The organism is Archangium minus (assembly GCF_044360475.1).
In the GTDB taxonomy this organism is placed as follows: domain Bacteria; phylum Myxococcota; class Myxococcia; order Myxococcales; family Myxococcaceae; genus Archangium; species Archangium minus.
In genome coordinates this window covers 511,805-742,490 of sequence record NZ_CP043494.1, presented here as the reverse complement: position 1 = coordinate 742,490, position 230,686 = coordinate 511,805, and the positions used below count along the sequence as shown (strand labels likewise).

Annotated in this window: 190 protein-coding genes and 1 tRNA gene (2 of these 191 cut by a window edge); 101 read left to right on the top strand and 90 right to left on the bottom strand. The window is 67.9% G+C overall.

Annotated features, from left to right (window positions below; translation table 11 throughout):
* Together adh and F0U60_RS03130 are read left to right on the top strand one after the other, a co-directional pair.
* Positions 1–1,010 carry the 3' portion of an aldehyde dehydrogenase gene (gene adh, locus F0U60_RS03135; RefSeq protein WP_395813778.1) on the top strand. The gene continues 520 nt to the left of window position 1, outside the view, so the window shows 1,010 of its 1,530 coding nt (coding positions 521–1,530); its start codon lies off the left edge, out of view; its stop codon occupies positions 1,008–1,010.
* A 194-nt stretch (positions 1,011–1,204) separates the two neighbouring features.
* On the top strand, positions 1,205–1,597 hold the full coding sequence (locus F0U60_RS03130) for a DUF779 domain-containing protein (RefSeq protein WP_395813776.1): 393 nt from the start codon (positions 1,205–1,207) through the stop codon (positions 1,595–1,597).
* 17 nt (positions 1,598–1,614) lie between these two features.
* On the opposite strand, the gene F0U60_RS03125 is transcribed toward F0U60_RS03130, so the two are convergent.
* The 7 genes from F0U60_RS03125 to F0U60_RS03095 form a co-directional block, all read right to left on the bottom strand.
* Positions 1,615–2,895, bottom strand: coding sequence for a nitrogen regulation protein NR(II) (locus F0U60_RS03125; protein WP_395813774.1), 1,281 nt, complete (start codon positions 2,893–2,895; stop codon positions 1,615–1,617).
* Positions 2,895–4,232 carry a hypothetical protein gene (locus F0U60_RS03120; RefSeq protein WP_395813772.1) on the bottom strand — a complete coding sequence of 446 codons (1,338 nt, stop codon included), beginning with the start codon at positions 4,230–4,232 and terminating at the stop codon, positions 2,895–2,897. Before F0U60_RS03120 ends, F0U60_RS03125 begins: the two co-directional genes overlap by 1 nt.
* Positions 4,229–4,861 (bottom strand): hypothetical protein, encoded by a 633-nt coding sequence (locus F0U60_RS03115; protein ID WP_395813770.1) that lies wholly within the window; start codon positions 4,859–4,861, stop codon positions 4,229–4,231. Before F0U60_RS03115 ends, F0U60_RS03120 begins: the two co-directional genes overlap by 4 nt.
* 31 nt (positions 4,862–4,892) lie before the next feature.
* Entirely contained in the window at positions 4,893–5,351 is a 459-nt protein-coding gene (locus tag F0U60_RS03110; protein ID WP_395813768.1) for a hypothetical protein, read from the bottom strand.
* Positions 5,352–5,520: 169 nt separating this feature from the next.
* The gene (locus tag F0U60_RS03105) at positions 5,521–5,931 is read right to left on the bottom strand and encodes a hypothetical protein (protein ID WP_395813766.1); all 411 of its coding nucleotides are present in this window, start codon (positions 5,929–5,931) and stop codon (positions 5,521–5,523) included.
* A gap of 137 nt (positions 5,932–6,068) precedes the next feature.
* Positions 6,069–6,308, bottom strand: a complete 240-nt coding sequence (locus tag F0U60_RS03100) for a hypothetical protein (protein WP_395813764.1) — start codon at positions 6,306–6,308, stop codon at positions 6,069–6,071.
* Positions 6,309–6,445: 137 nt separating this feature from the next.
* The gene (locus F0U60_RS03095; protein WP_395813762.1) at positions 6,446–6,928 is read right to left on the bottom strand and encodes a GNAT family N-acetyltransferase; all 483 of its coding nucleotides are present in this window, start codon (positions 6,926–6,928) and stop codon (positions 6,446–6,448) included.
* A 199-nt stretch (positions 6,929–7,127) separates the two neighbouring features.
* Between F0U60_RS03095 and F0U60_RS03090 the strand changes: the two genes are divergently transcribed.
* Positions 7,128–10,145 carry a DUF4157 domain-containing protein gene (locus tag F0U60_RS03090; RefSeq protein WP_395813760.1) on the top strand — a complete coding sequence of 1,006 codons (3,018 nt, stop codon included), beginning with the start codon at positions 7,128–7,130 and terminating at the stop codon, positions 10,143–10,145.
* Positions 10,142–10,885, top strand: a complete 744-nt coding sequence (locus F0U60_RS03085) for a hypothetical protein (RefSeq protein ID WP_395813758.1) — start codon at positions 10,142–10,144, stop codon at positions 10,883–10,885. The genes F0U60_RS03090 and F0U60_RS03085 overlap by 4 nt, the downstream gene beginning before the upstream one ends.
* Before the next feature lie 133 nt (positions 10,886–11,018).
* Here the strand turns inward: F0U60_RS03085 and F0U60_RS03080 are convergent, their stop codons facing one another.
* From F0U60_RS03080 to F0U60_RS03060, 5 genes are all read right to left on the bottom strand, one after another.
* Complete coding sequence (locus tag F0U60_RS03080) at positions 11,019–11,606, bottom strand: thioredoxin family protein (RefSeq protein ID WP_395813756.1); 588 nt, start codon at positions 11,604–11,606, stop codon at positions 11,019–11,021.
* A gap of 42 nt (positions 11,607–11,648) precedes the next feature.
* The gene (locus F0U60_RS03075; protein ID WP_395813754.1) at positions 11,649–13,913 is read right to left on the bottom strand and encodes a thioredoxin family protein; all 2,265 of its coding nucleotides are present in this window, start codon (positions 13,911–13,913) and stop codon (positions 11,649–11,651) included.
* Between the two features lie 192 nt (positions 13,914–14,105).
* Positions 14,106–15,344 (bottom strand): VWA domain-containing protein, encoded by a 1,239-nt coding sequence (locus tag F0U60_RS03070; protein ID WP_395813752.1) that lies wholly within the window; start codon positions 15,342–15,344, stop codon positions 14,106–14,108.
* 112 nt (positions 15,345–15,456) lie between these two features.
* Positions 15,457–16,938 (bottom strand): AAA family ATPase, encoded by a 1,482-nt coding sequence (locus tag F0U60_RS03065; protein WP_395813749.1) that lies wholly within the window; start codon positions 16,936–16,938, stop codon positions 15,457–15,459.
* Between the two features lie 114 nt (positions 16,939–17,052).
* Positions 17,053–17,214, bottom strand: a complete 162-nt coding sequence (locus F0U60_RS03060; protein WP_395813747.1) for a hypothetical protein — start codon at positions 17,212–17,214, stop codon at positions 17,053–17,055.
* A gap of 524 nt (positions 17,215–17,738) precedes the next feature.
* On the opposite strand from F0U60_RS03060, the gene F0U60_RS03055 reads away from it, so the two are divergent.
* Positions 17,739–19,937 carry a (Fe-S)-binding protein gene (locus tag F0U60_RS03055; protein WP_395813745.1) on the top strand — a complete coding sequence of 733 codons (2,199 nt, stop codon included), beginning with the start codon at positions 17,739–17,741 and terminating at the stop codon, positions 19,935–19,937.
* Positions 19,938–20,068: 131 nt separating this feature from the next.
* On the opposite strand, the gene F0U60_RS03050 is transcribed toward F0U60_RS03055, so the two are convergent.
* From F0U60_RS03050 to F0U60_RS03035, 4 genes are all read right to left on the bottom strand, one after another.
* Complete coding sequence (locus tag F0U60_RS03050; protein ID WP_395813743.1) at positions 20,069–21,046, bottom strand: hypothetical protein; 978 nt, start codon at positions 21,044–21,046, stop codon at positions 20,069–20,071.
* 99 nt (positions 21,047–21,145) lie between these two features.
* Entirely contained in the window at positions 21,146–21,679 is a 534-nt protein-coding gene (locus F0U60_RS03045) for a non-proteolytic archaemetzincin-like protein (RefSeq protein WP_395813741.1), read from the bottom strand.
* A 35-nt stretch (positions 21,680–21,714) separates the two neighbouring features.
* A tRNA-Gln gene (locus F0U60_RS03040) sits at positions 21,715–21,788 on the bottom strand.
* Positions 21,789–21,918: 130 nt separating this feature from the next.
* Positions 21,919–24,021, bottom strand: a complete 2,103-nt coding sequence (locus F0U60_RS03035; protein ID WP_395813739.1) for an MASE1 domain-containing protein — start codon at positions 24,019–24,021, stop codon at positions 21,919–21,921.
* 86 nt (positions 24,022–24,107) lie between these two features.
* Between F0U60_RS03035 and truB the strand changes: the two genes are divergently transcribed.
* Entirely contained in the window at positions 24,108–25,007 is a 900-nt protein-coding gene (gene truB, locus F0U60_RS03030; protein WP_395813737.1) for a tRNA pseudouridine(55) synthase TruB, read from the top strand.
* 134 nt (positions 25,008–25,141) lie between these two features.
* On the opposite strand, the gene F0U60_RS03025 is transcribed toward truB, so the two are convergent.
* Entirely contained in the window at positions 25,142–28,981 is a 3,840-nt protein-coding gene (locus tag F0U60_RS03025; RefSeq protein WP_395813735.1) for a serine/threonine-protein kinase PknK, read from the bottom strand.
* 299 nt (positions 28,982–29,280) lie between these two features.
* Here F0U60_RS03025 and F0U60_RS03020 point away from each other — a divergent pair, with 299 nt between their 5' ends.
* From F0U60_RS03020 to F0U60_RS02995, 6 genes are all read left to right on the top strand, one after another.
* Entirely contained in the window at positions 29,281–30,024 is a 744-nt protein-coding gene (locus tag F0U60_RS03020) for an energy transducer TonB (protein ID WP_395813733.1), read from the top strand.
* A gap of 38 nt (positions 30,025–30,062) precedes the next feature.
* Positions 30,063–30,821 carry a MotA/TolQ/ExbB proton channel family protein gene (locus F0U60_RS03015; protein WP_395813731.1) on the top strand — a complete coding sequence of 253 codons (759 nt, stop codon included), beginning with the start codon at positions 30,063–30,065 and terminating at the stop codon, positions 30,819–30,821.
* Positions 30,805–31,218 carry an ExbD/TolR family protein gene (locus F0U60_RS03010; RefSeq protein WP_395813729.1) on the top strand — a complete coding sequence of 138 codons (414 nt, stop codon included), beginning with the start codon at positions 30,805–30,807 and terminating at the stop codon, positions 31,216–31,218. Before F0U60_RS03015 ends, F0U60_RS03010 begins: the two co-directional genes overlap by 17 nt.
* Before the next feature lie 12 nt (positions 31,219–31,230).
* On the top strand, positions 31,231–31,671 hold the full coding sequence (locus F0U60_RS03005; RefSeq protein WP_395813727.1) for an ExbD/TolR family protein: 441 nt from the start codon (positions 31,231–31,233) through the stop codon (positions 31,669–31,671).
* 167 nt (positions 31,672–31,838) lie between these two features.
* Positions 31,839–34,763 (top strand): TonB-dependent receptor domain-containing protein, encoded by a 2,925-nt coding sequence (locus F0U60_RS03000; protein WP_395825940.1) that lies wholly within the window; start codon positions 31,839–31,841, stop codon positions 34,761–34,763.
* A 27-nt stretch (positions 34,764–34,790) separates the two neighbouring features.
* Positions 34,791–36,182 carry a hypothetical protein gene (locus tag F0U60_RS02995; protein ID WP_395813725.1) on the top strand — a complete coding sequence of 464 codons (1,392 nt, stop codon included), beginning with the start codon at positions 34,791–34,793 and terminating at the stop codon, positions 36,180–36,182.
* Between the two features lie 148 nt (positions 36,183–36,330).
* Here F0U60_RS02995 and F0U60_RS02990 read toward each other — a convergent pair whose 3' ends face one another.
* The 3 genes from F0U60_RS02990 to F0U60_RS02980 form a co-directional block, all read right to left on the bottom strand.
* Entirely contained in the window at positions 36,331–36,912 is a 582-nt protein-coding gene (locus F0U60_RS02990) for a hypothetical protein (protein ID WP_395813723.1), read from the bottom strand.
* Positions 36,909–38,156 (bottom strand): AAA family ATPase, encoded by a 1,248-nt coding sequence (locus F0U60_RS02985; protein WP_395813721.1) that lies wholly within the window; start codon positions 38,154–38,156, stop codon positions 36,909–36,911. The genes F0U60_RS02990 and F0U60_RS02985 overlap by 4 nt, the downstream gene beginning before the upstream one ends.
* A 139-nt stretch (positions 38,157–38,295) precedes the next feature.
* Positions 38,296–38,814, bottom strand: a complete 519-nt coding sequence (locus F0U60_RS02980; protein WP_395813719.1) for a hypothetical protein — start codon at positions 38,812–38,814, stop codon at positions 38,296–38,298.
* A gap of 222 nt (positions 38,815–39,036) precedes the next feature.
* Between F0U60_RS02980 and F0U60_RS02975 the strand changes: the two genes are divergently transcribed.
* Positions 39,037–39,831 (top strand): hypothetical protein, encoded by a 795-nt coding sequence (locus F0U60_RS02975; protein WP_395813717.1) that lies wholly within the window; start codon positions 39,037–39,039, stop codon positions 39,829–39,831.
* 10 nt (positions 39,832–39,841) lie between these two features.
* Here the strand turns inward: F0U60_RS02975 and F0U60_RS02970 are convergent, their stop codons facing one another.
* Positions 39,842–40,948 (bottom strand): metallophosphoesterase family protein, encoded by a 1,107-nt coding sequence (locus tag F0U60_RS02970; RefSeq protein ID WP_395813715.1) that lies wholly within the window; start codon positions 40,946–40,948, stop codon positions 39,842–39,844.
* The gene (locus tag F0U60_RS02965; protein WP_395813713.1) at positions 40,945–42,126 is read right to left on the bottom strand and encodes a hypothetical protein; all 1,182 of its coding nucleotides are present in this window, start codon (positions 42,124–42,126) and stop codon (positions 40,945–40,947) included. The genes F0U60_RS02970 and F0U60_RS02965 overlap by 4 nt, the downstream gene beginning before the upstream one ends.
* A gap of 255 nt (positions 42,127–42,381) precedes the next feature.
* On the opposite strand from F0U60_RS02965, the gene F0U60_RS02960 reads away from it, so the two are divergent.
* Entirely contained in the window at positions 42,382–44,958 is a 2,577-nt protein-coding gene (locus tag F0U60_RS02960) for a protein kinase (RefSeq protein WP_395813711.1), read from the top strand.
* Positions 44,959–45,262: 304 nt separating this feature from the next.
* Here the strand turns inward: F0U60_RS02960 and F0U60_RS02955 are convergent, their stop codons facing one another.
* The 3 genes from F0U60_RS02955 to F0U60_RS02945 all read right to left on the bottom strand — a co-directional run bounded on the left by F0U60_RS02955 (position 45,263) and on the right by F0U60_RS02945 (position 49,437).
* The gene (locus F0U60_RS02955; RefSeq protein ID WP_395813709.1) at positions 45,263–46,270 is read right to left on the bottom strand and encodes an NAD(P)-dependent alcohol dehydrogenase; all 1,008 of its coding nucleotides are present in this window, start codon (positions 46,268–46,270) and stop codon (positions 45,263–45,265) included.
* Positions 46,271–46,398: 128 nt separating this feature from the next.
* The gene (gene gyrB, locus F0U60_RS02950; RefSeq protein ID WP_395813707.1) at positions 46,399–48,852 is read right to left on the bottom strand and encodes a DNA topoisomerase (ATP-hydrolyzing) subunit B; all 2,454 of its coding nucleotides are present in this window, start codon (positions 48,850–48,852) and stop codon (positions 46,399–46,401) included.
* 126 nt (positions 48,853–48,978) lie between these two features.
* Positions 48,979–49,437: a hypothetical protein gene (locus F0U60_RS02945; RefSeq protein ID WP_395813705.1), complete on the bottom strand. Its 459-nt coding sequence runs from the start codon at positions 49,435–49,437 to the stop codon at positions 48,979–48,981.
* Positions 49,438–49,512: 75 nt separating this feature from the next.
* Here F0U60_RS02945 and F0U60_RS02940 point away from each other — a divergent pair, with 75 nt between their 5' ends.
* Complete coding sequence (locus F0U60_RS02940; protein ID WP_395813703.1) at positions 49,513–50,295, top strand: GNAT family N-acetyltransferase; 783 nt, start codon at positions 49,513–49,515, stop codon at positions 50,293–50,295.
* A 4-nt stretch (positions 50,296–50,299) separates the two neighbouring features.
* Here F0U60_RS02940 and F0U60_RS02935 read toward each other — a convergent pair whose 3' ends face one another.
* From F0U60_RS02935 to F0U60_RS02900, 8 genes are all read right to left on the bottom strand, one after another.
* Positions 50,300–50,671, bottom strand: a complete 372-nt coding sequence (locus F0U60_RS02935; protein WP_395813701.1) for a response regulator — start codon at positions 50,669–50,671, stop codon at positions 50,300–50,302.
* Positions 50,668–52,290: an ATP-binding protein gene (locus F0U60_RS02930; RefSeq protein WP_395813699.1), complete on the bottom strand. Its 1,623-nt coding sequence runs from the start codon at positions 52,288–52,290 to the stop codon at positions 50,668–50,670. The genes F0U60_RS02935 and F0U60_RS02930 overlap by 4 nt, the downstream gene beginning before the upstream one ends.
* Positions 52,287–52,739, bottom strand: a complete 453-nt coding sequence (locus F0U60_RS02925; RefSeq protein ID WP_395813697.1) for a response regulator — start codon at positions 52,737–52,739, stop codon at positions 52,287–52,289. Before F0U60_RS02925 ends, F0U60_RS02930 begins: the two co-directional genes overlap by 4 nt.
* Complete coding sequence (locus tag F0U60_RS02920; RefSeq protein ID WP_395813695.1) at positions 52,736–54,184, bottom strand: CHASE3 domain-containing protein; 1,449 nt, start codon at positions 54,182–54,184, stop codon at positions 52,736–52,738. Before F0U60_RS02920 ends, F0U60_RS02925 begins: the two co-directional genes overlap by 4 nt.
* Before the next feature lie 104 nt (positions 54,185–54,288).
* Positions 54,289–55,011: a double-CXXCG motif protein gene (locus F0U60_RS02915; protein WP_395813693.1), complete on the bottom strand. Its 723-nt coding sequence runs from the start codon at positions 55,009–55,011 to the stop codon at positions 54,289–54,291.
* 20 nt (positions 55,012–55,031) lie between these two features.
* The gene (locus tag F0U60_RS02910; protein WP_395813691.1) at positions 55,032–55,742 is read right to left on the bottom strand and encodes a TIGR02269 family lipoprotein; all 711 of its coding nucleotides are present in this window, start codon (positions 55,740–55,742) and stop codon (positions 55,032–55,034) included.
* A 27-nt stretch (positions 55,743–55,769) separates the two neighbouring features.
* Entirely contained in the window at positions 55,770–56,918 is a 1,149-nt protein-coding gene (locus tag F0U60_RS02905; RefSeq protein ID WP_395825938.1) for a pyridoxal-phosphate-dependent aminotransferase family protein, read from the bottom strand.
* Positions 56,919–56,935: 17 nt separating this feature from the next.
* Complete coding sequence (locus F0U60_RS02900; protein ID WP_395813689.1) at positions 56,936–57,454, bottom strand: GNAT family N-acetyltransferase; 519 nt, start codon at positions 57,452–57,454, stop codon at positions 56,936–56,938.
* A gap of 183 nt (positions 57,455–57,637) precedes the next feature.
* On the opposite strand from F0U60_RS02900, the gene F0U60_RS02895 reads away from it, so the two are divergent.
* A complete protein-coding gene (locus tag F0U60_RS02895) occupies positions 57,638–58,660 on the top strand; it encodes a ChaN family lipoprotein (protein WP_395813687.1) in 1,023 nt (340 codons plus the stop codon).
* A 409-nt stretch (positions 58,661–59,069) separates the two neighbouring features.
* Positions 59,070–61,790: an ERAP1-like C-terminal domain-containing protein gene (locus F0U60_RS02890; protein ID WP_395813685.1), complete on the top strand. Its 2,721-nt coding sequence runs from the start codon at positions 59,070–59,072 to the stop codon at positions 61,788–61,790.
* 116 nt (positions 61,791–61,906) lie between these two features.
* Here the strand turns inward: F0U60_RS02890 and F0U60_RS02885 are convergent, their stop codons facing one another.
* From F0U60_RS02885 to F0U60_RS02870, 4 genes are all read right to left on the bottom strand, one after another.
* Positions 61,907–62,404, bottom strand: coding sequence for a hypothetical protein (locus tag F0U60_RS02885; protein WP_395813683.1), 498 nt, complete (start codon positions 62,402–62,404; stop codon positions 61,907–61,909).
* 26 nt (positions 62,405–62,430) lie between these two features.
* The gene (locus F0U60_RS02880; RefSeq protein ID WP_395813681.1) at positions 62,431–63,402 is read right to left on the bottom strand and encodes a hypothetical protein; all 972 of its coding nucleotides are present in this window, start codon (positions 63,400–63,402) and stop codon (positions 62,431–62,433) included.
* Complete coding sequence (locus tag F0U60_RS02875) at positions 63,399–64,109, bottom strand: hypothetical protein (protein ID WP_395813679.1); 711 nt, start codon at positions 64,107–64,109, stop codon at positions 63,399–63,401. The genes F0U60_RS02880 and F0U60_RS02875 overlap by 4 nt, the downstream gene beginning before the upstream one ends.
* Positions 64,110–64,504: 395 nt before the next feature.
* Entirely contained in the window at positions 64,505–67,639 is a 3,135-nt protein-coding gene (locus tag F0U60_RS02870; protein WP_395813677.1) for an ATP-binding protein, read from the bottom strand.
* Between the two features lie 594 nt (positions 67,640–68,233).
* Between F0U60_RS02870 and F0U60_RS02865 the strand changes: the two genes are divergently transcribed.
* Together F0U60_RS02865 and F0U60_RS02860 are read left to right on the top strand one after the other, a co-directional pair.
* On the top strand, positions 68,234–69,352 hold the full coding sequence (locus tag F0U60_RS02865) for an RCC1 domain-containing protein (RefSeq protein WP_395813675.1): 1,119 nt from the start codon (positions 68,234–68,236) through the stop codon (positions 69,350–69,352).
* Between the two features lie 239 nt (positions 69,353–69,591).
* The gene (locus tag F0U60_RS02860) at positions 69,592–70,794 is read left to right on the top strand and encodes an RCC1 domain-containing protein (protein WP_395813673.1); all 1,203 of its coding nucleotides are present in this window, start codon (positions 69,592–69,594) and stop codon (positions 70,792–70,794) included.
* Positions 70,795–70,859: 65 nt separating this feature from the next.
* Here the strand turns inward: F0U60_RS02860 and F0U60_RS02855 are convergent, their stop codons facing one another.
* Positions 70,860–71,366, bottom strand: coding sequence for an HdeD family acid-resistance protein (locus F0U60_RS02855; protein ID WP_395813671.1), 507 nt, complete (start codon positions 71,364–71,366; stop codon positions 70,860–70,862).
* A gap of 302 nt (positions 71,367–71,668) precedes the next feature.
* Here F0U60_RS02855 and F0U60_RS02850 point away from each other — a divergent pair, with 302 nt between their 5' ends.
* The 4 genes from F0U60_RS02850 (at position 71,669) to F0U60_RS02835 (ending at position 75,791) form a co-directional block, all read left to right on the top strand.
* Positions 71,669–73,477, top strand: coding sequence for a glycoside hydrolase family 15 protein (locus tag F0U60_RS02850; RefSeq protein ID WP_395813669.1), 1,809 nt, complete (start codon positions 71,669–71,671; stop codon positions 73,475–73,477).
* 426 nt (positions 73,478–73,903) lie between these two features.
* The gene (locus F0U60_RS02845) at positions 73,904–74,209 is read left to right on the top strand and encodes a TIGR02269 family lipoprotein (protein WP_395825935.1); all 306 of its coding nucleotides are present in this window, start codon (positions 73,904–73,906) and stop codon (positions 74,207–74,209) included.
* 16 nt (positions 74,210–74,225) lie between these two features.
* Positions 74,226–74,951 carry a double-CXXCG motif protein gene (locus F0U60_RS02840; RefSeq protein ID WP_395813667.1) on the top strand — a complete coding sequence of 242 codons (726 nt, stop codon included), beginning with the start codon at positions 74,226–74,228 and terminating at the stop codon, positions 74,949–74,951.
* A gap of 9 nt (positions 74,952–74,960) precedes the next feature.
* Positions 74,961–75,791 (top strand): M55 family metallopeptidase, encoded by an 831-nt coding sequence (locus tag F0U60_RS02835; RefSeq protein WP_395813665.1) that lies wholly within the window; start codon positions 74,961–74,963, stop codon positions 75,789–75,791.
* A gap of 28 nt (positions 75,792–75,819) precedes the next feature.
* Here the strand turns inward: F0U60_RS02835 and F0U60_RS02830 are convergent, their stop codons facing one another.
* Together F0U60_RS02830 and F0U60_RS02825 are read right to left on the bottom strand one after the other, a co-directional pair.
* On the bottom strand, positions 75,820–76,347 hold the full coding sequence (locus F0U60_RS02830; RefSeq protein ID WP_395813663.1) for a hypothetical protein: 528 nt from the start codon (positions 76,345–76,347) through the stop codon (positions 75,820–75,822).
* A gap of 37 nt (positions 76,348–76,384) precedes the next feature.
* On the bottom strand, positions 76,385–77,155 hold the full coding sequence (locus F0U60_RS02825; RefSeq protein WP_395813661.1) for an SDR family NAD(P)-dependent oxidoreductase: 771 nt from the start codon (positions 77,153–77,155) through the stop codon (positions 76,385–76,387).
* Between the two features lie 212 nt (positions 77,156–77,367).
* Between F0U60_RS02825 and F0U60_RS02820 the strand changes: the two genes are divergently transcribed.
* Positions 77,368–77,691 (top strand): hypothetical protein, encoded by a 324-nt coding sequence (locus F0U60_RS02820; protein WP_395813659.1) that lies wholly within the window; start codon positions 77,368–77,370, stop codon positions 77,689–77,691.
* An 88-nt stretch (positions 77,692–77,779) separates the two neighbouring features.
* Here F0U60_RS02820 and F0U60_RS02815 read toward each other — a convergent pair whose 3' ends face one another.
* The 4 genes from F0U60_RS02815 to F0U60_RS02800 all read right to left on the bottom strand — a co-directional run bounded on the left by F0U60_RS02815 (position 77,780) and on the right by F0U60_RS02800 (position 81,192).
* Entirely contained in the window at positions 77,780–79,000 is a 1,221-nt protein-coding gene (locus tag F0U60_RS02815; protein WP_395813657.1) for an MlaD family protein, read from the bottom strand.
* On the bottom strand, positions 78,997–79,824 hold the full coding sequence (locus F0U60_RS02810; protein WP_395813655.1) for an ABC transporter ATP-binding protein: 828 nt from the start codon (positions 79,822–79,824) through the stop codon (positions 78,997–78,999). Before F0U60_RS02810 ends, F0U60_RS02815 begins: the two co-directional genes overlap by 4 nt.
* Position 79,825: 1 nt before the next feature.
* Positions 79,826–80,557: an MlaE family ABC transporter permease gene (locus tag F0U60_RS02805; protein ID WP_395825933.1), complete on the bottom strand. Its 732-nt coding sequence runs from the start codon at positions 80,555–80,557 to the stop codon at positions 79,826–79,828.
* A 116-nt stretch (positions 80,558–80,673) separates the two neighbouring features.
* Entirely contained in the window at positions 80,674–81,192 is a 519-nt protein-coding gene (locus F0U60_RS02800; protein ID WP_395813653.1) for a hypothetical protein, read from the bottom strand.
* Between the two features lie 191 nt (positions 81,193–81,383).
* Here F0U60_RS02800 and F0U60_RS02795 point away from each other — a divergent pair, with 191 nt between their 5' ends.
* The gene (locus tag F0U60_RS02795; protein ID WP_395813651.1) at positions 81,384–81,755 is read left to right on the top strand and encodes a hypothetical protein; all 372 of its coding nucleotides are present in this window, start codon (positions 81,384–81,386) and stop codon (positions 81,753–81,755) included.
* A 70-nt stretch (positions 81,756–81,825) separates the two neighbouring features.
* On the opposite strand, the gene F0U60_RS02790 is transcribed toward F0U60_RS02795, so the two are convergent.
* Positions 81,826–82,185 (bottom strand): hypothetical protein, encoded by a 360-nt coding sequence (locus F0U60_RS02790; RefSeq protein ID WP_395813649.1) that lies wholly within the window; start codon positions 82,183–82,185, stop codon positions 81,826–81,828.
* Between the two features lie 164 nt (positions 82,186–82,349).
* On the opposite strand from F0U60_RS02790, the gene F0U60_RS02785 reads away from it, so the two are divergent.
* Both F0U60_RS02785 and F0U60_RS02780 read left to right on the top strand, forming a co-directional pair.
* Positions 82,350–82,967 (top strand): TetR/AcrR family transcriptional regulator, encoded by a 618-nt coding sequence (locus F0U60_RS02785; protein ID WP_395813647.1) that lies wholly within the window; start codon positions 82,350–82,352, stop codon positions 82,965–82,967.
* A gap of 81 nt (positions 82,968–83,048) precedes the next feature.
* Positions 83,049–83,840: an SDR family NAD(P)-dependent oxidoreductase gene (locus F0U60_RS02780; protein WP_395813645.1), complete on the top strand. Its 792-nt coding sequence runs from the start codon at positions 83,049–83,051 to the stop codon at positions 83,838–83,840.
* Between the two features lie 21 nt (positions 83,841–83,861).
* Here the strand turns inward: F0U60_RS02780 and F0U60_RS02775 are convergent, their stop codons facing one another.
* On the bottom strand, positions 83,862–84,740 hold the full coding sequence (locus F0U60_RS02775) for a LysR family transcriptional regulator (protein ID WP_395813643.1): 879 nt from the start codon (positions 84,738–84,740) through the stop codon (positions 83,862–83,864).
* A 114-nt stretch (positions 84,741–84,854) separates the two neighbouring features.
* Here F0U60_RS02775 and F0U60_RS02770 point away from each other — a divergent pair, with 114 nt between their 5' ends.
* On the top strand, positions 84,855–85,151 hold the full coding sequence (locus F0U60_RS02770; RefSeq protein WP_395813641.1) for a YiaA/YiaB family inner membrane protein: 297 nt from the start codon (positions 84,855–84,857) through the stop codon (positions 85,149–85,151).
* Here the strand turns inward: F0U60_RS02770 and F0U60_RS02765 are convergent.
* The gene (locus tag F0U60_RS02765; protein ID WP_395813639.1) at positions 85,144–85,743 is read right to left on the bottom strand and encodes a DUF402 domain-containing protein; all 600 of its coding nucleotides are present in this window, start codon (positions 85,741–85,743) and stop codon (positions 85,144–85,146) included. The genes F0U60_RS02770 and F0U60_RS02765 overlap by 8 nt on opposite strands.
* 110 nt (positions 85,744–85,853) lie before the next feature.
* On the opposite strand from F0U60_RS02765, the gene F0U60_RS02760 reads away from it, so the two are divergent.
* The 3 genes from F0U60_RS02760 (at position 85,854) to F0U60_RS02750 (ending at position 89,122) form a co-directional block, all read left to right on the top strand.
* The gene (locus F0U60_RS02760) at positions 85,854–87,422 is read left to right on the top strand and encodes an AAA family ATPase (protein ID WP_395813637.1); all 1,569 of its coding nucleotides are present in this window, start codon (positions 85,854–85,856) and stop codon (positions 87,420–87,422) included.
* A gap of 3 nt (positions 87,423–87,425) precedes the next feature.
* On the top strand, positions 87,426–88,166 hold the full coding sequence (locus tag F0U60_RS02755; RefSeq protein ID WP_395813635.1) for a hypothetical protein: 741 nt from the start codon (positions 87,426–87,428) through the stop codon (positions 88,164–88,166).
* Positions 88,167–88,261: 95 nt separating this feature from the next.
* Positions 88,262–89,122: a hypothetical protein gene (locus F0U60_RS02750; RefSeq protein ID WP_395813633.1), complete on the top strand. Its 861-nt coding sequence runs from the start codon at positions 88,262–88,264 to the stop codon at positions 89,120–89,122.
* A 10-nt stretch (positions 89,123–89,132) separates the two neighbouring features.
* On the opposite strand, the gene recF is transcribed toward F0U60_RS02750, so the two are convergent.
* Together recF and F0U60_RS02740 are read right to left on the bottom strand one after the other, a co-directional pair.
* Positions 89,133–90,281, bottom strand: a complete 1,149-nt coding sequence (gene recF, locus F0U60_RS02745) for a DNA replication/repair protein RecF (protein ID WP_395813631.1) — start codon at positions 90,279–90,281, stop codon at positions 89,133–89,135.
* A gap of 47 nt (positions 90,282–90,328) precedes the next feature.
* On the bottom strand, positions 90,329–91,546 hold the full coding sequence (locus F0U60_RS02740; protein WP_395813629.1) for a hypothetical protein: 1,218 nt from the start codon (positions 91,544–91,546) through the stop codon (positions 90,329–90,331).
* A 377-nt stretch (positions 91,547–91,923) separates the two neighbouring features.
* On the opposite strand from F0U60_RS02740, the gene F0U60_RS02735 reads away from it, so the two are divergent.
* The 11 genes from F0U60_RS02735 (at position 91,924) to F0U60_RS02685 (ending at position 101,435) form a co-directional block, all read left to right on the top strand.
* Complete coding sequence (locus F0U60_RS02735) at positions 91,924–92,958, top strand: DUF2169 domain-containing protein (RefSeq protein ID WP_395813627.1); 1,035 nt, start codon at positions 91,924–91,926, stop codon at positions 92,956–92,958.
* 95 nt (positions 92,959–93,053) lie between these two features.
* Positions 93,054–93,518 carry a DUF4150 domain-containing protein gene (locus F0U60_RS02730; protein ID WP_395813625.1) on the top strand — a complete coding sequence of 155 codons (465 nt, stop codon included), beginning with the start codon at positions 93,054–93,056 and terminating at the stop codon, positions 93,516–93,518.
* Between the two features lie 15 nt (positions 93,519–93,533).
* Positions 93,534–94,787, top strand: coding sequence for a hypothetical protein (locus F0U60_RS02725; protein WP_395813623.1), 1,254 nt, complete (start codon positions 93,534–93,536; stop codon positions 94,785–94,787).
* Complete coding sequence (locus F0U60_RS02720) at positions 94,784–95,572, top strand: AHH domain-containing protein (RefSeq protein ID WP_395813621.1); 789 nt, start codon at positions 94,784–94,786, stop codon at positions 95,570–95,572. The genes F0U60_RS02725 and F0U60_RS02720 overlap by 4 nt, the downstream gene beginning before the upstream one ends.
* A gap of 9 nt (positions 95,573–95,581) precedes the next feature.
* Positions 95,582–96,169, top strand: coding sequence for an imm11 family protein (locus F0U60_RS02715; protein WP_395813619.1), 588 nt, complete (start codon positions 95,582–95,584; stop codon positions 96,167–96,169).
* An 11-nt stretch (positions 96,170–96,180) separates the two neighbouring features.
* Positions 96,181–96,996: a hypothetical protein gene (locus F0U60_RS02710; RefSeq protein ID WP_395813617.1), complete on the top strand. Its 816-nt coding sequence runs from the start codon at positions 96,181–96,183 to the stop codon at positions 96,994–96,996.
* A gap of 85 nt (positions 96,997–97,081) precedes the next feature.
* Complete coding sequence (locus F0U60_RS02705; protein ID WP_395813615.1) at positions 97,082–97,606, top strand: DUF6484 domain-containing protein; 525 nt, start codon at positions 97,082–97,084, stop codon at positions 97,604–97,606.
* A gap of 4 nt (positions 97,607–97,610) precedes the next feature.
* Positions 97,611–98,927, top strand: coding sequence for a TIGR02270 family protein (locus F0U60_RS02700; RefSeq protein ID WP_395813613.1), 1,317 nt, complete (start codon positions 97,611–97,613; stop codon positions 98,925–98,927).
* 395 nt (positions 98,928–99,322) lie between these two features.
* The gene (locus F0U60_RS02695) at positions 99,323–99,712 is read left to right on the top strand and encodes a hypothetical protein (protein ID WP_395813611.1); all 390 of its coding nucleotides are present in this window, start codon (positions 99,323–99,325) and stop codon (positions 99,710–99,712) included.
* A 203-nt stretch (positions 99,713–99,915) separates the two neighbouring features.
* Complete coding sequence (locus F0U60_RS02690; protein WP_395813609.1) at positions 99,916–100,572, top strand: hypothetical protein; 657 nt, start codon at positions 99,916–99,918, stop codon at positions 100,570–100,572.
* Between the two features lie 92 nt (positions 100,573–100,664).
* Positions 100,665–101,435, top strand: a complete 771-nt coding sequence (locus F0U60_RS02685; protein WP_395813607.1) for a hypothetical protein — start codon at positions 100,665–100,667, stop codon at positions 101,433–101,435.
* Between the two features lie 20 nt (positions 101,436–101,455).
* Here the strand turns inward: F0U60_RS02685 and F0U60_RS02680 are convergent, their stop codons facing one another.
* On the bottom strand, positions 101,456–104,245 hold the full coding sequence (locus F0U60_RS02680) for a tetratricopeptide repeat protein (RefSeq protein ID WP_395813605.1): 2,790 nt from the start codon (positions 104,243–104,245) through the stop codon (positions 101,456–101,458).
* Between the two features lie 171 nt (positions 104,246–104,416).
* On the bottom strand, positions 104,417–105,283 hold the full coding sequence (locus F0U60_RS02675) for a sigma-70 family RNA polymerase sigma factor (protein WP_395813603.1): 867 nt from the start codon (positions 105,281–105,283) through the stop codon (positions 104,417–104,419).
* A 137-nt stretch (positions 105,284–105,420) separates the two neighbouring features.
* On the opposite strand from F0U60_RS02675, the gene F0U60_RS02670 reads away from it, so the two are divergent.
* The 4 genes from F0U60_RS02670 (at position 105,421) to F0U60_RS02655 (ending at position 113,391) form a co-directional block, all read left to right on the top strand.
* On the top strand, positions 105,421–109,401 hold the full coding sequence (locus F0U60_RS02670) for a protein kinase (protein WP_395813601.1): 3,981 nt from the start codon (positions 105,421–105,423) through the stop codon (positions 109,399–109,401).
* A 363-nt stretch (positions 109,402–109,764) separates the two neighbouring features.
* Positions 109,765–110,580, top strand: coding sequence for an ADYC domain-containing protein (locus F0U60_RS02665; RefSeq protein WP_395813599.1), 816 nt, complete (start codon positions 109,765–109,767; stop codon positions 110,578–110,580).
* A 100-nt stretch (positions 110,581–110,680) separates the two neighbouring features.
* A complete protein-coding gene (locus F0U60_RS02660) occupies positions 110,681–112,033 on the top strand; it encodes a M16 family metallopeptidase (RefSeq protein WP_395813597.1) in 1,353 nt (450 codons plus the stop codon).
* Entirely contained in the window at positions 112,030–113,391 is a 1,362-nt protein-coding gene (locus F0U60_RS02655) for a M16 family metallopeptidase (protein ID WP_395813595.1), read from the top strand. Before F0U60_RS02660 ends, F0U60_RS02655 begins: the two co-directional genes overlap by 4 nt.
* 5 nt (positions 113,392–113,396) lie before the next feature.
* Here F0U60_RS02655 and F0U60_RS02650 read toward each other — a convergent pair whose 3' ends face one another.
* Positions 113,397–114,281 carry a LysR family transcriptional regulator gene (locus tag F0U60_RS02650; protein WP_395813593.1) on the bottom strand — a complete coding sequence of 295 codons (885 nt, stop codon included), beginning with the start codon at positions 114,279–114,281 and terminating at the stop codon, positions 113,397–113,399.
* Positions 114,282–114,346: 65 nt separating this feature from the next.
* Between F0U60_RS02650 and F0U60_RS02645 the strand changes: the two genes are divergently transcribed.
* Positions 114,347–115,144 carry an SDR family NAD(P)-dependent oxidoreductase gene (locus tag F0U60_RS02645; RefSeq protein WP_395813591.1) on the top strand — a complete coding sequence of 266 codons (798 nt, stop codon included), beginning with the start codon at positions 114,347–114,349 and terminating at the stop codon, positions 115,142–115,144.
* A gap of 10 nt (positions 115,145–115,154) precedes the next feature.
* On the opposite strand, the gene F0U60_RS02640 is transcribed toward F0U60_RS02645, so the two are convergent.
* Positions 115,155–115,691, bottom strand: coding sequence for a hypothetical protein (locus F0U60_RS02640; protein ID WP_395813589.1), 537 nt, complete (start codon positions 115,689–115,691; stop codon positions 115,155–115,157).
* 163 nt (positions 115,692–115,854) lie between these two features.
* Between F0U60_RS02640 and F0U60_RS02635 the strand changes: the two genes are divergently transcribed.
* On the top strand, positions 115,855–116,418 hold the full coding sequence (locus F0U60_RS02635; RefSeq protein ID WP_395813587.1) for a GrpB family protein: 564 nt from the start codon (positions 115,855–115,857) through the stop codon (positions 116,416–116,418).
* An 80-nt stretch (positions 116,419–116,498) separates the two neighbouring features.
* Here F0U60_RS02635 and F0U60_RS02630 read toward each other — a convergent pair whose 3' ends face one another.
* A complete protein-coding gene (locus F0U60_RS02630) occupies positions 116,499–117,446 on the bottom strand; it encodes a phosphotransferase (RefSeq protein WP_395813585.1) in 948 nt (315 codons plus the stop codon).
* A 598-nt stretch (positions 117,447–118,044) separates the two neighbouring features.
* Between F0U60_RS02630 and F0U60_RS02625 the strand changes: the two genes are divergently transcribed.
* The 3 genes from F0U60_RS02625 (at position 118,045) to F0U60_RS02615 (ending at position 121,302) form a co-directional block, all read left to right on the top strand.
* Positions 118,045–120,363, top strand: coding sequence for a glycoside hydrolase family 6 protein (locus F0U60_RS02625; protein ID WP_395813583.1), 2,319 nt, complete (start codon positions 118,045–118,047; stop codon positions 120,361–120,363).
* A 153-nt stretch (positions 120,364–120,516) separates the two neighbouring features.
* Complete coding sequence (locus F0U60_RS02620) at positions 120,517–120,726, top strand: hypothetical protein (protein ID WP_395813581.1); 210 nt, start codon at positions 120,517–120,519, stop codon at positions 120,724–120,726.
* 15 nt (positions 120,727–120,741) lie between these two features.
* Entirely contained in the window at positions 120,742–121,302 is a 561-nt protein-coding gene (locus F0U60_RS02615) for a hypothetical protein (RefSeq protein WP_395813579.1), read from the top strand.
* A 7-nt stretch (positions 121,303–121,309) separates the two neighbouring features.
* Here F0U60_RS02615 and F0U60_RS02610 read toward each other — a convergent pair whose 3' ends face one another.
* Complete coding sequence (locus F0U60_RS02610) at positions 121,310–121,933, bottom strand: GNAT family N-acetyltransferase (RefSeq protein ID WP_395813577.1); 624 nt, start codon at positions 121,931–121,933, stop codon at positions 121,310–121,312.
* 129 nt (positions 121,934–122,062) lie between these two features.
* Between F0U60_RS02610 and F0U60_RS02605 the strand changes: the two genes are divergently transcribed.
* Complete coding sequence (locus F0U60_RS02605) at positions 122,063–124,378, top strand: kelch repeat-containing protein (RefSeq protein WP_395813575.1); 2,316 nt, start codon at positions 122,063–122,065, stop codon at positions 124,376–124,378.
* A gap of 170 nt (positions 124,379–124,548) precedes the next feature.
* Complete coding sequence (locus F0U60_RS02600) at positions 124,549–125,280, top strand: hypothetical protein (RefSeq protein ID WP_395813573.1); 732 nt, start codon at positions 124,549–124,551, stop codon at positions 125,278–125,280.
* 71 nt (positions 125,281–125,351) lie between these two features.
* Here the strand turns inward: F0U60_RS02600 and F0U60_RS02595 are convergent, their stop codons facing one another.
* The 3 genes from F0U60_RS02595 to F0U60_RS02585 all read right to left on the bottom strand — a co-directional run bounded on the left by F0U60_RS02595 (position 125,352) and on the right by F0U60_RS02585 (position 131,406).
* Complete coding sequence (locus F0U60_RS02595) at positions 125,352–127,928, bottom strand: glycosyl hydrolase family 28-related protein (RefSeq protein ID WP_395813571.1); 2,577 nt, start codon at positions 127,926–127,928, stop codon at positions 125,352–125,354.
* Positions 127,929–128,340: 412 nt separating this feature from the next.
* Positions 128,341–128,766 carry a thiol-disulfide oxidoreductase DCC family protein gene (locus F0U60_RS02590; protein WP_395813569.1) on the bottom strand — a complete coding sequence of 142 codons (426 nt, stop codon included), beginning with the start codon at positions 128,764–128,766 and terminating at the stop codon, positions 128,341–128,343.
* A gap of 201 nt (positions 128,767–128,967) precedes the next feature.
* On the bottom strand, positions 128,968–131,406 hold the full coding sequence (locus tag F0U60_RS02585; RefSeq protein WP_395813567.1) for a helicase-related protein: 2,439 nt from the start codon (positions 131,404–131,406) through the stop codon (positions 128,968–128,970).
* A 221-nt stretch (positions 131,407–131,627) separates the two neighbouring features.
* Between F0U60_RS02585 and F0U60_RS02580 the strand changes: the two genes are divergently transcribed.
* Together F0U60_RS02580 and F0U60_RS02575 are read left to right on the top strand one after the other, a co-directional pair.
* The gene (locus F0U60_RS02580; protein WP_395813565.1) at positions 131,628–132,215 is read left to right on the top strand and encodes a GNAT family N-acetyltransferase; all 588 of its coding nucleotides are present in this window, start codon (positions 131,628–131,630) and stop codon (positions 132,213–132,215) included.
* 185 nt (positions 132,216–132,400) lie between these two features.
* On the top strand, positions 132,401–133,681 hold the full coding sequence (locus tag F0U60_RS02575) for a serine hydrolase domain-containing protein (protein ID WP_395813563.1): 1,281 nt from the start codon (positions 132,401–132,403) through the stop codon (positions 133,679–133,681).
* 101 nt (positions 133,682–133,782) lie between these two features.
* Here the strand turns inward: F0U60_RS02575 and F0U60_RS02570 are convergent, their stop codons facing one another.
* The 3 genes from F0U60_RS02570 to F0U60_RS02560 form a co-directional block, all read right to left on the bottom strand.
* Positions 133,783–134,379 carry a hypothetical protein gene (locus F0U60_RS02570; RefSeq protein WP_395813561.1) on the bottom strand — a complete coding sequence of 199 codons (597 nt, stop codon included), beginning with the start codon at positions 134,377–134,379 and terminating at the stop codon, positions 133,783–133,785.
* Between the two features lie 14 nt (positions 134,380–134,393).
* Complete coding sequence (locus F0U60_RS02565) at positions 134,394–135,815, bottom strand: hypothetical protein (RefSeq protein WP_395813559.1); 1,422 nt, start codon at positions 135,813–135,815, stop codon at positions 134,394–134,396.
* A gap of 236 nt (positions 135,816–136,051) precedes the next feature.
* The gene (locus tag F0U60_RS02560) at positions 136,052–136,657 is read right to left on the bottom strand and encodes a LysE family translocator (RefSeq protein ID WP_395813557.1); all 606 of its coding nucleotides are present in this window, start codon (positions 136,655–136,657) and stop codon (positions 136,052–136,054) included.
* Positions 136,658–136,778: 121 nt separating this feature from the next.
* Between F0U60_RS02560 and gcvA the strand changes: the two genes are divergently transcribed.
* The 11 genes from gcvA to F0U60_RS02505 all read left to right on the top strand — a co-directional run bounded on the left by gcvA (position 136,779) and on the right by F0U60_RS02505 (position 150,559).
* Positions 136,779–137,669, top strand: a complete 891-nt coding sequence (gene gcvA / locus F0U60_RS02555) for a transcriptional regulator GcvA (RefSeq protein ID WP_395813555.1) — start codon at positions 136,779–136,781, stop codon at positions 137,667–137,669.
* A gap of 53 nt (positions 137,670–137,722) precedes the next feature.
* Positions 137,723–138,658, top strand: a complete 936-nt coding sequence (locus F0U60_RS02550; protein WP_395813553.1) for a LysR substrate-binding domain-containing protein — start codon at positions 137,723–137,725, stop codon at positions 138,656–138,658.
* Positions 138,659–138,728: 70 nt separating this feature from the next.
* Positions 138,729–140,300, top strand: coding sequence for an aromatic amino acid hydroxylase (locus F0U60_RS02545; protein WP_395813551.1), 1,572 nt, complete (start codon positions 138,729–138,731; stop codon positions 140,298–140,300).
* Positions 140,301–141,305: 1,005 nt separating this feature from the next.
* Positions 141,306–143,612, top strand: coding sequence for a MopE-related protein (locus F0U60_RS02540; protein ID WP_395813549.1), 2,307 nt, complete (start codon positions 141,306–141,308; stop codon positions 143,610–143,612).
* A 466-nt stretch (positions 143,613–144,078) separates the two neighbouring features.
* Positions 144,079–144,777, top strand: a complete 699-nt coding sequence (locus tag F0U60_RS02535) for a hypothetical protein (protein ID WP_395813547.1) — start codon at positions 144,079–144,081, stop codon at positions 144,775–144,777.
* Complete coding sequence (locus tag F0U60_RS02530; RefSeq protein WP_395813545.1) at positions 144,774–145,331, top strand: hypothetical protein; 558 nt, start codon at positions 144,774–144,776, stop codon at positions 145,329–145,331. The genes F0U60_RS02535 and F0U60_RS02530 overlap by 4 nt, the downstream gene beginning before the upstream one ends.
* A 298-nt stretch (positions 145,332–145,629) precedes the next feature.
* Positions 145,630–147,153, top strand: a complete 1,524-nt coding sequence (locus tag F0U60_RS02525) for a hypothetical protein (protein WP_395813543.1) — start codon at positions 145,630–145,632, stop codon at positions 147,151–147,153.
* Between the two features lie 27 nt (positions 147,154–147,180).
* Positions 147,181–148,410, top strand: a complete 1,230-nt coding sequence (locus tag F0U60_RS02520) for a hypothetical protein (RefSeq protein ID WP_395813541.1) — start codon at positions 147,181–147,183, stop codon at positions 148,408–148,410.
* Between the two features lie 21 nt (positions 148,411–148,431).
* Complete coding sequence (locus tag F0U60_RS02515; RefSeq protein ID WP_395813539.1) at positions 148,432–148,734, top strand: hypothetical protein; 303 nt, start codon at positions 148,432–148,434, stop codon at positions 148,732–148,734.
* Between the two features lie 281 nt (positions 148,735–149,015).
* Positions 149,016–149,870: an SDR family NAD(P)-dependent oxidoreductase gene (locus F0U60_RS02510; protein ID WP_395813537.1), complete on the top strand. Its 855-nt coding sequence runs from the start codon at positions 149,016–149,018 to the stop codon at positions 149,868–149,870.
* Positions 149,867–150,559 (top strand): QsdR family transcriptional regulator, encoded by a 693-nt coding sequence (locus F0U60_RS02505; RefSeq protein ID WP_395813535.1) that lies wholly within the window; start codon positions 149,867–149,869, stop codon positions 150,557–150,559. Before F0U60_RS02510 ends, F0U60_RS02505 begins: the two co-directional genes overlap by 4 nt.
* 12 nt (positions 150,560–150,571) lie before the next feature.
* Here the strand turns inward: F0U60_RS02505 and F0U60_RS02500 are convergent, their stop codons facing one another.
* The gene (locus tag F0U60_RS02500) at positions 150,572–150,733 is read right to left on the bottom strand and encodes a hypothetical protein (protein WP_395813533.1); all 162 of its coding nucleotides are present in this window, start codon (positions 150,731–150,733) and stop codon (positions 150,572–150,574) included.
* Positions 150,734–150,922: 189 nt separating this feature from the next.
* Here F0U60_RS02500 and F0U60_RS02495 point away from each other — a divergent pair, with 189 nt between their 5' ends.
* Positions 150,923–151,756: a metal-dependent hydrolase gene (locus F0U60_RS02495; protein WP_395813531.1), complete on the top strand. Its 834-nt coding sequence runs from the start codon at positions 150,923–150,925 to the stop codon at positions 151,754–151,756.
* On the opposite strand, the gene F0U60_RS02490 is transcribed toward F0U60_RS02495, so the two are convergent.
* Genes F0U60_RS02490 through F0U60_RS02480 form a run of 3 tightly spaced genes read right to left on the bottom strand, consistent with a single transcriptional unit; the run spans position 151,748 to position 157,781 of the window.
* Entirely contained in the window at positions 151,748–152,494 is a 747-nt protein-coding gene (locus F0U60_RS02490) for a DUF1571 domain-containing protein (protein ID WP_395813529.1), read from the bottom strand. The two genes, F0U60_RS02495 and F0U60_RS02490, sit on opposite strands and share 9 nt — an antisense overlap.
* Positions 152,495–152,532: 38 nt before the next feature.
* On the bottom strand, positions 152,533–153,948 hold the full coding sequence (locus tag F0U60_RS02485; RefSeq protein ID WP_395813527.1) for an OmpP1/FadL family transporter: 1,416 nt from the start codon (positions 153,946–153,948) through the stop codon (positions 152,533–152,535).
* Positions 153,945–157,781, bottom strand: a complete 3,837-nt coding sequence (locus F0U60_RS02480; RefSeq protein ID WP_395813525.1) for a hypothetical protein — start codon at positions 157,779–157,781, stop codon at positions 153,945–153,947. Before F0U60_RS02480 ends, F0U60_RS02485 begins: the two co-directional genes overlap by 4 nt.
* Positions 157,782–157,996: 215 nt before the next feature.
* On the opposite strand from F0U60_RS02480, the gene F0U60_RS02475 reads away from it, so the two are divergent.
* The 7 genes from F0U60_RS02475 to F0U60_RS02445 all read left to right on the top strand — a co-directional run bounded on the left by F0U60_RS02475 (position 157,997) and on the right by F0U60_RS02445 (position 164,241).
* On the top strand, positions 157,997–158,743 hold the full coding sequence (locus F0U60_RS02475; protein ID WP_395813523.1) for a MerR family transcriptional regulator: 747 nt from the start codon (positions 157,997–157,999) through the stop codon (positions 158,741–158,743).
* 28 nt (positions 158,744–158,771) lie between these two features.
* Entirely contained in the window at positions 158,772–159,581 is an 810-nt protein-coding gene (locus tag F0U60_RS02470) for a hypothetical protein (RefSeq protein WP_395813521.1), read from the top strand.
* Positions 159,582–159,685: 104 nt separating this feature from the next.
* The gene (yjjJ, locus tag F0U60_RS02465) at positions 159,686–160,996 is read left to right on the top strand and encodes a type II toxin-antitoxin system HipA family toxin YjjJ (protein ID WP_395813519.1); all 1,311 of its coding nucleotides are present in this window, start codon (positions 159,686–159,688) and stop codon (positions 160,994–160,996) included.
* A gap of 61 nt (positions 160,997–161,057) precedes the next feature.
* Complete coding sequence (locus F0U60_RS02460) at positions 161,058–161,192, top strand: hypothetical protein (RefSeq protein WP_395813517.1); 135 nt, start codon at positions 161,058–161,060, stop codon at positions 161,190–161,192.
* Between the two features lie 41 nt (positions 161,193–161,233).
* Entirely contained in the window at positions 161,234–162,265 is a 1,032-nt protein-coding gene (locus F0U60_RS02455) for a hypothetical protein (protein WP_395813515.1), read from the top strand.
* A gap of 287 nt (positions 162,266–162,552) precedes the next feature.
* Complete coding sequence (locus tag F0U60_RS02450; protein WP_395813513.1) at positions 162,553–163,113, top strand: hypothetical protein; 561 nt, start codon at positions 162,553–162,555, stop codon at positions 163,111–163,113.
* A gap of 93 nt (positions 163,114–163,206) precedes the next feature.
* Positions 163,207–164,241: a cysteine synthase A gene (locus F0U60_RS02445; RefSeq protein ID WP_395813511.1), complete on the top strand. Its 1,035-nt coding sequence runs from the start codon at positions 163,207–163,209 to the stop codon at positions 164,239–164,241.
* 12 nt (positions 164,242–164,253) lie between these two features.
* Here F0U60_RS02445 and F0U60_RS02440 read toward each other — a convergent pair whose 3' ends face one another.
* The 6 genes from F0U60_RS02440 to dnaN all read right to left on the bottom strand — a co-directional run bounded on the left by F0U60_RS02440 (position 164,254) and on the right by dnaN (position 175,432).
* On the bottom strand, positions 164,254–165,852 hold the full coding sequence (locus F0U60_RS02440; RefSeq protein WP_395813509.1) for an ATP-binding protein: 1,599 nt from the start codon (positions 165,850–165,852) through the stop codon (positions 164,254–164,256).
* A complete protein-coding gene (locus F0U60_RS02435) occupies positions 165,849–166,310 on the bottom strand; it encodes a response regulator (protein ID WP_395813507.1) in 462 nt (153 codons plus the stop codon). Before F0U60_RS02435 ends, F0U60_RS02440 begins: the two co-directional genes overlap by 4 nt.
* Before the next feature lie 30 nt (positions 166,311–166,340).
* Positions 166,341–169,748, bottom strand: coding sequence for a PAS domain-containing protein (locus F0U60_RS02430; protein ID WP_395813505.1), 3,408 nt, complete (start codon positions 169,746–169,748; stop codon positions 166,341–166,343).
* 248 nt (positions 169,749–169,996) lie between these two features.
* Complete coding sequence (locus tag F0U60_RS02425) at positions 169,997–173,125, bottom strand: ATP-binding protein (protein ID WP_395813503.1); 3,129 nt, start codon at positions 173,123–173,125, stop codon at positions 169,997–169,999.
* A 70-nt stretch (positions 173,126–173,195) separates the two neighbouring features.
* Positions 173,196–174,308: a heparan-alpha-glucosaminide N-acetyltransferase domain-containing protein gene (locus tag F0U60_RS02420; RefSeq protein WP_395813501.1), complete on the bottom strand. Its 1,113-nt coding sequence runs from the start codon at positions 174,306–174,308 to the stop codon at positions 173,196–173,198.
* A gap of 17 nt (positions 174,309–174,325) precedes the next feature.
* Positions 174,326–175,432, bottom strand: a complete 1,107-nt coding sequence (dnaN, locus tag F0U60_RS02415; RefSeq protein ID WP_395813499.1) for a DNA polymerase III subunit beta — start codon at positions 175,430–175,432, stop codon at positions 174,326–174,328.
* A gap of 271 nt (positions 175,433–175,703) precedes the next feature.
* Between dnaN and msrB the strand changes: the two genes are divergently transcribed.
* The 5 genes from msrB (at position 175,704) to F0U60_RS02390 (ending at position 183,324) form a co-directional block, all read left to right on the top strand.
* Positions 175,704–176,141: a peptide-methionine (R)-S-oxide reductase MsrB gene (msrB, locus tag F0U60_RS02410; protein ID WP_395813497.1), complete on the top strand. Its 438-nt coding sequence runs from the start codon at positions 175,704–175,706 to the stop codon at positions 176,139–176,141.
* Between the two features lie 78 nt (positions 176,142–176,219).
* The gene (locus F0U60_RS02405) at positions 176,220–176,729 is read left to right on the top strand and encodes a DUF6748 domain-containing protein (RefSeq protein WP_395813495.1); all 510 of its coding nucleotides are present in this window, start codon (positions 176,220–176,222) and stop codon (positions 176,727–176,729) included.
* Between the two features lie 81 nt (positions 176,730–176,810).
* Positions 176,811–179,060 carry an invasin domain 3-containing protein gene (locus tag F0U60_RS02400; protein WP_395813493.1) on the top strand — a complete coding sequence of 750 codons (2,250 nt, stop codon included), beginning with the start codon at positions 176,811–176,813 and terminating at the stop codon, positions 179,058–179,060.
* A gap of 15 nt (positions 179,061–179,075) precedes the next feature.
* Positions 179,076–181,436, top strand: coding sequence for a hypothetical protein (locus F0U60_RS02395; protein ID WP_395813491.1), 2,361 nt, complete (start codon positions 179,076–179,078; stop codon positions 181,434–181,436).
* A gap of 10 nt (positions 181,437–181,446) precedes the next feature.
* Positions 181,447–183,324, top strand: coding sequence for an ATP-binding protein (locus tag F0U60_RS02390; protein WP_395813489.1), 1,878 nt, complete (start codon positions 181,447–181,449; stop codon positions 183,322–183,324).
* A 2-nt stretch (positions 183,325–183,326) separates the two neighbouring features.
* Here F0U60_RS02390 and F0U60_RS02385 read toward each other — a convergent pair whose 3' ends face one another.
* From F0U60_RS02385 to F0U60_RS02375, 3 genes are all read right to left on the bottom strand, one after another.
* The gene (locus tag F0U60_RS02385; protein ID WP_395813487.1) at positions 183,327–183,722 is read right to left on the bottom strand and encodes a hypothetical protein; all 396 of its coding nucleotides are present in this window, start codon (positions 183,720–183,722) and stop codon (positions 183,327–183,329) included.
* 128 nt (positions 183,723–183,850) lie between these two features.
* On the bottom strand, positions 183,851–186,208 hold the full coding sequence (locus F0U60_RS02380; protein ID WP_395813485.1) for a caspase family protein: 2,358 nt from the start codon (positions 186,206–186,208) through the stop codon (positions 183,851–183,853).
* Complete coding sequence (locus tag F0U60_RS02375) at positions 186,205–186,996, bottom strand: ActD-like protein (protein WP_395813483.1); 792 nt, start codon at positions 186,994–186,996, stop codon at positions 186,205–186,207. Before F0U60_RS02375 ends, F0U60_RS02380 begins: the two co-directional genes overlap by 4 nt.
* 250 nt (positions 186,997–187,246) lie before the next feature.
* Here F0U60_RS02375 and F0U60_RS02370 point away from each other — a divergent pair, with 250 nt between their 5' ends.
* The 5 genes from F0U60_RS02370 to F0U60_RS02350 all read left to right on the top strand — a co-directional run bounded on the left by F0U60_RS02370 (position 187,247) and on the right by F0U60_RS02350 (position 193,217).
* Positions 187,247–187,903, top strand: coding sequence for a B12-binding domain-containing protein (locus F0U60_RS02370; protein ID WP_395813481.1), 657 nt, complete (start codon positions 187,247–187,249; stop codon positions 187,901–187,903).
* Between the two features lie 2 nt (positions 187,904–187,905).
* A complete protein-coding gene (locus tag F0U60_RS02365) occupies positions 187,906–188,625 on the top strand; it encodes a hypothetical protein (protein WP_395813479.1) in 720 nt (239 codons plus the stop codon).
* Positions 188,622–190,658, top strand: coding sequence for an ATP-binding protein (locus F0U60_RS02360; RefSeq protein ID WP_395813477.1), 2,037 nt, complete (start codon positions 188,622–188,624; stop codon positions 190,656–190,658). The genes F0U60_RS02365 and F0U60_RS02360 overlap by 4 nt, the downstream gene beginning before the upstream one ends.
* Positions 190,651–192,195, top strand: a complete 1,545-nt coding sequence (locus F0U60_RS02355) for a response regulator (RefSeq protein WP_395813475.1) — start codon at positions 190,651–190,653, stop codon at positions 192,193–192,195. The genes F0U60_RS02360 and F0U60_RS02355 overlap by 8 nt, the downstream gene beginning before the upstream one ends.
* 626 nt (positions 192,196–192,821) lie before the next feature.
* Positions 192,822–193,217 carry a VOC family protein gene (locus F0U60_RS02350; RefSeq protein WP_395813473.1) on the top strand — a complete coding sequence of 132 codons (396 nt, stop codon included), beginning with the start codon at positions 192,822–192,824 and terminating at the stop codon, positions 193,215–193,217.
* Positions 193,218–193,238: 21 nt separating this feature from the next.
* Here F0U60_RS02350 and F0U60_RS02345 read toward each other — a convergent pair whose 3' ends face one another.
* Together F0U60_RS02345 and F0U60_RS02340 are read right to left on the bottom strand one after the other, a co-directional pair.
* Positions 193,239–194,270 carry a medium chain dehydrogenase/reductase family protein gene (locus tag F0U60_RS02345; RefSeq protein ID WP_395813471.1) on the bottom strand — a complete coding sequence of 344 codons (1,032 nt, stop codon included), beginning with the start codon at positions 194,268–194,270 and terminating at the stop codon, positions 193,239–193,241.
* Positions 194,271–194,279: 9 nt separating this feature from the next.
* A complete protein-coding gene (locus F0U60_RS02340) occupies positions 194,280–195,188 on the bottom strand; it encodes a hypothetical protein (RefSeq protein ID WP_395813469.1) in 909 nt (302 codons plus the stop codon).
* A 382-nt stretch (positions 195,189–195,570) separates the two neighbouring features.
* On the opposite strand from F0U60_RS02340, the gene F0U60_RS02335 reads away from it, so the two are divergent.
* Positions 195,571–196,380, top strand: a complete 810-nt coding sequence (locus tag F0U60_RS02335; protein WP_395813467.1) for a M57 family metalloprotease — start codon at positions 195,571–195,573, stop codon at positions 196,378–196,380.
* A gap of 96 nt (positions 196,381–196,476) precedes the next feature.
* On the opposite strand, the gene F0U60_RS02330 is transcribed toward F0U60_RS02335, so the two are convergent.
* The 3 genes from F0U60_RS02330 to F0U60_RS02320 form a co-directional block, all read right to left on the bottom strand.
* Positions 196,477–197,529 carry a type VI immunity family protein gene (locus tag F0U60_RS02330; protein WP_395813465.1) on the bottom strand — a complete coding sequence of 351 codons (1,053 nt, stop codon included), beginning with the start codon at positions 197,527–197,529 and terminating at the stop codon, positions 196,477–196,479.
* 154 nt (positions 197,530–197,683) lie between these two features.
* The gene (locus F0U60_RS02325; RefSeq protein WP_395813463.1) at positions 197,684–198,919 is read right to left on the bottom strand and encodes an amidohydrolase family protein; all 1,236 of its coding nucleotides are present in this window, start codon (positions 198,917–198,919) and stop codon (positions 197,684–197,686) included.
* Between the two features lie 195 nt (positions 198,920–199,114).
* Complete coding sequence (locus F0U60_RS02320) at positions 199,115–199,312, bottom strand: hypothetical protein (protein ID WP_395813461.1); 198 nt, start codon at positions 199,310–199,312, stop codon at positions 199,115–199,117.
* Positions 199,313–199,537: 225 nt separating this feature from the next.
* On the opposite strand from F0U60_RS02320, the gene alr reads away from it, so the two are divergent.
* From alr to F0U60_RS02305, 3 genes are all read left to right on the top strand, one after another.
* On the top strand, positions 199,538–200,743 hold the full coding sequence (gene alr, locus F0U60_RS02315; protein WP_395813459.1) for an alanine racemase: 1,206 nt from the start codon (positions 199,538–199,540) through the stop codon (positions 200,741–200,743).
* A gap of 143 nt (positions 200,744–200,886) precedes the next feature.
* Positions 200,887–201,864, top strand: a complete 978-nt coding sequence (locus tag F0U60_RS02310) for a hypothetical protein (protein WP_395813457.1) — start codon at positions 200,887–200,889, stop codon at positions 201,862–201,864.
* Entirely contained in the window at positions 201,864–202,802 is a 939-nt protein-coding gene (locus tag F0U60_RS02305) for a thrombospondin type 3 repeat-containing protein (protein ID WP_395813455.1), read from the top strand. Before F0U60_RS02310 ends, F0U60_RS02305 begins: the two co-directional genes overlap by 1 nt.
* Positions 202,803–202,816: 14 nt before the next feature.
* Here the strand turns inward: F0U60_RS02305 and F0U60_RS02300 are convergent, their stop codons facing one another.
* The 3 genes from F0U60_RS02300 to F0U60_RS02290 all read right to left on the bottom strand — a co-directional run bounded on the left by F0U60_RS02300 (position 202,817) and on the right by F0U60_RS02290 (position 205,201).
* A complete protein-coding gene (locus F0U60_RS02300) occupies positions 202,817–203,962 on the bottom strand; it encodes a hypothetical protein (RefSeq protein WP_395813453.1) in 1,146 nt (381 codons plus the stop codon).
* Between the two features lie 147 nt (positions 203,963–204,109).
* Positions 204,110–204,283 carry a hypothetical protein gene (locus F0U60_RS02295; protein ID WP_395813451.1) on the bottom strand — a complete coding sequence of 58 codons (174 nt, stop codon included), beginning with the start codon at positions 204,281–204,283 and terminating at the stop codon, positions 204,110–204,112.
* Between the two features lie 39 nt (positions 204,284–204,322).
* Positions 204,323–205,201, bottom strand: a complete 879-nt coding sequence (locus F0U60_RS02290) for a DUF2381 family protein (RefSeq protein WP_395813449.1) — start codon at positions 205,199–205,201, stop codon at positions 204,323–204,325.
* Between the two features lie 365 nt (positions 205,202–205,566).
* Here F0U60_RS02290 and F0U60_RS02285 point away from each other — a divergent pair, with 365 nt between their 5' ends.
* Positions 205,567–206,622 (top strand): alpha/beta fold hydrolase, encoded by a 1,056-nt coding sequence (locus tag F0U60_RS02285; RefSeq protein WP_395813447.1) that lies wholly within the window; start codon positions 205,567–205,569, stop codon positions 206,620–206,622.
* Positions 206,623–206,683: 61 nt separating this feature from the next.
* Positions 206,684–208,627 carry an esterase/lipase family protein gene (locus tag F0U60_RS02280; protein ID WP_395813445.1) on the top strand — a complete coding sequence of 648 codons (1,944 nt, stop codon included), beginning with the start codon at positions 206,684–206,686 and terminating at the stop codon, positions 208,625–208,627.
* 242 nt (positions 208,628–208,869) lie between these two features.
* Here the strand turns inward: F0U60_RS02280 and F0U60_RS02275 are convergent, their stop codons facing one another.
* From F0U60_RS02275 to F0U60_RS02265, 3 genes are read right to left on the bottom strand one after another with little or no spacing between them, the layout of a single operon-like run.
* The gene (locus tag F0U60_RS02275; RefSeq protein WP_395813443.1) at positions 208,870–210,417 is read right to left on the bottom strand and encodes a class I adenylate-forming enzyme family protein; all 1,548 of its coding nucleotides are present in this window, start codon (positions 210,415–210,417) and stop codon (positions 208,870–208,872) included.
* Between the two features lie 52 nt (positions 210,418–210,469).
* Positions 210,470–211,465 (bottom strand): 3-oxoacyl-ACP synthase III family protein, encoded by a 996-nt coding sequence (locus F0U60_RS02270; protein ID WP_395813441.1) that lies wholly within the window; start codon positions 211,463–211,465, stop codon positions 210,470–210,472.
* Positions 211,462–212,145, bottom strand: a complete 684-nt coding sequence (locus F0U60_RS02265; RefSeq protein WP_395813439.1) for a TetR/AcrR family transcriptional regulator — start codon at positions 212,143–212,145, stop codon at positions 211,462–211,464. Before F0U60_RS02265 ends, F0U60_RS02270 begins: the two co-directional genes overlap by 4 nt.
* 108 nt (positions 212,146–212,253) lie before the next feature.
* On the opposite strand from F0U60_RS02265, the gene F0U60_RS02260 reads away from it, so the two are divergent.
* Positions 212,254–213,000 carry an SDR family oxidoreductase gene (locus F0U60_RS02260; protein WP_395813437.1) on the top strand — a complete coding sequence of 249 codons (747 nt, stop codon included), beginning with the start codon at positions 212,254–212,256 and terminating at the stop codon, positions 212,998–213,000.
* Between the two features lie 426 nt (positions 213,001–213,426).
* Here F0U60_RS02260 and F0U60_RS02255 read toward each other — a convergent pair whose 3' ends face one another.
* The gene (locus F0U60_RS02255; protein ID WP_395813435.1) at positions 213,427–213,825 is read right to left on the bottom strand and encodes a hypothetical protein; all 399 of its coding nucleotides are present in this window, start codon (positions 213,823–213,825) and stop codon (positions 213,427–213,429) included.
* A gap of 55 nt (positions 213,826–213,880) precedes the next feature.
* Entirely contained in the window at positions 213,881–215,302 is a 1,422-nt protein-coding gene (locus F0U60_RS02250) for a S8 family peptidase (protein WP_395813433.1), read from the bottom strand.
* 506 nt (positions 215,303–215,808) lie between these two features.
* Between F0U60_RS02250 and F0U60_RS02245 the strand changes: the two genes are divergently transcribed.
* Entirely contained in the window at positions 215,809–216,615 is an 807-nt protein-coding gene (locus tag F0U60_RS02245) for a prolipoprotein diacylglyceryl transferase (RefSeq protein WP_395813431.1), read from the top strand.
* 36 nt (positions 216,616–216,651) lie between these two features.
* Entirely contained in the window at positions 216,652–217,227 is a 576-nt protein-coding gene (locus F0U60_RS02240; RefSeq protein ID WP_395813429.1) for a class I SAM-dependent methyltransferase, read from the top strand.
* Position 217,228: 1 nt separating this feature from the next.
* Here the strand turns inward: F0U60_RS02240 and F0U60_RS02235 are convergent, their stop codons facing one another.
* On the bottom strand, positions 217,229–217,648 hold the full coding sequence (locus F0U60_RS02235; protein WP_395813427.1) for an FAD-dependent oxidoreductase: 420 nt from the start codon (positions 217,646–217,648) through the stop codon (positions 217,229–217,231).
* 203 nt (positions 217,649–217,851) lie between these two features.
* Here F0U60_RS02235 and F0U60_RS02230 point away from each other — a divergent pair, with 203 nt between their 5' ends.
* Positions 217,852–218,781: an alpha/beta fold hydrolase gene (locus tag F0U60_RS02230; RefSeq protein ID WP_395813425.1), complete on the top strand. Its 930-nt coding sequence runs from the start codon at positions 217,852–217,854 to the stop codon at positions 218,779–218,781.
* Positions 218,782–218,821: 40 nt separating this feature from the next.
* On the opposite strand, the gene F0U60_RS02225 is transcribed toward F0U60_RS02230, so the two are convergent.
* Both F0U60_RS02225 and F0U60_RS02220 read right to left on the bottom strand, forming a co-directional pair.
* Positions 218,822–219,439, bottom strand: a complete 618-nt coding sequence (locus F0U60_RS02225; protein WP_395813423.1) for a hypothetical protein — start codon at positions 219,437–219,439, stop codon at positions 218,822–218,824.
* Positions 219,440–219,453: 14 nt separating this feature from the next.
* A complete protein-coding gene (locus tag F0U60_RS02220; RefSeq protein WP_395813421.1) occupies positions 219,454–219,735 on the bottom strand; it encodes a rhodanese-like domain-containing protein in 282 nt (93 codons plus the stop codon).
* 64 nt (positions 219,736–219,799) lie between these two features.
* Here F0U60_RS02220 and F0U60_RS02215 point away from each other — a divergent pair, with 64 nt between their 5' ends.
* The 7 genes from F0U60_RS02215 to F0U60_RS02185 form a co-directional block, all read left to right on the top strand.
* Complete coding sequence (locus F0U60_RS02215) at positions 219,800–220,318, top strand: GreA/GreB family elongation factor (protein WP_395813419.1); 519 nt, start codon at positions 219,800–219,802, stop codon at positions 220,316–220,318.
* Between the two features lie 89 nt (positions 220,319–220,407).
* Complete coding sequence (locus F0U60_RS02210) at positions 220,408–222,084, top strand: ATP-binding protein (RefSeq protein ID WP_395813417.1); 1,677 nt, start codon at positions 220,408–220,410, stop codon at positions 222,082–222,084.
* Between the two features lie 100 nt (positions 222,085–222,184).
* Positions 222,185–224,692: an ATP-binding protein gene (locus tag F0U60_RS02205; protein WP_395813415.1), complete on the top strand. Its 2,508-nt coding sequence runs from the start codon at positions 222,185–222,187 to the stop codon at positions 224,690–224,692.
* Between the two features lie 131 nt (positions 224,693–224,823).
* Complete coding sequence (locus F0U60_RS02200; RefSeq protein WP_395813413.1) at positions 224,824–227,667, top strand: PAS domain S-box protein; 2,844 nt, start codon at positions 224,824–224,826, stop codon at positions 227,665–227,667.
* Positions 227,668–227,773: 106 nt separating this feature from the next.
* Positions 227,774–229,177, top strand: coding sequence for a VWA domain-containing protein (locus F0U60_RS02195; RefSeq protein ID WP_395813411.1), 1,404 nt, complete (start codon positions 227,774–227,776; stop codon positions 229,175–229,177).
* Between the two features lie 13 nt (positions 229,178–229,190).
* Positions 229,191–230,285, top strand: coding sequence for a hypothetical protein (locus F0U60_RS02190; RefSeq protein ID WP_395813409.1), 1,095 nt, complete (start codon positions 229,191–229,193; stop codon positions 230,283–230,285).
* A 111-nt stretch (positions 230,286–230,396) separates the two neighbouring features.
* Positions 230,397–230,686: the start of a lamin tail domain-containing protein gene (locus tag F0U60_RS02185; protein WP_395813407.1), read on the top strand. It continues 1,414 nt past the right edge of the window; 290 of the gene's 1,704 nt are visible here — the first part of the coding sequence; its start codon is at positions 230,397–230,399; its stop codon lies off the right edge, out of view.

The window sequence follows — 230,686 nt, the reverse complement described above, 5'->3', positions numbered from 1 at the left end:
CGGCCTGGAAGCTGGCGCCCGCGCTGGCCGCCGGCAACTGCGTGGTTCTCAAGCCCGCCGAGCAGACTCCCGTCACCATCCTGAAGTTCGCGGAGCTGGTGGGAGACCTGCTGCCTCCCGGCGTGCTCAACATCGTCAACGGCTTTGGCATCGAGGCCGGCAAGCCCCTGGCCAGCAACAAGCGCATTGCCAAGATTGCCTTCACCGGTGAGACGACCACGGGCCGCCTCATCATGCAGTACGCCTCGGAGAACCTCATCCCCGTGACGCTGGAGCTGGGCGGCAAGTCGCCCAACATCTTCTTCGCGGACGTGTTCTCGCAGAATGACGACTTCGCGCAGAAGGCGCTCGAGGGCTTCGCCATGTTCGCCCTCAACCAGGGCGAGGTGTGTACCTGCCCCTCGCGCGCGCTGGTGCAGGAGCGCTTCTACGAGGAGTTCATGCAGAAGGCCATCGAGCGCACCAAGCGCATCGTCCAGGGCAACCCGCTCGACACGGCGACGATGATTGGCGCGCAGGCGTCGAATGATCAGCTCGAGAAGATCCTCTCGTACATCGACGTGGGCCGGCAGGAGGGCGCCAAGGTGCTCACCGGCGGGCGGCGGGCGCACCTGCCGGGCGCGCTCTCCGAGGGCTACTACGTGGAGCCCACCATCTTCGAGGGCCACAACAAGATGCGCATCTTCCAGGAGGAGATCTTCGGCCCGGTGGTGTCGGTGACGAAGTTCAAGGACGCGGAGGACGCGCTGGCCATGGCCAACGAGACGCTGTACGGCCTGGGCGCGGGCGTGTGGTCGCGTGACACGCACACGGCGTACCGCATGGGCCGCGGCATCCAGGCGGGCCGCGTGTGGGTGAACTGCTACCACCTGTACCCGGCGCACGCGGCGTTCGGCGGCTACAAGCAGTCGGGCATCGGCCGCGAGACGCACAAGATGATGCTCTCGCACTACCAGCAGACGAAGAACATGCTCGTCAGCTACGACCCGAAGCCGATGGGCTTCTTCTAGGCCTCATTTCCCCTCTCCCTCCGGGAGAGGGACGGGGTGAGGGTATCGGGTGAACCCGGGTTGAACCCGCGGTCCCTACTGTGAGCCACGGGTTGGAGAACGGGCTCGGCTACCCTCACCCCAACCCTCTCCCAAGGGGAGAGGGAGCAGTCACTCTGCCCTGAAGGGCTCACGCCAGAAACGAGGGTCCCCGTATGCACGTCGAGCGCGTCGCCGTTACGCCCGCCGCCGAGTCCCTGCTGCGCAAGCTGCAAGGAATTCACGGCCCCCTGATGTTCCATCAATCAGGCGGGTGCTGCGATGGCAGCGCTCCCATGTGCTACCCGCGGGGCGAGTTCAAGGTGGGCCAGGAGGACGTGTTCCTCGGCACCATCGTGGACACGCCCTTCTACATCAGCGGCTCTCAGTTCGAGTACTGGCAGCACACCCACCTGACGGTGGACGTCGTGAAGGGACGCGGGAGCGGCTTCTCCGTGGAAGCCCCCGAGGGCGTGCGCTTCCTCATCCGCTCGCGTGTCTTCACCGACGAGGAGCACTACGCGCTCCAGCGGGTGGGTCCGCCGCCTCGCGGGTCGCAGCACGGCTGAGACCCGGCCCCCGGAGCCTACGCTTCGGATTCGGGCGCCTGGCGTGACGCGGGCAGCCGCACCTCGAAGGTACTGCCCTGGCGCTGCTCGGGCACCAGCGCCACCGTGCCACCGTGCCGCTCCACCAGCCTGCGGCACAACGCCAGGCCCAGCCCCGTTCCGTTCGCCTTCCCCGTGACGAACAGGTCGAAGAGTCGCTGGCGCACCTCCGGCGGCACGCCCGGTCCGTCGTCCTCCACGCGCACCCGCACCGCGCTCCCCTCCACCTTGGCCGCGAGCCGCACCTCGCCCTCCCCCTGCGCCTGTGCTGCGTTCTGCAGGAGGTTGGCGAAGACCTGTCTCAGTCGCCCTGCGTCCCCCTCTACCGGCGGTAGCTCCGCGAAGCTCCGGCGGACCTTCACTCCCGGGAACGCTGCCTCCGTGGCCCTTGCCGCCTCCTCCAACACCTCGGACAGCGCCACCCGCTGCGCGGCCAGCGGCCGGTCCGCGCTCAGGTCCAGCAGGTCCTCCGTCAGCCGGCGCAGCCGCTCCACCTCGCCCAGCACGTCCTCCAGCGCCTCCTTGTCCCGCTCCGAGAGCTTCGCCCCGCTGCGCTCGCGCATCAGCTCCACCGTGCCGCGGATGACCCCCAGCGGGTTGCGGATTTCATGCGCCGCCATCGCCGCCATCTTCGTCAGCGCCTCGCCTCGCGCTGCCTTCGCTGCCGCCTCGCGCCGCGCCTGCTCATCCCGCAGCCACCGGGCCGCCACCAGCGCCAACGCCAGTGCGCCCACCGCGGACAGCGCCACTCCGCCCCACAGCGCCCGGCGCAGGGAGTCGCGTGCCGAGGAGAAGGCCCGTCCCGCCTCCAGCACCAGCACCGACTCCACCTGCCCCCCGGCCCCGCGCACCGGGAAGTAGCCCACCGTCACCACCAGGTCGCCCATCGAGTAGCCCGGCCCCACTCGCGTCTCTCCCGCGAGCGCCGCCTCCACTCCCGCCGGGTCCGTGCGCAGCAGGTCCACCCGCCTTCTCGCCGGCCCTGTGGCATCCGCGGGCACCGCCAGCTTCCGGTCCACCACGTACACCCCGTCCAGCGCATTGGCCCGCATCAGCGCTTCCAGCCGCTCGGGCCTGGGAGGCGTGTCTCCCAACAGCAGCGCCGTGGACTCACCCGCGCCCCGCAGCCGAGCGTCCAGCGCCTGGTCCAAGGCCGTGCTGCCCGCGCGGTAGAGCGCCAGCGTCGCCGCGAGCGCCCCCACCAACCCGAGCATCGCGAGCCCCAGCGGCCCCAGCGCGCGCGAGCCGGGCCGGAGCATCAGAACAGCCCCCGCGACCACACCAACCCCAGGCCTCCGGTGAAGCGGCCATAGGAGAGCTCGGGGATGTTGGAGGAGGCGCCGCGCCAGCCCACCGAGGCCTGCAGGCTCCAATTCGCCGCCACGTCCCACTCCACCGCCGCGCCCGCGTCGAAGTAGCCGTCCTCGCGGCGAGCGCCCAAGGGGTTGTCGAAGGCCTGGTAGCCGCGCAGGGTGTAGCCCACCTCCCCCACGACACGCAGCCCGGGACGCGGGCGCAGGCGCAGCTCAGCGCGTGGGCCGTGCTCAAGATAGCCGAGCGCCAGGTCGTACGCCTTCAACAGGCCCCCGGACCAGCCCGCCGCCAGCGTGAGAGACTCAGCGGGGCTCCACTCCGCGTCCAGCCGCGCCACGCTCCGCCATCCGGAATATCCGGCGTAGAGGTCGTCCCGGAAGTCCTCACGGCGTACCGCCGCCGAGGCCTCCAGCACCACCGGGCCCACCGGCGCGCGCGCGGCCACCTGCAGCCGATGCGCGGACAGGTAGGGCGCCCCTCCGAGCGCCAGGAAGTCGAAGCCGTAGTCCGCGGACAATCGCAGCGCCGAGCCCACGTGCGCCCAACCCAAGGTGCCCCCGGCCCCTGCCAGGTCGAAGTCGTGGATGCGCAGGTGGCCCCGGTACTGCCCGAAGACGCGCGCCTGGAGGCCCCGCTCGCCCCAAGGACGCAGGCGCAGCTCCGCGAGCCCTGTGCCCACTCCGTCCGCGCTCCCCCCCTGGCGATACGTGCCGTCCGGCGCGAGGTCCACGTTGGAATCGTACTCACTGCCCAGCCGCACCGAGAGCGTCACCCGCCCCTCGCGCGCGGCCTGGAGGCGCAGCTCCCCGGCACGTCGTGCCAGGGCCGCATCCGACGAAGCCGCCGCCGCGTCGAAGAACCGCCCCGCCTCACTCGCGCGTCCCTCACGCAGGGCGAGCACCCCGAGAAAGAAGGAGGCCGTGTCCACCAACTCCGGTGCCTCGAGGGCCTCGTGGAAGGCCGTCGCCGCGGCCTCGTCCTCCCCGCGCTCGAAGAGGGAGAGGCCGGAGAGCAACGCCGCCGCCGCGGCCGCCTCCTCAGGAGACTCCGCGTCCTGGCAGAGCGACTCCAGGGCCGCCCGTGCCCGGGCATGGCTCGGGTCCCTGCGCAGCACCTCGCGCCAGGCGATGAGCGCCGTCTCCGAGTCCCCCGCGGCCTGCTCGGCCTCTGCCACCTCCACGTAAGGCGCGGCAGCGGCTGGATCCGACGAGGCCTCCGGCGTCACCGGTCCGCAGAGCCCGGACTCGGCGAGCAGCGCGGCCACGAGCAGTCCTGGACTCACGGACGGTCTCCACCCACGAGGGGCACGGGCCGCTCGGCCAGGGAGCCCAGCGCAGCACGGGCCTCGACGAGCCGGTAGCGATCCTCACGCTTTCCGGCCAGCCGCACCGCCTCCTCCAAGTAGTGCGCGGCGAGCAGGGAGCGTCCGGACGAGCGCACCTGCGCGGCGCGCGCGTGGTACCAGTCGATGGAGGCGGGCGTGGGCGCCGAGCTCAAGAGCGTGGCGATGTCCGAGCGCAGCTTGCGCACCTGCTCGCCAATGCGCGGCCCCGAGGCATCCCCCACCGCATCCAGGAGCGTGTCCGCGCACAGGTAGAGACGCGCCTCGTAGCAGGCGAGCGCGTGGTAGTAGTCGAGCAAGGCGTCGCGCGCATCCGGAGCGCTCTTGCGCGCGGCAGCGAAGGCCTCCAGTGCCTCCTCGGAGCGGCCAAGCTTCACCAGCGACGCGGCGATGTACCAGTCCGCCTCGCCGCCCGTGCCCAGGCGCTGGGCGACCTTGAACTCAACCAGTGCGTTGGAGAAGCGGCCCTCACGGAAGTGGCGAGCACCCTGGAGCAGGTGCGGCGTCGCATCCGGTGGCGTGGCCGCCGTGAGTCCGAGCAGGACAAGGCACAGCACGAGGCGCTTCACGCGAGGCTTTCTATCACGGGTGAAGAGTGGATTACGGCTTCGGCGGACGCCCGTTCCCCGGACTGCCGGGCTTGTTATCCTTGTCCTTGCGCACCTTCTCCGCGCGGGAGCGGCCCGCCGCATCCTGAGCATCCGAGCCCAGGCCCGCGGAGCCCAATGCAGCGGAGCGAGCAGCCTTGATGCTCTGGCCAGGAGGCGTGTGCTCAGACACGCGAGCAGCGTGCGCCGAGGCCTCACCGCGCGCCTTCTCAGCGGCCTCACCCCGCGTGCGGTTCGCCGCGTCCTTGCGAGCACCTTCCGACGCGGTCTCCCGAGCCGACTCGGTCACCGGGGTCGCGGCGTCAGGCCACCGGGGAGGTTGCTCTGGGAGCGCGGCCTGCACCTCGAGCGCCTCGAGGATGGCGGCACGGGGCGACTCACGGCGCGACGACTCCTCGGCGGCTGCACCCGCGGCACACAGCGAGATGGCGAGGATGAGGAGCCCACGCATAACTGCCTCCACGACGCGCCCCGGGAGCAAGCGCACCCTAGAGCGTAGCATTATCCGTGCCCGACGCCGGCTCCTGGGAGGCGCGGCTGTCTGCTTCTGGAGCATGCCCCAGCCGGGACACCCCGGTGTACCGGCTGGTACACCTGAGCGCGCCCGGGAGGTCCCTCTTCTACTGAAAGGTGGAGGCCAGCTTGTCGCGCACGTCGCGCAGGAGCGTCTCCAGCTCTGGGTCCGGCGTCGTTCTCCTGCGCTGGGCCTCCTGAAGCAGCGCCAGCGCATGACCCAGTCGATGTGAAACGCCCACCGTGTCTCCGCTCTGCTGGAGGAGCTCCGCTTCCGCGCTCACCAGCTTCGCCAGCGCTTTGATCTTCTCGGGATGTCCGAGCAACTCCGCCACCGAGCCCGCATCGATGGTGATGAGCATCCGGTACTCCATGCCGAACAGCGACAGGCTCGTCTGCTGAATCAGCTCCAGAGCTTCGTCCTTCTTCTGGCTCTTGCCTGCCTTCAGGATGGCCGCGAGCGCCGCGACCAGCCGCTCGATCATTCGCTCGATGTAGTCTTGGCGGATTCCAGCCATGGGTTCGGTTCCCCTCGGAGAGACCTCCAGGTGGGAAGGCTCTCAGAGGGCTCTGGGAAATGCGAGAGGATGCTCGCTACACAGCCGAGCGAGATACCCTCACCCCGGCCCTCTCCCGGAGGGAGAGGGAGAGGGGCTCAGCCATTGTCGCTGACTGGAGGCGCGTCGCGCCGCTCGCTCACGCTTGAATCGTCGGCTCCGTAGCCGCCAATGCCCTTGTCTTGGATGCCGGCCTCGCCTGTCTCCGAGTCCACCACGTCCCGGCGCTCCTGTCCCTCGCCCTGGTGCCGAGCCTCACGCTCCAGCTCCTTCGCGTCCTTGTCCAACTGCGGGTTCTTCACCGTGCCCCTGTCCGCGGGTCCCTTGTTCTCAGCCATGGCTTTCTCCCGTCACGCGGTGGGGCCCCGCGCAGCTCGCCACGAGGCCCAGTGATGGGGAAAAGGTCCGAAGTGTTCCGGCACCCGACAAGCGGCCTGTCCACGCCCCGTCGCCTGCCTTCCTCCCCTCCGAGCCGCTACGCCTCCTCGGGCGGCGTCCATTCCAGCGCCATGGGGTTGGGCTTGAAGCCCACCGACTCGTAGAGCGGCCGGCCCTCGTCCGACGCGTGCAGCCAGATGCGACCCGCCCCCTGCTCGCGCGAGAAGCGCATCAACTCCGTGAACAGCGCCCGCGCAATGCCCCGCCCGCGCCACTCGGGCTCCGTGTACATGTTGAGGATGTGCATCTCCAGGCCCGCCATGTTGCCGGGCACCGGCGGTCTCTCGAAGGGCATGACGCCGCTGCTGGCCACCAGCCGGCCCCCAACCTCGGCCACCCACGCATGGAAGCGGCCCGCCGGCATCGCCCGCTCGAGGTAGCGCCGGGTCTTCGCCACCAGCGCCTCCTCGTCCTCGAGCGTCTCCACCTCGCGCGTGGTGCGCAACAGCGCCACGCGCAGGCGGATCAGCTCGTCCATGTCCTCCACGCTGGCCTTGCGAATGTTCCACCCTGCTTGCATGTGCCTCCCACCTCCGAATGTTCAATATGATGCCGGAGCACAGCTGAAGTGAACGTGGAGGTGCTACCGTCGAATCCAAGGGGGCTCCGACATGTCCAGCAAAGCCTCACATGTTCCGAGCTCGCAGCCTGCCTCGGAAACCAGGACGCAACAGCCCGGTGCGAGCACGTGGACCCCCCCCGTGCGGCCGTGGACCGCCGTGAGCAGGACCGAGGCATCGCTCGAGCGCGAGGCCGATGACGCCGCGGAGGACCTCTCGCTCCAGGACGCCACTGGCACGGGTGCGCTACGGCCCGGGTTCGCTCCATCCTCCGGCGCCAACCCAACCCACGGCACCGGGCTCCCGTCGTCCCTGCCCTCCAGCGTCGGCGAAGTGCTCCGGTCCGAAGGCCAACCGCTCGACCCCGCCACCCGCCGCGTCTTCGAGCCGCACTTCGGACACGACTTCAGCCGCGTGCGCATCCACACCGATGCACGCGCGGCTGAATCCGCCAGGCAGGTACAGGCCCTCGCCTATACCGTGGGTTCCCACATCGTGTTCCGCGAGGGCTCCTCGCAACACCACGGCCCGGAGGGCAGGAAGCTGCTGGCCCATGAGTTGGCCCACGTGGTCCAACAGAGCCGTGGTGGGCTCGGCCTCAGGCTCCAACGAAAACCCTTGAAGGGACAACCCTCCGTCTCTGTCTCCAAGAATGGGGGACGGGTTCTGTTCCTCGTCAATGGTCAGCTCATCGCCGAGAGCTTCTCCCCCGAGTTGGATTTCCAGCTCAACACCCACTGGGTCGAGGAAACCCGGAGGCTCTACATCTCCATCATCGTCCTCTCCGGAGGTGAGGTCCTCATCAACCCCGATGCGCTCAATGTCCTCACGGCCGTGACATCGAAGTTCAGCCTCGGGGTCTTCGCGCCACGGCGCCTCACTGTCTCCGAGACGGAGACCACCACCCGCATGGTGATGACCGATGGGCTGCTCGATCCTCGCCCGGAGCCGCAACACCCCCTCGTCCCCTCCAAGCCCAAGCCCGCGCCCAAGAAGGCCGCTCCAGCCCCCTCCCCTCCTGTCGTGTCCCAGGAGCCGTCGGCCCCCCCACCTCCGAGCGTGAGCCCACCGGAGGCCCAGCCCACGCCTCAGGCTCCCGGCCCCTCGGACAGGGTCAAGCACCTCCTGGAGCGTCTGGCTCAAGGGGGCTGGGACGTCGACACGCTCGCCGCCGAGCTGTCGGAGGACGAGATGCGCGGGCTCTCGTTGAATGATCGGCTCGCGCTCATCCGAGCCATCGCACAGGGCACGTTCGTCCTGGATGAGGACGAGGCGACGATCATCCGGCTGATGGCCTCGACGCCGTCGGGCGACGCGGCGAAGCTGCTCGAGGAGCTGCGCGGCAACAACTCCGAGCTCCTGAAAAGCCTCGAGAGCGCGATCCATGGAGAGGAGTACAAGCAGTACCACCAGGAGCTGCGCTCGCTGTACTTCGCGTCCATCACGGCGGCGGGACCCAAGGAAGTGGCCGCGAAGATGGGCAGCGCCAAGCGCTTTCCCTGGTCAAGCCCTGGCCTCCTGAAGGCATACACCACGGTCCGCTATACCTACGAAGGCATGGAGCTCACGAAGGAGGGGAAGATCTCCTTCACGCTCTGGCAGTCGATCGCCGGACTCGGCTTCTCCCTGGGGACCTATGAGCTCGATCCCAACGAGCTGATCGCCATCCACTTCGTCTCGGATGAGGAGCTGGAGGACGCCTCGGCAGGGAAGACCGTCTACATGCCCGCCATCAACCTGCTCAACCTCTACAACAAGCAGTTCAGGCAGGAGCTGGCCCTGGTGGGAGACGTGGCCCTGGTCGCGAGCGGAGTGGGAGGGCTCGCGGGAGCAACCACCCGGCTCGCCCGGGCCGTGGCCGCGCTCGACATCATCATCGGGACGGCGGGTGTTGTGCTCGCGGACTACCGCGCTGACATCATGAAGCTGCAGCACGGCCGAGAGTTCCTCTGGTGCTGGGACAAGCTGACGGCCTTGTATGCGCTGTACTCGCTCGGGCGACTGTTGAAGGAGACGCCCGAGCTGTTCAGACAACTCCGGGAAGCCTACAAGGCATTCAAGGCGGAGGCCGGGGCACTGAAGAATCCCGAGCTCGTCGCGGCCGTCGACAAGGAGATGGCCGAGCTCTCCAAGAAGCTCGACGATGCCGAGCGGGAGCTGGCGGAGGAGGCGAAGGCCGCCGAGCTCGCGAAGGGGAGCCCGCCCCCCGCCAACGACAACGCGGCCCCGCCGCCGCCCCCCACGCCCGCCAACGACAACGCGGCGCTCCCTCCCCCCACCGGTGCGACGACGCCGGCGCCAACCCAGGCGCCCGCGCCGACCCAAGCGCCCCCTCCCAGCCCCATGCCGGTCAAGGTACCTCCCGCACCGGTCGCCGCCGATCTGTCCGCGGCCCGGGCCGGTTTTCCCGGCAGCGCCAGCGGACTCACGGACATCGAGCAGAAGCTGCTCAACATCAATCGCCCCTCGGAGTTGGACGTCATCAACGACATGGCCGCGCTGGAGAAGCAGGGCAAGGTCCATGGCTTCGAGGACTGGGTGAAGGAGACGGCCGCGCGTGAGGCGGAGCGGATTCCGGACAACGTCTCGGAGCTGATGGCGGCGCGACAGGTCCTCCAGGAGGCCCAGGCGGCCAACCCGGGCACGAAGCTGGTGGTCCACGTGGGCCAGGACGCCAAGAGCGCCGGCAAGTCCTTCGACGTCGTCGCCGAGGAGGCGCTCGTCGGCGGGGGCACCCAGGTCACCCGGCGAATGGAGCTGTACACCCCGGACACGCCCGTCGCGACCGCTGGAGATCTGCTGCCCGGCGTCTCACATGGCGCGGCGAAGATTCCCAATGACGTCATCAAGGGCACGGTGGCCCGGCCCCCAGGTACCTACGAGGCGGGCATGCGTTTGCGGTGGCCACCCGAGACCGCGAAGTTGGGAACGAACGAACGGGTGTTCGACGCTCAAGGCAATTGGAGGACGGTGAACCCCGCCACCCAGCAGGAATACGCCAAGGGCAACCTGATCGATGATCTGATCCAGGATCTCAACGGCGGCAAGCGCAAGATGGATCGCATCAAACACCTGGACGTCATCAACATCTTCGACATGCAGGGGAAGCTGCTCTTCAAGCTGAAGAACCTGAACCCGGGCCAGCTGCCGGCGCAGTGGGTCAAGGAGGTGCTGTGAGCCGCCCATGTCTGTTGCACAAACCCCCGGGGACGGTCGTCTCGTTCGCCCTCATCCCGGAGGCCGAGGTCCCCCCCGCCGAGGAGCTCATGCGGCGCGCGCTGGACGTCATCGAGGCCCTGGCGCCCGTGGTCCGTCCCCTGGCGGTGGACCTGGGACTCGTCTGCCAAACCCGGGGCATTCCCCTCTTCGTCCCGGACGTCCCGCCCCGAGTGCCCGCCGTCCACATCCGCGAGGAGGTCGTGCCGCCCCGCGTCTCCATTGAGTCCATCTACGAGGTGGGCTCCTCCTTCTCCGTGGTCCCCAGGCTGACCCGAGAGACACTCGCTCGCTGGTGCGCGGACGCGCTCGCCCAGGAGCCCCCCGGACCCGACTACCTCGTGACCTTCGAGGAGCTCGTGTGCACGCAGGCTCGCGCCCGCCTGTTCGAGGAGAAGCCGGAGCGCGGACTCACCCTGCGCGACGGGGGCGGGCACACCTGGGAGGCGCCCCTCGAGCTGCGCCACGACGGCGTGTGGGTCGCCGGTCCCCTCGAGGACCGTCCCATGGACGCGCCCGCCTCCTTCCGCATCACGAACCTGGAGGGCCGGCTCGATGCCCACGTGCAGATCGGCTGGGCCTTGTGGGACCAGCCCGGCACGCCCGAGCACCAGGCCATGCAGGAGGCGCTGAAGCGGATCGCCGCACAGGGCTGGACGCCCCAACACGTCCCATCCGCGTTCGCGGAGGCCCTTCGGTGAAGCGGTGGCCCGGGCGGAGACCTCTGCTCAGCTCTCTGCCCAACAACCTCCGCCGGGTCCAGCGCGCGGCAACTCCAAGGCGGGGCTCGCGGGCATACGCGGCGCGATACCCGGAGCCCGCCTCTGTCCGGCACTAGCTCTTGTACTTCACGGAGCAGCCGTACGGCTCGGTGGTGGAGGCCGGCACCGGCTTGCCGGACAGAAGCGCATCCACCGCCGTCTTCACGTGGTTGGTGATGCCCGTCTTCTTGTTGCCGCGCGGGTCGTCGTCGATGGCGCCCGCGTAGCGCACCACGCCCTGCTCATCGATGACGTACATGTGCGGCGTCGTCTTGGCGGCGTAGGACTTGCCCACCGTGCCGCTCGGATCCTGCAACACCGGGTAGGCGAAGCCCTTCTCCTTCTTCCAGGCCGCGGACTTGTCCGGCGTGTTGGCCGCGGTGGAGTCCACCGCCAGCCACACCACCTTGTTGGCGTCGAAGCCCGTCAGCGTCTTCTGCATGGTGCCCGCCGTGTAGTGGCGCTGCACGAAGGGGCAACCGGGGTTGGTCCACTCCAGGACGACCACCTTGCCCTTGTACTGCGACAGCGAGTGCTCCTTGCCCGACTCGTCCTTCAAGGTGAAGGCCGGAGCGGGCTTGCCCACCTGGGCGGTGTCGGCGGCAAAGGCCACCACGGGCAGCATCACGGCGAGGGCGACTGCGGTGAAGAGAGACTTCATTCGCTCAGCTCTCCTTGTGAGGGTACTGCGGAAAGAACACGGCTACCGGGCGTTGGCCATCCGCTTCGACGCGCGGCGAACGGCGTCGATGACGGTGTCGGAGGTGAGCAGCTCGGGCAGCACCTCGGGCTTGTCGGGCGAGTCGGGGCTCACCACCAGGTACATGGGCACTCCGGCGCGGCCGAACTCAGCCAGCTTCGAGCTGATGCGCGCGTCCCGCCGCGTCCAGTCCGCCACGAAGAAGGCCACCTTGTGCTCCGCGAAAGCGGCCCGGACGTCCTCGCGCGTCAGCACCGTGCGCTCATTGAACTTGCAGGTGAGGCACCAGTCCGCGGTGAAGTCGATGAACACGGGCTGCCCTGCCTCCAGCGCCGCGGCCACCGCCGCCTCGTCCCACGGCTGCGCCTCGCCCACTGCCGACGCCTTGCGCACGGCCGGGCCGGTGTCCTCAAAGCGCAGGGAGAAGATGCCCCCGACGGCCAGCACCGCAACCACCGCCGCCACGCCCGCCGCCTTGCGCGCCCCCGTGGAGCCCTGCGCCAAGCCGTACAGCCAGGCGCCCAGGCCCACCACCGCGAGGAAGGAGAGCAGCCGAGCCATTCCGTCCACGCCCGTAAGGCCGCCCATCACCCACACCAGCCAGACCGTGGTGCCCAGCAACGCGAAGCCGAGCAACTGCTTGCCGCGCTCCATCCATGCGCCCGGCTTGGGCAGGAGCTTCGCCAGCCCAGGCACCAGCACCAGCAGACAGAAGGGCAGCGCCAGACCGAGGCCCAGCATGAAGAAGGTGGCCAGCACCGTGGCCGGGCCCGCCGCGAGCGCGAAGCCCACCGCGGTGCCCAGCAGCGGCGCCGAGCAGGGCGTGGCCAGCACCACCGCCAACACGCCCTCGCCCGCGCTGCGCGCCAGCCCGTGGCTCGAGTCCACCTTCTCCACCAGGGCCGTGCCGTCCGTGCCCACGGTGAAGACGCCGAAGAGGTTGAGGGCGAAGGCCACCAGCACCGCGGCTACCGCGGCCACGAAGAGCGGCTCCTGGAACTGGAAGCCCCAGCCCACGCTGTGCCCGCCCGCGCGCAGGCCCAGCACCGCCAACGCCAGCGCCAGCAGCGAGCCGATGATGCCACCCGCGTACGCCATCGCGTGCAGCACCACCTTGCCGCGCTCGGCGTGCACGGTGCGGGTGAAGCCGTACGCCTTGAGGGCCAGCACCGGGAAGACGCACGGCATGAGGTTGAGCAGCGCGCCCCCGAGGAAGGCGAAGACGAGCACCAGGCCCAGCGACAGCGACGACTCCGGCGCCACGGCCGAGGCCACCACCGCGGGCGGCTTCAACGCGGGCGCGGGCTTCACCACGGGAGCGGAACCGGGCGCCGCGGCCACCACCGGCGCGAGCGGCAAATCCAACGTCAGCGAGGGACGGCCGACGGAGGCCGGGCCCAGACGCAGCACGCCCACGAACCGGGGCTCCTGCTCAGGCACATCCGGGGCTGCCTCGCCCTCCAGCTTGAAGGTGCCGGGCTTGCCGTCCACAGGGGACAGGGCCAGACGCGCGAGACCGCGGATGCGCTCGGGGACGAAGAAGTCCTTCTCCACCTTGGGCACCGACTGGCCCTTGGGGCCCGTCACGGTGAGAGTGCCAGAGAAGGGACGGCCGGCGGTGAGCGGCTTCGTATCGAGCGCGAGCGTCACCGCGTAGCCGGAGCTCTCGGGCGTCACCGGGACACGCGCGTGGGCCTCGTCGAAGAGGGGCGCGTGCTCGGAGTCCGGCCGCGTCTCGGAGCCCAGGGGGATGTTCCGGGTGAGCATGAGCTGCGCGGGCAGGCAGCGCGTCTCACACACGAGGATGTCCGCCGCGGCCGACAGCTGCGCCGAGCCCGTGAGCTTGTCGGAGACATGGGCCTGAGCGAAGAGGAGCACCTCTTCCCCGTAGCCATAGGAGGTGATGAAGCCGTCCGGGCTGCGGAAGGTGATGGGGGTGGGCCACTGCAGCTCGCCCACAGTGGTGCCTGGAGTGTCCCAGACGATTTCGGAGGCCAGGCCCGAGTCCCCTGGATTCTTCCAGTAGATGTGCCAGCCCGGGTCCATGCGGAAGCGCACACCGATGCGGAACGAGTCCCCCGGCTTCACCTGGGAGACATCCGTCAGGAGGGCGGCCTCCACGCGCGGGTTGCCCTGGTCCGGAGCGCCCGTGCCCATCGCCGTGGCGGGCAATTGCGCCCGAGCCACGCCCGAGCCAAGGCACAGCCCCAGCACGGCGAAGAAGAGAAGTGCCCCCCAGCTCGAACGTCGTACCGGCAGCTGCGTCATGCGCCTCCCGTTAACCCACTGGCTCGCCGACCGCCAGCCTCCCGCCCGTGGATTGGCTCCCACCAACCCTCCAAGCAGGCGGGCATTCCCGGTCAGTCCGTCCCTGTGGTGTGGGTAGTACGCGGCTGCCCGAAATGGGTTACACGGAAGGAGACCCGCTCGCCCGCTCGCCGGGTGATTTCGAGTAGCTGCTCAGTTGCCGGCCTTCCGCGCGGGGATCGCGGGCTGGATGATGCTCAGTCCGGTGCGCGCGTCCGCGGCTCGGGCCCGCCGCACCAGCAGTGCCGGCAGCTCGCCCGTGCGCCGCTCCACCGCCAGCTTCAGGTCCGCCAGCCGATCCACGTGCCGCTTCGCCGGCACCTCATCCACTCCCAGCCGCACCAGCTCGCGTAGCGCCTCCTCGGCCGCCTTCAGCGACTGCTCGGCCGCTGCCGGGTTGCGCCGCATCAGCGCCTTCCACGCCACCGACTCGGCCGACACCAAATCCAGCTCCGCGCCCACCGCGCGGATGAAGCGTCCCTCGGGGCTGTCCGGCAGCACGCGCTGCACCGGCACCGCCACCCGCCGCGTGTCGCCATTCTGCGTCCACGTGGTCGTCACCCCGAGCGACCAGTCCGCCAGCTCCAGCCGCCCGGTGAAGAGCGCCCGCCGAGGGAAGGCATGTGAGAGCGAGCCCAGCCCCGCGCTCAGCGAGTCCCCCTCCACGCGCGCCAGGTAGCGGTGGCGGCACTGCAGCTCGGAGAAGCCGGAGGGGCGCACGTGCACACGCGCCTCCGTGCCCACCTCGCCGAAGAGCTCGGCCACCAGGCCCGCGGCGGCCACGGGCAAGCCCTCCGCGTCATCCACGTGGGTGAAGCCCGTTCCCGAGGGGCCAGTGAGTGCCTCGAGAATCTCCGGCAGGTAGTGCCGCCCCAGCCCCAGCGCGTGCACCGTGATTCCGGACTCGGCCACCTTGGAGCCCAGCGCGCGGAAGTCCGCGAGCGAGCGCGGGCCCACCGAGGGCTCTCCATCCGTGAGCACCAACATCTTCGGGCGCGCACCAGGGATGAACAGCCGGCGCACGGCGGCAGCACCCGACTCCACCGCCTCGTGCAGCGCAGTGCCCTCGCCGGCCTGCAACAGGGAGAGGCTCTCAGCGAGGTCCGCCCGCGCATCCGAGTCCATCAAACGCAGTGGCTCAAGCTGCTCGGGGACACCGTCGAAGGCGAGCAACCCGAGGTAGTCCTTCGACCCCGCGCGCTCCACGAGCAGCTGCGCGGCCTCCACCGCCGCTGCCAGGGGCGCGCCCCGCATGGAGGCGCTGCGGTCCAACGCGAGGTTCACCGCCACCGGCGCGCGGGGAGAATCCGTCTCGGCCTCCACGTTGACGAGCAGATGCACATCCCGCCCACGCTCACCATCGCGCTCGACCGCCCAGGCCGTCAGCTTCATTGCTTCTTCCTCCGCGCGAGGCACATGCGTGCACCCCGCCGCTACCGCGTCCCTTCAGTATCGCCGACCTGCCCCCCTCGGTCGCAACTCGGAGGCACCCAGAATTCCCCGTCTAAGAGCGGGTCCCTTCCACCCCATCCCTCCGCGCCGACCCAAGCCCGGAAAACACCGCTCGCCCCTCCACCCGCCGCAGCTCGGCCACCGTATCGGGCGGCAACCCGGCGAGCAGCTCGGGAGACTGCGTGGCCACGAGCACCTGGGTCTCCTCCGAGGCCCGCCGCAGCAGCCGCGAGAGCACGGGCAGCACGCGCGGGTGGAGCCCCAACTCGGGCCCGTCGAGGCCCACCAGGGGCGCCTTGCGAGGCGCCAGGCACAGCGCCACCAGGCACAGCAGGCGCAGCGTCCCGTCCGAGAGGTCCGCCAGGGTCAGCTCGTCCCGCACGCCGGCCTCGCGCCAGACGCAGAGCACGGTGCCTGGCCCGCCCCGGGGCTTCACCGAGAGCGAGAGGAAGGACGGAAGGGCCTCGCGCAGGGACGCCTCGAGCTCGCGCCAGCGCTCGGGGCACTCCACCATGAGGTGGAAGAGCACGGCGCTCAGGTTGGAGCCATCCGAGGCCAGCACGGGCTCGGGCTCCGAGGGCACGGGACGCCGGAGCGCCGCGCCGCGCGAGACGTCGAAGCCCGGATAGAAGCGCCAGCCGGAGAGGAACGCCCGGAAGCTGGCGGCGGAGCCCAGCGCAGGCTCCAGCGCCCCACGCAGCGCGAGCGAGTCCGGAGGCACCGAGTGGGCCACCGACAACACGCGGGGCCGAGGGGACTCCCACGTCACAGTGCGCACCGAACCCTGGCCATTCTGGAAGTCGAGGAACGCGAACGCCTCCGACTCCTGGCCGCGCGCATCCGTCTCCACGCAGGCGAAGCGCTCCGAGGTGACGCGGGGGGTGCCCACGGGCCCGCCGAGGCTCACCGAATACCGGAAGGCCCGACCGGAGCCGCTCGCCACGCGCAGAGACAGGTGGAGGCGCTCGGGCACACGCGAGTGCGGCCCCGAGGGAAGCGGCTCCACCACGGCGTGGGACAGCAGGCCCAGACAGTCGAGGAGCGAGGACTTACCCGAGCCCGGCTCGCCGGTGAGGACGGTCAAAGCACCGAAGCGCGCCTCCAGACCCTGGAGCCCCTGGTAGCCATCCACGCGCAGCTCGGTGAGACGAAGAGGCGCCTCCAGCGGACCCTGGGCACCCAGCCACGCGCGCACAGACGCGAAGGGCTCCGTCTCCAGCACGGCGGACGAGAGCTGAATCGCTCCGACGAGGCCCGCCTCATCCCCGAAGAGGACCTCCGCGAGCCCCAGCTCCGAGGCAAACAGCTCCAGGGTGTGCGCCACCTCCGCCTCGGGCAGGCCCGACAGCTCGCCGAGCTCCCCGGCGGACCACGTCTTGCTGGGGTTGCGCCGGTACGCCTCTCTCAGCGTGGGCAGCAGCCGGTCAAAGGCCGCGAGCTCCTCCTCAGGACGCTCCGTGACACCCCGCCCTTGAGGCGTTGCTCCACTCGGACTCGATTCGCTTGGAAACCCCACGTAGGTGGGAAGATACACGCAGCCGCGGATTCCATCCCCGGAACGGGTGCCCTGCACCGGCTCAACGGGAAGACGCGCTCCTGCGTGCCACACTGCCGCCCCCGCGCCATCCCCGACGCGGGGGCCCTGACACTAATCGGCGTCGTAACCGCCGTAGGCGTCATCGGCGCCCCACAACCGGCCACCGGTGGTGACCCGCACCGTCATGATGGACCCCGAGTCCTCGTCTTCACCACCGGGAACGACGTACTCCAACCCCTCGTCATCCATGTACGTCGTGTCGTCGTGCACCATGGGCCTTCTCCTGGACGCGCTCCGTGAGGGCGCCCCCCCGTTCGGTCACCTGGGGCCCACCCCATGTGGTGCCCCTTCCCAACGTCGTTGACCGATTTACCGAACAGGGTGCCCACTGCTGGGCCCGCTGTAAAGCCCTTGGTCTTCAAACCGGCCGGCCACGTCGGATAGTGCACGCCTGCTTGCTTTTACACATTTTTTTGTGGAAGCCCGCCCGGAGCGTGCTCCAGGTGAGCCGAGCGGGTGCTTCGCTCAACCGCAGGGTGTCCGAGGCTGCCCGTAGACCGACTCGGGGTGCATCGGGGCACGCACGGTGGGAGCACGGGAGGGTTGGACCGTGAACGTTGGGCCCGTCAGGACTCCGGGCGGGCCTCGCATGGAGTAGAACCACCGCCGCCTCAACCCTGGACAGGTGCTTGATTCGGGAATCAACCTTGTTAGGGTTGCAGGGTTACAGCATTGCCGCAGCGCGCCATCTGGGTCTTCCCGACCGCGCGGGCCCTCGCGAGGTCCACCGAACCGCCATGAGTCCCATCATCACAGGTCTCCTCCTCGCAGTCGGAGTCTCCGTCTTCGTCATGACCATGGCCGGACGCATTGGCGTCCTGCTGGCGATGAAGCCGGAGAACCGGCTCGACAACATTCCTCAGCGTGCCGCCGCGCTGCTCCGCTTTGGCCTGGGGCAGAAGCGCATGGTGGATCCGGAGGAGTTCACTCCGGGCTTCATGCACGTGCTCATCTTCGCGGCGTTCATGACGCTGGCGCTGCGCACCGTCATGCTGTTCGTGATGGGCTTCTCCGAGACGGCGCTGGTGCTGCTCACGGACCTGACGGAGCCGTTCTGGGCGGCCAACCCGGCGCTGCTCACCGTCTACAAGCTGTACCTGCTGGCCAAGGACGTGGTGGCGGTGGGCGCGCTCTTGGGCTGCGCCTACTTCGTCTACGCGCGCGCCATCGTGAAGCCGGACCGGATGAGCCCCTCGTGGGAGGCCTACCTCATCCTCGGCTTCATCTCCGGCCTGATGATCACCGAGTTCCTCTTCGGTGGCAGCCACATGGTGCCGCGCGAGCAGTCGATGCCGCTGGCCACGAGCAACTTCGTATGGTGGGAGCCGGCCACCAGCGTGGTGGGCATGGCGATGAGGCCGCTGGGCTACACCGTGGCGCACGTGCTGGGCGTGGCGGGCTTCTGGATTCACCTCTCCATCGTCCTGGCGTTCCTCAACTTCCTGCCGTGGGGCAAGCACTTCCACGTCATTACGGGCCTGCCCAACGTCTTCTTCCTGCGCCTGGGCCAGGGTCAGCGCAACACGCAGAGCGCGAAGCTGCCCACGCCCAACCTGGAGAAGGAGGAGTTCGGCACCGCGACGATGAAGGACCTGACGTGGAAGCAGGGCCTGGACCTGTACTCGTGCACCGAGTGCGGTCGCTGCCAGACGCACTGCCCCACGTACATCACTGGCAAGCCGCTCACCCACAAGGGCGTGAACCAGGACCTGAAGCACTGGGCCTGGGACAACCAGATGTGGATTGAGGAGGGCCGGGGTCCCTCGGGCACCACCGAGCCGTTGCCGGAGATCATCGGCAGCGCGCTGAAGGCGGAGACGGTGTGGGCGTGCACGAGCTGCGGCTGGTGCGAGACGGCCTGCCCGGTGTTCATCGAGAACGTGCCGCGCCTCATCGACATGCGCCGCTACCAGGTGCAGGTGAAGGCGGACTTCCCGCCGGAAATCCAGCGCGTGTTCGAGGGCATCGAGCGCCAGGGCAACCCCTGGGGCCTGGGCCAGGACCGGCGCGACGAGTGGGCGGAGGATCTGGCGCTGCCCACGTGGGGTGATGGCGGCGGCCCGTACGAGTACCTCTTCTTCGTGGGCTGCGCGGGCAGCTACGACGACAAGCAGAAGAAGGTGAGCCGGGCGCTGGTGAAGATTCTGCGCGAGGCGGGCGTGAGCTTCGCGACGCTGTCCAAGCAGGAGATGTGCAACGGCGACACGGCGCGCCGCCTGGGCAACGAGTACCTGTACCAGACGATGGCGAAGACGAACGTCGAGACGTGGAACTCGATGGGCGTGAAGGCGGTCATCACCCAGTGCCCGCACTGCTTCAACACCATCAAGAACGAGTACCCGGAGTTCGGTGGCGAGTACCGCGTCATCAACCACACGCAGCTCATCAATGACCTGCTGAAGGAGAAGCGCATCAAGCTCTCGCAGGTGATGAACGAGAAGCTGACGTACCACGACCCGTGCTACCTGGGCCGGCACAACGGGGTGTACGACGCGCCGCGCGAGGTGCTGAAGGCGATTCCGGGGCTCGAGGTGGTGGAGATGCAGCGCAGCCAGCGCGAGGGCTTCTGCTGCGGCGCGGGTGGCGGGCGGATGTGGATGGAGGAGCACATCGGCACGCGCATCAACCACAACCGGCTGAACGAGGCGGCGCTGACGCTCAAGCACGCGGAGGATCCGAACACGCCGTACCCGTCGGCGACGGACAAGCAGAAGCCGGGACAGGTGGGCGACTACAAGGAGCCGGGCGGCAAGGGCATCGTGGCGGTGGCGTGCCCGTTCTGCTCGACGATGCTCAAGGACGCGGTGAACGACACGGGCCGCGAGGAGCTCATCAAGGTGAAGGACATCACGGAGCTGGTGGCGGACGCCCTGGAGGTCAAGACGGGCACCGGCACAGTCGCACCGAGCGTCGCGGTGAGCGCCAAGCCCGAGTAGTCGTCAACAACCCCTCTCCCTCCGGGAGAGGGACGGGGTGAGGGTATGCCGCCCCGTGCTGCAAAAAAGAAGGCCCGGAGACCCAAGTGTGAGGGTCCCGGGCCTTCGTGCATCAGGACGCGAGGTAACGACTACCCGCCGTAGAAAGGCTCCATGGCCTTCGGAACGACGAGCACGACGTTGCCCGAGCCGCGAACGGACGAGGCACTCACGCGGTAGATGTTGTCGCTGCCGCCATCATCCGAGAGGAAGCCGATCTCCGCGTTGCCGCGCCAGCTGGGATAGGAGTCCGTCACCCCGACCCTCCCGGTCACCTGGGTGATGTCGAAGATCTGCTGCTGACCGTCGATGGTGCCCACGTAGATGCGCGAGCCACTGCTGGTGCGGGCATCGAAGGCCACCTTCGAGCCATCCGGGGACACGGCGACGCGCGAGAGGATGACCTGCGCCCCGTCACTGCCCTGGACGTTGGCGACCACGTTGGCCAGACCGTTCGCCAGGTTCACATGGAGCAGGAGCTCGAACTCGCTCCGGGAGTAGCGGCTGCCCGCGGCAATCAGCCCCAACCCGTCCGGCGTGAAGGAGGTCGAGCCGAAGTAGTAGTTCCCGCTGTTGGGAAGGAGCTGGAAGCCGCTGCCATCCGCGTTCACCCGGGCCAGCTGCGTGGCGTTGCCCCTGTCCAGGGTGAAGACGATCGCCTGACCATTGGGGCTGAAGGTGGGATAGCGGAAGTTGGTGCAGCCGGAGCAGGCGGAGGTGCTCGTGCTGGAGAACACCGTGGAGGGCTGACCTTGGCCCGTGGTGGGCACCACCTGCAGCTCGTGGACGGAGCCCGCCCGGCGAATGAAGGCCACGGAGCGTCCGTTGCGCGACACCGTGGGGTAGTAGGCACCGCCCTGGGTGGTCAGCTGCAGGGGGGAGTTCGGGTCCCCGTTGTCGTCCACGGCGAACACATTGCGCGAGCTGGCGCTGTCGCCGCGCACGAAGACGAAGCCGCGGCTGAAGGCGCCGCCCGCCCCACCACCACCACCGAGATCCACGTCGATGGGCTCACACGCGGCCAGTCCCGCGGCCGCCACCAGCCCGACAATCCGCAACAACGCCTTCATACGCTCGTGCTCCTGTGTTTCCGGCCCGCATGGAGACGTCCATGCGCGCGCGGCATTCAAGCACGAGTAGGAGGAGGGCGCGCGCCAGGGGCGGCGCGGCTAGCGGTTCAGCTTGTTGAGCTCGTTGCGGCAGTTATTACAGAGCGACAGCTGCTTGCGATCGCAATCCTGCTGCACCTGGGCGAAGAACATGACGCACCGGGCGTCCTCGCAGAAGGACAGCCCCAGCAGGTGCCCCGCCAGGTGGACGGCCTCCACCTGAAGCCGGCGCCGGAGTTGATCGCCGTCAGCGCCCTGACGCAGCCGAGCCAAGCTCAGCACCGCGCTCTTGGACTCGCGGTCCGCCTCACCCAGGACGAAGGGGGAGTCCGGGACGAAGAGGTCCACGTCCGTGACGCCCAGGACGAAGGACTGCCCCGGCTCCAGCACCGTCGCCAGCCGGCGCATGATGGCGTTGCAGTGGTACTGGCCCCGGTCCTTGTTGAAGGCGTAGGTGGGTGTCGGGAGAACCGTCTTGCTCACCACGGAACGCACACCCAGCTGCAGCGAAATGGGGTCCTCCAATTCCCGGAGGACCACTGGCGGCGGGCCACCCACGGAAACCAGCAGGAGAACCTTCTGCGGCTGCGGCATCGACCCACCGTCCTTGGGAATCAGGGAGAGAAGGGTGGCTGGGGCGCAAGGATTCGAACCTTGATAATCAGATTCAAAGTCTGACGTCCTGCCATTAGACGACGCCCCAGCAAGATCGCACGGATACAGCCCGTTGGGAGATTCTATGCCATCCAGAGGGACTCGGAAACATTTCCCTGCATCGGTTGACTAGAAGACAGCGGAGGGAGCTGGCGGGTAGGGCCTCGGCCCCCTGCCCCTCACGTCGGATGAGGGTCCGCGGGCGCCAGGGCCCAGGGAGGGGCGTCGTGCAGGGGGGCATAGGGGGCGGCGCTCGGTGAGGTCGGCAGCTCGAGGACGAAGGTGGCCCCCCCACCCGGAGCGCTGTGGGCCTGGATGCTGCCGCCATGGGCCTCGGCGATCTGCCGGGTGAGGAAGAGGCCCAGCCCCAGGCCGCCATACTCCCGTGAGGACACCGCCCGCTCGAAGCGGCCGAAAATCCGCTCCAGGGCCTCGGGGCTCACCCCGATGCCATGGTCCGTCACGAGGAGGCGCGTCCGACCCCCCCACGCCTCCACCCGGACCTCGATGGGCTGTCCGGCGCCGAACTTCAGGGCATTGCCCAACAGGTTGGTGAGGGCCTGCTCCAGCCGGGTCCGGTCCCACAGGCCGGTGACGTGGGGCGGGGCGGAGATGGACACCTCACAGCCGGCGCGCTCCAGCTCTCCGGAGAGGTGCTCCACCACGTCGCGCACCAGCGCCCCCAGGTCCACCGGCTCGCGCTCCAGCCGCAGCTGGCCGGTGTTGATGCGCCCCACATCCAGCAGGCTCTCCACCAGCCGTCCCAGGCGCGAGACCTGGCGGGCCAACGACTGGTGGCGCGCGAGGAGCGACTCGGAGGCGGGGACCTGCTGCAGCAAGCGCGGGAGGCTCCGCATCTGCAACTGGAGCGCGGTGAGCGGGGTGCGCAGCTCATGGGCGGCGACGGCGATGAACTCGTCCCGGGCATGGATGGCCGCCTGGAACTGCTCGAAGAGGTGGGCATTCTCCAGCGCGAGCGCGCAGTGGTGGGCCAGGTCCTCGGCGAAGGACACCATGCGAGGACGGAGCGGGTGGGTGTGCCCCGCCTGGAGCAGGGCCATGCCCCCCAGCAGGCGTCCCCGATGCTGGATGCGCACCAGCACCGAGGCCCCCTCTGGGCCGAGCTGACGCCGGGAGGGTTCCGTCAGCCCGCGGAGCTCCACGAGCAGGCGCGCCTCCTCTTCCGGCGTCATCCCCGCCCGCACCGCCGGGACGAACCGCCCGTCCTCGTCCGCCAGCCACAGCGCGAAGCCGGGGACCACCTCCGGCACGACGAGCCGGGCCACGCGCGGCAGGGTGTCCCTCGGGTCCATTGACTCGGCGAGCACCGCGCCGACCTCCGCCAGCACCCGCTGGGACTGCTCCACCCGTTGGCGATCACACGCCATCGCCGCCAGCACCAGCGTGGACAGGCTCGCCACGGCCAGGAAGACCTGCACCGCGAGCACGCGCTCCTGGACACTGCCGGGCAGCGCCCCGAAGGGCCCTCGACCTGTGGTGGTGTGCCAGACGGCGAACGCCGCCAGCACCAGCGCGGCGGTGGCCGCGCCCCGAGGACCCAGCCGCAGTGCCGACCAGAGGACGAAGGGCAGGCAGAGGTATGGCAGGGAGAGGAGGAGCCCCTGGGGCGCGAGCACGCCGAAGGTGACGTGGGCCACGAGCGCCAGCAGCACGATCGACCCTAGCAGTTCCAGGGTCTCCCACGACCGCCGGGGCCAGGCTCGATCCGGCCCCCACGAGAGCACCAGCGGAGCGACCAGGACGGCCCCAAGCCCGTCTGCGAGGAACCAGTCGAGGAAGCCACGCCAGAAGCTCCCGGCACCCAAGCCCGGTGCGAAGAGCACGATCACTCCGACCCCCAGCGTGGCACTGGGCAGGGGGCCGAGCAGTCCTCCAGCGATGACCAGCCCCACCACATCCCGGGGCCGAGAGAGCGTCACCGGCATGTCCAGCCAACGCCGCATCAACTCCGCCCCGAGCACCGCGCTCAGGCTGTTGCCCAGCGCCCAGACGAGGCTCAGGTCCCAGGGTTGGCTCTCATAGAAAGGCACTATCGCGTAGTCCGCGAGGAAGAGGGTGGCCAGGTACACGGGCCAGCGGTGCCTGGGCGCACGAAGGAGGACGGCAAGCGCCAGCCCCCCCGGGAGCCAGATCGCGGAGCTCTCCAGGTAACGAAAGAGGAAGACGCCGCTGAGCATCTTCAGCCCGAAGTAGGACCCGAAGAGCAGAACGGCCCGTCCCAGCACCCCCCCTGACACTCCGCGCGACCATCCCTGTCCCATGGAAGCCATCAAGCGCCCTCGGAAATAGAGATATGCATGGGCAACATCCGGCGGTTCGCGGCCCCACCTCCGAGGAATTTCAACGCATGAAGCCCGGCATCTACCTGGAACACAAACCGGTGGGAGCAACGAGCTTTTCCCTCGTGCAAACCCTGATGAACGAGGTGGAAGCCGCGGGCCTTACGCGCAAGCAGCTCCCTGTGTGCCACGGCGGCACGCTCGATCCCTTCGCCGAGGGCCTGTTGCTGCTGCTCGCCGGTCCCGCCACGCACCTCATGGAGCTGCTGCACGCGGTGCCCAAGACGTACGAGGCCGAGGTCGTCTGGGGCGTGGAGACGGACAACGGAGACCTGCTCGGCCAGGTCACCCGCGAAGGTGATGCCACGAGCCTCACACCGGAGACGCTGGACGCGGCGCTCGCCCCCTTCCTCGGCTGGACGGAGCAAGTGCCCCCCGCCACCAGCGCGAAGAAGGTCGGCGGCGAGCCCGCTTACAAGAAGGCCCATCGCGGCGAGGCCGTGGAGCTGCCCCCCTCGCGCGTCTACCTGCACGAGGCCCACTGGCTCTCCCATGAGCTGCCCCACCACAGCCGCCTGAGCCTCACCTGCCGCGGCGGGTACTACGTGCGTGCGCTCGCCCGAGACCTGGGGCGCGCACTGGGGTGCGGGGCCCACCTGGCCCGGTTGCACCGCACGGCCATCGGCCCGTGGAAGGATCCGGGCCCAGGAGGGCGTGTCTGGCTGCATGGCCCCGAACTGCTGCCCTGGTGCCGCTCACGCGTCATCGCGGGCGACGAGGTGAACGACCTCAAGCATGGGCGCACTGTTCCCCTGGGAGAGGTGCGGCCCCCGGAGTGGCGCCTGCCCGAGGGCTTCCCGGATCCCGAGGCGCCCGTGCGCGCCCTGCAGCGAGGCCGACTGGTCGCCCTGCTGCGTGAACAGGACGGACACCTGAGCACCGTCACGCACCTCTGGTCCGGACTGTGAGATGTCCCCTCTCCCTCTGGGAGAGGGCTAGGGTGAGGGTATGACCCGCCTGTGTTGCTCACTGGGAGTAGAGACCTGGGTCTGTGCTCCCATGCGGACCCGTCCACGGAGAGCCACGCGGGGAACGCATACCCTCACCCCCCGCCCTCTCCCAGGGGGAGAGGGAGCAGCGCCTCGGCCTCTCGCAGCAGTCCGGCACAGCCCAACCGGGTGAAGCCCTCCACGGCCTGCCGCAGGAACGTCTCACGCTCCGCACTCCCAGGCGGGGCCGCGCGCGCCAGCTCGAACCAGGCCAGCGCCTCGTCGTAGGGCATCCCCATCTCCCGAGCCAACCGCGCGCTGCGCTTCCACGCCCTCCGCGCCCGCCACGTGCGACCCGCAAGCCAGTGCATCCGCCCGGTGCAACGCAGCGCCACCGCCCGCGCCAGCGGGAAACGGGTCGCGAAGGACGACAGCCTCGCGCACGCCCGCCGCGCCGCCTCGGCCACGGGCGGAGGGGGCTGTCCGGGCACCCGCTCCCGCTCCCACAACGCCAGGTACACCCGCGCCGCGCCCTCGTAGCCGTGGCTCTCTGTGTACAGCATGGGCGGGTACTGCCGCGCCAAGGCCATCACCTTGTCGGCCTCGTCCCGCGCCTGCTCCCACTCCTCGCGTTGCAGGTGCGCCATCCCCAGCAGCCCGCTCACGATGATGTGCGAGAGCGGGTCGTGCTTGCCCTTCAGCAGCTCGCTCGACTCACGCAGCAACGGCATCGCCTCATCCAACCGACCGAGAGCCAGGAGGCTGCGCGCCATGGTGTACGCGCTCCACACCTCGTGCTGGAAGTGGCCCCGCTTGCGCGCCGACTCACGCACCTCGGCGAAGCGCGCCAGCGCCGGCTCGAAGCGGCCCGTGTAGTAGTCCACGTGCCCCAGCAGCACCTCGCACAGCTCGAGCTCCCCCTTGTCCCCGAGCCGCAGCAACACCCGCTGCGCCTCGCTCGCCTTGTCCGCGGCCGGAGCCCAGCGCGCGAAGCTCGAGTGGAACATCGACTCGACGATGAGCCCGAAGGACGTGGCGCTCGGGTCCTCCACCCGCTGGCCCTCGCCCTGGGCGCGGCGGAAGTAGGCGCGCGCCACCCGGTCCAGGCGGACCAGGCCGGCGATGGAGCCGAGCTGCCCATACAACCGCAGCACCTGCGCGTCACGGTCCGCGCGCTCGGCCAGGTTCGCCGCCAGCAGCGCGGTGGCCATCATCCGCAACGGGTCGTAGCGCCAGTAGTAGCACTCGGCCAGCCGCACCGCCGCGAGTGACGAGGCGCCCAGCAACTCCCGCATCTGACGCTCCCGCTCCCTCACCCAGCCCCAGGGCACCACCAGGTGCAGCACCTGCCGCAGCATCTGCTTCAGCAGGAAGCGCCTCCAGCCGCCCTCCGTCACCGGCAGCGGACGGCCCAGCTCCTCCATCGCCTTCAAGCAGTGCGCGATGCAGGCGTCGAACTCGGACAGCCCGTGCATGGCCTCGGCGAGGAGCCGCTCCCAACGCGCGCGCCGAGCCGCGTCCACGCGCACGCCCGTGTCGTGCCCGCGCCGCACGTCCAGCTCCAACGCCCGGCGCAGGTACCCGGAGGCCTCCACGTTCGCGCCCGCCTTCAGCGCGTGGGTCCCCGCCTTCTCCAGGTACTCGAAGGTCCACACGTCGTCCTGGGCCTGCTCCCAATGGTGCGCCAGCGCGGGGTAGAGGGCCGGCGGCACTCCGTCCCAGCCGTCCTTCGACTCCAGGGCGATCGCCGCCGCGCGGTGCAGCGAGCGGCGCCGCTCCGGGAGGATGCCGTCGTAGGCAATCTCGCGCAGCTTGTCGTGGACGAAGCGCAGCCGACCTCCGCCCGCGTCCTCCAGCACGTGCCGCGCGCGCAACTCCTCCAGGGCCTCCAGCTCCTGCAGATCCTCCAACCCGGCGGCTGACGCCAGCACGTCCGCGTCCAGCTCACGGCCCAGCACCGCCGCCATCTCCAAGAGGCCCCGCGCCTGCGGTCCCAGGCCCTCGAGCCGGCGGCCCACCAGGTCGTGCAGCGCCCCGGGCAGCGGCAGCGCCTCGTGCAACCGCTCCAGCGCGTCGCCGCCCTCAGCCACCTGCCACGCGCCGAAGATGTCGCGGAAGAGCAGCCGCTCGTCGATGGCCGTGCGCAGGTACTCCGCCACGAAGAAGGGGTTGCCCGCCGAGCGCGTCGTGAGGAAGCGCACGAAGGAGGCCGGCGGTGACGACAGCGCCAGCATGTCCTCCACCATCCGCGTCACCATCGGCTCGTCGAGCTGTCCCAATGCCCGGTGCGTCACCCCGGGAGAGGCGAGCAACAGCCGCAGCGTCGCGTCCAGCTCCTCGGTGCGGTAGGTGCCCACCACCAGCACCTGCGACTCGCGGAGGAACCCAGCCTGCAAGAAGTCCAGCACGCCCAGGGACAGCTCGTCGGCCCACTGCAGGTCATCCATGACCAGCAGCAGCGGCTCCTTCTCGCTGAAGGCGGCGATCGTCTCGGCGATGCAGCGCATGATGCGCTCGCGCGCGGCCTGGGGCGGGAGTCGAGGTGGTTCGGGCCACGCCTCCTGCCCGGGAAGGTCCACCAGGGCGGGCTCGTAGAGCGCCAACACCCGCCCGCGCTCGCCCAGCAGGTGCTCCGTCTCCACCAGCCCCAGGTGCCTGCATTGATCTGCAACGGCCTGCAGGAACGGCTTGAAGGCATGCAGCGGCTCGCCGTGCAACTGCTCGCCGGAGCCACCCCCGGAGAGCGGAAGACACCCACCGGTGACGACCTGGAAGGCATGCCGGCTGGCAGACACCGCGCACTCCATCACCACGCGTGTCTTGCCCGCGCCGCTCTCGCCTCCGATGAGCAGACACCCGCCCCTGCCCTCTCGGGCCTCCTCCAGCCGCTTCTCCATCTCCGCGAGGAGCTGCTCGCGCCCCACGAACTCCGGCCGGTAGAGGTACGGCCGCGGTGGCCGAGGAGGCACCCGGGGGAGGTCCTCCGCTCCGAGCTCGGCGAGCACGACGCCCACATCCGCGGCGTAGCCAATGCGCTCACGGGGCACCTTCGCCAGCATGCGCTGCACCAACGCGTCCAGCTCCGGCGACACGCCGCACACCCACTGTGAGAGCACGAACGGCTTGTCTCGCAGGTGCCGCCGCAGCACCTCCCAACCCGAGCCAGGGAAGGGCGGCTGCCCCACCACCAGCTCGTGGAGGATGCAGCCCGTCGAGTAGAGGTCCGCCCTCGCATCCACCCGCCCGCCCTTGATCTGCTCGGGGGCCATATAGACGTAGGAGCCCTCCATGCTGCCGGAGACCTCGAGCAACTCGCGGCCGAGGCTCCCTCCGACAACAGACGCCAGGCCGAAGTCCACCAGCACCGGGGTGCCGTCCGGGCGGATGACGACGTTCTCCGGCTTGAGATCTCTGTGGACGATGCCCTCCCCATGGAGGAAGGCCAGCGAGGAGCACAGGCGGCGCACCAGGGTGAGGACCTCGCTCAGCCGCCCCATGGCAGCCTCCCGCCGCTGCTCCTCCGGGGGAGGACCAATCGAGCGGAACGACACCCCCGAGGCGGTGCCGCTCGGGGGCTCGGGCGTGGAGACGACCTGGGTGATGGTGTCCGGCGAGGAGCCAGGGTCCCTCTTCCACAGCTCGTCGATGTAGCGCCGGAGCGTCATCCCCTCGATGAACTCCATGGCGTACCAGGGCAGCCCCTCGTGCACGCCCTCGGCGAACACGCGCACCACGCCCGGATGCTGGATGCGCCGCAGGGCGTGAATCTCCCGGCGGATGCCTCGCAGCATGGCCGCCTCGGGAACACGGACCGTCTTGAGGGCGACCAGCTCTCCCGTCTCCTCGTGACGGGCGCGGTACACCACTCCCATTCCTCCCGAGCTCAGCTTCCCCAGGAGGCGGTAGGGACCGATCCTTCCCTGCTCCGCATCGCGAAGCTCCGCGGCCGACATGGTGCCTACAAGACTCGCACGGTTCGCCACGCACCTCCAGCCAGTGACCTCCCAAGTGGGTTGCCCGCCCGTCCGCCTGCTTCGACGCACCGCGAAACAGGGCAACCTCTGGAGTCAGCTCCTCCAGCCCGACGTGACACTTCCGTGACCCAGAACACAAACGTCACACGATGTTCCCGATTCCTCACAACGTGACACGTTCGTCAGCGAACCGCGAGAAAGGCGTGACGCGCGGCTCCCCGAACTGTTGCGGGAGCAGAACAAAACCGCCATGTGGCATCGCTATACGGCAGGTCGTCATGTTCGAGACCTACGACAGCGCCACCGACGTGCAAACGGCTCGCCGGTTCGCGCTCTCCACCGTCGCTTCCATCGGAGTGTGCGCCCTGCTCGGCCTCGGCGCGGTGGTGGTCGGCAATCAAGTGAAGGAAGTCATCAAGGAGAAGCGGGTGGACGTGGTGTTCCGTCCGCCGCCGCCTCCGCCGCCCGTGGTCGAGGTCAAGCCGCCGCCTCCGCCGCCGCCTCCTCCGCCCAAGCCCAAGGCGAAGCCTCCGCCGCCCGCGCCCACCGTCGCCGCGCCCGCGGCCATGGTGGCGCCCAAGGAGATTCCGGTGGAGAAGCCACCCGAGGCGGATGCCGCGAACGCCGTGGCCGCCGCCCCCATCGCCGTGGGAGGCACGGGCCAGCTCGTCGCGGGCGCCATCGTTACGGGCGTCAACACCCCGGGCGTCGCCGGTGGCACCCGCCGCGCCCCGCCCATCAACCTCCCCGAGGCCGCCACGCCTCCCAAGGAGCTGGAGTCCAACCTCGCCCCCGAGTTCCCCTCCGAGATGCGCTCGAAGGGACAGGAGGGCATGGTCATCCTCAAGATCGTCGTCGAGGTGGATGGCCGCGTCACCAACATCAAGGTCATGCGCGGTGAGGAGCCCTTCGTCGGCGCCGCCATCGCCGCGGTGAAGACCTGGCGCTACGAGCCCGCGCTCGTCGACGGCCAGCCCACCGCCGTCTTCCGCATCGTCAAGATTCCCTTCCGCCTGAAGTAGGCGAACCGCAGTCGCAGTCCCTTCACCGGAGCCCCCCGATGAACTTCAATCTGATCGAGATCTACCAGCACATGGGCTTCTTCGCCCGGTGCATCGCCTACACGCTCATCCTCTTCGCGCTCGCCTCGCTCATCGTCTTCTTCGAGCGGCTCATCTTCTTCTTCCGCACGAAGTCGGCGGACCGCCGGTTCGCCTCGCGCGCCGGCAAGCTGCTGGAGTCGCAGCAGCACGAGCAGTTCGTCACCGAGGCGGCCACGGCCAAGGCGAGCAGCCTGGCGAAGCTGCTGGGCGGTGGCGTGAAGACGTACCTGGTCAAGAAGGCGGCGCCGCAGGGCAAGCTGGGCGCGGTGGAGCTCACCCGGCGCGACATGGATCGCCTCTACGAGCGCGTCACCGCGGACGTGCGCCGCGGCATGAGCGTGCTGGCCTCCGTGGGCTCCGTGGCCCCGTTCGTCGGTCTGCTCGGTACGGTGGTCGGTATCATCGAGTCCTTCGCCGGTATCGCGAAGACGGGCTCGGGCGGTCTGGGCGCGGTGTCCGGCGGTATCTCCGAGGCGCTCGTCGTGACGGCGCTCGGCCTGCTGGTGGCCATCCCCGCGGTGCTCATGTTCAACCTGCTCTCCACCCGTGCGGACGCGCTGCTCCTGTCGCTGGATCTGGCCCGCAAGGAGTTCATGGACCACCTGGAGGATGTGCACGGCGCGAGCGCTTCATTATCGGTCCGCGGTGAGGGCGCGGTGGCCCTGGACGTGGAGCGCGCCGCGCGCAAGGAGGGTGTCGATGTCCGCCCGGCGTAGTGGCGGGCTCACGCCCGAGATGAACGTGACGCCGCTGGTGGACGTGGTGCTCGTCCTCCTCATCATCTTCATGGTCGTCACGCCCCAGCTCGAGGCCGGTGCCGCGGTGGAGCTGCCCGCGGTCGTCAACCCAGACAAGGGCGAGGACAACTCCCTCACCCCCACCACGGTGAGCCTCACCGCCCAGGGGGCCCTCTTCCTGGATCGCAAGGAAGTGCCGCGCGAGCAGCTCGTCGAGCGGCTCAAGGCCATCCACGAGAAGGATCCCGAGTCGCGCGTGGTGCTCAAGGCCGACCGGGCCGTGCGCTACGCCGAGGTGCGCGGGGTTTTCAAGACGCTGCAAGACATTGGCTTCCCGGGCATCTCGCTGCAGGTCGTCGACCTGAAGAAGAACTAGGAGCGCACGGCCATGGCCTTTGATCTCGGTGGTGGCAAGGGCGGCATCCGCCCGGCGATGAACGTGACCCCGCTGGTGGACGTGGTGCTGGTGCTCCTCATCATCTTCATGGTCGTCACCCCGCTGATGACCAAGCAGATGTGGATGGACGTACCCGGCAAGGCGGACGACCAGACCGAGGTCGCTCCTCCTCCTCCCGGCGTGCTCCCCCCTGTGGTGCTCACCGTCACGAAAACGGGCGCGGTGCAGATCAACCGCGAGGACGTACCGCGAGACCAGCTCGTGGCCCGGCTGCAGCGAATGCTCAACGCGCGCCCGGACAAGATCGTCTTCTTCGACGCGGAAAATGACGTGCCGTACGGCAGCGCGATGGACGTCCTGGACCTCGCTCGCGGCGGAAACATCACCGTGGCAGTGGTTCCCGACGCTGTCGCGGAGCCCTCGGCTCCGTGACCTGAAGTCTGCCTTCCGGTCTCCAATCTTTCACATTCCATCCATTCAATTGCCACGGGTGTCGCGTTCTGTACGCGAGCCCGTCGGTGAGGAGTCCCGTGTTGTCTCTCCGCCTCCATTCCATTCGCGCTGCCCTGGCGGCGCTCGCACTGCTGGCCGCGCCCGTCATGGCGCAGACGCCCGCTCCCGAGGGGACTGCTCCCACCACGAGCCCCTCTGTCACGACTCCCGCGGACCCCGTCACCACGCCCGTGGAGCCGGTCACCCCCGAGCCCCCGGCTCCGGTTGATGAGGCCGCTGCTCCTGCCGCCGCGCAGGATGTGCCTGTGGCTGATCCGGGTGCCGCCGCGGCTGGGGAAGACCCTCACCCCGACCCTCTCCCAGAGGGAGAGGGAGGCGCCGAGGACGAGATGATGGCCGACTCGGCCACGCCGCCCCCGGGCTTCACCGGCGTCTATGGCCAGGTCACCGACGCCCAGACGAAGGAGACCCTCATCGAGGCCACGGTGAAGGTCGTCACCGGCGCCCAGAAGAGCGTCCTCACGGACGTGGACGGCAACTACCAGCTGGCGCTGCCGCCCGGGAAGTATGACCTGCGCATCTTCTATGACGTCTACGAGGGCCGCCGCATCACCGGCGTCGTCGTGGAAGAGGGCAAGGCCACGAAGCTGGACGTGCAGCTGAGCGCCGACGCGGGCGCCGTGCAGGAAGTCGTCGTCGAGGCCCGCGCGGACCGTCGCGCCGAGGGCGCGCTGCTCCAGGAGCGCAAGAAGGCCGCCGCCGTGTCGGACGCCATCAGCTCCCAGGAGATTGCCCGTACGCCGGACTCGAGCGCCTCGGACGCGGTGAAGCGCGTGGTGAGCGCCACCGTGGTGGATGGCCGCTTCGTGCTGCTGCGCGGCCTGGGTGGACGCTACGCGGTGACGCTGCTCAACGGCGCGATGCTGCCCAGCCCCGAGCCGGATGAGCCCTCGGTGCCGTTGGACCTGTTCCCCACCAGCCTGCTGGCCAACCTCAACGTGGTGAAGAGCTACACCACCGACCTGCCCGGCACCTTCGGCGGCGGCACGCTCCTCATCGAGACCAACACCTACCCGAGCAAGTTCGAGCTCAAGCCGCGCATCACCCTGTCCGGCGACAGCATCGCCACCTTCCAGCAGCGCAATGGGCAGCCGGGCAGCTTCCTGGAGTCCCTGAGCTTCCCGGGCCCCGAGCGCCGGCTGCCGGCGGACCTGCCCCGGAACGAGCGCATGGGCAGCTCGGTGGACACCTGGCGGAGCTTCTCCAACGTCTGGTCCGCGCGTCAGACCCGGTCGCTGCCCAACCTGGGCCTGGGCGTGTCCATGGGTGACACGCTGCGCTTCGGCAACCGCCGCCTGGGCTACCTGGCCACCGTCAACTACGGGCGCAAGGAGACCGCACGCGTGGCCGAGTTCGCCCGCGCCACGCGCCCGGAGGAGGAGCTCGAGGCGCGCGACGCCGCCACCACCCTCCAGGGCAGCGAGTCCACCAGCCTCAGCGCCCTGGCCAGCGTGGGCTACCAGTTCGACCGCGACAACGAGCTCACCCTCTTCAGCCTCTACACGCGCGGCACGGACAGCGCCGGCATCACCTCGCGCGGCGTGAACAGCGAGCGCTCGGAGCTCTTCGAGAGCACCCGCCTGCAGTTCGTCTCCCGCTTCCTCTCCTTCAACCAGGTGCGCGGCTTCCACCGCCTCAACGGGCTGAGCGACGCGGAGATCGACTGGCAGGCCAACTTCAGCCGCGTGGAGCGCGACGAGCCCGACACGCGAGACACCCTCTACAGCGACGACCTGAGCGATCCCTCCGGCAAGTTCTCCTTCCCCAGCCAGCCCAACAGCGGCGAGCGCTTCTTCGCCGGGCTGGGCGAGAGCTCCACCGGAGGCAGCGCCAGCCTCACCCTCCCCTTCTCCGACGTGCGCCTGAAGGCGGGCGGCATGGCGCAGATGTCCTTCCGGGACTTCTCCGCCCGCCGCTTCCGCTACCAGCTCACCGGCGAACCGGTGGACGCGTCCCTGCCTCCCGAGCAGCTCTTCGCCTCCGACAACCTGGGCGCTGGCATCCGCATGCGCGAGTCCACTCGCGGCGATGACGCCTATGACGCCTACCTCGGCATCTTCGCCGGCTTCGTCACGGCGGACTACAAGCCCGTGGAGCCGCTGCGCCTGGTGGGTGGCGTGCGCGTGGAGCACTCCCTGCAGCAGCTCACCGCTCACACCCCGTTCGACACCACCCCCACCGCGAACAACGACTCGAAGTACCTGGACGTGCTGCCGGCCCTCAACGCCATCTACGCGCTCAGCCCCGAGGTGAACCTGCGTGCTGGTTACAGCTACACGCTGGCCCGGCCCACCTTCCGCGAGCTCGCCCCGTTCATCTTCTTTGACTTCGTGCGCCGCCGGAACGTGTCCGGCAAGCCCGACCTGCTCGAGACGCGCATCCACAACATCGACGCCCGCGCGGAGTGGTTCGTGGGTGAGAACGAGGTGCTCGCCGCCAGCGCCTTCTACAAGCAGTTCGAGGACCCCATCGAGCGCATCATCCTCAACCCCCAGTCCGGTGACGTGGGCTTCGACAACGCGGACGGGGCGCGCAGCTACGGCGTGGAGTTGGAGGCGCGCGCATCGCTCGCCCGCATCTCTCCGGTCCTCTCCAACTTCCGCGCCGCCGCCAACCTCACCCTCATCCAGTCCAACATCATCCTCACGGACCCGGACAAGCTGGGCGCGCAGACCAACAGCAACCGGCCCATGCAGGGCCAGTCGCCCTACGTCATCAACCTCAACCTCGGCTACGACCGCCAGGAGAGCGGCACCGAGGTGGCCCTGCTCTACAACGTCTACGGCCCGCGCATCAGCGAGGTCGGCGTGCAGAAGCTGCCCGACGTCTACGAGAAGCCCTTCCACCGCGTGGACCTGGCCATCAGCCAGAAGCTGGGCAGCGGCATGCAGCTCAAGCTCACCGGCTCCAACCTCCTCAACTCCGCCGTTGTGCTGGATCAAGGCGGCATCACCGTCCTGAAGTACCGCCCCGGCATCGCCTTCTCCGCGTCGCTGGGCTGGACCCTCTAACACCCGCAGTCACAAGGAAGCATTCACATGAAGAGGTTCGCTCTTGGTCTGACGCTCGGAATGGCCCTGCTCGCTGGCTGCGGTGATCCGGTGGATCCGCCTCCCCCGCCGCCCCCGGAGGAGAAGCCCACGGGGGGCAACGTGGACGTCTCCGCCAACATCACCCAGGACACCACCTGGACGGCCAACAACGTCTACACCCTCAAGAACTACGTCTTCGTGGAGAGCGGCACGCTCACCATCGAGCCGGGCACCAAGATTCTCGGCGGGGAGACCAGCGCGCTCATCATCACCCGCAACGCGAAGCTGAACGCGGTGGGCACGGCGGAGAAGCCCATTGTCTTCACCAGCGCTCAGGCCGAGGGCGAGCGCTTCCCGGGTGACTGGGGCGGCGTGGTGCTGCTGGGCAAGGCCCGCATCAACGTCTCCGGCGGCCAGAACACCGTCGAGGGCTTCTTCTCCACCAGCGGCGATGAGCGCACGAAGTACGGTGGCGAGGACGACACCCACGACTGCGGCAAGCTGAAGTACGCCCGCATCGAGTTCGCCGGCTTCGAGCTGGCCGAGGACAACGAGCTCAACGGCCTGACCGTGGGCGCGTGCGGCACGAAGACGGAGATCGACTACGTCCAGGTGCACAAGGGCGCCGACGACGGCGTGGAGATGTTCGGCGGCACCGCCAACCTGAAGCACATCCTCATCAGCCAGCCGGACGACGACGGCCTGGACTATGACCTGGGCTACACCGGCAAGGTGCAGTTCCTCATCGTTCAGCAGAACAGCACGGTGGGTAACCGCGCCATCGAGGCCAGCGGCAACAAGTCCAGCAACACGGCCACCCCGCGCTCCGTGCCGGAGATCTGGAACGCCTCGTTCCTCGGCTCCAACCGTCCGGCGGCCACCACGGGCGTCAAGCAGGAGGGCCTGGTGTTCAATACCGGCGCGGGCGTGAAGCTGAACAACGCCATCGTCGCCTACTTCGCCGACAGGGCGGTGGACGTGGATGGCGCGGCCTCGGCGCAGCTCTCCGAGACCGGCGGCCTGTCCTTCAAGAACATCATCTTCTGGGACAACAAGGACGACACCAAGTCCATCGGCTACTCGGCCAACCCGGTGAAGGACGCCAGCGGCGCCACCACCAACGAGGACGCCACGCGCCTGAGCGACGGCTCCATCTACAAGGAGCCGGAGCAGATCCTCGCTGCGGGCAACAACAACCTGGTGGTGGACCCGAAGCTGGACGCCGCTATGGACGTGAAGGCGCCGAACTTCAAGCCGGCGGCCGAGTCCCCGGCGCTCATCGCCACCAGCGCCGCCACGCCTCCGGCGGACGGCTTCTTCGACACCAGCGCGACGTTCATCGGCGCGGTGGGTGGCCAGGACTGGACGGCCGGCTGGACGGCCTACCCCGAGAAGTAAGCGTCACCTGAGCAGTCGTCGGTATGCCGCTCCCGGGGCTGCCTCCCGAGGGCGGTCCATCGCCCGGAGGGACGTTCTTCTTACGGAGGGGGCTCCGGGAGAAGCCGTGCCTCCGGGCGGTGTCTTTTCCAGGGTGAGCACGGGGAGCCTAACCCTCATCCTGGACGACACGCTGACGGAACAGTTCCTTCGCCAGGAAGGGGCAGTGCTTGCGGAGGTGACGAAACGTCAGGTCTCCCTCCTTCCAGGCCAGGAAATAGCCCTCCCTGGCTCGAATGAACTCATCGTCGTTCAGGTCCAGTTGATCGATGGTTTTCTGAACCTGGGCACGCAGCGCCTCGGGCAACCCTTCACCCGGGATGACCTCGAGCGTGGAGAGTTCGAGCGCGAACCACTCGTCACGCACCTCGAACGGATCCAGCACATCCTCGAGGTCATTCTTGCGCGCGTTCATCCGCACGCAGGCGAGTCGGTAGTTGCTCCACTCATAGGCCAGCTCGCGCCGCTTCGACTTGGGGAGCAGATGGTCGACGGAGAGCGCCCCCGTGCCACGAGGGATGTGGAGGGAGGAATAGGCACAGACGCCGTTGTACGCCTGCCAGAGTTGCATCGCGCAGTGACGCCAGAGCGGCCGAAGCTCTCCGCCGGGTGAAGCCAGATCGAGTTGGCCCGGCTGGCGGACCTTCGCATCGAAGTCCGGGGGCTCGGGTTGGGGCTCGACGTGAATCAAGGTTCGATCCCCGCCGCCTCGGCACGCGCGAGCCAGCGTGGCCAGAACGGATCCGTATCCTTGAGGAGCCGATACAAATCGTTGTGGATCCGCTTCACTTCCTCGATGGGAAGGTGGGGATCCTTGAGTGCGGCCCTGGCACGGGTGATGGCCTCCTCGGCTTCGACGGAGCGAGGTTCCTTGAGGTCGAAGACCTCAGAGGTGAGCCACGCGTTGGCATCGCCCCGTGGCCGCCAGTCAGCCCTGGTGACGTTCACCTCCTTGCCCACGAGGTCGAACATGAAGAGCGCATCCTGGTCTGGATCGAAGAAGGGCTCCACCGAGGCGAGGACCAGGGGCGAGTGCGTCACGGCGAGCGCTTGGACATTCACCGCCGGGCGGATCTCGCGAACAACGGACAGCAGGGAAGGAAGAATGAGCCGTTGCCAGCGGGGATGGAGATGGGCCTCCACCTCATCAATGAGGAACACGATGTGATCGGCGGCCTTCTGCTGAAGCAACTCGGCGGCTCGCAGATGCTCGTCCCAGGCCCACACGAGGAGATAGGCGAGACCTACGATGCGCTGGATTCCAGCGGAGGCATGGGTGAGAGGAACGACGCCATAGGGCATATCCAGCGTCGGAATGTCCCGAGCGTCGTCGACTCCCAGGCGGGTAGGCTCGCCAGGCTTCAATGGCTCCCCCTCGTCCGGCGACAAAACCGCCAGAACCCTGCACAAGCGGTCGAAGGACTCCGAGCGCTTCAGCTGCCAGTAGACCCAATCCCGAATGAGCCCGTTGCACAGGACACGCCCGTTCTCCACCAGGCCGTTCCAGAGCGACTCCTGTGAAAAGTCGTAGAACCTTGGACGGCCCGCCCCCTCACGCGAACGCATGAGTGCATTTCGAATGGGATCCCACACCCGGAATCCACCATCGATGCGTGCGTAGAGGGAGAGTCCCGAGTTCGGTTTCCAGGCGAAGTATTCATCGCCCTTGATGCGCTGATCCCAGAGAACAGCACGCTCGAATTCGACCGACTCCCCCTCGGCCGTCAGGATCGAGGCGGAAGCCTTCCCTTGCCGACCCGGTCTGGGCAACGCAGGAACAGGATCCCCGTTCTGGGTCAGCGCCCACCAGGCCAACTCGAGGATGAAACTCTTCCCCAGGCCATTGTCGCCGGTCAGCAGATTCAGGCGCGGCCCGAACGAGAACGAAAGTCGAGGGCTCGGTCCCACTTCCTCCAGCTTCAGCTCACTGAGCATCCGAGTTCCTTCCTCCTCGCGAGGCCAGCAAGCGACTCCTCTTATGTGACATCCCTCGCCTCCATCAAAAATAAAGTCGGCCTGGAGTTCCAGAGGAGTTCCAGGCCGAACGGAAGCGGCGCACTCGGAAGCCAGGGGCTCAGGCCGCCGCGGGGCGGGCGGCCACGGGCACCTCGGCCGGCTCGGTGGCAGCGGCGAGGGCCTCGGGCGAGCTGCCATCAGCGAACAGCGGGGCACTCGGGCGGGACTTCGGCGGACGGCCCCGGCGGCGCGGCGCGGACTCCTCGTTCTGCGCGGCCTCGGCGGCCACAGCGCCCTCCGGACGCGCGCCCTTGCGCGCCGCCTTCGGCAGGCTGATGGCCTCCAGCTTCGTGCTCAGCGCCTCGTCCTCCTCGGCGAACACGCGCGCATACGACAGCGCCCGCTGCCCCTTCTGCAGCAACGCCTCCTGGCTCTCTCCCAGCGCCTGGCGCGCCGCCTCAAGCGCCGCCTGCGCCTTCGCCACCGCCTCGGCCTGCGCCCTCACCCGGCTCGCCGCCTCCTCCAACACCTCCGCGTCCACGTCCGGGAACTTCACCTCGGACAACTCCGTGGAGAACACCTCGAGCAGCGCCCGCATCGCGGGCGAGATGGGATCATTTTCCGTCGCGTCGAACATGGGCAGGGACTCCCCTCCAGCGTGCAGCGTGGGGCCCCCATGTGCACAGATGTTCAGTGCCTTTTCAAGGGGGTCCGCCCCGAGGCCGATTTATCGGCCCCGCGCCGCTTTTCCGCCTCGTCCCGCCAGCGACGCGGGGCAGAGATGACTCCCCACATGTGGGCGGGGGACCCTACATTTGCGGTCTCATGAGGCCGGCGGCGGAGCAGTAGACTTGGGGGCATGAGCCCCGAGACCCTGGAGTTGTTGGCGGACGCGTCGCAGTACGCCGCGGTGTGCTTCATTGGCGCCTTCATCGGCATTGGAGAGCTCATCTCCCGGTACAAGGACGACCCCTTCCGGGCCATCGCCAACCCGCACGCCTTCACCTACACGCTGGTCAACGTGCTCGCGGCGGCCATGGCGCTGCTAGCGCTCAGGACCATGCCCTGGAGCATCGGCATCACCCAGAACATGGTGGGGCTGGCGCCCACGGCGAACGAGGGAGGCGTGGCGGCGCAGCGGATCGGCCAGACGCTGCTCGCCGGCTTCGGAGCCATGGGCATCCTCCGCTCCTCGGCGTTCATGGTGCGCTCTGGAGATCAGGACGTTGCTATTGGACCCAGCGCGCTGCTGCAGGTCATCCTCTCCGCCACCGACAGAGCCGTGGACCGGGCCCGCGCCAAGGTGCGCGCGGAGCTGGTGGCCAAGACGATGCAGACCGTCTCCTTCGCGCAGATTCACGAGGCCCTGCCAGTGCTCGCCTTCTCGATGATGCAGAACCTGAGCGCCAGCGAGAAGGAGGACTTCGCGCAGGAGCTCTCGCAGATCCGCCAATCCACCATCGACGACAAGGCGAAGAGCATCTGCCTGGGGCTGTCGCTCAGCAACCTCGTGGGCCAGGACGTGCTGGACGCCGCGGTGGAGGCGCTGCGCAACACCGTCGTCGCGGGGGGAAACCCGGAGAAGCTCGCTCACACCCCAACCCCGCCCGCGGTACGTCAGGAGGCGGGGACACCTCCCAGCGTGTCGAAGTAGGCCCGCTCGCTCAGTCCACGCGCACCAGCGACACGGTGCGCACACTCTGGGCCGGAGGATCCACCTCCACCGCGAGGAAGTGCCGTCCCACGCCGTCGAACTGCTCGGGGATGGCCCCGCCGCCTCCCGAGATGAACGCCGGAATCCCCGCGTTGGAGAACACGTAGTACGAGTGCACGTGGCCGTAGAGCGTGAGGTCCAACCGCGCACGCGCCAGCTTCGCCAGCAGGGACGCCGCCTCGTTGCGGCTCGCGAAGGCGCCGTTGCGCACGCCAATGGGGTCCACCAACGGGATGTGCGTGCCCAGGATGTGCACCGAGTCCCGCCCTGCCTCCAACCACCGGTCCAGCTCCACCTCCGCCCTCGGGTCCAACGAGCCGTTGCCCGAGTCGATCATCGTGAAGTGCGCGCCCTGGAAGGTGAAGTGCAGGTTGCCCCGGCCGAAGTACTCGTGGAAGCGAGGATCCGGGTTGAGCAGCTCGTGGTTGCCCAGCGTGGCGAACAGCGGGATGCGCGACTCCTGCAGGCGGGACTGGAACTCCTCCAGTTGCTCAATGGTGCCCCGCTGCGTCAGGTCTCCCGAGAAGAAGATGAAGCGCAGCGTGGGGTCCGCGTTGATGCGCTGGTAGATGTCACCCACCCGAGGCAGCGCCTCCTGCACGTCCGCCAGCGCCGCGAAGCGGAAGGGCCTCGGCTGATCCCACAGCGGGGGCGCCACCGTCAGCCGCGCCTCCGCGCCCGCCGGAAGCCGCACCTGCCACCGCTTCACCGTGGGCAGCGGTCCGGGCAGAGCGTCCACCAGCAGCGGCTCGTCGCCGACCTTCACCGTGAGCTCCGCGTCCGGCATGGCGTTGCGCACCACCACCGTCCACGTCTCATTGGCCCCGGCCGAGGACACCGCGCGCACGTGGAAGGCCGGCGCCGAGCCCCACAGCGTCAGCGTGCCCGCCTCCACCTGGCGCACCACCGCCAGCCCGTCCTCCACCGTGAAGGCCACGCCGCTGGCCTCCACGCGCCCTACCTCCAGATCCTTCAACGCGCGCTCCTCGGCGGGCCGCATGCTGCAACCCCCGGCCACCAGCGCGAGCGCGACGGCCACCCGGCGAACGTTCCTCACGGCTCACCTCCCAACGCGTAGACGAGTGACAGCCGGCCCACCACGGCCGAGCCCACCTGCATGTCCGCGGACACGCCCCAGCGCTCGGTGAGGAGCATGCGTCCGCGCAACCCGAGGAACCCCGGCACGCCGCCCCCCGCCTTGATGCCACCCGGGAAGTCGTCCTTGCGGTGGTCGTAGTAGAGGAGCGCCTCGCCCCGGAAGGGCCCGCCGCTCCCCAGGTACACGCCATAGCCCATGGTGAAGAGGAGCTGCTCGAAGAGGATGTCGTCCACCGGGCCCGTGTAGTCGTAGCGCTGCATGGCGAAGCCCACGCCCATCTCCGCGAAGGAGCCGGCCATCCTCGGGCTGAAGCGCGCCATGTCGTAGCGGCCCCGCAGGAAGAGCTCGCCGCCGCCCAGGGCGAAGTCCTCAGTAGGGTAGCGGTGCACGAGCGCCGCGGCCTCCAGGTCCAGCGCCGTGCCGTCCCCACCGCCGCGCGCGGCCTCGGGCGCCCCCATCAGCCGGTACGCCCCGCCCACGCGCACGCGCAGGTTGCCATCGTCCGGCGACAGCCTCGCTCCGGCCTCCAGGCGCACACGCTCCAGCCGCGCCAGCGCACCCACCGAGACGAAGTGTCGGTACTCGAAGATCGGATCCACCACGTGTTGGTAGCCCACCTCCAGCTCCACGGGGGGCAGGCGCTGAGGCACCAGGCCGGGCGGAAACGCGGGCGACAGCGCCGCATAGAGGTTGGACAGCGTGGAGATGGAGAAGAGGCCCACCCCCGCCAGCGTCACCGCGTACAGCGGGCCGATGATGCGGCGCGAGGCTCCAGACAGCGCGATCGGCACCCCGCCCACGGCCAACAGCCCGAGGCCCGAGCCCTCCAGGAGGAAGAGCCGCTTCGCCGTCCCAGTATCCCCTGCCACGAGCGGCCCCAGCCCGTGCAGCAGCAGGCCGGGCACCACCGACACGGCCGTGGGCAGCACCGCGAAGGGCGGCCGTGACACAAACGTGACCTCGGACGCCGGAGCGAGCCCCCCGCCGGCCACCACCGGTGCGGGCACGGGCTCCAAGGCCCCGGGGCCCGCCACAACGGGCGCATCCCCGGGCCCCACCGCCGAAACCTCGGACGTCTGGGCCCTTACCGCAAAGGGCAGCACCACCAGGGCGAGCACCACCAACTGTCGCACCATCGTTCCACCCCTCTTCTTCACGGGTGATCCACCCATTCCGCCCTACTCGGACCCCCACCGGCACGGGTGATCCGCCCCATTCCGCCCTACTCGGACTCCTACCGGACTGGATTCCAGGATAGAACGTTCCCTGGTGGATTCGCATACCCTCCCGCCCAGGTAGGTACAAAGGCCACCCGCGCCCCTCCTTCGGGACTTTTGGATGAAGCGGGGTATGCTCCGCTTCTCGTCCTCTTCAACAACGCGACCCGCATCGTGGCCCCCAACGAAGCCCGGGAGTTTGGCAAATACGAACTGGTCTCGAAGCTCGCCGCGGGCGGGATGGCCGTCACCTATCGCGCGAGGATGAAGGGCGCAGCGGGGGTGACCAAGCCGGTGGTCATCAAGCAGATCCTCCCCCACTTCGCTGACGAGCCCGACTTCGTCGAGATGTTCGTCAGCGAGGCGCGCGTGGCCGCGGGCCTCACCCACGGCAACATCGCGCAGGTCTTCGACTTTGGAGAGATCGACGGTCAGTACTTCCTGGCCATGGAGTTCGTGCACGGCCAGCCCCTGTCCAAGCTGATACGCCGGGCCCAACGCGCGGGCATGCCGTGCATCCCGCTGCCCCTGGCGCTCTTCATCACCACGCAGATCTGCGACGGGCTGGACTACGCGCACCGGCACGTGGGCGAGGACGGAGAGACGATGGGGCTCGTCCACCGCGACGTGTCCCCGGACAACGTGCTCATCTCCTACGAGGGCCAGGTCAAGGTCATCGACTTCGGCATCGCCAAGGCCACGAGCGTCGTGGAGTCGCGCACCTCGCCTGGCACGCTCAAGGGCAAGTACCCGTACTTCTCCACGGAGCAGGCCCGGGGCGAGCAGGACGTGGACGCGCGCTCGGACATCTTCGCCGTCGGCGTGGTGCTCTACGAGATGCTGTGCGGCCGGCGCCCCTACGAGGGCGAGCTCGCGGCCGTGCTGCCGCGCATCCTCGCGGGCGATTACCCGCCGCCCTCCTCGTACAACCCCGCCATCAGCCCCGAGCTGGAAGCGGTGATGGCCACCGCCATGGCGCTGGACCGGGAGGAGCGCTACCCCACCGCGCAGGCCTTCTCCGAGGCGCTGCGCGAGCAGCTCTACTCGGCCTATCCCCGCTTCTCGCCCGCGATGCTGTCGCAGTTCCTGGGCCACCTCTTCAGCGAGGATCTCGCCGCCGAGGGGCGTCGGGTGGAGGTAACCCCCGCCTTCCTGGAGCAGCTCGCCGCGTGGCAGACGCAACCCACGCAGGTGGACGCGGGCGGCCGCTCCAGCTCCGGCGTGCGCAGCGTGCCGCAGCGGCCCGGCAGCGACGATGGCCGGACCGCGAGCAGCCTGAGCGTCCGCACCACCCCGGCCCGGCCCTCCACCAATGGAGCCAGCGGACGGCCCCCGAGCAATGGCAGCGGGCGCACCATCAGCACGGCCACCGGGCGCCGCCTGCCGTCGAACACACGCGCGCAGGCTCCCGCCACCGCGGCCCCACCGGAGCTGAAGAACGAGCCCACCACGTCCGTGTCGGGGCCCGCGACCGCCGTCGATGACGCGCACGACACCCCCGTCGAGGTGCCGGCCGTCACCAACACGGACGTGCCGGATCACCTGCGAGCCCTGCGCCAGACGCAAACCCGGGAGGAGCAGGAGCGCGCGGAGCGGCGCCAGCGGTTGGTGATGCTCATCAGCGTGCCCCTCTTCGGGCTCGCGCTGGTGCTGGGGGGCCTGCACTACGCCTTCTCCGGCAAGAACGAGGGACTCCCCACGGGCTCGCTGTGGATCACCTCCGTGCCCGAAGGCGCCACGGTGAAGCTCAACGGCAAGGACGTGTCCGGCACCACGCCGCTCTTCATCAACGTCCCCCTGGGTCAGGCCAACACTGTCGTGCTCACCCTGCCGGGCTACCGGCCGTGGTCGAAGCGCTTCACCACCACCGCGGAAACCAACCCCCCTCTGCGCGCGGAGCTCGAGCGCCTCGAGCCGGAGCCGACTGCCCCCCCGACGACGCCCCCACCGGCAATCACCGCGGCGCAACCCGAGCCCGCGGCGGAGGAGAAGACAACCCCCGAGCCGGCGCCGGACACCAGGTTCATCGCGGTGGACTACCCCACGCGGGTGTTCGTCCTGCGCCCCAAGTACAACGCGTTCCCGCTGAGCCTGTACGCCACCGCGTCCATCGAGCTCGCCCCCGGCTCGAGCTACTCCGTCAGCACGGAGGGCGGCGCCTCGCTCTCCAAGGGGCGGGGGGGCGCGACTTCCACGCTGGCCTACTACCTCGAGGGGGACAACCTCTCCGCGGACGAGTCCTTCGGGCTGATCGGCCCAGCGGCTCGCACCTTCAAGGGCGTGCGCCGCATGCACGTCTTCCTGCTGGACGACACCCTGGAGGACAACAGCGGCACGGTGCGGGTGCACCTGCGCCAGTCCAAGTGGGTGGCCCCTCGCAGCCTCACCTTCGACGCTACCCGGGATGCGCTGGTGCTCCAGCCCCACCACCAGCTGACGCTGCGCGGGCTCAACCCGGACGCCACCTACCTGCTCACCGTGCGCGACGACTTCGCGGAGCTGCAAGCGGGCCCTAACGGCCGTACAGGTCGGGTGCTGTGCGCCGAGAGCAGCCAGAAGTCCGCCCGGCGCAACCACCGGCTGTTGGAGGTGGGCAAGCGCTACCAGCTGACAGGCGCGGACACGCTGCGCTGCACCTTCCCGGACAACCGTGTGGAGGACAACGTTGGTGCGTTCGAGGTGGACATCGTGGATGTCACGTCCATGTCTCGGCGGGAGCGCACCGCGGCCCTGCGCGGATCATCCCGTTGACCAACAAATACCTTCAGGTTAGGTAGGGGGTGCGGACGATCAGGCGCCAGCAGCCTCTCTCGTCCAACCCTTTGGAACTCCCCAGCCGGGCGACCACCGCTTCTCTTCGCATCTCGGAGGCGATGTGTACCCTCTATGTCGTAGGGACCCACACAGGGTCGACTTTGGGGATGACAACAAGTTCCTTCCGTAAGGGCTCATGGGGGCCGCAGCAGTTCCGCGGCCCGGCTCAACAAGGCTGGGAAAGGCACGTGGGCGCGGAGCCGCTATCGGCACCGGGCCCACGGGTCTTTTGCGGGTCTGCTCACAGCTCCAGGACGGCGCGGTAGCGCACCTCGTTGCGAGCGACACGGCCGATCGCCGTGTTGATGTCCTTCAGGGGGAAGGTCTCCGTGCGGGCGCGGATGCCGTTGCGGGCCGCCACCTCGAGCATCTCTCGGATGTCGCTCGGGCTGCCGGTGTTGCTGCCGCTCACCTTCTTGTTCCCAAAGATGAGAGGGAGGGCAGGCAGCATCAGGGGCGAGGGCGGAATACCCACGAAGCACAGGGTGCCGCGCGGGCGCAGGGTGGCCACGTAGTCCAGCCACGGCAGATCCGCCGTCACGGTGGAGAGGAGGAAGTCGAAGGAGCCACGCACCGCGCCCAGGGCCGACGGCTCGCGGGCGGCGATGAAGCGTTGAGCGCCCAGGGCGCGCGCCTCGGTCTCCTTGTCCGGCGAGGTGGAGAAGGCCGTCACCTCGGCCCCCATGGCGCGAGCGAACTGCACGGCGAGGTGGCCCAGGCCGCCCACGCCGATGATGCCCACGCGGGAGTGCGCGCCAATGCCGGCCTCGCGCAGCGGCGAGTAGACGGTGATGCCGGCGCACAGCAGCGGCGCGGCGTCGCGCGAGGGCAGGGCCTCGGGGATGGGGAGAGCGAAGCGGGCATTCACGCGGATGCGGTCCGCGAAGCCGCCGGGGCCCGGGATGCAGGTGGGCTGCTGCAGGGCACAGAGGTTCTCCTCGCCCCGCTCACACCACTCACAGGTGCCGCAGCTGCCGCACTGCCCGCCCACGCCCACGCGCTGGCCCGGCGTCAGGCCCCGCACCGCCGAGCCCACCTGCGCCACGGTGCCGATGATCTCGTGGCCCGCCACCAGCGGGAACTGGCTCATCTTCCAGTCGTCGTTCAGCAGGTGCAGATCGCTGTGGCAGATGCCGCAGTGGGAGATGGCGATCTCCACGTCACCGGGGCCCAGCGGCCTGGCCTCGAAGGAGTAAGGCTCGAGCGGCTTGCCCGCGGCGGGGGCGGCGTAACCATGGAAGGTGGACATGAGTGCTCCTCAGCAGGGTTCTCCGCGTCACAAACGCGGAGGTCGGGAGCCCCATGCTACCGGGCTCCCACCACCCCAGGGGAGTCACCCCCCCTCGGCACTCATGCCACCTGACGTCAGAATTCCACTCAGATGTCGAGGTTCTGCACGTCCAGTGCGTTGCGCTCGATGAATTCGCGCCGCGGCTCGACGGCCTCGCCCATGAGCAGCGAGAAGATCTCATCGCTCTCCACGGCGTCCTCGATGCGCACCTGCAGCAGCGTGCGGGTGACCGGGTTCATCGTGGTCTCCCAGAGCTGCTCCGGGTTCATCTCGCCCAGACCCTTGTAGCGCTGCAGGCCTAGCCCCTTCTGCGCGTCCTTGCGCACCGCGGCCAGCACCTCCTGCACCGACAGCGCCGTCACATCCCCATCGCCCACCTTCACCGTGTACGGCGCCTTGCCCAGCGCGCCGAACACGTCGCGCAGGCCCACCAGCTCCAGGTACTCGGGCGACGACAGGAAGCCGTGGTCGAACACCGTCTGGCGCAGGCCGCCGTTGATGTCCGTCTTCACCACCAGCTTGCGCGTGTGGTGCTCCGGGTCCTCCGGGAAGGAGACGTCGAAGCGGCCCAGCGTGTCCGGCATGCGCGCCTTCAGGTAGGCCGTCATCTTCTCCACCTGCTCGCGCAGCACGGCCTCGTCGCTCAGCGAGCCCGCGTTCACGTCGCACGCCTGCACCAGCGCGTCCACCACGCGTGCATCCCGCCGCGCCGCCAGCTTCTCCAGGCGCTCCTCGTACGTAATCACCTTCTCCAGGAGCGAGCGCAGCTCCGAGCCGCCGATCTCCCCACCCGGAATCACCACGCGCGAGTGCTCGGACGCGGTCCGCAGCAGGTAGTCGTTCAGCCCCCGCTCGTCCTTCACGTACATGTCCTTCTTGTTGCGCGTGACTTTGTAGAGCGGCGGCTGCGCGATGTAGAGGTAGCCCTTCTGGATGAGCTCCGGCATCTGCCGGTAGAAGAACGTCAGCAGCAGCGTGCGGATGTGGCTGCCGTCGACGTCGGCGTCCGTCATCAGGATGATGCGGTGGTAGCGCGCCTTCTCCGGATCGTAATCCTCGCGGCCGATGCCCGTGCCCAGCGCCGTAATCAACGTCACGATTTCAGCGCTCGTGAGCATCTTCTCGAAGCGCGCCTTCTCGACGTTCAGAATCTTACCGCGCAGCGGGAGGATGGCCTGGTTGCGCCGATCGCGGCCCTGCTTGGCGGAGCCACCTGCGGAGTCACCCTCGACGATGTAGAGCTCGCTCTCGCTGGGGTCTCGGCTCTGGCAGTCGGCGAGCTTGCCCGGTAGCGAGCCGCCGTCCAGCACGCCCTTGCGCCGCACCGTCTCACGCGCCTTGCGCGCGGCGATGCGGGCCCGCGTGGCATCGCCAATCTTGGCGACGATCTTCTTGCTGACGACCGGGTTCTCCTCGAGGAAGGTGGCGAGCTGATCATTCACCATCTGCTCGACCAGGCCCTTCACCTCGCTGTTGCCCAGCTTCGTCTTCGTCTGTCCCTCGAACTGGGGGTTGGAGAGCTTCACGGAGATGACGGCGGCCAGACCCTCGCGCGCGTCCTCGCCCGTGGGCGTCTCCTTCAGGTCCTTCCACTGCCCGCTCTTCTCGGCGTAGCTGTTGAGCGTGCGCGTGAGCGCGGCCTTGAAGCCAGACAGGTGGCTGCCACCCTCGTGCGTGTTGATGTTGTTGGCGAAGGTGAAGATGCGCTCGTCGTAGCCATCGTTCCACTGCAGGGCGATCTCCAGCGACACGCCCTCCTTCTCCGTGCGGAAGTGGATGGGCTTGTCGTTGAGCGCCTGCTTCGCCTTGTTGATGTACTCGACGAAGGAGACGATGCCGCCGTCGAACTTGAAGTCGTGCTCCTTGCCGATGCGCATGTCACGGATGACGATGCGCAGGCCGGCGTTGAGGAACGCGAGCTCGCGCATGCGCTGGCTGAGCGTGTCGAAGTTGAAGTCCACCGTCTCCATGACGGTCGGGTCCGGCTTGAACCAGATGAGCGTGCCGCGCTTGTCCGTCTCGCCCACGAGGGCCGGCGGGCCATTGGACACGCCGCGCGCGTACGACTGCTCGTACACCTTGCCGGTGCGCTGCACGCGGACCTTGAACCACTCGGACAGGAAGTTGACGCAGGTGACGCCCACGCCGTGCAGGCCGCCGGACACCTTGTAGGCGCCGTTGCCGAACTTGCTGCCGGCGTGCAGCTCCGTCAGCACCACCTCCAGCGTGTCCTTGCCCTTGAACTTGGGGTCCGGGTGCGGACCCACGGGAATGCCACGGCCGTTGTCCTGCACGGAGAGCGAGCCATCCACGTGGATGACCACCTCGATGTCCGTGCAGTGGCCCGCCAGGGCCTCATCGACCGAGTTGTCCACCACCTCGTAGACGAGCTTGTGCAGCCCGTACGTCATGGTGTCGCCGATGTACATGCCCGGACGCTTGCGAACGGCCTCCAGGCCCTCCAACTTCGTGATGGCACCGGTGTCGTAATCCACAGGCGACGGCGCCGCGGCGGCGCCGGTGGCGGGGATGTTTTCCATGCGCGAAAAGTCCTTGAAAAACGCTACGCGGGGAACCGGTTGTGCCTACCACTTCGAGGCACCCCGGACAAGATTGATGAGAACACGCAAGGCAGCGAAAAGATTCACGAAATGCCTCGCGCGACGCTATGCGTCATAACGCGGGGCGGGCTTCCTTTCTTCCAGGGCGCTCGCCAGCTCGCTGAACACCGTCCGCGAGGGAAAAAGATGCCGTGTCACGAGCACTCGGCCGCCCTCGTCCAGGAAGATGCCGAGCAGCTCTCCCTTGGCCCCGAGTCGGCGCACCGACTCGATCTGCCCCCAGGCCAACTGGAGCTGACTGCCCGTGAAGGGGCGAGCCAATTGAACACCCCGGGTGCTCAGGGTGATGCCCCAGCCAGGGCGCGGACGCAGCCGGTGCCAGGCGAAGACGAAGACGAGCATCAGCCCTCCCGTGATGCCTGCTCGGGCCATGGCCAGAGGGGTGTTACCAGCCGCCCGGGCATCCGCCAGCGCCCAGGCACTGAGGATGGCAAGCGTGCACGCGCCCACGAAGAGGGCTCGGCGCGTCGGACGGGGATCGAAGGCGAAGAAGCGGGGCTCCATGCGAGCGCTTGCACCCTAACCTCATAGAGGGCCCATCGGGGATTTTCCTGCCAGCGGCTGTCCACCCGCGAGCGCATGGAAGCGCCTACCCTGGCGCTCATGACGGACGCTGAACTCAATGCGCGCTTGCGTGCCAACCTCCTGGGCTATCGGCTGCTCCAAGCGAGGACAGGTCCGTTGCGGCTGCTGGAGTTGCCTGGGGTGTGGGCCTTTGCCCTGCCTGGGTACGAGCACAGCCTCTTCCACCACCAGGTGCTGTACGAGGAGGCCCGGGCACTCGCCAGAGCCCTCGCGTCCCTGGAGGCGTGGTACCGCGAGCAGGGGGTGCGCAGCTGGCGCGTACTCGTGCAACCGGGAGACGTGGCCGCGGAGGCCCTGCTGGCCCGGGCAGGACACCGGCTCGAGGATGAGTTCCCGGGGATGGGCCTCCCCCTGGCGCACACGCCGCCCCACCTGCCTCTGGGCACCACCCTGGAGCACCCGGAGCGGCTGGACGAGGTGCTGGCGCTCAACGCGCTCTTCTACGGCGGCGCGGGCGTCGTCCACATCGAGCCGTGGCGCACCCGGCCGCCTCCCGAAATACACGCCGTGCTGATCCGCGAGGCCGGCCGGGCCCTCGCCGGGGGCCTCTGCTTCGAACAGGGCGACACCGCGGGCATCTACCTGGTGGCCACCCACCCCGACGCGCACCGCCGGGGGCTGGGCGCCCTGGTGATGAGAGGCCTGCACGCGGACGCGCACGCCCGGGGCTGCACCGTCGCCGTCCTCCAGGCCACGGACATGGGGCATGGCCTGTACCAGCAGCTCGGTTACCGGGACCTGGGCGCGTGGAGGAACTGGGTGCGCCGCATCGACTGAGGGCTCACTCGCGCAGCAGGTGCTGGCCCACCGTCTCCACCAACACCTCCACGTCCACGGGCTTGCGCAGGTAGGCACACGCGCCCACCTCGGCGGCCACGACGGCGTTGCTGGCCGAGGCGGAGAAGATGACCACGGGGATGTGCTTCCACTCGGGCACCGCGTGCATCTCCTGGGCGAAGCCGTGGCCGTCCAGCACCGGCATCATCATGTCCAGCAGCACCAGGCCAGGCAGCGGCCGCGTGCGCGCGAGCACCTCCAGCGCCTCACGGCCATTGCAGGCGCCCAGCACGGTGAAGCCCGCGTCGCGCAGCACCTCCTCGAGCGCCTCGCGCAGGTCCGTGTCGTCATCCACCACCAGCAAGGGGCGTGTCATGCGGGCTCCATGGGCAACTCCAGGGTGAAGCGGGCTCCGCCGCCCGGGCGCGACTCGGCCCACACGCGGCCTCCGTGCGCCTCAGCGGCCCGGCGCGCCAGGTACAGCCCCAACCCCAACCCTCCATACGAGCGCGAGGATACCGCCCGTCCGAAGCGCTCGAAGATGCGCTCGAGCTGGTCCTCGGGAATGCCAATACCCCGGTCCTCCACCACCAGGCGCGTCACCTTCCCGTCCGAGGTCACCCGCACCTCCACGGGCTGGCGCGGGCCGAACTTGAGGGCGTTGGCCACCAGCCCGGACACCACCTGCTCCACCCGCATTCGGTCCCACTGCCCCACCAGCCCCCGAGGGACGTCCCACTTCAGCGCGCACCCCACGGCCTGGGCCTCGGCCTCGAAGCGCTCCAACACCTCACCGACCAGCTCCCCCAGGTCCACCCGCTCCAGGGCCAGGGGCAGCTCGCCGGTGGACAGACGCGACACGTCCAGCAGCGTCTCCACCAGCGTGCCCAGGCGCCGCACCTGGCGCAGGCCCCGCTCCAGCCGCTCCGCCAGGTCCCCCGAGGACTCGCGCCGCGCCCGCTGCACGAGCGTGCCCAGCTGCAACCCCAGCGTGGTGAGCGGGGTGCGCAGCTCGTGGGCGGCCACGGCGAGGAACTCGTCCCGCAGGCGGATGGCCTCCTGGGACTCGCGGTAGAGGCGTGCGTTCTCCAGTGCCAGGGCAGAGCGGCGCGCCAGCTCCAGGGCCACGGACAGGTCCGATTGAGAGAAGCGCGGCCGGCCCTCCGAAGCGCCCAGCGTCATCACGCCCAGGTTCACCGTGCGTCCCCGCAGGGGCACGTGGATGACGGAGCGCAACCCCAGGCTCAGCAGATAGCGCAGGTGCTCCGGGGAGCGCGCCAGTACCTCTAATCGGGACGAGGGCACGTCCGTCAGCAATTGCGGCTCGCCGCTGCGCCACACCCCCGCGGGGCCCGTGGCCGCGCTCGGATCCACGGGGAAGCGCCGAGCCATCTCGAAAGCGCGCGCCACCTGCGCCGGCTCCTCGTGCTCCAGCGCCGCCATTCGGAGCGTCTTCCCGTCATCGGAGTAGTAGAGGGTACACCAGGAGGCCAGCTCCGGCACCGCCAGGCGTACCACCTGCTCCAGCGTCGCCTGGAGCTCCAACGAGCCCGCCAGCCTCTCGCTGGCGCGCGACAGCAGCGCCCTGTCTCGCTCGGCCCGGGCGCGCTCCTGACGGATGCGGGCCTCCCCCAGCTCGCGCGACACGGCGGCCGGCAACCGGGTGAGGAGCGACTTGGGGAAGTAGTCGCGCGCCCCGGCCTTCATCACCTCCACGCCTTCCCACTCGCCCACGCTGCCGGAGACGACGATGAAGGGGATGTCCAGGCCGCTGTCGTGCACCACGCGCAGCGCCGAGGGGGCGTCGAAGCCGGGCATGCAGTAGTCGGAGAGGATGACGTCCCAAGGCTGCTGCCTCAACGCCGCGCGCAGCTCCTCGGCCGTCTGCACCCGCTCGCAATGCACCGCGAAGCCGCCCCGGCGCAGCTCACGCTCCACCAACACCACGTCATCCGGGTTGTCCTCTACCGCCAGGACGCGCAAAGGCGTCGTCATCCATGCACCCCCGACTCCGGTGCGCGGTTGAGCGCCAGCCAGTAGAGGCCGAGCTGACGCGCCGCCTCGACGAACTCGGTGTAGCTCACCGGCTTGCGCACGTAGCTGTTACAACCGTGGCTGTAGCTCTCCACCAGGTCCTTCTCCTCGTCCGAGGAGGTGAGGATGACCACGGGAAGGAAGCGGGTGCGCACGTCGGCGCGGATCTGCCGCAGCACCTCGTGCCCGTTCAGGCGCGGCAGCTTGAGGTCCAACAACACCAGGGAGGGCAGCGGCACGCTGGCCCTGTGCGCATGCGCACCCCGTGCGAAGAGGTAGTCGAGCGCCTCCACACCATCCTCCACCACGTCCAGCGGTTGGGTGAAGCCCGCGCGCTGAAAGGCACGCCGGGTGAGGTCCACGTCGTCCGGGTTGTCCTCCACAAGGAGGATGGAACGTTGGCTGCTCATGGGAGCGACTCCTGGAGGGTAAAACGAAAGGTAGTCCCCTGGCCCGGAGTGGACAGGGCCTCGATGAGCCCTCCGTGCCGATGGACGATGCGCTGCACCGTGGCCAGGCCAATGCCCGTGCCCGGGAACTCGGTGGACTTGTGCAGCCGCTGGAAGGGGCTGAAGAGCTTGCTCGCGTACGCCATGTCGAACCCCACTCCGTTGTCGCGCACAGCGTAGTGAGTCACCCCGTCGGCCGTCTCCGCGAAGAACTCGATGTGGGCATCCGAGCGCTTGCTGGTGAACTTCCAGGCATTGCCCAGGAGGTTCTCCATGACCACCCGGAGCAGCCGCGAGTCCCCCCGCGCGGTGAGGCCAGGCTGGAGGGAGAACGTCACGTCGCGACTGGGCTCGCGCTGGCGCAGCTCCTGGACCACGGACCCTGCGATTGCACTGAGGTCCACCGGCTCGGTCTTGAGCTCGGCGCGGGTGACGCGGGAGAGCTTCAACAGGTCATCGATGAGCTGGCCCATGCGCGTGGTGGCCCCCTGCAGGCGCGTGAGCAGTTGGAGGCCGTCGGATGACAAGCGCTCGCCCTCGTCCTCGCGAATCGCCTGGGCGAAGCCGTCGATGGCGCGCAGGGGGGCGCGCAGGTCATGGGAGACGGAATAGCTGAAGGACTCCAGCTCCTGGTTGGCGGTGGTGAGCTCGGCGGTGCGCAGGGCGACGCGGGCCTCCAATCGGGCCTCGCTGGCGCGCAGCGCGTCCGCCTGGGCACGCACCTGGACGAGGCTGGAGCCATAATCCTGCGCCAGAGTGAGCAGCTGGCGCCGGCTGAACCACGCCAGCAGCACGCCCACGACGAGCGTCCAGAGCACGCCGACGATGAAGGTGACCCGGCCCGCCCGCTCGGCCTCGAACCCCCGGACACTGGCGCGCTGGCGCTCCTCGTCGGCGATGGTGTCCAGGGTCATCCGGATGGCATCCATCCGGGACTTGCCAGCACCCGAGCGCACCAGGGCCAACCACTCGCCCTTCTGGTGGAAGAGGGAGAGCTGCTCCGCGGCCACCCGCTCCCAGTCCCGCCAGCGCTCGCGCAGCTCCCTCATCCAGCTCCCTTGCATGGGCTCGTCCGACAGGCCGTGCTCCAGATCCTCGAGCGACCGGGGCAACTGTTGTCCGGCCGCCTGGTAGGGTTCCAAGAAGGCGGGGTCACCCGTGAGGAGATAGCCACGCATGCCGGTCTCCCGATCGATGAACAGCTGACGCACGCGCTCCACCCGGGTGAGGGTCTCCTGTGAGCGCCGCGCCTCCTCCTGGGTCTTGACCAGGTTGCCCACCACCCCAAGTAGGACGACCGCGAGCATGAGCAACAGCGTCAACGGCAGCAGGATGGCGCGCAGCAGCAGGCGGCGAAAGCGACGAGGGTCGGTCGGAGGAACCGCATGGGCGAGAGTGGAAGACACGTCCCCTCAAAGGTTGGGGCCGGCAGGAGTCCCTTCAACCCGTTCCATACTCCCCGGAGACGAACAGGGGTCGGTGGCTTGCCTGGAATGGGACAGAAGGAGCCTCAGGCGCTCACCAGGCGGTGGAACGTAACGCCGTCCAGGCCCAGCCGTTCGCAGGCCTCGACGAAGCGCTCGGTACAGACAATCGCGGTGGAGAAGTCCTCCAGCCGGAACAGGTCCAGGTGACCGGGAAGCGTGGACGCGTCCAGCAGCAGGTCCTTGTCATCAGGGCGAGTGAGACCGTGACGACCACAACGAGGACAGGGCGGCTTGCGGTTGGAAGGAAGGCAGTCCGGGTGCGCACGGCCCACCGGGAGGAGCTCCAGCTCGAACAACTCGGGCGCGTTGCGCTGACGGAAGCGCAGCTGGGTGGCGCAGCCCTTGAGACCGCGTAGACCCTCGGCCTGAAGCTTCTCCAGTGCCTCGCGCTGCGCCAGCAACCACCAAGGGACGGGTGACACGAGCGGCCCAAAGCGACCCTGCGCCCGGCCTACGAGGGGACCGAAGCCGACACCCGGCTCCAGTAAAGCCCCTGGCGGAAGCAGGGGCAAAACCAACTCCCGGAGCCTTTCATATTCCTCGAAGGGTTCAGCCCGGGGTTCCTCGAAGTCAGCCAAGGCCGCCACTGGAGTCAGATCCACGGAAGGATATGCCTTGGACCCGCCTCCCCAAGTGGCCTTGCAGCCAGGGCAATCGCTGATGCCCGGGAGTAGCCACTTGTGCGTGGCATTCACGTCCCCCGTGTAACCCGACGCTCTGTCTTCCTCGATGAAGAAATAGTCCATGGGGAGGCGCCTTGCCTGCCTCAGTTGCAGTAGTAAGGAACAAGCGGGCCATTCACACCGAAGCGCAACATGAGTTGACCCGCGAAGCGCCAGATCTCCTCCGAATTGGCCCCATCGTTCTGCTTCTGGAACTGCCTCCAGGCGTCATTCCACTGGCCACCTTGGGACCCGCCACTGTGCAACCAGGAGTGAAAGCTCTTGGGGAGCCGAATGGTATAGGCATGAATGTCGATCTTCTTGATCTTGAACCACGCCGCCAATGCTTGCGGAAAGATGTGGTGCTTCTCGAAGGGCTCCCGCGAGGGAAGGCACGGAGGCCGCAGAGCCCTGGGCGCGTACTGGCCACGGATGTTCCAGTTGTGCCAGGGGATCTCGAAGACGGGGTCAACCCCCGTGGGCACAGCCAGCGGGCGTCCCCACCAGCGGCGAGGGGTGCCCACCGAGGGGGGTGAGCGGAGCATCGGTGCCGGCGTCGCTGGAGCCGGCACCATCGCCTGCGCCAACACCACGGGATGGGCGTCCACTTCCGCCACATCCCGGCACCACCAGACGGCACAACCCCGCGCGTCGCACAGCGGCACCACGCAGCTCGGGTCCTCGCGGGCCTCCGCCCACGAGGTCACGGCCTCCAGCGACTCGTCATCCTCACGAACGCTGGGGGCCGAACCCGAACAGGCGCTCAGCAGCACGCCCAGAAGCGCCAGCCATCTCCAGGAGGGCAGCAAGCTCATCCCTCCCACGCTACCACCCGAGCCGCCTCACTTGGCCGCGACCAACTCCGCCTGCGCGGCCGCCACGCCGACACCCGGCTCCGCCCGGTGCCCCGCCGCCGCGAGCGCCCGCTCCACCGCGCCCACCGTGGCCAGCACATCCCCCGGGCTCACCACGTTCATGTGCCCCACGCGGAAGTAGCGCGTCTTGAGCTGCGGGTGCAGTCCCCCGGCGAGCACCACGCCCTGCTCGCGCACCCGGCCGAGCACCGTGGTGTCCACTCCCTCTGGGAAGTACAGCGCGCTGAGCGTATGCGCCGTCACCGACTCGGACACAGGCAGCGTGCGCAATCCCAGCGCTCGCCACCCGGCACGGAAGGCCTGAGCCATGCGGCGATGACGGGCGAAGCGCGCCTCCATTCCCTCGCGCAAAATCTGTCCCAGGCTCACGTCCAGCGCGCACACCAGGTTGACGGGCGGCGTGGCGAAGTAGGCGGCACGGCCGGCCTCGTACGCCTCCATGATGGGGAGCCACTCACTGAAGTCCGCATACAGCGAGCGCACGGGAGTCCTACGGGCCCGCCACGCGGCCATGGCTCGCGGGCTCACCGTGAGCAGCGCCAGCCCCGGCGGCACGCCGATCGCCTTCTGGCTCGCGGTGAGGTACACGTCCGCGCCCCACGCGTCCTGGTGGAACGTCTCGCCCGCAGTGGCGCACACCCCGTCCACCACGGAGAGCACCCCGTGCCGGTTCGCCGCCCGCACCAGCGCCTCCACCGGTGCCAGCACCCCGGTGCTCGTGTCTACGTGGGTGACCGTCATCACCTTGAAGCGGCCATCCGCCAGCATCCGCTCCACCGCCGCCACTTCCGGCGCCTCACCCGGCTCGCACCGCGCCTGCGCCACCTCCGCGCCGTGGCGCTCGAGCAGCGTGGCCATCCGGTCACTGAAATACCCCGTGTTCACCACCAGCGCGCGCTCGCCCGGCTCCACCAGGTTGGCCACCGCCAGCTCCATGGCCAACGTGCCGCTGCCAGCCACCACGAAGGGCTGCGCCGAGGGCGCCAGGCACACCTCGCGCAACCTCTTCAGCGCCCGGCCGAACACGGAGATGAACTCGGGGGCCACGTGGCTGGCCGTCTTCGCGCCCAGCGCTCGCATCACCTCCGGGTCGAACTCCACCGGGCCGGGAATCATCAGCAGGTCTCGCTCGCTCACGGAATTTCCTCTCTGTCGGTTGATGGCGTGGACGGACGTAGCGTACCCCCGTCCGGGACTCCATGCCGGAGTGGAGGGTTGTCCGAAAGGCGCTTCCAGAGGAAGTAGCGACTTTCGCCCCGTGGATAATCCGGCAGCGTTCCGAATCGCTCGTAACCGAGCTTCTCGTAGAAGCCCAGCGCCTGAAAGCTGAAGGTGTCCAGGTGCGCCGCGTGGCAACCCCGCCGCACCGCCGCCTCCTCGATGCTCGCCATCAGGCGCTGTCCCCAACCCCTTCCCCTCAGGCGCTCGTCCACCCACAGGTGACTCACGAAGAGCCAGTCCCAATGGGTGTAGCCCCTGGCGCCTCCGAGCAAGGCCCCGGCCTCCGTGCGGAGGAAGACGGCCAGGGCCCGCGCGTTCTCCTGCGGGACATGCAGATGGTTGTACGCCAGCAGGCTCCGCGTCAGCGCCCGGAGTGCCTCGTCGGAGGGCTCCTGCTCTACCGTCAGCATCACCGACTCAATGGGTTCCATCCCGTCACTCTACAACGCTTAAAGACAGACACCTCCCGGCAACGTTCTTCACGAACTTGTCCAACAGTCGGACAAGTCGCGGAAGAACGAGCCCGGCGGGCCCGTCCGCCGTGTTCTCCGCTGAGCGCCCCGGCGCCCGGACCATGGCCCCTCTTCGAGGGAAGTGGCTGACTGCTGCCCACGATGAGCACCCCCACGTCTCTCCGACTCGGCCTCGCCCTCCTCCTGGCCTGTGGCTGTGCCTCTTCCTCCGCGACTCGCGGCAACCCGCCCGAATCCAAGCCCGATGCGTGGAGCAGCCCACTGCACCGCGACCATCCGCTGGTGGGAAGAGTCTGGGACACACGACAGGGCCGCTGGGTGGAGGAGCCCGCGCTGGTGGCGGAGCTCTCCCGGGCCCGCTTCGTGCTCCTCGGCGAGCAGCACGACAACCCCGACCACCACCGCCTCCAGGCCGAGCTGGTGCGAGCACTCACCGACTCCGGCCGCAAGCCCGTGCTCGCCTTCGAGATGCTCGATGTGGAGCAGCAGCCCGTCATCGACGAGGCACTCACCCGCTCGCCTCGGGAGCCGGATGCCCTTGCCCAGGCCGTCGCCTGGGAGAAGAGCGGCTGGCCCGACTGGGCGCTCTACCGGCCCATCTTCGCCGTGGGCACCGAGCGCGGCCTGCGCATCATCGGCGCCAACCTCCCGCTCGCCCAGGTGAAGGAGCTCGTCACTCGGGGCCCCGAGGCCCTCTCTCCGGAGACACGCAACCGGCTCGGGCTCGAGACGCCCCTGCCAGAGGACATCGCGCGTGCCATGCGCGCGGAGATGCACGAGTCCCACTGCGGCCACCTACCCGAGTCCATGCTCGACCCGATGGTGCTCGCCCAGAGAGCGCGCGACGCGCAGATGGCCGATCGCCTGTTGACCACCGCCACAGCAGACGGCGCCCTCCTCATCACGGGCAACGGCCACGCCCGCACGGACCGCGGCGTCCCCGCGCAGCTCGTCCGACGTGCGCCCGAGCACCCCGTGCGCAGCCTGGCCTTCATTGAGGTCTCTCCCGAGGCCCGCGAGCCACGTGACTACGCGCCCTCCGACAGTCCCGGGCAGCTCCCGTATGACTATGTCTGGTTCACTCCCGCCGCGGAGCGGGAAGACCCGTGCGCCATGTTCCGCAAGCCCCAGGCGCCCGCGCCGGAGAAATCCCCCGGAAAATAGCGTGTCAGGCCCCGCCCACGTGCCGCGTCTCTTCAAGTGTAGGCGGGAGCGACGGCGGATTCGCCCAAGCCCCCGCGATCGCTTTGAAACGCCCGTCCGGAGAGGTCCTACACGCACCTCTGTTGGTTCGAATCCAACCCCGGCGCACTCCATGCGCTGGGTGGCCGAATGGTAAAGGCACTCGATTTAGGATCGAGCAGTTCAACGGCTTCCCCACTCGGGCGTTTCATTCTTCTCTGACAGCCTTCGCGTCCGGCCGAAGAGGCCACACAAGCCCACGTTAATCTTCGGGTCGCCGGTTCGAATCCGGTCCTCCCCGCTCGCTTCATGGGGAGGTAGCTCAGAGGTAGAGCAGAAGACTCAAAAACGGCTTCTTCACTCGGACGCAAACCTCCTAGCCTCGCGCACCATGCGCTGGCTCCTCGTCGTTCTCGTCACCCTCGTTTCCTTCCGCTGTACCCATGCGCCCGAGGCCCCACCGGCCTCCGGGGCGCCCTCGTCCGAGGCCACCACTCCCACGTGGCCCGAGCCTGAGCCCCCGCAGCTGCGCCTGCCCGACTCCGTGCGGCCGGTGCGCTACGCGCTGGACCTGACGCTCCTCCCCGCGGAGCCCACCTACGCCGGCACCGTCACCATCGACGTGGACGTGCGTGAGCCCGTGCGCCAGGTGTGGCTACACGCGCAGGACCTCCAGATAACCCACGCAAGCGTCCTCACCGGAGGCCGCACGCTGGAGGCCCGCACCGTCACCGCCACGGAGGGCCGCCTCGGGCTGCTGCTCCCCGAGACGCTCGGCGCCGGACAGGCCCAGCTCACCCTCGCCTTCATCGGACGCGCGGACCGTGAGCGCAGCCAGGGCCTCTACGCCGTGGAGGAGGGCGGCGAGTCCTATCTCTACACCTTCTTCGAGCCCATCGACGCACGGCGCGCCTTCCCCTGCTTCGACGAGCCGGGCTTCAAGGTGCCCTGGCGCCTGCGCTTCACGGTGAAGCAGGAGCATGTGGCGCTCGCCAATCACGCCGTCGTCTCCGAGGAGCCGCTGCCCGGAGGCCTCAAGCGCGTCACCTTCGCCGAGAGCCGCCCGATGCCGAGCTACCTCGTGGCCTTCGTGGTGGGCCCGTTTGACCTGGTGGACGGCGGCCCCATCGGGCGCGCCCACGTCCCGCTGCGCTTCATCGTCCCTCGTGGCCGCGGTGCTGAGACGGCCTACGCGGTCCGCGTCACCCCGCGCCTCATCACGCTGCTCGAGGACTTCTTCGACCAGACATACCCCTACGAGAAGCTCGACGTGGCGGTGGTGCCCCGCTTCTGGGGCACCATGGAGCACCCCGGCATCGTCGCCCTCGGCCAGCCCCTCACCCTCATTCCCCCGGGCGAGGAGACGCAGCAGCGCCGCAAGTCCTACGCGAACATCGCCATCCACGAACTGGGCCACTACTGGTTCGGCAACGTCGTCACCTGCCAGTGGTGGGACGACATCTGGCTCAACGAGTCCCTCACCTCCTGGCTGGACCAGAAGATCACCGACCAGTTCGAGCCGGGCTGGCTCTTCGAGCTGGAGGGCCGCTCCAACTCCGCCGCGTTCGCGTTCGAGACGGACTCGCTCACCACCACGCCGCCCGTGCGCAAGCCCATCACCACCAACGACGACATCATCGGCTCCTTCGACAATGGCACCACCTACGCCAAGGGCGCCGCGCTGCTCGCCATGCTCGAGGGCTGGCTCGGCCGGGACGGCGTCCGCGACATGCTGCGCGCCCACGTGCACAAGCACGCCTGGGGCGTGGCCACCTCGGAGGACTTCCTCGCCACGATGAGCGCTTCGCTCGGACCTGACGCCGCCCGCGTCTTCCGCAGCTACATTGACCAGCCGGGTGTGCCCCGCGTCTCCGCCGAGCTGCAGTGCGCGGCGGGCAAAGCACCGCGGCTGAAGCTCTCCCAGGAGCGCTACCTCCCTGCTGGCTCCAGCGGCACCACCGCGCAGACGTGGAACATCCCCGTGTGCGTACGCGCCGGCAGAGGCAAGGACACCACACGCGCCTGCACGTTGCTCACCGGTGCCACGGGCGAGCTGGAGCTGCCTGTCTCGGGCTGCCCCTCGTGGCTCCTCCTCAACGCGGACGGCACGGGCTACTACCGCGTGGGCTACTCGCGCGAACAGCTCGCCGGGCTGCTCTCCGCACCCCAGGGGACGCGGACCACCGCGGAGCAGCTGGCCTTCCTGGCCGACGTGAGGGCCGCCGTGGACCGGGGCGACCTGCCGCTCGGCGAGGCCCTGAAGCTCGTCCCCGCAACCGCCGCGGACCCCCACCGCCTCGTCCTCCAGAGCGGCACCCAGTTGCTCTCCAGCATCCGCCGGGAGCTGCTCCCCGAGGAGGACCGTCAACGCTACCAGGCGTGGCTCCGCGAGCTCTACGGCCCCCGCGCCCGAGCCCTGGGCTGGACTCCCAAGCCGGGCGAGAGCGATGACGTGAAGCAGGTGCGCAACCTGCTCGTCGGGTACGTCGCCTCCGCGGGAGACGCGGCCCTGAGCCAGGAGGCGAACCGGCTCGCCCGCGCATGGCTCGCGGACCGCAAGTCCGTGAACCCGGAGACCGTCTGGGCGGCCCTGCGCGTGGCGGCGAGCAACGGAGACCGCGCCCTCTTCGACACGATGCTCGCGCAGGCCCGCGCGACGAAGGACCGCAACGAGCGCTCCAGGCTGCTCGCCACGCTGGGTGCGTTCCGCGATCCGGCGATTCTAAAGGAGGCGCTCGCGCTGGTGGCCGGAGACGCGTTCGACGTGCGCGACACGAGCGGCATCCTCCGCACTGCCTTCTACACCCCCGAGTCGCGTGCCCAGGCGTGGGACTTCTACACGCGGAACTTTGACTCGCTTGCCAGCAAGCTGCGCTCCGACGAGCTCAACGGGTTCATCGAGATGGTGGGAGAGCTCTGTGACGAGAAGCGTCGCGCCGAGGCCGAGGCCCTGTTGACGCCCCGCGTGGTGAACATCGAAGGCGGGCCGCGCTCACTCTCCCGCGCACTCGAGTCCATCCGGCTGTGCATCGAAGCGGATCGCCGCCACCAGCCGGGCGTGCGGGAGTTCCTCCGTACCCGCGGCAAAGCGGGGAAGAAGACGGCCCCCTGAGCCGCCGACCGGAGGGCCCCCTCCTGCGAGCTGAACACTGGGGGCAGGCGAACATGTCCCAGCGCGAAGGATTGCGGCGTCCGCCAGTGATGGCCGGTCCGTTCGCGCCAGGGCCGTCAACGGATGGTGACGTCGAAGCGCTTGGGAAGCTCGTCCTCATCGAGGACCTGTGCCCGCAGGAACTCGATGGCGATCCGTGCTCCCGGCTGCCAGTAGGGCTCGCCCCGCTCATTTGCCCAGAGGCAGCCCTGCAGCTTCTCGAGTTGGAGGAGCCGGAACTCGAGCTGATCGTAGCCTTTGTCCGAAGTGAGGTTGTCGTCGATATCCACGGCAATCCGCGGCTGATAGGGACCGAGGTAGACGGCTGTCAGCGTACGGTTGGAGTAGATGGCGAAGAGCGATTCGCCCACCACCATGGGACTCAGGTTGAACTGAAACTGTACGGAGGACCGCCCTTTGTCACTCAGGACATACCGATGGAGCTGGTCGAAGTGGGTGCGCGCCACCTCGAGCTGTTCCTGAGTGAGTTTCTGGCATTGCATCATGTAGGAAGCCTCGAGTCCGAACTTGATCGCGAAGACGCCTGCCGCCACGAGGATGAACCCAGCGGCCACGCGTGAGTACCTGGGAAGCTTTGGCATCAGGAGGGCGACGATTGGGGGGTGAACACGTGCATGCCGGCGCTGAGCCCCTTGGGTGACTCTCCGGGGCCAGGTAACTGGATACCGCCCGCCTTGCGCCAGAGGGCATACTCACTCGTACCCTCCCTGACGGCTCCCGAGAACAATCCATCCGCGAGGCCGGGATGAGGAAGGGCCTGATGCTCGGGAGGAAGGTCGATGACCTGCCCCTCCTGCGTCTTGCGAGCTTCCTTCAATGCCTCGGCGATGGCGGAAGAGGTGCTTCTCTCTCGCAGCACGCCCCCATAGAAGCTCCGCCGGAGGAAGGCATGAACCTCGACCTTGTAATGGTTGGCCATCATCTGGGCCAGACTGTCCTCCATGCCGGCCTCTGCATCACTGGAGAAGCTCTCCCAGACCTTGGAAACACCGGTTCGGCAGGCATAGGAATAGATGCGACCATCCGGCACGAAGGCGTCCTTCCGGGTGGCGGAGAGCTCGGATTTCGAGAAGTCGATGTCGGGAGTACCGATGGGACCCCTGAAGTTGAGTTTGATGGCGCCGGGCACCCCATGGGAGAAGAATGCGACGTCTTGAAGGAGGAGCTTCACCTTCTTGCCACCCTCCATGCTCTCGGGGCGTGTGTTGATGTGTTTCACGATGTCGCTAGAGCTGGCGAGTTTGATGATATTGAAGCCCGCCTTCTCTTTGAGATAGTCGAACGCCAGCTTCTCGTATCTCGTATATTCGATATCGACGTAGGCGAGGGTCTTCTTGTCGGCGCTCCGAAGCCCTCCGCAGGTCAGGACGTAGGCCGCGGCGATGAACATCATCTTGAGCCAGAAGCTGTCGTAGTCCGACTCCGAGCCAACGAAGATGACGTTCTCCCGGCGGATGAGGGCGTCCGACGGGCAACTCGTGGCGGCACCATCGCACGGAGTCGAATCCGAGGGCTGGGAATTGGGATGGGTGGGTTTTCCCGGAGTGGTCATGACCGCGCCCCCTCGGCCTGGTGGGCCAGCAGTTGCTCGAGCCAGGCAAGGGCCCTGGCTTTCAGGAGGCTGGCGCGGTCCTCCGGCTCGCTCGTCGCTGTGTCCCTCAGGGTCTGGGCAATCCAGGGCTGGAGTGGATCCTCGAAGCAGCCATGGCCAAACACCCACATCAGCATGAGGGTCAAGGCCATTCCTCGGCAGGAGGAGAGCCGATGACTCCGCGCGGCCTCCAGGCTTCGGCGGATGAGAGCCTCGACTCCCTCGATGCCGATATGGACGAACGTGGGTGAATCGGCCTTCTTGAGCTCCCGCAGCATGTCGGGAAGGAAGTTCTCTTCCGTGGGGGTCGCGAGGGACATCTCGGTGAGGAACCGGATGGCCCTGCGCACGCAGGACGCGTAGTCATCCTGCGGGCCGACGGCCCTGGCCTGATGCGCGAGCGTCTTCTCGAAGAGCCCCTCCGCGCGCTGCTGCTGGGAGGCCGGGCCCGGGTCGAGCAGAAGCCGGGCTGCCCAGGGGTACTGGGGATCCGTGTCGAAATGGGCGCCGAACAGCAGCATCAATTCGAGGTACAGCCGGACGGGTCCCTGATGGGTCAGTCCGTAACGGCCGGCACGGGTGACACCGAGGTGGATGCTCTTCCTCAACTGCGCTTCCCCGGCCGCCTCGACCAGCGGAGGCGAGAACCCGGCCAGGTGTTCGAGCATCTTGTCCTCGAAGCTCCGCCTCGCCACTTCACCAAATGCTTCCAGCTGAGATTTCCGGATGATCAACACGTCGGGATGCCCATTCCAGCCTGATACGTAGGGGAAGGACGTGCTCGTCTGCGCTCATCTGCCCGCGAATGCCTCCCCCCCTCTGTCGCAGGCGTTGAAAGCCTAGGTGCCCATCTCCGGGTTGTCCAGCCGCACTCCTGGTGCTCGCGGGCCGCCCCGATTGGGTACTCGCGGTCCTGAAGGCGTGCACTCTACCTGCTCACCGACGACACCAACGGCCACACGCCGCGTCGGCCTGCCACGTCACCGGGACCCGGGAGCAGGCGGCACGTTCGCCTGCGTGAGGTGTGCCCCAAGGGGGCCACAACCAGAGGGGGCCCACCCGCTCATGCGTGGGCGGTGCCCCCACGCGCGCCAGACACGCGCTGGTCGAGCACCCGGAGCGCCTCGCGCAGATCGGACGAGGCCGCCTCCGCCGGAGCGCTCCGCGCCCGCTCCACGCGCCGCCGTGCCTCCTCGAGCGCCCGCTGCTCCGCCTCGCAGCCCGGAGTGGCCCTCTCGGCCTCGGCCAGGTCCAACGAGGCCCGCAGCAGAGAAGAGAGCTCGCGAAGGACGGCGTCGCCCGTGAGCTCGGGCGTCACCTCCAGCGACGCGAAGCCCTCCCGGGCAGCCGTAAGCTCGCCGAGCGTCGCCTGCACCGAGGCCAGGTGCGCGGTGAAGCGCAGCGCATGCCAGCGCGACACCCGGTCCAACAAGGAGATGGCCTCCGCCAGGAAGGTGCGCGCGGCCTCCCGCGCCCCCAGCGCCACCAGCGCCCTGCCCAGCTCTCCGCGAGCGACCCCCTCCAGGATGCGCATGCCGAGCTGCTGGCCCATGCGCACGGTGGCCTCCAGGTGCTCGCGCGCTTCCGCCGCCCGGCCCGCGTCCAGCAGGAAGCAGCCCAGGTTCACCCGCGCCAGCGCCTGCCCCGCACGGTCTCCCACGCGCGAGGCCTTCTCCATGGCCTCCTCCAACAGCGCCACCGCCTCCGCCGTGCTCCCGCCCTCGCCAATGGCCAGGGCGTAGTTGGTGAGGAAGCCCACCTCGAAGGCCACGTCTCCCACGGCGCGGAACAGCTCCAGCGCGGCGCGCAGGTGGGGCAACGCCGCCCCCGCACCGTGCCGCCCCAGCTGGAGAATCCCCAGGTTCCCCTCCGCGTATGCGTCCAGCCACCGGTCCCCCGCCGAGGGGAGCTCCTGAGCCTCGTGCACCAGCTCCCAGGCCGTGCTGACGTCGCCCTCATCGCGAGCCACGATGCACAGGTCCACCAGGACGCGCTTCTCCCGGTCCACGGCGCCCAGCGCACTGAAGGCGGAGCGGGCTGCCTCCAGGTCCCTCCTGGCGGAGGAGAGGTGGCCCGCGCCATGGTGCGTCCGGCCTCGCACCGCGAGCGCCTCGGCCCGCAACAGCGGCTCCACCTCGACGGTGGATGACAGCTCCAGCGCCTTGTCCAACCGCTGCAAGGTGATGCCCACCGGACCCCGAGCCGTCACGTCCGGCTCCAGCGCCACCAGTGCGCCCAGGGCCCGCTCCAAGGAGCCCTCGGTGGCGGGCACCACCGCCAGCGCGTTGTCGCACGCCGCCAGCAGGTTCTCCCGCTCCAGCGCGAGTCGGCGGAAGGCCAGCTCCCCGCCCTCGCCCCGCATCCGCGCGCTCAGCCGGCGGGCCAGCGCCAGGTAGTAACCCGCGTGGCGCGCCGACAGCATGGCGCCCTCGCCCCGCTCCGCCAGCCGCGAGGACGCGTACTGCCGGATACTCTCGTACAGGCCCAGCCGCAGCTCCCCGGGGAGCCCTTCGGGCGCGGAGGTCCGCAGCAACGACTTCGAGCGCAGCGACTGGATGATCTCCAGCACGTCCGGCCCGCCGGGAGGGAACATGAGCACCGACTCGGCGGCCTCCAGGGTGAAGCCACCCCGAAACACGGAGCACTGCGCGAGCGCCGCACGCTCCGCGGGCTCCAGCAGGTTCCACGACCAGTCGATGGCGCCCCACAGCGTGCTCTGCCGTGCGGAGCCGTCGCGCCGCCCTCCGCGCAACAAATCAAAGCGACGCGACAGCCTCTCTTGAATCTGCCCCACGCCCAGCAGGTTGGTGCGCGCCGCGGCCAGCTCGATGGCCAGGGGGATGCCATCCAGCTTGCGGACGATGTCCGCCACCAGTGGGGCGTCCGAGGCCGCGAGCTCAAAGCTCCCCCGCACCGCGCGCGCCCGCTGAACGAACAGGCGGACCGCGTCGCAACACTCCAGCCGCTCCGGGCGCGTCTCCCCCTCCTCCGGCACCTCCAGCGGCTCCAGGTCGACCACCCGCTCCTCTGGGAGCAGCAGCGCCTCGCGCGAGGTAACAAGGAAGCGGGCCCGAGGCGCCAGGGCGTGCCAGCGCCCCAGCGTGGCGGGCATGTGCTGGATGACGTGCTCCACGTTGTCGAGGATGAGCAACACGTCACCGCGGCCGGCCAGCACCCGGCCCAGCCGCTCCGCCGGCTCGCCGTCCTCCCCGCTCCGGTTGAGCGCGACGCCCAGCGCCTGGCCCACGGCGTGACAGATGTCGCCCACCGTCGCCGCGTCCGTCAGCTCGCACATCCACACCCCGCCCTCCCACGCGCACGCCCCCAGCTCCAGGTTGCCAAAGCGCGTGGCCAGCCGGCTCTTCCCCATGCCGCCCGGCCCCAGCAGGGTGATGAGTCGCGCGCCCTCGGAGAAGTCGCGCCGCAGCGCCGTCAGCTCCTCCTGTCGCCCGATGAGCTCTCCCGTCTCGCCCGGGACATGGCCCCGCCGCACCCGCTGCACCCGGAGCGCCTCGAACCGCCGCTCCGCCAGCGAGGCCGGCAGCACCTCCACCAGCGACACGGCCTCCTCAATGCCCTTGAGTTGGAACTCGCCCAGGGCACGCACCACGGGTTGGCCCAATGACGCCAGCGCCCCCTCGACCTGAGCCCAGGCTGGCCCACTCACCAGCACCTGCCCGCCATGACCCGCCGCTGCCACGCGTGCCGTCACATTCACCATCCTGCCGAAGTAGTCCACCTGACCCGTCCGTTCGTCGACGCGGCACTCGGGCTCGCCCAGGTGCACCCCCATACGCACCCGCAGACCCCGGTGCACCAGCCCGCCGGGAGCCTCCACCTCCGCCGCATCCACCTCGGCGAGGAGCTCCTCCGGCCAGGGGGCGCGCAGCAGCACCTGCTGCACCTCCAGGCACCAGCGCACCGCCTCCACCGCCGATGCGAAGGCCACCATGAAGGAGTCTCCCTGGGTCTTCACCTCGTAGCCGTCGTGCTCCGGCAGCGCCGAGCGCAGCACCTGGTCATGAAGGCCCAACGCCACTCGCATGCCCGCGCTGCACCGCTCCCACAACCGCGTGGAGCCCTGCACGTCCGTGAAGACGAGCGCGAGGGTCCCAGTAGGAGCCGTAACGGACGAGGACCGCCGCTGCGCGGTCTCCCCGAGGCCGGGATTCCCGGTGGTGCTGACCAGTGAGAACATGCGCAGGACACTCCCCATCTCCCGCTCTCCCTCTCCTGCGCTCATGATGTTCGTGCAACCGTGATTTAGCGCCCCCCGTGACGGAAATCCGTGCACCAACACACGGATAGTCCTTCTCAAGAATCGAGAGCCGGACTCTCACTCCCACGCACTCTCCACCCTCGGCTCGTCGCACAGCGGACGCGCACCCGACATGGTGTGCGGCACTCCATGCCGCAACTCGCTACCCGCTGTCTGTGCCGCGAACGCGACAATCCACTGACGAGATTCGTCACCCCTGGCGCGATTCGTCACCTCGTGAGCAGTTCGTGGCGCGCAAGTGCGCGGAATCCGGAGCGCCAGCCCAAAGCCAGACAGGGGCACGGCGCCTGCTAGGACGCTCCTCGCACGGCAGCTGCTCCAGGCCGTGAAGGGAGGGGTTGGAGTCGTGCGGGGAACGGAGCCAAGCGCGAAAGAGACGGAGTGATGAGCACAACAGCACGAACGCGTGACGGAGTCGGAGTGATGCGACTCCTCCTGGCAATATCACTGGTGGTGTGGAGCGGTCAGGCGCTGGCAGGTGAAGCCCGAGGCCACGCGGGAAGAGCCGGAGACGTGGCCAGGCGGCGGGTGATTGCCGCAGGCCTCCAGCACTCGCTGGCAGTGGACCCGGATGGCGACGTGTGGGCCTGGGGCGGCAACGACTCCGGCCAGCTCGGGAATGGAACCTACGAGGGCAACGCCACGCCCGTGCAGTTGCCGGGACTCACCGGCCTCGTGGCCGTCACGACCCACACCCTCCACTCCCTGGCGTTGCGTGCGGATGGCTCCGTGTGGGCCTGGGGAAACAACACCTTTGGCGCGCTCGGGCTCGGGATGATCGGCCAGCAGCTCACGCCCACCCAGGTGCCGGGGCTCTCGGACGTGGTGGACCTCTCCGCGGGCGAAACGCACTCGCTGGCGGTGCGCGCCGACGGCACGGTGTGGGCCTGGGGCACCAACGACAAGGGACAGCTGGGAGCGCTGCCGGACTCCACCTATTACACGCCCACCCAGGTGCCGGGAATCTCGGACGTGGTGGCCGTCTCCGCCGGCTCGTCCTTCTCGCTGGCGCTGCGCCAGGACGGCTCCGTGTGGGCGTGGGGCCTCAACAACACCCAACAGCTCGGCGTCGATAACACGGACATCGACGTGCGCGCCGAGCCCGCCCCGATTCCGGGGCTCACGAAGGTCGTGTCCCTCTCGGCCGGTGTCTACCACGCGCTGGCGGCGCGCCAGGACGGCTCCGTGTGGACCTGGGGATACGTGAATGAGCTCGGGGGCACGTACTACCCTCCCTTCGGAACCACGCCCATCCAGGTGCCGGGGCTCTCGGATGCGGTGGCGGTGACGGCCGGTACCTCGGTGAGCACGGTGAGCTCGCTGGCGCTGCGCCGGGACGGCACCGTCTGGGCCTGGGGTGACAACACCTCCGGCCAGCTCGGCGATGGGACGATGAACTACCAGAGCAACCCGGTCCAGGTCGTCGGGATGAAACACGCAGTAGCCGTGACGATGGGCTCCTCGCACACGCTGGCACTGCGCTGGGACGGCACCTTCTGGGCCTGGGGTGACAATGACAATGGACAGCTCGGTGACGGGACGACGACCCAACGCAACACCGCGCTCCAGGTGCCGGGCCTCACGAGCCTGAAAGCCGTCCCGACTCCTGCACCCGCCTGGGGCGCGCACTGACAGGATTCGTCACTTCAGGCGCAATTCGTCACACCGTGAGCAGTGACGGAAGCGCAAGTGCGCGGAATCCGGAGCGCCCGTCCAAAGCCAGACAGGGGCACGGTACCTGCTAGGAGTAAGTCCCGCACGGCATCCGCTCCATGCCGTCGTGAAGGGAGGGGGGCCTTCGGTAAGAGGAGCCAGACAAAGAAAGAGACGGTGTGATGAGCGCAGCGCGAACGCATGACGGAGTCGGAGTGATGCGACTCCTCCTGGCGGTAGGGCTGGTGGTGTGGAGCGGCCAATCCCTGGCGAGTGAGGCCAGGGGCCACGCAGGAAGAGACAGGGACCTGGCCAGGAGGCAGGTGATTGCCGCGGGCGAGCAACACTCGCTGGCGGTGGACCCGGACGGCGGCATCTGGGTTTGGGGTTTCAACCAGTTCGGCCAGGTAGGCAGTGGGTCGTGGGAACAGAGCTCCCCCGTGCGGCTGCCGGAACCCACCGGTGTCGTGGCCGTCACGACCCACAGCTACCACTCCCTGGCCTTGCGAGCAGATGGCACCGTGTGGGCCTGGGGCAACAACCTCCATGGCCAGCTCGGACTCGGGATGGTCGGCGAGCAGCTCACGCCCACCCAGGTGCCGGGGCTCTCGAACGTGGTGGACATCTCCGCGGGCGAAATTCACTCGCTGGCGCTGCGCCGGGACGGCACGGTGTGGGGCTGGGGCTCCAGCGGGAGTGGCCAGTTGGGAGCGCTGCCGGACCCCAACTACTTCACCCCCACCCAGGTGCCGGGAATCTCAGACGTGGTGGCCATCTCCGCCGGCAAGTACTTCTCGCTGGCGCTGCGCCGGGACGGCTCCGTCTGGGCCTGGGGTGACAACCTCACCAGTCAGCTCGGCATCGATGGCTCTTCCATCAGCCAGCGCGCCGAGCCCGCTCCAATTCCGGGACTCACGAATGTCGTGTCCATCTCGGCCGGTGGCTACCACGCGCTGGCGGTGCGCCAGGACGGCTCCGTGTGGGCCTGGGGACTCTTGTACGAGCTCGGGGGCTCGTACTACCCGTTCCCCGGAACCACGCCTGTCCAGGTGCCGGGGCTCTCGGATGCGGTGGCGGTGACGGCCAGCAGCGCGATGAACTGGATGAGCGCGAGCTCGCTGGCGCTGCGCCAGGACGGCTCCGTCTGGGGCTGGGGTGACAACTCCTACGGCCAGCTCGGTGATGGGACGATGCTCTACCGGAACAACCCGGCCCAGACCGTCGGACTGGGGCATGCGGTGAACGTGGCGACGAGCACCTATCACACGCTCGCGGTGCGCCAGGACGGCTCCGTGTGGGCCTGGGGTTCGAACCACGCCAGCCAGCTAGGGGATGGAACCTACACGAGCCACACCACGCCCATCCAGGTGCCTGGCCTGACGAGCGGGGCGGCGGCGCGGCACTGCCACGCGCAGCCGTAATCGCGTCTGACTCCGGGCGCGGGGCCGGCACGTCCGCCCCGCGCCCATCGTGAGAGCCCGCTGCCTCAGACGTTGGCGTGCCGGTGGTGCACCGCGCTCCGAATCATGAGCGCGCCCGCCATGATGGAGATGCCGCGACTGAGGATCTCCACGCCCACCACGATGCCCAGCGCCCACAGCGAGGAGGCGGGCATCTGGGCGAAGATGATGGCGCCCAGCGCCAGGGACACGATGCCGTAGGCGAAGTCCCAGCCCCAGCCGGAATAACGGTCGGAGGCAGAGGTGATGCAGCGGAAGAGCCCGCTGGCGAAGAAGTACCCGGCCAGAAGCAGCGTCAAGGCAACCAGCCCGGCGCCCGGCCGCATCAGCACCAGCGCGCCCACCACGACGGAGAGGATGCCTCCCAACAGGAACATCAAGAAGGGGCCCGTCCTCCGGATACGGAAGGCATGGACCATCTCGAAGACGCCGCCCACCACCAGCATCGAGCCGTAGAAGATGACCGAGACGAAGCTGGTGAGCACCACCGCGCCCAGCGCCACGACGCCGAGCAAGGTGATGAGCAGGCCCATGACGAAAGGACCTCCCCAGAGGCCTGCAGTACCGCGCGTGGAAGTCGGAGTCGAAGCGTTACTGGAATCCGTGATGGCCATGACGAGCCTCCATTGAAATCGGGCCACACCCTCATGAACCTGAGAGTGCTCAGGAGTCGAGGCAAGCGAGGGGAAGCGGCTGCGCGAACGGCCCCTGGCGTCACTACACGGAGGAAAGACGCAGCCGAGCTCCATGTGTCCCCGACGAGGGACGGAGCAACCGAGCGGCTCTGGCCCGCCCGCTTGTTCCCATCCGCCCGGCTCCCCACCTTGCAAGGGTTATGTCCCGGCCCATCGAGGATTACGCGCTCATCGGAGACACGCAGACGGCCGCCCTCGTGAGCCGGGAGGGCTCCATCGACTGGCTGTGTCTGCCCCGCTTCGACTCGGGCGCGTGCTTCGCGGCGCTGCTCGGGGAGCCGGGACACGGCCGCTGGCTGCTGGCGCCAGCGGGAGGCACACCGCCCCGAGTGCGGCGGCGCTACCGCAAGGACAGCCTCGTGCTGGAGACGGAGTTCACCACCGCGGAGGGCGTGGTGCGCGTGGTGGACTGCATGCCTCCGCGCGACTGCACGCCCGACCTCATCCGCGTGGTGGAGGGCGTGAAGGGCCAGGTGTCCATGCACCTGGAGCTCATCATCCGCTTCGACTACGGCTCGGTGGTGCCCTGGGTGACGAAGAATGGCGCGGAGCTCCAGGCGGTGGCGGGCCCGGACGCGCTCAGCCTCTACACTCCGGTCAAGACACACGGGCATCACCTCACCACGGTGGCGGACTTCACCGTGTCCGAGGGCCAGCGCATTCCTTTCGTCCTCCGCTGGCATCCCTCCAATGAACCCGCGCCCGAGCCCCTCGACGCCCTGGCAGCCGTGGCGGACACCGAGCAATGGTGGAGGGAGTGGTTCGGCCACTGCACCTACCAGGGCCCTTGGAGCGAGCCGGTGCGGACCTCGCTCATGGCCCTCAAGGCCCTCACCTACGCGCCGACAGGCGGCATCGTCGCGGCGGCCACCACGTCACTGCCCGAGCGGCTCGGAGGCATCCGCAACTGGGACTACCGCTTCTGCTGGCTGCGGGACGCCACCTTCACCTTGTATGCGCTGCTGCTCAGCGGCTTCCGCGAGGAGGCGCTGGCCTGGCGCGACTGGCTGCTGCGCTCCGTGGCGGGGGACCCCGCGAAGATTCAAATCATGTACGGCGTAGCGGGGGAGCGGCGCCTCACGGAGCTCACGTTGGACTGGCTGCCGGGGTACGAGCACTCGCGTCCGGTGCGCACGGGCAACTCCGCCGTCACCCAGTTCCAACTCGACGTCTTCGGAGAGCTGGCGGACGCGCTGTTCCAGGCGCGCCGCGTGGGGATTCCCGGAGATCTGCGCGCGTGGAACATGACGCGGGAGCTGATGGACTTCCTGGAGTCCGGGTGGAAGCAACCGGACGAGGGGCTGTGGGAGGTGCGAGGCCCGAGGCGGCACTTCACCCACTCGAAGATGATGGCGTGGGTGGCGTTCGATCGCGCGGTACGAGCGGTGGAGCGCTTCGGGAGGGAGGGGCCAGTGGAGCGCTGGCGGGCCATCCGCGACATCATCCACGCGGAGATCTGCACGCGGGCCTGGAACTCGCAGCGAGGCGCCTTCACGCAGAGCTACGACTCGTCGAGCCTGGACGCGAGCCTGCTGCTGATGCCGCTGGTGGGCTTCCTGCCGCACACGGACCCGAGGGTAGTGGGGACCGTGCGGGCCATCGAGCGAGACCTGGTGAAGGACGGCTTCGTGCGGCGCTACCACACGCACGAGATAGAGGATGGACTGCCACCGGGAGAGGGGGCCTTTCTCGCCTGCTCCTTCTGGCTCGCGGACAACTATGTCCTGCAGGGTCGCCTGGACGAGGCCAAGGGACTCTTCCAGCGCCTGCTGGAGCTGCGCAACGACGTGGGGCTGCTGGCCGAGGAGTACGATCCCGTGGCGAAGCGCCAGCTGGGCAACTTCCCGCAGGCATTCTCGCACGTGGGATTGATCAACACGGCCTTCAACCTCACCGAGCAGCTCATCAGCCCAGCCATCTACCGGCGAGGAAACGGAGAGGAGCCTTGATGCGGAGGGAGCGCGGACCTCACCGGACGTAAGATGTGCTGGATGAACGTCCTGCCCTCCAGAAGAGGATTTGCGCTCCTCTGCATGCTGCTGAGCGCATGTGTCTCCTCCTCAGTCACCGTGCATGAGTGCAACGAAGCGCCCGAAACTGTACCTTCGTGGGAAGAGGCCCGGACGGACCCGAGCTGCCTGGTGCCTCGATGTGACGAGGAGCGCTGTACCCTCTGGCGATGCCAGGACATGGTGGAGGTGGACACCCCGACCGTGGTGCCGGCGCTTTGGGCCCAGGCTTATCGCCCCCCTTTGGTGGGCAGACCCAGCCGCTGGTGGGGACGAACCCTGGCCACGCCCACCGGCGTGGAACCCGTCTTCGAAATCCCTTGGCACAACTGAAACACCCGCGGCCAGTTCGCGCTCAGGCAGAAGCTGTTCGCCTGCATCCCTCCATCCGAGCCCCGCGAGAAGCACCACATCTTCCCGCAGCAGGAAGAACTGGCCAGGTGGTTCACGAGCAAGAAGATCGACATTCATGCTTTCACCGTTCGTGTCCCCAGAAGCTTCCATTCCTGGTTGCATGGTGGCGGTCCCAAAGGTGGGCAATGGAATGAGGCCTGGCGGCAATTCCGGAGAGAGAACCCTGGAGCCAACAAGGAGCAGATCTGGCAGTTCGCGTTCGAGCTCATGTCCCGGTTTGGAGTGAATGGACAGCTCATGCCCTACCACTGCCCATAGGCCGAGGAGCTCACGTATGCGCTACTTCATCGTCGAAGAAGACAAGTCCGCGGGTTACACGGGCGACGTCGATGCCTCGCACAAGTGGGGACTTCCGGGGGTCGACTCCTGCCCGACCTGCAAGGCGACATGGAGTGACACCTCCAGGGCGTACCCCTCTGTAGACTTGAGTTCGGTAGCTTCGCTGGCCGACTTCGTGGAAGCCAGGGCCGAGCCCCTCGAGGAATACGAACGGCTGCGCGAGCTGGTACGTCCCCTGTGCCCCCCGGGAGCCCAACTGGAACCGGGTACTTCCCTCGGTCCACTCGTGGGCAGAGCCCAGGGCCGCTTCGGCTCTCTCGCAGCACCCTACCCCTGGTGGCTGTTGGTCCAACGCGAGGCGCTCGATCGACTTCAAGCAGAGAGACTTCGAGGACTCAAGGGCTGCCCTACCCAGCTTCGCTTCCGCCAGCGCAACGCCCCTGAGCTGCTTGAGTTGGAGCTGCTCTCCGCGGGCCGTCTGCATCCCGACTGCTTGCCGCCGAAACGCGAGCTGCGCTGCACTCGCTGCGGCCGTTTTGGCCACACCCTCCCCAAGTCTCGGCTGCTAGATGCCACCACGATTCCCAGCGGGATGGACGTGTTCCGCCTGGAGGACTTCTCCACCGTCATTGTCTGCACCGAGCGCTTCGTCGATGCCTGTCGACGTCTGGGCCTGGACGGTGTCGCCTTCCTTCCCCTGCCCCTCTCGCCCACCCGGTAGAGTGAACGCATGCAGGTCTACATCAGTGTCGACATGGAGGGAGTCGCCGGTGTGGTGCACGTGGACCAGACGCGCCGCACCGGTCACGACTATGCCCAGGCCCGGAAGTGGATGACCGCCGAGGCCAACGCCGCCATCGCTGGAGCCTTCGACGCGGGCGCCACCGCGGTGCTCGTCAATGACTCGCACGGCGACATGCGCAACCTGCTCCTGGACGAGTTGGATGTACGCGCGGAGGTCATCTCCGGCTCGCTCAAGCCGCAGGCCATGGTGCAGGGAATCTCCCCGGAGTTCGGCGTGGCGCTCTTCGTGGGCTACCACGCCGGGGCTCGCAGCCGCGCGGGCATCCTGGACCATACCTATTACGGTGCCGTGGTGGCGCGCTGCCGCGTGGGCGGGCGCGACTTCAGCGAGACGGCCCTCAACGCCGCCGTGTGCGGCATGCTCGGCATCCCCGTGGGACTGGTGACGGGCGACTCCACCACGTGTGCCCAGGCCCGCGAGCTGCTCGGCGACGTGGAGACAGTGGAGGTGAAGGACGCCATCACCCGCTACGCCGCCCGCCACCTCGCGCCCGCCAAGGCCCGCGAGCGCATCCGTGAGGCAGCCACCCGGGCCGTGCGGCGCGCCCGCCAGGGAGACTTCAAGCCCTTCCTTCCCCAGGCCCCGTTGGAGCTGGAGGTGGAGTTCGCCAACTCCGCCTGCGCCGATGCGGCCGAGCTCGTCCCCGGCAGCCGGAGACAGGACGGAGTGACGCTCGGCTACACCGCTCCGGACGCCGGCCTCCTGCTGCGTGTGTTCCGCGCCTGGATATTGCTCGCCAGCACGACGCTGACCTGAGCCACCGCGGGCCGGCGCTCGTCCGGGCTCAGACGCGGAAGGGACCGGAGTTCTGGGGCCAGAGCACCCGGGGTGGCTCGTCCTCGCGAGCAATGGCGATGATGGCGCCCTCCAGCAGCTCCTCGCCCTCGAGCGCCTCGGTGAGGGTGCGCACGGCGATGTCCGGATCCATCACCCAGCAGAAGATGTTCATGCGCCCGGGCTGCGTCTCCCCACCCTCCACCTCGCCGTTGCCCGTCCAGCCCAGCACGTCCGTGGCCAACTCCTCCACGGCGTGACGCTTCTCGAAGTCATGCCCCGTGCCCTTGCCCTGCAACGGGTACTGGATGACGATCGGCGTCACCGCGTCCGGCTCCGGCTCCTCGTAGCCCTGGTCCACCAGCGGCTCGGCCGCCTGGGCGATGACCATGTCCGGATCCTCGTCGGCGGGGACGGGCTGCACCTTCTCCTCGCCCTGTTCGCCGACGACGCCCCAGTGGACGGTGAGCGTGTCCTCGTGCACCCACGCCTCCCAGTAGCGGAGGGTGTCGCCTTCCTTCTTGTAGAGCTTCAGCACGCGAGCACTCTACACGCCGGACCCGCGCCTGCCCGAATCAGAAGGCACGGCCCTGTCCACCATCCACCGGCACGGTGGCCCCCGTCACCCAGCGGGCCCGCTCCGAGCACAGGAAGACGACCACGTCGGCCACCTCCTCGGGGGTGCCGAAGCGCCCCCAGGGCAGCTCCTCGCGCACCATCTTCTCCACCTTCTCCGGCTGCGCCTGCCGCCGCCGGTCCCAGCTGCCTCCGGGGAAGAGGATGGAGCCCGGGGCCACCCCGTTGACGCGGATACGGTGGCGCGCCAGGTCCAGCGCCATCTCCTTGGTGAGCGCGGTGAGGCCCGCCTTGGCCGCCGTGTAGGGCGCGCTGGTGCCGTACTCGCGGCCGTAGATGGAGTTGATGTGCACGATACAGCCGCCGCCCCGGGCCTTCATGTGCTCCACCGCGTGCTGGCTGCACCACACCGAGGCCATGAGGTTGCGGTCAACCACGTCCTTCCACTGCGCGGCGGTGGCCGCCTCGAAGGAGCCCGCGCCCCCGCTACCGCCCACGTTGTTGACGAGGATGTCCAACGCGCCAAAGGCCCGCACCGCAGCGCCCACCGCCGCCGCTGCTCCCTCGGGCGTGGCCACGTCTCCCGTCACGGTCGCCACCTCGGCGCCGGACGCACGGAGCTCCGCCGCCACCGCCTCCAGCCCCTCGGCCCCGCGCGCGCTCAGACACACCCGCACGCCCTCACGAGCCAGCGCCGTGACGATGGCCCGCCCAATGCCCCGGCTGCCTCCGGTGACGAGTGCCGCCCTGCCCTTCAATTCCAGGTCCATGCGGCACCTTCTACCCTGGCTCCCCCCTCCCACAGCAGGCTCATCCACGCGGGGGAGTGCCACGGTCGACAGGGGCCTGGGCCAGGGGAACGGGACGAGCGAGCCCCTGTCTCTCAGGCCTCCCCACCTGCGCGCCTTTTCATCCCCCGTGGGATTGCCCGCCCTCTCGTGACGCCTCACGTTTCGCGACGAGGGGGAGAGGAACTCGCGCCATGGTTACCGGAACCCGCCGCCCCAGCACCTACTTCACCACCCGGACACTCGTGGCCTACGTCGTCGCGTACGCCATCTCCGTCGTGGGACTCGTGCTCGGCTTCGTGCTTTCCTCCGTGCCGTGGCTCGCCTTCGGCCTGTGGCTCGCGGCCAGCCTCACCGTGCTCCTCATCGACCGAGCAGTCATCGAGCGGACGCCCCGAGGAGGGCATGAGGCCGATGGGAGCTTCGGCTCCATGTTCCGGGGCAGCCCCGCGGCGCTCACTGTCATTGCCATTATGGCCGTGACCGCGCTGCTCGTTTCCTTCCTTGCTCACGGGTAGGGGAGGTGTCACGTCACACCGTCTGGAGCCCAGGGGGTCGGATACCCTCACCCCGACCCTCTCCCAGAGGGAGAGGGAGGAGTGGGTTTCAGGGAGTCTGTTGGGGCTCCTCGGTCTTGGGCTGCTCGGAAGAGTCGTCTCCCGCGCCACCGATTCCCCGCGCGCCCTCGTTCTCCTTTGGCAGCTCCAGCGGCCGGCCCACGTACTGCACGTTGTCGTTGTTATCGATGGCGAAGCGCACCAGCGCCCTCAGCACACGGTTACGCTTCACGTTACCCACGACCTCGCGCAGGTCCTCGTACACCGTGGGGTCCTTGAGGATTCCGCCCAGCGAGCCCTCGCCTCGCGCCACCATGGCGGTGATCTGCTTGATGTCCGCCGCGGCGCTCCCCAGGTCCGTCAGCATGTTGCCCGCGTTGCCATACACCAGCTGGTGCACCGCGCCGTTCGGGTTCTTCTTCGCGTCCTCGAGCAGCGAGGCGAGCTGACCCGCCGCGGCCCCCAGCTCTCCCAGCGCCTTGGCGCCTTCCTGGCCGTAGATGAGCGCGTGCGCGGTGCCATCGCCATTCTGAACCTCGTCGAGCAGCCCCTCCACGTGCCCCACCGCCTTCTCCATCCGCAGCGCCGTGCGCGAGGCATTGGCCACCAGCTGCCGCACCTCCTGGCCCGTCTGCTTGTCGTAGATGAGCGCGTGCAGGGCGCCGTCTCCCTTCTCCACCTCCTGGAGCAGCATCTTCAGGCTGCGCACGCTGGCGGCCACGTCCTCGGCCATCCGGGGATCGGCGTACACCTCCACCGCCTTGCGCACGGTGCGGCTCACCGCGACCGTGTCCTCCATCACCTGCGAGGCGCTGCGCATCAGCGAGGACAGGTCCCCGCCGCTCGTGCTCTGAATCTCCGACCCGGGCTCCAGCGGCGCCTTGTCCAGCGAGCCCAGGGTGATGTCCACCGCCTTGTCACCCAGCACGCCCTGGCTGGCCAGCCGAGCCACCGAGTCCACTCGTACCCGCTGCGCGTGCTTGGCGCTCAGCTTCAGCTGGACCTCCAGCCGCTTCTCTCCGGGCTTGGACGGAAAGCGCACCCCTTCCACCCGGCCCACCTCCAGGCCACCCAGCCACACCGGGGACTCCTCGGTCAGGCCCTCCACGTTCTCGAAGTAGGCGTGGTAGCGCACCTCCCTCTCGAAGAAGCGCGTCTCCTGCCCGATGAGGAAGACGATGAGGCCGGCCAGACCCATGGCCACGGCCACGAAGATGCCCACCCGCAGCGCCAGGCGCTGCTCGTTCGACGTGCTACCAAAAAGACTCATGGCGCCACCCCTACCCCCACCTGCGATTCAAATTCCCCGCGCCGCGCATCCAGGAAAGCCCGCACCTCCGGCACCGTGGAGACCCGCATCTCCTCCGGCGTCCCCACCTGCACGATGCGTCGGTTGGCCAGCATCGCGATCCGATCGGACACGCTGAAGGCACTCATCATGTCGTGAGTCACCACGATGGACGTGCACCCGAGTTGTTTCTGCATGGAACGAATCATCTGGTTGATGGTCTCGGTCGTGACAGGGTCCAACCCCGTGGTGGGCTCGTCCCAGAGGATGACCTCTGGATCCGTGGCGATCGCCCTCGCCAGGCCTACGCGCTTCTTCATGCCACCGGACAGGTCCGCTGGCTTCATGTCCTCGATGCCGGGCAGGTTCACCAGCCGGAGCTTCTCGGCCACCCGAGCCCGCAGCTCATCGGGCGGCATATGCGGGAAGTGCTCGCGCAGCGGGTAGGCGATGTTCTCCCCCACCGTGAGCGAGTCGAACAGCGCCGCCCCCTGGAAGACCATGGCCACGTGCCGGCGCACGTCGATGAAGTCCTCTTCCCGGAAGTCATTCAGCTCCTGCCCATCGAAGAGGATGCGTCCCGCGTCCGGGCGCAGCAAGCCGATCAGACACTTGAGCAGCACGCTCTTGCCGGTGCCCGAGCCGCCAATCACGGTGAGCGTCTCGCCCGCGTACACGGAGAGCATCAAATCGTCATAGACGCGCTTGGGTCCGAAGGACTTCTGCAGGTGCTCGAAGCGGATGAGCTCCTCGCCCTTCTGGGGCGGCTGGAACTTCAGGCGGGGCTGGCGTCGGTGGAAGAGCATCTCAGAGGTAGAGGGTGATTTTCGTGATGAAGAAGTCAGCCAGGCACACCGAGACGGAGGTGATGGCCACCGTCTGGGTGGTGGCGCGGCCCACGCCCTCGGTGCCGCCCTCGACGGTGAGCCCCTTGAAGCAGCCCACCAGGCCGACGATGCCGCCGAAGACAAAGCCCTTCACGACACCGGAGACGAAGTCCCCCATGAACACGGTGTCGAGCGCCCCCTGGAAGAACAAATGGAAGGTAATGCCATACTGCGCATTCACCACCAGCGCGCCCGCCACCATGCCGATGACGTCCGCCAGCACGGTGAGCGCGGGCATGAGGATGAGGCACGCCAGCACCCGGGGCACCACCAGCTTGCGCAGCGGATCCGCCCCGAGCGCGCGGATGGCGTCCACCTGCTCGGTGACCGTCATGGAGCCCAGCTCGGCGGCGATGCCCGAGCCCACGCGCGCCCCCACGGTGAGGGCGATGAGCACCGGAGACAGCTCACGGAAGAGCGTGAGCACCACCACCCGGCCCACGGTGTACTGCACGCCGAAGCGCCCCAGGAAGAAGCCGAACTGCAGCGAGATGACCAGACCGGCGAAGGTGGCCGTCAGCAGGGCGATGGGCAGCGAGCGCACGCCCAGCGCCTCCACCTGGTAGATGAGCGAGGAGAGCGAGAAGGGCGGGCTCACCGCGCGCATCGCCACCTTGCCCGTCATCACCACGAGCGAGCCCAGCCGCTCCATCCGCAGCTTCAGGCGCTCGCCCAGGGTGCCACCCTCGGGGTTGATGGCACCCGCCGCGGAGGCCTCCACGGGCCGATGATGGCGCTGGGGCGGGTGGTGCAACTCGAACCCCGTCCTCATGACGCGCTCTCCGAGCGGAAGCCCCGCACGAGCGACTCGAAGTCCTCGATCCGATCCTCGAAACGCCCCAGGGGTGCCACGTAGGTGAAGTCGTACACGCAGTGGTCCTTCTTCAGCACCAGGAAGAGCAGCTCCACGGGTACGCCATCCAACTTGGCCCGGTAGCGTGAGCGCAACGCTTCTCGCTCATCCACCACCACCTTCTGCTGCTCCACCTCCAGCCGCTCGGTGAAGCCCATGATGAGATGACGGGTGAGCACGTCCAACGGGGCGTCCTCGTGCTCCTGGCAGTTGGAGTTCACCGACAGCGCATGACCGGTGTCCTCGGTGTACCAGGCGAGGTCGTTGTTGGAGAGCTTCACCCGCTCCCACACGGGAGGCAGCGCGCCAACCTGGTAGCGCACCCCGGGCTTGCTGAGCACTTGGTCCTCAAAGCGCACACCCCGGTGGCAGCCCACGGCGGACGTGAGCAGCAGGAGCAGTGCAAGGACGTGACGAATGACACCCTTCCTCATCGCCGCGAGGGTAGGCACCCAGTTCAAGGCCCGTGAGTTCTAGGGCAGATGAAAGGTTCACTCCCCACCAACTGGAGGGCTGCCGGACATGCCAGGCGCCCGCCATGCCGAGCGTTCCTCTAGAGGTGGACAGATGCGGATGTTAGGCGCTGAACCCTTGCCACTTGGAAACTCGGAGGAGGAGGCACCTCATGGACGGTGGGTTGGGACTGTTCGGATTGGGATTGTTCCTGCTGTCGATTGCCCTCCTGTACGCCCGGGAAGCATTCGGGCTGGCGTGGTCCATCCTGGCGATGTCGCTCGTCTCCATGGGCTTCGCCATGTCGGAGAGCCCCCGGAGACGGGAGATATCGCTGGGAATTGGAGTGGCGTGCCTGGTGGCGGCGCTGGTGAGCATCGCCTTCGCGGTCTCCTGGTACTGGGTGGTGGCCACGGCGCTCTTCGGCGTGGCGTACCTGGTGCTGTGGGCGGAGTTCCGCTTCCCCTACTTCCAGCACGTCACCCAGGAGGCCGCCGGGCCCGGCACGCCCCACACGCGGCGCTTCCGCCTGCGTCGGCGGTGAGCGCACAAACACGACGGCCCGCCGTGGGTTTCCACGACGGGCCGGTGGGAGTGGGAGCGCGCCGGGGAGGCTAGAGCTGGCCCGTCTGCGCGAGCACCCACAGCGTGGCCGCCACGGTGTCGGGGCAGTCGTAGACGCGCTGGGCGTCGCTCACGGTGGCCCAGGTGGAGCCCCCCTTGTAGATGCGGCCGTTCTCGATGGTGGCCTGGGTGCTGCCGCCCACCTCGACGGCGTAGCCGCCACCCCGCTTCACGGCCCGGCCCCGGGTACCGCCCCCCTTCTCGATGGTGATGTCCGCGCCCGAGGTGCGCACGGTGTACTGGGTGCTGCCGCTCTTCTCCACCCGGTTGCCATGGCACTTGTAGTCGGCGGCGAGGGCCGGCGCCGGAGCCAGCAACAACGCGGCGAGCAACATCGACATCTTCTTCACGAACTTCCTCCAGGGACTGGGACGCACGGGTCCCACAGACATGGACCCAGCCTGACACCCGGGCCTGACATGCCGCGTCATGAGCGGCGCAGAGGGCGCACCCGAGGGCGATTACGTTGACAACACAGGACGGGATTTCTAAATAGGAGTGAACGCTCACTCCGATGGCACCTACCCGCTCACAGCGCAGCGCGACCCAGCAGGCCCGGCCCACCCGAGGGGTGCCCGAGAAGGAAGAGGCCATCGTCCAGGCCATGCTCGAGCTGGTGGCCGAGCATGGGTTCCACGGGACCTCGACGGACATGATCGCCTCGCGAGCGGGCGTGGGCGCCGGCACCATCTATCGGTACTTCGCGACCAAGGACGAGCTCGTCCTGCGCGTCTATGACCGCATCAAGGGAGACGGAGCCTCGCTCATCTTCAAGAGTGATGACCTGGAGCTGCCCCTGCGAGAGCGGCTGCGGCGCGTGTGGCTCAACAACGTGCACGCGCTGCTCACCCACCGCGGCGAATTCTTCTTCCTCGAGCAGTTCTACAACTCGCCCTACGTCAAGCAGGTGCCGCCCGAGACGCTCGAGCGCTTCGCCCGCCCGATGGTCCAGTTGCTCGAGGCCGCCGTGCGCGCCCAGGTCATCCGAGAGATGTCCCAGGCCGAGTTCGAGGCCCTCTTCTTCGCACCCGCCAGGACGTTGGTGCGCATGCACCACCTCGGTCAGGTGGTGCTCGATGACCCCCTCCTCGAGCGCGTCTTCGAGGGCTGCTGGAACGCCATCCGCAACTGAAGCCCGCAGTGAAACCCGTCGTTTTTTTTGCCCCGGCGCGGAGTGAGCGCTCACTTCGCACTCTTATCTGGAGAAAGTCCCATGACGATGAACACCGAGTCCCACCCCGCTTCACGAGGCCTGCTCACCCACAAAGTCGCGCTGATTACCGGCGCGGGCCGAGGCATTGGAGCGGCCGCCGCACGCCTCTTCGCCCGAGAGGGGGCGTCCGTGGTGTTGGCATCCCGAACCGAGTCCGAGCTGCGCGCCGTGGTCGATGACATCCGCGCCGCGGGAGGCACGGCCGACTACGTCGTGGCCGACTTCGGCAACGCCGCCAGCATCCAGAGCGCCGTGCAGGCCGTCGTGGATCGCCACGGCCGCCTGGACATCGCCTTCAACAACGCCGGCCTCGCCACCACCCTGGCTCCCCTGGCCGACGCCCCCGAGAACGACTTCGACCTGATCACCTCCGTCAATTACAAGGGTGTCTGGCTCGCCATGAAGGCGGAGATCCAGGCGATCCGCGCCACCTCCAAAACCGGAGCGATCCTCAACAACAGCAGTGTGGGCAGCCTCAAGGGCAATCCCCGCCTGGGGCTCTACGGCGCGGCCAAGCGGGCCATCAACAGCCTCACCGAGACCGCGGCCATCGAGTACGGACCGGAGGGCATCCGCGTCAACGCCATCGCCCCCGGAACCACCATGACCTCGATGATGGAGGCCTGGGTCGCCCTGGATCCCACCGCCATCGAGCGGAACAACGCCCGTACCCCACTCCGCCGCGCCGCCCAGCCCGAGGAGGTCGCGGAAGCGGCCGCGTGGCTGCTCAGCGATCGTGCCTCCTACATCACCGGTGCCGTCATCCCCGTGGATGGCGGACTCCGCGCGTGAGCACCCGCGCCCCCGGAGTCCTCACGGCTTCGGCGCGAGTCCCAGCAGGGCATCAATGAGCGGGTTGCGCTGCTTGCTCCTGCGCCAGGCGGCGTAGATGGGGAACTCGCGGGCCGGCTCGGTGAGGGGTTGCGCCACCACGCCGGGGACCTTCGGTCCGCGAGGCTGCAGCGAGGCCAGCAGCGAGTAGCCGAGCCCCGCCGCCACGAAGCCGAGGATGGTCTCGGACGAGTCCGCCGCGTACATCCGCTGCGGCACCACGCCGAAGTGCGCGAGCGCCGCGAGCTGCAAGTCCCTCAGCTGCGGGTCCGAGCTGTAGGTGATGAAGGGCTCGTCCCGGAACGGCTCGGGAGTCACCGGGCCCTTGCGCGCGAGCCGGTGGTTGGAGGGGAAGACGAGGAAGGCGCGCGTCTTCCCCACCGGGAGCGCCTCGAAGTCCGGAGGCACCTCGGGCAGGTGGTCCACCAACAGGTCTGCCTCACCCGAGCGCACGAGCGACACCGCGGGCACCTTCGCCTCGAAGAGGGCCACCTCGATATCGGGCCGCTGCCCCTGCAACCGCCGCAACCACGGTGGCAGCAGGTGGCGCAGCGTGTGCCCCGAGGCGTGGATGCGCAGCCGCCCTCCCACCGTCCCGGAGCGCAGCGAGCGCTCCAGCGACGACAGGCCCTCGTAGAACGGCGCCATGTACTCGTAGAGCGCGCGCCCCTGCGGCGTGAGCACGACGCGGTCCTTGCCCACCCGCTCGAAGAGCCGCACGCCCAGCTCGGACTCCAGCCGCTTCACCTGCTGGTGCACGCCGGGTTGGGTGATGGGGTACGGGAAGGCGCGAGCGGCCCGGGCGTAGCCCTCGCAGCGCGCGACCCAGTAGAAGCCCTCGAGACGCTGGAGCTGAATCATTGACTGGAGCTTATCGAAGGCCGAGCCATTAGTTCCATGCGGTTTGCGAGGAACAAGGGCATGTTGTGTCCCGTCAACGCGCTTCCACCGAAGCGCCAGCCCATGAGGTCCACCATGTCCCGCCCCAACACCACCGCCGTGCAGCCGACCCACAGTGGCGCCTGGGTCATCCAGTCGTGGATGTCCTTCATCCTGGCTGTGGGTGTGACGGCGCTCGGCATCTACCACCTGCCCATCGACGGCTGGCAGAAGGCTTTCCTGGGCATGGGGCTGCTCTTCAGCGTCGGCTCCACCTTCAGCCTGTCCAAGACGGTGCGCGACCAGCACGAGCAGGAGCGCATCACCGCCCGCATCGACGAGGCCCGCGTGACCAAGCTGCTCGCCGAGGTGGACCCGGTGGTCCTTAAGTGAGCGAGCTCCGCGACTCCACCGCGTGCCGCTGGAGGAAGTCCTCCACGGCCGGAGTCAGCCGCGCCGGCTCGGGACGCACATCCCACTCCAGCACGGACTCTCCGTCCCACGCACCCAGGCGCCGAGCGAGCTCCTCTGCCACCTCGCGCGCCACCTCCGCCACCTCGCCCGGGATGTGACCCCGGGCCACCGCCTCCTCCATCTCCGCCACGTCCTGCACCTGCACCCGCTCCGGGCGGTGCGGCAGGTACGCCACGTCGATCTCCAGGTCCACGTAGCGCACTTCGCCTGGCAGGAGCTGAACCGGCGTCTGGATGTTGTAGAGCTCGCCAATCAGCGAGCCCGACTGCCGCAGGTAGCGCCTCCGCGCCACCCACCCGCCGCGAGGCAGCTCGATGGTGCCGTGGTCTCCTCGTCGCTGCGTGGCGAAGAGCCCGTCATAGGGCCGCCCCGGACTCTGGAATCGGCGCGTCATCCGCACCAGCTCCCCGTCGAAGGACGCGACGTGTCCCCGCATCTGGATGAGCCGGCCCGGCTTCCACGGCTTGCCGTGGTGAACGGTGATGGGTTGTCCCTTCCGATACAAATGCATAAGACGGTTCAACACCCGGTGGCGACGTTTGCCTCCCGGTGTGGGCGTGCAGGCGGGCGTCCTACCGGGGCCCATGTCCCCCTGCTCGCCCGGCCTGCTATACCCAAGGCATGTCGTCCAGCCCCGCGCTCCCCCGTCCTGGGTCTCCGGCCTCCTCCGCTCCGTGGCTGGAGGAGCTCGACATCCTCATCCGGGCCCGCTACCCGCTGCTCTACCTCGTCTCGTGGGAGGAGCATCGGGTGGACACCCTCCTCGCGGACATGGCCCGGGCCCACGGCAAGGTGCTCCTCTCCTGGTCCATCAGCCGGGGGCTGCGCCACCTGGGCGGCACTCGCGGGCCCCTCCTCCCCGAGGAGACGCGCAACCCCATCGACGCAATCGCCGCCATCGAGAAGCTCTCCGAGCCCGCGCTCGTGGTGCTCAAGGACTTCCACCCCTACCTCGAGGAGAAGTCCGTGGTGCGAGCCCTGCGCGAGCTCGCCCACTCCCTCAAGAGCACCTTCACCACCGTCATCCTCCTGTCGCCCACGCTCGCCATCCCCACGGAGCTGGAGAAGGAGGTGTCCGTCCTCGACGTCCCCCTGCCCGGCTTCCAGGAGCTGCTCAACCTGCTCAAGGAGATCGTCGCGGTGGTGCGCCGGGGCAACAAGGCCACCATCGAGCTGTCGCGCGAGGACGCCGAGCAGCTCATCAAGGCGGCCCAGGGCCTCACGCTGTCGGAGGCGGAGAACGCCTTCGCCAAGGCCATTGCCCACGACGGGAAGCTGAGCGCCTCGGACATCCGCCGCGTCCAGGACGAGAAGCGCCAGGTCATCCGCAAGAGCGGGCTGCTCGAGTACTACCCGCCGGAGCAGGACCTGGGGAACGTGGGCGGACTGTCGAACCTCAAGGTGTGGCTGTCCCGGCGCACCGCGGCCTTTGGCGAGCGCGCCCGCCAGTTCGGCCTGCCCGAGCCACGAGGCCTGCTGCTGCTCGGCGTGCAGGGCTGTGGCAAGAGCCTCACCTCCAAGGCCATCGCCGCGCACTGGAACCTGCCCCTGCTGCGGCTCGACATGGGCCGCATCTTCAGCGGGCTGGTGGGCTCCTCCGAGGAGAACCTGCGCAAGGCCATCCGCGTCGCCGAGAGCATCGCCCCCGTGGTGCTGTGGGTGGATGAAATCGAGAAGGGCCTGTCCGGCACGGCCTCCTCGGGACACACGGACGGCGGCGTCACCGCGCGCGTCTTCGGCACGCTGCTCACGTGGCTCCAGGAGAAGACGGCCCCCGTGTTCGTGGTGGCCACCGCCAACCGAATCGACGGCCTGCCGCCCGAGCTGCTGCGCAAGGGGCGCTTCGATGAGATCTTCTTCATCGACCTGCCCGAGCTCGCCGAGCGCCGCGACATCTTCCGCATCCACCTGCAACGCCGGAAGCGGGACCCAGCCGCGTATGACCTGAACGCGCTGGCCCTCCTGGCCACGGATTTCAGCGGCGCGGAGATTGAGCAGGTCGTCATCGCCGCGCTCTACGAGGCCTTCGGCGAGGGGGTGGAGTTGGAGCAGCGCCACCTGACTCGCGCCATCCAGGAGACCTTCCCGCTCGCCGTGACCATGCGCGATGAAATCGTCCGGCTGCGCGAGTGGGCCCGAGGACGAACCCGGCCGGCCTCCTCCCCCGAGAGCGGCTCGCGAAAGGAGTAGACGATGTCCTCCAACAAGTTCTCCCGCTTCATGCACCTCGAGCGAGCGCGTGGCGACAAGACGCCCCCGGGAGGACAGGTGCGGCTGCAGGACGGGGGGCGCTTCGAGTCCGTCGCGGGCCCTGCCGGCGAGGCCCCGGCCCCCTCCTCGGTAGCCGTGCCCGAGGCCCACGTCGAGCGCTTCAAGCTCCATGGACAGACGCCGCTCGCGCTCGATGACACGCCCGCACAAGGACAGGACTTCCCGCGCTGCATGCGCTGCCAGACGGAGAACGGCCGCTTCACCCGGGAGTGCGCGACGTGCGGCGCGGACCTCCAGGCACCCGAGCAGCTCGCGTACAACCAGGAGCGCTGGCGCGCCCAGGAGCAGGCCGAGGCCCAGACTCGCGAGCAGATGAAGGTCCTCCAGAAGAGCCGCCAGGAGGACGACGCCGAGCAGCTCGCCGAGCGGCAACGACACCTGGAGCAGTTGCACCAGGCACTCGAGAAGGACCGCTCGTTCATCAGCAAGCTTCAGCCCCTGTTCACCCCGTGCCTCGGCGTGGGGCTCTTGCGCCTCATCCCCCACCCGCTCGCGCGATGGATGACCCTGGCGTGGACCCTCCTCCTGCCCCTCCTGCTCGTGCGCTTCGGCAACGACTCACTCCAGGTGCTCGGTCTGTACCTGGGAATGCTCGTCATCGTGTTCTTCGTACCCACTGGGCTCTGGACGGCGGGACGCCGCGGGCGCGGCTGGCACGGGTAGAGCCGTCCCGGGCGCGGCCGTCAGGAACTCCCGGCCCGCCTCGTCCTCCCGGCCAGGAGGACGCCATGGTGTACGGAGAGGAAAAGGTGCGGGACATGACCCGCTCACTGCTGCCCTCGAAGAACCGCGAGGCGGCACGGCACGCACGGGCCCTCGTCCACCGCGCTGCGCGCCGGCAGTCCCGTGTGGAGATGGCCCAGCTCGCACGCAACCCGGAGACCTTCGAGGACCGCGCGGGGCTCGATGCGGACACGACCGGGGAGATTCGCCTGGTGGTGAGCCGCCGGCGAGGGGGCGACAAGCTCTCCCCGTTCATCCGCTGGGCTCGAGCCACCACCCGCTCGCTGCCCCAGCACAGCCGCATGGGCCACCTCCGGAACCTCGTCCCCCGAGGCGTCATCGGGGACCACGCGCTCTTCCACCTCTCGCATGAGAAGGACTTCGAGCACCCGGACGTGCTCGCATGGCTCGAGGCCCGTCAACGCGCGTGGCGCGCCAGCAAACGGCCCCCGTTGCTGGACCCCGGAGAGCAGGCCGAGCTGCTACGGGCGCTCCTGCGCGCTCCGGGGGGACACCGCGCCTTCAATCAGTGGCTCCAGGTGGGGCATGTCACCCACTACCGCACCGAGAGACGCCGCCGCCGCTGCACGTGTGAACCCGGGTGCACCGTCCTGGAAGACGTGAGCATCCCCGTGGGACCCACCCGCGCCCGCTCGCTCCTGGGAGAACATGACGTGCTGCCGTTCCTCGCCGCCCTGTGGGGCCCCCGAGACAATGGACACGGCCTGTGGCCCACCCCCAGGGGCCCCTTCGCCGAACAGACCGAGACCGTGGACACGTTCCTCCGCGCCTTCAAGGAGCACCACGGCGACGTGGCCGCCACGGCGAAGGCCCTCCAACTCGAGTGGCGGATGAACTGGCGACGCAACTCCCTCGCGGGCGCGGGACGGGAGTGAACCCGGAGCGCTACGCGGGCTCGTTCGCGGGTTGCTCGACTGGCGGAGGGCTCGTGACGTCTCCGGCGCGCACGCCCAGCCACAGCGTGTCCTCTGCCGCGGCCCCGCGCACCAGGCTCGCGTCCGTCGTCGTGAGGAACACCTGGGCCCCGCTCGCCGCCAGGTAGTTCATCAGGTACGCGTTGCGCTCGGGGTCCAGCTCGCTCGACACGTCGTCGAGCAGCAGCAACGGCAGGAAGCCCATCGCCGTCTCGAGGTTCTCAATCTCGGCGATCTTCCACCCCAGCACCAGCGCACGCTGCTGTCCCTGGCTCGCATACGCCCGAGCGCTCCGGCCGCCCAGCGTCACCGTCACATCGTCCGCATGCGGGCCCACCGAGGTAAAGCCCCGGTCCAGGTCCCTCCGCGAGCGCGTCGCCAACGCCTCGCGCAGCGCCGCCGCCAGCGAGGCCTCGTCCGCCGCCGCGAAGTCCACGTCGCCCAGGTGCGCCGGGTGGTAGCCATACGCCGCCGGCTCCGGCGTGCGGCCGATGGAGGCGAACGTCGCCTGGGCCCTCGGCGCCAGCTCGGCCATCAACGCCCGCCGCCTCGCGTACACCCGCGCGCCCGTCTTCGCGAGCGTCTCGTCGTAGGCCTCCAGGTAGGCCGGGTCCACCGGGCCCGCCTTCAACAGCCGGTTGCGGTTCTTCAGCGCCCGCCCGTACTCACGGCTCTCGCGGAGGAAGGCCGGAAAGCGGTTGAACACCGCTCGGTCCAGGAAGGCCCGCCGCGAGTCCGGCCCACCCTTCACCACCTCGAGGTCATCCGGCGTGAAGGCCACCACGGACACGCCCCCGAAGTACTCCTCCAGGCTCGACGCCTTCTTCCCGTCCACGAAGGCCTGCCGCACACCGCCGGAGACCTCGACGGAAATCTCCCGCTCCGCTCCCTTGAGCAGGAAGCGACCCGTCACCCGGGCCGACTGCGTCCCCCACCGCACGAGCTCCGACAGGCGGCCAGCACGCAGGGGCTTGAGCGTCGCCAGGAAGTAGAGCCCCTCCAGCAGGTTCGTCTTCCCCTGGCCGTTCTGCCCCACGGCGATGGTCGCGTGCGGGCTCGGCGCCAGGGAGACCTGGCCGAGGTTTCGGAAGTCCTGGACATGAAGTGCCAGCAGGCGCACGGGAGGCCTTTCTCCCATCCGTTGATGCGAGCGTCCAGATTAAAGGATTACCCTGACATCCGCCCCGCGCGAGGCCGCCCGGCCGCTTCCCGAGCCCGCTGCACCAGCCCCGGCAGGTCGTCCACCTCGTCCCCCACGTGCCCGGAGGGGAGCCGGGGGAGCTGTCCCTGAGCCTCGGAGAAGAGCCTCGCCGGAGTCTGCCCCTGGCCTCGCAGTCGGATGAAGAGGCGCAGCGACTCGCGCAGCCGCTCCAGGTCCGGGCCCGTCTCGGCCCGCGCCCGCTGCGCCGCCGTCCACAACCGCACCCATGCGGCCTCTTCGTTCCACGCGCCCAGGGGACGTACATGGGACAGCGCCGCCAGCTCCGCCGCCACCTCCAACAGCCCCGCGCGGCCCTCGCTCAGCACCTCCGAGGCAGGCAGCCGTGCCTGCGCCGAGACCTCCCGAGCTACCAACCACCCCAGCAGCTCCGGCCACTCCTGCTCGCGGGGAACCACGGGAGACAGGCGCTCCTCCAGCAACGCCTTCAACCGGGCTCGCGCCAGGCCGTGCCAGAAGTCCGCGTGCAGCAACAGTTCCGGCCCGCTGCGCGGCGGATGCACCGGCGCGCGCCGGGCCCGCTTCTCCAGGAAGGCCCTCACCCGGCCCGTGGCGTCGAAACGGTCCAGCCGGGCCCAGAGCGCCTCCAGTGCCGTCTCGGCCACGGGCAGTGCCCGCCGCACCTCATCCGCCTCCGCCGCGTTGAAAGGCAGCGCACCGGCCTGTGTGGGGCGCTTGAAGACGCGCTCAAAGACCTCCGCCGCCACGCACGCGGCACGAAGCTCTGGGAGGTTGCGCGGCAATATCTCCACCGCCTGGGCCCACAGGCGCCGACCTAGCAACGGCCCCGCGTCCAGCACCTCCTCCTCCAGCTTCAGCAGCGCATCCCCGAGGAGCTCCGGCTTCTTCTTCGCGATGAGCCGCCGCTCCACTTCCCACGCGACGGCTTCGCGCAACCGCTCCACCTCGGACAGCAGGGCCATCGGCGCCGAGTCCTTTGGCCAGCCCTCGGCCTCCGCGCGCCGGGCCACGGACTCCAGCGTGGCATCCACCTCCGGCTGGGCCAGCGCCACTTCGCGCAACAGCTCGAGGTTGGCCCGCACCCGGTCCTTCCAGAAGAAGGCGCGCAACAACTTCTCCAGCGCCCTGTACCGCAGGCGCGTGGCTTCGAGCAGATCCGCGCGGTCTTCGAGCCGCGCTCGCAGAGTGTCCGGAGGAGGGACCACAGTAGACCCACTATAGGGGCCCCCGGCCAGGAGCGCAGGCCCCCGGTGGCCATGCGGGGCAACGAGTGAACGATGAGCTCCGCTCGACACTCGACCCCGAAACATGCGCATGGGATGAAAGGGCAGCTCGCGGCTAACGTCTCGCGGGCAGGGTGTCGGACTGTGGCGACATGCTCCAGACATGGAACCTGTCGCTCGGATGGATGTGGACGAGTTGCTGTACGCGAGTCCCCGGCCAGCAATCCCTCATGCCCAGGCCTCCTCGCGGCTCGGTGGCGTGCGTATCCCGTGAGCCAGATTCGAAGCGTTCCCTGATGGCTGCTACGCTGGAGCCTCCGCCCAAGTGACCCGGTCCCCTCTGACCCGGCAGAAACTCCATGGGACACCCGACCATCGACAACGAGACCCCGTTCGCCTTCGACATGATGGGCCTCTCCGACGAGGAGGGGCGACCCTTGCTGCTGCTCGTGGTGAAGGCCACCTACTCCATGGGTGACGAGGGGCTGAAGCTCGCGGAGGAGCAGGCGCCGGTGAAGTGGAGCGGCGAGTCCTGGGGCAAGCCCGGCGAGTCCAGCGACAAGTACGAGCCGGAGACCGCATTCATCAAGCCCGCCACGGACGTGGTGCTCATCGGCCACGCCTACCCGCCGCAAAAGGGCGCCACGGAGGGACTGGTGGCCCTCCAGGTGGGCCCGCTGAAGAAGGCCGTGCGCGTGGTGGGCGAGCGGACGTGGTTCCGAAGCATGGGCAGTGTCGCCGCGACGAAGCCATTGCCCTTCGACAAGCTGCCCCTCATCTGGGAGCGCGCCTTCGGCGGCTGGGACCGGACAGACCCGGCGAAGCCCTCCTTCGACCCTCGCAACCCTGTGGGCACCGGCTTCCGCGCCAGCCCGCGCCACTTCGAGGACGGGCTGAAGCTGCCCAACCTGGAGGACCCAACGGAGCCGCTGCGCGAGTTCGGACAGAAGGTGACTCCCGTGGGCTTCGGATTCACCTCGCCGCACTGGCAGCCACGCGCGAAGTACGCGGGCACCTATGACGAGGTGTGGAACAAGACGCGCAAGCCACTGCTCCCCAAGGACTTCGACCGGCGCTTCTTCAACGCCGCCGCGCCGGGCCTCATCGCGCCTGGCTACCTCAAGGGCGACGAGCCCGTGATCATCGCGGGCGCCTCCACGAAGGGTCGGCTCGCATTCCGGCTCCCCGGGCAGGCGGCCCCGGTCGTCACCGTGAAGCTGGCCGGTGGAGAAGATGCGAAGCCGCAGATGAACCTGGACACGCTCATCCTCAACCCGGACACGGAGCAGGTACTGCTCCTGTGGCGTGGGCACGTCATGCTCAGCGAAGGCGTCCATGACGTGCGAGAGCTAAGGGTAACCGCCGAGGGTGTCTCCCGGCCGAAGAAGGCTTGAACGTGTATTGGGTTTCCTAACGCCATACCCTGCGAGTGCTCGTGCCTCGCGACTCCGGCGGAGTATGATTCCCTTCTTGCTTGGAGGTGGATGCGATGCCCGTCAATACCGGTGTGAACAAGATGTCCGTGGTGACCAAGGACAGCGGCGGCGTCACCACAGCCTTCCCGGATGTGTGCAAGACGCCGAGCCCTGGCGGGCCCGTGCCCATCCCGTACCCCAACATCGCCCAGTCCTCGGACACCGATAAGGGCACCAAGAAGGTGTCCGTGGCCGGCAATCCGGTGTGCGTGAAGGACTCCCACTTCAAGATGAGCACCGGCGACGAGGCGGGCACCGCGGGCGGCGGCGTGGCCTCCAGCAAGACCAAGGGCAAGGCCGAATTCGTCAACTTCTCCTTCGACGTGAAGTTCGAGGGAAAGAACGTGGCACGCGCCTTCGACCTGATGCTCCACAACGACAAGAACACGCCGCCGTTCCCTGTCATGCAGGGGCCTGTCATGGCCATGGCCGGCAGCGACGAGAAGCCCACCTGCGGGGTGTGCAAGAAGCACCTCTAGCCGTTCCACACGAGGATGAACACCGGCGCCCCCAGTTCCCCGACACGCGCCCAGGGCTCCGCCCTGCCTGGAAACACCATCGCCATCACTGGCCTGGGCATGGTGTCCGCGATTGGCTCGGACGTAGCCTCAAGTTGTGCCGCCGCGCGCGCGGGGCTCACGCGCTGGCGGGAGCTCGACATCCAGGTGACGGATGAAGACACGTTGGAGGCTGTCCCACTGAAGGGGCAAGAGGTCTCCTCGCTCACCCTCGGCTTCGAAGGTTTCGCCCGCTGGCTGCGGTTGGGTGACGCGGCGTTGCGTGACCTGATGGAGCACTCCGGCCTGGAGCGGCCGGCCTTCGCACAAACGGGCATCCACCTCCAGCTCCCCGGCACCTGGTTGGAAGAGGTCCACATCCAAGGAAGCCTGCTGGACCGGTTGCCGGAGGGGGAGCGCGAGCGCGTCCGCCGAGGGGTCGACGCCGAGCGCACCGAGAAGCGGGAGCAGCTCACGCGCCGGTTCCTCCCGGAGTTGCTCGCGTTGAACCAGCTGCCACTCGCGCCGAGAACACAGGTCTATGCCTTCGGCGGGGCCGCCACCTTCACTCAGGTGCTTGCACGAGCGGTGGAGGCGCTCCGAAGCCGGACCCTCGAGCGATGCATCGTGGGCGGCATCGACTCCTGGGTGGATGGGGAGACACTCACCCAGGCCTACGAGATGGGCCTGCTCCGCACGCCCAACCGGCCCGTGGGCCGCTTTCCGGGTGAGGCCGCGGCCTTCGTGCTCCTGGAGCGGCTGGACTCCGCGCGCGCACGGGGCGCCCGAGTCGAAGCGCTGCTCGGACCCGTCGCATCCACGGTGGAGGCCGGACACCGTTTCTCCGGTCGTTCCCTCACGGGAGCGGCCCTCTTCGAGGCCATTACCACATGCTTCCCCGAGGGGGCGCGGCAAGCGGAAGGGGCGGAGCTGTCCATCGTCAACCTGAACGGTGACGAGTCCCGGTCCCGCGAGTACGGCTACGCCCTGGTCCGGCTCCAGGAGGCCGGGCTCCCCACGTCTTCGCGGCGTTGGTACGTGCCCGAGCACTTCGGGGAAATTGGAGCGGCCACGGGTGCCGTGGCCATCTGCATGGGCGTGAGAGGCTTCATACGAAGGTACGCCAGGAGCCCCAGCATCCTGGTGTCGTTGCTGGACGACGAGTTGCACCGAGGCGCGTTCCTGCTCCGGGACATTCCCTGGCGTCAGGATGAAGCGGGAGTCACAGCCCCTCATGGGAGGCAGTCATGAGCACTCAAAAGGACGAGCACTTCGAAGCGCTCTCGACGGACAAGTCCCACGTCGCGGGCGAGGACAATGGCTGCGTCACGTACTGCGTCTACGAGGAGGGAAAAGGGAGGCGGACGTGCAAGTTCACCGGGCACAACTACAGAGAGAACGGCTTCAATTACCAGAAGGGCTGTGACGAGGCGAACTGGTACAACCTCCCCATCCACGAAGAAGGCAGCGACGCCCGCAAGCGCTTCAACGAATTGTTCTCCAAAACCCCCATCAAGCAGAAGTGGCGGGACCCCAGAGAGACGAAAGAAGCTTGGTACATGGGGGGGAACAGCAACCTCAAAGACACCAACTTCATATCCGGTGGATGGTACCCCTGGCCCAACAACGCGCATCACCTCATCCCGGTGAATGACGTGTTGAGCAAGGTGCTCGACTTTGACCAGCTCAAGCTGCTCCAGCAGGCGAAGTACAACGTCAACAAGGGCATCAACATCATCTTCCTGCCCACTAGAACCCGGCACGCAACCCTCTTCCAGCTCCTCAAGCATCCCCGCTACCACAGCACCTACAGTAAGGAAGTCCGGATCCGGGTGAAGCAACTCAGGAACCGGCTCAACAAGGGCGCGGACAAAGAACAGGACGGCCATCCGCAGCTCAATGAGGAGACGATAGGCAAGCTGGGGGAACAGCTCCATGCCTTCTCGGGCCGGCTCCGCAAACAGATCCGCGCGGCGGGAATCAAGAGTCCCGGAGCCCATCTCAACGAACTGGCCAGTCTCGTGACCATCCGGTAGGTGCTCCCCATGCCCACCTTCTTCATCCTCTCCACGAGCGACGACTCGAAGCACTGCTTGGTCGACGAAGCGCCCGAGTCCCTGATCCCCAAGATGTGGCGCATCACCGACGGGCTACCCATGGAGCACCGCTACCCACCCGACGTGGTGCTGAAGATGGACAGCGGCCACAAGGGGCTGGTGGTCCCGGACCTGGTGAGCAACACCGAGTCCATCGCCCTCGTCTCCAGCAAGCTCAAAGGACTGCTGGAGCAGCACTCCGGCGCCCGCATCGAGTTCCTTCCAGCCTCCATCGCCAACCACAAGGGCCGGGTCGCCGCGAAGGACTACTTCATCGCCAACGTGCTCGACCACGTGGACTGCGTCGACAAGGAGCACAGCGAGGTGGAGGAACTGAATCCCGACCCTACCCTGCTCTCGGGCCTCTTCCGGCTCCAGGTCCTCCAGGATCGGATTCCTCCCGAGGCAAAGCTGTTCCGACTGAAGACCATGCCCTCCGCCATCCTCATCCGTGACGACCTGCGTGCCCTGCTCGATGCCGAGCACCTCACGGGCATCAGGTACATCGCCATGGGCGAGGAATGCGCCATCTACTGAGCCCCTGAGCCATGTCCTCCTCGAGCGTACTGGAGACCGTCCGCGACGATTCCCTCTTCGGGCTTGAGGAAGCCGTGCGCGCCATCCAGCAGCACGACGCCCTGGAGCAGTCCGGACAGGCCTATGTGGTGGCCGCGACGTGCCACCGCCGGCTCGCCCTGTGCGCGTTGCTGGTGGATGCACGGCCGGACCGCTTCTCCGCCCACCTGTGCCACTCCGCGCACGCCCGCCTCCACTTCCTGCAACTCGTCGCGGGAGGCCATGGCGCCGAGCCTCGCTTCCTCTGCGCGACCCAGGAGTTCTCCTTCATCGACGCCCTCGCGGCCGGACAGCCCGACCTGGCCATGGACATTGCCCGGCTGGCGGCGCGGCGCCATGACCCCACCTTCGAATACGAAGACGACTTCCTCCTCCACCACTTCCTCCACCAACTCCTCCTGACGACACGGGGAGCGGATTCCGCCGACCTGCCCACCCTGTTGGAGCGCTGGGAGGCGGTGCTGGAGGGAGGCTCCGACACCTATCTGGACACCTGCCGTGCCCTGCTTCACCGGCAGGCCCACGCCTTCGATGAGGCACTCCAGGCCACCGTCGATGCGCGCCTGTTGCAGTTCCAGAAGCGGCCCCGGGACTCCGGCCCCAACGATGAGCTGAGGAAGACCGAAGGGGCCGTGTTCATGATGGGTCTGGCGATGCTCCGGCTGGCGGAGCTCCAGGGAATGGACACCCGGCGCGAGTACCCCACCCTTCCCTCCCTGGCGCGCGTCCCGGCCGGCCGGCCCGCGCCGCCGCCCTCTGCGTGGATGGCGCCAGGATGGGTGGATTAGGCAAGGGGACGCGCGGGGCGGTATCCTTTCGAACCCGAGGGAGGCAAGACGTGCTTCCCCAACCGCCCGATGCAGAGGTCCTCACATGAGCACGCCTCCCGATAGCAAGCCGACCCACTCAGGCCCTCCCACCCGGGAACCCATCCTGGGCAGTCGGGCCGGCCAGCTCGCCGGGCTCGAGGCCTCCGGCGCGCCGCTCGTCGACTTCCCGGGCAATACCCTGGGCCCCGTTCCCGCGCGTCTGGCCCTTGCTCTGGATGCCCGGGGGCTCCAGGAAGCCGTCGCCCGGCGACAGAAGGTGGTCCTCCTCTTCGAGAATGGGGATCCCGGCATGCCCTTCATCATGGGCCTCATCCAGGAGCCGAGCCCTACGCCACTGCTGGACGCCCTGCTGGAGAACCCGCCCGAGGCCGCGGCCCCGCGGCCCATGGAGGCCCATGTGGACGGCAAGCGCGTGGTCATCGAGGGCCAGGACGAAATCGTCCTCAAGTGCGGCGAGGCCAGCATCACCCTGCGCCGCAATGGCAGGGTAATCGTGAAGGGCACCTATCTGGAGTCCCGAGCCACGGGCACCCACCGCATCAAGGGTGGCTCGGTGGAAATCAACTGAGACCATGGCCGAGCTCACCAGGAAGCCGCTGCACTGGGACATCTACGAGGAGCACCTCAACGAGGCGGCCTTCCGTTGGAGTCAGTGGGAGAAGGCGCTCGACGCCCCTGACTTCACGTTGGAGGAAGTGGCGGAGCTGGAAGAGCATGTGGCCGCGCACGTGGACGGTCTGGTGCTGGGCAGTGGGCCCGTAGCGGAGCACCTGCTGGTGCCCGCGCTCGCCGACGAGCCCGAGCGCATCGTCCCGGCGGCCCTCGCGCTGCTCCAAGCGGAGGTGCCTTCCGGGCCCGCCGCCGTGCTGGCCGCGCTGCCCGAGGCCACACCTCCCGCGCTCGCCGCGCTCCAGCGCGCGCTCGAGCTGGTGCCCTCGCGCTGCATTCCCGCGAACTTGCCGGCGCTCCTGAAGCAGGAGGACGCCGCCCCCGAGCTGCTGGCCCTGGTGCTCGAGACGCTGGGCGTGCACGGGCTGGCCACGGCGCCGCTGTGCATGCCATTCCTCACGCATCCGAAGCCCCAGGTGGCCGCCGCAGCCCTGCGCGCCACCAGCCGCGCTCGGGTGCCCTTGGAGCCCGCCATACTCCAACGCGCATTGGATTCGGCCGAGCCCACGCTCCGGAATGCAGCCATCCTCGCCGGGTTGATGGCGGGACATCGAGGAAGCTGGGCGGCCTGCCAATCCGCCGCTGGGTCTCGCGAGCCTGGAGACGGGCTGCCCCTGCTGCTCCTGGGGATGAGCGGGGATGAGCGGGACGTGAAGCGGCTGCTGGAGCTGCTGTCCGACGAAACGCTCCGGCCGCATGCGCTGTGGGCCCTCGGCTTCTCGGGTCGCGTGGCCGCCGCCGATGCCTGCTTGAAGCAGATGTGGAATGAGCCTGTCGCGGCGCTCGCGGGCGAGGCCTTCAGCGCCATCACCGGGCTGCGCATCGCGGAGGAGTATGGGGCCCCACGCGAGGAGGAGGAGCTTCCTCCTTTGGAGGAGGACCTCGACGCAGACCTCACGCCCAAGCCCGAGGACTCACTGCCTTTGCCTCAGCCCGAGAGAGTCGAGGCGTGGTGGCAGCGGGAGCGACAGCGGCTGGACGTGAAGCAGCGCTATCTCGCAGGGCAACCCTTCACCCCCCAGGCCCTGCTCGACGCACTCGTCAGCGCGCCGATGCGGCGCCGCCATGCGTTGGCGCTGGAACTGGCATTGCGCAGCCGGGGCACGATTCAGGTGCCGACGCGTACATTCGTGGCGCACCAGCTTGCAGCACTCAAGGCGGCCCGCGCGACGCCGGCCTCATCGTTCAGCCGACCGTTCGCGGAAGGCCTTCGCGGTTAGCCGCGACAAGATTCAAGCTGAGCTTCTCTGGGCGGAGCGTGAAGGGAAGCGCTTGGGGCTCCAATGGGAGTGAAGAAATAGGACAGAAATGCATAACGAATCCCTGCCCTCTCTCTTCTTCAATGAGTGAGGGTTCACACCCCGCTCCGCGGCGGATGCCTCATGAAACAGGAATCCACCTCGCGCAGGCCAACATCTACCTGACCGGGTGAATCATGAAGAGTCTTGGAACGTCCGTTGTCTGTGTGGCCGCTTGTGTGTCTCTCCTGGGCGCTTGCGGACCGGCGCTCGAGGGCGAGGAGCTCGAGGGGACCGATCCAACGGCAGCCACGGCCGAGAAACCCAAGGGTGCTGGAGTCCCAGATCCCACCGCGGCCGAGCTTGCGGAGCCCAGAATGGTGCATGCGCAGACCTTCCTGGGAGACCTGGGCAGAGTGGTGGCCTCCCCCGCCGCCACCTACGCGTACATCAGCACGGCCAGCAACCAGTGGTCTGTCAGTTGTAACGGCGGGTCGTCGCGAGACATCGCCTACGTGTGGACGGTGCCCGAAACGGGGTCCTACACCTTCACCACCTCCGGTTCGAACTTCGATACCGTCATGCAGATCCGCAACTACAGGGCCACTTCGGAGGTCATGGGCTGCAATGATGATACATCGACCACTCTTCAGTCGAGGATCACCCTCTCGGGCCTGGTCAGGGGCGTGTCGTTGCTGATCATCATCGAGGGCTACGATGGCGAATACGGCAACCATGCCCGTTTGAACATCGTCAAGAACAACTGAAAGCCGCAGTCACGCGGGCCAATCGGTACGAGCCGGACATCAACCCCAGTCCGTCCGGCTCCCACCCGCTGACTTCTCGCATCATCACTCCCTGGCGCGGCCCTCCTGACCACCCGACTCTGGAGGGCAAACCCACCCCACGAAAAATATCTCTGCATAGTTCGATTCGCGCTCGCCTCCTTGGAAATGAGGAGGGTTTCACAATGAACGCGCATCACATCTTCGTTGTTCTGTCCGTGGCTGCCATCCTGGGAGGCTGCGACTCCGCTGGAAGACAGGTTGAGAAGGGGCAGGAGGTAGGACAGGAGGTATCCAGCGGGGGCTCGGGCTCCGGCGGGACCGGGTCCCAGCCAGCGTCCCCAACTCCGGTAGACTCCAGCTCACCAGGAACGCCGGGCGCACTTCCTTCTGACACGGACACCCTCGCGGATCCCTGCGCGGATGCAACGGGAACGGGCACCTACAAGGGCCACACGTGCGAGGACTCGTTCACCTTCATCACCGCCGAGGGCCTCTCCTGCCAGGAGGCGCGCCGCAAGTGCACGGCCAAGGCCGCAGCCAATCGTGAGACGAGCTTCTACTGCACGTGGAACAACCGGGTCATCTACCGACAGGATGTGGTTGCTGGCGCTTGCAATCCGCGGGTCTGCGAGCTCGCGTCGGGGACGGGCAGGTATCGAGGCTACATCTGCGGTTCTCACAACTTCATCATCACCGACAATATCCCTTGCGAGTACGCACTCGAGAACTGCGCGCTCAACGCCGCCAATAACCCCACCAGGAGCTTCTTCTGTACGTGGAACGATATCGAGGTCTTCCGCAGGGAACTGGTCCCCGGCATCTGTAATGGCCTGCCCTGAGCCCTCGCTCCCGCTCACCTCTCGCCTCTGCAACTTCTGGACAAGTACCTACCACGAAGGACTGGAAGGTCCTTCGACACTGGAGGAATGTCATGACGCGTCGTCTGCTGCTCATTGGAGTGTCTTTGCTGGGATCCGCCTGTGGCGGCGCCATGGATGAGTCCATGGAGGAGAGCTCGACCCTCGGGACCGTGAAGCAAAAATTGGCACTCTTCGACTACATCGCATCCAACACGAATTACGCGCAGAACGTCACCAACTCGGCGCACAGCGCAATCACGCTGGCCGCGGGTGAGACGGTCATGATTGGGACCTGCGGGGTGACCGAGAGCGCCCATACCCGCGACACCTTCCTCCGCCTTCTCAATCCGGCCTCGACCGAAGTGGCTACCGCCGACGATTCCTGTGACACCCTTGGCTCCAGGATCGTCTATACGGCGCCCTCCGCCGGGGACTACACGCTCCGGGCGGGATGCTTCAGCTCGGGCTCCTGCTCGGGCACGGTCGCGATCGCGCGTCGCAAGGCGACCTTCGCCGCGCCTACCTTGAGCAACACCAACAACGCGACCATCAACACCTACAACAAGCAGTACTACTTCACGGGAGGTGACACCATCCGCGTCAGCACATGCGGTTCGAGTGCCTTCGGCGCCACGGCGAGCGGAGACACCGTCCTGCGGCTCTTTCAGCAGACCAGTGGTACCTACACCCAGGTTGCCACCAACGACACCGCCGCGGACGGTTCTTGCGATACCGCCGCGGAGATCGTCTATGCGATCCCGACCTCCGGGTACTATCAGATCCGAGTGGGCTGTACCGCCAACACCGCGTGCAGCGCGACCGTCGCGATCTACACCGAGTAACCCGGTGAAGGGCGAGCGCTCTACAGCTCGAGAGGCGCTCCCTTACCGGTAGCGATGAAGGGTGCCCAGTAATAGGGGTGGGGGTGCTTCCGACGCATCTCCCGCATCGCCGAGTGCAGGGCCGCGACGCGGCCCTCTCCCGCGAGCAGGTGGCGGTAGAACGCCTCCATAAACTCGCTGGTCTTCCCATCATTGATTTTCCACAGACTCGACACGACCGTCTCCGCGCCAGCCACCACCAGCGCGCGACGCAGGCCGTAGATGCCCTGGCCCAGCTTGACATCTCCGCGCCCGGTGTCACAGGCCGAGAGCACCACCAGTTGGGTGCCCCAGAGGTCCATCCCCCCCAGCTCGAGCGCCGTCACCAGGGAGCTCGCAAGGGGGGCGGGGCCCGAAGACTCCTGCGTGCTATTCGCGCCCGCGAGCACGAGGCCGGAGCGCAGCAACGGATCCTCCGGATGCTCCCTGAGGCCGGGGTCCGCCAGGGCGCAGCACTGCTGTACCGCGCGAGTGGCGGGCGGAGTGGCTGCATCCCCGAGGAAGAAACCGTGGGTGGCGATGTGCAGAAGACCCGGCCTGTCCAGCTTCAACAGCGCGTCCTTGGAGGCCGCGCGGCCCAGGAGCAGCGACGCTCGCGGAAACAAACGCTGGATGGCTTCAGCCTCCTGACGCGTACCGGGCAACGGGAGCCAGGGCCGCTCCACGAGCTCGGCAGACCGCATCGAGAAGAACCGCTGGAGGGAGGCCAAGCGCTCAACGGAGGAGGACTCGGTTTCGACGGAACCAGTAGCGGAGGTGGTGCTGAAGTCGGGATCGGCCAGGACAACCACGGAGCGCGAGGAAGGGATGTCCTCTGGATGGGGCAGCAAATCCTTGCCCGAGGTGAGATAGGTGAACTCGAAGGCATCAACGAGGAATCGTCTGCCATCGTGGAGCGCGGTGAAGGGAACAAGGGTGAGCTGGCCGTCAGGTGAGACGAAAAGGCGCCTCGTCTTGCCAAGCAACGGAATCAGCCGGTGCAAGGTGAGCGTGTAGAGCTCCTGGGCGGCGGACTCATGTTCGGACGAGTGACCCGCGAGGGCTTGATGGAGTCGCGAGGCAGCTTGGTCGATGGTCTCGGCGGGCCCCAGGTCAAGAGCATGGGAGCGGCCATCCGCGAAGAGCACGAGCGCGAGGTAGCGCAGCCCCTTCGAGCTCTCGGACTGAGGAACGCCCATGCTGGGAACCAGCGGGCCCTCGCTATAGGCAACGAATTCGATGAGTGCGCCATCTTTGGGGATTTTTGATGCCACACTGTCGGCGAGCTTGTCGGGAGCAGGCTGGGACCGGAGTGCACGCAGAGGGCCCGAGCGCCTGGCGAGCTCTCTCTCGAGGGCATCGCACTGGTCAGCGAGCTTCTGCAGGTGCCGTTGGTGTTGCGAGGGAGAGAGCTTCCCGGCTCCAGCGAGCGCCAGTACGGAGCGCTCTGTACGGAGCGCGCGTAGACGCTCGAGAGTCTTGCGATCTTCCGGGTTCAGGTCACGGAAGATGATTCGAGAAGTATCGGCCATCTCCTCAAGCGAGCGGCCCTTGCGAAGGAGTGCAGCGGAGAGGGCCAGGCGACGGACGCGCTCATCGTCCGGATGGACGCGAACGAGCGCGTAGAGGCGCTCCTCGTCTTTGCGAAACCGAAGGAGGGTGCTCGCCAGACGTGCTTCGGAGAAGCCCAATATCTCCTGGCGCAGGTGCGCTTCGGAGGCAGCCAGGGATTGCGCGAGGAGAGGCAGGGCCTGCGAGAGGTGGTGTTGGGCCAGACGAAGCGTGGCCAGGTTGTTGAGTGACGCCGCGACAGCAGGGTGGTGTAGCCCCAGGACCGATTTCCGAATGGCGAGAGCGCGCTCGAACAGAGGCTCCGCCTTTGCATCAACCCCCTGCTCCCTGTAGAGCAGGGCGAGGCGATTGAGCGTATCGGCGACTCTGGGGTGGTGAGGGCCCACAGCGGCTTCCTGGATGGAGAGCACACGCTCGTATATAGACTCCGCCTTGGAGTAGAGCCGCTGAGCACGGTAAAGGCGGGCGAGGTTATCGAGAGAGTCCGCGAAGTAAGGGTGGTGTGGGCCCAGGGCGGTTTCCCGAATGGCGAGCGCACGCTTGAGCAGAGGCTCCGCCTTCGCATGCAACCCCTGGTCGAGGTAGAGCATGGCGAGGTCATCGAGCAACATGGCGCTGTTGGGGTGATGCGGGCCAACGGTCTCTTCCAGAATGGAAAGAGCACGCACGAACAGAGGCTCCGCCTTGGAGTAGAACCCCTGCCTCCAATAGAGCACGGCAAGGTTGGTGAGTGGGGGCGCGACGCGGCGGTGGCGTGGGCCCAAAGAGGCTTCCTGAATGGCGAGCGCACGCTCGTACAGAGACTCCGCCTTGGAGTAGAGACCCTTCTCTGCGTAGATGGACGCAAGATGGAGGAGTGAGGCGGCGACCACGGAATGATGCGGGCCCAGAGCCGCTTCCCGGATAGCAAGCGCGCGTGAGATCAGAGACTCCGCTTCGGAGTAGCGCCCCAGTTTACCGTGGAGATCTCCGAGGAGATTGAGCGAGGCGGCGACCTCAAGGTGATGCGAGCCAAGGGCCTCTTCTTGAATGGAGAGCGCACGCTCGAACAAAGGCGCTGCCTCGGAGTAGAACCCCTGATAGACGTAAAGGTCACCGAGTTGGGCGAGCGAGGATGCAACATCCGGATGGCGCGGGCCAAGGGCTGCCTCCTGAATGGGGAGCGCGCGCTCGATCAGAAGCGCGGCCTCTGGATATCGACCCGCCGCCTTCAGCTTCACCCCCTCTTCGACTGACCGCCGAGCCTCTGTCAGTTGTTCTCCTGGGCGGCTCTTCTCGACCAGCGTGCATCTCGCACAACACAGAACAACGAGCACCAATACAGCAGCTGTTCGCGGTGTAGTTGTCTTCAACCCTGCCCCCCGAAGAGTGTCCCTTCCCCGGGCTGTACTTCAGCCCTCTTCACCAAGGACCTGACTGAGGCCCAGGTCGAAATGGCTCTCGATGGCTGTCAGGAGGCTCGTGAACTCCATCGAGGACAAACCAAGGCGCTCCCGGAGCCGACGCTTCGTGTCCTCGAAGACCGCCTGCCGTGCACTCTTGAGCCAACGTGAGATCGTGGACTGATTCACGCGGAACAGCGCCCCCATCTGGGTCGTCGACAGCCCATCGATGAAGTGGAGCTGGAGTTGGTGTCGCTGCGGACTCGGCAGCGCGGCGAAGGATTCTCGCACGGCCTGGCGAAACTCGTGACGGTAGCGGCGCTTGATGAGCTCGAGATCCACATCGACGCCCCCTGCCGGGAAGGCCTCGAGAGCCGCGAAGACGTTCTCATCCGAGGTCTCCCGGCACGAGGAGCCCTGCTTGAGGGCCATACGCACGGCGATGACTCGAATCCAGCTCAGCAGCGCACCCCGGCCCGTATAATCGACAAGTCGCGGCCCCGCCTCGCTCGTCCCCACCAGGAGGTGGATGCGAACCGACTGGCAGACATCGTCGAGCACCACGGCAGGCTGCTTGAGGCCACCGAGCAACGCTGGCAGCTTCGCCAGGTAGTGGCGTTCCAGCCTCTCGATGGACCCGGGCAAGTCATGCACGCATGCACATGCGAGATAGAGATCGCCAAGGGCCAGTTGGTCGATCCGCGGCGCGAGCGGGCGCCCTTCGCTGTTGAGGAAGAGCTGGGCCAGATGACGAACGAAGACATCAGCAGGTAAGGACACTCGGGGCCAGGAAGCACGGCCCACATCCCAGGCCCAACGAAGCTGGCCTTCAAAATCGCCGGGAAAGCTCATCTCGGGACCGGACTGATTCTCCATTCCCCCTATCCTATCATTTTTTTCACCCACAGTAATGCCTGCTGGATGCGTTCGGGGAAAGCCGCTTTCCCGCGAGCTGGTGTCTGGACCCACTTCATCTAAACTGGCTCATCGACACGAGAGCCCCCGGAGCGTGCATGCCCAGTCATACCGACCAGGCTGACCCGCAGTGCCTGAGCGATGAGCTCCTCGCCGAGCTGATCGATGGGCGGCTGGCAGGGGAAGAGTTGTCTCGGGCCCACCAGCACACCGCTGAATGTCCGGCGTGCCGTGAACTTCTCGTAACACTCGCTCGTGGAGGGTTGTGTCTGGAATCCGGGGAAGAACCGCTTGTCTACCTTTCGGAACCCGAGCCCCCCACCTCCGAATGGATACCGCCCACCCGGTTCGACGAGTTCCGTCTGGAGCGCCTGCTCGGTCGCGGCGCCATGGGCGTCATCTACCTCGCGTACGATCTCTCCCTGGACCGGTGGGTGGCGGTGAAGTTCATCGCCGCGTCTCGACCCCACACTCGGCTCCGCGAGCACTTCCAGACGGAGGCGCGCGCTATCGCGCGCCTGCAGCATCCAAACGTCGTCACCGTCTTCCGCGTGGGAGAAGTTGAGGGCCATCCTTACATCGTCTCCGAGTACCTCGTTGGTCGGAGTTTGGATGAACTATCCCTACCATTACCCTGGAGACGAGCCCTCGACCTGGGCATGGGTCTGGCCCGTGGGCTCGCGGCGGCCCATCGCCAGGGCGTGTTGCACCGGGATCTCAAACCGGCCAACGCCTTCCTCACCAACGAAGGCGAGGTGAAGCTGCTCGACTTTGGCTTGGCCGAGCTTGTTGAATCGGTGACATCCGAGGAGCCGAGCGGTATGCGTACCGTCGCGGGCTCGCCACGCTACATGGCGCCCGAGCTCTTCCAGGGCGCGCCTGCGACGCCGCGAAGTGACATCTACGCCCTCGGCCTGGTGCTCTACGAGCTATGCACGGGCGACATTCCCAAGTGGCATCGAAGCCACCTGAACTTGCTGCAGAGCGAGCAGAGCAAATCAGGACAGCTGGAGAAATTGGAGCACGGCGACAACTCCCCGCTCACCACGAGCGTGCCAGGCATCGACCCAGACTTCGCCTCGCTTATCGAGCGCTGCCTTCGCGTTGATCCGGCTGAGCGTCCTGCCTCGACCGAGGCACTCTGCTCCGCGCTCGAGCGGCTCCATGAGCCGGACCTGCTCGCCCATGGCAATCCCTACAGGGGTCTCGCACCCTTCGAAGCCGAGCACCGGACGCTCTTCTTCGGGCGCGACGCGGATGTCCGCGCCGTGCTCGAGCGCCTGCGCCGTCAGCCCCTGGTCCTCGTTGCCGGTGACTCGGGTGTCGGCAAATCTTCGCTCTGCCGCGCCGGCATCCTGCCCCGCGTGACTCAGGGTGCGCTGGACGAGTACCGCGACGCCACAACCCTCACATTGGAACCTGGCCGCCGTCCGCTCACCACCCTTGCCGCCGTCCTCGCGCCTGTTCTTGGGCAACCGGAGGCCGAGCTCGGTGCCCGGCTCGCCGAAGAATCGTATGCGCTGGGACCAGCACTGCGAGCGGCCTACCAGGAGGGACGTAGCCTGCTTCTCTTCGTCGACCAACTGGAGGAGCTCGTCACCCTCAGCGAGCCCGCCCAAGCGGCGCGCTTCGCCAGTATCCTCGGCGAGCTCGCCCTGCCAGCGGCCGGCGTACGCGTGCTGCTCGCGGTGCGCGGCGACTTCCTCACCCGCCTCAGTGCGCTCCCCGGTCTGGGCGATGAGGTGGAGAGAGCCCTCTACCTGCTCCGGCCTCTCACTCCGCAGGGAGTACGCGAGGCCATTATCGGTCCCGCACGCAGCCGGGGAGTGGTTTTCGAGTCCGAGGAGCTCCTCCAAACGCTTGTCTCGGCCACGGCGCAGAGCGCGGGCAGCCTGCCACTGCTCCAGTTCACACTGGCCGAGCTGTGGGAGCGCCGCGATCCCACCAGGGGCTTCATCACCCAGACCGCTCTCGACGAAATGGGTGGAGTGGCCGGGGCCTTGTCCCGACATGCGGATGGCGTGCTCGCGAATCTCCCTCGAAGCGCGCGACAGGCCGCACGTCGTCTGCTCGGCCTTCTCATCACGGCGGACGGTACCCGTAGCGCACGGAGCGAAGAGGAGCTCACCGCCGTTCTGAACGAGGATCGCACCGCCTTACAGGCGCTCGTCGAAGGACGCCTCATTCATACGCGTACCACGGGAGACCGGACGAACTACGAGATCGCCCACGAAGCACTCATCGCGAGTTGGGGCACGCTGCGTCGGTGGCTCGACGAGGATGCCGGCCAGCGCGCGCTCCGGCAGCGCATCGAGACCGCAGGGGCCGAATGGGAGCGCCTGGGACGTTCCATGGACCTTCTCTGGCGGGAGCGACAGCTCAATGAGGCACGGGTGATTGACACCTCCGCATTGGGCGCACGCGAGCAGGACTTCCTTCGTGAGTCCCAACGCGTCGTACACCGCCGGAGTCTTCGCCGCTGGAGCCTCGTGCTCCTCCTCCTGCTCGTGGTGGGAGTCATTTATGGTGGGCCGCGTCTGCAAACGCACCTGGAGACCCAGCGCATCGTCAGCGCCCAGATGCTCACGGCACGGAACGCGCGTGACCTGGGGCGAACGCTGGCACAGAACGCCAGTGCGAGTCGCGACAGAGCGCTTGCGCTGTTCCATGGCACGCCTCCCCCTGCCTCCGAAGCGACGCAGGAGGCTCCGGACCTCCGTGCACTTGCCGAGAATGAATGGAACCAGGCACTCGGTGCGCTCGAGCAGGCCGAGCTCGCCTTCGCCGAGGCAGAGCAGGCACTCGAAGACGCGCTCGAGCGCGACCATGGCCACGAGGAGGCACGCCAGCTTCTTATCTGCATGACGTACGAGCAACTCCTGCTGGCCGAGCGCTTCCACCGAGCCGACGAGCGTGCCCGGCTCGAGAAGCAATTCAGACGGTTGGCGGCAGGGGACGTGGTGTGGCTGCAACAACTCGACGCCCCGGCAGGGCTCGAGGTCGAGACCCAACCGCCGGGCGCGAGCGTTGAGCTCACGCGCTATGTAGAAGAGGGGGGACGGCTGCGGCGAGAAGCCGTGAGCCACCAGGCCACATCCGGGCAGGCGTCTCCCTTGGCCTGGAAGGGCCTGCCGGCAGGCTCCTATCAACTCCGCTTCACACGGCAGGGCCACCCGCCAGTCGAGCTGCCCTTGCTGCTCGAACGAGGGAGGACGGAGAAAGTCCAGCTGGAGCTTCCTTCGGTCGTACCCGAGGGATACGTCTACATTCCCCCTGGCTGCTCTCTCACGGGCAGTGCTGATCCCGAAGTCGTGCGAAAGCTGCTGCTCAGTGCACCGCTGAGCCAGAGCTGTCTGGAGCGGGGCTACTTCATCGGGCAAACCGAGGTGACCCTGGGTGATTGGCTGGCGTACATCGACACCCTGCCCGCAGAGGCGCGACAACGGCGCAGCCTCGCGACCATGCAAGAAGGCATGGGCAGTGCGCTCAGGCTGTGGAAGCTGCCCGATGGCCACTGGAGCTTCTCCCTCCGGCTGGAAAACGGGGAGCTCCTCTCGGCGCGAGATGGCGAGCCCATTCACTTCCCCGGCCGGAGCCATCGCCAGCAACAGAACTGGCGGCGTCTGCCCCTCACAGGGGTCTCCGCGGAGGAGCTCGGGGGCTATCTCGATTGGCTCCATCGCTCCGGACATCTACCGGGAGCACGCCTGTGCAGCGAGCTTGAGTGGACACGTGCGGCCCGCGGCGCCGACGACCGCAGGTACCCGCATGGAAACCATTTCCACAAAGATGATGCCAACATTGATGAGACCTACGGCCGCCAACTGAACGCCATGGGACCCGACGAGGTGGACGCTCACCAGGCCTCGGTCAGCCCCTTCGGCCTCTTCGGCATGGCGGGCAACGCCTTCGAGATGACCAAGCCCACGACGCCGGACCTTGATGCCATCGTCCTGCGAGGGGGTGCCTGGTACTACGGTGAAGTTGGCACGTTGATCGCCAATCGCCAGGCCGGAACCCTGACGCTCCGCGACACCCGGGTAGGCGTGCGTGTGTGCGCATCCGCTCCTGCCCAGTAGACATAAAAACACGCATAACTCGCCCGCTTCGGGCCTCCGTTCCGTGAGACCTCGTGTCACGAGGATGTCCTGTCACGGAAGAGGCCCCCGATGAAAAATCCCCTTCTCCTCCTTGTCTGTTTGTTGGCGGGTGCCCCCGCGCTTGCCAGTGCACCCCAACGAAAGCACCCGCAGCCACAGGAGCTTGCGCCCAAGAGTAGACAGGCGTCCATGCCGACGTCCCTGACCGGGAACAGGCAGCGGGTGCCCCCTTGTCAGGGCCAGACGCTCCAACGCAGTGTGTGGCCGCAGGGTGCACTGCTATGGGGCACCAGGCGCAAGGAGATCGCCGAAGAAACAAGCAGTGTGCTGAGCTCAGTTGCCATGAGTGGGGTTCAACTGGGCGGCACCGCGTTGAAGGGCGTGCGCATCGAGGACGGTCGTCTGGTGGCTTCGTCCGTCGAGCCCGAGGGACTTGTTGGCGCGGTGTTCCAGGGGACGGCCAGCGACGGCCAGTCCGTGGAGGTGGCCCTGTGTGGCGCAGACCCTACCACCAAGAACCAGCCCATGACCTGGTACCACATCGAGTTCTGGAACGCGCAGAGCGGCGCTTGGGAGAACCCGTGCGTTGCCACGACTCGGGTCCCCACGCCGCGGGCGCTCGCGGTGCCGGGAATCTGGGATGAGGCAGGCGCTCGCCACGAGGTGCCGGAGAAGTTCACCTTCGCGTGCGAGAGCGGCGTCATCGCGAAGTGCACCCAATGGGGCTATAGGCCCTGGGCGAAGAAGAACGGACGCTCGCTCGCGGACTTGCACCAGGCGTGCACGCGTATGGCGAGGGCTGACTACTGCGGCGACGGGCGCAGCCACACCCGCGAAAACAACCTCATCGATATGTACGACAGCCTCGAGGTGATCACGCGGACGACGGAGGCGTCACAAAGCTGGGCGCCAGAGCGGGCCTCCTTCGAGGCAGCCTGGGCTCCTGATGGCGCCTGGTGTCTGGCTCGCACGCGAGAGGGTCAGGCAGTGGAGAAAATCCTGGAGCAGTGTCCTGACCGCTTTGAGGTGGGCGTGGAGGACCTGGGCGGGGGTGATCGCTGCACGGTGCGACGCAAGAGCGGACACGCCGGATCAGCGCTGCTGCGCAATCGCTCGTATAGCAAGGGCGAGCAGCTCCTTCAGGAATCAACTCCCTAGGGCGTTGCGCCGCTGCTCCAGGCAGGGTGGCACGTTGAGCCTGTAGACGAGTCAGGCGGGACTGTGGACAGTCCGGACAGTTCTTCCTAAGAGTCGTCCCATGTCCTGGATGAAGGGTCGGCTCGGGTTGCTGATGCTCGTGGGGTGGGCGATTCCGGTGGCGGCGGCCCCCCAGGTTCATTCGCGCCGCCTCGACAACGGCCTGGAAGTGGTGGTGGTGGAACGCCATGCCCTGCCGCTGGTGACGGTGGAGCTCGCGGTGAGGGCTGGAGCCCAGGTGGAGAGCCCCGAGTACAACGGGCTCTCCCACTTATTCGAGCACCTGTTCGGCAGCGACGAGGACAGGCGGGCGCGACTGCGCGAGCTGGGCGTGAAGACCTCAGCCTTCACCTCTGTCGAGCTCGTCGACTTCCCCTTCAGCACGACGCCAGAGCACTTGGAGGGCGTGCTGACCTATCTGCGCGATGGGCTCGTGTCGCCGCGCCTTCACAGCGAGGCCTTGAAGCGCGAGCAGGTGGGCGTGACGAACGAGATGAACCAGATGGAGTCGATGGCGGGGCAGACGCTGTACCGTGAGGTGCATCGACGCCTCTGGTGGAAGTACCCCTCCTACAAAGACCAGCTTGGCACCCGTCAGGCGGTACTGGGGGCCACGCCCGAGCACCTGCGGACGCTCCATGCACGCTACTTCGTTCCCAACAACAGCCTGCTGGTGGTGGCGGGCGACGTGCGGGCGGCGGACGTGTTCGCACAGGTGGAGCGAGTCTTCCGTGGGTGGGCCCGCGCGCCAGACCCCTTCGAGCTGTACCCTCGGGTGGTGCACCCACCGCTGAAAGGCAGTGAGGTGGTGGTGGACCACGAGCCCGTGGGAATGGTGAAGGGAGGCTTCCATTGGCAGGGGCCCTCGGGGGAGGGACCTGGCGCGGAGCTCGCTTCGGCGGCGAGGTTGCTCGGCTATCTCACCGAGGACCCGACCTCCCACTTCCAGAAAGCACTGGTGGAGTCCGGCACCTGCGTCTCGGCGAGCCTCTCCTGGTACGAGCAGCGCAACGTGGGCCCGCTGGATCTCGACTTCGAGGCCGCTCCGGAGCGGGTGGACGAGTGCCTCCGAGCGGTGCTCGCCGAGCTGACACGGTTGAAGGACGAAGGCCTCACCGACGAGGCGCTGCGCGCGGCCGTCCGCCGGATGGAGGTAGACCAGGCCCTGGATAGGGAGCGTACACGGCTGTTCTCCCGCAGGCTTGTCTTGGGGTGGTCCGTGGCGAGCGTGGGCGCCTACCTGACCTCCCTGGAAGACGCGAGGCGGGTGCGGCGCGAAGACCTGGTCCGCCTGCTGGACACCTATGTGCTCGGCAAGCCCTTCGTCTTGGGGGTGATGCTGTCACCCGAGGTCGCGGAGCAGCGGAAGCTGGACGTGGCCCACTTCGAACGCCTTGTAGGGGTGACGCGATGAAACGCTGGCAGGTGTGCGTGACTGCGGGGTTGTTCGCCGCGTGCGCAACAACGACCCCGCTCCGTTCGACTCCGGAGCAGGCACCTCAGCTCAAGACAGAGGGAGACGTCACCGAGGCGGAGGTCGGGGGAATGCGGGTGCTCGTGAAGCGCGTTCCTGGGGCGGAGCTGGTGGCGGCGCGGCTGGACATTCGAGGAGGCGTGCGCAACTGGGGTCGCGAGGATGCGGGCATCGAGCACCTGGCGCTGGCAGTCGCTGTCTCGGGAGGCCTGGAGTCGCTGCCACGCGAGGCGCTCCACCGAAGACTGGGCGAGCTGGGGGCCAGCCTCTCCAGCAAAGCGGGACATGACGCCTCCACGCTGCAGGCCAAGTGCCTGAGGGCGAGCTGGGACGCCACGTTCACGCTGTTGACGGAGGCCTTCCTGCGCCCGGCCCTGCCGGAGGAGGAGGTGGAGAGACAGCGCGCCCAACAGCTCGCCGCGCTGTCTCGCGAGCACGAGCGCCCCGAGCTCCATGCGCGAGGGCTGGTGCAGCAGGCGCTCTTCCAGGGACAGCCCTCGGAGCACCAGCCCATGGGAACGGAGGACTCGGTGCACAAGCTCACTCGGGAGGCAGTCGTGGCGCACCTTGGCAAGCTGCGCGAGCGCCGACGATTGCTTCTGGTGGTGGTGGGTGACGTGGAGCCGGCACATGTCCTGCGTCAGGCCCGGGAGGCCTTCGGCGCACTGCCTCCTGGTGAAGCCCCGAGCCCTCTGCCGCCTCCGCCTGATGTCGTGCGAGCCTCGGTACAGGTGGAGGAGCGGAAGCTTCCGACCCAGTACATCTTGAGTGGCTTCCACATGCCTGGCTGGGGAGAGGAGGACTTCCCAGCGGCGCTGGTGGCGGTGAACATCCTCGACTCGCGGGTGTTCGACGAGGTACGGACGAAGCGGCGGCTGGCATACTCGGTGAAGGCGCTCACCGACGTGAGCGAAGCCCGAGCCTGGGGACACCTTTATGTGGCGACGGTAGACCCGGGGGCAACCATGCCCGTGATGCTCGGCGAGGCCCGGAGGCTGCGAACGGAGGCCGTGTCCCGCGAGGACCTGAAGGCCCACATCGCGGTGTTCACCACGTCCTTCCTGGTGGAAAGCGACTCGCTGGACGCGCAGGCCGAGTTGCTGTCCCGGGCGCAGCGCTTCGGCGGCGACTGGCGCCTGGCAAGAGACCTGCCGGCGCGCATGAAGGAAGTGACGGCGGAGTCGGTGCGAGCCTTCGCGGACAAGCACCTGCGCAACCTGCGCACAGTGGTGGTGGGCGACCCGGCGAAGGTGGACCCGTCCGTCCTGCAATTCCTCTCGGCTGGCGCACGTCCCTGAAGAAGCTATGTCGTCGCGGCGCGAATCATGGCCTCGAGTGCATCGAGCACGAGCCGAACCCGCTTCACGTTGCGCAGCTCACGATGAAACGCGAGGTACACCGGCACCGACGGGAGCTCGATATCCGTCTCGAGCCGCACGAGTGTCGATGAGCCGGTCACCTGCGTGCCCATCAGCGCGATGCCCTGCCCCTGTTCGGCCGCTTCCTGCAGCGCGACGCTGGAATTGCTCCTGAACACGAACCGCTTCGCGCCCTGCGCGGCCAGCCATTGCGATTGCGGCGTCTTCTCGATCGTCACATCGAAACCCAGGAAGTCATGCCGGGCCATGTCATCTCGCTTGAGCCGGCCATCGCGGAGGCGCCGCTCGACGTACGCTCGCGCGGCGTAGAACCCCAACTGAATCCGGCCGACATGGCGTTGGATGAGCACCGGAGACGTCGAGGGTGCCACGCGGATGCCGATGTCCGCCTCGCGCCGCGCGAGGTCGGCCATGCGCGTCTCCGAAATCATCTCGAAGTGCAGGGCCGGATGCGTTCGCCGCAGCGCCGAGAGCACCCGCGTCACCGGCTGGACGAAGCCCTCGGACAACGACAGCCTCACCGTGCCGGTCATCGCCGCGTCGCCCTCATCACGCTTCACGACCTGCAGCCCGAGTTCGAGCTGCTCGGCGAGATTGATCAACTCGAGTGCGTCCGGCTCGACGGAGGTGCCCGCGCTCGAGCGATGCACCAACTGCCGGCCAAGTGCTCTCTCGAGCGCCTCGATTCTCCGAGCGGCTGTCGAGGTCGACACACCGAGCGCACGGCCCGCGGCGAGAAAGCTCCGGTGGCGGTGCAGCGCGAGCAGCACCCTCAGGTCATCCCACGACGGCTGAAGCGAGGTTTCCATGGATGGAAAGCAGCTTACCAGCCATGCCCATTTCCAGAAATGCTCCGGTCGCGCATGTTGGACACATGAACGACTTCAACTTCGCGGGAAAGACGGTGGTGGTGACGGGCGGCTCCATGGGTATCGGAGAAACCTTCGCGCGGGAGCTCGACGCCCGTGGCGCGAAACTCGTGCTCGTCGCGCGCAGCAAGGACAAGCTCGAGGCGCTCGCTTCACGGCTCGGGAACGCGCAGGTGATCGCGGAAGATCTCGCGAAGCCGGGCGCCGCGCAGCGCGTGTTCAATGAAGTGACGCGGCGTGGGCTCGACGTCGACGTGTTGATCAACAACGCGGGGTTCGGTGTGCACGGGCCGTTCGCGGACATTCCCCTCGAGACACAGCGCGGTCAGATCGATCTCAACATCGGAGCGCTCGTCGAGCTCACGTACGTGTTCCTCCCGATGCTCGAGCGGCGGCGCGGCGGCATCATCCAGGTGGCCTCAATGGCGGCGTACCAGCCAACGCCGTACATGGCGGTCTACGGAGCGACCAAGGCCTTCGTGCTCTCGTTCACTGAAGCGCTGTGGGCCGAATACAAGAACCGCGGCGTGCGGGTGATGGCCCTCTCCCCCGGCGCGACGGACACGCCGTTCTTCGAACGCGCGGGCGAGGCCGCGGCCGGTGGCACCAGGAAAGCGCGCCCCGAAGGAGTCGTGCGGCTCGGGCTCGACGAGTTCCCGAAGAACCGGCCGTCCGTCATCCACGGCATCGGGAACTTCCTGGCCTCGTTCGCGTCGCGGCTCCTCCCGCGAGCCTTCGTCGTGAAGCTGATGGCACGGATCTCGGCGCCGAAGCAGCCGGCGCTGCCCGCCACCGCGCGCTGACGTGCCGCTCCTAGCTTGGGTTCGCATAGAACGTGCAGAAGTTGTTGAGCTCGTTTGATTCAGCCACGGTCCCCTGGTTGAAGCCGTTGTTATCCAGGAAAATCCCCCACAGTCGCTTGTCGACAACATTCTTCGTCACCCAGAAAAAGGTCGAGACCGACTGCCCAGCCTGGAGTGGCCCTGCGCTCCGCACGACGGAGGCCTCGTTTTTGAGCTGACCTGAAAAGAGGTCCACGCCCCAGCTCGGGCGAACCAGATACTGGAATCCGGGGGAAGGAGCAGTCCCTTTGTTGTGATAGGTCACCTCGAGCTTGTACCAGTCGATGCCGTCCCCATAATCAACCGGGTCATCCACGGGCCTGCAGGAGACGACGTCCAGGTCAGGCTGACCAGCCGCCTGGGCCTGTCCCGATGGGAGCAGGGCTCCGCCAACGATAGCCAGCGCAAACAGCGGCGGGGCAGCGAAGCTGGCGAACCAGCGACGCGGCTTGAGCTGAGCGGCAGTGTCAGCCAGTTGAGTCTTGGTGTGGTGTGCGAAGCGGCGCATCAATGTGTCTCCTGATGTGTTGACCAAGGCCAGGTGTCGTTCTGCCTACAATCCTGTAGAGCCCGCCCCGCCCTATTTGTGACGCGCGCCACCTGCACGTGGCCGCTGACGGCTCGCCGGGACTGGACAATCCACCGAGCCTCGTCGCACCGTACGGGACCGCATGAAGACCCCCGAAGTCGACGAGCCCATCACCCTGGTCGAACCCGACCCTCAATGGCCCGCGCTCTACGCCTCCGAGGCCGAGCGCGTGCGAGGCGTCCTCGGTGCCGTCGTCACGCGCATCGAGCACGTGGGCAGCACTGCGGTACCGGGGCTCGTCGGTAAACCCATCGTCGACCTCCTCGTGGGCGTGCGCTCCCTCGACGAGGGAAAGGCCGCCGCGCCTCGCCTCGTCGCGCTCGGTTACGAGGACTTCGGCGAGGTGTTCATCCCGGGCAGGCTCTACCTGCGGAGGCGGGGGCCACCCGACTTCAATGTCGCCATCGCCGAAGAAGGAGGGGCGTTCTTCACCGCTCAGCTCGCCGTCCGCGACTACCTGCGCGCGCACCCCGACGAGGTGAAGGCCTACGCTGACGAGAAGCGCAAAGCCTACGCGCACGGCGCGCGACTCTTCTCGACGTACTCGCAGCAGAAGAACGCGTTCGTCACCTCGCTCGTCGAGAGAGCGCTGGCGTGGGCGAGCGCGTCACGGGGCGCGACACCCAGCCCAGAAACCCAGACATAGCGCATCACTCCACACGGCAACCAAACCGGGCTCATGGATGCGCACGGAAGTGACCTGAGCCACTCAAGAGCGGATGATGCTCAGCCCAGCCCGCCTGCGAACGGCATCGTCCGCCAGATCTGGAGCGAAGGCGCGAGCCCCTCGGCCAGCATCGGCAGTTGTGGCACGAGCGCGTAGCTGGCGACCACCTGAAGCATTCGCGCGGCATCCATGACGCGCAGGACAGTCGAGTCGAGAGGCCGCACGCCGACTCGCGCCGCCGCCGCGTTGTAGACGGCGGCACCCTCCGGGCCGAGCAACGAGAGATCCCACTCAACCGGGCCGAGGTTCACATCCTCGAAGTCCGCGTAGCGCACTCCCGAAGTCGTGCGGATGATGTTGTACGACGGCGCGTCACCGTGGATGGGCTGGACGCTGACCTTTGGGAACGCCTTGGCGAAGCCCTCGCGCGACGAAAGCACGGGCTCAAGGACAGCCCACTCGCGTCGAGCCCGCTCGAGGTCCTCGGGAGCCAACAACCCGGGGTTCTCCTCCAGGAGCGCCAGGCATGTGGGCACGGTCGCGGCGACGGGTGAGAGGAACGGGAGCTCGCCCGGGTAGTCACGCAGCGCCGCGTGCAGGTCAGCCGCGAGTGCCGCTTCGGCGACGAAGTCCGGCTGGCGCGAGGTGTCGACGTCCACGAGCTCCCAGAACGTCATCGAGAAGCCGTCCCGCTGCACGGGCTCACGGGGGACCAGGGGACTCGGGCGCACGACGGGCAGCCCACGGTCGGCCAGCCATGAGACCGCAGCCAATTCGCGCGCCTGACGCGCGATCTGCGGCGCTCCGTCGAGCCAGGGCGGCAGCGCCACGGGAACCCGGACCACCACCGGTGATGGCGCAAGGTGCACGACGACGGAGAACACATCATGCAAGACCTTCGGCTCGGCCACGTCGAGTCCGAGCGCCCGGCCCGCGCTCGTCGCTGCGGCAATGGCACGCGCCGTACGGGCCTTGAGGTCAGCGGGGGTCAAATGTGCAATGGGCATCCCAGAATCCTATCCCGCGCCCAGCCCTGCTCACTCCTCGATTTCCTAAATCGTCAAGGTTCTTCCTCCTCGACTTCCAGCTTCCTGGGAATCGTGCGTCCCAAACGTGACGAAGCGACGCCCTGAAGGGAGAAGCGGATGTTGGACTGGTTCAGGAAGACGTCCGACACGGGGCACGCGTGGCCGCATCCCATTGCACGCCCGCCCTTCCCTCTACCGCGAAAATGAGAACGTTTCGACCCGGGCGGCCTCTCTCGCCTCCTAAGGCATGTGCTCATAAGACAACACGTCCACTACCATGAGGCGGTAAATTTCCCATGACGAAAAAGTAAATGCCTGTCGATTCACTCTCTCCTCGAGCATGAGAATCGACTTTGTTTGTCGGTCAACACGCCCCAATGAAAACGTTTTCATTGCCAAGTCTTTCTTGCTTCAAGTATCTTCCTGTTTAGAAGCGTTTTCCCATTCTCGGGAGTTATTGAAATTTTCAAGCCGGAGGGAACGTATGCAACAAAGGCAACCAAGGACCTGCTTGCTGACGCGGGCTCCCCTAGCGGTTCTGCTCCTGGGACTCTGGGGAGGAGTCGCGGCCGCGCAAGTGCATGTGGACAACCCGTTTGAAGGCGCAACCGCCTACGTCAACCCCGACTATGCGGCGTTGATTGACACCTCGATTGCCAAGACGACCGACAGCACCCTGGCCGCGAGGATGCGCACGGTCAAAAAGTATCCGACCGCGGTCTGGCTCGACCGCATCGCGGCGATTCACGGCGGCAGCGCGAACGGCGGCCGCAAGAGCCTGCGTGATCACCTTGATCTGGTGCTGGCGCAGAAGAAGCCTGGCCAGCCCATCACCGCGACCTTTGTCATCTATGACATGCCGGGCCGTGACTGTGCGGCGCTGGCGTCTAACGGTGAGCTGCCACTGACCGAGGCGGGTCTTCAGCGTTACAAGACGGAATACATCGATGCCATCGCGGCCGTCTTCGCCGATCCGAAGTACAAGGACATCCGGATCATCACGGCCATCGAGCCGGACGGCCTGCCGAACCTGGTGAGCAACCTGAGCGATCCGGAGTGCGCCCAGGCCAACTCCAGCGGCATCTACGTGGCGGCTGCGCAGTACGCCCTGAACAAGCTGCACGCCATCCCCAATGTCTACACCTACCTGGACATCGCCCACTCGGGCTGGCTGGGCTGGGACGACAACCGGCAGAAGACCATCGAGCTCTACACCCGCGTGGTGCGCGGGACGACGGCCGGGCTGGCCAGCGTGGATGGCTTCGTGACCAACATCTCCAACTACACGCCCCTCGCGGAGCCGCACCTGGTGGACCCGAACGTGACCGTCGGCGGGCAGCAGCTCAAGTCGGCGAAGTTCTACGAGTGGAATCCCCACTTCGACGAGAGCGACTTCACGGCGGCGCTCTACACGGGCTTCACGTCCGCGGGCTGGCCGGCCAGCATCGGCTTCCTCATTGACACCTCCCGTAATGGCTGGGGCGGACCCAACCGGCCGACGGGTGCGATCGGCGGTACGGTCGACGCGTACGCCGACTCCGGCCGCGTGGACCGGCGGGGCCACCGCGGTCTCTGGTGCAACCACAGCGGCGCCGGTATGGGACAACCGCCCCAGGCAACTCCGGCTGGCTATACCGCCTCGCACCTGGATGCCTTCGTCTGGATCAAGCCGCCGGGCGAGTCGGACGGCGCGAGCAAGCAGATTCCGAACGACGAGGGCAAGGGCGCGGACCCGATGTGCAACCCGGACTACATGACGAAGTTCAACATGAAGACCGGGGCCCTTCCGGACGCCCCGCTGTCCGGTCACTGGTTCCATGACCAGTTCGTGATGCTGGTGTCGAATGCGTATCCGGCCGTCCCGCTGACCACCGGTGACAATGACCCGCCCTTTGCGCCGACGGGCCTGACGGCCACCCCGGGCAACCAGCAGGTGACGCTCAGCTGGAGCGCGGCGCTCGGTGCGACGAGCTATACCGTCAAGCGGGGCACGGCCAGCAGCGGACCGTTTGCGACGGTGGCCACCGTGGCCGGTACGACCTACACCAACACCGGGCTGACCAATGGGGCGACCTATTACTTCGTGGTCAGCGCGTCCAACAGCAACGGCGAGAGCGCCAACAGCAGCGCGGTCTCGGCAAGTCCTGGTGAGCAGGTCCTGGCCGCCCCCACGCGCCTGCTCGCAACGGCGACCAGCTCCAGCCAGATCAGCCTGAGCTGGACAGGCTCCGCGGGCGCCACCGGCTACAACATCTACCGCTCCACCTCGCCGAGCGTGGCGGTGACCGCGGCGAACCGCGTGGGGACCAGCACCACCACCAGCTTCAGTGACACGGGCCTGACGCCCAACACGGCCTACTACTACAAGGTGACGGCCTTCAACGCCGCCCTCGAGTCCGCCGCGTCGAACGAAGTCTCCGCCACGACGCAGAACGTCAGCGCCGGCGCGCTCTCCGTCCTCTACCGCGACGGGGACAACAACTCCCCGAGCAACAACCAGATGAGGCCCCACCTTCGGGTGAAGAACGGCGGCACCACGTCGGTCAACCTGACGGAGCTCAAGGTCCGGTATTACTTCTCACTGGAGGGCTCGGCCACCCTTCAAGCCGTCTGTGATTGGGCTGTCCAGGGCTGCAGCAATATGAGCTTCCAGTTCGCGCAGCTGGCCTCTCCGCGGCCGGGCGCCACCCACTACCTGGAGATCAGCTTCGCCAGCGGCACGCTGGCGGCAGGCCAGGACACGGGAGACATCCAGCTCCGCGTGAACACGTCGAACTGGGCGAACTTCAACGAGGCAGATGACTACTCGTTCAAGGACGGCCAGACGGCTTACGGAGAGAACTCCCGAATCACCGTCTACCGGAACGGCACGCTGGCCGGAGGCGTCGAGCCGTAACAGTTTCGACTCAAAGCCCCCGGCCGGAATACGGCTGGGGGCTTCCTCCTTGGGCGACGTCTCCCTCCGCCATAAAGAGCCCAGCGGGACGTCACCTCCCTTCGCTATGCTGTGCGATGGGGATGGGCCTGTCCCACATGAGGGGGAGTCGTCGTGAACCAAGGAAGTTGGATGAACCGCAGGAGGAAGGTGCACACTGCCGTGCGCAGCAGCGTCGGCGGCGTGCTGGCCGCGCTGGTAACGGGACTGAGCGTCACCGCGTGCGTTCCGGCCACCATCCTGGCGTATCCCAAGCGCACTTACGAGCCGGGGACCTTCGGTGCGCATGTCAATGAGCACTTCCGCACCCATGTCATCGGCTGAAACCTGATTCCGCCGGTGGATGTGAGGAGCTGGCGCAAGAACTTCGAGGAGCTGGACCTGATTCCAGGCTCCTTCAGCTCGCAATATGGCAGCATCCTGCAGACGCCGGTCCATGAGTACAAGGTGGCAGGCAACACGCTGTGGCTGTATCCCTTCTCCGCGGAGGAGGTGCCCACGACGCCCACGACCTACGTGACGACCTGGGAGGCCAGGCTCTTCTTCCAGAAGGGCAACAACCCCGTCGACCATGCGACGAGCCGGGAGAACCAACAGTCACTCTCCAACGTGGAGCTCAAGTGCCCGGAGGGACTCCGGCGGGTGATGTCCAAGCTCATCCACGAGCCCACCCAGCAGGCCTACACGCTCAACCTCTCCACTGTGGATGACCTGCCCATGCCCGTGGCGGACATGAAACAGGCGGTGCAGTGCACGCTCACCGGGGTCCTGACGGTACCGATCATGAGTGCGTCGAAGAGCCCCGGGTATCCAACCGCCGAGCTCCCGCTCAACATCACCCTGCTCGCACCGCCGGCGCCCCAGCCACAGCCGACCGCCCTCCCCGCCCCGGTGCTGTGACACCCCGTCAACCGCGCCTCCCCGTGGGGCACCAGAAGTACGTGGTGCCCACGGCTCCCGCCACGGTGAGCTGCTGGAAGCCCAGGCGCTCATAGAAACGCAGGGCCCGGGTGTTGTTGTTGCCCGTGCCCAGATGCAGCGAGGGTGCGCCCGCGGCCGCCACCGCCGCCAGGAAGGTCTCCACGAGACGCCGGCCGTACCCGGCCCCCTGCACATGGGGGAGCAGATCGACATGCAGGTGTGCCGGGTGGGGGGCCAGCTCGGGCGCGAGCATCCACTCGGGATGGTGCAGCGTGGCGATGAGCCGCTCGTCCGCGGTGCGGGCCGGCTCGACCGGGTGGGGGTAACGGCCCGCCACGCGAGGCAGCCACCGGGCACGCCAGGCCTCCACGAAGGCCGGCGTGTTGGCGGTGCCAAGCACATACCCGACCGCGCGTCCGCCCTCATCCACCACGAACGCCAGGTGCGGCTCGAGCGCGAGGTAGGGGCCGGCGTAGACGTCGGGCAGCAGCGCGTCGCTCTGGTAATGGCCCCGAGCATCCTGACCGGCCGCACCCGTGCGCACGCAGATGTCATACACAGCGTCCCAGTCATCCGGGTGGTAGGGGCGAATCTGGAGGGAGGGGCTCATGTCCGCCGAGCCTAGAGGGGGGCCTCTCTCCCGTGAAGCACGAGCGACTCTCGCGGAGACGTTTTGGCTGTTCTACAGTGAACGCTGCTCCACCGCGTGTGGGGCCTTCTTCCAAGACAAGGAAGTCCCGTGTCTCTGCCGCGTCTCTCCGCGATCCTTCCTCTTGTATTGGCGTTGCTCGCTGGCTGTGACAGCGCGCCGTCCATCTCCGTGTCCACCACCGGCGCGATGCGACTGGCCATCTCCACGCCCCTGGCCTCGCCGAGCGACGTCTCACGCGTCACCGTGACCGTCTCCGCCTCCGACATGAACTCGCTGTCCACCGAGTTGGTGCTCACCGACGGCGTCTGGGGCGGCGTCATGGGAGACATTCCCGCCGGGGCGCACCGCACCTTCGTCGCCCAGGCCTTCACCGCCTCCAACACCTTGCGCTACGAGGGACGTGCCGAGGACGTCACCGTCACCGCGGGAACCACGGGACTGATCTCCCTGACACTTCAGGATGTCTCCGGCCCTCCGCCGCTCACCAACGAGGCGCCCATTGTCGACTCGCTGGTGGCCACCCCCACCACGGTGGCTCCGGGCGGCAGCATCACCCTCACGGTCAGCGCCCATGACCCGAACCCGGGCGACACCGTGAGCTTCGAGTGGACGGCCCCCTCGGGCAGCTTCTCCGCCCCCACCCAGGCGAGCACCACCTGGACGGCGCCCGCCACCCAAGGGCCGGTGACCCTGTCGCTGAAGGTGAGCGACTCGCACGGGGCGAGCCTCTCGGTGAGCCTCACGGTGACGGTGTCCGCGGGCAGCGGGGCCGAGGAGGTGAAGGTCGGCTTCAACACCGCCCCCAGGGTGGTGGGACTCACCTCCTCCCAGTCCTGGCTGGACGTGGGGCAGCAGACGGCGCTGTCCGTGTCGGCCACGGATGTGGACGGGGACACCCTGAGCTACCAGTGGAGCGCCACGTGCGCGGGCAGCTTCACGGGGGCGAGCGCGGCGAGCGCCACCTTCACGCCCTCGGCCCTGCCCACTGCGGCCTGCAACAACTGCCAGCTGAGCGTGACGGTGAAGGATGGTCGGGGCGGACAGAACACGGGCAGCGTGGCGCTGTGCGTCGCCAAGGACTCCCGGCGGGCACCGCCTATGGTGACGCGCTCCTATCAGTCGAGCCTGACGGCCAGCGCCAGTCAGCAGCTCACCTTCGAGGTGGAGGCGAGCGATCCGGCGGGCTCCGCGCTCACCTTCGCCTGGACGGCCAACGTGGGCACGCTGGGCACGGCCACGTCGGGCGCCACCAGCAGCCGCATCACCTGGACGGCCCCCGCGTGCCTCACTTCGGGCACCACGCCGAGCCTCACCGCCACCGTCACCAACGCCTTCGGCTTGACGGTCACCCGGAGCTTCACGGTGACGGGACCGCCGACGTGTGCCATCGCGGGCTGGACCTCGACGGGCTCCCTGCTCAAGTCACGCTTCTTTCATACGGCGACGCTGCTGCCCAATGGCAAGGTGCTCGCCGCGGGGGGATACGACCAGAACGGCACCCTCGGCTCGGCGGAGCTGTACGACCCGGCCACGGGCACCTGGAGCGCCACCGGCTCCATGACGGTCGTGAAGGGCCCGCCCATGGCGACGCTGTTGTCCACGGGCAAGGTGCTCATCATGGCCACCAACTCCCAACAGACGGAGCTGTACGACCCGGCCACGGGCACCTGGAAGACCACGGGCTCCTACACCACCCCGCGTCAGGGGCAGACGATGACGCTGCTGCCCAATGGCAAGGTGCTCGTCGCGGGCGGGTACTTCTATGGCAGCCTGGCGACAGCGGAGGTGTATGACCCGACCAAGGACACCTGGAGTGCTACGAGCTCCATGTCCACACCGCGCTTCTACCCTACGGCGACCTTGCTGCCCAATGGCAAGGTGCTCGTCGCGGGCGGCAGCAGTGGCACCGGCAGCAGCACCATCCTGGCGACGGCGGAGCTGTACGATCCGGCCACGGGCACCTGGAGCCCCACGGGCTCCATGAGCACCCCGCGCGACCGGCATACGGCGACGCTGCTGCCCAATGGCAAGGTGCTCGTCGCGAGCGGGTACACCAACAGCGGCAGCGGTGGCACCGTGGCGACGGCGGAGCTGTACGACCCGGCCACGGGCACCTGGAGCGCCACCGGCTCCCTGGCTGCCTCGCGCTACCTGCATTCGGCGACGCTGCTACCCAATGGCAAGGTGCTCATCTCGGATGGAGTCGGCACCAGCAACGCCCCCGTCACGACGCCGGAGCTGTATGACCCGGCCACGGGCACCTGGAGCACGACCCTTCGCATGTCTGCACCGCGTGAGCGCCCCACGGTGACGTTGCTCTCCCATGGCAAGGTCCTCGTGTCAGGGGGAAGCACCAGCTCCGTCGCCGTAGCGACGGCAGAGCTGTACACCCCAGGCAACTGAAGCGCCCACCGGCGCCAGGTCTACACGCACGTACAACCCAAGCAGGGCGGCCTCAGGCGCAGACACCTGTCCGCCGCACCTGCTTGTCGATTTCGTGCGACACCCAAAAGCCTCGCTGTGTCTACGGGCAATCGTTCATGACGAACGAGAGCACTCAAGGACACAGCTCGATGAACTCCAGTTCCAGGAACCTGTTCTTCCTCCTTTGTATGGCGGGTGCCACCGCGTGCGGGCCCGAGTCCGCGGCCCCCCAGGACGGAGAGAACCAGGCGCTCGGCCACAGCCAGCAGTCGCTGAGCGCGCCGGTGCAGGATCCGCAGCAGTGCAACCTGCAAGAAGGCCGTTACGTCGTGGCGGCGAAGCCCACCACGCACGCCAACGTCTACGACGTCTTCTTCTTCAATGACACGTTCTACAGTCCCTCCGCGGGCTGCAAGAGCATGCTCTTCGTGTGGACCGAGGGCACCAACCCGGTGCCTCCCACCCCGCCGAATCAATCCGAGTTTGGCATCCGCCTGTTCGAAGGCTGGTTCGGCCCGAATGCTCAGGGGCAGCGGCGCTTCGCGGTGAAGGCGGTCTGGCGGACGCAGTACCGGGTGTCCGTGTTCCCGACCAACCTTCACGCTCGCATCTACAACCCCGGTGATGTCTCCGACATGGGCGGCACGTTCAACGTCATGGACCCGTTCACCGGTTCCAGCCACATCTCATGGGAATACATCACCGTGCCGGGACAGGAATACGGCTCGATCTTCCTCACCCCCTATTCGAGCAACAGCGTCGTGCAGTCGCTCTACCTGGAGTCGGGCACGAGCCGGCTCACGGGGAGTGAGCAGGTGCGCAACTACGACGGGACCTGCCCGACGGGCTACACCTGCGCCCCGCTGCCGCCGAACTGGTAACGAGCGCCACCCCAGGGAGAGCCGGGCCGGCAACGAAGCCGCTGGCTCGGCTCTCCACGTCAGCGGTCTTCTTACCAGCCGCTGTTTCCCGCGCCGCGGATGATTGTGTACTTGTTGTTGGGATTGCTGAGCCCACCCAGGGCCGCGCCCGTCACGGTGATGGAGCTGAAGTTGCCCGTCCCAAGCACATTGTAGAACTCCAGCCCATACGAGCCCGCGCCCTTGATGGTGATGTTGCTGAGGGTCACCGGGCCAATGGCGTAGCTGTTGTTGGCAGGGGGCGGGGTGGGCGCGTCCGGGCCATTCCCAAAGGCGAGCTTGATGCCCGAGTAGGTGCTGTCGTTGATCTCCAGCCCGTCAGCGAGGATGTGCCCCGAGATTTCCTGGGTCGCAGCCTGGATGAACAGGGCCCCGGTGGGCATGAACCAGTCTGGGGTGTACCCACTGGTCCGATTCAGGGTCACGCGCCTGACCTCCGTGGTTCCCGTGAAGGGCAAGTCCGAGAACCAGTTGGAGATAAAGACACCTGCGGAGGCTCCGTAGACCGTGTCCGATGCCACGCTGTCCCAGACCTTGTTGTCCTTGCCATTGTAGATGGCAAAGGTGTTGGCGAGCGTGGGAAGCTGCGCGGAGTCATAGCGGAACGTGCAGTTCTCGTTGGGAGTGCCACTGGACCACATGGCGAAGGCGTCATCGCCCGTGTTGCGGGCGTGGAAGTGGCTGACCATCGTGTTCTTGACGCCGCCATAGATGTTGATGCCATCCGCGTAGGTATTGCGGATGCGGCCATCAACGGCGTACAGCCCATCCGTTCCGGGTGACAGCCACAAGCCAACCTTCGCGTGCTCCATCCAGACGTTCTGGATGAGCGAGCCCGTGCCGAAGTTGCCTTCGAACACCGCGTGGTCTTCCGAGTCCTTGCGCTCGACGGAGTCGTTGAAGAACGCCAGGTCGAGCACCTTGACGTTGCTCCCCACGCCGAAGAAGCCGCCCTTGCCATTGACGCCCTGGAGCCGCGTATACCAAGGGCCCGCGCCACGCAGCTGGATGTTGGCCAGGTCCACGCGGTCCGACATCCTGAAGACGCCCGGTGGAATCCAGACGCCCTTGCCGGTGGACCTTGCGTTGTTGATGGCGTTGCGAATCGCCTGGGTGTCGTCTCCTGCGTCGTCCGCGATGGCTCCGAAGTCGACGATGCTCACGAAGTTCGCGGGCCGGGGCAGGGCCACGTCCACCTGCTCGAGGTCGATCAGATCAACCGTGTAGTAGGGCGAGGTGTCTCCGCTGTCCTTCTGCAGCTTGACGGTGGCCCCCGCCGGAATCGCCGGCACCAGGAACCGGCTCTCATCGTAGAAGCGATGCGGACTTCCACCCGCCGAGCTGTCGAAGAAGGGGTACTTCCCGTACACCCAGGCGTGCCGGGAGGACAGGCGCAGCGTCTGGGTCTTCGTTCCGTTGACGTACAGGCTCAGCGTCGCGCTCGTCCCGCCTCCGGCCGGCGCGTCCGGCATGCTGTAACGGATGACAAGCGAGTTGGCCGCCTGGGGCGCAGTCCATTGCACGTAGTGGCCCGTTGCCGTGAGCTTGACGGCCCGGCGACCCGAGGACTCGGCCTCCACCGTCAGGTAGGTGCGTTTGTCGGTCAGCACCTGGGCGTTGGTCGTGCCCGCTTCGGCTTCCAGCTCCTGGTAGGGCAGCGTAGCCCCCCGAGCCGCCAAGGCCTTGCCGTTCACGACGGTGAGGGCGTCGATGTTGACGCCTCCGGTGTTCCCGTCGTCATACTGATAGGTGATGGTATTGAGCCCTCGCCGCAGGTTCAGGGTCTCCGTCTTCCCCGACCAGGAGCCGCCGGTAGGGGCCAGGGTCGTGGTCAAGGCAAACAGGCCATTGACGTAGACGTTCAGGGTCTTGCTCGTCCCCGAGCTATTGGAGTAGCGCAGACCCACGCTCGAGGCCGTCGCGGAGTCCATGTTGACCGTGAAGATGACCCTCGCGCCGGGGGCGGAGAAGTTCCGCAGGTAGACGCCCTCCTTGGCCACGCCTCCGGAGAAGAACTGCTCCTCCGCCTCATAGACAAAGCCCTCCCCATCAGGCGGGGGAGGAGGGGTAACTTGTGCGCTCAGGGTAACGCTGTCCAGGTTGACGTTGCCCGAGTCGGTCGTATCGAACTTGTAGCGCAGGGTATGGGTGCCAGCGCTCAGGCTGAGCGTGTCGGTCCTCGTGCCCCAGCTGTCCCAGTTGGCGGTCGCCCCCAGGGAGAGCTGCGTCACCTTGATGCCATCGACGTAGAGGCTCAGCGTCTGCGTGCTCCCCGTGCCATTGGCATAGCGCAACGCCACATCATAGTTCCCTGTGGTGGACGCGGTGACAGTGAACTGGGCGGCGGCATGGCCCTTGTTCCCGTCCGTGAAGCCCGCCACGAAGCCCGTGCCGGAATAGCCGGTGTGGTCGGTCGCGATGACGGCGCCGCCCGACAGCGCCGCGGACTCCGCTTCATAGCTCAACCCGGCGGCCTGCTGCTCCGAGGCCAGTCCCGCCTCGATGCGCTGCTCCTCCGGAACTCCGCATCCCACACCCGCGCTCAACCATGACATCACGACAAGCCGACCGCCCCAGGTCCTCCACACGTTCTTCATCGCTGTACCCATTGAAACTCCTCTCAATTCTCGTGGCTGGGCTTCAATCCCTGGCGGACTGGCCATTCGCGATGACCGTCAAGCCGAACAGAGCGCGGAGAGATTATTTTCAGGGTCGACACTAGAATCCACAGAAAACTGTTTTCTCGGCACTTACTAATAAATGCTTGAGAACACTGGTGCATCCCTCATACGAGCGCTTCACCTTGACTCGAGCTGGGCGCGGAATCGGTCGGTGAAGAGGTAGGCGTCGCCGGGCCAGCGCGCGGAGACCTAGGCCCCGTCCTGCACCACGAAGGCGGGCGGTGGTCCGTCGCGGTGCCCCGCGCGGTGTACGCGCGGGGCCCGCGCTCGAAATGGCCGGGCTCCGCCAGCGCTTCGCGGACCTCGTCTTCCACGTAGGCGGCAATGACGAAGCGGCACGTCAGAGGAACCGCGCGCGCAGCTCTGGCGTGGGCATGCGGCACGCCTCTGCCTTGCCGAACCATCGGTAGCGGTTGCGCGCGATGAAGCGGTAGACGGCGTCGCGAAGAGGCGGGGGGATCACAACGAAGGCGTAGAACAGCTTCCATGCGCCGGGCAGCTTCCGGGCTACTCGCAAGGCCGCGCTGGAGCGCTCATACACGCGCCCGCCCTCCACGAGGATGAAGCTCTGGGGATCTGCCTCCGGCACTCGGCCGAGGGGGGCGAGCAGCGCCGCGGCCTGGGTGGACTGGAGCGCCGCGAAGCGGAAGCGCGCCGAGGGGTCTCGGTCGATGATGAAGTTCACGACCCCATTACAGAGATTGCAGACGCCATCGAAGAGCACCACCGCGGTGTCCTGTCCCGTTCCCCGCTTCGCCTCGCTCATGAGCCACCTCCAACCAGGGCACTCGTAACAGGCTGGGGCGAGGGCTGCCAGCAGGTGAATCCCGAATGAAGCCAGAGCAGGAGACCCTCCGGGTTCGTTCTTCCGCCACTTGTCCGACTGTCGGACAGGTTGGCGAAAAGTGCGGCCGGAGGTGAGCTGGGAGGAGGCCGTGGCTGGCGCACGTGGAACGAATGCGCTGGCTTAGACGCTCCCCTCCCCTACCCCACTCCGCTGCGGCTTCGGGTGCGCTCCCGCGTGAGCCGGTTGCCCCGTGGCTCCACTCTTGTCTGGCGCCGTCGCCGGCGATTTCCCTCTCCGCCGTCGCCGCCTCCTCTTCAACGGAGCACCCCCAGGCTGTCCTCCGAGTTCCCGCAGCACCCGTGCGCGAACACCGCTCTCCAGCCGCAGCTCCTGCATGAGCGCGTGCACCTGCTGTGCACCATGCGGATGGCGCAGCGCCTCACTGAGTCGCTCGACGATGTCGATCCGCAATGCCACGGGGCCGAGCACCTCATATCCAAAAGCTCGCGCATCCCGGCCGCCCAGCTCCGCGACATGGAGCACCGGGTCTCGCGGAACGCCCTTGGGTGACGGACTCTGCAGGAACAGCGCCGTCAGCATGCAGCGCCGTTCCAGCGCATGCGGTGCGAGCGCCTCGGCGACGTACAGGAAGCGCTGTCCCTCGCGGACGCCCAGCGACCTCAAGCGCTCTCGAGCCTCATCGTCCAGCAGCCGCCACTGCTCGCGCGCCTCACTTCGGGAAATCACTCCCAGCCCCTCAGCCAGACGGTAGGCAAGGCCACGCAGCGCCGCGGAGCGATCCCCTCCGGAAAGGGCCTCGGCTGGAAAGCCCCCCATGGCCTCGGTGACGAGATCCCTCGCCAGCGCCACCAACCGGCGCTCCAGCCGCTGCCGCGCGCCTCCCGTCCAGACCTCCGGCTCCGCGAGCGCCAGCTGCGGTGAGCGACGGCCATTCCCGCGAACCAGACGGGCCAGCGGCTGCCCTTCGAACGAGATGCTTCCTGCCGCGTCCACCACGAAGGCTTCATGCGTCGCGTCGACTACTCGCTGGACGAACTGCTCCTCTGTCATCGCAGCGCCGTCAGCCCCCGGCACCTCTCCCAGCAGGAGCCCCAACCTGGCAAAGGGGCTGTCCGACCTGGTCGCCGGCTGCGCAGAGGCTCTCACGAAACGGCGTGCACTCCTCCGTGCGGCCCGCTGCACGAAGCGCTCCACGAGCCGCTCATGGAGGGCGTCGCCCAACGCGTCCTCAATGCGACGGGTGCGCTCCTGCCAGTGCTCGGCATCATGCAGCCAGCTCGACCGATGACTGATGTAGGTCCAGATGCGGATGGCAGCCAACCGGTCCATCAGGGTGTGGATGTCTCCAGAGACATCATCGAGCGGCGACACCTGCTTGGACAGCCAGCTCTGTTCCAGCTTCCCGTCACCCTCGGAGAGCTGAAGGAAGGTCTCACGCAACAGCGCGACGTGCTGACCGAAGAGTCCTTTGCGAAAATCCGGAATCTGGCAGACCTGCCACAGCAACTCGACGCTGGCCCGGTCGGTGGCGACCTCTCGAATGGCTGGGACGTGCGAAAGCTCCTTGAGCGCATCGAAGTCGTCCGCGCGCTCGACCCGGATAAAGGCACTGTGGCGCGGCGCTCGCGACAACGAATCCAGCAGGGCCTCTGGGCTCGAGAAATCGAGCGCTTCATTGCGCCAGATGAGGCTGCGTACCGAGGGGAACCGATGTGCCTCGATGGCCGAGACCACCCGCGGAGGCAGCTCGGGCAGCGTGTTCAGGGTTCCGAAGCTCCCGTCATTCAAGTGGCGCCCCGCGCGGCCTGCAATCTGCGCCAGCTCGTCCGGGAAGAGGTCGCGCTGCTCAGCGCCGTCGTACTTGGAGAGCGCCGCGAAGGCCACGTGGTTGAGGTCGAGGTTCAACCCCATCCCAATGGCATCGGTGGCCACGAGGTACTGGACCTCTCCGGCCTGGTACATCGCCACCTGTGCGTTCCGCGTCCTGGGGGAGAGCGCGCCCAGCACCACGGCCACTCCGCCCCGGAGGCGGCGCAGCGCTTCGGCGAGCTCGTACACGCGGTCCGCGGAGAACGCGACCACCGCCGAGCGCGGAGGAAGGCTCTTCAGGGAGCGGCGTCCGGAATAGCGAAGCTGAGACAGGCGGGTGGCGCGCTTCACCGAAGCCTGGGGGATGAGCGCCTGGACCATGGGCCGCATCGTGTCCGCGCCGAGGAACCAGGTCTCCCGGCGTCCCCGCGCATGGAGCAGTCGATCGGTGAAGACGTGCCCACGTTCGCGGTGAGCGGCGAGCTGGATTTCATCCACAGCGAGGAAGTCGACCGGTCGATCGGTCGGCATCGCCTCGACCGTACAAATCCAGTAGTCGGGTCGTGGCGGGAGGCGCTTCTCTTCCCCCGTCATCAAGGCGACCCGCCCCTCGCCCACTCGAGCAGTCACCCGGTCGTACACTTCGCGAGCGAGCAGGCGAAGCGGCAGCCCCATCATGCCCGTGTCGTGCTCGAGCATGCGTTCGATGGCGCGGTGGGTCTTTCCCGTATTCGTAGGCCCCAGCTCCGCCACGACGACGGACGACCGGCTGGATGGGCTGGAGTTCATTGGCGAAGTTTAACCTCAAGAAAGGCCGTCCGCCCTGGGGGGTTAGGGGGAAGGTGGGTCCGGAAGAGTCGAGCCCGCGGCCTGAGGAATCGGCGAGGATGGAGCCGAAGAAGGAGGGGACCAGGCAACTATCGGTGGTGCTGATGGCGACGATGGTGCATGTCGCCTGTTCTCAACGCTCGATACCCCAGGCTCACTCCCCACGCGCAGATGGGAACAACATGCAGAGACCCACGCTGGAAACGAAGCGGCTGCGAATACGTCCACTGGTCCTGGAGGATCTGGAGGCCTGCCACCGGCTCTATGTCGACATTGATTGGGCCGACACGAGGCTGAGCGAAGAGGCGAACCGGGAGCAGCGCCGCCGCTGGCTGGAGTGGACCGTCCGCAACGATGAGCAACTGGCCCTCCTGTACCAGCCGCCCTACGGCGACCGCGCGGTGGAGCTCAAAGACGGCGGTGGTTTCGTTGGCTTGGTAGGGCTCGTGCCGCTGTTGGCCCCGTTCGGCCAACTGCCCTGCTTTGGCCGGGTCGAAGGCGCGCGGTTCTCGCCCGAGGTCGGCCTCTTCTGGGCCATCTCCCCGCACTTCCAGCGGAAGGGGTACGCCACCGAGGCCGCTCGCGCCCTGGTACAGTACGCCTTCGGGACCTTGAAGCTGGGTCGGATCGTCGCGGGCACCGAGCGCGGAAACAGCGCTTCCATGGCCGTGATGCGTCACCTGGGAATGCGCCTCGAGGAGAACCCCTTCCCGGAGCCCCCCTGGTTCCAGGTCACCGGGCTCCTGGAAGCCAGCGAGCTCTTCTCGTAGACGCGAAGCTCTCGAACTCCCAATGAAAGTGGCGTCGAAGATTGTCGACGCACTCGCTCCCGGTGTGTGCCAGGTGTCAATCCGCAGAGCTCTGGGACTTCCTCAACGATCGCTTCATCGAAGAGCCGTCTCGGGGCACCTGAGGTTGTTACTGTCGGGCGCGTTTCGCACAAGGAGCGTCCGTCATGGCTCGGTTCCCAGGAAGGTCGTGGTCGAAGTTCCTCGTCGTGTGGAGTGTCCTTCTGCTGTCCGCGTGCGCCTCTCCGCTCGCGCGGCAGATGCGGCCAGTGGAGGCGCTCCTGCGAGAGCAGGTGGACGCCCAGAAGATTCCGGGGGCAGTCGTACTCCTCCAGCGCACCGATGGTTCCGACTCTTATGTGAAGGCCGTCGGCCAGATGGACCGTGAGCAAGGAAAGGCGCTACGGGAGGACGCCCTGTTCCGCATCGCGTCCATGACGAAGCCCATCACCAGCGTCGCCGTGATGATGTTGGTGGAGGAGGGCAAGCTCGGCCTGGAGGAGCCTATCTCCAAGTACTTGCCCGAGTGGCAGAACGTCCAGGTGCTGGCCTCCCCGCCGGCAACTCCGGGCGAGAGCTACAGCACCGTGCCGGCCCAGACGCCCATCACCGTGCGGCACCTGCTGACGCACACCTCCGGCATCTCCTATCGCTTCATGGGCGAGCCGCTCGGGCCCCTCTACCAGAAGGCCGGTATCGTCGACGGCTTCGAGCACACCTCGTGGACGCTCGCCGACCAGTCGCGCGCCCTGGCCTCGCTGCCGCTCAAGCATCAGCCGGGCGCGGCCTTCACCTACGGCCTCAACACAGACATCCTCGGCTACCTCGTCGAGCAGGTCTCCGGAGTCCCGCTGGATAGGTTCTTCCAGGAGCGCATCTTCACGCCCCTGGGCATGAAGGACACATCCTTCTTCCCGCCCGAGGACAAGGCCTCCCGCATGCCCGCCCTGTACCGGCACACCGCCACGGGCGCGCTCGAGCGTGTGCCCGAGACGGGTACCAACGTGGTCGAGGGCTTCTTCACCTACGCGCCGGACTTCCAGACCACCGGCGCCAAGTCCTACCGCTCGGGCGGCGCGGGGCTGGTGTCGACGGCGAGCGACTACGCGCGGTTCCTCCAGATGATGGCCAACGGCGGCGAGCTCGGCGGCGTGCGCCTCCTGAAGCGGGAGACGGTCGAGCAGATGACCCGGAACCAGATCGGCAACCTGCGAACAGATTTCGTCGGCACCGGTTTCGGCTTGGGCTTCGGGGTGCAGGACGACCCCGCGCTCGTGGAGAAGCAGGGCCCGGTGGGAACCTACTTCTGGTCTGGCATCTTCAAGAGCCACGCCTGGGTCGATCCCCAGCACCAGCTCGCGGGCATCATCATGATCAACCTGTGGGACATGGCCTCCGACACGCCCAGCGACATCCGAGCCCGTATCGACTCCGCCGTAGAGAAATAACGCACGCCAGCCCGCGGCAGCCCAGGGTCCGGCCGAAGCCACCCGGGCGGAATGAGCCAACGTGCCTTCCGCCCCCACGGCTCGCGTCGTGCAGGGTCTCATCACTCGAGTTCTTGGACACCCGCCCCCGGGGTCAAGGTCCGCGAGTCCCCCCCAGAGCGCGGTTGGATGCGCTCTAGCGGAGGCTTGAGGACCGGCATCGCCGCTGGCTCCAGCCACGACTCCTTTTCCTTGAAGTGCCCGTCCTCGTCCTCATCGACCCAGATACGAACACGAAATCCGTTTCCCTCAGCGAATACGGTTCGTAGCTTGTCGAAAGTGCCGTTCCGGTTCGTGTCTTCGAAGTACCGACCATTTCCATCTTGTTGATCGAGCGCCTCCGGCCGACCATCCCGGTCGAAGTCCATCGCAGTGACGAGCGTTCCATCTGGCCAATCATCCACGACCGCCCCTGGGCGCCCATTTCCGTCGTCATCTATGACCATGCGCCGAAGACCGTCAGCAAACACATATTCCGTCCACCCATCGGCCTTTCGTTCGAGCACCCCCTGGCGCGTCGGCGCTCCGAACTCGTCATATAGCCTAAGCATGTTCGCAGTGGCATAGGCCCTCCACCCCATCCGCTTCTCCGCGACCGCAAGTCCAGAAGGAGCACATCCGGCAAGAGCGAGAACCCAGACCACCACAATCCTCATCATGAACGGACGAACGCTCATTGGCACATGGAGGGCTTTATATTGCATCCGTTTGGCAGCGTTGGACTCGAAGTGCATGGCATGTCGTTCGAGCGGTTCGCATCTGTCGGACACGTCTCGCAGCAATAGAAATCTCCCCCGCCGCCACTCTCGATCGGTTGGCCGGCACAGTCATAATCAACAACCCCCTTGCACTTCTCACACGACTTGATTGTAAGTATACCTCCGTGACAAATCCCGGCACTTGGACACTGCACGGCGTCGAACTTTTTCTGGACGCCACACTTTCGCTTCTCCTCGGGCGTCCCAGCACACCGGGCACAGTTCTCATTCTCTGTCGGAGACGGTTTGGACAACGCATGCGTGCGGCATCCTGAGCAATACAGCGAACACGCATAGACCTGGTCCTTCGGATCACCTTCATGGTGATTCACGCCCGGGCTCGCCGCCTGCGTCGCATGAAGCAATTCATGAAACACCGTCTCACAAGTCGCATCGGAAGGCTGCGCGTCAATATACTGCCAATTCAGATTTACGTAAGGCGCACGCGTTTGAGAGCCGAGTGTAATACCCCCTACGCCATCACAGTTGAGCCCACACGCGATGGTAATACGATTCCTGAGCAGGCCCGCCCGGAACCTATCTGCCAGTTCAGCGTTCGTCGCCTTCAGGCACTGGAAACCTTTCTTTTCATCCTGGATACCAAGGGCACACTCGACAGCAGAAACTACCGAGGGCATTTCGTAGTCATTGCACGCCCCTTTGGCCGCACCTCCGATAATGGTTATTACAGGCTTCGACCTGAACTTGATACTATTCGGTTCGGCGTCCTTGGTGTTAAGCGAGGGGAAATCACCAACAAAAAATCCTTTCTCCCGACACTCCTCGTATGTAGCGGGAAGCACAAGCGGAAGCGAATATTCGGTGACCAGCGAGTAACTTCCCGTCCCCTCCAGATCGCGCTCGACGACAACTCTCACACCATTCTCGTCCTTCTGTTCGGTCCTACGCTCCTCCAAGACCCCATCCCTATCAGTGTCTTGCCATAGGACGCGAAGAGCGCCATCAGCCGTCAGTTCCTCACGACTCTCGATCCGCCCATCGCCATCAGCATCAACCAACGTCAGCAAGTCGCCGCCCGTGTTCTCTTCTACAGCCCAGCGAAAGCGGCCATCCTGCTGGGGAGCAAACTCCCAGCGCATGCCACCATCAGGCATAGGGACCGAGGTTGTATCGGGGACTCCATTGCCATCGAGGTCAGCCGGCTCACCACGACTCGCCCTGGCGTACTCTTCAAAAAGTTTGATGGTCCGAGCCTGACCGTATTTCTTCCAAACAACAAAAGGATCACCCTCCTCAACAGGGGGCGGGTCTAAAGGAGGTTGCACTGGTGTGCAGGCAACCCATACTGAGAGCACAATGAGAGCGGGCCAACGCATGATTCGCCACCCAATTCCCTTCAGGTAGTTTCACGGAGCGACAGCCCTCACCAAGGCAAGCTACGAACCAAGGACCGAAACGTGCCATTTCGCGCCTTTAAGGAACATGGGAACAGCAGATAGCATCTCGGCTCCTGGACACCGTCTAGGAAACGAGACGGTGTCGAGCCAACCCAGCTCTGGTTGAGGCGTACGGGGAGAACTTAAACGAGGCATTGGGGCCTGGGCCCTCGCTCTCAAGCGAACGCCACGTATCCCGCGACGGCGATCATACATGTTCCGAACGTCCAGCCCTGAATGCGCATCGCGCGCTCGCTACGGAAGCGTCCCAGGATGAGCTTCCCTCCGTAGATCCATGGGAAGTGGCACACCACGCAGACGATGAGAAAGGCCACCGTGAGCTGCGCCGCCTGCACGAACATCGCGCTCGCCGGATCGAGAAACTGAGAGAACATCACCACGATCATCGAGTGGATCTTGGGGTTGAGCGCAACTGTGAGAAGCCCTTCGCCGAACCCGAGTCTCACCGGTTCCTCATGCGCTCCTCCTGGAGTGGCGGATGAGCGGAAGAAGCCCCACGCCAGGTAGAGCAGGTACACGACACCGCCCCAGCGCAGCGCCTGGTGAAGTCCGGGGAGCTCATGCAGTACCCGTCCGAGCCCGAACCCGTAGAGGATGCAAAGCGCGACGTTGGCCGCCTCGAAGCCCATCCAGAAGGGCAATGAACCCCGGATGCCGAAGCGCCCGCCCGCGGTGGCCAGCACCGTGTTGCCCGGCCCTGGACTGAACACCATCGGGACTGTGTAGCCCACGAACAACCACCAGACTTCAGAGGAGATCATGACCGGGTTCCCTCGCGCCAGCGCGTCCATCGCGCTCTTTCGCCGCGAATGACAAACACCGTTTCGAGGCGAGGACAAAGCGAGCTATCCTCGCGCGCTCGATAAAGGGAGTTCATCGAGCATGCACCGCATTCCACCACTCGGCGCCCTTCGTGCCTTCGAGGCGGGGGCGCGACACCTGAGCTTCACCCGGGCCGCTGCCGAGCTGTGCGTGACGCAAGCGGCGATCAGCCATCAGGTGCGACAGCTCGAGGACTGGCTCGGCGTTTCCCTGTTCGAACGCCGCGGTCACGCGTTGAGGCTCACGGCCAAGGGAGTGGCGTATCTCCGCGAGCTGACGCCCGCATTCGAGCGCATGTCCGAGGCGACCACGCGATTGTACGAGCGCGAGCAAGGGCCCCTCCGCATCACCGTGCTGCCTTCGTTTGCCTCGTGCTGGCTTGTGCCTCGACTGGAGGGCTTCCGCCGACTTCATCCAGACATCGAGCTCCACCTGACCAGCTCCGCCGAGCTCTGGGACTTCCTCGACGACCGCTTCGACCTTGGCATCCGCTCGGGGTTGGGTCGTTGGACCGGGCTCAAGGCGTATCAGCTCGCAGACGAGGCGCTCAGTCCCGTGTGCAGCCCATCGCTCGCGAAGAAGCTTCGCTCGCCCTCGGATTTACGGAAGGTCCGACTCCTCCATGACACACCCAAGGACGGGTGGCGACGCTGGCTGGATGGCGCGGGAGTCGATGGAATGGATGCCGAGGCCGGTCCCGCGTTCAACGATGCGGGGCTCGTGCTCCAGGCGGCCGTCCACGGACATGGGGTGGCTCTGGGACGTCTCCTGCTCGCCTCCGACGACTTGAAGGCTGGACGCCTGGTCCAGCCATTCGCGAAGGTCCTTCCCAACGACTTCAGCTACTGGCTCGTCCATCCACGGCCCCTCACGGAGAGAAGAGACGTGGCTGCCTTCAGAACCTGGCTGCTCTCCGAGGTGAAGTCCGCCTCTACGGATTCGCGTCCCTAACGGCTGAACCGAGCGGGGCGGGGCTCGACAAGGTGTTGTAAGGATGGACCCCGATGCCCCCACGCAAGCTCCCGCGACACCTCGTCTGGCTCGAGTCCTTCGCGGCTGCCGTCGAGTCCGGCAGTCTCGAAGGCGCCGCCGAGCACCTCGGCGTGGCCCGCTCCGTCGTCAGCGAGCACATCCGCGCCCTCGAGGAGGCCCTCGCCGATGGTCAGCCCCTCCTCGAGCGCGGCCCCGGCCGCCGCCTCCACCTCACCGCCCGCGGCGAGAAGCTCTACGAGGGCACCCAGACGCCCCTGCACCAGCTCGACCTCAAGCGCCTGCGCGACCTCGCCAGCGCTGAGTCCAGCCTTCGCCTCGGCCTCAACCCCACCCTCTCCAACTTCCTCCTCGCCGGCATCGCCGGAGACGTGGCCCAGGCCCACATCAAGCTGGAGGTCAGCTTCGGCGGCACCTTCGACCTCGTGCGCCAGGTGCAGACGCGCCAGCTCGACCTGGCCGTGGACTTCACCCCATTGCCCCCTCACCGGGGTGTCGAGGCCGAGTCCCTCCTGCACCTGCCCTTCGTCGTCCTCGCTGGCCCGCAGAGCGAGCTGGCTTCACGCCACGCCTCCCGCCGCGCGCTCCACGTGCGCGACCTGGAAAGCCAGCCCTTCGTCGACTGGCAGCGGGACGACCCCTACGGCGGCGCCAACAGCGCTCGCTTCGCTGCCCATGACGTCACGGTGCACGAGGTGTCCCGCGTGCAGAGCTTCCTCCACCTCTTCGACTTGCTGCGCGCCTACCGCGCCTGCGCCATCGCGCCGGACCTGCGGCTGCTGCGCTCCTTCCCCGAGGACCTCTGCGTCTGGGCCCTGCGTGAGGAGGACCCCCAGTCCGTCGAAGTCGTAGCCCTCCGTCCCTCGGGCGGCCCCGGCTCCGAAGCGGCTCAGCTCGTCCTTGCCGGACTGCGTCAACGCCTTGCGTCGAAACGGCGGAAAACCGACTAATCCGTCGGTTTTTATCGGATTTCCGTCGGGGGCCTCTGTCCTTAGAATTTCATGGAAGGGAGAAGCCACGATGACGCCCACCGAACGGACCATCGCCCGACTGCCCGCGCATCTGCGCCGCTACGTCGTCAGCCAGGACTACGACGCCTACACGCCGAGGGACCAGGCGGTGTGGCGCCACATCCTCCGTCAGCTGCGCAGCCACCTGGGCGACAAGGCTCACCCCGTCTACATGGAGGGCCTGGAGGCCACCGGCATCGGCGTGGAGCGCATCCCCAGTCTGGATGAAATGAACGAGAAGTTGTCCAAACTGGGCTGGGCCGCTGTCAGCGTGCGCGGCTTCATCCCGCCCGCCGTCTTCACCGAGCTGCAGTCCCTGGGCGTGCTTGCCATCGCGGCGGACATCCGCACCCACGAGCACATCCAGTACACGCCGGCTCCGGACATCGTCCACGAGAGTGCCGGCCACGCCCCCATCATCGCCAACGCGCGCTACGCCGAGTACCTCAAGCGCTGCGGGCTGGTGGGCTTCAAGGCCATTGCCACCGTGGAGGACGAGGCCGTCTTCCAGGCCATCCGCAACCTCAGCGTGGTGAAGGAGGACCCCACCGCCACGCCGGAGGAGATCGCCCACGCCGAGGCCCGCCTGGAGGCCGCCAACCAGAGCCGCCGCTACGTCAGCGAGAGCACCCGCGCCTCGCGCCTCTACTGGTGGACGGCCGAGTACGGGATGATCGGCAGCCTGGAGCGCCCGCGCATCTACGGCGCCGGCCTGCTCTCGAGCATCGGCGAGGCGAAGCACTGCCTCACTGATGAAGTGAAGAAGGTGCCGCTGAGCCTCGTGTGCGCGGACACCGAGTACGACATCACCCGCATGCAGCCCCAGCTCTTCGTGGCTCGGGACTTTGAGCACCTCTTCGAGGTGCTGGCCGAGTTCGAGGCCACGCTCGCCTGGAAGCGCGGCGGCGACTACGGCCTGAAGGAGGCCATCAACGCGCGCACCGTGAACCACCTGGTGCTGTCGGATGGCCGGGAGATCACCGCCCGCGTGGTGGAGGCCCTGCCGGGCGCTCGCCCCGTGGCCGAGGGGCTCTCCAGCGCGCTGGTGCGCCTGGAGGGGCCGGTGATGGTGTCGCGCGCGGGCAAGGCCGAGGGCAAGCCGTGGCCGGGCCTGGCGCTGGTGGCGTTCGGCGCCGGGGAGCTGCCGGACCGGGGGCCCTTCAAGGTGGAGCTCGCCAGCGGCCTGAAGCTTCAGGGCTTCGCCGTGGGCGGAGGCGAGGTGCTCAACCTGCGCGGTGAGCTGGACGGCCGCCCCGTGGAGCTGCCGAGCGTGTCGCAGCTCTTCCTCAGCCAGGGTCTGCCCTCGGTGGCCGGTGGCCCCGCGGACCCGGGCGCGTGGGACCGCTGGTTCGGCGAGCTCAACGCCTTCGCCGAGGGCGAGGGCGAGGCCAAGGCCCGCGCGAAGAAGGCCACGGCCCTGCACCCGTCGCTCGCGGCGCTCTACCGCGAGGTGCGCACCCTGCGCGAGTCGAAGTCCGTGAAGCCCGAGCGCCTGGAGCAGATCGCCCGCGCCGCCACCGACTTCAAGGATGACTGGCTCCTCGCGGTCGAGGTCGACGAGCTGCGCAAGGCGCGCGCCTAGGTCTCCAGCAGCTTGGAAAGCACCGAGGGCCTGATTCCCTTCCCTGGGGGAGTCAGGCCCTTCTTGCGTTCAGGCTCACACGAGGTCAGGGGCCATCACATCCGAGCCGGGCAGACTCGCTCTCCCATGGACGTCGTCGTCAGCACCCGGGTTGGGTTCGAGGGGGCTCGAAGAAAGGTATGATTGGTCGTCTGTTCAAACGCAGGAAAAAACGTGCGGCTGCTGCATCAGAAGCGACTCCGACGAAGGAAAGCCCGGCGACCTATCCAGTCGCCCTTGTCTTGACCAAAAGAGGCATGTCGCGGCTGCAGCTGCCCATCGGCCCAAGCTCCCTGCCCACCCCAGCGCAGAGCGCGGCCTGCTTCGGCGTGTGCCCATAGGGCTACACGGCCTCTCCTCCGGCCTGGTGCACGGCCCCAGCCGCACCTGTCCGCGGCCCTTCTCGGCCCCTCTGCACCAGTCCCCCCTCAACAGGGCCCCCATGCGTCCTATACGCCCGGAACAAGTGATCGTGATGACCGAAATACGCACCACGCGCTGATCTTGGAACTCACCGGCGACAGCTACCGCAGCGGAAAGGCCAAGACCCCGCGCAAGGCGACCGGGCCCGGGGACGAGTACAGCCTGTTCACAGCACAGGAGGTGACCGATCCAGCGGAACCAATGAACGCGACGCCGACTACGGCGACGAAGTGAACGCAGTCAGAGCATCCGATGGGGAAATGTAATTGTCACCAAGAGGAATAAGTAATTGACGCTGGGCAGCAATTACGATTTCATTCCTGGCAAGCGCCTCTCTAATCCATTGTCGTGACCTCTGAGCAAATTGAATACCGAGCAGCCCAACGTGGGCAGGCGGGTGTTTCAATTGTCAGGGGCGCGTGTGGAGCCACGCAACCATTCATGTACAGGGAGAGGCGAATTCATGGATGGTTCTCAGGAGCAAACATCTTGAAAAAGAAGTATACGCAGAGCTCTCGCTTCTGCCTTCGGTGGTGTGCGGCGATGCTTGCCATCGTAGCTGCGGGCTGTGTTTCGCCGCAATTGGAAGAGGATGCTGCCTCGGACGTGAAGGTCACCGCGAAGCAGCAGTCGCTCACAGACGTGAGCGTACCGGAAACAGTGGTCGCTGGGGCCTACCACTCCCTGATGTTGCGCAGGACCGGGCAGGTGCAGGCATGGGGCCAGAACCAGTACGGACAGCTCGGGCCGGCAAGCAGTGGGGTGACCGTCGTCACTACCCCCACGCCTGTGACAGGGCTACCCCCGGTGAAGGCCATCGCTGCTGGTATCGGTCACTCACTTGCCCTGGACCTAGACGGCCAGGTCTGGGCCTGGGGTCAGAACGCCTCCGGGCAAGTGGGCATGGGCAGCGCCGGTGGTACGGTGTTGGTTCCCGCGAAGGTGGCGGGGCTCACTGGTATTCGAAACATCGCGGCTGGTGGCAACTACTCACTGGCCCTGGATGAGGCTGGCCAGGTGTGGGCCTGGGGACAGAACACCGCCGGACAGGTGGGAACGGGCGCCACCAGTGTCTCGGTGCCCTCACCCATGAAGGTAGCGGGGCTTCCGACCATCCGCGCCATTGCCGCCGGTTTGAACCATGTGCTGGCCTTGGACACGGACGGCGGAGTCTGGGCCTGGGGGCAGAACGCCTCCGCCCAGGTGGGCACTGGCGCCACCAGCGCCACGGTGTTGGTTCCAACACGGGTGACGAACCTGCCCCGTGCCAAAGCCATTGCCGCGGGAGCGGGCCACTCGCTGGTGATTGAAGTGCAGTTCGGTGAGGTGTGGGCGTGGGGCCAGAATAACTTCGGGCAGGTGGGCAGCGGCAGCATCAGCACGACTCCTACGTTCGTTCCTACCCCGGTGAGTGGGGTGTCCGCCGCCACGTCCATCATCGCGGGCCATTACTTCTCCATGGCAATCATGGGGAGCGGCGACGTGAAGGCCTGGGGACAGAACACCTACGGCCAGCTCGGCAATGGCATGACGGAGAACAGCGCCGTGTCGGTAGATGTGGCGGGTCTGGGTGATGCGAAGGCGATTGCCGCCGGTGCCCAGCACGTGCTGGCGATGCGCCCGGGTTGTCCGGTGTGGGCCTGGGGCAACAACGGCCAAGGCCAACTCGGCAATGGGACCACATCCAGCAGTTCGACGATGGTGCAGAGCCTGCTCTTCAACACCTTCTACTTCGATGGAGATGGAGACGGTTTCGGCGATGAATACATTACCGAACAGGCCTGTATTCCGTCGCCTAGCTTCGTGGAGAAGGTAGACTGCGATGACTATTCGTCGACCACCCACCCCGGGGCGACAGAGGAGTGCAATGGCGTAGATGATAACTGCGACGGGGTCGTGGATGATGGCAACCCGGGAGGCTACCTAGCCTGCGCGACAGGCATGCCGGGCGTGTGCTCCGCGGGAACGACTGCCTGCTCCAATGGCCGCGTGCTCTGCGTACAGAACGAGGTGGCCTCCACCGAGCGGTGCGACGGGTTGGACAATGACTGTGATGGAGAGAGCGACGAAAACAATCCGGGAGGCATGCAGGCCTGCTCGACGGGGAAGTTGGGCGTCTGCGCTGCCGGCATCACCTACTGCACCAGCAGCACCATCCACTGCGTGCAGGCGGTGGCCGCCTCCAGTGAGGTTTGTGACGGACGGGACAACGACTGCAATGGTTTGGTGGACGAGGGGCTACTCACGCAGACGTGGTACCGCGATGCGGATGGCGATGGCTATGGAAACTCGGGCATCTCGATGCAGAACTGTCGGCAACCTGCGGGCTACGTCGCGAACGCTCTGGACTGTAACGACGGAAATGCAGCCATCAGGCCTGGGGTGGCGGAGGTATGTGATGGCTTGGACAACGATTGCGATGCCCAGGTGGATGAGGGCGTGATGACGGCATTCTATCGGGATGCGGATGCGGACACCTACGGAGTAACGGGGTCGACGACGCTGGCGTGTTGGCAGCCCTCTGGGTATGCCTCACGCGGAGACGACTGCAACGACTCTAACGCAAGCATCAAGCCTGGAGCCACCGAGGTGTGCGACGGCAAGGACAATGATTGTGACGGAAGTAAGGACGAAGGAGTGAAGACGACGTTCTACTGGGATGCGGATGCGGATGGCTACGGAGTCACAGGGACGACGACGCTGGCGTGCTCGAAGCCCACTGGGTATGCCTCACGCGGAGGCGACTGCAACGATTCGAATCCTGGTATCCGTCCAGGGGCCTCCTTTGAGCCGTGCGGTCGTATCGACTGGAACTGTGATGGAAAGACCGTGGCGTGCCCCGTTCCCTAAGTGATCACTGAGCGGCTGTTCCCCTCTCCGTCTGATGCTCGCTTGGAGGGTTCGGTGATGGTGTAGCACGGGCAAGGCAGCGGGCAAGCCGTGGCCGGACTTGGCGCTGGTGGCGTTCGGCGCGGGGGAGCTGCTGGACCGAGGGCCTAGGGAAGCACCGAGGGCCTGATTCCCTTTCCTGGGGGAGTCAGGCCCTTCTTGCGTTCAGGCTCACACGAGGTCAGGGGCCATCACATCCGCGCCGGGCAGACTCGCTCTCCTATGAGCTTCGTCGTCAGCACCCGAACAGGTGCACTCGACCTGGGGTTGGGCTGAGGGGAACTCGGAGGGAGACATGCTGGGAGAGCTGCTGAGGGGCAGGAAGAAACGTGCGGCTGCTGCGCCGGATGAACCGCCCTCTCCTGGAGAGACCAACCAGGGCGCAGAGGCCCCGGCGAAGGAGAGCTCGGAGTCCCATCCAGTCGCCATGGTCTTGACGCCTATCGCCACCATCCTCGCGATCCTGGCCATCCCTCTCTATGTCGCGGGCGCGCGCTACCGCTCCAGCTACTACAAGGGGTTCGCCATCCCCTTCGAGGACATGGACCTCCCCATCTATGAGACCCTGCTGGAAGGGGCGGAGGTGATGCTCCTTCCGGTCCCAGCGTTGATCCTGGCCATCCCGGCCATCATCTTCCTCACCTTTCTCCTGAACCAGTTGATCAAGACGCATCGGGTGGGGGGCATCGGCACCTTCGTCGTGGTCTTCCTTGTCATCGGCTCCACCATGTTCCACCTGGGCGGCATGCTCGGGAACCGACACTCCCGGCGTGACATGCAGAAGGACAAGTCCGCCCTCCCCGACGTCACCCTGGAGCTCGTCACGCCCCCTCAGTCGGAAGCAGAGAGGGAGATCGATGGAAAGTCACACCGACTGGTCGCTCACGTGAACGGCCACTACTACATCTTCGATGCCATCGCGTCGCCGACCCCCCACGAGGACGAGAAAACGACCCAGAAGATCTTGCTTGATTACGGCGTGGCCTTGAAGCCACCCGAGGAGATGAAGATGAACGTCACGATGTATGTGATTCCTGACTCACGGGTGAGACACGCCCGCATCGTGCGGCCCGTCGGCTTCTCGCCGTCGATCATCGATCAAGTTCGCGCGAGGACCGCAAAATGAAGGGGTGGGCGCTCATCTTGTCGGTGTTGCTCGGCGCCTCCGCCTCCTGGGCCGATACCCTCTTCCTGGCCAACAACAGCTCACTGAACGGCCAGGCGGGTTACGAGAACGGCCGCTTCACCTTAGAGGCCCGGTTCAAGGGGGAGATGAAACCCTCGAAGCCGCTGTTCTTCGAGTCGGAGGCCGTGTCCAAAGTCGAGTTCAACGACAACACCCTGAACATGGGCCAGCGGGACACCGTGCTGTACCCGCTGGCCCGGTATGGGTTGCTCGCCCCAGTCGAGCAGCCCGAGCCCGAGCCCGAAACTGAGACAGAGAGCGAGACTGCCACAGAGACAGAGACCGAGACTGCCACAGAGACAGAGACCGAGACTGCCACAGAGACAGAGACCGACCTGCCGCTCCTCCCCGTCAGGGTGGAGAAGAGGAATGGGAATGTGGAGCGAGGCAGCCTGGTCAGCATCACCGACGAGCACGTGATGTTCGTCGATGAGGACGGAAACGAGGTGACCCTGCCTCACAGCAAGGTCAATTCGGTGAGCCCCGACAGGTAGCGGTCACCCCGGCGCGAGAACCACCCCAGGCTGCGTGGTGTTGAGGCGCTCAAGACAGCCAGGGGGCCCAGGCCCCTGCCGCGCACCTGATGGGAGCGAGGCCTGGGCAGGCGTGTACACCCAGGAGGCTGCGCGGCCTCTGAACAGGCCGAGTGCACAACTCGGGCGACCCTCATCAGCCCCTCCGCTCTAGCCCACGCATTCAACAGGCCTCGCATTCTTCTTATGCTGGGTCCTGGTAGAGTGGACATTTGGCCCGTTTAAACTCCGTGCTGGTCGTATGGGGGGATACATGCCGGTGAGCGCGAAACGAGAAGGTCGTGTGGTCCTGTTGTTGCTCTTGGTCGCGGTGGCTTGCGCTTGTCCGGGCGGAGCCCGCTCTGGGCCGAACGCGGTTGCCGACCAGCCGCCCTCGAAGAATGAAGCTCCTGCCGCTGCGGTCCCCCCGGCGCCTTCACCGGAGCACGTTGCTCAACAGGAGACGCGTCCAGAGGTTGCCCCGGAAGCCCAGGAGGATGGTGCGCAACTCGAGGCGCGCTTCGAGGCCGCCGAGAAGGCTCTGGCGCTGCGGCCGAGTGATGCCGCCGCCCAGGACTCGTTCGAGCGCGCCTGGATCGCTCGGGAACTCCACCTCTTGCGCGAGGAGTTGAAGGAGCACGAGCGGGACGAACCGGTCCTGGAGCTCGATGGATGCGCGGCGGCGTCGGCGCGGGAGTGCATCGGCTCCCGCATCGGCCGCCGCTTCGACAGTGCCTGGTACCGAGTCGAGACGAGCGGCGATGCGTTTCTCTTGATCTTCTTTCACGCCCGTCTCCACTACGACAACGACAGGAAGACCGGGAATGAACTGGTGGTGTTTCGAGGCAAGCTCGAGGCGAACAAGGATGCGCCGCTGCGGCTCGACCTGGTTTCCCGGAGCGAAGCAAAGGTCTCGGATGCCGTGGGAGCGGCGTTGGGCCGGCGCGCGGCCTTTCCAGATCCGAAAGGGGCGGACACTCGTTGGGGCGTTCGTTTCGAGCCGCTCAGCCCGGAGGAGTTCGCCCTCGTGGATTCGCTTCCCGACGAGTGGGTAGGGCTCATCTTCAACAATGGGAAGTACCAGCGGATGACCGAGGCCCCCGGAGACCGTGCACGTTTCTTCATCATCAAGGAGCCGAAGCTCCGAATGGCCTATCTCTCGAGGTCCGAGCGGGAGGGCGCCTTCGAGGCACTTCCAGAGATTTCGAAGGAAGGAGACACCTACCACCTTGGGAGGTACCGGCTCCGCTGGAAGTCCAATACTTCAGACGTGGGCTTTCTGGCTACCGAGACAGCGGAGGGGGAAGGCGAACCGTACGTCCCGGCGAAGCGTGCGAACGCGTACAAGGTCGCCGAACCAGAGCGCTCCTCGGTGTCCGGCAACGAGGCGAAGGGCGCACCGGAGGTGGTGAGACAGGTGGTAGCGCAGTGCAGAGGCACTCGCTGGGCGGAGGAATTGCGGCCCGGCCTCTACCATGTGCGGTGTGGCTGCGGCAGCCCGTGCGGCTATTCGACCTTCGTGGACGTGAACAGCGGGCGAACCTCCCCCACGTTCTGGCTGCCACTGGCCGTTGATGCCGAGCGGCAGCGCGTCGCCATCTCCACGCGAGGTCAACTGCCCATTCGAATCGTCGACATGTTCGACGGGAAGGAGTGGATGCTCATCCGCCGGCCCCTGGAGCCTACCGGGGAGATCTCCAACCTGGTGGAGGCCTCCTTCTCCGATGGCCAGTTGGACTTGTCGTACACCGACCGGCGCGGAAACTCCGTCCGCGAGACAGTGGAAGTTCCGCCCATCGAGTAAGAGCAAGGCGCCCATGAGGAATGGATCATGAAGAAGAGAAGCCCGCAGCACCACTTCCGCGCCTGGGCCGTGTGCGTGGTGGCGCTGAGCTCCGCGATGGGGTGGGCCCAGGACGCCGCGCGAGTCTATATCCAGGGCTCGGAGGTGAACCTGCGCGACAACCCCACCACGAGTGCGGAGGTGGTGAAGAAGGTCACCATCGGCACGGAATGCCAGTGTCTAGAGGAGTTGGCCAAGGGGTGGGTGCGCCTCAAGTGCGGGGATGCAGAGGGCTTCACGCTGAAGATGCTCGTCGGCGCGGACAAGCCCAGCCTCGACAAGCTCCTGGCTCAGGCGCAGGACACCACGGCGAGCACCAAGGTGCGCTTTGATGCCGCCGCACGGGCGGCAACTCTCGACCCTCAGCACGAACAGGCGCCGGATTTGCTCGCGGAGCTCTTCTTCGAGCTCAACTTCGAGCAACTGGCGAAGGACAAGGTGAAGAGCGGCCTGCACGAAGCCGTCGTGGTAACCCGCCGTTGGGACCATTCTCAGAACAGGCAGCGGTCGCGTGAGGAGAGCCTCATCTGGGAGCTGGAGAAGATTGAGTACGACTGGCACCAGTTCAAGCTCCGCGGCGGTGACTTCGTCAGCGCCATGTACCGAAATGGCTCCCTCGTCGTTTACACCGGATACATTTCGCCGAAAGCAGGGGACGAGGAATTCAATGTCATCCTCGAATCGCGGAGCAGTTCTGCGGTGGCGGACGCGCTGAAGCTCGCGCTGCAGGAAGATGCACGCCCCGCCGATACGAGCGAGAAGAAGTACGCCGTCATCGAGGAGGAGTATCCTGGCATGCCGGTACTGAGCCCGGAATCCTTCCGGCTTTACCGCGCCCTACCTGCGCTCTGGTATCTGCTCCAGGGGGAGAAAGGGGCGCGGTACGTACAGTCGAGCTGTGACATCATTACCGGAATCCAACTGCGAGTGGACATTCATCGCCGGGCGAGCCTTCGCTTCGGCAACATCAACGGCAGTGGGGAAGCTCCTCCCAAGTCAATGCGAGTCGTGGAAGTCTCGAAGAGTGACTCCTCGTATCACTTCCAATTGCGTGATCGCAGGGAGTATCAGGAGTCGCTGACACTAACCTGGCCAACGGACGAGCCAAATGTCTCCCAATGGAAGACCGAGCCGTCCAGCGCGGAGGATGGCTACTACGCCGTTGCCAAGGCCAGGAACATCAAGATCAAGGATTTCGGCTGTTCCGCCGAGCAGTGATTCATCTGAGGGGGGCGTCAAATGGCGATTCAGCAGCAATTCTTCCTCAAGGAAGACGAAAGCGGTGTTGGCGTGGACACCAACATCGTGGAGATGGGCAGCAAGGATGGAATGCTCCTTCGCATCTTCCCCGTCGACAACTACTCTTTCCCAGAGGAGATCAAGCGACATGCCAAGAAATGGCATGTCATCAAGGTCCCTCTCCTTGGTCAAAAAGATGGCAAGGATCTGGTTTGCATCACCGATGCGATTCTTGGCAGCGCGAAGGGCAAGGAGGACAAGAAGGATGACTTGCCACGGATGACCCCGAAAAAGCGTGCGTAGGCGCGGGCGGCTCGCTCGAAGGCTCTCGCGCGGAGGTACGCCCTGCAGCATCGGCACGGCGGCAGGGGACTGCGGGGTGAGCAGGTCGGGGCCGTGTCGTTCATCCAGTGGTCGCTGGAGCGGGTGGGGCGCACGGAACGTCCGTGCGTCGATATCCAACAGTGCGTCACCCATGCGTCATATGGCCGACTTGACGCATGCCGTGCCATGAGGGATACCCGTCGCCATGGCTGAAGACGCCCTCACCTTCCGGGCGAACTCAACCTGAGCGGAGTCACACCATGAATTCTGTGAAGGGAAAGGTCGCGGCCATCACGGGAGCGGCGTCAGGGATAGGCCGCGCGACGGCGGTGCTGCTCTCGCGCAACGGCTGCCATGTGGCCATCTCCGACGTGAACGAGCAGGGCCTCGCGGAGACGGCAGAGAAGTGCCGAGGCCTCGGCGTCGAGGTACGCACGGCGCGCGTGGATGTCGCGAAGCGCGAGGCGGTGCACGCCTGGGCCGACGACGTGGCGCGGGACCTGGGCGCCGTCCACATCGTCATCAACAACGCTGGCGTCGCCCTGGGTGCCACCATCGAAGACACCCGCTACGAGGACTTCGAGTGGCTCATGGGCATCAACTTCTGGGGCGTGGTGCACGGTACCAAGGCCTTCCTGCCGCACCTCAAGGCGGCGGGTGAAGGCCACATCATCAACGTCTCGAGCGTCTTCGGGCTCATCGGAGTCCCGACGCAGGCCGCCTACAACGCCGCGAAGTTCGCGGTGAAAGGTTTCACGGAGGCACTGCGCCAGGAGCTGGAAGTCGAGGGCCATCCGATTGGCGTCACGTGCGTCCACCCGGGCGGCATCAAGACCAACATCGCCCGGAGCGCCCGGATGACCCACCGCAAAGGCTGGACGGATGCCAACTCGGCCTCGGACTTCGAGAAGCTCTTCTCCACCACGCCCGAGCGCGCCGCGTCCGACATCCTCTCCGCCATCCTCAAGAACCGGCGGCGCCAGCTCATCGGCCCCGACGCCGTCCTCATTGATCTCATGCAGCGCCTGCTGCCCACGCTCTACCAGCGCATCCTCGTGGCGGGAGCGCGGCGACGGTGGCGCAAGCTGATGCTGCCCGCGGGCCCCACCGCGTGAAACGTACCCGTGAGCCCAACCGCCGCGCCGCCGCGCGGCGACCCGAACGCCCTCAGCGTCCCGCTCGGAGCACGCAGCAGAGCCCCCCGGTGACTCCGCTCACCCAGAGGCTCGAAGCGCCTGCGCGGGCCACGCCCCAGGAGCTGTTCGCCCTCGCGATGGACTGGTGGACGAAGGGCGAGCGCTTCGACATCGGGCGCATGGCGCAGGAGCTGGGCGTCAGCCGGGCCACCGTGTTCCGGTGGGTGGGCACCCGTGAGCTGCTCTATGGCGAGGTGCTCTCGTCTTTGTTCGCCGAGGCGCTCGATACCGCCCGGAAGGAGGCACGGGGCGAGGGGGCCGAGCTCATCACCGACATCACCCAGCGGCTGCTCCACTTCATCGTCCAGGACGAGCCCCTCCGACGCTTCGTGCAGCAGGACCCCGAGTACGCGATGCGCGTCCTCATGTCGAAGAGCAGCACCGTGGAACAGCGCAACGCCGCGAGTGTTCGCGCGGCGTTGGAGGACGGCGTACGTGCGGGCCTCATTCGGCCCGCCATGGACCTGGATGCCCTGGCCTATGTCATCATCCGGATTGGCGAATCATTTCTGTACCGGGATGCCATCACCGGAGATCCACCCGACGTGCAGTCCGCCATCACAGCGATCCGCATCCTGCTCACCGCCGAGCAGCGCCAGGGCGTGTGAACGCGGGAGCGCTCACCAATCATCCGGACAAGGAATGCAACGGCCCCTCTCATCGCGACAGTTGAAGTCCACCGGGCAGGGAGCCATGGACCGCGAGAACGCCACCGCAGCCGTCCCACCACCCAGCACACCCGCGAGCATCACGGCGATCAGCACCACGTGCTTCTTCGTCATGGGGCACCTCTTCAAGGGGTTTCACCAGCCAGTCGAGGCTGGAACCCTTACGAGACCGCGAGTGAAGCCTTTGTGTCAACAGGTGAAACCTTCCTCCTTCACCGGAACTCCAACAGGCGTAGAATCCACAATCACGGCGATCCGCATCCTGCTCAATGCTGAGCAGCGCAAGGAAAGGAAGGGACTCGTATGACGACCCTGGCGCCACGAAGGGAGCCCCCAGAGGTTCGCGACTTTCGCTTCGATCTCTCGGACGTGCCTAAATACTGGCACGGCGGCCGACGAGCCGTCTCGCTCTTCCTCGACAACCTGTCGGTGTTCTTCCCCGCGGGCGAGCGCTTCTTCATGGCGAGCGTGAAGGCGTACCGCAACCAGGTGAAGGACGAGCAGCTCAAGCGCGAGATGGAGGCCTTCTGCGCTCAGGAGGGCCACCACAGCCGGGAGCACGTCCGGTACAACAAGATGCTCGCCGACCACGGCTACCCCGTGGTGGCCATGGAGCAGCGGGTCGAGAGGCTCCTGAGGCACGTCACCCAACACACGTCGCGACAGTGGCAGCTCGCGGTCACCTGCGCGCTGGAGCACTTCACCGCGCTGCTGGCGAGCCTCGTCTTGAAGGACCCACGCATCATGGAGGGCGCCCACCCCACGATGGCAGAGCTCTGGCGCTGGCACGCCGCCGAGGAGAACGAACACAAGGCCGTGGCGTTCGACGTCTACCTCGCCATCGGCGGCTCCTGGCTGACGCGGTGTCTGGTCATGATGCTGACGACCGTGACGTTCTGGGGCCGGGTCTTCGGCCATCAGGTCCGGCTGATGCACTCGGAGAAGATCCTCTTCTCCGTGCGCGAGTGGTTCGACCTCGCGCGCTTCCTGTTCTTCGAACCCGGAAGGCTGCCCGCTCTCCTGGGACCCTACCTGAGCTACTACCGGCCCGGCTTCCACCCGTGGGAGCACGACACGTACGCGCTGCTCGAACAGTGGAAGGCAGGGCTCGGCGCGCGGCCGGCTCGCTCAGAGTGACGACGGAGAGAAGTCAGCCTTGGACACGGGCTGTACGTGGCTGAAGTCGAAGCGCTCCAACGGCCCACGCGCGTCGTCGATCTCCAACACCACCGGCAGGGCCAGCACCGGATCCACGCAGATGCGCGCCCGCTTCGCGTACAGGTGCGCCCCGCCATCGGGCGCATCGAAGGTGATACAGTAACGTCCCGCCGCGTCGAGCCCTTCGTCCTGCCGGGAATATCCGCCCACCGCCTCGCCCTTCGCGAAGCAGTCCTCCAGGATGCCGATGATGGACGTGAAGGCGAAATCCGTGATGGGGTGGTTCGTGTCGCCACGGGCCAGCCTGCCATTCATGTCGATCCACACCGCGCCCGCGATGCCGAGCACTCCCGCCTCGCGGACCCGAAGCTCGTTCTTCTTCACCGAGGAGTCATAGACCACCTTGCGTCCCTTGGAGGGTCCGTCCAGCACCTCCAGCCGCAGGGCCCGAGGCGACTGCCGAACCGACAGGTGGATCGTCTGCGGCTTCAGCAGCTCACCGGAGACGCGCTCGCGCTTCACCACATGCGTCTCATAGGTGCCCATCCGGGTGGCGGACACCTTTCCCGCATCCAGCAGCTCCTGGGTTGACGCCCCCGCGAACAGCTCCGCCAGCTGCTCGCGCGAGAGTGCCTTCACCTGGGCGCGCCGTTCCTCCAGCGAGAGCCGAGCGAGGGCCGGAAGATCCGGAGAGGACAAAGGAGCAGGAGTGGTCATCAACACACCCGGCATCAGGAGGGTAAGGAGGGTTGGGTTCATAGCGTCTGGGGTTGGTAGCGAAGGCCGACCCCCAGGATGCGCGTCTGCACCTGGTAGCGGCCTCCATTCACGGGAGCTGTCGGGAACTGCTCTCCCGCAAGGGGGTTGATGCGTGGCACCGCGGCCTCCGAGGGAGACACCTCGCGCTGCCCGCCGAAGGCTTGCGAATACACTGCATCCAGCCGCAACCGAGCCCCCAACCGCAATCCCAGGCCTACCGAGCCCGTTACCTTGTCCGAGTCCACCGTCAGTGGGGCGAGGTACGCCGCGGGAATCGCGCTCTGCTCGTAGCTGAGGCCCGCTCGCACATCGAACGCCAACGCGCGGCCCACCGCCAAGGAGTACTCGCCCCCGAGCCGGAATGACTGGCTGTCCTTGAACCGGCGGGGAATCGAGATAGCGGGCACGTTGAACGGGCTGGGGATGCCAATCACATCGTGGATGCGCACGTCTTCCGGAACGATATCGATGGCCTCGTGCGAGGACCAGAACTCTCGCGCATAGCCCAGCTCCACCCTCAGTGCATCGAGGGGACGGACCTCCACACCGGCCCGGAGAATCGCCGGCAACACGAGCTTCAGCCGGGCCCCCTCCCCGTCCTGTCGCGCCTGAGCGAACACCGCCGCGCTCGGCAGCCGCACGCGCACCGTGGCGGGTGCATCCAGCGTGTACCCGAGCTGTCCGCTCAGCCCCACGCGCAGCCACTCCCTCGGGCGCACGATGACGCCGAAGCTCGCGCTCGGCGCCAGCAGGCCCGTGGCCCTCAGCTCCGCCAGCGCGTCGTAGGACGGATCCTCCGGCGCCGAGAGCACCCGGTCCGGGGGACTCGTGTTGAACACGGTCTGGGTCACGAAGCTGCCCGTGAGCACGTTCACGCCCGCCCCCACCTGGAGGAAGTCGAAGGGCCGGTACGCCGCCGACACCCCGGGAATGACCAGCAGCGAGCCATCCAGCGAGACCAACGAGTAGCGCGCCGGAGAAGGTGTTCCGTCCTCCAGCACCAGGGGATAGCGCATCACCGCCATCTGCGGCGCCAGCACGCCCGCGGCGACCACGAACTGCTTCCTCTCACCGAGCACCCACGAGCCCGCCAGCGTGGGAATGGGCAGGAACTCGGATGAGCCCCGCACGGAGGGCAGCTCGCTCATCCGCGTGGCGCCCGCGCCGTCCGTCACCAGCGCCTGCCGTGTGAAGTCCGTGGAGGAGCGCACCCAGGCGCCGTCGAACAGCACGCTCGCCCCCGCGTCCATCAGACCCGCCGGGTTGTACCAGAGCGCCCCCAGGTCGTCCGCGCCCGCCACGAAGGCGCCTCCGCGCCCCAGGGGCCGGACGCCTCTATCTCCAACGTACAGGCCACTGGCGCTCGCGAGCAGGGGGCAGAGAAGCATCGTCAGGATTGTGAGCGCCTTCACCGTGCACCCCCGTTCTTGTTCGCCACCGCGTAGAATCGCTCCAGCCCGTGCTCTGGATCGAGCAGGAATGACGCCAGCTCATGGGTGATGCGCTGGTAGTCCTCCGCCGAGCGCGCCTCCGGTCGTCCCGGCACCACGCGCTGGACGTCCGCCACCGCCTCCGTGAGGACCTCCCACGGTGTGCGGGGCATCGCCTCTCCCGGGACCGCTGTGGGCGTCACCAACCGGGAGAGCACCCCCGTCATCAGCTCATGCGGGTCCATCTCCCGTGAGCACACCTGCGTCTTCCCGTCCTCCGCGTAGGCCTTGCTCGCGACCCGGCGCCCCAGCATCAGGGTCGCGTCCACCAGCTCTCCGGGCTTCAACGCCTCCGCCGCCAGGTGCGCCACCGGCACGCGGTGCTTCCCCTCCGATGCCAGCCATTGCACCACGTCCACCGACGTCCCCAGCAGCGCCGGCCACGACTCCTCCGAGCCGGGGTCCAACAGGTAGCGCGTCAGCCCTTCCACCTGGGTCCACAAGGCCGCGTCCTGCCTCGCCGCATCCAGGAAGTCCCACGCTGTCGCGAACAGCGGACCGCCCAGGAGGTCCTCGAGCTCCTGCGTCACCTCGTCCCGCATCCAGGCACACCGCGCGTACGGCGGCGTCCACGTCTCCGGGCAGCGCGCGTACAGCTCCGCACGCAGCAGGTCGATCGTCGGAGGCAGCAGCCGCGTCGCCAGTGGGTTCGCAAACACAGACGTCTCGCGCTCGCCCTGGACCGCGAGGAACTGGTCCGCCAGCCGCGACCACGCGCTCTTCCAGGCCTCGCGCCGGTCCGGCTCGTCGGGGTGCTCGGCCGCGCGCCGGTCGAAGGCGTCGTCCATCGCCGAGAACGCATCGAACACCAGCGACAGCGGCGTCACCTGCTCCCGCGTCACCCCGTCCTGCCGCACGCGCGTAGAGTTGCCGCGCCGATCCGTCAGGCCCACCGCCTCGGCCTTCGCCGGGTCGATGGTCGTCCGCACCAACTCCGTCAGCACCCTCACGCCATCTCGCATCTCGGTCCGCGTGCACTTCTTCGTTGCCGCGTCTACCTGCGTGCAGTGCGGAATCTGGAGGGCCTGGAGCTTTGGTACCAACGCCTGGAGGCTTCCGATCGCGTCTCCGCGCAGGAGCTCCGCGACGAGCGGCTCGAAGCGCACCGCGCCTGCTCGCGAGCACTGCGGGTCGGCCGGGTTGCTCGTCAGCTTGCACTCGCTGGCCGGTGCCTGGTCACTCATGTAGTGCCGGTAGAGCACCTCCATCACCTGAATGAACAGATCCTCCCGATCGCGGTTCGTGAACGCGAGCAGCAAGGGACGGACTGCCTTGAAGAAGCCCTCGGTCTCCAGCATCAACAGCGTGTCCGGGTTGCGGCGGGGGAACCACTCGTCCTCCGCGCAGCTCCGCAGGCCACGCACCTTCCCATCCGGTGCGGCGTCCGCTGCTCTTGGATCCGGATCATTGATGATCCGCTCCGGGCACACCGAGCTGCCAATGTTCGCGCCCTGCAGGTCCTTCAGGAAGCGATTGGTGATGTAGTTCTTGCCGCTCGAGGTGGGGCTGTCGTTCACCTGATCAAACATGATCATCCGGTTGAGCCACTCGGTCTTCGGCCGGAAGTCCTTGCTGTCACTCGCCGTCCAGAAGCCAGTGATGCCGCTGGATTGCTCCATCACGCTCACCGTCGTGGCACCGATGCCAAGGATTCCATCCCGGATGATGGACGGCCGCATGTACAGCTTCGCCTTGCCCACGATGGACTGCAGGTAGAACACCGCCATGTTCTCGACCTTGAAGACCTCGCACTCCTTGTAGGTCCCGCCGAACAACGGCAGGTCAAGGTTACCCGCGAGCGGCACTCCGCGCGCGTGAACCACCGCGCCCGCCTTGTTGCAGAACGTCACACCGTTGGCGTCGTGCACGATGTTGAGGAAGCGATGCAGCAGGCTCCGGTTCAACCCCGCGTCCGGCTGCGTCCGGTCCACCAGCGTGCGTGGATTGCCATTATCCTCGGTGGTCAGGTTCCTCGGCGGCCCGTTGAGCAGGTTCCGGTCGTAGTCGATACGGTCGCGGTGCTCCATGAAGCTCGCGAACGCCGTCCCCAGCCCCTTCGAGTCGGGATGCCCCATCGCCTTCACGATGTCTTCCAGCAGCCCTGGCTCGCGGGAGATCTCCACCACCACGTCCACCAGGTCGTCCCGCAGCGTGTTGCCCGCCTTCAGCTCCGCTTCCGGGTGCGCGTCCACCGAGCGCAAGAAGGTCCGCAGCAAAGTCACCAGCCGCGCCACGTCACCCGAGTGGTCCGTCACCAGCGCGCGCCCGAGCACCAGCGTGTCGTCCGCGGACGGGTGTCCCAGCACCTGCGCGCCCGCGTGCACCAGGTCCAACACGGGCGACTTGTCTGCGTGGAAGGCGTCATAGGCCACGGTGACGGGCGGGTACTCACGCGTGCTCAACTTCGCGCCGTCGCGAGGACCCAGCACCACCGGCAGCCCGTCCAGCAGCTCCATCACCGTGCTGCGCGGGTGCGTGTCATCCGGCATCATCATCGGCCGGACCTCGGAGAGCACCTGCCCCAGCAGCGTGCGCCGGGCATCGACATAGGCATACAGCGGCGAGCCACCCGGCCCGGAGAGCGCACGGCCCTCGGCGTCGCGCGCGGCCGTGTCCTGTACGCCCAGCACCGGGAAGGGCGAGGGCACCGGCACAGTGGAGCCCGAGACGAACCGGCCGAGCCCGTCCACATCCGGCAGCCCATCCCCCTCTGCGTCCACGAAGGGCAACCCCAGCGTGGACACCGCCGCCACCCCGCGCCGGTCCCGCCGCAGGGCGAGCACCGATGCCTCGGAGGACGCGGGTCCCGCCTCGGTGAGCAACAAGGTGGACAGCAGCTCCGTGACGGTGCGCGGGCGGGACAGCACGTCTCGCTTCGCGACCGTGTCATAGGTGACCGACAGGGGAGCGCGAGCCTCCTCCGGCTTCACGGTGCGCAGCTCGTGGTGCGCCGCCTCCAGCATCGCCGTGAAGGCCGTGCGCGCAGGCCCGGGAGCGGTGCTGGGAGCCACCGCGCGTGTAGCGGTGTCCAGCACATCCCTCATGCGCGAATAGGACAGCAACGGCCGCAGCGCCCCGAGCGTCCGCTCCGGAGGCTGGTAGCCCTGGCGTGCATCCAGCTCGGCCCACAGTTGCGTGGCCTCGGGCGAGGCCTCGAAGGCCTCCAGCCACTCGCCCAGTGCCCGTGTCGTATCCGGCAGCGTGCCGTCACCGTACAGCGCCGTCATGCGCCCCAGGAGCGCCGCCAGCTCCGGGTGCAGCCGCGCCCGCTCTGGCGTCGCCGGGCCGCACGTCAGCCCCGGGTCCGGATTGGACAGGTCTCGCACCGACACCTCCGTGTCCGGGAAGAGCGCATTCAGCGCGGCCACCACGCGCGGGCGCTGCCGGGCCAGCACTCCCAGCCGGGCCAATGCCTCCGCACGAATCGCCTCCTGCGTGGCCACGCTCACCGGTTGGCCTGCCGCGTCCACCGCGCCCTCGGCCAGTGGAGGCAGCCGCGTCGTGTCCACGCCCTCCGCGAACTCGCCGTCTGGCCTTCGGTGGCAGACACCTCGGAAGGAGTCCCCCGAGAGGTCCTCAGGCAGGAGCAGCGCGCCCATGCGATCGCACAGGACGCCGTAGAACTCTTCACCCAGCGTCACGGGCGGCGGGGCAACACGGGTGGTATCAAATTCACTCGGCCCGCACGCGGCGCATACCAGCAGCAGCGCGCACACGCGCACGAACCACGGCACTCCGGGGGAGAGCGGACGCATGGAATCTCGCGAAGCGGGAGGGGGCTGGCTGTGGCTCGACAGACGACCGGGCTGGCTTCAAGTGTCCAGTGGCACTTGACGCTCTGTCAAGATAAGGCACCAAAGCCAGACGTGTTACCTGGCCAACCTTTCACTCTGCTCGTCATTTTTTAAATGTCAGGTGTTAACGTGGTGCGTCAGACCGGCGACCCCGGTCTTCACGGAGGCAGAGCATCATGGCGGCGCGTGGTGAGAGGCGGGGACGGACGGCGGTGGATCGCTCCGCCTTCCCGTACCGCATGAAGGACCTGTGCGAGCGCGCGGGCCTGTCTCGACAGGTGGTGCACTTCTACATCCAGCAGGGACTTTTGCCGGAGGGGCAGAAGACAGGCCACAACATGGCCTTCTACGGAGAGCAGCACCTGAAGCGGCTCCAGCTCATCCGCCAGCTTCAAGAGGAGCGCTTCATGCCGCTCAAGGCCATCCGCGCCATGCTGGAGGAGCGCGATGATGCCTTCACCCCGAAGCAGCGTGAGCTGATCTCCGAGGTGCGCCAGCGGCTGGGGCCCTCGATTGGCGTTGTCGGCCAGAAGGACACGGTGGGCGCGGCGGAGCTGCTGAAGGAGACGGGCGTGAGCCGCGCGGAACTGGCGCGCATGGTGGAGCTGGGCCTGCTCGTCACCCGGAAGCAGGGCGGGCGCACGGTCCTGGCGCGCGACGACGTGTTCCTGGTGGAGCTGTGGGGTCAGCTCAAGAAGGCGGGCTTCACGGAGGCGCTGGGCTTCCGGGTGGACGATCTGCGCATCTACACGAAGGCCATGTTCTCGCTGTTCGTGAGCGAGGCACAGCTGCTCAGTGACCGGCTCACCCACCTGCCTCCAGGACAGGCCGCGGAGATGGTCGAGCGCGCCCTGCCGCTCATCAACACGCTCCTCGTCCGCTACCACACCGCCCAGGTCCGCAACTTCCTGGCCACGCACTGAGGGGATCTGAGCAGGCGATTACCTCCACATGATGGAAAGCATCCAGACGACCACGCTCCAACTGCCGTCCTTTCTTCATGGCTCCTACAGCACGATCAAACGAAAGGCGAAGGCAGAGGGGCGCCGCTGTGCAAAGCATTATCAGCGCAATGGCACTCTTCCCCAACCACTTGAGCTGCGGACAGTCTCCTCTGGTGATGTGGTATTTACGCACAATGTCGTCGACCTCCAGGACGAAGCCCCAGCCTGGCGGTTGTACATGGTCTCAGAGGTCATGATGAGCCTGTACGACATGGACGAGAAGAACCACCGCCACCTCAGCAACGTATACGAAACCTCTTTTCGTGAAACTGCGTGGGGCGCACTGTACTTCGCACTGTCTGGAAGGGCCCCGGAGAGCGCGGAGCGCACCGCGTTGCGCCTCGAGGCCGTGCTTCGCTTCTGGGACTCACTTCACCATGGGCGTTACCTCCACCAGAAACTGAACACCTTCCTCACTTTGGAGGAACTCATGACCACCGCCTGCGGGTGGGCCATGGACGCCTGGTGCCCCGAAGGGGGCGCCTCCGTCCGTACACGTTTCGAAGTGGCCGCGGAGCGCATGGCCCGAGCGACGAGAGAGGACAGTGTCGAGGCCATCCTGCGCCAGTTGCCTCATATCCTCCGGTTCGCGGATCGCCAGCGACTCAACCACCCTGAAGTGGTGACGAACCCCACCGCCTGGCGCGAGCACCTCGTCACATTGGATGCCGCGACCTTCGAGCGCCTTTCCAGCGTACGCCCGGCTTGGGTGCTCGAGCGGCTGTACCTGTGGGACAGGCAGCTCGACGTGCATTAAGGGGTACTTTCTATTCACGTCTTCTAGCACCAACTCATAAAGTCCCTTATATTTCGAGCACTTAGCGGCGAATGACTCGCCGCTTTCCATGCGCGTTTCTATTCATGGACTCCCTCGAACGGATGCTCGGGACGCTCGCTCGGCTGGGCGTGGCACAGGCGAAGGACCTCGCTCGTGAGTTGGGCGTGTCCCAGCCGACGGTGTCCCGGTTGCTCGGCGCCGCGGGCGACCGCGTGTGTCGCATGGGGCAGACGCGCGCAACCCGCTATGCGCGGACACGCGTGCTTCCAGGACTCGGAACGCGGCTCCCCCTCTTCCGGGTTCGTGAGACGGGGAAGGTCGAGCCCTTCGGGACCCTGCACCTCCTCGACGGGGGACGGCACTGGCTCAGCGCACCCGATGGCACGGGAACGCTGTTCGAGGGTCTACCGCCATTCGCCTCCGACATGAGTCCGCAGGGGTATGTCGGGCGCACGTTCAGCGCACAGCATCCCGAATTGGAGCTGCCCTCCCGCCTGGTCGATTGGAACGACGACCACCGCCTCATCGCTCTGGCACGGCGAGGTCACGATTGTGTCGGCAACCTCATCCTCGGAGAGGAGTCCCTGAATCGATGGCTCGCGAGCACACTCGCGTCCGTCGATCGCACGGCCTACCCGGAGCTCGCTCGCCGCTCGGCCCGGGAGCAGCCGGGCTCCTCCGCCGGAGGGGAACACCCCAAGTTCCTGACGTACTCGCGAGGCCGGCACGTGCTGGTCAAGTTCGTGGGTGACGATGAAGGTGCGGTGGCCCGACGGTGGAGGGAGCTCATCGTCTGCGAGAGCCTCGCGCTCGAGGTCGTCCGCGACGCCGGTCTGGAGGCGGCCACGGCACATTGGTTCGACGAGCGAGGCTACCGGTTCCTGGAGGTCGAGCGCTTCGACCGACTCGGAGAGCGCGGGAGACGCGGAATGCTCTCACTCGAGGCCCTGGACAATGAGTACATCGGCGACTCTGGACGTGGAGCCTCGTGGACGCGTGTCGCCCCCAAGTTGCTGGCAGAGAAGCTCATCGGTCCCGAGGACGCACGGCGCCTGCGCTGGCTCGATGTTTTCGGCCAGCTCATCGGCAACACGGATCGCCACTTCGGCAACGTGAGCTTTCTGGAGACAGAGGACGGCACGCTCCGCCTCGCGCCCACGTACGACATGCTCCCGATGCTGTTCGCCCCCTCGGGCACAACGGTCGTCGATCGCCCGTTCGAGCCCTCGCCTCCCACCGCGGACACGCTCGACGTCTGGCCGGACGCGGCACACCACGCGCATCGATTCTGGACTCGCGTCATCGAGCACGAGGCACTCAGTCCAGACTTCCGCGCCCTCGCGGGACAGTGTCGGAGTGCACTGGAGGCGCTCCGAAAGCGGGTGCCCGTTTGAATCCCATCCAGGGCGTGCCTTGAGCCCACGCGGGTCCGGGCGTTACGGTTCGCCCTACCCCATGCACATCCACGACGACGTCATCGCGGCCATCGGGAACACGCCCCTCATCAAGCTCCGGCGCGCCTCCGAGCTCACGGGCTGCACCATCCTCGGCAGGGGCACGCGCTCTTCAGATAGCCTGCTCCGCTCATGACACTGGCCCATGGCCACATCGGCATCCCGCCGCAGGGCCTCATGCGCTTCGAACAAGCGCCCATGAGGCACAGGAGCCGGCCTCAGCGCACGGTAACGGGTCGGCACGACGCTTCGATCGGCAGGCTCATCCCATTCGCCAGGGACATCTACCGTCTGCTCGGTCTCATGAGCCTCGCGCTCCTGACGGGAGCCGCCTCCGCAGAGCCATCCAGCCCACCGGACAGTACTGCCTCAAGCAACCGCCCCTCGGTCTGCGCGAACTTCACCACCCAGGACATCCAGGGTTACAAGGTACCCGGCAGGAAACCGGGCTCCCAGGAGCCCTGGGAACTCTTCCTCGGCAACGCCTCACACCGGCTCATTGCGTATATCTATCGCACGAGACACCCAACAAACCTCGTTTTCGACAACAAGGTCTCCATCAAGACCATCATTGCCAGGACAGGCATAGGAGATTCCTCACGCCTGCCCGAGAATGAACATGAGATACGCCCTGACATCACCGACATCAGCGTACGTAACGTCTTCGAAATCAAACCCCATAATGAACCAGGGCTTCGAGACGGCCTGCGGAAGATCGAAATCTATCTCCTTGCTTTGAATCGGTCCATGTCACCCGACACTCAATTTTCAGGAGGCAAGAAGTTCGAGGGCGAAGTCCTGATCCAGTTCGCTCAAGGCCAGTACATCTGGCGTCTGGAGTGGTGCACTACAACACCTGGGGTGACCCAGTACCGTTGGACTCGAAGCCAGGAGCGATTCGACTCGAATGCGGCTGCGTATAACGCGAAGCAGTGGGTAGTCATTTCCGAGCAGGAGCTGAAGCAGTACGGCAGATCGGTAGCTCAAGCAGTTGAAGCGATGGTTGACAGACGTGAGCGTGTCGCCACGCTCGGTGAGACCCTCGGTATGGCCATCGACATCGTCGGCGAGGTGGCGATGATCGTCATCTCCACCGCTACGTCCGGGGAACGCGGTACCGCGCAGCCAGGAGGAAAGCTCCTCCCGTTTCCCTCAAAGCCCTCGTCCACCGCGCCCGCGGGACAACTGCCCAGAGCGTCGGGCATGTGAATCATCCAGAGGATCAACCCGACACGAACCGCTCGAATTGAAGATTCCCTCTCATGGAAACAATGCTCCAGCTGCCATCTTTCCTTCATGGCCCCTACAGCACCATCAAACGCAAGGCAAAGGCGGAGGGGCGCCGATGCGCAAAGGAATACAAGCTCAGTGGGACCTACCCGCAGCCACGTGAACTGCACTCCGTCTCACCCGACGAGGTGGTGTTCACCCATGAGATGGTTGACATCCAAGACGATCAGCCCGCATGGCGGCTTTATGCGTATTGGGAAGCCATCATGAGCATGTGCGAAGTATTGGGAACGAGCTATCGCCACGTCAGCAACTCGCATGAGGCATTCTTTCGTGAAACCCCATGGGGCGCGCTGTTCTTCGCGCTCGCGGGAGCAGCCCCTGATAGTACGGAGCGCACCGCGCTGCGCCTCAAGGCCGTGCTTCGCTTCTGGGACTCACTCCATCACGGGCGTTACCTCCACCAGAAGCTGAATACATTCCTCACGCTGGAGGAGCTCATGACCACCGCCTGCGGCTGGGCCGTGGAGGCCTGGTGCCCCGAAGGGGGCGCTTCCGTCCGTACACGTTTCGAAGTGGCAGCGGAGCGCATGGCTCGAGCGACGAGAGAGGACAGTGTCGAGGCCATCCTGCGCCAGTTGCCCCATATCCTCCGGTTCGCGGATCGCGAGCGACTCAACCACCCTGAAGTGGTGATGGAGCCCACCACCTGGCGCGAGCACCTCGCCTCATTGGATGCCGCGACCTTCGAGCGCATCTCCGGCGTACGTCCGGCCTGGGTGCTCGAGCGGCTGTACCTGTGGGACAGGCAGCTCGACGTGCAATAGGGCGCGTACCTTTCTATTCATGGACTCTCTGAATCCCGTCCAGGGCGTGCCTTGAGCCCATGCGGGTCTGGGCGTTACGGTTCGCCCTACCCCATGCACATCCACGACGACGTCATCGCGGCCATCGGGAACACGCCCCTCATCAAGCTCCGGCGTGCCTCCGAGCTCACGGGCTGCACCATCCTCGGCAAGGCGGAGTTCCTCAACCCCGGCCAATCCGTCAAGGACCGCGCCGCCCTCTTCATCATCCGCGACGCCGTCGCCAGCGGCCGTCTTCGCCCCGGCGGCGTCATCGTCGAGGGCACTGCCGGCAACACCGGCATCGGGCTCGCGCTCGTCGGCAACGCGCTCGGCTACCGCACCGTCATCGTCATCCCTGACTCCAACAGTCAGGAGAAGAAGGACATGCTCCGCCTCATGGGCGCCGAGCTCATCGAGGTCCCCACCGTCCCCTACAAGGACCCCAACAACTACGTGAAGATCTCCGGCCGCCTCGCCGAGGCGCTCGACCGCCGTGAGCCCAACGGCGCCATCTGGGCCAACCAGTTCGACAACGTCGCCAACCGCCGCGCCCACATCGAGACGACGGGCCCTGAAATCTGGGAGCAGACCCAGGGCCGCGTGGATGCCTTCATCTGCGCCGTGGGCTCGGGCGGTACGCTCGCCGGCGTGGGCATGGCCCTCAAGGCGCGCAACCCCAAGGTCGTCATCGGGCTCGCCGACCCTCACGGTGCCGCGCTCTACCACTGGTACACCCGCGGCGAGCTCAAGGCCGAGGGCTCCTCCATCACCGAGGGCATCGGTCAGGGCCGCATCACCGCCAACCTCGAGGGAGCCCCCATCGACGAGTTCTTCCAGATTTCCGATGAGGAGGCCCTCCCCGTCCTCTTCGATTTGCTCGAGCACGAAGGGCTGTGTCTCGGCGGCTCCAGCGCCGTCAATGTCGCCGGAGCCATCCGGCTCGCCCGGAAGATGGGGCCGGGGCATACGCTCGTCACCGTGCTGTGCGACTCCGGCAACCGCTACGCGAGCAAGCTCTTCAACCCCACCTTCCTGCGCTCCAAGGGGCTGCCCGTCCCGCGCTGGTTGGAGCGCAGCCCCCAGGCGCTCCTCTCCATGGTCTCCTGAGGCAGGCGCGGATTACCCGGCCCGTGACACGGCCCCGGACGTCTCCACGCTCGTGGCGGGAGGCACGCGGGGCAGCCGGACGGTGAAGGTGGTGCCATCGGCCGCCGTGGACTGGACTTCCACGGTGCCTCCGTGCGCCAGCACGAGCTGACGGACGATGTAGAGCCCCAGGCCGATGCTCCGGTCGGAGCGCTCCAGCCGCCCGCTGCCTCGCGTGAGCGGCTCGAAGAGGCGCGGCAACAGCTCGGGCGTGATGGGATCGCCCGCGTTGCGCACGCGGAGCACCACCTCCGCCTCCCCGCCCTGGGACTCGACCCACACGGGCGAGCCCTCGGGGCTGTACTTCAGCGCGTTGCCGAGGATGTTGGCGAGCACCTGCGCGATGCGATCCGAGTCCCAGCGCCCCTGACCATCCCCGCTGCGCGAGACCTGAATATCGCGCTCCGGGTGCGCCGTCCGGGCCTCGTCCACCACGTGCTGCGTGAGCTCGTGGGCATCGCACGGAACGGGCCGCACGGGGATGCCTCCGCCCATCCGCGCCTGGGTGAAGTCCAGCAGGTCCCGAATCATCCGGTGGGCGCGCTCCGCCGCGGACACGATGCGGGCCGCCGTCTTGGCCTGCCACGGCTGCGTGTCCTCTCGCCGCAGCATCAGCGCCGCCGCGGTGAGGATGGCGCTCAGCGGGTTGCGCAGGTCATGGCTGACGATGCCGATGAGCTGCTGCTCGAACTCGGCACGCTGGTGGGCCTCGTCGAGCAGCCGCTGGCGCTCCTCCTCGGCCCGCTTGCGCTCGGAGATGTCCTGCATCGCCCCCACCATGCGCACGGGCTTCCCGCCCGCCTCCCGGACGATGTAGCCCCGGTCCGCCACGTGCGCCCACGTCCCGTCCTTGAACAGGAAGCGGTACTCCTCCTGCCAGTGCTCCTCCCGCGACTCCTTGGCGCGCTCGAGGCTGGCCAGCACCCGCTCGCGATCCTGAGGGTGGATGCGCCGCGACCAGCCCCCCACATCCGGCCCCAGCTCCTCCGGGGAGTAACCAAACACCTGCTCGACGGCCCCTCCGCGCCAGAGCAGCGTGTCCGTCTCCATGTCCCAATCCCAGATGGCATCGGACGTGGCGCGCAGGGCGAGCTCGTAGCGCTCCTCCGACTTGCGCAGGGCCTCCTCGGTGCGCTTGCGCCGCAGCTCTCCCTCGGCCTCACGCAGGGCGCGCTTCACGCACGGCACCAGGCGCTCCAGCCGATCCTTGAGGACGTAGTCCGTTGCCCCGCGCTTGAGCAGCTCGATGGCGCGCTCCTCTCCCAACGCGCCGGAGACGAAGAGGAAGGGCGTGTCCGGACAGGCGAGCCGGGCAGCCGTCAGGGCGCTCAGCCCATCGAAGCCAGGGATGTTGTAGTCCGAGAGGATGATGTCGAAGCGGCACCGCGCCAGCGCCCGCGTGAAGTCCGCCTGGTTGTCCACGCGCTCCGCCTCGATGGCGAGTCCTCCCTCCTCGAACTGGGCGATGATGAGCTCCGCGTCCAGCGCGCTGTCCTCCAGCAGGAGGACGGACAGCGGCTGTCCGGTGGTGAGGGTCGGAAGGACCTCCAGGGCCCCAAGGGTGGCGCTCATCGCTCACCGCCGCGCGACAGGGCGCCCGGAGGCGGCTGGTTCACCACAGCCCAGAAGAGCCCCAGGTCCTTGAGGGCCTCGACGAAGTCCGGGAAGGCCACCGGCTTCACCACGTAGGCGTTGACGCCCAGCCCGTAGCTGCGCGTCAGGTCCTGCTCCTCCCGCGAGGAGGTAAGCATCACGATGGGAATGGCCTTCAGCTCGGGATCGCTCTTCACCTGGGCAAGCACCTCCAGTCCATCCACCTTGGGCAACTTCAAATCCAGCAGCACCACGGCGGGGTGCCCATCCGGCCGGTCGGCGTAGGGCCCACGCCGCCGCAAGAAGTCGAGCGCTTGCTGTCCATCTCGCACCACCACGACCTCATTGGCCAGGTGCGTCTCCTCCAGCGCGGCCAAGGTGAGGGCCACGTCATTGGCGTTGTCCTCGACCAGGAGGATTCTCTTGAGTTCAGTCACGGGGATACTCGTCCTTGCCAATGAAGCGTGTCAGGAGGGCCTAGCCCGGGGCAGCGTGAAGTGGAAGGTGGCACCTTGGTCCACGGCGCCCTCGGCCCAGGTCCGGCCCCCGTGTCGCGAGATGATGCGCCGCACATTCGCCAGTCCGATGCCCGTTCCCTCGAATTGTTCCACGGTGTGCAGGCGCTGGAAGACGCCGAAGAGCTTGTCCACGTACTGCATCTCGAAGCCCACGCCGTTGTCGCGCACCCAGATCTCCACCTCCCCCGCCTCCTCCCTTGCCCCCACTTCGATAACCGTCTGGGGCTTGGGCCGGGTGTACTTCAATGCGTTGCCGAGCAGGTTTCGTAACACCTGCCGAAGGAGGGAGGGGTCCGCCTCCACCCAAGGTAGCTCGCTCACTCGCCATTCAACCTCGCGCCCGCTCGTCTCCGTGGTCAGCTCCCGGCGGATCTCCTGCACGAGCGCGTTGAGGTCCACCCGCGTCTGACGCAGCTCCGCCCGGCCCATCCGAGAGAAGGCAAGCAGGTCATCGACGAGCTGTCCCCCCTGCTGCGCCGCGGTGAGGATCGTCTTGAGGTGGCCGCGGGACACATCGTCCAGGGAGGCACCCGCACGCCGGTCCAGGAGCTGGGCGAAGCCGGTGATGTGGCGCAGCGGGGCGCGCAGGTCGTGGGAGACCGAGTAGCTGAAGGACTCCAGCTCCTTGTTGGCCTCCTGAAGCTGGGTGGTGCGCTCACGCACGCGGTGCTCCAGGCTGGCGTTGAGCTGGCGGATCTCCTCCTCGGCGCGCCGGAGGTTCTCGACGGTGCGCCGCTCCTCGTCGATGTCCGTGTTGGTGCCGAACCACCGGACGATGCGGCCCTCGGTGTCCCGCACGGGGATGGCGCGCGCGAGGAACCAACGGAAGCCGCCGTCCTTGTGCCTGATGCGGAACTGCTCCACCCAGGGCGTCCCCTCGGTGAGCGCCCGGCGCCAGGTAGACACCACCCGCTCGACGTCCGCCGGGTCGTGCACGGCCTTCCAACCCCAGCCGCGCATCTGCTCGGTGGTGACGCCGGTGAAGTCGGTCCAGCGCTCGTTGGTCCAGGTCACCACGCCCTCCGTGTCGGCAATCCACACGAGCTGGGGGATGGAGTCGGCCAGGAAGCGGAACTGCTGCTCGCTCTCGCGCAGCTCCGCGGCCAGGGCCTCGAGCTTCTGACGGACGAGCACCTGCTCGGTGACTTCGAAGGCGGCGGCGACGATGCCCTCCACCTTGCCCTCCGCATCCCGCAGCGGCTGGTAGGCGATGTTGAAGAAGCCTTCCTCCAGGGGCGAGTCGGGGGTGCGGCGCCAGCGAGTGGGGACCGCCTGCTTCTGGACGGCCACGCCCGTGCGGTACACGTTCTCGAGCAGCTCGAAGAAGCCCTGTCCCTCGAGCTCGGGCAGGGCCTGGCGCGCGGGAATCCCCAGCAGGGGGCGCCCACCCGTGAGCTGCTGGTAGACGCGGTTGCACATCTCGTAGGCGAGCTCGGGGCCGCGCAGGACGGCGAACGAGGCGGGTAGCTGCATCAGCGCCTCGAAGAGGTTCCTGCGCTGCGTCTGGGCCAGCTGGTACAGCCGCTGGTTCTCCACGGCCACGCTCGCCAGCTGCGCGAGCTGCACCACGATGAGCTCGTCCTCCTCCGTGAAGTCCCCCTCGAGCTTGTCGGAGAGCTGGATGAGGCCGAGGTTCTTGCCATCGCGGCCCACCAGCGGCACGGCGAGCCAGCCGCGCATGGGCGGGTGCGTGGCCGCATGCCGGCCGAAGCCCTTCCACATCGGGTGGGCCTCGAGCTGTGCCTGGGTCATGCGCAGAGGCTGGTTCGTCCGGCAGACCAGGGCGTAGATGCCGCTGCCGTCCGTCTTCTCGCCGTAGTCGCGCCAGGCCGCGTATTTGTCCGAGAGCGAGACGGCGTTGATGGCCTGCGTCCAGTTGCCATCTTCCGTCAGGCTGATGACGGACTGGTGAGAACCAACGAGCGCCCGGACCCGCTCGGTGGTGAGCGCGAGCATGGCGTCGAGGCTGTCCGCCGCGTTGAGGGCCACCGCCGTCTGCGCCAGCTCCTTGAGCAGCTCGGCCCGGCGGCGCTCACGGGCGAGCAGCCCGACGCGCTCCGCCTCGGAGCGCTTGCGCTCGGTGATGTCCTGCACCGTGCCGATGAAGCGCACCGCGCGGCCTTGCTCGAAGTGCGCTCGGCCCGTGGCACGCAGCCACCGCTCCACGCCGTCGTACGTGCCCACGGTGCGGTACTCGATGTCGTAGCCGCCACGGCCCTCCGGGTCGAAGCTGCGCTGCACAGCGTCGTCGGTGGGCTGGCGATCCTCCGGGTGCAGCAGGGAGAGGAAGCGCTCGTAGGTGACCTCCTCCTCGGGCGGCAGACCGAAGAGCTCCTTGCAGCGCGCATCCCACCGGAGCGCCCCCGAGAGGATGTCGAAGTCCCAGGTGCCGAGCGCGGTGGAGGTGATGGCCAGCCGCAGCCGCTCCTCGCTGGTGCGCAGCGCTCCCGTCTGGAGGCGGAGCTCCTCGGCCAGGCGCTCGCTCCGGCGCCGCGCCTGGACATGCCCGGTGACGTCGACAGCGAAGGTGAGCAGGCCCGTGGGGCGCCCGTCCGGGTCGAGCACCGCCTGATAGATGAGGTTGAAGAAGAACTCCACCGGCTTCCCGTTGCCCTGCCGGTCCAGCCAGATGGGGAACTCGCTGGCCTGGAAGGACTCGCCCGTCTCCATCACGCGGCGGAGGGCCGCCATGACCTCCGGCTGGGAAAGGACCTCGGGGAGCACCTCGCGCAGGGGCTTGCCCAGCTGCATGGGGCGGCCCATCACCTGCGAATAGAGGGGGTTGGCGAACTCGAAGACGAAGTCCGGCCCTCGGGTGATGGAGATGGCCGCTGGCGCCTGCATCAGCAGGTGGTGGAGCATCTCGCGGTGGGAGCCCTCCAGGTTCTCCCGCTCGCGGACACGCAGGGCCTCCTCCTGGAGCCGCATCCGCTCGCGGGCGAGGTGGAGCTCCACGAACACAGACACCTTGGCGCGCAGCACCGGGGCCACGAGTGGCTTGCGCAGGAAGTCCACCGCGCCGTGGGCATAGGCATCGAGCACCTCCCGCTCGTCACCGTCCCCCGCCGTCATGAGCAGGACAGGGGTCCGCTGGTTGCGCACCCGCTGGCGCAACAGGGACGTCACCTCGACACCGCTCATGTCCCCCAACCGCACATCCATGAGGATGGCGGCGAAGTCCATCTCGAGCACACGCCGGAGCGCCTCCTGCCCAGAGTTCGCCTTCACCAAGTGCTGGCCCAGGGGCGCGAGGATGGCCTCCACGGCAGCGAGGTTGGCAACGTCATCATCAACGAGCAGGACGCTCGCCTGCCCGGGGGTTCCCTGGGCTTCTGGACGCGCGGCGGCAACGGTCATGGTGTACGAGACTCCGTAGCACTCCGGTTCCGCCATTCGGACGCAGGGGGGACGCGTGGGTGGCCGAGCACTGGCCCTTCCTATAATGGCTCGCAGCCACTCAAGAAAATCGGTCCACGGCGGGCCGGAAGGTTGATGGGAAGAGAACAACTCGGGTCTTCCCAGGTCGTTCAACTCCACTGAGGGTGAAAGCGACCAGGCATTCACGCCCTCGCTTCACTGCCCGAGCCATGGCAGGCGAGCGTCCGTCAGGCCGCCGCTGCGCGCTCGGACGTCGCCAGTGGCAGCCGCACCCGGAAACAGGCACCCCGCGCCACGGACGTATCCAGCGCGAGCGTTCCCCCGTGGTTCTCCGTCACAATCTGCTGACAGATGGCCAACCCGAGCCCCGAGCCCTTCCCCACGTCCTTCGTGGAGAAGAAGGGCTCGAAGATGCGCTCCCTCAGCTCCAGCGGAATGCCCGGACCGTCATCGGCCACCACGAGCTCCACCATGCCGTCGCGCACGGCCGTGCTCACCCGCACCTCGCCCTCGTTGCCCATGGCGTCGAAGGCGTTGCGCATCAGGTTCAGCAGCACCTGTCCCAGCTGCCCCTTGTGGAAGGAGAAGCGCGGCACCTCGCCACACCGCACTTCAACCCTCGCGCCGCGGGGCAACGAGCGGCGGACCAGCTCGGCCGTCTCCTGGACCATCTGGTTGAGATCATCCGGCTCGAGGCGCGGGCGATCACCTCGTAGGAACGCACGCAGGTCCGCCTGGATGGAGCGGATGCGCTCCGTGGCGTGCCGCATCGCCTCCAACGCCTCGGGCGTGTCCTGGAGCACGAAGTCGATATCCACTTCCTTCCACAACCGCTCGACGACCTCGGCGTCCTCGGGGTGGACCGAGAGCCGCTCGCGACACAGCCGCAGCACCTCTTCCATCTGCTCGAAGTACTCGCGCACCGGAGGCAGGTTGTTGTGGATGGCCGTGAGCGGGTTGTTGATTTCGTGCGAGAGCCGCGCCAGGAGCTGCCCCATGGCGGAGAGCTTCTCGACCTGGATGACCTTCTCGCGGGCCCGCTCGAGCTCGGCGGTGCGAGCCTGAACGAGGCGCTCCAGCTCCACGTTCTCGCGCTTCAGGGCGAGCCCGCGCCAACGCACCACGCCCGCCACGCAGGCCCCGAGCAGCAGCACCCCCAGGCCCCACGCCCACGAGGCCGCCCACCACGGTGGATGCACCACCAGGGAGAAACCCGCCGCGGGCCCCCAGGGCCCCCGTCCGTTGCGCGCGCGCACCTCCAGCCGGTAGCTCCCCGGTGAAATCGCGCTGTAGCGCACCGAGCGCCCCGGCGTGGGGTGCCAGTCGTCCAACCCCACCAGGCGCACCTCGTGCTCCACACGCCGCTCGTCAAACGCGCCCAGGTCCGCGAGCCGGACCTCCAGCGTTGACTCGCCATGCGAGGACTCGAGGCCCTCCGGCGGTGGCCGGGGGAAGGAGCGCGAGCCGAGCACGGTGTCCAGCAGCACCACATGAGGAGGCTCCGCCGGGCCGAAGTAGCGCGCCCCCTCGAAGCGACCGAGGCCACTCGAGGTGCCCACCCACACCAGCCCATCGGGGTCCGCGAGGAAGGAGTTGCCGCTGCAGTCGTCGCCCGGGGCGCCCCCGCTCGCGCCGAACTGCTCGTACTCACCCTCCGTGCTCACGACGTGCACCCCGGCCCCCGTCCCCACCCACAGCCGGCCCGCCACGTCCTCCCCCACCGAGTAGACCATGCCGTTGTAGAGCCCCGTGCTCCGGTCCAGGTGGACGCCGTCGACGAGGCGCCCGTCCCGATACGTGAAGCAGCTCAGGCCCAGGGGATCGTCATAAGACACGCACACACGGCCGTCCCGGCGGATCGCCAGGTAGCGCACCCGGTCGTGGCGCAGCCCCTCGGCGGTGCTCAGGCGCCGGAACACGCCTCCCTCGCGCACATAGAGCCCGTCGCCCGCGGCCCACAGCCGTCCCGCCGCGTCCCGATCCACGCCGAAGAAGGACATCCCCTTGGCGGGCAGCACCATCTGGAAGGACCACACCTCGCCGATGCGGACCACGCGAATCAACCCGCTGGAGGTGGCCGCCCACAGCGTCCCATCCGGCTCCCAGTGCAAATCGAAGGTGTAGCTGGCCGGGTAGCCGTCCGCCTCGGCGAACGTCCACAACCGTCCGCTCCCAGGCTCGTAGCGATGAAGTCCCACCGGGTTGCCCGCGGCCCACACCGCCCCGTCCGGGCCCACCTTCACGGCCTTGAGCGAATAGCCGCTCAGCCCCACGGGCACCCACCCCTCGGGCGTGCCGCGTGACAGCCCCACATCACTGCCCACCCACAGCGTCCCATCGGGACCCCGGTCCAGGCCCCAGATCATGCTCGACGGCAGCCCCGTGGCCGAGTCGTGCACGGTCCACAGGCCCCGTCCCACGGAGCGGTGCACGCCCAGGCTGGCGACCCAGAGCGTCCCCTGCCTGTCCTCCAGCACGTCCCACATCCGTGCCGAGCGCTCCGTGAGCCCCAGCCGGAGGAACCCCGCGCTCTCTCCCTCCACCACGATGAGGCCTCGGTTGTTCGGCACGAGGAGCTGCCCGCGCCGTCCCACGCGCAACCGGTGCCCCGCGCCCAACCCTCCCGCGAGCAGATGGGAGCGCTCCTCGAGCGGCCCTGCCTCGCGGGACTGCACGAGGAGCCACCCATTACCGCTCAGCCACAGTCGGCCCTGTCCGTCCCGCGCGATGGAGAGGATGTTGCGGGGCTCGGACCCCGGCAGCCGACGGCTCCGCCAAACCCCGTGCACATCCCGGGTCAGCAGGCGCGACTCCGAGCCCACCTGGAGTACCCCCGAGGCATCCACCCAGAGCACCTGGGCCGCTCCGCCCGGCCACCCGGGCGACAGGACGAAGAGTCCCGGCGCCGACTCCTCGAACAGCCCGTCCTCGGTCCCCACGAGCATCCGCTTCTGGGTGTCCAGACGGATGCGCAGCACCCGCGAGGAGACACCGTTCAGCGGCACGGAGACGAAGCGGCTCCCGTCCCAGCGGACCACACCGCCCCGAGTCACCAGGAGCAGCCGCCCCTCGGCATCGAGCGTGGCGTCGATCACGCTCGGCGACGGCAGGCCGGCCTCCAGCCCGAAGCGCTCGAAGCGCTCGCCGTCGAAGCGGTACATCGCGTCCGCCGCGCAGACCCACACGAACCCTTCCCCATCCTGGAAGACCCAGGACATGTCCTGGTTCTCGATGCCGGCATCCGTGCCGTAGCTCCGGAAGCCAATGCGCCCCAGAGGCTCCCCCGCGCGCGCCACGTCGCCGCCCCAGCAAACGAGGACCACCGCCAGGAACATGGCGAACCGATGCGACGACATGACTCCTGAAGCCTCTTCTTCTGAAGCGGGGTGGCGCGACTGTCTTTCAGTATACGAAAAGACGAGAGGATCAGCCCGACACGGGGGGCTCGGAGACGACCACGGACGCGGCGGACGCATCAGGAACGGAGGCCCTGCGGCGCCAACGGCCGTAGAACTTCTTCGCGGGCAGTGCGACTCCCAGTGACACCGCGAGTACCGACAGTGCCAGACCCAGCGCGGACAACACGTCCTGCGAGTGTCCCAACCAGCCCGCCAGGCTCGGGAAGGTGGACCAGCCGTAAACGATGGGCAGGTGCACCACGTAAACCCAGAGCGACGCGCGTCCCACCGGGCCCATCAGCCCGTCCAGCCGCGAGGGCAGCAGCATGGCCAGCCCGGCCACCACGGCCAGCAGGCCCACCCGCCACAGCACCAGCGTGGGCTCACTCACCCGAGGGTCTCCGCCCCACAGCGCCATCAGCGCGAGCAGCACGGTGCCCGGACCCATGAGACACAGCCAGTGCGGTACCCGCCTCACGCCCGCGAGCCCCAGCCCCGTGAAGCCGCCCACGAAGAAGTACGCCGACCACGGGAAGAGCGGGAAGTTGGACGTCCTGCCCACCAGCGCCTGCTCCAGCACCAGCGGCCACCCGCCCGCCTCCACCACCGCGCGCAACCCCGCGCTCACACAAGGGAAGAGCACCGCCAGGAAGGCCAGGGTGGCCATCCGCGCCGCCCGCCCCTTCAGCAGCGCCAGCACGCCCGCGCCCAGCAGCAGCGCCCCCGCCACGCCGTGCAGCGCATCAAAGGCCAGGAAGTGCCGCCACACCGCCAGGTCCCCGGCGAACAGCGCCGGCAGCCCCCAACCGGGCCAACGTAACAGGTAGCCCCAGCCGAGCAGCAACCCCACGCGCGGCAGGTACCGGCGCAGCACGTCCGGGCCGTGCGCGCCCGTGCGCTGCACCGTCGTCGCGAAGGCCCACCCCGCCACGAAGAGGAACAGCGGCGCCGTCACGGCTCGCATGGACCAGTACGCGAGCATGCCCGTACTCCCGCGCGCCGCGTCCGACAGCACCGCATCCAGCGTGTGGCCCATCACCATCGCAATGACGGCCACCGCCCGCGCACGGTCCAAGCCCGTGTTGCGGGGGCTCGGCACCGGGGCGGGCGGCGCGACGGCGGGAAGCTGGGAGCTGCTCATGGGTGCGACGACTTCACTCAGACGCGCATCGGCATGACCACGGCCGTGAAGCTGCGATCTCCCGGCGCGTGCAGCACACCCGGGCTGTGCTCGTCGCCCAGCTCGAAGGCCACCTCGTCCGTGTCCGTCACCGACAGCACGTCAATGAGGTAGCGCGCGTTGAAGCCAATGGTGATGGGCGTGCCCCGGTAGGCGATGTCCAGCGCGTCCTTGGCCTCGCCCAGGTCCGGGTTGTTCGCGGTGATGAGCAGCTGGTTCTCCGCCAGGCCCACGCGCACCGCGTAGCTCTTGTCCGCGCTCAGCAGGGCGATGCGCTTGAGGCCCTCGAGCAGCCGCGTCTTGGGCACCAGCACCGACTTCTCCCCCTCCTTGGGGATGACGCGCTGGTACTCGGGGAACTGGCCGTCGATGAGCCGCATCACCATCGTCAGGCCCGTCTTCTTGAAGAGCGCCGAGTTCTCCGCGAACCCCAGGTGGCACTCCGCGTCCGGCGCCTCGTCCAGAAGCCGCTTGAGCTCCAACAGGCCCTTGCGCGGGATGATGACGCCGCCCTTGAGCTTGAAGTCGCCCTGCAGCTCGCGCTCGATGAGCGAGAGACGGTGGCCGTCCGTGGCCACCATCCGCACCTTGCCGCCCGCCTGCGGCTCGAAGAAGACGCCGTTGAGGATGTAGCGCGTCTCGTCCGTGGAGATGGCGAACTGCGTCTTCTTGATCATCTCCAGCAGCGTGTTGCCCATCACCTGCACCAGCGGGGCGCTCTCCTCGCGAGGCAGCTTCGGGTACTCCTCGGGCGCGGTGCCGACGATCTTGAAGTGCGCCGAGCCGCTCGAAATCTCCACGTAGTTGTTCGCCAGCTTCTTGAGCGTGACGTGGGCGTCCGGCAGGTTCTGGACGATGTCGAAGACGTACTTGGCGCTCAGCGTGACGGCGCCCGGCTTCACCACCTCGGCCGGGTGCTCGGAGACGATGCCGATCTCCAGGTCGAACGCCGTGACGGTCACCCCCGACTTGTGCGCCGTCACCAGCACGTTGGCCAGGATGGGCATCGTCGTCTTGCGCTCCACGATGCCCTGAGCGCGGTAGAGGGCCTTCTTCAGCTCGTCGGCGGCGATGCGGAATTCCATCTCGGGGTCCTTGAAGAACCGGGGGGTTACAGGAAAGAACGGCGGCTCCACGGCCGCCTGAGCCGGATGTAGCCTGGGGGGGCCAAGCCGTCAACGAACCTGACGTCTGCGGTCATGCTGACTCGACCAGCACACGGGGAGACGGGGACTTGGACTGCCTCCCCTCGCACGGGCATACAGGTAGCACTTCATCCTACCGACCAGCCAACCGGTCGCTGCTTCCAGCCAGCCCCGCCCCCATAACTTAGGGCGGGTCGGACGAGGAGGCGCCATGCACGACAGGTTCTACAAGACTGACGACGAGTGGCGGGAGCAGCTCACCCCGGAGCAGTACCGGATCATGCGGCAGAAGGGCACCGAGCCCCCATTCACCGGCTCCTTCTGGAACCACCACGGCCGAGGCATCTATAGCTGCGCCGGCTGCGGCTGTACCCTCTTCTCCTCGAAGACGAAGTTCGACTCGGCCACCGGCTGGCCCAGCTTCTGGGCGCCCATCCAGTCCAGCCACATCTCCCACCACGACGATCGCACCTTCCTGCACACCCGGACCGAGGCGTCGTGCAGCCGCTGCGGCGCCCACCTTGGCCACGTCTTCGATGACGGGCCGCCCCCCACCGGGCTGCGCTATTGCATCAACTCGGCCGCCCTCGTCTTCGAGCCCGAGGAGGAGTTCCTCGGGGAAGAGCTCGGCGCCTCCGCCTACGAATAACCCGGGCATGTGCCCCGTCGGGAAGTGGTATCACCCGGGAGGCGGCGAGCTCGCCGCGTCCCTTCCGGAGCCCGAATCATGACCTTGCGTCATCCCCTGCTCTCCGCCGCTCTTGCGCTCGGTCTGCTCGCCGGCTGCAGCAACCGCGCCACTCCCGAGCCCCGCCCCACCGAGCCGAGCGGCACGCCCACCTCCCAGCCCGCTCCCCTGTCGGAGACTCCTCCCGCCGCCAAGAGGCCGAGCCAGGAGCTCCCGACCGACGGCGCCGACACCCACGCACAGGAGCCTGCCGCCATGAAGCCCGGAGTGTACTTCGTGAAGGACAGCGGCGTGCGCTGCATCACTGCGCCCTGCCCCTCCTACATCGCCACCCCGGTGGGCCAGCCCGATGCGGAGGCGATTCAAATCACCGACGTGGACCTCTCCGCGCTCAACCTGCCCGAGGACCGGCGCTCCACCCTCCTCGAGGCCGTCCACGGCCGCGGCGCCGGACTCAAGGTGGAGGCCACCGTGGACACAGTGGCCAAGGCGGGCCCTGGTGGCACCGCCACCGTGCTGCGTGTCAAGAAGGTCGTCGAGGACCGCTAGTCCCCCCGCCCCCGTCCCACGTCCTCCTCCAGAAGGGGTATCCTGCCTCCCTCCGAGTTCACCGGCAGGGAGGCTTCCGCCATGATGGGGCAAGTGGTCATCACACCCCATGTCATGCGCGCGGCCCGAGGGCTCCTCGGGCTGCTGGCCCTGCCGAACCTCCTGCTCTCCGGAGCTGCCCACGCGGCGCATCCGCCTCAGCTGGAGGCCTCGCCGCGCCAGCTCCTCTCCGGACGCGACACGCGCTCCACCCTCACCGTCTCCGGGCTGCCCGCCGACGCGCGCCTCGCGTGCAGCACGGGCCGGATCCTCTCCACCCGACGCTCCGCCCCCGACACGCTCGAGGCCACCTTCGTCCCGCCCCACGCCGAGACCCTCGCGCCCATTCTCTGCGCCGCGGTGTCCCCGTCCTCGGGTGCCCACGCCACCGTGGTGCTCGAGGTGCAGCGCCGCCAGGTGTTGCCGCTCACCGGGCTGCCGCCTCTGGGCCGCGTGGAGGTCCGCATCGGAGACACCCTATACGGACCCGTGCGCGCCAACGCCGACGGACAGGCCGAGGTGGCTGTGCTCCTCGGCCCGACCCAGCCTCAAGCCACCGTCACCACCACGGAGCCCGGCCAGGCGCCCCAGCAGAAGTCCCTGCCGCTCCCCGTATCGTCCCGGCCCGTGGTGCTGCTGATCAGCGGGGAGTCCGCCGTCGAGGCCGATGGTGTGCACGGCGTGCGCGTCTGGGTCTTTGGCATCGACGGGCACGGCGAGCCGCTGGAGACCCCTCCGTCCCTCTCGCGGAGCGGAGGCACCTTCGAGCCCCAGCGCGTGGCGCCCGGTGTCCACGTGGGGACCTTCGTTCCCCACCCGCGGGCCTCTCCGGGCGAGGCGGTGCTCACGGGCCAGTCGGGCGGTGGGGAGCCCTCCTCTGTTCGTATGGAGCTGCGGGCCGGCGTCAAGCCCGTGCTCACCGTGGAGGCCGTCTCGCGCGAGCTGCTCGCGGATGGGAGCTCGGGCACGGATGTCACCGTGAGCGTCCGAGACGAGCGGGGACGCGCGTTGCCCGGGCTGCCCGTCCGGCTCCAGGCCACGCGCGGCGAGGTGGCCCCCTTGCAGGACCGCGGAGATGGCACCTACCTGGCGCGCTACCGTGCTCCCGTTGGCGGAGGCGAGGTGCGGCTCGAGGCCCTCCTCGATGGTGCGCCCCCGGCCTCGCTCGCCCTGACGCTGCGCCCGCCTCCCCGGCTCACCCTGGAGACGAGCACGCACGAGCTGCCCGCGGATGGCGTAACGCGGCTGTCGCTCCAGCTCACCGCGCGCGACGTGAAGGGCGCCTTCGTTCCGGACGGGACGGAGGTCTCCCTCACCTCCACGCTCGGCACGGTGCCCGCCTCCGTGAGGATGCGCGAGGGCCACGCCACCGTCGAGCTGGTGGCGGGACGCAAGGCCGGCGAGGCGCTCGTCGAGGCCCGCTGGGGAGAGGAGCTCGCCCGCGCCTCCGTGCGGCTCGTGCCCGGCGCCCCTGCCCGCCTGCGCGTGCGCCCCGAAGAGCGCGAGGTGCGCTGCGACGGCCAGGACAGCGCGCAGGTGCACCTCCTCGTTGAGGACGCAAACGGCAACCCGTTGGACGGCGTGCCCATCTCCCTGAGCGCGGCAGGCACCCAGGCCGAGCATGGGCACTTCGAGCGCGTGGCAGCACTCGGCAGTGGCGAGTTTGTCACCCGCTACCATGCGCCCTCCCGGTGCGAGGGCGGTGTGGCCACCCTGCTCGCCGCCGCGGGCGAGGCCCGAGGCGATGCCCGGCTCACCCTCAGCTCACGCACGCCCCGAGGCTTCACCGTGCGGCTCGGCGCGCAGAGCAACCTCGGTCGGCTGGTGCAGCCCGCCCTGGAGCTGGAGGGGGACGTGCGGCCCTACGCGCTCGGCGAGCGGCTCGCCGCCAGTGCCTCCCTCCAGGTGGCCTTTGGACGCTTCTCCCTGCGCGGCGAGAGCACGGCGCATGAGTCCTTCGAGCTGGCTGGCGAGGCCCTCACCACCACCGCCTCCGCGGGCGCGCGCTGGCTCATCCCCCTGTCTGGCTCGCTCTCCGCCTATGTCGGCGCTGGGCTCGACGCGCACCTCATCCACATCTCCTGGCGCCTCAGCCTGGACCAGGGCGGCGCCCAACGCCTGCTCACCCCTGTCTTCGGTGGGCACGCACGGCTCGGACTCACCTGGACGTACGGACCGGGTGAGTTCGTGCTGCAGGGGCGCTATGGACTCGCCCGGCTCCCCGAGGGCAATACCTTTCAGGGCCCCATCGGCGGGCTCTCCGCTTCACTCGGCTACCGCTTCCCACTCTGACGAAAGGAGACACGGATGCGCGCTCGTACCGTGGAAGGCTCTTCGTTCCGGCACTTGCCCGGCCTGCTCTCGCTGGCCTGGGTCGTGGTCTGCGTGCTCTCTTGCGGCCCTCGCTCCGACACGCCGCGCCTGGAGAAGGTGTCTCCCGAGCGAGCGTGGTTCGGCGCCCCCGAGCGCCTGCTGCTCAGCGGCGCCTTCGCGCCGGACCTGGCGGTGGACCTGGGCTCGAAGGAGCCGCCCTCGTTGGAGAACCGCTTCGAGGTGCGCATCGGCCCCGAGCGCGCCTATGGCGTGCTCTTCGTCTCTCGCGACACGCTCGAGGCCACCGCCCCGGCCACCCTCCCTCCAGGGCAACACGACGTCACCGTCATCGATGCCCAGGGCCACTCCGCTACCCTGCCCGGCGCCTTCACGGTCGTCGACCGGGACGTGCAGCGCCTCGCCTTCGTCACCTCGATACGCTCGACCCACCCCGAGCAGTGGACGGAGGCCATCCGCCTCGAGCTGAGGGACGGCGATGGCCTGCCCGCCCCCACCTCCATCCCTCGCACCCTGCACATCGAAAGCGACTCGAATACCGGCCTCATTGCCCTGTTGAAGCAGGAGCACACGGCCCTGGCCACACTGGAGGTGACGCTCGCGCCTGGAGAGTCAGGAGTGGACCTCATGTACAAGGACACCACGCCCGGCTATCACACGCTCAAGTCCAGCAGCCCACGCACCGACCAGAACATCGAGCTCCCGCTCATCGCCCAGACGGTGGCCGTGGGACGGTTCGGCCCCCCCACCGCGGTGCGCTTCACCCAGGTGCCCCTCTCACCTCTGGTGGCCGGACAGCCCGTGAGCATCGCCGTGGAGGTGCTGGACTCCAGCGGCGGCCCTGCCTCGCTCCCGGTCAAGGGCATCCAGCTCGACCTGCGCACCACCTCTCCCGGCGGAGGCCTGGCCATCGACCCGTCCGACCCGCCCCACCAGACCCTCTCCCTCATCCTGCAGGAGGCGGGAACCCGGCCCCTCCTCTACCGGGACACACGCAGCGCGGCGGAGGTGAGGCTGATGGTGAGTGCAATCGACCAGGACACCCTCACCGAGCTGGAACCCCACGAGGTGGGCATCGAGGTGATGCCAGGCCCCACCCACCACTTGGAGGTGCAGCGCTCCGGCGCGGGCTCCCTGCAGGTGGGCGTCGCCGAGCACTTCGTCGTCCAGGCGCTTGATACCTGGGGTAACCGCACGCGTGACACCGGGCGGGTACTGCTGGAGTCCGTCCCTCTCGACCCGGGCTTCTCGCGGAGCAGCGTGGAGCTCGCGGAAGGCAAGGCCGCCTTCGACGCCGAGTTCACCCGGGTGCAGAAGGTACAGGTGGTGGCGACGTACCCCAGCGCGCCCGACGTGAAGGGCGCCTCTCCGGAGATCTCCATCCTCGGGGGCCGGCCCACGCGCCTGGTGGTGTCGCCCGTGCAGGGGCCCCAGCGGGCGGGGACGCCCTTCGACCTCACCATCGAGGCCCTGGACCGCTTCGGCAACCGCTCGGAGACGTCCATGTCCGTGACGCTCTCCGCCGTCGGCGTCCCCGTGGGCGCGCTGAGCCCCACCACCACCGGCGCCTTCACAGGGGCCATCAAACTCCCGGTGACGCTGATCCGCCCCGTAGAGGAGACCCACCTCGAGCTCTTCGAGGGCACACCCGAGGAGCCCGGAGAGCTGCGCACGGCCACGGGGGGCTTCGCCGTGCGCCCTGGACCCACGCAGCGCTTCGTGGTGGAGAACACGCAGGGCCTGCAGGAGGCGGGCAAGCCCTTCCCGGTGCGCATCCGCGCGGTGGACGCCCATGGCAACACCACCCAGGACGTGCACGACCTGAAGCTCGGCGCGGAGAACATCGAGGGCAGCCGCATCACGCCCTCCGCCTTCAACGGCTTCCAGGGCCAGGCCGACGTGACGGTCACCGTGACGCAGTCCCACCCCGGCACGCGGGTGACCGTCGCCTCAGGAGCCCTCCAGGGACAGCAGGCCGGCACCTTCGCCATCCGCTCCGGTCCCCTGGCTCGCTTCGAGGTCCAGGCGCCGAGCTGCATTTCGGAGAGGGACCGGTGGAAGCTCACCCTGCGAGCGCTCGACACATGGGGAAACCTCGTCACCTCGTACACGGGGACGGCCCGGCTCACGGTGACGCCGTTTGGCAACATCGCCCCCATCACTACGCAGTCCTTCAGCGGGGGCACCACCACCGAACCGAACGTCGTCATCGGCGAGCTGCTGGGTCGGACGCCCCACCCCTGTCTGCAAGTCACCGCCACCGATGCCACGGACAACAGCAGGTCGGGCTCGGCCTGCATCAGCCTGCAGGCAAGCTGCCCGGCGCCGGTGAAGTGAGCCCGAGTCCATGAGAATCCGCACCCGGCTGCTGCTGCTGCTCATCGCCCTTGCCGCGGTCCCCACCGTGGCCACGGGCCTGCTGGCCTGGCGTGGCGCGGAGCGGGCCCTCGCGGAGTCAGTGGACGAGCAGCACCGGCGCACCGCGCTGGCCGAGGCGGAGCATGCCGCCACCTATGTCCTCTCGCTGGCCACGGAGCTCGACGCGGCGCTGCTCCACCAGGACCCCACCGCGCTCGGCCCCGCCGCGGCCCAGGAGTTCCTCACTCGCGTCTTCCTGCGACGCGACCGCATCGCGCAGGTGGGACTCTTCGACGCCCAAGCGCACCTGGTGGCCAGCGTCTTCGTGGATGACCCGGAGGCCTTTGCGCGGCAGGAGCCGCAGTTCCGCCGCCACGACACCGTCACCGCCCAGGAGGTGGAGGACTTTCAACGCCGCGCGGCGGAGCTCCTCGCCCAGATGCCCGCGGGCCGCACGTACGCCGTCTCCGCGCCCTATCTCACCGCCGTGCGCCAGCGGCCCGCCGTGGTGGTGGCGGCGCGCACGCCCGAGTCCCACGGAGGAGGGCTCGCCGCTGAGCTGGGCCTGGAGGAGCTCTCCCAACGACTGGCCCTGGGTGGCGAGAGCCGCGAGCGCGTCTTCCTGCTGGATGCACAGGGCCGACTGCTGCTGGACGGAGACGTGCAGCGCGCACACCTCCGGGAGGACTTCTCCGCGAAGCTGCCGGAGGCGCGGGGCGCGAGGCGGCCGGGACAGAGCCACTACGAGGAGGACGGCCACACGTGGCTGGCGGCCTTCAGTCCGGTGCCGGAGCTCGGCTGGGTGGCCGTGGTGGCCCGCCCGCGCGAGGCCGCGCTCGCCCCACTACAGGCCCTGTCCCGGAGCACCTTCGAGGTGCTGGGGCTCACCCTGGTGGGCGTGCTGGTGCTGTCGCCGCTGCTGGCCCGTGCCCTGGCACGCCCCATCGCCCGGCTGGCCGAGGGCGCGCGCGAGCTGGCCCGGGGCAACCTCGGCCACCGCATCACCCTCAAGCGACGGGACGAGCTGGGAGACCTCGCTCACGCCTTCAACGACATGGGACAGGCGTTGGAGCTGGCCCACCGCGAGCTGCTGGGCTTCAACGAGCAGCTCGCGGCCCAAGTGGAGGAGCGCACCCGCGAGCTGAAGCAGACGCAGGCCCAGCTCTCGCGCAGCCAGCGCCTGGCGGCCATGGGAGACATGGCGGCCGGCATGGCCCACGAGATGAACAATCCGCTGGCTGCCATCCTGGGCAACGTGCAGCTCATGCTGATGGACCTGCCGGAGGAGGACCCGTCGCGGCGGATGCTCAACACCGTCCACCACCAGGCCCAGCGCATCGCCACCATCGTCCGAGAGCTGCAGCTGCTCTCCGAGCGCCAGCAATCAGGGCGCAGCCCGGTGGACCTGCACCGGATGCTCAACCGCCTCCTGGAGTCGCGAGGCCCGGAACTGACCCAGGTGGGGGTGCGCGTGGACCGCCACTTCCACTCCGGCGAGGTGCGGGTGCTCGCCGATACGCAAGCGCTGGGCGACGTCTTCAGCCGACTGCTGGGCAACGCCCTCAATGCCCTGAAGGACAGGCCGGAGCGCACCCTCACACTGGCCACCCACGTCGTGGACGAACAGCTGGTGCGGGTAGAGGTGCGAGACACGGGCCGGGGCATCCCCCGCGAGCACCTGGAGCGCATCTTCAATCCCTTCTTCACCACCAAGCAGCAGTGGACCGGGAAGGGCCTGTCCCTGGCCATCTGCCACCGCGTCATCGAGGACCACGGCGGCTCCATCTCCCTCCAGAGTGAGCAGGGCGTGGGCACCACCGTCACGCTCGTGCTCCCCACCGCCCCCGCGCAGGGCTCCTTGGTCTGACGCTACTCCCCGCGCTGCTGCCGCTCGTAAAGCACCTCCACGTAGTCGCGCAGCACCCGGAAGGAGTCGCTGTCGTAGAGCAGGGAGCTCCTGGCCGAGACGTGCTCCTCCAGGGCGAACAGGGAGGCGGTGAGCGCGCGCCAACCCTCGAGCATCTCCGCGTAACGGTGCTGCTCGAGCAGGGAGCGGAACTCCTTCACCGCGGGGAGCTCCGCGTGGCGGCTCATGGAGCCCCAGTTCAACGCACGGGAGAGGAGCTCCTCGTTACCGAGCAGCCGCAGCTGCTCCTTGTGACGCCGGCTGGCCTCCTTCTCCCGGCGCCAGAAGAAGACGGCCAAGGCCACCCATCCGACGAGGAACAGGCCTCCCAGCAACCCCACCACCGTGCACATGCGCATGGCGGAGAGTTACCTGACTCCTCGCGCATCCAACAACCCGCGCGTTCCTGTCCCCCAAGGCCCGAGTGCGAGATTCGCCAGGCCAGGAGAACTGTGAGCACGCCGTGGGCCCATCGCCCCCTGACGCCTCAGATGCGAACGCCAATCTGCACGCCGGGCCACAACTGCACCGTGGAGGAGGTGTCGAGCCGCTCCTCCCGCGCCGGCAGCGAGGTGAGCTTGTACCGGTTCGCCTCGCTGAAGGCGAAGTAGGCGTTGTAGGTGGGCCCGCCGAAGAGGGCGAAGCGCTCGAAGAGCTGCACCCCGAACATCAGGCGCCCCTGGGCCAGCAGGTTGCTGCTGCCCCCGAAGGGGTCCCTCACGCGGTGCACCGAGCTGCCCGCCACGTCCCCGTCCAGCCACATGCGATTGCCCCACAGCGGCAGGTGGAAGCCCAGCCCGAGCCCCAGGCTGAAGCGCTCCAGCCGATCGTCCGGCCCGATGCCGCCCAGCAGCGTCGTGTACACGTACTTGCCGCCGAACTTCACGGCGATGTTCGTGAGCTGGATGTCGCTCCCGTAGAACTCCACGTGGAACTGCCCCTTCTTCTCGAAGGAGAGCAGTCCGAGCGGCACGCCCTTCACCTCCTCGGAGACGTTCACCAGGCCGAGCTGCATCCCCTTCACCACCCGGGCCACGTTGACGATGCCCAGCTGCATGCCCGACACGTCCCCGCCCACGTTCAACAGCGACAGCTGCAGGCCCGACACATTGCCCGCGCTGTTGAACGCCGCCGACAACTGCGTGCCCCGCACCGCGCCGCCCGCCACATTGAAGACACCGGCTCCCTGGAAGCCCTCGAAGTCACCCTGCGCCACGTTGAAGCCCCCCGAGCCCTGCACGCCTCCGAAGTTCCCGCCCGTCACGTTGCCGGCGCCCGAGAGCTGCACGCCTCCGAAGTTCCCGCCCGTCACGTTGCCGGCGCCCGAGAGCTGCACGCCCCGCACCGCACCCGTCGCCACGTTCACGCCCCCCGCCAGTTGCCCCAGTCCCACGTCCCCGCGCGCCACGTTCACGCCCCCCGTCGCCTGCATCCCATCCACCGGGCCGAGCGCGATGTTCGCCACCGAGGAGACGTGCGCTCCGCTCGAGCGGCCCTTCACCATGTTCATGCCCGTGGACAACAGCGCACCGTGGGCCTCTTCGTCGTACCAGTTGGCCAACAGCGACAGCGCCACTCCCCGCACCGCCGCGCCCCCATTCACCGCGCCGATCGCGAGCTGGTTCTCCACCGCCTGGCCCGGTGCACGAAGTGTATTGGTGCTCAGCGACGGAATCAGGCTCAGCGCCGTCACCAACTGCGTGCGCGGCCGCCCGACCTGACTCCCGGCCTCTACGGGGGCCAGGGCCGCCTCGACACCCATCACGTCCCCGACCGTGCCCCCGACGTTCCCGCGCGACACGGTGGCCTCCAGCGGCACGCTCTGGAAGCTCGTGGGAGACAGCGGGGTGCGCTGGCCCTCCACGAGCGTGAAGGACGCCTCGGAGGCCCCGCTGCCCAGCTCGCGCCGCACGTGGTAGCGCCCGGGCGCCAATCCCAGCTCCGTGGGCCGGCCCGGCAGCTTCTGCAGCTCCACCACCAGCGTGCCCGCCTCGTCGCGCACGAAGAGCCGGCCCTCCAGCGCCTCCGCCAGGTACAGCCCCGCCGAGGTGGCCCGCAAATCCGTCATCACCAGGTCGCCCGAGCCGGCCAGCTCGATGTCATAGGCGGGGTGCTGAGCGCCGCCGCGCGTCTTCTCGGTGCGGGCCAGCGTCTCGTGGAAGGCGAACTGGTAGGCCTCGTTGAGGGTAACGCGCCCGTCGCGGGTGGAGTCCGCCGCACCGCGCAAGCCCGAGAGCAGGTGGTGGGTGAAGTACGAGCCGCCCAGCCTGTCGGACTCTTGCGACGCCTCGTCCTCGCTAGAGGAAGTGAGGATGGCGTGGCCCCGCACCTTGCTGCCCGCGTCCACGAGGAAGGCGGGCCGGCGGGTGCCGCCCTTGGTACGAGCGAAGGCGCCCGACGCGCAGCTGTCCAGCACGGCGATGCGCACATCCGCGGGCAGGGCGTTCAGGGCACGGCGCAGCTCGCCATAGTCCAGGCGCTCGCCCTTGAGCAGCAGCCCCTCCTCGTCCGAGTGGCCCGAGTAATAGACGAGCACCTCCACGCGCGAGGCCCCGGACGCCCGGGCGGCCTCGGTACGCGAGCGCAGGTCTCCGAGCGCCGCCAGCAACTCCGCGCGCCCTGACTCCACCAGCAGGCGCCTGTCTCCAGCGGCGACTCCACCCAGCTCGCCCAGCACCTTGTCGAAGGACTTCGCGTCCGACACGGCGTAGCGCAGGCGCACGCGCTCAGGGCCGCCGTCGTTGACGCCCACGAGGAGCGCGAACCGCCGCACGGTGCCCGTCTCCGCGAGGGCCGGAGCGGCGAGCAGCAGGCCGAGGAGGACGAAGGCTCTGGAAACGCTCATGGCGAGGACTTCTCCAGCAAAAAGGAGGTCTGCATGTACCGCGAAGGAAGGGGCAAGCGCGAGGCTCGCGCCTCCGGATGGGCAGCAAACGAGCGGGCGGCGGCGAGCACCTCGTCCAAGGCGAAGGGAGTTTCGGCCGTGACGAGGAAGAAGCGCTCGAAGCCGGGGGCGTCGTCCAAGGCGTAGGCGCCGGGCAACGCATGGGTGCCGGAGGGTGCGAGCGGCACGGAGGCAGTGCCGGACTCGGGGGCATGCAGGGTGACGGTGCCACGTCCGTCCACGGAGAGGATGACACCATGCGCCCGGCCCGCGGCCACGTAGGCCAGCTGCACCACGTCCCCAGGAGCCGCGAGCGCCCCATCCGCGAGCTCCTCAGCGGACTCGGCATGCTGGCGATGAACGGTGAGCCGAGCCTCCAGCCCCTTCAGTCGCGTCTCCTCCAGCTCCACCTCCGGGCCCACCGGGGCGGAGACCTGGGGCCGCACGAGGACGACGAGGGCCGCGACCGCGAGCGCCGGCACGAGGGCGAAGGCTGGAAGAAAGGAGCGGGAGGGACGCTCCCCGCGAGCCCGCTGGACGCGGACCCGGGACTGCACCCGGCGGGCCACCTCGGCGGGTGGGAGCCGGGCAAGGATGGCAGCGGTGTCGGCCTCGAGCGCGGCGAGTCGGGCGGCGCCGTCCGGCTCCTCCAGGAGACGGGCCCGGGCGGCGGCGAGCACCTCGGGGGGGAGCTCACCGAGGGCAATCCGTTCAAGCAGCCAGTCGGGTGTGCGATAGGGGGGACGCATGGTGCCTCCAGCGTTAGGGGAACACCGGCCCCCGAACGAAGTGTCACCGCCTTTTTTGATCCTCACCTTTTTACCGATCATGCGCTCCCTCCCCCGCTCTCCGAGGGATTGGGCGGGCGGTCTACGCACGTGGGCCTACGCCTGCCCGCGGACGTGTTGAGTTCCTGTGGCGTCCAAGGCCGTCCGCCTCTAAGGAGTGCACCCATCCGGAGACCGTTTCCCCACACCCCAGCACTGCGCTCATCCATCCGTGACGACGACCGACACCCTTGAAGCGCTCAAGGACTCCTATCTGTCCGCTCAACTCGCGGGAAACCGCCGAGAGGCCCTCCGCCTCCTCGTGGACGAGGGCATCCTCCGGGGAGTTCCCCTGCCCACCCTGCACCTGGAGGTCATCCAGAAGGCCCAGTGGGAAATTGGCCGGCTGTGGCAGGAGAACCACATCTCGGTGGCGCAGGAGCACATGGCCACGGCCATCTCTCAGCTGGCCCTGTCCCATCTCTACCGGCACCTGCCCAGAGATCCACCCAATGGCCGCCTGGTGATGATCTCGTGCGTGGAGGGCGAGCTGCACGAGCTGGGAGCGCGCATGGCCAGTGACTTCCTGGAGATGGCGGGCTTCGACGTGCGCTTCCTCGGCGCCAGCGTCCCCACGGAGCACCTGGTGCGGGAGGTGCTCGGCTCCAAACCGGACCTCCTGGCGCTCTCTGTTACCATGACGTACCACCTCCCCGCGTTGCGTCAGGCGGTGGCCGCGGTGCGCGAGGTCGCACCGATGTTGCCCATGGCCGTAGGGGGATTGGCTTTCACCTGGGCTCCCGGGGTGGAGGCAGATCTCGGAGTGCCCTTCTTCGGCAAGGACGCGCGCGAGCTGGTCGCGGCGACCTGCAGGATGTTCAAGGTATAGGCATGCAATCTCTCGCGAGGCAGGTCGAGAGCCTCACCCAGCGGCTCGCCGAGACGTCCGTCTTGGGGCTTTACGAGGACCCCTTCTGGTTCGCCCGCTACGGCGAGGACCGGGCCCGGCGCTTTGGCGGTGAGGACGCCGTCTTCCACGTGCGCTACCTGGTGCAGGCGCTGGACGCGAGGGAGGTGGGCGTCATGGAGCGCTACGCGCGCTGGCTGCAGGGACTGCTGGTGCCGCGTGGCATGAGCTCGCGCCACATCGCGTTGCACTTCCAGGGGCTGCACGCGGCGCTGGTGCGCGAGGGGCTGACGCAGCCGCCCCAGGCCCTGGAGTACGTGCGCGCGGCCGAGTCCGCGCTGGAGTGGCCCGAAGGCCCCGCGCGCGCCGTGCACGAGGTCCGGGATGCGCTGGTGCGCCAAACCTTGAACGCGCTGTCGGCCCGGGAGGGCCCTCCCTCACCCATGCAGGAGCGCCGTCTGGAGGAGGAGTTGCTCCTGCAACTGTCATACCTGATGGACGCGCTCGGCATGAAACGGCCGGGGCTGTTCGTGGAGCATGTGCGGTGGTACGCGGGTTTCTGGCCGAACCGGGATCTGCGGTACACCTACCGCGGGCTGCTGGAGGCGCTGGAAGCGGCGCTCGCCCAAGAAGCCTCCGTCTCGGAGTTGCCCCGTGCAACGGTGGCGACAGGGCTCACCGCCCTGGAAAAGGAGCATTCATGACGACGCCCGTACCCGCGTCCCTGTGGCATTTCCTGAGCCGCGAGGTGGCGCTGGTGTGCGATGCGTCTGGCACCCTCACCTGGGCGGATGAGCGCGCGGTGCGGCTGCTGGAAGCCGTGCCGGGCCAGCCGCTGCGCAAGCTGGCGGCCCAGGGGACCGAGGACAAGGTGGACAAGCTCATCACCCTGGCTCGCGACGAGCGGGTGGAGGGCTGGGAGATCATCCTCTGCGTGGCGGGCATGCCGCGCACCTTCGCCTTCCGGGGCGCCCCACACGAGGGAGGCGTGGCGCTGGTGGGCAGCCTGGTGTCCGAGGACTACGCCGAATCGCTCTCGCAGGTGAGCGAGACGATGAGCGAGCTGGCGGCGCTGCACCGCGAGACGGAGCGCAACCAGCGCGAGCTCAAGCGGCGCGCGGACGAGCTGTTGCGCCTCAACCGGGAGCTGGAGGAGTCCAACCGCGGCGTGCGCACCCTGCACGCCGAGTTGGACGAGAAGACGGAGAGCCTGGTGCGCGCCGCGGAAATCAAGAGCCGCGTGGTGGCCAACGTGAGCCACGAGTTCCGCACCCCGCTGCACTCCATCCTCGGCCTGGCGCGGCTGCTGCTCAACCCCATCAACGGCCCGCTCGCCCCCGAGCAGCAGAAGCAGGTGCAGTTCATCCGCACCTCGGCGGAGGCGCTCTTCGAGCTGGTGAACGACCTGTTGGACCTCTCGAAGATGGAGTCGGGCAAGGCGACGCTGCGGCCCACGCGCTTCAGCTCGGGAGACTTCCTGGGGGCGCTGCGCGGGATGATGAAGCCGCTGGTGCCGGCGGACTCGGCGGTGGAGCTGCGCTTCGTGGAGCCCGAGGCGGACCTCACGCTGGAGACGGACGAGGCCAAGGTGAGCCAGGTGCTGCGCAACCTGGTGTCCAACGCGCTGAAGTTCACGGAGAAGGGCCACGTCACCGTCTCGGCCGAGCGGGGCCCGGACGACACGGTGTGCTTCCGGGTGCGCGACACGGGCATTGGCATCGAGCCCTCGCACCAAGGGCGTATCTTCGAGGAATTCACCCAGGTGGAGAGCCCGCTGCAGAAGAAGGTGAAGGGCACGGGCCTGGGGCTGGCGCTGTCGCGGCGGCTCGCGGAGTTCCTGGGCGGCAGCCTCACGGTGCACAGCACGCCGGGCCAGGGCGCCACCTTCATGCTCACCATCCCCCGGGTACACCCGGAGGTGCAGGAGATGGCGGGCCTGGCCGAGCGCAGCCAGCAGTTGGACCCGGGCCGCGCGCCGGTGCTGGTGCTGGAGGACGATCGGCAGACGCTCTTCCTGTACGAGAAGTACCTGGCGCGCTCGGGCTTCCAGGTGCTGCCGGTGCGCACGGTGGACGAGGCGCGGCGCACGATTCAGCGGGTACGCCCGGCGGCGGTGGTGCTGGACGTCATGCTGGAGGGCGAGACGAGCTGGGGCTTCCTCTCCGAGCTCAAGGGCAACCCGGCCACGCGCGACATCCCCATCCTGGTGGTGACGCTGATGGACCGCGAGAACAAGGCACGCGCGCTGGGCGCGGACGAGTTCTGGCTCAAGCCCGTCGTCGAGGAGCAGCTCTTGAGCAAGCTGGCCGCCATGGCGCGCACGGGCCCGGTGCGCAAGCTGCTCATCATCGACGACGACGACGTGCACCGCTACCTGCTGCGGCAGCTCCTGAAGGACACGCCCTACGTGCTGGCGGAGGCGGCCACCGGACCCCAGGGCATCCAGCTGGCGCGCGAGCAGGTCCCCGACCTCATCTTCCTGGACTTCGTGCTCCCGGACATGACGGCCTTTGACGTGCTGGACGACTTGAAGGCCGACCCACGCACGCGCGACATCCCCGTCATCCTCCACACGTCGCGACAGTTGCAGGACGACGAACGCCAGCGGCTGGCGAAGGAGACCGCGACCATCATGGCCAAGCACACGCTGAGCCGTGAAGTGGCCATCGCCCGCATCCGGGACGCGCTGCACAAGACGGGCCTGGGCACTGATAACGGAGAGAGCCGCCGTGGCTGACATCACCATTTCTGCTTCCGCGACCATTCTCAACGTCAACGACGACGAGGCGACCCGCTACCTGTCGACGCGCACGCTGACGATGGCGGGCTACCGGGTGCTGGAGGCGGGCACAGGTGAAGAGGCGCTGCGGCTGGCCGAGCAGGAGCGGCCGGACGTGGTGGTGCTGGACGTGAAGCTACCGGACATCAGCGGCTACGAGGTGTGCCAGCGGCTGCGCGCCCGGCCGGAGACGGCCTCCATCGCGGTGATGCACACGTCCGCCACCTATGTCACTCCGGACAAGAAGGTGCGCGGGCTGGAGGGCGGCGCGGACGCCTACCTCACCGAGCCCTTCGAGAGCGAGGAGCTCATCGCCACGGTGCGCTCGCTGTTGCGCATGCGGCGCGCGGAGCAGGAGCTGCGCCGGCGCGCGGAGCAGCTGACGGAGACGGACCGGCGCAAGGACTTGTTCCTGGCCATGCTGGCGCACGAGCTGCGCAACCCCCTGGCCGCCATCACCACCGCGGTGGGCATCCTCGAGCGTCGGACCTCGGTGGACCCCAAGGATGGCCGGATGGTCTCCATCATCCAGCGCCAGACGAACCACCTGGCGCGGCTGGTGGACGACTTGCTGGACGTGAGCCGAATCACGCGAGGCAAGGTGGAGCTACGCCGGCTGCGAGTGGACCTGCGGGGCGTGCTGGAGCAGGTGTTGACGACGTTCCACCCGCTGGCGGAGGGCCGCCACCTGAAGCTGGAGTCGCGCCTGCCGGCGATGCCGCTGTGGATGGAGGGAGACACGACGCGGCTGGAGCAGGTCTTCACCAACCTGCTGGACAACGCGACGAAGTACACGGACGCGGGCGGCTCCATTCAGGTACGGGTGGAGCTGTCACCAGCGGGGGACGGGAGCCCGGGAGCGCTGGTGCGGGTGAAGGACACGGGCATCGGCATCCGGGCGGATGTGCTGCCCGTGGTCTTCGAGCTGTTCTCCCAGGCGGACGAATCACTGGAGCGCACGCGAGGGGGCCTGGGCATCGGGCTGACGCTGGTGCACAACCTGGTGGAGATGCACGGAGGCCGAGTGGAGGCGCACAGCGACGGCCCCGGGAAGGGCAGCGAGTTCGTGGTGTGGCTGCCACTGCTGCCGGCGGCGTCGGTGTCGGAGCAGGAGGTGGTGCTGCCCACGTTGGTGAAGAGGCGCCGGCACATCCTGCTGGTCGAGGACAACGCGGACGCACGGCAGGCGCTGCAGGACTTGCTGGAGACGTGGGGCCACCGAGTGGAGGTGGCGGCGGACGGACTGCGCGGGTTGGAGCTGGCGGTGCAACGCACACCGGAGCTGGCGTTGGTGGACATCGGGCTGCCGGGGCTGGACGGCTACCGGGTGGCCGCGGAGCTGCGGGCGAAGATGGGCCACGGCATCCGGCTGGTGGCGCTCACGGGCTACGGAGGAACAGACGACCAGAGCCGAGCGCGCCAGGCAGGCTTTGATCTCCACCTGGTGAAGCCGGTGAAGCCAGACGAACTGAGCCGCCTGCTGTCGGAGCTGTAACCCCACCACCTCCCTCTCCCTCCGGGAGAGGGTCGGGGTGAGGGTATAGGCGAACAAGTGAGTGCCATCGTCTCGACACCAGCTCCGCCCATGGGGTGACGAGTCACGACGTCCCTGCTCAACTCACTTTCCACGGCGTCACGCCATGAGCAGATAAAGGTGCACAGCGAGCTCACGTGACGTGCGTCAGTACGGGGGGTGGGGTCATGAGCGCGACAAAGGTCTGCCTGCTGGTCGTTGCGGGGATGCTCACTGGGGCTCCGGTAGGAGTCGTGGGAGCACTGTCCGCGGAGCAGGTCCATCCAGGGGTGACGAGGTGCGAGCCGGGCACGAGGGACTGCGGGGCGGCGCGTGCTCTGGAGGAAACATCACCGAGAGCCTCGAGCACGGAGCACCACCCGTGCGACTGGATAGAGACATGTCAGGTGCCCTGCGGTCGCGAAGGAGGAGAGTGTTGCCACGCAGAGTGGAACTGCCCGCCCGACGCGAACCTGCCGCGCTGCTAACCCCTCTCCCCCTGGGAGAGGGACGGGGTGAGGGTATCGAGAGCCTCGGGCTAAAACCCGTGTCACGGGTGCATCCAAGATCAACAAACGCCCGAACCAATCTGGTACGACGCGGCCACCATGATCGACCACCTGAGCTTCTACGCAACGGACTACGCCACCTCGAAGGCGTTCTACACGGCCGCGCTCAAGCCCCTGGGCTACAACCTCGGGCCGGAGCTGACCGCGACGTGGGACACGGAGTTCCCCGGCCGGCGGATGTGCGCCTTCGGCCCGCCCGGCAGGAGCATCTTCTGGCTCATCGAGGTGAAGACGCCGGCCAGCCCCCGCCACGTGGCCTTCACCGCCAAGGACCGAGCGGCGGTGGACGCGTTTCACCAGGCGGCGCTGAAGACGGGAGTAAAGGACAACGGTGGGCCGGGAGAGCGCCCGCACTACCACCCGCACTACTACGGCGCGTTCGTGTTGGACCCGGACGGCAACAACATCGAGGCGGTGTACCACGGCGCTCCGTGAGCAGGGGCCATCGCGCCGCTCTCACGGCACCAGCACGAGCTTTCCCACGGTGGAGCCGGACTCCAGCGCGCGATGCGCCTCGGCGACGCGGTCCAGCGGGAAGCGCGTGACGGAGAGCGGAGTGATGCGACCCTCGTCCACCCACGCGAGCATCCGCCCCATGGCCTCCGCGAGCACGTCCCGCCGCTCGAAGAGATAGGACAGGTTGAAGGCGAGCACGCTCGCGTTGTGGTGGGTGAGCTCGAGCGGGTTGAAGCGCGGGGTGCGCAGGAAGTCCGAGGCGAGCTTCACCCAGTTCGGCCTCCCGCCCTCGCGCGGCAGCATGGAGTGGAAGCCATAGATGACGAGCTTGCCGGGCCGAGCGAGGTGCCGGTAGCTCTCGCGAAGCGTAGAGACCCCATTCGCGTCGAGCACCACGTCATAGCCCTGGGGCGAGGCCCGCTCGGCGGCGCGCCAGAGGTCCTCGCGGCTCTTGTCGATGACGACGTCCGCGCCGAGGGCCCGCGCGACCTCCACCTTGTGGCTGGAGCCCACGACGCCCACCGTGCGGCAACCCGCGATGCGCCCCAGTTGCAGCAGCGCTCCGCCCACACCGCCCGCGGCCGAGTGCACGAGCAACGTGTTCCCCGGGCGAGGGTGGGCCAGCTCGAAGAGGGCGAAGTACGCGGTGAGGAAGACAGTGGGAAACCCAGCGGCCTGGGCCAGGTCGAAGCGCGCGGGCACGAGGAACACCTGGTGCCGGGGTACGGCGACATGAGTGGAATAACCTCCGAAGCGCGTGACGCCGAACACCTGGGCGCCCGGAGCCAGGTCCGTGATCGCGGAGCCCACCGCGGAGACAGTGCCGGCGAACTCGAAGCCGGGGGTGATGGGCCAGCCCACGTACTCCTTGGCCGAGGCATACAGCCCCATGCGGATGACGCAGTCGGCGTAGTTGACGCCGATGGCCTCCGTGGTGACGACGACCTCCTCGGGACCGGGAGTGGGCTCGGGCTGCGTCTCGAACGTAAGCCGGTCGTAACCGCCGGCGCGGGGGATGACCACCTTGCGCATGACCAGGACTCACCCGGCCTTCGGCTCGTCGTCGAACGGGAGCCCCACGGATGACGCCTGTGGCTCCGAGGGGGAGACAGCGGCGGCCTCGCCGGGGACCGCGGCGGACACCTCGTCCGAGATGATCACCGAAGGCTCGCTGGCCAGGGACGGCGTGGCACTCGCCTCAGAGGCCTCGGGCGCCGACTCAGGCACGAGGTGCGCGATGTCATCGAGGCTCGCGACGAACGAGTCCGCCCCCGGGTCATCGACGTCCACCCCACCCTCCTCGAGGTTCGCGATGTCATCGAGGCTCGCGACGAACGAGTCCGCGCCCGGATCGCTGTACGCCTCCTCGGCCTCTTCGAGCGCCTCCAGCTCCTCGAGGTCCGACTGGAGCACGGAGAGCTCCGCCTCCATCCAGTTGCCCTCCACCCCAGCCGCAGGACCCGTGTCCACGGAGGCAGCCTCGGCCTGGGCCAACGCGGCCCGCTCCGCTTCGGCCTGCTCCACCGCGGCCCGCTCCGCCGCGGCCCGCTCCGCCCTGGACACCGACTCGTACACATTGGCCCGAGCCAGGTGTGCAAGCGAGACGCCCGGCTTGCCCGCACCCGCCCGAGTGTCCGGGAGCACGTCCTTCTCCGTCGCGCCGCCCTTCAGATCCACGAGCTCGCGTGGAGCAGCCTCGTACCCATCGGAGAGCATCAGCTTCGCGCGCAGCTCCTCCACCTCGCGAGCCCGCTGCGCGCGCTCGGCCTCGAGGGCGTCCAGCTCCGCCTGCTGCCGGGCATTCAGCGCCTCCAGGGCCTGCTCTTCGGTCAGCAGCTCCGTGTCATCAGTCCCGGCGTGCTTCTCGACGGACTGGACGCGTCGCTGCGCCTCGACGAGGTGCGCGGTCTGCACGGAGGGATGAAAGCCGCCAATCCTTCGGATGCTCATGGAAGGTTCTCGCTCAACGCACGGAGGGTGCTTCGCCCTGGATTGTCGCAACAAGACGGCCCGGGTTGCGACCGATGGAGGTGTTCGCCCAAGACACCTGTCCTCATTCAGGACAGGCACTGTCTTTATTTCGGACACCTCGCGCCACCTTCTCAACCTCGCAAGATTCAAGGACTAAAAGCTGAGATTGCCAACCTGCTTGACGTTTCCAGTGTCACTGGATGGAGCCTGGTTGCACCATCGAGGGCCTCACGAGTGGGAGTAACCCCTTGGAATCACGGAGAAGCTCGAACTGGCACGAGGGCTGCTCAGAGGCGAGCCACGCCGGGCGGGGAGGACACTCTCCGGGGCCCGGTGCCTCGCTCAATCGAAAGGAACTCCGATGCTCAAGTTTCGCTCTGTCGCTTTTCTGGCCAGTGTGACCCTCCTCGGGACGGCCTGTGGCCCCGAGGCGGCTCCAGAGGAGCAGAAGAAGATGTCTTGGGAGGAGTTCCAAGCGAACGTCTACCAGGAGCCGGAGACGGGCGTGTTCATCTACGCCGGCGACCAGATGGCGGAGGACGAAGCGGAGCTGCGCGCGGCGTACGAGCAGATGGCGGGCGGTGACGTGGGCCAGACCACGGGCGAGCTGTGCGTGTACAGCTCGGGTGGCAACGACATCAAGTGGACGGCCAGCCAGGCGCTGAACCTCACCTACTGCGTGAGCACGAAGTTCGGCGGCAACTACAGCAAGGTGGTGAGCGCGATGAACACCGCGGCGAGCGCCTGGGAGGGCGCGGCCAAGGTGAACTTCATCCACGTGTCGGCCCAGGACAGCAACTGCACCAGCCGTAACAGCAACGTGGTGTTCGACGTGAGCCCGGTGAACGTGGGAGGCCAGTACCTGGCGCGCGCGTTCTTCCCGAACAGCAGCCGCCGGAGCCGCAACGTGCTCATCGACAACTCGGCCTTCCAGGCGGGCGCGCCGGGGCTGGACGGCATCCTCCGCCACGAGCTGGGACACACGCTCGGCTTCCGCCACGAGCACACCCGTCCCGAGGCGGGCGCCTGCTACGAGGACAACCAGTGGCGCGCGCTGACGTCGTACGACTCCAGCTCGGTGATGCACTACCCGCAGTGCAACGGCACCAACACCTGGAACCTGACGCTCACCACGCTGGACAAGCAGGGCGCGGCCAGCCTCTACCCGTAATGGGGTAGCGCATTCCCAGAATCGAAGTGAGCCACGGGCGGCCCCTGGAGAAGGGAGCCGCCCGTTGTTCTTGCGGGTCATGAGATTGGCGACACATCAATCGAGGAAGCGTCTCCACCAGCGCCTTGCCTCCTCCTCGGTGAAGCGCAGTGCGGTGTACCGGGGCGGCTCGACGAACAACGTCCCGTGTGAAAGGCGCAGAGGCTCCAGCCAGGGATCCAGAAACCGGGCGAGCTCGCGATAGGCGGGAAGCTCCTGCCCCACGGACAGGTCACCGGCGTTCGGGCAGTCTCCAAGGGAGATAACGACCCGATCCTCGCCCAGCTCCTGCACGGTCGTTTCGGGAGCATGAAGCCGAGAGCTGAGAACTGCGGCACCACCCAGCTCTCCGAGCACTGGCTGAGCGAGGAAGTTGAGCCAGTGGACACCATCGATCTGAAGGCCCATCTGGTGCGAGTCGAGCCAGGCGGGGCGCACGTCGATACCAGGATAACGGAAGAGCTCCGTGCGAAGGGATGCAGAGGAGATACGCAGGGACGAGTAGAGGCTCAGCGCAAGGCCAGCATGACCGGAGGCAAAGCGAAGTCGAGAAGCCATCTCCAGAGCGAGCGCGCGCACGCGCATGGCTCCGTGCGCCTCCAGGTACTCGGTGGGAAGCGTCGCGGTGAGGAGGCTCACGGCGTTCGGAGTAGGAGGCCGATAAGGAAGCCGGGCCCGGTATTCGAGTTGATAGCCGTTGGAGCCACTGATTCCCCCCGTGAGAATCAACCTCGTCTGGTAGCCCCGTTTCTCAACGCGCCGGGCCTCGGCCTCGCTGTAGTCGTCGGGGAAGTACCATCGACGCTGGGGCTGGAGGGTGTTGCGGATGTAGCCCCACCACTCTTCGGTCAGAGGCGCGCCTTCGTCATTGCCCCCGAGATAGACGCGATTGATTGCCTTGGGGCCCTCGCCAACCGCCTGGATGTAGCTGTTGACCGCGTGGAGGACCCCTTCGGCGATTTCGCTGTGATCATGGGGCAGGTAGAAGGCAAGACGGAAGACGTCTCGGGCAAGAAGCTCACGCCTGGGACGTGGCGGCTTGCCTTCATGGGACTTCCAGCGCCCAGGAGGAATGCCGCGAAGGCGCAGACGCGGATAGTGCGGAGTCATGGGTCAACGCCATGCTGCCAGAGCCCATTCGGAGTAATGAGCGCTACAGGGCACCTCCTCGTGAGCTGCTGATAGCCCGTCAGCTGGGCCTCCACTCCGAAAGACTTCAACGGGGCAAGCCTGTGAGCTGCAGGGGAAAGACTGAAATGAAGCGCTACCGCCGGTAGACAGTGCCGCCCTTCATGACGAAGCGCACGCGGCGCAACGAGGCGATGTCCTTGGTCGGATCTCCCTCCACCGCGACCAAGTCGGCAAAGAGTCCTTCCTTCACCTGGCCGATGCGATCCTCCATGTGGAGCATGCGCGCATTCACGGAGGTAGCGGCCTTCAACGCCTGAACGGGCGTCATGCCGTAGCCGACCATCAACTCCAGCTCGCGGGCATTGTCCCCGTGGGAGAAGACCCCCACGTCGCTGCCGCTGCAGATGGGGACACCCGCGGCGAGCGCAGCACGGAAACTGGCACGCTTCTGCTGAATGGCGGGGGGCTCGGGGTCAGTGCCCTTCTTCCAGCCACCGTACTGACGGATGGCGTCACCGGCGGCGAGCGTGGGGCACAGGAAGACACCGCGCTCGGCCATGAGCTTGAAGACCTCGGGAGTGCCGTTGTCTCCGTGCTCGATGGTTTCAGCACCGGCAAGCACGGCGCGGCGCATGCCCTCGGGGGTGCTGGAGTGGACCACCACGGGGCGATCGCCGTCACGAGCGGTCTGGACAATGAGCTTCAGCTCCTCAAGCGAGAAGGTGGGGAGCGCCTCGCCATTGGGCCCCCAGCGATAATCGCCGTAGACCTTGATCCAATCAGCGCCCTTCCCCATCTGCCCGCGGACGGCACGGATGAGCCCGTCGACCCCATCTGCCTCCTCGGCCCCCTGGGGAACATGCCACTCGGCCGCGAACCCCTTGGGTCCGTAGGAGCCGGTGGCGACGAGGGCACGGGTGGTGGCGAGCACGCGGGGCCCGGGGATGATGCCCTGCTGAATGGCCTGCTTAAGACCCACGTCGGCGTCGGCAGCGCCCTCGGTGCCGAGGTCGCGCACGGTGGTGAAACCAGCGAGCAGCGTATCGCGAGCGTGATTGGTGGCGCGGACGACGCGGAGCGCGAGCGACTCGCGAAGCACCTGATCATTCCAGGAGGTCTCATTGTAGGGGTGGAGGAGCAGATGCGAGTGCCCCTCGATGAGACCAGGAAGAAGTGTGGTGCCGGGAAGGTCGATGACCTCGGCGCCAGCGGGGGCAGTCACCCGGGCGGCGGGCCCGACGGCGACAATGCGGTCACCGCGGACGAGCACAACCCACCCCTCCTGGGGCTTCGCGGAGACACCGTCAAAGACGCGAGCGGGACGCAGGAGGAACGAGGACTCGGAAGCGGGAGTCTGAGCGGATGCCATGGAAGGCACGGCACAGAGGAGCGCGACGAGGAGGGCGAGCAGGAAGTGCATGGAGGGCAAGGAAGCAGGAGTAGAGACCCAGCGACCTATCACAGGTCCGCCGACTCCCTCCCTCCCTCTCCCTTCGGGAGAGGGTCGGGGTGAGGGTATCCGCTCCCGTCCTCGCCGCCCCCGTCCCCTACGCGACGAAGCGCCTCACTCGTCCTCTTCGATGGCGGAAGCGTCCTTGCCCAGAGGCGGCGCAGACACGCCAGAAAGCTGCCGTTCCTTCAGCTCCTTGTCGCGCTCCAAGTCGGCGTAGGTCACGCCGGGGGACTCGGGTTCGGCGGAGCGCTGAGAATTGTCTTCGGAGTGACCACGGAAGCGCGAGGAAAGCTTCTGCCAGAGACTCATGGGGTGTGACCTCCTGGGGGAGAGGATGCGCACGACGGCCGAGAAGGCAGGGAGGAACCACCGTCCACCATTCGAAGCATCGGACGCCATGTTGCCTGGCCGCTCGGAAGGCGCGTGCAAAGAGGCATGCTTTGGCGCAGAACGCGAAGTGAGGAGGCCCGTGCACGGGAGCACAGGCCCCCATCACAGCCGCGCCGAGTGGCGCGAAGGACGGGCAGGCGGAAGATGCACGAAGTGACTGCGGGAGCAGCGGGACGAGTGGCCTCATGGCTGGAGCTGTCGGCGGGAGCGCTCGCCGCGAACGTGAGCACACTGCGCAAGCTGTCCGCGGACACGGGTGGCCCGAGGGCGCTGGGAGCGGTGCTGAAGGGCAACGCATACGGCCACGGCCTGACGCAGATGCTGCCGCTGGTGCACCCGCTGGTGGACGTCATGTACTTCATCACGCCGGGGGACGCGTTGACGATGCGGGCCCTCGAGCAGACGCGGGGCCTGCCGCGCAAGCAGGCGCTGGTCATCGGCGCGATGGACGCAGAGGAGGCGGTGACGCTGGCCCGAGCGGGAGTAGACGTGGTGGTGGGAGACGGCTCGTGGAAGGACACGGTGGCGGAGCTGCGCCGGGCGAAGCTGGAGCACCCGCTGCGAGCGCACGTGCACGTGGACACGGGGCTGGGCCGCGAGGGCTTCACACCAGGGCAGATCGCCGGGGGCGAACTGGACTTCCTGCGAGACGCAGCGGACGTGCTCCAGGTAGTGGGAGTGCTGAGCCACTTCGCGAACACCGAGGACGTGACGGAGCAGACGTACGCGGAATCCCAGCTCGACGTCTTCGAGGGCGGGCTGATGGCGTTGCGCACGAGCGTCCCGGTGCAGGAACCCTTGCAGCGGCACATGGCGGCAAGTGCAGCGACGCTGGTGCTGCCGAGGGCGCGCTACGACGCACAACGCGTAGGCATCTCGCTGTATGGCCTGTGGCCCTCGACGGAGACGCGGCTGTCAGCGCGGCTGGTGCTCGGACGAGTGCCCGAACTCAGGCCGGTGCTGTCGTGGCGCTGCCCGAGCCAGGTGGTGAAGTGGCTGCCGTCGGGGAGCTACGTGGGCTACGGGTGCACGTACCGGTGCCCCGAGGCGACGAGGGTGGCGGTGCTGCCAGTGGGCTACTTCGACGGCTATGCGCGCTTGATGTCGGGGAAGGCGCACGTGCTGGTGAACGGGCGACGCTGCCCGGTGCTGGGGCGCGTGATGATGAACCACATCATCGTGGACGTGACGCGCGCCACGCATGACGAGCGACCGCTGACGGCGACGCTGCTCGGCAAGGACGGAGACGAGCACCTGCACGCGGAGAACCTGGCGGACTGGGCGCAGACCATCCACTACGAGCTCACGACCCGCCTGGGAGCCCACCTGCGCCGCGTCGTGGTCCCCTGAGCCCCATTGCCCTCAGGGGCAGTGCACACGCCGATCCTGAACATCCCGGACCCGGTCTGTCCGGTGATGGCGGTTGATAGCGCACCGCTCGATGTCATCCGTGCGCGTTGGGTGTTGGCTTCTCCGAGCAGCAGGAGGAGCTCATGCCTCGCCGCCAGATGGTGGTCCCAGGAACGGGAGGAGTGCTCTACCAGACCGCGAGTGGAGCACGGGCCGCGAGCATCTTCGAGCTCCTCACCCAGACCAACGCCGCGCAGACGCTCTGCTGTGAGCACGAGCCGGACCCGGACGCGCTCGAGCCGCTCCACAACACGCTCGTGGCCAGCGGGTACATGACGCTCGCCTATGAGCCCTTCGCGCACGCGTTCCCCAAGTGGGACTTCTTCAACTACGACTGGCGCCTCGACATCCGCTACAGCGGCAAGCGCCTCGCCGAGCACCTCCAGGCGGAGGCCTCGAGCGGAGATCGCTGGCGACTGGTGGCCCACTCCCAGGGAGGGCTGTTGGTCCTGGCTGCGGCCCGGCTCCTCGGTGCCGAGAGATTCGCCCAGCTCGTCCAGAGCGTGTGTTTCGTGGGCGTGCCGTTCTTCGGGACGGTGAACGCACTGCTCGCGCTGCTCACGGGCACCCTCTTCAGCAGTGTCATCCCGAAGGAGGTGGTGCGCACCTGGCCCTCCATCTACCAGATGCTGCCGCGCTGGAGCATCACCCAGGGCAACCCAAACCGCCCCGAGCTGCTCCTCGACGCCACGTGGATGAACACCGGATTCCTGCCCGCTCCCGGTGCGCCGGTGGACCTCTCGCAGCACATCGACAGGGCGCACCTCGAACGAGCGCGAGCGCTCTACCGAGCCACCACGACGGGCTATTTCGAGCCGCTGCGCAAACTCGACTTCATCCGCATTCTCCAGGGGAACAACCTCAAGACCCCCTTCCTGCTCCCGAAGTTTCCGAGCACGGAGGAGGTCATCACCGTGGACGGAGACAACCTCGTCCCGGACAAGTTCACACGAGACAAGCTCCCCTCGTGGGTGCAGGACGAAGCGACGATCCGGCGCCTGCCCTCCGCGGAGCACTCGCTGCTCTGCAGTGACCCCAACGTCTTCGGGCTCTGCCTCTGATGCGCTCCACTCCGCTCACGCTGACCACTGTCCTCCTGCTCGCGCAGGCTTCGCTCGCCGCGCAACTCCCACCGGCCGCCGAGCCCTTGCCCATCGCAGACAGCGACGGGGATGGCGTGCCGGATCTCCCGCCAGGCCAGAAGGAGGCGCCCCGCTGCCATCCCGGCCGCATGCAGGAGTGCGCCGACAACTGCCCGCTCGATGAGAACCCCGACCAGGAGGACAGCGATGGGGATGGAGCAGGGAACGCGTGCGATCTCTGCCCACTCGCGCCCGTGAAGGACGGCGAGCACGCCGACGCGGACAACGATGGCGTCGGCGACGAGTGCGACACCTGTCGCCTTCCCAATCCCCGGAACGAGAGCGGCGAACAGGCCCCGTGTCCCGAGGAGAAGGCCCACTCGGAGTGGCGAGATCCCCATCCGCTCGGCCGACGGTTGCAGCTCTTCATCCGCCCGCTCGCGCTGGGGTACCGGTACCGAGGGAACTGGGTTGGCTCAACAGGGCTCGGACTGCACCTGGGAGGCTCGCTCGGCGAGTGGCGCTTCGACGCGAAAGGCACGGCCTTGAAGGTCCCCGCCTGGTACTGGTCCGCCGGTGTGTATGGCGATTCAGTGAACCTCTTCGCAGCCGAGCACCTCGGCCCCTACGCGGCGCTCGACTTCCGGCCGATGCAGTGGGCGCCCTACGCGGGCTCGTGGGCCAAGGAGTTCAAGTTCGGCGTCGGAGCGCAGCTCCTCTGGGCGAGGCGCGTGGAGGGAGTCGAGAACCGCCCCCTGCACCTCGGAGTAGGGCCCCGGGTGGGCTTCCTCGACATTCTCTCGGTGATGCCGTTCGCCCAGTTCGACCTCGCCAACGAGCGCGCCTTCTCCTGGGGCGGAATGTTGGTGTTCGACTTCAAAGTCCTCCAGGACCTGGGCGTGCCGCTGGCGAAGTGAGCCCGAAGTGAAGGTCACCCCTCGCGCCCGTCCAACTCCGGGCTGCACCCGAAGACAGACATGTCCTCGGTGACGGTGGAGCAGGACCATCCAGGGCCGCAGGCCTTGTCATCCAGGGGATCGCACTGGCGGAAGCAGGTGCTCACGGTGGGGCTGCCCATGCCGCAGACATTCCCGGTGGGGCACGTGCCGGGAAGCACGGGATTGCAGACCTTGGCGCACCAGAAAACAGCGCGGCCCCGAGACATGCGCATGTTGCAGCGCTCGCCCTCGGGGCACGGGGTGTCGCGACAATCACCCTCGGAATCCACGAGACATTGATACTGATCATCCCGGACGCGTTCGCAGTGTTGCCCGTTGGGACAACCTAGCTGCTGGCAGTCCGGAAAGCACCCCGGGCCATCGAGGCTGTCGGTGCACACGTAGCCCGAGGGACACGCCACGCTCCCATCGAGTGCACACGGTGCGGAGCACACCTGCTGGACACACCGCAGCCCTTCACGGCAGGCGCCCGTGGATGAGATGGGCAGGGAGTCACACGACTCGCCCTCGCGGCGCACGCCCTCGGGGACACAGCGGCGCACGACAGTGCCCGTGGCGCCGGTGGTGACAGAGCGGCACACGGTGCCGGGGAGACAGTGCACGTCCTCTTCACACTCGGAGGCCATGCATTCGAAGCGGCGTGTCTCGCGATTGGCCACGCACCCCTGACCCGCGGGACAGTCACCATCGGTTCGACAGCTTCCACAGTTGAAGCCCTCGCCCGAGCGGGTGCAGCGCATCCCCGAAGCCGGGAGCCCATCCGGCGCAATCTCCTCCGAGGAGAGCGGCAAGACGGTGCCAGCAACAGGAGTGGAAGAAGAAGCGGGTGCCTCGGAAGCAGGCTCGGGCACGCGCGAGGCAGGCCGGTGCTGCATCCACGCGGGGACGGCCGCCACGAGGCGCGATGCGGAGGAAGCCGCGAAGCTGGCATCGAGCACGGAGGCACCGTGAAGGAGGGCTCGAGGCCGGGGACGTTCTCGAAAGCTCCCGGGAGTGTCGGGAGGGGCTTCCCATCGGCCCGGTCCGGGTGAGGCAGTGGCGAGTTGCCAGAGAAAGACCGCCACGCCTCCCGCCGCGAACGCGAGCGCGGCCCGCTTCGACCCTGTCCTGTCACGCATGTGCTGCGCCTCTCATGTCTTCCCCTCCGTGAACGGTGTGGGCATACCCATGCACGGTGCGAAGAGCCCAAGGGGGCCCGCCTCCCTCAGCTTCCGAGGGAGGAGTGACGCGGTTCCGCACCAACCTTCAATCCGTACCGCTACCCCTCAGCAAACAGAGATGTCACAACACAGGATGTAACCTCCATCCGAGCCGCAGCCGCACGGCCGGCACTTCCAGCACCCCTCCATGGCATAGGCGGCCCCCCCTCCCGCAAGAGCCGCGGCCGAGCCGATGATCAACATCCAACGACGCCAGTGGGTCTTCGTGTTCGTTTTCATGACGTCCTCCTCCGGGCATACGACTGCAGACAAAGCCGGTCACAACGCGACGCCCTTCCGCCCACGCAGCAGCAACTCGAAGGGGGCCTGCCCGTCCTCGGGCAGGGCCCGAGTGACGACGACGAGCCAGCCCCACCCACCGGGCGGGAGCGACACGGGCCGCATGCGGAGCGCCAGCACCTCCACCTCCTCCCCGCTCTCCGCATGACGCACCCGCACCTCGCCGGGCCCCCAGGGCCGCAGCGGATCCGGATTCCTCACCCGCACCACGAAGCCGGACAGTCCTCCCGAGTGAAACAGGCGCTGCTCCACCACCTCGGGCCCGGAGCCCTCGCGCCACACCGCTGGCACCACCTCCGCTGGCGGTGACCCCGCTCGCGAGGCGAGCACCAACATGGACTCCGCGAGCCGACCCGCGCGCCCCTCGCCTCGACGAGAGCGGTGACGCTCGGGCCACTCCGTGCCGCTGGCTCGCAGTTCCCGCACGCGCTGGCGCCACACCGCGGACACGACCGCTGGCACATCTCCCACAGAGGGCACCGGCACCGAGCCGTAACGGGAAACCCGCACCTGCACATCCACCTCGGTGGGGCTGGCCGCGAGCACGAAGGGCACCTGTGTGCCATCCGACAACACCACTCGCAGCGTCACCTGCTCGGACTCGGGGAGTTCCTCGCGCGGGGTGACGACGAGGAAACCCTGGCTCACCAACAGGGGCTCGAAGCGCCCGTGCCCATCCTCCAGGCGGGTGCGCACCGCGTCCACGGCGGTGTCGAAACGGATCCGCGTCGCCGTCCGAGCGGCCACGCGTACCTCCTCGACCCCACCCGACACCGTGACCGCGCGCAGCCTGGGCTTACGAACCGCCGGCCGCGCCTCCTCCCCCGCCGCGGAGACACGCATAGCCAGGAGCAGCATGACGCAGAGAGTCATCTCTGCGATTCCTGACCTCATGCGTCACCCAACCTATGCAGCAAGGCCGATTCTGGGGAGGGGAGAAGTCGGGCATTCGTATACCTACGAACTACGACCCTGGGAGGGGGCTCCTGTAAACCGTCACAATCACGCGTCGCGTCAAGAATCAGCGAGCAGGGACGGAGCGGAGAAACCTGAAAGGGATTGTTTGACCGGCGCGAGAGGCCTGGGATATCAAATATTGAGACATGAATCAGGCGTCATCTTTGCCGGGGGGCCGACGCCGCGGGCACGAAGCACGCGAGAGGCGCACCCCCGCAAGAGGCCTGGGTTTTCATCGCAGCAACAACCTCGAAGGAGCGGCGTAGATGACCGACAAGGCCCGAGTCGTGGAGCCCCGCGACATCCAGACGAAGCGGCTCACCGTGCACACGCGCATGACGGGAGAGGACGGCTTTCCGGTGGTGTTCGTGCACGGCAACTGTTCGTCCTCCGCATTCTTCGAGACCCTGCTCTCTCGCCTCCCCAAGGGTCTGCGCGGCATCGCGCCGGACCTCCGGGGCTACGGGGACACCGAGCCCAAGCCCATCGACGCCACGCGCGGCATGCGGGACCACAGTGACGACGTGGCCTCGCTGATGGACACGCTGGGCATCCAGCGCGCGCTCTTCGTGGCCCACTCCGCGGGAGCGGGCGTGGTGATGCAGCTGGCCATCGACCACCCGGAGCGCGTGGCGGGCCTGGTGCTGGAGGCGCCCGTGTCCCCGTATGGCTTTGGCGGCACGAAGGACGCGGAGGGCACGCCGTGCTGGCCGGACTTCGCGGGCTCGGGTGGAGGCACCGCCAACCCGGACTTCGCGCAGCGCCTGGCCAAGAAGGACCGTTCCGCGGAGAGCCAGACGTCGCCGCGCAACGTGATGAACGGCTGCTACGTGAAGCCGCCCTTCAAGGCGCCCAACGAGGAGGCGCTGCTGGAGTCGGTGCTCTCCACCCGCGTGGGGGATGCGCACTATCCCGGCACCTTCGAGAAGAGCCCGAACTGGCCGGGCGTGGCGCCGGGCACCACGGGGATGAACAACTCCTTCTCGCCCAAGTACTTCAACCTGAGCCCGTTCGCCTCCATCTCCCAGAAGCCGGACGTGCTGTGGATCCGCGGCGCGGACGACGTCATCGTCTCCGACACCTCGCTCTTCGACTTCGGCTACCTCGGCAAGCTGGGCGCCATCCCCGGCTGGCCTGGCGAGGACACGTACCCGCCGCAGCCCATGATTCTCCAGACGCGCAGGCTCTTCGAGCGCTACGCGGCCAATGGCGGGCGCTTCCAAGAGGAGGTGCTCCCGGACACCGGCCACAGCCCGCACGTGGAGAAGCCCCAGGAGTTCGAGCGGCTCGCCTTCCCGTTCCTCCTGGAGCACGCCCGCTAAGCCTCCCCCGCCTTCGCCCTCACCCCCCGACGCAAAAACAACCCGACATGATGGAGGTCGTATGAAGACGTCGTTGAAGCTGTCGCTCTCGGCGGCGGCGCTCCTGGCCGCACCCCTGGCCGGAGCCGCCCTGCCCACGGATTTGGCGCCCTACTTCGACGCGAACTCAGCGCCGGAGAACTCGTACACTGTCGTGGGGGCGTACACGCCGCCGAGCTGGTCCTGGGGGCAGATCGAACTGCTCGAGGGCAAGCAGCTCTTCCGCAGCGAGTACTACAACCGCCGCACGGAGAAGCTGCGCGACCAGGACACCTACCAGTCCTCGGAGTATCCGGTCCGCACGTACTACGGCTCGCTCAACCAGCAGCTCGTGAACACCTTCAACCTCTACTACAAGAACACCTGTGCGACGACGGCGGGGAGCACCTGCCCCGTGCCGGGACCCACGCGTCCCGAGGCGCGCTTCGTGCTGCTGCACAAGGGCCGGAAGACGGCGGCGCGCACCTGCAACGTGAACCTGACGCCCACGCTGCTGGTGCACGGCGCCATGCAGGACGGCAACGTGTGGCTCTTCCCCAACGGCAACGACGGGACGGGCAGCGCGTACGGTGGCGCCGCGCAGGTGACGGGCTTCGTGCAGGACCTGGAGGCCAAGAACCGCTGCGTCTACGCCGTCACCTTCGGCAACTTCCACGGCGACAACTTCAGCCAGGCCACCCACGTGGCCAACGCGGTGAAGCGCATCAAGGCGCTGCACCCGGGCGTGGCGCGCGTGGACGTGGTGGCGTGGAGCAAGGGCGTGCTCGCGGCGGACGCGTGGCTCTCCAACGCGCCCTCCTGGACGGGCTTCAGCACCACGCGCTTCTTCGAGCGCATGGCGGCGGAGCAGGCCAAGGCGGTGCCGGCGTATGACGACTCGGTGCGCGTGTACGTGGCGCTGAGCGGTCCGCATCGGGGTATCGACCTGAACTTCCGCCACCCCATCCACACGCTCACCATCGCCAGCACGTCGAACAACGCGCCGGTGGGCCGCGGCCCCATGCCGTGGACGTACTTCTCCGCCTTCCAGTGCGTGAACTGGGGCCCGGACGTGCCCTGGTACAACAACCCCTACGCGGAGAGCGTGTGCGAGGGCTCCGGCGGCACCTGGCCGGACTACTTCCGCCGCATCTACGTCTCCAACATCACCAGCCTGGACTCCACGGGCAAGCCCGTCACCGGCGGCACACTGCAGGCGTTGAACGTGAACCAGGGCGTCTCGTCGAGCTCGTTCAACTTCGACGAGTACAACATGAGCATGTTCGGCAGCGTGAACGACAGCGGCAAGTACGTGAACGCGTACCTGGGCCAGCTCCAGACGGCGGACGACCTGCGCGGCCTCTACCCCATCCCGGATCGCAGCGCCTACGAGTGGTCGAGCGTGGACCAGGACGAGGAGCGGTACTTCCCGTGGGTGGACCAGAAGCTCGTCTACAACCCGATGAATCCGTTCATCGCGGCGGGCTACCTGAGCAGCACCAACACGCAGTGCAAGACCACGGCGTTCGATCCGGTGGGCAGCCCCTGCTTCGCCTACCACGCGTACAACACCAACCAGAACCGCGAGGGTTACGACTCGCTCAACTACGCGAAGTACCGCATCATCCAGAGCCTGGGCATCGCGGCGGCGAAGGAGATGGGTGGCAAGTTCATCACCCGGCTGTCCGAACGCAGCCTGGATTCGCGGCTGCCCTCGCTCTACGTCCTCTATGGCACCACGTACGGAGCGAGCACGGATGCGCGCTACGAGACGGACGGTATGAGCTGCAGCACCTGCTCGGTGAACGGTGACGGCGTGCTGTTCAACGCGAGCATCGCGGCGATGAACCAGCTCACCCAGCACTGGACGTCCACCAAGAGGACGGCGGACGCCAAGCAGGAGGGCATGCCCTACGGCCACCTGGAGATGGGTGCGACCCCGGCCGTGTGGAGCAAGATGTCGGCCCACTTCGCCTCGCGCGACTAGAGCAGGGTTGCGCATGCTCCCTCTCCCTCTGGGAGAGGGCGGGGGGTGAGGGTAACCGAACCTGTTCTTCAACCCGTGACCCACGGTGTGGACAGGGGGTTCAACCCGGGTGCTCCCGATACCCTCACCCCGTCCCTCTCCCGAAGGGAGAGGGGATATGGCCGCGGGAAAGAGGATGAGCGCCTGAACGGTGTGAAGCACGAGGCGGATGCCGGCACGCTCCGGCATCCGCCTTTTTCATCTCAGCTCTTATCGGCAGCAATGGCCCTCTCGCGCAGCTCGCGCTTGAGGATCTTCCCCGCCGCGGACACGGGCAGGGACGCCACCAACTCCACCTTCTTCGGAACCTTGTAGCGAGCCACCCGGCCTCGCAGGTGCTCCAGCAGCGCCTCGGCCGTGGCCTGTGCTCCCGGCTTGAGCACCACGAAGGCACGCCCCACCTCACCCCATTTGGGGTCGGGCACGCCCACCACCGCGCACGCCTGCACGGCGGGGTGCTCGTAGAGCGCCGTCTCCAGCTCGAGCGGGTACACGTTCTCTCCGCCGGAGATGAACATGTCCTTCTTGCGCCCGTTGATGAAGAAGAAGCCGTCCGCGTCGCGGTGCGCCAGGTCCCCCGTGTGGAACCAGCCGTCCGCGTCGATGGCCTCGGCGGTAGCCTCCGCGTTCTCGAAGTAGCCCGAGCACATGGAGGGAGCCTTGAGGATGAGCTCGCCCGTGGAGCCCTCGGGCACGTCGCGGCCGTGGTCATCCACCAGCCGCGCGTCGACGAAGTAGTTGGGCCGGCCGATGGAGCCCGCCTTGGACACGGCGAACTCGGGGCCCATGCTGAAGATGCCGGGGCCGAACTCCGTCATGCCGAAGCCCTGCTTGAAGGGCACCTTGTGAACAGCCTGCCACGCCTGCAGCAGCGGCACCGGCAGCGGCGCGCCACCGCTCGTCACGAAGCGCACGCTGGACAGGTCCGCCGAGCGGAAGCGCGGCGAGTCATACATCTGCTGGTACTGCGTGGGCACGGCGAAGAAGAGCGTCACCTTCTCGCGCTCCACCAACCGCAGCATCTCGTCCGCGTCCCAGCGGCGCATGAGCACCACGGTGCCACCGCAGGTGAGAAGGGGCACCGTGTAGACGAGCAGCCCGCCCGTGTGGAACATGGGCGTGTGCGTCACCGTGATGTCCCCGGGCCGCACCTCGTGGATGAGCGTGTTGAGCGTGTTCCACGCCACCATGCGGTAGCTGATGCGCGCGCCCTTCGACCTACCCGTGGTGCCGCCGGTGAAGAGCAGGCAGATGATGTCCTCCTCGCTCACCTGCTCGTTCGTCACCTTCGAGCCAGACACGTGCGCGAGTGCCTCGGCATACGGGCGGCTCCCGGGCAGTCCCTGCCCTTCCAGATGGACGAGCCTCAGCGAGTCCCCCACCTGCTTGTGCACCGCCGCGATGCCCTCGCGGAAGTCATCGCTGAAGAAGAGCACGCGAGGACCGGTGTCGCGCACCAGGTCCGTCAGCTCCTGCGCGTGCAGGCGCCAGTTGAAGGGGACGAAAACAGCCCCCAGCTTGCCGCAGGCGAAGAAGACATCCAGGTACTCCACGCCGTTGTGGGCCACCAGGCCCACGCGGTCGCCGCGGGACACGCCGGCCACGTCACGCAGCCAGCCCGCGAGCGCCTCAGCGCGCGCGTTCATGTCCCGGTAGGAGAAGCGGCCGGACTCCCCCCTGGCCACATCCACCACTGCCGTGTGCTCGGGCCAGTAGGTGGCCCCCCGGCCCATCCAGTCGCCGATGAACATGCGTGTCCCCTCCCGTTGACTGCGAACCTCGGACTTCGGACGTCGCGGCCGCTCAGGCCGTCCAGCGGTAGAGCGCGGAGGCCATCGCCAGGCCGCCGCCGCTGGCGCACAGGGCCACCAGGTCGCCCTTCTTCACCCGGCCCTGCACCACCGCGTCATCCAGCGTCATGGGGATGCAGGCCGAGCCGGTGTAGCCCCACTTGTCCATGGTCCAGTTCGTCTTGGACATGGGCTGCTCCAGCACCTTCATGGTGGCCTCGATGGTGCGCAGGTTGAGCTGCGTGAAGACGAAGTGGTCCACGTCGTTCATCGTCAGCTTCGCCCGCTCCAGCAGCTGCTTGAGCAGCATGGGCCAGCGCTCGGTGTTGAAGGTGGCGGGGAACTTGCGCACGAACTGCACCGCGGGCTTGCCGTTGGTGAGCGCGACCGTCTCCGCGGTGGAAGGCCGGTACGTGCCGCCCGTGTAGACGCCGAGCGCATCGTGGTACTCGCCCGCCGCGAGCAGCTTCGCGCCCATGAAGCCGGGCTTGTCACTCGCGCCCAGCACCACCGCGCCCGCGCCGTCCGCGAAGAGCGTGCACGTCTTCTTGTCCTTCCAGTTGATGTACCGGGACATCCCGTACGCGCCCACCACGAGGATGCGGTTGTAGCTGTCATCCGCGGCGATCGTCTTGCTCGCCACGTCCATCGCCGTCACCCAGCCCGCGCACGCGCAGTTGAGGTCGTACGTGCCCGCGTTGCTGGCGCCCAGCTTCGCCTGCACCACCGAGGCCGTGGCCGGGCTCAGGTAGTCCGGCGTGTCCGTGGCGATGATGATGAGATCCAGCTCGCTCGGCTTCACGCCCGCGCGCTCCATGGCCTGCTTCGCGGCACCCACGCACAGGTCAGACGTCACCTGGTCATCCGCCATCAGGTGGCGCTGCTTGATGCCTACGTTCTGCTGGAGCCACTCGTCCACCTTCTCGCCGAGGATGCGCTCCACGTCGGCGTTGGTGAGGACCTTCTCGGGGACGTAGCGGCCGGTGGCCAGGATGTTGGCGTATCTCATCGCGTCTTGCTCCGCGGAGCGCGCGGCTTGCGCGGCCCCTTCTTGTTGCCACTGCCAGCCTCGGCCGGATGCGCATCCATGCCGTGGCGAATGAAATCCATCGCGGTGTCCAGCACGTGCTCCAGGCCGCCCTCGCCCTGCCACAGCACCCAGCGCATGCCCAGGAAGTCACTCAGGCCCATCAAGCAGTAGGCCAGCGCCTCCGGGTCCATGCGCCGCACCTCGCCCGCGTCCATGGCGCGCTCAAGGCCCGACACGTAGCCCCGCGCGAAGCGGTCGTAGTAGCGCCGGTAACACGCCTCGTCGACGAACTCGGCCTGCCGGACAATCCGATACAGGTTGCGGTTCTCCCCTACGAACTGGAAGAAGGTGCGCAGGCCCTCGCGCTCCACCTCGAGCCGGCTCTCGCACCCCGCCACCGCCTCGGAGATGAGCCGGCGCAGCCGCGCTCCCAGTTCGTCCACCACCTCCACGAAGACGGATAGCTTGTCCGGGAAGTAGACGTAGAAAGTCCCCAACGCCACTTCCGCCTCCCGGGTAATATCCGCGATGGAGGCGCGCTCGTAGCCCTTCTCTCCGAAGACACGCTCCGCCGCCTGCAGCACCTTCAGGCGCGTGCGCTGCCCTCTCGGCGTCACGGGAACGAGGCGTTCGGCTGGCGAAGTTGAAGACCGATTCATCTTTCAACCTTGCGTAACACTCCCCTCGCGGTATTGTCAAAAACAGTCATTCTTCCGCTGGCGCACGGACGACATGCAACGCATTGCGTCAGCCTCGAAAGGGAACACATGCAGCTCAAGGACTTGAAGGTCATCGTCACGGGCGGCGCTCGGGGCATGGGCGCTCACTTCGCCACGCGCCTGCACGAGGCTGGCGCGCAGGTCGCCGTGGGAGATGTGAACGAGGAGCAGTTCGCCTCGCTGCCCGCCGCCATCCACCGCCGCCGCCTGGACGTGTCCAAGGAGGAGGAGTGTGTCTCCTTCGTGCAGTGGGCCCACGAGGCCATGGGCGGCCTCAACGGCCTCATCAACAACGCCGGCATTCTTCGCGACTCGCTGCTGGTGAAGAAGGACAAGGCCACCGGTGAGGTGAAGAAGCTGTCCACCGCGGACTGGAACGCCGTCATCGGCGTCAACCTCACCGGCGCCACCTTCATGGTGCGCGAGGTGGTGGCGAAGATGGTGCAGACGGATCAGCGCCCCGGCGTCATCGTCAACATGAGCTCCATTGCCCGGCACGGAAACCGCGGGCAGAGCAACTACGTGTCCGCCAAGGCCGCGCTCGCCGCCAACACCGTCACCTGGTCGCGCGAGTTCGCCCCCTTCGGCATCCGCGTGGGCGCCGTGGCCCCGGGCATGGTGGAGACGCCGATGACCCAGGGCATGAACCAGAAGGCCCGCGACGCACTGGTGGCCAACATCCCCGTGGGCCGCATCGGCCTGCCCGAGGACTTGTGGCTCGCGGTGAAGTTCGTCCTCGAGTGTGATTACTTCAACGGTCGCACCATCGACGTGGACGGCGGCCTCAACATGTAGACTGGGCGACACGCCCCCTCACGGGTGCTGCCTGCCAGCCAACGGGCCGTGCGAAAGGGCGTCAGACCCTTTTGCATGGCTCGTTCGTTTATGGGGAATGGCGGCGAAAACGCACAGCCAGGTTGCACGGGGGGCAGTCGAGCAGCGCCTTGTCCCGCGGTCCCAGGGGCCCAGCAAAAAGGGACCAAGGTGGGACTTCTTCGCGCATCCGCAAGGGCCACGGGCGTTCAGGGGGTTGCCGACTGGAAGTCAAGTGAGTAAATCATTTCCAGTCGGGAATAGACGGGATGCTCGGAAGGTCGGGCATGGCCGGCAAAGGGTCCCCCACCCAGGAGGCGGACCCGGAGTCGAGCGCAGGAACCACGGGATTCCCGATGACGAGGGAAACCTCGAGCCCCGCTCAGGTGTCCAACTTGAGGGGCTGGCTCAGGTGTACATCTCGAGGCCAGAAGTGCGGCCGGCGTCGAAATGCGGCGAGCGCTGGAGCTGCTCCAACACCCGGGGCGTGCAGTAGAGCGTCACCATGGGCGTGGAGCCGGGATCGCTCATCCACCTGACTGCGCCCATGAGGTGATGGGCCTGCAGGAAGCTCAGCACGGAGTCGCGGAACTGCTTGCTCTGTTCACACGCGGCCTTGTGGACGAGCGAGCGATCGCGCTGGATGGACGGCTGCCAGGCAGCTCCGGGCTCCTCCCGGGGCATGACCAGGGCCTCAATCCACCCTTCCGCACCCTCCACCCGGGAGCCCGGGAGGGGAGTGACGGCGGACATCTTCGGAAAACGGCCGGAGGTCCGGCGCGGCGATGTGGCTGCCTTCCTGCTCATAACAACTCCTCCCACAGGCCCGGCGCTCATCCGCCGCCGGCCCTGGTAGCCGCCATCACTTGTAAACCGCCAGACCCCTGCCAGCACGTCCCGCGGGAGTCTTGGGCAGCTTCAGCACATTGTTCAGAATCAAATCCCTGACTTCCAGTGCCGTCAAGTCGGGGGAACGGCAGCGATATAGCGCGGCGAGCCCCGCGACGTAAGGGGCGGCCATGCTCGTTCCGCTCATTCGTTCATAGAACGCCTGGTTGTTACACCTTCGTTCTGTGCTCGAGTAGACGTTCACGCCGTAACCCATCACGTCGGGGACAGGGCGCTGATTCACCACGCCGCTGGCGGAAAAGCTGGCCACGCGCTTCTCGAAGTCGACCGCCCCTACAGCCAGGGCCTCTGGGAAGCCTGCTGGGTAGCCGGCCGTGCCAGCGCCACCGTTACCGGCCGCCACCACGGGCAGCACGTTGGAGTCCACCAGCCGGCGCACCAGCGTCTGCAGCGCGCGGATGTTCAGGCGGTACTCCATGTCGCTGACTCCTGGAGGCGGCTGCACGGGGAAGCCCAGGGACATGTTCACCACCGCTGGGCGCGTGGAGTTCTCGGGACGTGAGAACTGGTGTAGCAGCCATTCCATGCCGGCGGCTACACGGCCCAGGCTCGTGCGTATGGTTTCGGACTCGATGACCGAGGCGACGTAGAGGTCCACCTCCGGAGCGACGCCGTGGAACTGGCCCGCGGCGATGCCGGCCACGTGGGTGCCGTGGCCGTCCGGGTCGAAGCCGCGCACGTCGCGCGCCGGGTTCTGCGGCGAGTTGGGGAAGAGCGAGACGTAGCGGAACTGGATGACGCGGTCCTGGTGCTCGGGGTGGTCCGCGTCCACGCCGGTGTCGAGGATGCCCAGCATCACGCCGGCGCCCTTGATGCCCTGAGCGTGGGCAGCGTTGATGCCGCACTCCTCGGGCCACTCCCGGTTGACGAGCGAGGACAGGCCCCGGTTGCGAGGACCGAGCTGGCCCGCGGACACCGGGCCCGGAAAGGTGAGCTGCACCGTGTCCGGGATGAACTCGAAGTCCCGGCCGAGTTCCTCCTTGGCGATGCGCTCGGCCTTCTCCGAGGTGAAGTGCGCCATGGTGGCGCCGATGAGCGGCATGTGGCGGTAGGTGCCCACGTCCGAGGCGGTCGCCGATGCCGGCTCCATCACCGGCCCCTCGGTGGCCACCTGCTGGACCTCACCCTTGCGGCTCCGGCTTCGCGTCGGCTTCTTCTTCGGCGGGGTGGGAGGGGTGCTCACCTCAGGCAAGCGACCAGGCAGAGTGGCCGAGCGCAACCCGAGGCTCCGCAGCATGTCCGGTGCCCGCCCGCTGATCATGAACTGAAGGGCGGTGGTGCGCTGCAGCACACGCTCTCCCTGCTCCGTGCCCCGCACGCCCGGACGGGCGCGGGTCTCAATCGACTCCTTCGGAACCAGGAGATAGGACTTCATGATGGGTTCGCTCCTTTACAGAGTACTGACTTCACTGACAGCGCGGGCCGACCCGCGGATGGGCGCCGGCCGCGCCCAAGCGGAGGGGGTGGGACACCGTCGTCGTTCACACCGTCGGCTCACAGTGTGACTAGAGCCGCCCCCCCTGACATGAACCGCCCCCATTCCCGCTCTGGACGTCCTGGGCTCCCCTGGGCGTTCCAGTGGATGACTGTCACAACGTACGAAACCGGAAACGATTCACAGGTTGGGAGCGTAATACGGACCGTGACGGGTCAGAAAATAGCGGTCAATCACCGTGAGGGCCCGAAATTCCGGCCCTAGCGGCACATCGGCGACTCGCGCCCACGGCCTCGCCGGTCCGAGCCCCCTGTCCGACCCCAGGGCACGTTCCCCTGCCCGCCCCCCAGATGACCCTGGGGAAGTCGTCTTCCCCATGATTTGTTCGCCACCGTGGCGCCAAGGCGGACTATGGCTGTGCGCCATCCGCCCCGCCGGAGAGATTCGTGATTCCCTACCTGCACGTCCCCCCCATCAAGCTCGGACCCCTCACCATCGAGCCCTTCGGCATCTTCGTGGCGCTCGGCATCCTGCTCGCCGCCCGGCTCCTGTCCCGTCAGGCCGAGCGTGAAGGGCTCGATTCGACGCCCCTCCAGGACTACGCGCCGTGGGGCGTGGGTGTGGGTGTCGTCGTCGGCCACCTGTTCCACCTCTTCGCCTACCACCCCGAGGAGCTCTCCAAGAGCCCGTTCCAGATCTTCAAGGTGTGGGATGGACTGTCCTCCTTCGGCGGGCTGATCGGCGGCATCCTCGCTGCCGTCGTCTTCTTCCGGGTACGCAAGCTGCGCTTCCGTGACTACGCCGACGCCTTCGCCCTGTCCGTGGCCCCCGGCTGGGCCGTCGCCCGGCTCGGCTGCTTCGCCGTCCACGACCACCCCGGCGTCCGCACCGACTTCTTCCTCGCCGTCAACTTCCCCGGCGGGCCTCGTCACGACCTGGGCATGTATGACGCCCTCTTCCTCTTCGCCATCTCCGGCCTCCTGTGGGGCTTGCGCAACGCGGGCAAGTTGAGGGGGAAGCTGCTGCCCTTGCTCTCGCTCCTCTACGCCTTCGGCCGCTTCTTCTTCGACTCCCTGCGCGCCACCGACCTCTCCTATGTCGACTCGCGGTACTTCGGCCTGACACCCGCTCAGTACGGATGCTTCGGGCTCATCGCCTTCGGCATCTACGGACTGGTGAAGTGGCAGGCTCCCGCCAAGAAGCCCTCCGCCCAGGTCGGACCGGGCAGTGGCGTTCAGGCACAGGCACGTTGAGCGCTCCCGGGTAGGGAGCGGTAGATGGGGGGTCACATGAGCAACGCCAGGGCCCTGCTGTATGACGCCGTCATGGTTCCCGTCGGTTGGCTCGGGCTCGATCGCGCCCGGCACCGGCTCGTCGAGGGGCTCTCCGGACGCGTTCTGGAGGTCGGCACTGGAACCGGGCTGCTGTCCTACCCGCCCTCCGTCTCCTCCGTCGTCGCCATCGACATCGACCCCGAGCTGCTCGACCGCGCGAGCCACCGCCGCCCGGGCGTCACCCTCATGCGGGCCGATGTCCAGCAGCTCCCCTTCCCCAATGGGTCCTTCGACGCCGTCGTCGCCTGCCTCGTCTTCTGCACCGTCGAGGACCCCGCCCGCGGGCTCGCGGAGATCCGCCGCGTCCTCCGCCCTGGTGGCCAGTTGAGGCTGCTCGAGCACGTCCGCTCCCCCCACCCCACCGTCGCCCGCCTCCAGGACCGGCTCACCCCCGTCTGGAGCCGCCTCGCCATGGGGTGTCAGCTCAACCGCGACACCGTTCCCCTCGTCGAGGCCTCCGGCTTCCGCATCACCCACCGCGCCCAGCGCCTGCGCGAGCTCGTCGAGGAGCTCGTCGCCGTTCCCGTGTAGCTCAGCCCGTTGGACGCAGGCCCGCGAGCTTGCGGCTCGCCTGCACCAGGTGCACGTCGGTGATGCGGCCTTCCGCGTCAGTGTCTGCCCGGATGACGGCCTTATTGGCCCTCCCCGGTCTGATGTCGTGCCACCCGACCACGACCGCCGGCAGTGCGAAACGGCCCGGCCCTTGGACGATCCGCCCCTTCATCGGCACGCCCAGCGACCTCAGCACCCGCACAGACGCTCCTCCCAGGTAGAGCGCGTGCGGCCCCAGGTTCAGCTGGTAGCCCTCTACCTCCGTCGTGTGCGCCCGGCCTCCCAGGTGCTTCGACTTCTCGAACAGCGTGACTCGCCTGCCCGCTCGCGCCAGCAACGCCGCCACCGCCAGCCCCCCCAGCCCTCCTCCCACCACCGCCACGTCCGTCGTCTTCTTCATCTCCGGTCCTTTTCTGAGCCGTTTTTCCTCGGGCTCACCAGGACCACGACGGGGGGTTTCGAAAGGTTACGGGGATCCTCTTCGGTACATACCCTCACCCCGACCCTCTCCCAGAGGGAGAGGGAGGGATGGGCAGACGGTGTCAGGGGCCTTCACTAGCGTCCCTGCGTCCTCCCCTTCACTTCTCCAGGAGTTCTCTCCGCATGAAGGCTCATACCTGTCTGCTGCTTGCCTCCACCGCGCTCGCCGCTTGTGGATCTCCCGTTGACCCCGCTCCTTCCGTCTCGGTTCAGGAAGAGGCCCTCGTCTCCGAGTCCGCTGCCTCCCTCCACCACGGCACCGTTCAGCTCTCCACCGGCGTCCAGCTCCACTACGTCGAGCAGGGTCGCCAGAACGGGCCCGTGCTCGTCCTCCTCCACGGCTACACCGACTCGTACCTCTCCTTCGACCGCGTCCTGCCCCTCCTGCCTCGTCGCTTCCACGTCTACGCGCTCGACCAGCGTGGACATGGGGACTCGTCCCGGCCCGAGTGCTGCTACTCGCAGTCCGACTTCGCCTCCGACGTCACCGCCTTCCTCGATGCCCAGGGCATCCAGCGCGCGGTCCTCGTCGGTCACTCCATGGGCAGCTTCATCGCCCAGCAGGTCGCCCTCGAGCACCCCGAGCGCGTCGAGGCCCTCGTCCTCATCGGCTCGGCCCCCACCGTCCACGGCAACCCCGTCGCCGCTGACCTGATGTCCTACGTCGACACCCTCTCCGACCCCATCGACCCCGCCTTCGTCCGCGACTTCCAGGCCAGCACCTTCTACCGCCCCATTCCCCCCTCCTTCCTCGACACCGCCGTCTCCGAGAGCCTCAAGGTCCCCGCTCGCGTCTGGCAGGCCTCCCTCGCCGGCCTCATCGCCGAGGACCACTCCGCCCGGCTGAGTGACATCTCCGTCCCCACCCTCGTCGTCGGGGGAGACAAGGACGGCTTCTTCTCCGTCCCCGAGCAGCAGGCCCTCGCCGATGCGCTGCCCCAGGGCTCCTTCGCGCTCTACAGCGAGACCGGTCACGCCCCCCACGTCGAGCAGCCCCGCCGCTTCGTCCACGATGTGAAGGTGTTCCTGCGCGGACCGCACCAGGGCGAGTGATGACACTCGGAGGGCTCGGGCCAGAGCGGGTTGCGTCCCGTCACTCGCGAGGAAGGAGCAGTCGTCTCACGTCCTCGCCGCGCGCTTCCGGCGAGCCCTCTTCATCGTCCAGGAGCATGCCCCGAGCGATGGGCTCGAAGCGTTGCCATTCGGCGCCCAGGTCCACGCCCTCGCCGCGCAACGCCGACACCTCATCCGCGAGAGAAAAGAGGCTGGGTTCTCCCGGTCTTTCGAAATAGCGGCGCGACAGAAGAACCCACGCCCGCACCAGCAGGGGCCAGCGCTCCGTGGGTTCCCCCCGCAGCCATCGCAGCAGCGTCAGGGCCGCGGTCCATTCGGACTCGACCATCCACCCGGACAACGCCTTGCGGACCTTGGGGAGCTTCCCCTTCACCGCGTTGCGAGCCAGCTCCGCTTCATCGAGTGTCAACGCGGCCCACTCGCCAGCGACCTGCTGGAGGTTCCCAATGCCGAGCGGAAACACCTCGGCCCAGAAGATCCGCTCCAGGGTGGGCTCGTCGTATCCCGACTGAGCGCACTTCAAGGCCAGCGGAGGCACGAAGCCGCGCACCTCCGTGTCGAGGAACAGCTCGCTCATCGCCGCCCAGAGAGGGCGGCGGCGCTCGAGCTCGAGACGAGAGAGGCTGGCATCCGGCAATCGGCCCCCCTGCCCTACCAGTTGTTCACGGACTTCAAATCGAAGATGTCCGTGAAGCCGTGGGCCCGGAGGATCTGCGTCGCCATGGCGCTGCGTCCTCCCGCCTGGCAGTACACCACCACCTTCGTCCCCGGCGGGCCTACCTCCGCCACTCGCTGGGGCAGCTCCTGCACCGGGATGTTGCGCGCCGGCTCCGGGTGTCCCTGACGAAACTCCTCCGGCGTGCGCACGTCCAACAGCACCCACCCCTGACCCACCAGCTCGCGAGCCTTCTCCGACAGTTCTTTCGGCGTCATGGGCGCCGGACTTTAGCCGGAAACTGGAGCCCTCGCGCCGGGACGCTACAGTCCTGTCGCACGCATGCCACTGTTGGACAAGAACACGTTGCTCGACCAACTCGCCGAGCGTCTCCGTCAGAGTGATCGGCTCGCCCACCGCGCCGAGCTCGAGGCCCGGGAGGCCGCTCGCTCCCTGGCCACCGAGTCCGAGAAGAAGGAGGACGGACGCGCCGTCATCGAGTACGGCAGCCTCGCCACGGGCCAGGCCCAGCGCGCCCGCCGCGTCCAGGAGGAGCTCAAGGCCCTCACCGACTTCCAGGAGGCCGGCCTCCCCCGCTTCTCCCGCAGGGGCCCCGTCGCCCTGGGCGCCATCATCGACGTGTCCACCGAGGACGAGGACGGCTTCTCCGAGCGCACCTTCTTCCTCCTCCCCGTAGGCGCCGGCACCGAGCTCACGGGCCCCGGCGGCGATGGTTTCCTCTCCGTCATCACCCCCGCCTCCCCCGTCGGCCGCGCCCTGCTGGGACGTCGTGCGGGTGACACCGTCGAAATCACCTTGGCCGGCGAGGTGCGCGAGTGGACGGTCCTCGAGGTCGCCTGACCCCACTGGCTTGATCGCCGTTCCGCCTGCTTTCACAATTCCAGTGAAGAGCAGGCCACTGGGGGGCCCTGCGCCAGAGGAGGTACGTCGTGCCCACGCTCCGTGCTGCCACGAAGAGCGTCCGTCCGGAAGCTCCGGAGGAGGTCACCGCCGAGCCCTCATATTATGAGGAGCAGTGGGGCTTCGCCACGGACCACCCTGATGGCTACATGGCCGTGCGCGCCGTTCGCAACGACGCCAGCGAGCTGGTGGACTTCCATTGGGAGTACGCCAACCCCGCCGCCGAGGCGATGATGGGCATGCGCCTGGACTTCGTGATGGGCCGGGGCATCGTGGAGCTGCTCCCCGACACGCGCAACCGCGGCATCCACGCCTGCTTCGTGCGCGCGGTGGAGACGGGCGAGCCCTACGTGGACGAGGTGTACTTCCCCCTGGCCCACAACGAGCGCTGGTTCCGCCTCGTCGCCCTCAAGCGTGGAGATGGGCTCTCCATCTGGTTCACTGACATTACCCGCCGCAAGCGCGAGGAACTGGAGACGAGCTTCCTCGCGGAGGCCAGCCACCTGCTCACCGCCTCGCTCGACGTGGAGGCCGCCCTGCACGAGCTGGCCCGCCGCTGCGTCCCCACACTCGGCGACGGGTGCGTCCTGCAGGTCATGGACAGCCGCGGACAGCCGCTCCTGCTCGAGACCGTGGCCCGCGAGCCCTCTCAGGAGGCGCTGCTCACCGAGGTGCTGCAGCACACCGCCGCCCAGGCTCCGAATGAGCCCGGCCTGGTGGGGCTGCGGCTGCCCCAGGACACCTCCCAGCTCCTCGCCGAGGTGACGACGCCCCTGCTCCAGTCCCTTACCCGGGATGCCGGGCACCTGCGCCTCATGCGGATGCTGGGGACGCGCTCGCTGCTCACCGTGCCCCTGCGTGCGCGCGGACGCACCTTGGGCGCGCTCGTCCTCTTCACCTTCTGCGAGCGCGTGTACGGGCCGGATGACCTGCGCTTCGCCGAGGACCTGGCGGATCGGATCGCCCTCTCCGTGGACAACGTCCTGCTCTTTCGCGAGGCCCGCAAGGCCGTGGCCCAGCGCGACGAGTTCTTCACCGTGGCCGCGCACGAGCTGCGCACCCCCACCACCTCCCTCAAGCTCAACGTGCAGTCGCTGCTGCGCGGCGCCCGCCGCAGCGAGGCCGCCCCGTCCCCTCCCGCCCTCATGGCCAAGCTGGAGAACATCGACCGCAACGCCAGCCGCCTCAACGCGCTCGTCAACGAACTGCTCGACGTCACCCGCATCCACGCCGGACGGCTGCGCCTGGAGCTGGAGGAGGTGGACCTCACCGCGTTGGCCCAAGAGGTGGCCGCCCGCTTCGAGCTGCCCGCCTCCCAGGCCCAGAGCCCCATCCTCCTGGAGACCTCCGGCCCCGCCGTGGGCACCTGGGACAGGCTCCGGCTGGAGCAGGTGGTGACCAACCTGCTCTCCAACGCGCTCAAGTACGGTGCCGGCAAGCCCGTGCACCTGCGCGTGGAGACAAACGCCGGGCTCGCCCGCCTGGTGGTGCGCGACGAGGGCATCGGCATCGCCCCGGAGAACCTGCCGCGCCTCTTCGGCCGCTTCGAGCGCGCCGTGTCGGATCGCCACTACGGCGGGCTCGGCCTGGGCCTCTACATCACCCGGCAGATCGTCGAGGCGCTGGGGGGGTCGGTGGGCGTGCGCAGCGCTCCCGGCGCCGGGGCCACCTTCACCGTCGAGTTACCCCGCCAGGCCACGACCTGACGCATGCTCTCCTCGTCCCCTCCCGCTCCTGTCCACCGCTGGACGGTCCACTCACGGGCGGTGGATTTGATCCGGACAAGCTGATTTGGAAGGGAGTTTCATGGGAGCCGAGCCCGCTCGTACACCTTCGCTGCCGCTCACCTGGCCCGCCGCGATGTTCGGCCTCATCTTCGGCGTGGCGATGACGTACGCGCCGTACGAGTTCCACGCGGCCTCCTTCCGCCCGCTCTACCCGTACGTGCGCTCCATGGGCGTGACGTACCTGGCCAGCAGCGTCGTGCTGATGGCCACCATGCTCTACCCCAACGCCCCTCGCTGGCTGGACGTCCTGGGGCGCGTGGGCTTCGGCGCCGTCACCGGCCTGTACTGGTGGGTGCTCAACGTGAGCACCGGCGGCTTCACCGGCGCCATCCTCTACCCGCTGCTGCTGGTGGGCGTGGCGCTGGAGGCATCCCCCGCCTGGCGCAAGCGCGAGGTGTTCCGCGGCGTCGTGGGGCTGATCTCGCTCTGCTTCGGCCTGCTCATGCTGGTGGCCCGCCAGCACTTCCCCCCCGTCTTCTACGCCTCGCTCAAGCCCCTGCTGATCCCCATGGGGCTCGTCTTCCTGGGCTGCGGAGCGGGGCTGCTGGCCCCCCTTGATGCGCGCTGGCCCCGGCTGCCACGCGCCCTCTTCGGCCTGCTGGCGGTGGAGTTCTCCTTGCTGGCCTGGGGACTGGGCCGCATGGGCTCGGGGCCGGCCGCCAGCATCTACATCATCCTCACCTTCGCGTGCGTCACCGCCGCCCTGGGCCTGCGCCCCCGCGTGCCGCGCACCGTCGGCTTCAAGCTGCTGCGCGGGCTGGCCTTCGCCGGAGTGGTACCCCTGCTGGCCCTGGGGGGACTCGCGACGTGGCAGGCGCAGGGCGCCATCGAGCGCCAGGTGCGCGACGACACCGTGCGCGCCGCCGCCGGCGAGGCGGACTTCCTCGTGCGCTACCTCGACGATGCGCGCGAGTCCCTCCAGCTCATGCTGGAGTCCCCTGGCTTCCGCTCCGCCCTCGCCTCGAGAGATCGCAAGCTGCTGGAGCTCTACCTGCGCAACCTCCCCGCCCAGGCCCGTGCCTTCGATGCGGCCGTCGCGGTGGACAAGGAGGGCGTGGGGCTCGCTGCCTCCTACGGCAAGGAGGACCTGGGCAGCTTCTCCCACCGCGACTACTACGCCGGCGTGCTGAGCACCGGCGCCCCCTACGTCTCGCGCCCCTACGTCAGCCAGCTCGGCCTGCCCCACGTGGCCGTGGCCCTTCCCTTCAAACAGGACGGGAAGCTGGAGGGCATGCTCGTGGGCCTGTTGTCCCTGGAGCGCCTGTCAGCGGCGGTGACGCCCGCGGCCCAGCGCTTCCGCGTCCAGGTGCTGGACAGACGCGGCCTGCTGCTGCTGCGCGACACCCAGCCCGGCGCCCCCCTGCTGAGCCAGGCCCACCTGCCCAGCGCCCTGCGCCTGCACCTGTCCAGCAACGACGAGGGCGTGGTGGAGACGTTCAGCCCGGACGACCAACGGATTCTGCTGGCCGCGGATGCCCCCGTGCCCGGCACCGAGTGGAGCGTCGTCGTCACCCAGGACATGGGCGTGGCCTACCGCGCCATCACCCGCACCAGCGTGGGCTTCATTGCCCTGCTCGCGCTCGGCGTGATGCTCCTCTTGGCCCTCTCCCAGTTCGTCGCGCGCGACATCATCCGCCGCCTGGAGACCCTGGTGGAGGCCACCGCCGCCATCGGCCGGGGCGAGCTGTCCCGGCGCGTGCCCGAGGAGGAGGACGACGAGCTGGGCGAGCTGTGCCGGGGCTTCAATGAAATGGCCGCGCGCACGGAGGCCGCCCAGGCCGAGCTGCGCGAGGCGGTGCGTCTGCGCGAGGAGTTCCTCTCCGTCGCCAGCCACGAGCTGCGCACCCCCCTCACGCCCCTCAAGGGCTTCGCCGCCCTCACCCTCAACCGCATGGAGAAGGGCGGGGACTTCCCAGATCGCGAGCGCACCCTCAAGGCCCTGCGCTCCATGGCCCGGCAGACGGACCGCCTCACCCGCCTGGTGGATGATCTGCTGGACACCTCGCGCATTCAGGCCGGCCGCTTCGAGCTGGAGCGCGCCCCGGTGGACCTGGTGCCCCTGGTGCGCGAGGTCATCGAGCGCTTCGAGCTGCGCGGCGATGAGGGGCTGCGCTTCTTCCTCGAGGTGCCCGACGAGCCCGTGGAGGGCACCTGGGATGGGCCTCGCCTGGAGCAGGTGGTCACCAACCTCCTGTCCAATGCCGTGCGCTACTCCCCACACGGCGGCACCGTGCGCGTCAGCTTCCACCTCACCCGGGACGCGGTGGAGCTGCGCGTGAGGGACCAGGGCATCGGCATCCCCCCTGAGAGCGTCGCCCTCCTCTTCCAGCCCTTCGCCCGTGCCTCCAACGCCACCGCGCGCCACTTCGGCGGGCTCGGCCTGGGGCTCTTCATTTGCCGTGAAATCGTTCAACGTCACGGTGGCACCATCTGGGCGGAGAGCCCCGGCGCCCAGCAGGGCAGCTGCTTCTACGTCCGCCTGCCCCGCGAGCTGCCCGCCGCCCCCTTGGCAGCCGCCGCAAGCTGAACTTCTTTCACAGGGAATACGCGTTTTCTTGGTGGGAGGTGCAGAAAAGGTGTAGGGCAGGCTATCGTAATTCTCCAGCGAGGCGGTTCCCCGGGATTCCCCCACCCCGAGGAACCGAAGCCGCCCCACCCATGCACCCGAAGCCTCAGCCGACCCAGCCTCACGCCCCCGCGCACGAGCAGCGCCATCGACTTGTCGTCGAGGCCCTGCGGGACGTGGTGTTCCAGTTCGACGCGGACGGCCAGTGGACGTACCTGAACCCGGCGTGGACGGAGCTCACGGGCTTCACGGTCGAGGAGTGCCTGGGCCAGCGCTACATGGACTACGTCCACCCGGCTGATCGCGAGCTGAGCCAGGAGGCACAACAAGCGCTGGCGGCGAGACAGCGGGAGAGCTGCGAACACGAGCTGCGCTACCGCACCCGGGAGGGAGGGTTCCGGTGGGTGGAGGTCTGCGTGCGACCGCTGTTGGCGGATGACGGGACGTACCTGGGAGCATGCGGCACCCTGAACGACATCACCGAGCGGCGGCGGGCGACGGACGCGCTGGCCCGACGTGAGCGCTACCTCACCGCGGTGGTGGAGATCCAACAACGGCTGCTGGCGGCCCCGCCCTCGGAGGGCTTCTTCGAGAGGCTGGTGGGACCGCTGGGAGAGGCCTCGGGCGCCAGCCGCGCCTACATCTTCGAGGCGCACCGCGCTCCGGACGGGGATTTGCTCTTCAGCCAGCGCGCCGAGTGGTGCGCGCCCGGGGTGAAGCCGGAGCTGCACAACCCGGAGCTGCAGAACATGGCGATGGAGCGGCTGATGCCGCGCCTCTATGAGCTGCTGTCGCGAGGGCAGAGCCTCTCCGGGAGGGTGAGGGACTTCCAGCCCGAGGAGCGGGCGCTCCTCGAGCCGCAGCAGATCCTCTCGCTGCTGACGCTGCCCCTGTGGGTGCACGGCACGCTGGCGGGCTTCATCGGCTTCGACAACTGCGACGAGGAGCGCGAGTGGGACAAGCTGGAGGTGGACCTGCTGCGGGCCGCGGCCGGGGCCATCGCGCTGGCCATGGAGCAGCGGCAGTCCCAGCGCTCGCTGCGTGAGCGGGAGCTGCGCTTCCGGCGCATCGCGGAGAATGCCTCGGACGTGCTGTACCGCTACCAGCTCGCGGGCACGCGCAGCTTCGCCTTCGTCAGCGGCGTCGTGACGAAGAACCTGGGCTTCACCCCCGAGGAGCACTACCGCGACCCCGAGCTGTGGCACCGCCAGGTGCACCCCGAGGATCGGGAGGTGCTCGAGCAGCTGCTGGTGGAGCCCGAGAAGCAGGACACGCCCGTGGTGGTGCGCTTCCAGCGGCGGGACGGACGCACGGTGTGGCTGCAGCACGTGGTGACGCCGGTGCTGGACGGCGCGGGGCTGTGCGTGGCGGTGGAGGGCATCGCCCGGGACATCACCGAGCGCCGCCAGTTCGAGGAGGCCCTCAAGCTGTCCGAGGCCAGCTTCCGCATCCTCATGGAGGGCGTGCCGGAGCCGGCCGTCATCCAGCGTGACGGCACCATCATCTACGCCAACACCGCGCTGGTGTACGCGCTGGGCTTCGAGAGCCCCCGGGAAGTCATGGGGCGCAGGCTGCACGAGTTCCTGGTGGACGAGCCGACGCCACCGGACGGCACGGTGTCGCTGGTGACGGGCGAGCGGCGCCTGCGGCGGCGCGACGGGAAGGTGCGGGTGGCGGAGTTCGCCTCGCTGCCGCTGCTCTTCGACGGCGAGCCAGCCGTAGTGTCCATCGCGCGCGACGTCACCGAGCAGCGGCAGTTGCAGTCGCGCCTGTCGCTGGCGGACCGCATGGCCTCCATGGGCACGCTGGCCGCGGGCATCGCCCACGAAATCAACAACCCGCTGGCCTTCGTCATCTCCAACCTGGGCTTCCTCCTGGACGAGCTGCGCCGCATGCCCTCGGTGATTCCGGGAGGGATTGCGTCGCGCCCGGAGGTGGACGAGTGGCGCTCGGTGTTGATGGAGGCCCGCGAGGGCGCCGAGCGCGTGCGGCAGATCGTCCGCCAGCTCAAGTCCTTCTCCCGCCAGGACGAGGAGCGGCTGGAGGCGGTGGACTTGCACGCCGTGCTGGACTCGGCGGTGATGCTGGCGGCCAACGAAATCAAGCACCGGGCGAAGCTCAAGCGCGAGTACGGACCGGTGCCCTCTGTCATCGGCAACGAGGGCCGGCTGTGCCAGGTGTTCCTCAACCTGGTGGTGAACGCGGCGCAGGCCATCCCCGAGGGCGCGGCGGACAAGAATGAAATCCGCGTGGTGACGCGCATGGGCCCGGACGGGCGGGTGGTGGCGGAGGTGCAGGACACGGGCGCGGGCATCCCCCAGGAGGTGCTGGGGCGCATCTTCGATCCCTTCTTCACGACGAAGCCGGTGGGAGTGGGCACGGGCCTGGGCCTCTCCATCTGCCACGGCATCATCACCAGCCTGGGCGGGGACATCTCCGTGGAGAGCACGCCCGGCCGCGGCACCACGATGCGGGTGCTGCTGCCCGCCTCCGAGAAGGGCGCGCGGCCGGCGAAGCCCGTGGCGGTCGCTCCGGCGCCGACCACGCAGCGCGGACGGGTGCTCATCGTGGACGACGAGCCCGCCGTCGGACGCGCCCTGCGGAGAATCCTGCGCGAGCACGACGTGGAGCTGGCCACCAGCGGACGGCAGGCGCTGGAGCGGCTGACGGCGGACACCCGCTTCCACGCCGTGCTGTGCGACGTGATGATGCCGGACCTGGGAGGCAAGGACCTGTACGAGGCCGTGCAGCAGGGCGGCTCGGGACTGGAGCGGCGCTTCGTCTTCGTCTCCGGGGGTGCCTTCACCCAGGGGGCGCGGGACTTCCTGTCGCGGGTGCCCAACCCCACGCTGGAGAAGCCCTTCGACGAGACGGCGGTGCGACGCGTGGTGCGTGAGCTGGTGATGAGCCACCCCCTGGTGGCGACCGGGAACTGACGGCATCGGTCGGTTGTCCGACCTCCTCCGGGTGACGGATGGGGGAGACGGGGCACCTGGGACAGGCTGGGTTCCGCTTTCCCCCCGCGCTTCCCGAGGCTCCCCGATGAACCGGACACACCTGTTGCTGGCCACCGCCGCACTGCTCGCCCTGGCGGCGGTGGGGGTGGGCTTGCCCCGCCAGAAGGACACGAGCCACACCGTGGCCCGGCTCGACGAGGCGCCCACAGGCCTGGTGCTGCCCCCCGTCACGGCGAAGGACGGCGCGCTGACGCTGGAGGGCAAGCTGTCCGGGGCCTACCTCATGGCCGGACCGAGCGAGGCCTTCGCCGCGCTGACGGTGCGCGCGGACAAGCGCCCCATGGAGAAGCGGATGCCGGTGAGCCTGGCGCTGGCCATTGACCGCTCGGGCTCCATGCAGGGCCAGAAGCTGGCGAACGCGAAGCTCGCGGCGGTGACACTGATCCGCAGCCTGCGCGAGGGAGATCGGCTGGCGCTCGTGCACTACGGCACGGACGTGCGCGTCTTCCCCAGCCAGGAGGTGTCGGAGGCGACGCGCCAGGAGATGCTGGCCTTCGTGGACGCCATCGAGGACGAGGGCTCCACCCACATCAGCGGGGGCCTGGAGGCGGCGGCGAACGAGCTGCGGCCGTACGTGACGGACTTCCGGGTGAGCCGCATCCTCCTGCTGAGCGATGGAGAGCCCACCGTGGGGCTCACCCAGGAAGGAGACCTCCGGCACCTGGCGGCCACGTTCCAGCGGGAGGGGATGACGGTGAGCGCGCTGGGAGTGGGCGAGGACATCAAGGAGCAGCTGATGCGAGGCCTGGCCGAGCAGGGCGGCGGCTTCTACGGCTACATCCAGGACTCGGAGAAGCTGGCGGAGATCTTCCAGCGCGAGCTGGAGCAGGCGGCAGGGACGCTGGCGCGCGGGGTGGAACTGCGGCTGGAGCTGTCGGAGGGAGTGACGAACGCGGAGGCCATGGGCGTGTCGACGCGGCGCGAGGGCCGCACGCTGGTGGTGCCCCTGTACGACCTGGCCAGCGGGCAGGAGGCCCAGGTGGTGGTGAAGCTGACCCTGTCGCTGCAGGCCACCGAGGCGGCGCGCGGGGTGATGGGGGCGCGGCTGCACTACTGGGACGTGGAGGCCGAGCGTCAGGTGGAGGTGAAGCTCGACCTGTCAGCGAAGGTGACGGAGGACGAGGCGCTGGTGCGAGCGAACCTGGACCAGGAGGTGCGGGTGTACGCAGTACGCGCGCTCGGGGCCAAGGAGATGCAGGCGGCGGCCGAGGAGATGAAGCGGGGCAACCGGGAGCGGGCCCTGGGCATGCTGGACAACGCGCGTCGGCTGTTCGGCTCCTCGGCGCAGGCGCTCTCGGGTGAACTTGCGGACGTGGAGCAGACCCAGGCAGCCTATCGCAACGCACAGGATGAAACTTCCGTGAAGCGTGAGGCGTTACAGCTTCATCGCAAGTCGCTGAAGACCTTCGGACAGAACAACGCCTATTAAGGAAAGACCGGCCATGCCCCTGTCGGTACAGCTGCGGGAACGCGAGGATTTCGAGGTGCGCACCCTGCGTGCGCTGGGTGGCGGAGCGCTCGCGGGCCTGCTGGCGGCGGTGGCCGCGCGGGTGCACCTGCACGTGGACCTGGGCTTCTTCGCGGTGGCGGGGGCGGCCCTGGCGGGTGCGCGGGTGGACTGGAAGGTGCGCCTGGGGATGCTGGTGGGCCTGCCGGTGCTGCTCAACATCCCCGACGTGCTGAACGTGCCAACGCCCTGGGCCGAGGCCAGCATGGGAGCAATGGCGGCGGGCCTGGTGGGAGCGCTGGGGACGACGTGGCGGCCGAAGCCGCTGCAGGTGCTGGCCGGAGCTGTAGGCGCGGGGGCGATGGTGCCCCTGGGGCTGTACGTGAAGGCGGTGATGGACGCGCGCGTCTTCGACGGACGCCTGGGAGCGGTGGGCACGGTGCTGGGCCTCGGGGCGGTGGCGCTCTTCTGGAGCGTGGGCACGCTCGCGACGCACCTGTCCGTGCACAGCAACGCGGTGGAGGCACGGGGCTCGGCGCTGGAGAAGCAGCTGTCGGGCGAGGCACGCGGCCTCGTGTCCCGCGCGGTGACGCAGTACCAGCAGTGTCAGAAGGAGGCGGCACGACTGTCCGCAGGCCCCGGGAAGACGGAGCTGATGGGCGTGCTGGAGAAGATGGCGAGCGAGGTCTTCACCCTGGCGCAGACGCACGCGGAGCTAGAGGCGCAGCTCCGAGCGGTGCCGCCGGGGGAGCTGGACGCACAGGTCCAGGAGCTGCGGGCGAAGGCAGCCGCCACGACGGACGCGGTGGCGCGGCGACAGCTCGAGCTCGCGGCCTCGTCCCTGGGCGAGGAGCTGAACCACCTGGACATGCTGGGCCGCAAACGGGAGCGACTGCTGGCGCAGCTGCACGCACAGGTGGCGCTGCTGGAGCGGGCCCGGGTGTCGCTGGTGGGCGTACAGGGAGGAGATGTGGCCTCGAAGGGCGCGCAGGCCGCGCAGCTCGCGCGCAAGCTGGCGGCGCTGGGGCAGGAGGACTCGGGTTCACCGGCTCCGCCCCCACGTCCCGAGTCCACCAAGGTCGTGGGCTGAGTCGTCCGTATTTCAGAATATTTCTGCCCGCAACAGCACGGTGTAATTTTCCGATAAAACGAGAGTCCCTCTCGTCGCTCCCGCTTCGGGGCAGGAAGCCACACCGTGCGCATGACAAGAACCTCCGCCAGTCACACTCTCCGCGACAGTCGCCTGTTAGCGGCCGTCCTTTCCCTCCTGCTGGCGGCCTGTGGTGGCACGCCGCAGGACGAAGTCGGTGAGGACATCCAGGGCACACAGGAAGCCGGGCTCAACGTCCGGTTGCGCCTGGTGGCCGCCAACACCTCCAGCGGCAACTACCAGAGCTACGACCCGGGCCACGGCATCCGCATCTTCCAGGGCCTGGATCCAGACGTGGTGATGATCCAGGAGTTCAACTACGGGGACAACTCGGCGAGCGC

Bases quoted from the DNA above. Each gene is read 5' to 3' on its own strand.
- F0U60_RS03130 (WP_395813776.1), top strand. From the start codon at position 1,205: ATGCACGTCGAGCGCGTCGCCGTTACGCCCGCCGCCGAGTCCCTGCTG.
- F0U60_RS03125 (WP_395813774.1), bottom strand. From the start codon at position 2,895: ATGCTCCGGCCCGGCTCGCGCGCGCTGGGGCCGCTGGGGCTCGCGATG.
- F0U60_RS03110 (WP_395813768.1), bottom strand. From the start codon at position 5,351: ATGCGTGGGCTCCTCATCCTCGCCATCTCGCTGTGTGCCGCGGGTGCA.
- F0U60_RS03105 (WP_395813766.1), bottom strand. From the start codon at position 5,931: ATGGCTGGAATCCGCCAAGACTACATCGAGCGAATGATCGAGCGGCTG.
- F0U60_RS03100 (WP_395813764.1), bottom strand. From the start codon at position 6,308: ATGGCTGAGAACAAGGGACCCGCGGACAGGGGCACGGTGAAGAACCCG.
- F0U60_RS03095 (WP_395813762.1), bottom strand. From the start codon at position 6,928: ATGCAAGCAGGGTGGAACATTCGCAAGGCCAGCGTGGAGGACATGGAC.
- F0U60_RS03080 (WP_395813756.1), bottom strand. From the start codon at position 11,606: ATGAAGTCTCTCTTCACCGCAGTCGCCCTCGCCGTGATGCTGCCCGTG.
- F0U60_RS03075 (WP_395813754.1), bottom strand. From the start codon at position 13,913: ATGACGCAGCTGCCGGTACGACGTTCGAGCTGGGGGGCACTTCTCTTC.
- F0U60_RS03070 (WP_395813752.1), bottom strand. From the start codon at position 15,344: ATGAAGCTGACGGCCTGGGCGGTCGAGCGCGATGGTGAGCGTGGGCGG.
- F0U60_RS03060 (WP_395813747.1), bottom strand. From the start codon at position 17,214: ATGGTGCACGACGACACGACGTACATGGATGACGAGGGGTTGGAGTAC.
- F0U60_RS03055 (WP_395813745.1), top strand. From the start codon at position 17,739: ATGAGTCCCATCATCACAGGTCTCCTCCTCGCAGTCGGAGTCTCCGTC.
- F0U60_RS03050 (WP_395813743.1), bottom strand. From the start codon at position 21,046: ATGAAGGCGTTGTTGCGGATTGTCGGGCTGGTGGCGGCCGCGGGACTG.
- F0U60_RS03045 (WP_395813741.1), bottom strand. From the start codon at position 21,679: ATGCCGCAGCCGCAGAAGGTTCTCCTGCTGGTTTCCGTGGGTGGCCCG.
- F0U60_RS03035 (WP_395813739.1), bottom strand. From the start codon at position 24,021: ATGGGACAGGGATGGTCGCGCGGAGTGTCAGGGGGGGTGCTGGGACGG.
- truB (WP_395813737.1), top strand. From the start codon at position 24,108: ATGAAGCCCGGCATCTACCTGGAACACAAACCGGTGGGAGCAACGAGC.
- F0U60_RS03025 (WP_395813735.1), bottom strand. From the start codon at position 28,981: ATGTCGGCCGCGGAGCTTCGCGATGCGGAGCAGGGAAGGATCGGTCCC.
- F0U60_RS03020 (WP_395813733.1), top strand. From the start codon at position 29,281: ATGTTCGAGACCTACGACAGCGCCACCGACGTGCAAACGGCTCGCCGG.
- F0U60_RS03015 (WP_395813731.1), top strand. From the start codon at position 30,063: ATGAACTTCAATCTGATCGAGATCTACCAGCACATGGGCTTCTTCGCC.
- F0U60_RS03010 (WP_395813729.1), top strand. From the start codon at position 30,805: ATGTCCGCCCGGCGTAGTGGCGGGCTCACGCCCGAGATGAACGTGACG.
- F0U60_RS03005 (WP_395813727.1), top strand. From the start codon at position 31,231: ATGGCCTTTGATCTCGGTGGTGGCAAGGGCGGCATCCGCCCGGCGATG.
- F0U60_RS03000 (WP_395825940.1), top strand. From the start codon at position 31,839: ATGGCGCAGACGCCCGCTCCCGAGGGGACTGCTCCCACCACGAGCCCC.
- F0U60_RS02995 (WP_395813725.1), top strand. From the start codon at position 34,791: ATGAAGAGGTTCGCTCTTGGTCTGACGCTCGGAATGGCCCTGCTCGCT.
- F0U60_RS02985 (WP_395813721.1), bottom strand. From the start codon at position 38,156: ATGCTCAGTGAGCTGAAGCTGGAGGAAGTGGGACCGAGCCCTCGACTT.
- F0U60_RS02980 (WP_395813719.1), bottom strand. From the start codon at position 38,814: ATGTTCGACGCGACGGAAAATGATCCCATCTCGCCCGCGATGCGGGCG.
- F0U60_RS02975 (WP_395813717.1), top strand. From the start codon at position 39,037: ATGAGCCCCGAGACCCTGGAGTTGTTGGCGGACGCGTCGCAGTACGCC.
- F0U60_RS02965 (WP_395813713.1), bottom strand. From the start codon at position 42,126: ATGGTGCGACAGTTGGTGGTGCTCGCCCTGGTGGTGCTGCCCTTTGCG.
- F0U60_RS02955 (WP_395813709.1), bottom strand. From the start codon at position 46,270: ATGTCCACCTTCCATGGTTACGCCGCCCCCGCCGCGGGCAAGCCGCTC.
- gyrB (WP_395813707.1), bottom strand. From the start codon at position 48,852: ATGGAAAACATCCCCGCCACCGGCGCCGCCGCGGCGCCGTCGCCTGTG.
- F0U60_RS02945 (WP_395813705.1), bottom strand. From the start codon at position 49,437: ATGGAGCCCCGCTTCTTCGCCTTCGATCCCCGTCCGACGCGCCGAGCC.
- F0U60_RS02940 (WP_395813703.1), top strand. From the start codon at position 49,513: ATGGAAGCGCCTACCCTGGCGCTCATGACGGACGCTGAACTCAATGCG.
- F0U60_RS02935 (WP_395813701.1), bottom strand. From the start codon at position 50,671: ATGACACGCCCCTTGCTGGTGGTGGATGACGACACGGACCTGCGCGAG.
- F0U60_RS02930 (WP_395813699.1), bottom strand. From the start codon at position 52,290: ATGACGACGCCTTTGCGCGTCCTGGCGGTAGAGGACAACCCGGATGAC.
- F0U60_RS02925 (WP_395813697.1), bottom strand. From the start codon at position 52,739: ATGAGCAGCCAACGTTCCATCCTCCTTGTGGAGGACAACCCGGACGAC.
- F0U60_RS02915 (WP_395813693.1), bottom strand. From the start codon at position 55,011: ATGGACTATTTCTTCATCGAGGAAGACAGAGCGTCGGGTTACACGGGG.
- F0U60_RS02910 (WP_395813691.1), bottom strand. From the start codon at position 55,742: ATGAGCTTGCTGCCCTCCTGGAGATGGCTGGCGCTTCTGGGCGTGCTG.
- F0U60_RS02905 (WP_395825938.1), bottom strand. From the start codon at position 56,918: ATGATTCCCGGCCCGGTGGAGTTCGACCCGGAGGTGATGCGAGCGCTG.
- F0U60_RS02900 (WP_395813689.1), bottom strand. From the start codon at position 57,454: ATGGAACCCATTGAGTCGGTGATGCTGACGGTAGAGCAGGAGCCCTCC.
- F0U60_RS02895 (WP_395813687.1), top strand. From the start codon at position 57,638: ATGAGCACCCCCACGTCTCTCCGACTCGGCCTCGCCCTCCTCCTGGCC.
- F0U60_RS02890 (WP_395813685.1), top strand. From the start codon at position 59,070: ATGCGCTGGCTCCTCGTCGTTCTCGTCACCCTCGTTTCCTTCCGCTGT.
- F0U60_RS02880 (WP_395813681.1), bottom strand. From the start codon at position 63,402: ATGACCACTCCGGGAAAACCCACCCATCCCAATTCCCAGCCCTCGGAT.
- F0U60_RS02875 (WP_395813679.1), bottom strand. From the start codon at position 64,109: ATGCTCGAACACCTGGCCGGGTTCTCGCCTCCGCTGGTCGAGGCGGCC.
- F0U60_RS02870 (WP_395813677.1), bottom strand. From the start codon at position 67,639: ATGTTCTCACTGGTCAGCACCACCGGGAATCCCGGCCTCGGGGAGACC.
- F0U60_RS02860 (WP_395813673.1), top strand. From the start codon at position 69,592: ATGCGACTCCTCCTGGCGGTAGGGCTGGTGGTGTGGAGCGGCCAATCC.
- F0U60_RS02855 (WP_395813671.1), bottom strand. From the start codon at position 71,366: ATGGGCCTGCTCATCACCTTGCTCGGCGTCGTGGCGCTGGGCGCGGTG.
- F0U60_RS02850 (WP_395813669.1), top strand. From the start codon at position 71,669: ATGTCCCGGCCCATCGAGGATTACGCGCTCATCGGAGACACGCAGACG.
- F0U60_RS02840 (WP_395813667.1), top strand. From the start codon at position 74,226: ATGCGCTACTTCATCGTCGAAGAAGACAAGTCCGCGGGTTACACGGGC.
- F0U60_RS02835 (WP_395813665.1), top strand. From the start codon at position 74,961: ATGCAGGTCTACATCAGTGTCGACATGGAGGGAGTCGCCGGTGTGGTG.
- F0U60_RS02825 (WP_395813661.1), bottom strand. From the start codon at position 77,155: ATGGACCTGGAATTGAAGGGCAGGGCGGCACTCGTCACCGGAGGCAGC.
- F0U60_RS02820 (WP_395813659.1), top strand. From the start codon at position 77,368: ATGGTTACCGGAACCCGCCGCCCCAGCACCTACTTCACCACCCGGACA.
- F0U60_RS02815 (WP_395813657.1), bottom strand. From the start codon at position 79,000: ATGAGTCTTTTTGGTAGCACGTCGAACGAGCAGCGCCTGGCGCTGCGG.
- F0U60_RS02810 (WP_395813655.1), bottom strand. From the start codon at position 79,824: ATGCTCTTCCACCGACGCCAGCCCCGCCTGAAGTTCCAGCCGCCCCAG.
- F0U60_RS02805 (WP_395825933.1), bottom strand. From the start codon at position 80,557: ATGGAGCGGCTGGGCTCGCTCGTGGTGATGACGGGCAAGGTGGCGATG.
- F0U60_RS02800 (WP_395813653.1), bottom strand. From the start codon at position 81,192: ATGAGGAAGGGTGTCATTCGTCACGTCCTTGCACTGCTCCTGCTGCTC.
- F0U60_RS02795 (WP_395813651.1), top strand. From the start codon at position 81,384: ATGGACGGTGGGTTGGGACTGTTCGGATTGGGATTGTTCCTGCTGTCG.
- F0U60_RS02785 (WP_395813647.1), top strand. From the start codon at position 82,350: ATGGCACCTACCCGCTCACAGCGCAGCGCGACCCAGCAGGCCCGGCCC.
- F0U60_RS02780 (WP_395813645.1), top strand. From the start codon at position 83,049: ATGACGATGAACACCGAGTCCCACCCCGCTTCACGAGGCCTGCTCACC.
- F0U60_RS02775 (WP_395813643.1), bottom strand. From the start codon at position 84,740: ATGATTCAGCTCCAGCGTCTCGAGGGCTTCTACTGGGTCGCGCGCTGC.
- F0U60_RS02770 (WP_395813641.1), top strand. From the start codon at position 84,855: ATGTCCCGCCCCAACACCACCGCCGTGCAGCCGACCCACAGTGGCGCC.
- F0U60_RS02765 (WP_395813639.1), bottom strand. From the start codon at position 85,743: ATGCATTTGTATCGGAAGGGACAACCCATCACCGTTCACCACGGCAAG.
- F0U60_RS02760 (WP_395813637.1), top strand. From the start codon at position 85,854: ATGTCGTCCAGCCCCGCGCTCCCCCGTCCTGGGTCTCCGGCCTCCTCC.
- F0U60_RS02755 (WP_395813635.1), top strand. From the start codon at position 87,426: ATGTCCTCCAACAAGTTCTCCCGCTTCATGCACCTCGAGCGAGCGCGT.
- F0U60_RS02750 (WP_395813633.1), top strand. From the start codon at position 88,262: ATGACCCGCTCACTGCTGCCCTCGAAGAACCGCGAGGCGGCACGGCAC.
- F0U60_RS02735 (WP_395813627.1), top strand. From the start codon at position 91,924: ATGGGACACCCGACCATCGACAACGAGACCCCGTTCGCCTTCGACATG.
- F0U60_RS02730 (WP_395813625.1), top strand. From the start codon at position 93,054: ATGCCCGTCAATACCGGTGTGAACAAGATGTCCGTGGTGACCAAGGAC.
- F0U60_RS02725 (WP_395813623.1), top strand. From the start codon at position 93,534: ATGAACACCGGCGCCCCCAGTTCCCCGACACGCGCCCAGGGCTCCGCC.
- F0U60_RS02720 (WP_395813621.1), top strand. From the start codon at position 94,784: ATGAGCACTCAAAAGGACGAGCACTTCGAAGCGCTCTCGACGGACAAG.
- F0U60_RS02715 (WP_395813619.1), top strand. From the start codon at position 95,582: ATGCCCACCTTCTTCATCCTCTCCACGAGCGACGACTCGAAGCACTGC.
- F0U60_RS02710 (WP_395813617.1), top strand. From the start codon at position 96,181: ATGTCCTCCTCGAGCGTACTGGAGACCGTCCGCGACGATTCCCTCTTC.
- F0U60_RS02705 (WP_395813615.1), top strand. From the start codon at position 97,082: ATGAGCACGCCTCCCGATAGCAAGCCGACCCACTCAGGCCCTCCCACC.
- F0U60_RS02700 (WP_395813613.1), top strand. From the start codon at position 97,611: ATGGCCGAGCTCACCAGGAAGCCGCTGCACTGGGACATCTACGAGGAG.
- F0U60_RS02695 (WP_395813611.1), top strand. From the start codon at position 99,323: ATGGTGCATGCGCAGACCTTCCTGGGAGACCTGGGCAGAGTGGTGGCC.
- F0U60_RS02690 (WP_395813609.1), top strand. From the start codon at position 99,916: ATGAACGCGCATCACATCTTCGTTGTTCTGTCCGTGGCTGCCATCCTG.
- F0U60_RS02685 (WP_395813607.1), top strand. From the start codon at position 100,665: ATGACGCGTCGTCTGCTGCTCATTGGAGTGTCTTTGCTGGGATCCGCC.
- F0U60_RS02675 (WP_395813603.1), bottom strand. From the start codon at position 105,283: ATGGAGAATCAGTCCGGTCCCGAGATGAGCTTTCCCGGCGATTTTGAA.
- F0U60_RS02670 (WP_395813601.1), top strand. From the start codon at position 105,421: ATGCCCAGTCATACCGACCAGGCTGACCCGCAGTGCCTGAGCGATGAG.
- F0U60_RS02665 (WP_395813599.1), top strand. From the start codon at position 109,765: ATGAGTGGGGTTCAACTGGGCGGCACCGCGTTGAAGGGCGTGCGCATC.
- F0U60_RS02660 (WP_395813597.1), top strand. From the start codon at position 110,681: ATGTCCTGGATGAAGGGTCGGCTCGGGTTGCTGATGCTCGTGGGGTGG.
- F0U60_RS02655 (WP_395813595.1), top strand. From the start codon at position 112,030: ATGAAACGCTGGCAGGTGTGCGTGACTGCGGGGTTGTTCGCCGCGTGC.
- F0U60_RS02650 (WP_395813593.1), bottom strand. From the start codon at position 114,281: ATGGAAACCTCGCTTCAGCCGTCGTGGGATGACCTGAGGGTGCTGCTC.
- F0U60_RS02645 (WP_395813591.1), top strand. From the start codon at position 114,347: ATGAACGACTTCAACTTCGCGGGAAAGACGGTGGTGGTGACGGGCGGC.
- F0U60_RS02640 (WP_395813589.1), bottom strand. From the start codon at position 115,691: ATGCGCCGCTTCGCACACCACACCAAGACTCAACTGGCTGACACTGCC.
- F0U60_RS02635 (WP_395813587.1), top strand. From the start codon at position 115,855: ATGAAGACCCCCGAAGTCGACGAGCCCATCACCCTGGTCGAACCCGAC.
- F0U60_RS02630 (WP_395813585.1), bottom strand. From the start codon at position 117,446: ATGCCCATTGCACATTTGACCCCCGCTGACCTCAAGGCCCGTACGGCG.
- F0U60_RS02610 (WP_395813577.1), bottom strand. From the start codon at position 121,933: ATGAGCCCCTCCCTCCAGATTCGCCCCTACCACCCGGATGACTGGGAC.
- F0U60_RS02600 (WP_395813573.1), top strand. From the start codon at position 124,549: ATGAACTCCAGTTCCAGGAACCTGTTCTTCCTCCTTTGTATGGCGGGT.
- F0U60_RS02595 (WP_395813571.1), bottom strand. From the start codon at position 127,928: ATGGGTACAGCGATGAAGAACGTGTGGAGGACCTGGGGCGGTCGGCTT.
- F0U60_RS02590 (WP_395813569.1), bottom strand. From the start codon at position 128,766: ATGAGCGAGGCGAAGCGGGGAACGGGACAGGACACCGCGGTGGTGCTC.
- F0U60_RS02585 (WP_395813567.1), bottom strand. From the start codon at position 131,406: ATGAACTCCAGCCCATCCAGCCGGTCGTCCGTCGTCGTGGCGGAGCTG.
- F0U60_RS02580 (WP_395813565.1), top strand. From the start codon at position 131,628: ATGCAGAGACCCACGCTGGAAACGAAGCGGCTGCGAATACGTCCACTG.
- F0U60_RS02575 (WP_395813563.1), top strand. From the start codon at position 132,401: ATGGCTCGGTTCCCAGGAAGGTCGTGGTCGAAGTTCCTCGTCGTGTGG.
- F0U60_RS02570 (WP_395813561.1), bottom strand. From the start codon at position 134,379: ATGATGAGGATTGTGGTGGTCTGGGTTCTCGCTCTTGCCGGATGTGCT.
- F0U60_RS02565 (WP_395813559.1), bottom strand. From the start codon at position 135,815: ATGCGTTGGCCCGCTCTCATTGTGCTCTCAGTATGGGTTGCCTGCACA.
- F0U60_RS02560 (WP_395813557.1), bottom strand. From the start codon at position 136,657: ATGATCTCCTCTGAAGTCTGGTGGTTGTTCGTGGGCTACACAGTCCCG.
- gcvA (WP_395813555.1), top strand. From the start codon at position 136,779: ATGCACCGCATTCCACCACTCGGCGCCCTTCGTGCCTTCGAGGCGGGG.
- F0U60_RS02550 (WP_395813553.1), top strand. From the start codon at position 137,723: ATGCCCCCACGCAAGCTCCCGCGACACCTCGTCTGGCTCGAGTCCTTC.
- F0U60_RS02545 (WP_395813551.1), top strand. From the start codon at position 138,729: ATGACGCCCACCGAACGGACCATCGCCCGACTGCCCGCGCATCTGCGC.
- F0U60_RS02540 (WP_395813549.1), top strand. From the start codon at position 141,306: ATGCTTGCCATCGTAGCTGCGGGCTGTGTTTCGCCGCAATTGGAAGAG.
- F0U60_RS02535 (WP_395813547.1), top strand. From the start codon at position 144,079: ATGGTCTTGACGCCTATCGCCACCATCCTCGCGATCCTGGCCATCCCT.
- F0U60_RS02530 (WP_395813545.1), top strand. From the start codon at position 144,774: ATGAAGGGGTGGGCGCTCATCTTGTCGGTGTTGCTCGGCGCCTCCGCC.
- F0U60_RS02520 (WP_395813541.1), top strand. From the start codon at position 147,181: ATGAAGAAGAGAAGCCCGCAGCACCACTTCCGCGCCTGGGCCGTGTGC.
- F0U60_RS02515 (WP_395813539.1), top strand. From the start codon at position 148,432: ATGGCGATTCAGCAGCAATTCTTCCTCAAGGAAGACGAAAGCGGTGTT.
- F0U60_RS02510 (WP_395813537.1), top strand. From the start codon at position 149,016: ATGAATTCTGTGAAGGGAAAGGTCGCGGCCATCACGGGAGCGGCGTCA.
- F0U60_RS02500 (WP_395813533.1), bottom strand. From the start codon at position 150,733: ATGACGAAGAAGCACGTGGTGCTGATCGCCGTGATGCTCGCGGGTGTG.
- F0U60_RS02495 (WP_395813531.1), top strand. From the start codon at position 150,923: ATGACGACCCTGGCGCCACGAAGGGAGCCCCCAGAGGTTCGCGACTTT.
- F0U60_RS02490 (WP_395813529.1), bottom strand. From the start codon at position 152,494: ATGACCACTCCTGCTCCTTTGTCCTCTCCGGATCTTCCGGCCCTCGCT.
- F0U60_RS02480 (WP_395813525.1), bottom strand. From the start codon at position 157,781: ATGCGTCCGCTCTCCCCCGGAGTGCCGTGGTTCGTGCGCGTGTGCGCG.
- F0U60_RS02475 (WP_395813523.1), top strand. From the start codon at position 157,997: ATGGCGGCGCGTGGTGAGAGGCGGGGACGGACGGCGGTGGATCGCTCC.
- F0U60_RS02470 (WP_395813521.1), top strand. From the start codon at position 158,772: ATGATGGAAAGCATCCAGACGACCACGCTCCAACTGCCGTCCTTTCTT.
- yjjJ (WP_395813519.1), top strand. From the start codon at position 159,686: ATGGACTCCCTCGAACGGATGCTCGGGACGCTCGCTCGGCTGGGCGTG.
- F0U60_RS02460 (WP_395813517.1), top strand. From the start codon at position 161,058: ATGCACATCCACGACGACGTCATCGCGGCCATCGGGAACACGCCCCTC.
- F0U60_RS02455 (WP_395813515.1), top strand. From the start codon at position 161,234: ATGCGCTTCGAACAAGCGCCCATGAGGCACAGGAGCCGGCCTCAGCGC.
- F0U60_RS02450 (WP_395813513.1), top strand. From the start codon at position 162,553: ATGAGCATGTGCGAAGTATTGGGAACGAGCTATCGCCACGTCAGCAAC.
- F0U60_RS02445 (WP_395813511.1), top strand. From the start codon at position 163,207: ATGCACATCCACGACGACGTCATCGCGGCCATCGGGAACACGCCCCTC.
- F0U60_RS02440 (WP_395813509.1), bottom strand. From the start codon at position 165,852: ATGAGCGCCACCCTTGGGGCCCTGGAGGTCCTTCCGACCCTCACCACC.
- F0U60_RS02430 (WP_395813505.1), bottom strand. From the start codon at position 169,748: ATGACCGTTGCCGCCGCGCGTCCAGAAGCCCAGGGAACCCCCGGGCAG.
- F0U60_RS02425 (WP_395813503.1), bottom strand. From the start codon at position 173,125: ATGTCGTCGCATCGGTTCGCCATGTTCCTGGCGGTGGTCCTCGTTTGC.
- F0U60_RS02420 (WP_395813501.1), bottom strand. From the start codon at position 174,308: ATGAGCAGCTCCCAGCTTCCCGCCGTCGCGCCGCCCGCCCCGGTGCCG.
- dnaN (WP_395813499.1), bottom strand. From the start codon at position 175,432: ATGGAATTCCGCATCGCCGCCGACGAGCTGAAGAAGGCCCTCTACCGC.
- msrB (WP_395813497.1), top strand. From the start codon at position 175,704: ATGCACGACAGGTTCTACAAGACTGACGACGAGTGGCGGGAGCAGCTC.
- F0U60_RS02405 (WP_395813495.1), top strand. From the start codon at position 176,220: ATGACCTTGCGTCATCCCCTGCTCTCCGCCGCTCTTGCGCTCGGTCTG.
- F0U60_RS02400 (WP_395813493.1), top strand. From the start codon at position 176,811: ATGATGGGGCAAGTGGTCATCACACCCCATGTCATGCGCGCGGCCCGA.
- F0U60_RS02395 (WP_395813491.1), top strand. From the start codon at position 179,076: ATGCGCGCTCGTACCGTGGAAGGCTCTTCGTTCCGGCACTTGCCCGGC.
- F0U60_RS02390 (WP_395813489.1), top strand. From the start codon at position 181,447: ATGAGAATCCGCACCCGGCTGCTGCTGCTGCTCATCGCCCTTGCCGCG.
- F0U60_RS02385 (WP_395813487.1), bottom strand. From the start codon at position 183,722: ATGCGCATGTGCACGGTGGTGGGGTTGCTGGGAGGCCTGTTCCTCGTC.
- F0U60_RS02380 (WP_395813485.1), bottom strand. From the start codon at position 186,208: ATGAGCGTTTCCAGAGCCTTCGTCCTCCTCGGCCTGCTGCTCGCCGCT.
- F0U60_RS02375 (WP_395813483.1), bottom strand. From the start codon at position 186,996: ATGCGTCCCCCCTATCGCACACCCGACTGGCTGCTTGAACGGATTGCC.
- F0U60_RS02365 (WP_395813479.1), top strand. From the start codon at position 187,906: ATGCAATCTCTCGCGAGGCAGGTCGAGAGCCTCACCCAGCGGCTCGCC.
- F0U60_RS02360 (WP_395813477.1), top strand. From the start codon at position 188,622: ATGACGACGCCCGTACCCGCGTCCCTGTGGCATTTCCTGAGCCGCGAG.
- F0U60_RS02350 (WP_395813473.1), top strand. From the start codon at position 192,822: ATGATCGACCACCTGAGCTTCTACGCAACGGACTACGCCACCTCGAAG.
- F0U60_RS02345 (WP_395813471.1), bottom strand. From the start codon at position 194,270: ATGCGCAAGGTGGTCATCCCCCGCGCCGGCGGTTACGACCGGCTTACG.
- F0U60_RS02340 (WP_395813469.1), bottom strand. From the start codon at position 195,188: ATGAGCATCCGAAGGATTGGCGGCTTTCATCCCTCCGTGCAGACCGCG.
- F0U60_RS02335 (WP_395813467.1), top strand. From the start codon at position 195,571: ATGCTCAAGTTTCGCTCTGTCGCTTTTCTGGCCAGTGTGACCCTCCTC.
- F0U60_RS02330 (WP_395813465.1), bottom strand. From the start codon at position 197,529: ATGACTCCGCACTATCCGCGTCTGCGCCTTCGCGGCATTCCTCCTGGG.
- F0U60_RS02325 (WP_395813463.1), bottom strand. From the start codon at position 198,919: ATGGCATCCGCTCAGACTCCCGCTTCCGAGTCCTCGTTCCTCCTGCGT.
- F0U60_RS02320 (WP_395813461.1), bottom strand. From the start codon at position 199,312: ATGAGTCTCTGGCAGAAGCTTTCCTCGCGCTTCCGTGGTCACTCCGAA.
- alr (WP_395813459.1), top strand. From the start codon at position 199,538: ATGCACGAAGTGACTGCGGGAGCAGCGGGACGAGTGGCCTCATGGCTG.
- F0U60_RS02310 (WP_395813457.1), top strand. From the start codon at position 200,887: ATGCCTCGCCGCCAGATGGTGGTCCCAGGAACGGGAGGAGTGCTCTAC.
- F0U60_RS02305 (WP_395813455.1), top strand. From the start codon at position 201,864: ATGCGCTCCACTCCGCTCACGCTGACCACTGTCCTCCTGCTCGCGCAG.
- F0U60_RS02300 (WP_395813453.1), bottom strand. From the start codon at position 203,962: ATGCGTGACAGGACAGGGTCGAAGCGGGCCGCGCTCGCGTTCGCGGCG.
- F0U60_RS02295 (WP_395813451.1), bottom strand. From the start codon at position 204,283: ATGAAAACGAACACGAAGACCCACTGGCGTCGTTGGATGTTGATCATC.
- F0U60_RS02290 (WP_395813449.1), bottom strand. From the start codon at position 205,201: ATGCTGCTCCTGGCTATGCGTGTCTCCGCGGCGGGGGAGGAGGCGCGG.
- F0U60_RS02285 (WP_395813447.1), top strand. From the start codon at position 205,567: ATGACCGACAAGGCCCGAGTCGTGGAGCCCCGCGACATCCAGACGAAG.
- F0U60_RS02280 (WP_395813445.1), top strand. From the start codon at position 206,684: ATGAAGACGTCGTTGAAGCTGTCGCTCTCGGCGGCGGCGCTCCTGGCC.
- F0U60_RS02275 (WP_395813443.1), bottom strand. From the start codon at position 210,417: ATGTTCATCGGCGACTGGATGGGCCGGGGGGCCACCTACTGGCCCGAG.
- F0U60_RS02270 (WP_395813441.1), bottom strand. From the start codon at position 211,465: ATGAGATACGCCAACATCCTGGCCACCGGCCGCTACGTCCCCGAGAAG.
- F0U60_RS02265 (WP_395813439.1), bottom strand. From the start codon at position 212,145: ATGAATCGGTCTTCAACTTCGCCAGCCGAACGCCTCGTTCCCGTGACG.
- F0U60_RS02260 (WP_395813437.1), top strand. From the start codon at position 212,254: ATGCAGCTCAAGGACTTGAAGGTCATCGTCACGGGCGGCGCTCGGGGC.
- F0U60_RS02255 (WP_395813435.1), bottom strand. From the start codon at position 213,825: ATGAGCAGGAAGGCAGCCACATCGCCGCGCCGGACCTCCGGCCGTTTT.
- F0U60_RS02250 (WP_395813433.1), bottom strand. From the start codon at position 215,302: ATGAAGTCCTATCTCCTGGTTCCGAAGGAGTCGATTGAGACCCGCGCC.
- F0U60_RS02240 (WP_395813429.1), top strand. From the start codon at position 216,652: ATGAGCAACGCCAGGGCCCTGCTGTATGACGCCGTCATGGTTCCCGTC.
- F0U60_RS02235 (WP_395813427.1), bottom strand. From the start codon at position 217,648: ATGAAGAAGACGACGGACGTGGCGGTGGTGGGAGGAGGGCTGGGGGGG.
- F0U60_RS02230 (WP_395813425.1), top strand. From the start codon at position 217,852: ATGAAGGCTCATACCTGTCTGCTGCTTGCCTCCACCGCGCTCGCCGCT.
- F0U60_RS02220 (WP_395813421.1), bottom strand. From the start codon at position 219,735: ATGACGCCGAAAGAACTGTCGGAGAAGGCTCGCGAGCTGGTGGGTCAG.
- F0U60_RS02215 (WP_395813419.1), top strand. From the start codon at position 219,800: ATGCCACTGTTGGACAAGAACACGTTGCTCGACCAACTCGCCGAGCGT.
- F0U60_RS02205 (WP_395813415.1), top strand. From the start codon at position 222,185: ATGGGAGCCGAGCCCGCTCGTACACCTTCGCTGCCGCTCACCTGGCCC.
- F0U60_RS02200 (WP_395813413.1), top strand. From the start codon at position 224,824: ATGCACCCGAAGCCTCAGCCGACCCAGCCTCACGCCCCCGCGCACGAG.
- F0U60_RS02195 (WP_395813411.1), top strand. From the start codon at position 227,774: ATGAACCGGACACACCTGTTGCTGGCCACCGCCGCACTGCTCGCCCTG.
- F0U60_RS02190 (WP_395813409.1), top strand. From the start codon at position 229,191: ATGCCCCTGTCGGTACAGCTGCGGGAACGCGAGGATTTCGAGGTGCGC.